Here is a 206,712-nt window from a genome sequence, read left to right as displayed (position 1 = left end):
GGTACGCTGTCGGGCGGCGAACAGCAGATGCTGGCGATCGCCAGGGCGCTGATGGGCCGACCGAAGCTGCTGTTGCTCGACGAGCCGTCGCTCGGCCTGGCGCCGCTGATCGTGAAGCAGATCTTCGAGGTGATCCGTGAGCTCAACCGGACGGAAGGCCTGACGGTCTTCCTGGTCGAGCAGAACGCGTTCCACGCGCTCAAGCTCGCCCATCGCGGCTATGTCATGGTCAACGGCAACATCACCATGACCGGCACCGGACCGGAACTGTTGAAACGCGAGGAGGTGCGCGCCGCCTATCTCGAGGGCGGGAGGCACTGAGGGCCGATCATGGAAAAAGAGCTTACGCTGATCTGGGAAGTGACGGTGTGGGAATTCCTGTTCGTCACGGTGATCCTCGCCGGAGGCGCTGCGTTCCTGACCGGACGCGCCATCGCGCAATCCTGGCAGAGCGACATCGAACTGTTCGCGTATATGGTGCTTCTGGCGGCGGCGACCCGGTTCATCCATTTCGCGCTGTTCAACGGGACGCTGCTGTCGCTGCATTATTACGTCGTAGACCTCATCGTGCTGGTCGTGATCGGCTTCCTGGGCAAGCGGATGACGCGGGCCGGCCAGATGGCCACGCAATACAGCTTCGACTACGACCGCAAGGGGTCGTTCGGATGGGGCAAGAAGAACTGACGGCATTCACCAATACTGGCTGAAAGCCTTTGATTTCCTCACGAAGTTAAGCTTTCATGCCGTTCAAGCGGGATTTCGATCCCGCAATGCGGAGGCCGGGATCGCGACACCTAACCGGCGCCGCTTCGGGAACATCGGGTGTTCAACAGGGAGTTACCATGAAAAAGGTTCTTTTGGCTGGTGCAGCGCTCAGCCTTCTGATGGCCGGTTCGGCCTGGGCCGACATCAAGATCGCAACGGTCGGTCCCATGACCGGTCAGTATGCGTCGTTTGGCGCCCAGATGAAGGGCGGCGCGGAGCAGGCGGTTGAGGACATCAACAAGGCCGGCGGCGTGAACGGCGAAATGCTGGTTCTGGAAGTCGGCGACGATGCCTGCGATCCGAAGCAGGCCGTGGCTGTCGCCAACCAGCTTGCCGGCTCGGGCACCGTGTTCGTCGCGGGTCACTTCTGCTCGGGTTCGTCGATCCCGGCCTCCGCGGTCTACTCGGAAGAAGGCATCGTGCAGATCTCGCCGGCTTCGACCAACCCGGCTTACACCGACGATCGTCCCGGCCCGGGCACGTTCCGCGTCTGCGGCCGTGACGACCAGCAGGGTGACGTGGCCGGCAAGTATCTCGTCGAGAACTTCGCCGACAAGAAGATCGCCTTCGTCCACGACAAGACCGCCTACGGCAAGGGCCTTGCCGATGCGACCATGGCGGCCTACGAGGCGGCTGGCGGCAAGCCGGCGCTCTACGAAGCCTACACCGCCGGTGAAAAGGACTACACCGCGCTGGTCTCCAAGCTGAAGGCCGAAGGCATCGGCGTGCTGTATGTCGGCGGCTACCACACCGAGGCCGGCCTGATCGTGCGCCAGATGCGCGAGCAGGGCATGGACACCATCCTCATCTCGGGCGACGCGCTCGTCACCGACGAGTACTGGGCGATCACCGGCGAGGCCGGCGAAGGCACGCTGATGACCTTCTCGCCCGACCCGCGCAAGGATCCGGACGCGCAGCCGCTGGTCGAGAAGTTCCGCGCCAAGGGCGTCGAGCCGGAAGGCTACGTGCTCTACACCTACGCCGCGGTGCAGGCCTGGGCTGACGCGGTCAAGGCCGCCGGCTCGACCGACTTCGACGCCGTGGTCGAGGCGCTGAACACGGGCACCTTCAAGACCGTGCTCGGCGAGTCGGGCTTCGACGACAAGGGCGATGTCAAGCTGCCCGGCTACGTCTTCTACGAGTGGAAGGCCGGCACCTACGACTATCTCGAGAACTAGGCCGCCCGGGCCGGTTCACCTTAAAATCGGGAAGGCCCGGCGGGAAACCGCCGGGCCTTTTTCATATCGGCGCCGCTATCGGGCGTAACCTGTCCATCCCCTGAAGGTCAGCCCCGCATAGAACAGGCTGACGCCGGAGAAGCCGGCTTCGCGCAGCATCGCCTCGTCTTCCTCGGGCGACAGGATGGAGAGCTTGGTCGCGATGGCCCGCATGGCGTTTTCGGCATTGGCGGGATCGGTTCCCGCGAAGGCGACGTGACGGGCGATCCACGTCGACCGCTGGGGTTCGGCCCGGGGGACGCTGATATGCGCGACGACGAAGGGCGCATCCGGCGCCAGCCGCCGGCGGACTTCGCGCAGGGTTTCCAGGCGCTGGTCGCGAGGCACGAAATGCAGTGTCAGCAGGCAGACGCCGCCGTCGAACGGCCCTTCCGGCGCAGCGTCAATATAGCCGTGGTGAAGGCGCATCCGCGCGGAATGCGAGCCCGCGACCCGTTCCGCCGCCTCCAGCATATCGGCCGAGGGATCGACGCCGTCGAACGTCCAGTGCGGATGAGCGTCGGCGAGCGCCTTGAGCTCAAGGCCGCCGCCCGCCCCGAGGATCAGAACCCGCCCATGCGACGGGACGCGCTCGGCCAGCAGCAGCGAGGTCATGCGATGAAGATCGGCAAAGCCCGGAACCTGCCTTGGCGGCCCTTCCGCGTAGGACCGCGCATGGGCCGCGCGAAAAGCGTCGGTGTTTCCGGTGGGCAAATCGGGCATGTGGCTGTCCTCGCTCTTCGCCCGGAAGGCCCGGTTTCGGGCTCGACAGCCTTCCGAAAGCGCTCCGCCCCGTCAGGGATCAGCGGTAGTTTATGAAGCTCTTGTAGATGAAGCCGGTGCGGCCCTGATAGCTGATCTCGCACCAGCCGCAATTGGCCTCGGCTTCTATCTGCGCCGAGGCGGGCACCACCATCACCACCTGGCCGCGCTTGTTGGGGGCGGCGCGCAGGTTGACGGCCTGCCTGACGGTGGCCGCGCGCATGGCCGAGCCGCCGGCGCGCGCCGGTTCCGGCTGCGCCCGTGCCGGCACCGCCGGGGCGTCGTTCCGGGCCGGCTGTTCGGCGGGGTTGGCCGGGCGGGGCTGTGGCGCGAAGGCGGTGATTTCCGCCGGCAGCGCCGGCGGGATCGCCGCGGTCGGGCCGGGGTCGGGGACGACGTCGGCGAGGGCGGCGGTTTCCAACTGGGGAGCGATGGGTTCGAGGACGGCTTCGCCGGCCTCGTTGGTCGGCGCGTCCGGAAGCGCGGTGACGAGGGCCGGCTCCTCCGCGGGGCCTTCTTCGGGCTCGGGGGCCGCGGCGATGGCCGGCTCCGGCTCGGCCTGCGGTTCCGCGGCAGCCGGCGTCACGTCGATGTCGGAACTGGTCATCATCGTCGGCAGGCCGCGGGGCTGAAGCCCGAACAGCGTGCCGAACGCCAGCACCAGCGCCACGCCGCCGCACACGCTCAGCACCAGCGGCGCGGCGAGCGCCGGCATCCTTCTCTGCCGGCCGAGGGGCGACAGGAAAGGCTGTTGCGGTCGGCTGGACCTGAACGGGTTGATCACGCCATCTCCATGAACTCGCGCTCCGGCCGCACCGGCATCGCGCCTGCCGATAATAGGCCAAATTGTGTCCGCGGTTTGGTCGCGGGTGCGATATTTTGCCCCGCGCCGTCCTGCATGCCTGCGCCCGGAAAGCGGGTGGAACTGCCGCCGCCGAGCGAAGGTTTCGGCCCGGACCGGCGAAGCATTCGCCGGTGCCGGCGGCCTGCCGGTGCGGGCAACAGAGTTAATCGACACGGTTAATCACGGCTTAACCTTTCCCTTTCATTATCCATGCCGAGTTAAATCCCATGCCGGCGATGCCCCGCACAATCCCGGCCAGACCAAGGGTGAAGCCGATGCTGAAACTGCATACTCCGTTCGTGATGGGCGCCGTCCTGTCGATGGCCGTGGCGCTGCCGGCCACTGCGGCCGACTGGATTCCCGAGCCGCCGGTGATCGAATATCCGGATCCCGAGCCCGCGCCGGTCTATGGCGGCTGGTATCTGCGCGGCCATATCGGCGGCAGCAACCAGCGCTTCCGCGGTCTGGAGAACGCGGTCAACTCGGCCGGCCCCTTCCAGTGGGTCGACAAGGGCGGCTTCTCCAGCGCGCCGATCTTCGGCGGCGGCGTCGGCTACAAGGTCAACGACTATCTGCGCCTCGACGGCATCGTCGAGTATCGCGGCAAGTCGTCCTTCACCGCGCTCGACCGCTATCCGGCCGCGGGCGGTCCCGGAACGGGCGGCACCAACGAATACAGCGCCAAGAAGTCCGAACTGCTGCTGATGGTCAACGCCTATGCCGATCTCGGCGAGTTCCACGGCGTCACGCCCTATATCGGCGCCGGCCTCGGCGCGTCGCGCAACACGATCAGCCATTTCCGCGACGTGAACGTGCCGCAAAGCAGCGTCTTCTACGCCGACAAGGATTCGACCTGGCAGCTTGCCTGGGCGCTGCATGCCGGCGTCGGCATCAAGGCGACCGACCGCATGACCATCGACCTCGGCTACAGCTACGTCCATCTCGGCGACGGCAGGACCAAGGATGCGATCGCCTATGACGGATCGAGCAATATCGGCCCGTTCAAGTTCAAGGACCTCGCCTCGCACGACTTCAAGGTCGGCGTGCGCTACTCGCTGTTCTAGGCGCCGCACGACGGCCCGTCCGGGCCGCCAGCCTTGCCTGCCCCATGATACATCGCCCGGAAGCGGACCCCGCTTCCGGGCGATGTCCGTTCTAGGTCAGGGCCAGTCGGTCAGGACCGGTGGGTCAGGGCTTGTCGGTGACGATCTTGACGCGCTGGCCGGCCGAGACGGTGGCGCCGGCGCCGAGCGCGTTGATCAGGCGGAACATGTCGAGCTTGCGCTCGACGCCTTCCATCTGCGCGGCGAGCGTCGCCACGGTGTCGCCGGGCCGCGCCGTCACGATCCTGATCTTGAGCGGCTTGATCGCGTCGCGCTCGCCGGGGGTCAGAGTGCGGAAGCTGGTGCGCACGGTGCCGGCCACGCGCTCCAGCGCGTCGCTGCTCGCCGGGGCCGCGGTCAGGAGGCGATAGACCTGGCCGTTGGCGCGCACCACGGTGACGTCGAACTGCCACTTGTCGGCGCGGGCGCGGGCGGAGACCGCCTCGTTGCCGTTGATGGTGAGCGGGCGCACGCTGGCATTGTCGAGGCCGGCGACCCAGCCCGAGCGCACATAGTCGGACAAGGGCACGCGCTGGTCGAGCGAGACGCCGTCGAAACGGATCGCCATGTCGCCGGGGCCGGCCGCGGTGACGGCGGCCGCCGAATTGTCGATGACGAAGCCTTCCGGCACCGAGAAGCTGACGCCGAGCTGCGGATGCAGGAAGGTGCGGCCGCGCACATAGCCCTCCTGCGGCGTGTCGCCGAACAGCATGCCGTCGATGCCGGCGAGGAAGGCGTCGCGGCCGCGCTCGCCGGTGCCGGGCGCGCCGATCTGGCGGGCGTGGCGCTGCGCCAGCTCGATGCGCTGCGGCGCGCTCGGGTGGCTCGACAGGAAGTCGAGGCCCTCGTCGGTCTGGCCGGTGACGCTGCGCGAGGCGCTGTAGGCGTCCATCGCCTGCAGGAAGCGGGCGGCGGCGAACGGGTCGTAGCCGGCGCGGGCGATGGCGCGGATGCCGATGGCGTCGGCCTCCAGCTCCTGGTTGCGCGAGAACTGCGCGAGGCGCAGCTTGCCGCGCACCAGCGCCACCCGCGCCGCCGGGTCCTTGCCGAGCACGTCGTTGACGACCTGCGTCGCCAGCACTTCCTCGGCTTCCTTCTGCTGGCGCTGGATGCCGTGATTGGCGGTGACGTGCGCCATCTCGTGCGCCAGCACGGCGGCGATCTCGGCCGAATCGTTGGCGAGGGCGAGCAGGCCGCGCGTGACGTAGAGATAACCGCCTGGCAGGGCGAAGGCGTTGATGGCGGGCGAGTTGAGGATGGTGATCTGGTAGGTCTGGTTCGGATTCTCGGGGTCGAGCGTCAGCGAGCCGACGACGCGCGCCACCATGCGCTCCAGCTTGGCGTCGGAATATTCGCCGCCATAGGTGGCGAGGATACGCGGGTGCTGCTCGCGCGCCAGCGCGGCCATGCGGTCGTTGCGGGTGACGGTGTCGACCGTCACCGGGTTGGTCGAGGGGCGGAAGGCGTCGTCCGTGACCCCGGTCAGCGCCTGACACCCGGCAAGGAGGAGCGCAAGGGCGACGACGGGCATCGTGACGAACCCTGTCGGGCCGCGCCGTGAGGAGCGGGCCGGCCAAAGGGCTGTCCGGTCCTTCAATGCGTCCTTCATCGGGGTCGACAGGGCTCCGTGTCCTTTCTTTCGAGCGTCCGGCTGCGTAGATGATTCCAGCCGCAGGATGCAGGCCGGCCTATGTCAATTCCGTAAAGGAAACAACCCGAACCGCCATCGCGTTCCGGTGTCGCGCGCAATTGTGTCCGCTTCCGGGCGAAGGCGCGGCGGGTCAAGTACGTTCATGCGCCGATATAGGCGCGGAAGCCGGCGGGGGCGTTGGCCGAGAACATCACCTCCACGGGAGCGAAGGCGGCGATACGACCCTCGTCGACGAAGGCGATGCGGCGGCAAAGCGCGCGCGCGTCGTGCGGCTGGTGCGTCACCATCAGGATCGTCATCTTCCGCTCGGCGTGGAGATCGCGCACCAGATCGAGCATCTCGCGGCGCAGCGCCGGGCCGAGCGAGGCGAAGGGCTCGTCGAGCAACAGCACCGGCCGGTCGCGCACCAGCACCCGCGACAGGGCGACGCGCTGGCGCTCGCCGCCCGACAACTCGGCCGGCAGCCGCTTCTCCTTGCCGGAAAGCCCGGTGCGGGCGAGCGCGGCGGCGATGTCGGCGCGGTCCCGCTCGTTCAGCTTCAGCGACGGCGAACGGCCGAGGCCGACATTCTGCTCGACGTTCAGATGGGCGAAGAGGTTGTTCTCCTGGAACACCATCGAGACGGGCCGCGCCGCCGGCGGCAGGCGCGTCAGATCGTCGCCGCCGATCAGTATGCGTCCGGCAGTGGGTCGCTCGAAGCCGGCGACGAGGTTGAGCAGGGTCGATTTTCCCGAGCCGCTCGGCCCCATCACGGCAACGATCTCGCCGGCCTCGACCGCGAGGTCGAAGCGCATCGGCGCCTCGCCATAGCTGAACTCGACCGCCTCGAGCCTGACATCCGCGCCGCTCATCGCCTGTTCCTCCCGCGTTCGGCCAGCATCATCAGGCCGAGGCAGACCACGCCGAGGATCAGCGCCAGCCCGGCCGCGTCGGCGGTGCGGTAGCTGCCCATGCGGGCATAAAGCAGATAGGGCAGCGTCTGCACCGCGTCCGAGCCGAACAGGGCGATGACGCCGAGATCGCCGAGGGACAGCGCCATGGCGAAGGCGAGCGCGGTGAAGGCCGGACGGCGGATGGACGGCCAGTCGATCAGCCTGAGGCGATTGAAGCCCGATATGCCGAGCTGCGCGGCCAGCTTCTCGTGGCGGGCGCTCGCCGCGTCCCAGGCCGGGCGGATGGCGCGCACAGCGAACGGCATCGCCATCACCGCGTTGACCGTGACGACCATGATGGGGGCCATGGCGAACAGCCGCCCCGTGCCTTGCAAGGCAACGAACCAGCCGGCGCCGAGGACGATGGGCGGGACGACGAGGACAAGGCTGGCGCCGGTGTCGAGCATCCGCTCGAGAAGCGAGGGCCGTGCCGTGCGCGGCCGCTTCATTTCCAGCGCCCTCCGCGCCGCGACCAGCGAGAGCGACAGGGCGACGCTGAGCAGCGCGGCGGCGAGCGCGAGGACGAGGCTGGTCACCGTCGCGGCATGGACGGCCGGGTCGGCGGCGAGGCGGGCGAGGTCGGCCTTCAGGCCGGCGATGGCCACCGCCGCCAGCGGCCCGGCGACGAAGGCGAGCGCGGCGAGGATCAGCGCGCCGTTGACCGCGCGCTCGGCCCGGCCGGCGACGGCAGGCCGGCGCGGGGCAACGGGGAGGTTCGCATCGCCGGTCATGTCCGCGCCGAGCCGCATCAGGAAGGCGACGGCGCAGACGGTGAGGCCGATCTGCAGCGCCGTCAGCGCCACGGCGCGGGCGGGGTCGAAATCGAAGCGCAACGCCTGATAGATCGCCACCTCCAGCGTGGTCGCGGCCGGGCCGCCGCCCAGCGTCAGCACGATGGTGAAGGAGGTGACGCACAGCATGAAGACGAGGCCGGCGACGCCGGGAAGCGCGGCGCGCAGCGCCGGCCACTCGATCAGCCGGAACGAGGCGCGCGCGCCCATGCCGAGCTGCGCCGCCAGCCGCCACTGGTCGGCCGGCACCGCCTCCAGCGCCTGGAGCAGGAAGCGGGTGGCGAGCGGCAGGTTGAAGAAGACATGGGCGACGAGGATGCCCGAAAGCCCGTAGATGCCCTGCCAGCGCGTGCCGGTGAGCATCGTCAGCGTGTCGGCGAACAGCCCGGCCCGGCCGAGGAGCGCGAGGACCCCCATGGCGGCGACGATGGCCGGCAGCGCCAGCGGCAGCGCGAACAGCTTGAGGATCAGCCCCCGGCCGGGAAAGGACGGGTGCCGCGCCAGCGCCCGCGCGACGAAGACGGCGGGAGCGACCGACAGCAGCGTCGACAGCGCCGCCTGCCACAGGGTGAAACCGACGACGCGCGCCAGATAGGCGTCGAAGGCGGACGCCGCGCCCGACCAGTCGCGCGCGGCGACGAGAATCAGCCCGGCGAACGCGCCTCCGACCAGCAGCCCGACGAGGCCGAGCCCGGCGACGCCGGCAAGGACGCGGCCGTCGCGCGGCGGGGATCTGGTCTGTGCCGTGTCCGATGCTTCCATGGTCGCCCCGCCCCTCATCCGGCCCTACGGGCCACCTTCTCCCCGTGGACAGGGAGAAGGGGATGGCGGCAAGGTCCTTGCTTTCCCTGCGACCGTGGCGATCGGATCAGGCATCGCGGCAGCGTCCCTTCTCCCCGTTCACGGGGAGAAGGTCCCGGCAGGGGGATGAGGGGCAGCGGAAGCGCTCCGGGGAACAGTGCTGCGCTGCGCCGGCTGGGCTCATCCATCACAAGACGACGGTCGCCGAACCGGCGCACGGCGTAGGTTCGCATTCGGGTCGAGGCCGGCCGCGCTAGCGGCTCATCACGTCGAGCCATTCCCTGATCCAGGCCTGCCGGTTCTGCGCCACTTCCTGCGGCGTGAAGGTCAACGTCTTTGCCGGCTTCACGGCCCGCTCGAACGCCGCGTTGAGCGGCCCGGAGGTCGGGGCGGCCGGGAACATCCAGTTGGTCTCGGGGATCGCATCCTGGAAGGCCGGCGTGGTCATGAAGTCGAGGAACTTCTGCGCCAGCGGATTGGCCTCGCCCCTGACGGTGCGGGCCGCCACCTCGACTTGCAGATAGTGCCCTTCGGCGAAGGCGGCGGCCTTGTAGCGCTCCGATCCTTCCGCGATCTCGTGATAGGCGGGCGAGGTGGTGTAGGACAGGACCATCGGCACCTCGCCATTGGTGAACAGGCCATAGGCCTCGCTCCAGCCGGGGGTGACGGTCAGCACCCTGCTCTTCAGCTTGGCCCATGCTTCAGGCGCCTCGTCGCCATAGACGGCCCGGACCCAGAGCAGCAGGCCGAGCCCCGGCGTCGAGGTGCGCGGGTCCTGGATGGCGATCTTGTCGGCGGCGTCGCCCTCGACCAGCTCCTTCAGGCTCGCCGGCGGTGCGGGAACCGCCTCGCTGTCGTAGACGAAGGCGAAATAGCCGTAGTCGTAGGGCACGAAGGTGTCGTCGTCCCAGCCGCCGGGAACGGAAACGCGCTCCAGCGATACGCCGTGCGGCGCGAAAAGCCCGGTCTCCCTGGCCTCGAAGGTCAGGTTGGTGTCGAGTCCGAGGACGATGTCGGCCTGCGTATTCGCCCCTTCGAGCCGGAGGCGATTGAGCAGCGCCACGCCGTCGGCGACGGCGACGAACTCGACGTCGCAACCGCATTCGACCTCGAACGCCTTCTCGACCGCCGGGCCGGGGCCCCAGTCGGCTGTGAAGCTGTCATAGGTGTAGACGGTGAGCTTGCCTTCAGCCGCGGCAGGCGCGGCGAGGAGCGCCAGCGTGGCCGCGGCAAGGATGATCTTTCTGTTGCGCATCGGCGCCTCCTTCTTTTGCGTTGCAAGGGAATGGCGCCATACGAGAAGCGTCTAATCCCTCCGCCGGTATGAACCGGATCAGGTTCCGCGGGTTGGCGTTCGCGCCTCTCAGCCGGCGAGCGAAACTCGCCGCCGGCACCCCGTTAGAGCATCGAAAGAAATAGGGCGGCGCGACCGCGGAAGCAAGCCTTTGTCGCGGCGGCGCGGGCGTCTGGTTGCGCCTGTCCGCGCGCTCAGGCCGGGTCTTGCCGGTGCGTTCTCAGGATGAATTCCGCCTGTTCCCGCACGGACGGCGAGCGGTCCCGAAGCAACGGCGTAGCGATGCGCCGCGCGACCAGTCCGTCGACCTCATGGCGAATAAGGCCCGACGTCGCGACCCGGCGCACGATGGCCGACCGGTCATTCGCGCTCGCTTCGATCACGGGGATGCGGGGCGCGCCATGATCGAGAGGCCGGTGGCGGTAGGTCGTCTCGCGACACCGCAGGCCCATCGACTTGTCGATCCAGCGCCATGTCCACCCGTCCGGCCATGTCGCATGACCGTCGATCAACGCCTGTGCGGCGACGGCGCGAACCGATGGCTGAACGGCGTCCCGGGCGAGCGTTTCCAGATGGGCGTCGAGGCTTCCTTCCCGCAGCGCATATCGCAGGATTGTCGCCATCGGGCCAGTGCGACGGGTGCGGATGCTTGCCGCCAGGCAATCCGCCACGTCCGGGCGGGCGAACGCCGTGCGCAGCACATGCCGCTCGTCCGTCCATCGCCCCCAGCTGTTCTCCCTTGCGAGAAGGGTCAGCGCGGCCTCCGCAACGATGGCGGGCGCGGTCATCGGGAAACAGCGCGCCGCGCATTCGGCCGCGGCCTCCCGCACGGGAGCGGCCCAGTCGTTCAGGCGCCACGCGATCGCAGCGAAGAGGAAGGGGCTCGGTATCGGAGCGTCGAGACGCCGCAGCGCCGCCTCGCGGACGTGGCCGTCCCTGTGAAACAGGAAGAGAAATTCGAGGCCGGAAACGCGACCGAGCTGATCGATGTCGGCCATGCAGGGCGAAAAAAGGCGGACCAGGAGCGGATACTTTCGCCGCCATCTTCGCAGGTTCGCGGCGTGCGCTATCTCGCTGTCGGCTCGCACGACGATCGCGGGCGGAAGCGCGTTGATCGCGTCCAGCATGCCGTCGAATTCGCGGCTGATGGGCAATTGCCGTTCCAGCCTCGATCCCAGATCGTTCAGTCCGGCGCGCAATCCGTCCGGTAAAACCGAGTTCATCGACATGCCTGAGTGTTCCGCTTGTCGCGGCATTCCCGATCAAGGCGGCGGTTTCATGGCCGCCATCTCAACGTTGCGACCGAGCTTCGCACCCCTGGCGAGGGGCTGCAACGGATCGCGGAGGGAAACCCGCCGCCGGCGCGCTTCCTCTGCGGCGGCCTGCCGTGATAGAGGCGGGGCCATGACCCGCTTCGCGCTTCTCCTCGGCGGCGACCTCGTCGTCACGCCGCGCCTCTCCCGCCAGCTTGCCGGCACGCGGGTGATCGCCGCCGATTCCGGCATGCGCCATGCCGCCGCGCTCGGGGTGACGCCCGAATTGTGGACCGGCGATTTCGACTCGGTCGAGGAGGGGCTGCGCGCCCACCATGCCGGCGTGCCGATGGAGATCTTCCCGCCGGAAAAGGACCAGACCGACGGCGAGATCGCGGTCGATGCGGCGCTGAAGCGCGGCGCGCGCGAGCTGGTGCTGGTCGGCGCGTTCGGCGGCGAGCGGGCCGACCACGCCTATCTTCATCTCGCCGCCGCGCTGCGCCTTGCCGGCGACGGCGTCTCCTGCCTGCTGACCAGCGGCGTGCAGGAGGGCGTGCCGCTCCTGCCCGGGCGCGAGACCGAATTCGATTTCGAGGATGGCACGCTGTTCAGCGTGCTCGCCTTCTCCGACCTCGCGGGGCTGACCCTTTCCGGCGCCAAATGGCCGCTTCAGGACCGTTTCGTGCCGTTCGGCTCGTCGCTGACGCTTTCCAACGAGGTGCGGGGGGCGCTGACGGCGTGCCTTGCGCAAGGCCGCGCCCTCGTCGTCGCCCGCCCGACCTCCCATTACGCATTGTGACCATGGCTCCTCCGCTTCTCCTGCTCGACGACATCAGATTGACATTCGGCGGCGCTGCGCTGCTCGACGGGGCCGCGCTTTCCGCCTCGGCCGGCGACCGGATCGCGCTCGTCGGACGCAACGGCTCGGGCAAGTCGACGCTGCTCAAGATCGCCGCCGGCATGGTCGAGCCGCAGGAGGGCGAGGTGTTCCGCCAGCCGGGCGCGACCGTGCGCTATCTGCCGCAGGAGCCGGACTGGCAGGGGGCACGAACCGTGCGCGCCTATGTCGAGGCCGGCCTCGGCCCCGCCGACGACCCCTATCGCGCCGCCTACATGCTCGAAAGCCTTGGGCTCAGCGGCGACGAGGACCCGGCGACGCTGTCGGGCGGCGAGGCGCGGCGCGCCGCGCTCGCCCGGGTGCTGGCGCCCGAGCCCGACATCCTCCTGCTCGACGAACCGACCAACCATCTCGACCTCACCACCATCGAATGGCTGGAGGGCGAATTGCAGCGGACGAAGTCGGCGCTGATCGTGATCTCGCACGACCGCCGTTTCCTCGAACGGATCTCGCGGGTCGTGGTCTGGCTCGACCGTGGCGTGACGCGGCGGCTGGAAAAGGGCTTTGCCCATTTCGAGGAATGGCGCGACGCGATCCTTGAGGAGGAGGAGAAGGAGCAGCACAAGCTCGGCCGCCAGATCGTGCGCGAGGAGCACTGGCTGCGCTACGGCGTCACCGCGCGGCGCAAGCGCAACATGCGCCGGCTCGGCGAGCTTCAGGCGATGCGCGCGCGCCACCGCGGCCACAAGGGCGCGGAAGGGCTGGCGACGATGACCGCCTCGGAAGGGCCGGAATCCGGCAGGCTGGTCATCGAGGCCAAGGCCATCTCCAAGAGCTATGGCGACATCGCGGTCGTGAAGGAGTTTTCCGCCCGCATCCAGCGCGGCGACCGCGTCGGCTTCGTCGGGCCGAACGGGGCGGGCAAGACGACGCTGCTCAAGATGCTGACGGGGATGCTCGAGCCCGATTCGGGGACGGTGCGGCTCGGGGCCAATCTCGAGATCGCCGCGCTCGACCAGAAGCGCGAGCTCGATCCGGGCGAGACGCTGGCGCACTACCTGACCGACGGGCGCGGCGACAGCGTGATCGTCAACGGCGAGGAAAAGCACGTCGTCTCCTACATGAAGGATTTCCTGTTCAAGCCCGAGCAGGCCCGCACCCCGGTGCGCGAGCTTTCCGGCGGCGAGCGGGCGCGGCTGGTGCTGGCGCGGATTCTAGCGCGGCCGGCCAATCTTCTCGTGCTCGACGAGCCGACCAACGACCTCGACATGGAAACGCTCGACCTGTTGCAGGAGCTGGTCGCGAACTATGCCGGCACCGTCCTGCTGGTCAGCCACGACCGCGATTTCCTCGACCGCACCGTCACCAGCACCATCGCGCCGGACGGGGGCGGGCGCTGGGTGGAGTATGCCGGCGGCTATTCCGACATGCTGGCCCAGCGCGGCGGCGCCCGGCTCGACGAGCGCGGCGCGCGGCGCGGCAGGGACGGGCCGGAGAAGAAGGCGAAGGCGGAACCGAAGCCGGCGGCGGCCGCCTCGGCGCGAAAACTGTCCTACAAGCAGAAATACGCGCTGGAGACCCTGCCCAAGCAGATGGACGAGGCGCACGGTAAGATCGCCGCGCTGGAAGCGAGGATCGCCGATCCGGCCTTCTACGCCCGCGACCCGCAGGGCTTCGCCAAGGTCGCGGCCGATCTCGATGCGCTGCGCGAAAAGCTCGCCGCCATGGAGGAGGAGTGGCTGGAGCTGGAGATGCTGCGCGAGGAGATCGAGGGGTGACATCCGCTCGGTTTTTGCGCATAATAGATGCGCAGAAATAAGAGCTTTCCGATGCGCAATGAAGCGCCAGCCGTCCGCAAGGCCGCGAACCTCTCCATCGACGTCGATCTGCTCAGCGAAGCCAAGGCGCTGTCGGTCAACATTTCACGCGCGGCTGAAACCGGCATCGCCGAAGCGGTGCGCAAGGAAAAGGAACGGCTCTGGAAGGAAGAGAACCGGGAGGCGATTGAGAGCTCCAATCGCTGGGTCGAGGAACACGGCCTGCCACTGGCCAAATATCGCCAGTTCTGATGGCTCGGTTCGATCTCTATCGTGATGGCGAAAATTTCCTTCTGGACGTGCAGGCTGATACGCTCTTCCAATTGAACACCCGTGCGGTGGTGCCCGTCAGGCTTCCGAATGCGGCGCCGCTGCCCGCGCGCCGGCTCAATCCAGTGTTCGAGATCGCTGGACGGCGTTATGTGATGGTGACCCAGTTTATCTCCGCGGTGTCGGAGCGCGACTTGCGGCACAAGGACGGCAATCTCACCGACCATCGCGACGAGATCACCGCGGCGCTGGATTTCCTCTTTCAGGGCTTCTGAGTCTTCTCAGACCACCGGCCGTTCCGCGTTGAGCCGGGCCGCCAGCCCTTCCATGCGCTCGGCGAGGGTGGAGAGCGCGCCGGTCAACGCGGCGTCGTTCTTGTCGGCCTTCACCAGCGCGTCGTCGCGCGTCTTGCGCAGGGTGGCGATCTCGCTTTCCATGCCGCGCACGCGCTTCTGCAATTCGTTGAGCTCGTCCATGATCATGATGCCGGCCATGACGGTCAGGCGCTGGTCGCCGATCTCGCCGAACGAGCCCTTGAGGTGGAGGACATAGCGGTCGAAGCGGGAGGCGAGCTCCATCAGGTGCTCCTCCTGGCCCTCGTCGCAGGCCATGCGGTACTGCTTGCCGTCGATGGTGACCGTCACCTGGGCCATGGCGTCCTCTCAATATTTTCGCAATTCCGGACGGAAAACCGCGTCACACTTTTCCTGGAACTGCTCTATCTGTCGAGCACCGCGCGGATCGTCTCCATCGCGGTGACGAGGCGGCGCGAGACCTCCTTGTTGGCCTGCTCCAGCCGCTCGGAGCGCGCCTCGGAACTGTCGAGCTCCTGGGCGAGGCGGGCGCGGTCGGCGTTCATGCGCTGGACCTCGGCCTCGGCCTCGCCATAGTCCTGCTCGCGCTCGAGGCGCGCGGACACCGCATCCTCGAGCGCGTCGATCGCCTTGCCGAGGCGCGCAATCACTTCCCTGAGGGTCGCTTCCCCGGTCATCGCTTCCGTTCCAGCCTGTCCGGTCGTCCGGGCGGGCTCGCCAACCGGCCTTGCCAGCCCATGTCGCCGGTCCACCTCGTTCGTAGCCCGTCCGCCCCGGCCGGCGCCATGTCGCCGAATCGCGCGCATTGCCAGCATCTTGAACCTGAAACATTAGGCGGCGTGTCAACGCCGCGTCAACGCGCCTGTCGCGAACTTCCCCGGCAAAGGCGTGGAGGCCTCGCCTGCGGCGTTGACTCGGGGGCCGCGCCTGCTATGTGTCGCCTCGACCTTGACGGCCCTTTCCGGGCCATTTTTCGCGCCGGACGACGAGCGAGAGACTCATGACCTCACGAGAAATGCACGACCGCATGGCGAACGCCATCCGCTTCCTTTCCGCCGACGCCATCGAGAAGGCGAATTCCGGCCATCCGGGCCTGCCGATGGGCGCGGCCGACATCGCCACGGTGCTGTTCACCCGCTTCCTCGCCTACGACCCGCAGAAGCCGGACTGGGCCGACCGCGACCGCTTCGTGCTGTCGGCCGGCCACGGCTCGATGCTGCTCTATTCGCTGCTCTACCTGACAGGCTACGAGGACATCGACCTCGACCAGATCAGGCATTTCCGCCAGCTCGGCTACAAGACCGCCGGCCACCCCGAATGGGGCCACGCCGCCGGCATCGAGACGACCACCGGCCCGCTCGGGCAGGGGCTCGCCAACGCGGTGGGCATGGCGCTGGCCGAGCGCATCCTCAACGCCCGCTTCGGCGACGGGCTCGTCGACCACCACACCTATGTGCTGGCCGGCGACGGCTGCCTGATGGAGGGCATCAGCCAGGAGGCGATCTCGCTCGCCGGGCACCTGAAGCTCAACAAGCTGATCGTCATCTGGGACGACAATAACATCTCCATCGACGGCGCGATCTCGCTGTCCGACTCGACCGACCAGCGCGCCCGCTTCGCGGCCTCGGGCTGGAACACGCTCGCCGTCGACGGCCACGACCCGGAGGCCATCGCCACGGCGCTGGAAGCGGCGAAGCGCTCCGACCGGCCGACGCTGATCGCGGCCAAGACCACCATCGGCTTCGGCGCTCCGACCAAGTCCGGCACCTCCAAGGTCCACGGCTCGCCGCTCGGCGCGGAAGAGCTCGCCGGCGCGCGCAAGGCGCTCGGCTGGGACGCGGAGCCCTTCACCGTTCCTTCCGACGTGCTCGACGCCTGGCGGCTCGCTGGCCTGCGTTCGGCCAAGGAGCGCAAGGAGTGGGAGAAGCGCCTCGGCGCGGCGGATGCCGAGACGCGCGGCGAGTTCGAGCGGCGCATGCGCGGCGACCTGCCGGCCGGCCTCGACGAGGCCATCGACGCCTATAAGCAGAAGCTCGCCGCCGACAAGCCGAAGGTGGCGACGCGCAAATCCTCGGAAATGGCGCTCGAGATCATCAACGGCATCGTGCCGGAGACCATCGGCGGCTCGGCCGACCTGACCGGCTCGAACAACACCAAGACCAGCCAGACCGGTCCGATCAAGCCGGGCGACTATTCCGGCCGTTACGTCTTCTATGGCATCCGCGAGCACGGCATGGCCGCGGCCATGAACGGCATGACGCTGCATGGCGGCGTCATCCCCTATGGCGGTACCTTCCTGACCTTCTCGGACTATGCGCGGCCGGCGATGCGGCTCGCCTCGCTGATGGGCATCCGCTCGATCTTCGTCATGACGCACGATTCGATCGGCCTCGGCGAGGACGGCCCGACGCACCAGCCGGTCGAGCATCTGGCGGCGCTGCGTGCCATCCCCAACCACATCGTGCTTCGGCCCGCCGACGCGGTGGAAGCGGCGGAAGCGTGGCAGGTGGCGCTGAAATCGACGGGGACGCCGACGACGCTGGCCCTGACCCGCCAGAACCTGCCGGCGGTGCGCACCGAGCACACGGGCGAGAACCTGACCGCGCGCGGCGCCTACGAGCTTGCCGCGGCCAAGGGCGAGGCGAAGGTCACGATCTTCGCCACCGGCTCGGAAGTCGAGATCGCGCTCGCCGCCAAGGCCGAGCTCGACAAGCGCGGCCATGCCGCCCGCGTCGTCTCGGTGCCGTCCTTCGAGCTGTTCTTCCGGCAGGAGGACGCCTATCGCGAAGGCGTCATCGGCAAGGCGCCGGTCCGGATCGCCGTCGAGGCCGGCATCCGCCAGGGCTGGGACGCGATCATCGGCTCGGACGGCCTGTTCGTCGGCATGACCGGCTTCGGCGCCTCGGGCCGCATCGAGGACCTTTATCCGCATTTCGGCATCACCGCCGAGGCGGTGGTCGCAGCGGCCGAGAAGCGACTGGCGCGGGGCTGACGGGCACGGGCTGGCGATCGAACCTTAGCGCCGCCCCTCATCCGCCCTTCGGGCACCTTCTCCCCGTGAACGGGGAGAAGGAAGAAGCGGCAACGTCGCGGCCATCTCTCCTCTCCCCGTTCACGGGGAGAGGATGCCGGCAGGCAGGTGAGGGGCAGCGCGAGCGGTCGTGGTGAAGTCGCCGGTGTGTAACCCCGTTCATGCTAATCGGTTTTATCCGCCGGCGGCGCTGGATTCTTCGTGGAGGCGCGGCTAAGGAAACGCAGCTTCGGCGCGTGGCCCGCTCCATGTTGCCGGAAAACCTCGCTTTTCAGCCCGTCGGGAGATCGCACATGACCGTCAAAGTCGCCGTCAACGGATTTGGCCGCATCGGCCGCAACATCGTCCGCGCCATCTATGAGAGTGGCCGCAAGGACATTGACGTGGTGGCGATCAACGACCTCGGCCCGGTGGAGACCAACGCGCATCTCCTGCGCTACGACAGCGTCCACGGCCGCTTCCCGAGCGAGGTGAAGGTCTCTGGCGACACCATCACTGTCGGCTCCGACTCGTTCAAGGTGTTCGCCGAGCGCGACCCGGCCAAGCTGCCGTGGGGCGAACTGGGCGTCGACATCGTGCTCGAATGCACCGGCATCTTCACCTCGAAGGAAAAGGCCTCGGCCCACATCGCCGGCGGCGCCAAGCGCGTCATCGTCTCGGCCCCGGCCGACAATGCGGACCTGACCGTCGTCTACGGCGTCAACCACGACAAGCTCACCAAGGACCACATCGTCATCTCCAACGCCTCCTGCACCACCAACTGCCTCGCGCCGGTGGCCAAGGTGCTGAACGACGCCTTCGGCATCGAGAAGGGCTTCATGACGACGGTGCACGCCTATACGGGCGACCAGCCGACGCTCGACACCATGCACAAGGACCTCTACCGCGCCCGCGCGGCGGCCCTGTCGATGATCCCGACCTCGACCGGCGCGGCCAAGGCCGTCGGCCTCGTACTGCCGGAGCTCAAGGGCAAGCTCGACGGCGTGTCGATCCGTGTGCCGACCCCGAACGTCTCGGTCATCGACTTCAAGTTCGTGCCGAAGAAAAACGTCACCGTCGACGAGGTCAACGCCGCGCTGGTGGCGGCCGCCGACGGCCCGCTCAAGGGCATCCTCGCCTATACGAAGGAGCCGCTGGTCTCCATCGACCTCAACCACGACGCGCATTCCTCGACCTTCGCGCTCGACCAGACGAAGGTCGTCGAGGGCAATTTGGTGCGCGTGATGTCGTGGTACGACAACGAGTGGGGCTTCTCCAACCGCATGGCCGACACGGCCGTCGCGCTCGGCAAGACCATCTGACGACGCCATGTTCCGGCCTCTCGCCAACAGGACGGTGCGCTGGCGCCCCGTCGAGGGCGCGGGGCTGGAGCATCTGACGCTCGGTCCGGGACCTGACGGCATCCGCGCGACGAGCGTCGTCATCGGCACATACGGGGGCCGCCCCTTCGGGGCGCGCTACCGCATCGATTGCGCGGCGGACTGGTCCGTGCGCGCCTTAGAGGTCGAAACCACGGACGGGCGGCGTCTGGCGATGAGCGGCGACGGCGAGGGCAACTGGCGCGACGCGCAGGGCGCCCCGCGCCACGATTGCGCCGGCTGCATCGACATCGATTTGTCGGCGACGCCCTTCACCAACACGCTGCCGATCCGCCGGCTCGGGCTGACGCGCGCGGCGGGAACCGTCCGGCTCTCCATGCTCTACGTGCCGCTCGACACGCTCGACCCGTTCGTGGACGGGCAGCACTACACCGCGATCGAGGACGGTCGTCTTTATCGATACGAGGCGGCGGACGGCAGCTTCCGCGCCGACCTTCCGCTCGATGAGGACGGCCTCGTCGTCGATTATCCTTCCCTTTTCGCGCGCGTCGACTGAAACGCGCAGCCAGCAGAATGGAGACGATCATGAGCTTCCACACGCTCGACGAGGCCGATGTCGCCGGCAAGCGCGTGCTTGTCCGCGTCGATCTGAACGTTCCGGTCAAGGACGGCGCGGTGACGGACGCAACGCGCATCGAGCGCGTCGCGCCGACCGTGACCGAGCTTGCCGACAAGGGCGCCAAGGTCGTCCTCCTCGCCCATTTCGGCCGGCCGAAGGGCGCGCCCGACCCGGCGCAGTCGCTGGCCCCGATCGCGAAGGCGGCTTCCCAGGTGCTCGGCCGGCCGGTCGCCTTCGCCGCCGACTGCATCGGCGCGGCGGCGTCCGACGCGGTGGGGGCGATGAAGGGCGGCGACATCCTGCTTCTCGAAAACACCCGCTTCCACAAGGGCGAGGAGAAGAACGAGCCGGACTTCGTCGCGGCGCTGGCCGCCAATGGCGACATCTACGTCAACGACGCCTTCTCCGCCGCCCACCGGGCGCATGCCTCGACCGAGGGGCTGGCGCGGGTGCTGCCTTCCTATGCCGGCCGCTCGATGCAGGCCGAGCTGGAGGCGCTGGAAAAGGGCCTCGGCAAGCCGGCGCGGCCGGTGGTCGCCATCGTCGGCGGGGCCAAGGTCTCGACCAAGATCGACCTCCTGACCAACCTCGTCGAGAAGGTCGATGCGCTGGTCATTGGCGGCGGCATGGCCAACACCTTCCTCGCCGCGCAGGGGATCGATGTCGGCAAGTCGCTCTGCGAGCACGATCTCGCCGACACCGCGCGGCAGATCATGGCCAAGGCGAAGGAGACGGGCTGCGCCGTCGTACTGCCGACCGACGCGGTGGTGGCGAAGGAATTCAAGGCCAATGCCGCGAACGAGACCGTGCCGGCCGGCGCGGTTCCCGCTGACGGCATGATCCTCGATGTCGGCCCCGAGACCGTCGAGGCGGTGAAGGGCTGGATCGCCAAGGCGCGGACGCTGGTGTGGAACGGCCCGCTCGGCGCGTTCGAGATCGCGCCGTTCGACCGCGCGACCGTCGCGGCGGCCGCGTTCGCGGCCGGGCGGACGAAGGAAGGCAAGCTCGTCTCCGTCGCCGGCGGCGGCGACACGGTGGCGGCGCTCAACCACGCGGATGTTGCCGACGACTTCACCTATGTCTCGACCGCCGGAGGCGCCTTCCTCGAATGGATGGAAGGCAAGGAACTGCCCGGCGTCGCCGCGCTCTCGAAGTAGGGGGCGGACGGGAACGGCGGCCGCCGCGGCAAATCCGCGCGGCCGTTTACCCTCTTAAACATTTGAAATCCTTTCAATCGATTCGACTGCGCGCCTCGCATTCCGTTCGCGGGCCGCTTCTGCTAAGCGGCCATCAACCACGGACAAGGAGGCAGATAATGAGCGAGCGTCTCAAGGACATCGTGACCGCAATGGCCGAGCAGGCCACGAACAAGGACGGCTTCATCGCCGCGCTCGACCAGTCGGGCGGCTCCACGCCCAAGGCGCTCAAGCTCTACGGCGTCGATGAAAGCGCCTGGTCGGACGATGCCGGGATGTTCGATCTCATCCACGCGATGCGCGCGCGGATCATCAAGTCGCCCGCCTTCACCGGCGACAAGGTGATGGGCGCGATCCTGTTCGAGCAGACCATGGACCGCGACATCGACGGCACGCCGACGGCGCAGTATCTGTGGGAGAAGCGCGGCGTCGTGCCGTTCCTCAAAGTCGACAAGGGCCTCGCCGAGGAAAAGGACGGCGTCAAGCTGATGAAGCCGATGCCCGACCTCGACGCGCTGCTGGAGCGCGCCGTCGCCAAGGGCGTCTTCGGCACCAAGATGCGCTCGGTGATCGACGCGGCGAACCCAGCAGGAATCGCGGCCAACGTCGCCCAGCAGTTCGAGGTGGCGAAGCAGATCCTCGGCCACGGCCTCGTGCCGATCATCGAGCCGGAGGTGACGATCTCCATTCCCGACAAGGCCGAGGCGGAGGATATCCTGCTCGCCGAGATCACGAAGCAGCTCGACGGCGTGCTGGCCGGCAAGAAGGTGATGCTGAAGCTGACGCTGCCGACCAAGGCCAACCTCTACAAGCCGCTGATCGACGATCCGCGCGTCATGCGCGTGGTCGCGCTGTCCGGCGGCTATTCCCGCGACGACGCCAACGCGATGCTGGCGCAGAATGCCGGCATGATCGCCAGCTTCTCGCGCGCGCTGACCGAGGGGCTTTCCGCCAAGCAGAGCGACGCCGAGTTCGACGCCGCGCTCGGCGCGGCGATCGACAGCATCTTCGAGGCGTCCCGCGCCTGACGGCATGCAAGGCCGTGCTGCGCATCATCGGCGCCGTCTGCGCTGCCCCTCATCCGGCTGCCGCCACCTTCTCCCCGTAAACGGGGAGAAGAGAGCTGTTGTCCTTGCTTTCGCCAATCGCAAGCGTCGCAAAGAGGATGTGGCGGTGCGGCCGGCATCCCTTCTCCCCGTTTACGGGGAGAAGGTGCCCGAAGGGCGGATGAGGGGCAGCGCAGGCAGCCGAAGATCGCGCTCCATCGGAGCGGATAAGACGCAATACGCTCTAGTTGCCGTGGCTCAAGAGCACGGTCAGCGAGATCGCGGCGATGGCGAACACGGCCAGCTTCCAGAAATCGCTGCGCTTCCTCAGCCCCGGCAAGCCGAGCGGCTTGATGATGTGGGCGATCATCAGCCCGACGATCAGCAGGGAAAGTATCTTGGTCATCGGCGCGGCCCGCAGCATTCCCGTTTCTTCGTCGCCCCTTTGAGCAGCAAGCTTGACTCCTGTCAAAGCGGGGCGGACCCTGCGCGCTGTAGTGATTGAAAATGATCGCTGCCGGCAGAGGAACGGCGGCGAAGCAAGGGAGGGAAAGATGGCGTCACGCTACGCTGAGGTTTACGCTGGCTGGCAGGCGGACCCCGAAGGGTTCTGGGCCGAGGCGGCAAAGGCGATAGACTGGATCTCCCCACCGACGCGGATCTTCGACGCCGACCAGGGCGTCTACGGCCGCTGGTTCGTCGACGGCATCTGCAACACCTGCTTCAACGCCGTCGACCGCCATGTGGCGGGCGGCCGCGCCGACCAGCCGGCGGTGATCTACGACAGCCCGATCACCGGCAGGAAACGGAGCTGGACCTATGCCGAGCTGAAGGACGAGGTGGTGGCGCTCGCCGCCGTGCTGCGCGAGCAGGGCGTCGAGCAGGGCGACCGCGTCATCGTCTACATGCCGATGGTGCCGGAAGCGCTGTTCGCCATGCTGGCCTGCGCGCGCCTCGGCGCGGTGCATTCGGTGGTGTTCGGCGGCTTCGCCGCGCGCGAGCTGGCGACGCGCATCGACGATGCGAGGCCGAAGCTGATCGTTTCCGCCTCGTGCGGGCTGGAGCCGGGCCGCGTCGTCGCTTACAAGCCGTTGCTCGACGGGGCCATCGACATGGCCGCGCACAAGGTCGAGGCTTGCGTCATCCTCCAGCGGCCCGAGCATCCGTGCGATCTTATACCCGGCCGCGATGTCGACATGGGCGAGGCGGTCGCCGTCGCCAAGAAGGCCGGCAAGACGGTGGAGTGCGTTGCGCTCGCTGCCACCGACCCGCTCTACGTGCTCTACACGTCCGGCACCACGGGCCAGCCCAAGGGCGTGGTGCGCGACAATGGCGGCCACATGGTCGCGCTGAAATGGACCATGAAGAACGAGTTCGGCATCGAGCCGGGCGAGGTGTTCTGGGCGGCGAGCGACGTCGGCTGGGTGGTCGGCCATTCCTACATCGTCTATGCGCCGCTGCTGCACGGCGCGACCACCATCGTCTTCGAGGGCAAGCCGGTCGGCACGCCCGACGCCGGCACCTTCTGGCGGGTGATCGCCGAGCACGGCGTTTCGGCGCTGTTCACCGCGCCGACCGCCTTCCGCGCCATCAAGGGGCAGGACCCCAAGGGCGAGTTCGTCCGCAAATACGACTTGTCCCGCTTCCGCACCCTGTTCCTCGCCGGCGAGCGCGCCGATCCGGAGACGATCAAGTGGGCCGAGGCCCAGCTCGGCGTGCCGGTGATCGACCACTGGTGGCAGACCGAGACCGGCTATCCGATCAGCCAGAATCCGGTCGGGCTTGGGCAGCTCCCGGTCAAGTACGGCTCGCCGGCCGTGCCGATGCCGGGCTACGACGTGCGCGTGCTGGACGATGCCGGCCACGAGGTGCCGCGCGGCACGCTCGGCAACGTCGTCATCAAGCTGCCGCTGCCGCCCGGCTGCCTGCCGACGCTGTGGAACGCCGACGAGCGCTTCCGCTCGGCCTATCTCAACGAGTTCCCCGGCTACTACAAGACGGCGGACGCCGGCTACATCGACGACGACAACTACCTCTTCATCATGGCCCGCACCGACGACATCATCAACGTCGCCGGCCATCGCCTGTCGACCGGGGCGATGGAGGAGGTGGTGGCCGAGCATCCGGACGTCGCCGAATGTGCCGTCGTCGGCATGCACGACGGCATGAAGGGGCAGATCCCGCTCGGCTTCGTCGTGCTCAACGCCGGCGTCGCGCGTGAGCAGGCCGACATCGAGAAGGAAGTGATCGCGCTGGTGCGCGACAAGATCGGGCCGGTCGCGGCCTTCAAGTCGGTGGTGACGGTCAAGCGCCTGCCCAAGACACGCTCGGGCAAGATCCTGCGCGGCACGATGCAGAAGATCGCCGACCGCGAGACATGGTCGATGCCGGCCACCATCGACGACCCGGCGATCCTCGACGAGATCGGCTCGGCGCTCCAGGGCAAGGGCATCGGCGGCTGAAAAAACGAAACCGGCGCGGAACAGGTCCCGCGCCGGCCGATCGTCCGGTAATTCGGCCAGATGGAGGGTCAGTCCTCCTCGTCCTCGTCGCGCGGGGCCGACTTGAGCGAGGACAGCTTGGCGAAGACGGCGTCGGCGTCGAGCTCGCCCTCCTCCCTGTCCTCGCGCACGTCGAGGCTTTCGGTCATCGAGGCGGGCAGCAGCGTGTCGCCGGCGGGCGCGGCGGCCGGCTGGCCGCGCGAGGCGCGCTGCACCTCGAGGTCGAGGTCGATCTGCGAGCACAGGCCCAGCGTCACCGGGTCCATCGGCGTCAGGTTGGCCGCGTTCCAGTGGGTGCGGTTGCGGATCTGCTCGATGGTCGACTTGGTGGTGCCGACGAGGCGCGAGATCTGCGCGTCCTTGAGCTCGGGATGGTTCTTGACCAGCCACAGGATGGCGTTCGGCCGGTCCTGGCGCTTCGACAGCGGCGTGTAGCGCGGGGTGCGGCGCTTCGATTCCGGCACGCGCACCTTGGGCTCCGACAGCTTCAGCCGATGCTCGGGATCGGCCTCGCCTTTGGCGATCTCGTCGCGCGAGAGCTGGCCGGTGATGACCGGATCGAGGCCCTTGATGCCCTGCGCCGCCTCGCCGTCGGCGATCGCCTTCACTTCCAGCGGGTGCAGCTTGCAGAAATGGGCGATCTGGTCGAAGGAAAGCGCGGTGTTGTCGACCAGCCAGACGGCGGTCGCCTTGGGCATGAGCAGCGTGTTGGCCATAAGATAAAGTCCTCTCGTTCGCCCGCGTCCCTGTCGCGGGCGGTGGGCAATGCCACCGATATGGGAAAATCGCGGCAGATATAGTCCGATTTGCGCCCGCCCGCAACGAAAAGCGCAACGCGCCGTGCGCAATCTACTCCCTGTCTGCCCCGTCCCGCCGTTCGAAGCGCAGGATGCCGGCGATGCGCGAGCCGCCGCCGGCCGGATCGTCGCTCGGGTGGACGACGCCGTCGGTGACCACGATCTCGGCGAAATCGAACGGGCTGACGCCGTCGAGGCAGGCGGCGTTGATGCCGTATTCGTTGGGGTTCGAGCGGCGGCGGTGGTGGGTGTAGATGCCGCAGCGCGAGCAGAAATAATGTAGCGCCGTGCCGGTGTTGAAGCGGTAGAGCGTCAGGGCGTCCGCGCCTTCGATGAGGGTGAAACCGTCGAGCGGGGCGGACACCGCGACCGCGCCGCGCATCCGGCAATAGGAGCAGGTGCAGCGCCTTGCCGTGTGCAGGCCGTCGCTCAGCCGGACGCGAAACCGCACCGCCCGGCAATGGCAGGCGCCGCCGATCTCGTCGATGTCGAAATCCATCTCTTCTTCCCCGAAAAATCGCGCGGGAGGGTACGATAGACCGGCGCGGGCCGCGGCGACAGGGGCTGCCGGATCAGGCGGCGCTGCTCATCCTGTCGGGGTCGCTGCGCACCAGTGCGGCGCGCAGCTTCTCCATCGCCCGGCTTTCGATCTGGCGCACCCGCTCCTTGGAGATGCCGAGCCGGCGGCCGAGCGCCTCGAGGGTCTCGCCCTCCTCGGAAAGCCGCCGCTCGCGGATGATCTTCAATTCGCGCGGGTTCAGGGTCGAGAGCGCCCGGTCGAGCCAGTGCCGGCGGCGCTCGCCGTCGATGGTGCGGGCGACGACCTCCTCGGGCAGCGGCGCGTCGCTGACGAGGGTGGCGGAAAGGGCCGGCCTTTCGCCGTCGGGGCCGGCGACCGGCGCGTCGAGCGAGCAGTCGGCGGCGGAGAGCCGCGCGTCCATCGCCGCGACGTCGCTGGTGCGGATGCCGAGCGCCTCGGCGATGGCGGTATGAAGCTCGTGGCGGGGGACATTGTCGCCATGCTCGCGGGCGAGCCGCGCCTTGAGCCGCCGCAGGTTGAAGAACAGCGCCTTCTGGCCTGAGGACGTGCCGCCGCGCACGATCGACCAGTTGCGCAGGATGAAGTCCTGCATCGAGGCGCGCACCCACCATGCCGCATAGGTCGAGAACCGCACCTCGCGGTCGGGATCGAAGCGGGCGGCGGCTTCGAGCAGGCCGATATGGCCTTCCTGGATGAGATCGCTCGCCGACAGGCCGAAATGGCGGAAGCGGCCGGCCATGGCAACGACGAGCCGCATATGGGCGAGCGCGATACGGTTCAGCGCCTCCTGATCGCGCCGCTCCTTCCAGCGCAGCGCGAGCGCAAGCTCCTCGTCGCGCGTGAGATAGGGCGCTCTCATCGCCTGCCGGATCATGCCTCGTCTGGCCAGATCGTCCATGGCTGCCGCTCCTGCCGGCGCACCGGGCCGGTGCCCGGCGATACGCCCCACGGCGGCAATACGCGCGGAAGGGGTATTTGTTCCCTCGGCGGGCGAGGGCGGATGCGGCGAAGCGCGTTTCTTTCTGTCGGGTGGGCCTAAAGCATGTCGCGTCCTATGCGTATCATCGGCGGCGCAGCGGCCGAAGATCGGAGCGGATAAGGCGCGACATGCTTTAGAAAACGAAGAACCCGGCCGCGAGGGCCGGGTTCGATCCTGTCCGAAACTCTGCCGAAGCGCGGCTTACGCCGCTTCTTCCTGCTCGGCTTCCTCGTTGTCGGCCTTGCCGCGGCGCGGGCCCTTGCTCAGATTGGCCTCGATCAGCCGCACGGCCTCGGTGTCCGACATCTTGTTGACGGCGGCGATCTCGCGCGCCATGCGGTCGAGCGCGGCCTCGTAGAGCTGACGCTCGGAATAGGACTGCTCGGGCTGGTTCTCGGCGCGGTAGAGGTCGCGCACGACCTCGGAGATCGAGATCAGGTCGCCGGAATTGATCTTGGCGTCGTATTCCTGCGCCCGGCGCGACCACATGGTGCGCTTGACGCGGGCGCGGCCCTGCACGACCTTCAGCGCGCGGTCGACATAATCGGTCTCGGACAGCTTGCGCATGCCGATCGAGGTCGCCTTGGCGACCGGAACCTTCAGGCGCATCTTGTCCTTCTGGAAGTCGATGACGAAGAGTTCCAGCTTGTGCCCGGCAACCTCCTGCTCCTCGATGGCGACGATCTGGCCGACGCCGTGCGCCGGATAGACCACGTATTCGCCGGTCTTGAAGCCCTGCCTGGTCGCCGACTTCTTCTGCTGGTTTGCCATACGCCCTGTACTCCTTTTTGTGCCGCGCGCCGTGGCGGCGCGGGGTTACATCAGCGGCCGGAGACCCGGCCAGCCGTGGCAGAGGAGACCCGTGTGCACATGTCCGTGAAGCCGACCCGTATCTTCCGATGAACGCCGAAACCGGAAAAGGCGCACGCGCGCCGAACCGGCCCGGTTTTACCGGCCCTGAATACGTGTCAGCCTTTCAATGATTAGGACGCTTGTGCAACTGGTCGAACGCCTGCCATCGGCATGTGGTTTCTTCCTACCACAAAAAGTAGAAAGAATCAACAATTTGCCGCAGCAGCGAACAGCCGCCCCGCCGGAGAGGGCGTCGGCGGGCCGGCTCGGCCGGCGTCGGGCGCGGCGCGCGCGCCGCGAAAGTTTCAGTTTCCCTCGCCCGGCTCGGGCGAGAAGTGGTTCTCGAACTTGCCGGCGACGCCGTCCCATTCCTCCCGGTCGTCGGGCGGCTCCTTCTTCTGGGTTATGTTGGGCCAGCGCGAGGCGTATTCGGCGTTGATCTCAAGCCAGCGCTCCAGCCCGGGGTCGGTGTCGGGCTTGATGGCGTCGGCCGGACATTCGGGCTCGCACACGCCGCAGTCGATGCACTCGTCGGGGTGGATGACGAGCATGTTCTCGCCTTCGTAGAAGCAGTCCACCGGACAGACCTCGACGCAGTCCATGTACTTGCACTTGATGCAGTTGTCGGTGACGACATAGGTCATCGCGCGGCTTCCTTCCGGCCCGGCCAGAAATACGCTTGCCCGGCATTTCATTTCGCGCGGTCAGGTAACGCCTTTGCCGGCCGCGTGCAAGGGTGACGAATCCGCGCAAGCCATCCATGCAGGGCAGCCATGCAGGCCACCCATATGGGACAGGCCGGGTTCACGACGGGTCGCGGTCGCCCGCACCGGCGTCGGGGGCCTCGCCCGGTGCGCCGAGATCCTCGTAGAGCGTGCGCGCCTCCTCGGCGGGGCCGCGCCGCCCGGCCAGCGCCAGGACCCGCCAGACGAGCACCCTGCGGTCGAGCGCGATGGTCAGCACGTCGCCGGGCTTCACCGTGCGCGCGGGATCGGCGATCTTGTCGCGGTTGACGCGGACATGGCCGGCCCCGACCAGCGCGGCGGCCAGCGAACGCGACTTCACGACCCGCGCGTAGACGAGCCATTTGTCGATGCGCTGGCGTTCCTCGCCGGTCATGGGTCTCCCAATTCGGGCCTTCGCCTATTTGCCCTTCAGCTTCTCGCGCAGCGCGGCCAGCTTGGCGAAGGGCGAATCCGGGTCGATCCGCGCCGGCCGATCCTCGCGCGGGCGGCGCGGCTCACCCTGCCGCTCGTTCCGGCCCTGCCCGTCGGGACCACCATGGCCGGGGCCGCGATGCGGGGGCTTGCCCCGGTGCGGTCCCTTGTTCGGGCCGTTGTGCGATCCCTTGCGCTGCTGGCCGTCGCGCTCCGCGCGACTTTCCCTGCCCTCGGCTTTGCCCTCTCCCCTGCCTTCGCCCTTGCCGGCAAAGCGGCGCTCGAAGCGCTTGCGGCCCTGCCCGTCGCCCGCGCCGGCCTCGCGGCCTTCCTGCCTGCCGCCGCCATGCTGCGGCCTGCGGCCCTGCCCATGGCGCGGCCGGCCCTCGCTGCGGCCCGGCCGCCACAGGAGGACGGGTTTCGCCTCCTCGGCCGGCGTCTCGGCGGCGGCGTCGGTTCCCGCGGGGACGCCGGATGCGGCTTCTGCCTGCGTCGGGGCGGCTTCCGCTCCCTCAGCGGCAGCGGGCGCGGCTTCGTCCGGAGCCGGAGCGTCGGCCGCAGCGGGGCCGGTTGCCTCGCCGGCAGCCTGCGCCGCTTCTTCTTCGCCTGTGGCGTCGGCGGCGGTCGCTTCCGCCGTCTCCACAGCAGCCGGCGCTGCCTCATCCGGGGCCGATACGTCGGATGCAGCGGGTTCGGGCGTCTCATCGGCCGCCTGCACGGCCTCTTCGCCTGCGGGCGCAGCTTCCGCCGCTTCCACGGCAGTGTCCTGCCCGACGGTCTCGTCCCCGTCGCGGGCGGGGGCTTCGCTCTCGGCCGCGCTCTCTCCGGCGGCGGGCGGGGCTTCCGCGGCGGCCGCCTTCGCGGCCGCGGCGGCTTCCACCCGTGCGGCTTCGGCCGCGTCGAGGGCGCCGAGGCGGGTCTGGACCTCGGCCGCGGGCTTGGCCTCCGCGCGGTAGCCGAGGCTCTTCAGGATTTCCTCCATGTCCTCGGCGGTGGCGCCGAGGATCGACATCATCGCCGGGGTGACGAGGAAGGCCGCGCCGTCATAAGCGCCGTCCGGGCGCGCGCCGGTGCCGGCCCGCCACGACAGCGCCGGGCGGATCAGGTCGGCGAGGCGCTCGAGGATGTCGACGCGCACGGCCCGGCGGCCGAGCATGCGATAGCCGGCGAGCCGGTAGAAGGCCGGCTCGAAGCCGGGATCGACCACCAGCGAGGTGCGGCCCGAGGCGAGGGCGTTGACCACGTCGCCGAAGCCGGGCTTGTCCTTGCCGTCATGGGCGAGCGACCACAGGAGCGTCACCAGCCCGGCCGGGCCGGGCTTCAGCAGCGCCGGCGTGAAGACGTGGAACGCGCCGAAGCGAACGCCGAGCCGGCGCAGCGCCGCCCGCGCCTCCTGGTCGAGCGCCTTGACGTCGTCGGCAACGTCGCGGCGGTTGATGAGGCCGAAATTCTCGACGAGCTGGAAGGCGATGCCGCGGGCGAGGCCGGAAAGCTGGTCGGCGGCCTTCAGGTCGACGAGCGGCTTCAGCAGCGTCTCGATCTGGTAGCGCACGAAGCGTTCGGCGCGCGCGGCGACCTTGTCGCGGGCCGGGCCGGTGAGCTGCTCGTCGGCGAGCAGGATGACGCGCGGGGAAAGCGGGTCTTCGCTCGCCGTCAGCGTTGCCACCGGCGCGCCGATCCAGCGCAGGAGGCCGTCGGAGGCCAGCGCGAAATCGCCGTTGGCGGAATTGGCGAAGCGCTCGGCGCGCGCCTCGAACTCGGCGGCCAGCGCCTTCTGCGCCGCCGCCTTGACCGCCTTGGCGTCCTCGCCGCCGGCCGACTGGTCGGCGGTGAAGCGGAAGCCCTGGAGGGAGCCGACATGGTGGCCCTCGACGGTGACGTCGCCGGCCGGATCTATTTCTGCCTCAAGCATCGCGTTCTCTCTCAGGCGCCTCATGAGCACGGAAGTCCTGCGGTCTACGAAGCGTTTCGTCAATCGCTCGTGCAGGGCATCCGACAGTCTGTCCTCTATCTCGCGCGTTTTTTCCTGCCAGTGTGCCGGATCGGCCAGCCATCCGGGCCGGTGCGACACGAAAGTCCAGGTGCGGATCTGGGCGATCCGCGCCGACAGCGTGTCGATGTCGCCCTCGGTCGTGTCGGCGCGGCGCACCTGCTCGGCCATGTAGTCCTCATCGACATGGCCCTTACGGGCGAGGTCGAGATAGATCGAGCCGATGATGTCGCCGTGCTGGGCCGGGGCGATGCGGCGATAGTCGGGCAGGGCGCAGGCTTCCCACAGGAGCTCGACCCGGCGCGGCCGGTCGGCCAGCCGCACGATCTCGTCGTCGCGGGCGAGATAGTCGAGCGCGCGCGCGTCCACCGCCGGCAGGGCGCGCGTCAGCCCCTCGACGGCCGGGACGCGGTCGATGGAGCGGCGCAGCGCGTCGAGGCTGGAGAAGTCGAAGGCGGCCGTGCGCCATTGCAGCACCTTGACCGGCTCGAAATCGTGGCTCTCGATCCTCTCGACCAGCTCGTCGGGGAACGGGTCGACCTGGCCGGTGACGCCGAAGGTGCCGTCGCGCATGTGGCGGCCGGCGCGGCCTGCGATCTGGCCGAGCTCGGCCGCGGTCAGCTCGCGATACTGGAAGCCGTCGAACTTGCGGTTCTGGGCGAAGGCGACATGGTCGACGTCGAGGTTCAGGCCCATGCCGATGGCGTCGGTGGCGACGAGGTAGTCGACGTCGCCCGACTGGTAGAGCTCGACCTGGGCGTTGCGGGTGCGGGGCGAAAGGCCGCCCAGCACCACGGCCGCGCCGCCGCGCTGGCGGCGGATCAGCTCGGCGATGCCGTAGACCTCGTCGGCCGAGAAGGCGACGACGGCCGAGCGGCGCGGCAGCCGCGTCAGCTTCTTCGAGCCGGCATAGGCCAGATGCGACATGCGCGGCCGGGTGACGACGGAAACGCCGCGCAGCAGCTTTTCCAGGATGCCGCGCATGGTCGCCGCGCCGAGCAGCAGCGTCTCCTGCCGGCCGCGCAGGTTGAGGATGCGGTCGGTGAAGATGTGGCCGCGCTCGAGATCGGCGGCGAGCTGCACCTCGTCGATGGCGACGAAGGCGGCGTCGGTCTCGCGCGGCATCGCCTCGACCGTGCAGACGAAATAGCGCGCGCCCGCAGGCTGGATCTTCTCCTCGCCGGTGACGAGCGCGACCTTGTCGGCCCCGACCCGGGCGCAGACGCGGGCATAGACCTCGCGCGCCAGCAGCCTGAGCGGCAGGCCGATGACGCCGCTCTCATGCGCCACCAGCCGCTCGATGGCGAGATGGGTCTTGCCGGTGTTGGTGGGGCCGAGCACCGCCGTCACGTCGCGCCCGGACAGGATGAGCGGCTGGACAGACGACTGGCCAAGGGGCCGGGATGGCGGCGCATCGGGTCTTGTCGGGGTGGTCATCGTGCGGGGGCGACCCTGTGGTGCGCGTGGGATGCGCGCGGCGCGGCTGAGGCATTTTCCGCCAAGCGGGTTAGCATGGGCGGCAACCGGGCGGAAGATGGCGCCCGACAAAGGTGGTGTCAGGGGTGGCGTCAGGGAGATTTTTTCCGTGCCGCCGGGACACCGCATTAACACTCGGAACGAGTCTGGAACGAATCAGCGACGAATCACTGACTCGCCGATGTTCCTTCTCTGTTCACCGCTATATGTAGCGGTTACGGGGCAGAGTCGGACCAGATGCTGAATCGCCGTTTCCTCCCGTTCCGTCCTCGACCGCCGAGTCGTTAACCTTTGCCCCCCAAGCCTTCCGGAGGCGGCCGCGGCGTCGTGCGAAGCGGGCGGCAAGCTTAGGAATTCGTTATGGTTTTCTTTACCGTCGGTTAAGGTTTCGCTGGGCCGGGGGCCTCCGGCGTTAACTTCCCGACCAAAGGCGGAACGAATCGGCGACGAATCACTGACCGGCACCGTTTCCCGTTTCGTTCTCCACAAGATGTAGTGGTTCCCACAGCTTCTCCACAACAAGTCCACAAGCTTTCCCGGCTGATTCGCACAGGGCTTTCCGGCGTGCCGTTAACCTTTGGCCCCGATTGCAGGGTGGGAAGGCGGCTAATCGCCTGCCAGTTGCCGAAGGATGCGACTCATGCTCATGCTCGTTTCGCCCGTCTATCTTCACGGAGAATCAGCATGACAAAGCGTCTTCTGGCCGAGTTCCTCGGAACGTTCTGGCTCGTCTTCGGCGGCTGCGGCTCGGCGGTGCTTGCCGCCGCCTATCCTGAGCTCGGCATCGGCTTCGCCGGCGTGGCGCTCGCTTTCGGTCTCACCGTGCTGACCATGGCCTATGCCGTGGGCGGCATTTCCGGCGGCCACTTCAATCCGGCCGTCACGGTCGGCCTGCTCGCCGCGGGCAAGTTCGACGGCAAGGATCTCGTGCCTTACATCGTCGCCCAGCTCGTCGGCGCGGTCGTCGCCGCGCTCGCGCTCTACCTCGTCGTTTCCGGCAAGTCGGACTTCACCTCGGTGGGCGGCTTCGCCTCGAACGGCTATGGCGAGGCCTCGCCCGGCGGCTATTCGCTGACCTCGGCGCTGGTGATCGAGGTGCTGCTGACCTTCTTCTTCCTGATCGTCATCCTCGGCGCGACCAGCGGCCGGGTGCCGGCCGGCTTCGCGCCCATCGCCATCGGCCTCGCGCTGACGCTGATCCACCTGATCTCGATCCCGGTGACGAACACCTCCGTCAACCCGGCGCGCTCGACGGGCGTCGCCCTGTTCGCGGAAGGCCCGGCGCTGGCGCAGCTCTGGCTGTTCTGGGTCGCGCCCCTGATCGGCGCGGCGATCGCCGGTGTCGTCTACAAGGCGCTGCTCGACGACGAGTAAGCCCCGCGCGCGATCTCAAAAGGAAACGGCCCCTCGCGGGGCCGTTTCTGTTTGCGCCGGGTTCGCGCCGTCAGACGAAGAACTGGCCGCCATTGGCCGAGATGGTCGAGCCGGTGATGAAGCCGGCGTCGTCGGCCGCGAGGAAGACGACGATGCGGGCGATCTCCTCCGGCTCGCCGAGGCGGCCGACCGGGATCTGCGGGATGATGCGCTCGGCCAGCACCTTCTCGTCGATGGCCTTGACCATGTCGGTGCCGATATAGCCGGGGCAGATGGCGTTGACGGTGATGCCGGCGCGCGCGCCCTCCTGCGCCAGCGCCTTGGTGAAGCCGAGATCGCCGGCCTTGGCGGCCGAATAGTTGGCCTGGCCCGCCTGCCCCTTCTGGCCGTTGATCGAGGAGATGGTGATGATGCGGCCGAACTTGCGCTCGCGCATGCCGTTCCACAGCGGATGCGTCATGTTGAAGACGCCCGAAAGGTTGGTGTCGATCACCTCGCGCCACTGCTGCGGCGTCATCTTGTGGAACATGGAGTCGCGGGTGATGCCGGCATTGTTGACCAGGATGTCGACCGGGCCGAGATCGGCCTCGACCTTGGCGATCCCGGCCGCGCAGGAATCGTAGTCGGCGACCGACCATTTGTAGACCGCGATGCCGGTCTCGTCGCGGAACTTCGCCGCGGCCTCGTCATTGCCGGCATAGTTGGCGGCCACCTTGTAGCCGGCGTTCTTCAGCGCCACCGAGATCGCCGCGCCGATGCCGCGCGAGCCGCCGGTCACGAGTGCTGTTCTGGTCATGTGGGGTCCTCCTCCCGTTGGTCGGAGAGGAGCGAATAGGGAGTAGCGAATAGCGAGTACGGATTCTTCAGTCCCGCCGCGCCTGCGCCCTTCTTCCCCCTATTCGCTACTCCCTATTGGCTATTCCCTACTCACTATCTTTCCACGCACATCGCCACGCCCATGCCGCCGCCGATGCACAGCGTGCCGAGGCCCCGCTTGGCGCCGCGGCGCTTCATCTCGAACAGCAGCGTGTTGAAGATGCGCGCGCCGGAGGCGCCGATCGGGTGGCCGATGGCAATGGCGCCGCCATTGACGTTGACGATGTCCGGGTTCCAGCCCATGTCCTTGTTGACGGCGAGCGCCTGGGCGGCGAACGCTTCGTTGGCCTCGACGAGGTCGAGGTCGTCGACCTTCCAGCCGGCCTTCTCCAGCGCCTTGCGCGAGGCGGGAATCGGCCCGGTGCCCATGATCTGCGGGTCGACGCCGGCGGTGGCCCAGGAGACGATGCGCGCCAGCGGCTCGATGCCGCGCCGCGCGGCCTCCTCCTCGCTCATCAGCACCACGGCGGCCGCGCCGTCATTGATGCCGGAGGCGTTGCCGGCCGTCACCGTGCCTTCCTTGTCGAAGGCGGGGCGCAGCTTCTGCATCCCCTCCAGCGTCGCGCCGTGGCGGATGTACTCGTCGTTCTCGACCACGACGTCGCCCTTGCGGGTCTTCAGCGTGACGGGGACGATCTCGTCCCTGAAGCGGCCGGCCTTCTGCGCGGCCTCGGCCTTGTTCTGCGAGGCGACGGCGAAGGCGTCCTGCTCCTCGCGGGTCAGCTGCCACTGGCGGGCGACGTTCTCGGCCGTGTTGCCCATGTGGTAGCCGTAGAAGGCGTCGGTCAGCCCGTCCTTGATCATCGAATCGATCATCTTGAAGTCGCCCATCTTCACGCCGCCGCGCAGATGCGCGACATGGGGGGCGAGCGACATCGATTCCTGCCCGCCGGCGACGATGATCTTTGCGTCGCCGGTCTGGATCTGCTGCATGCCGATGGCGACGGCACGCAGGCCCGAGCCGCAGAGCTGGTTCAGGCCCCAGGCGGTCTTCTCGTCGGGGATGCCGGCGCCGCGGGCGGCCTGGCGGGCCGGGTTCTGGCCCTGGCCGGCGGAGAGGATCTGGCCCATCACCACCTCGTCCACCTCGGCGCCGTCGACGCCGGCGCGGGCCAGCGCCTCCCTGATGGCGACCGCGCCCAGCACATGGGCGGGCGTGTCGGCGAACGCGCCGTTGAACGAGCCGACGGGCGTGCGCGTCGCGCTGGCGACGACGATGGCGGAAGCGGACATGGACTTTCCCTCGCGATCCTGAATTGACGGGTTCCGTTCTGGTGACTCCGATCTTGCCGTTTCCCCGGCCCAAGTCAAACCGGAAAATAGCAGTTGCAGCATAAGTGCGGCGGCGCACAAAGCGCTTTCAATTCCTGCCGGTTTGAGCATATCCTGCCATTTGGTCCGGGGAGGCCCAAGGTCAGGACCTGCTTACGTTTGATGCCCGCAGTCCAGGAGGTGATGGATGTCCACGAAAGACGATCCGGTGATTATCAAGAAATATGCCAATCGCCGCCTCTACAATACCGGGACGAGCACATACGTCACCTTGGAAGATCTTGCCGAGATGGTCCGCAAGGGCGAGGACTTCACCGTCCAGGACGCCAAGAGCGGCGAGGACATCACCCACCCGGTCCTGACCCAGATCATCTTCGAGCTGGAGAACCGCGAGGGGCAGAACATGCTGCCCATCCCGTTCCTGCGCCAGCTCATCTCCTTCTACGGCGACCAGATGCAGATGGTGGTGCCGAGCTATCTCGAGCAGTCGATGATCGCCTTCGCCAAGGAGCAGGAGCGCTTCCGCGAGCAGATGAAGAACGCCATGGGCGGCATCGGCAAGTCGCCGATGGACGTGATGAAGATGGCGACGCCGATGAAGGCGCTCGAGGAGCAGACCAAGCGCAACATCGAGCTGTTCCAGAACGCGATGCGCATGTTCACGCCCTTCCCGCCGGCCGGAGAGGCCCCGGCCGCCGGCGCCAGCGAGGAGGATGCGCCCGAGGAGCGGGACGACGACCTCCAGGACCTCAAGGAGCAGATCGCGGCGATGCAGCGGCGGCTCGACAAGATGGGCAAGGGGTGAAGCCCCGCCGGCCGGGTTTGGCGCCGTCATGCCGCCGCGCCTGTCGCGCGCCCTCGCCGTCTTCCTGATCTATCTTTTCGCCGGCCCGCTGTTCGGTGCGCTCACCTTCGGCATCCTGATCACGATTGCCATGGCGTTCTCGCAGCCGGGTCTCGGCCTCACCATGCTCTACGCATCGATCCTGTTATTTCCGATCGCCTATCTCGTCGGCGGCATACAAGCCGCCGCGGTCGGTGCGGCGGCGGCCCTTGCCACATGGCGGCGCGGCGCGGCGCCGCTATGGCTGCCGCTCGGCGTGGCGCTGGTCGCGGCCGGTTTCCATGTCGCCCGTGTTCATGAGAACGCGAGCGACAGCCTGATCCTCGTCGCCGTGCATGTCGTTTCCGCGTCGGCCTGCTGGCTCGCCGCACGCCGGATCTGAAGGCGGGTTTCACCAGTCCCTCGCTCGGCCCATCGCCAAGCTCCTCGCCGTGCATGTCGTTTCGGCGTGGGTGCCGGCTACCGACGCCTTGATCGTCCGGCCGACGTCATTAAGAGCGCCTTAATCGGATTGCTTCATTTTTCATCGAAGTATTGCGTGAGAGTGGGGCAATGTCTTTCACCGTAACCCGTGCCTATATGCGCGGCCGTCTCCTTTTCATCATGAGCGGCTTCCTGCTGGCCGTCACCGTCGGCGCGGGCTTCATCAGCTGGCAGGCCAGCCAGGCGCGCAACAACGCCGCGTTCGGCGCGGTTCTCGACGCGATGAGCCAGGCGACGGGCGACGTCATCTACCATGCGCTCACCCTCGACCAGATACGCCTGAAGGGCGAGATCGTCCGCGAGAAGGCCAAGGCGGCGCTGCGCGGCGGCGACCATGCCGCCCCCCCGATCCAGCAATCGGCCGACCCCGCGCCCGAGGACATGCCGGCGGCCACCGCCGAGGCGAGGGAGAGGCTGCGCGCCGCGATCGAGCGGCTGGAGCGATCCTACCGTGCCTTCGGCGTCGCCGCCGACGGCGACGTCCAGACCGGGGAGAGCCAGCGCATCACCGGCGGGGACGCTTCGGAGCAGGCCGTCGGCGAGGGCGACGACGCGCTTTCCTCGCTGCTCGGCGCGATCTCCGGCATGCGCGTTCCCGAGCCGCTGGTGCGGCTGTGGCGCGGCGAGGCGGGCAGCGGCGCCCTCAAGCGCGACATCCAGGAGGTGGTGACGCTGGCCAACCGGCTCGACCTCTTCCACGACCACTCCTCGAAAGTGGCGCAGCGGGTGTTCGCCGGCCTCAACGACCTCGCCAACGAGCGGGTCCGCCCCAATCTCGACGCGACGGCCGCCGGCTTGCGCGACGACATGATCCGCAGCTACGACCGGCTGCGCGGCGTCCTCGTCGCCGTCGCGGTCGCCATCTTCCTGATCGGCGTCGGGACGACGCTGTCGATCTTCCTGCCGATGATGCGCAAGATCGCCGTGGCGCAGGACGATCTGAAGGCCGCCAACGCCTCGATGGAGGCGGCGCGCGTGAAGGCCGAATCCGCCGACCGGGCGAAGTCGGAATTCCTCGCCAATATGAGCCACGAGATCAGGACGCCGATGAACGGCGTCCTCGGCATGGCCGAGCTTCTGGTGCGTACCGACCTCGACACGCGCCAGCGCACCTTCGCCGACGTGATCCTGAAATCGGGCACCGCGCTGCTCACCATCATCAACGACATCCTCGACTTCTCCAAGATCGACGCCGGGCAGCTCAGCCTCGATCCGGCGCCGTTCCGTCTCGGCGAGGCGATCGAGGACGTGGCGACGCTGGTCTCCTCGCGCGCGGTCGAGAAGGACCTCGAACTGATCGTGCGCGTCGATCCCGAGCTGCCGGCCTGCGTCGTCGGCGATGTCGGCCGCATCCGCCAGATCGTCACCAACCTCGTCGGCAACGGTGTCAAGTTCACCGAGCGCGGCCACGTGCTGGTCAATGTCGGCGGCCATGTCGAGGACGGCGCGGCGCATGTCACCGTCAAGGTGGAAGACACCGGCATCGGCATTCCCGAGGCGATGCTGGACAGGGTGTTCGAGAAGTTCAGCCAGGTCGATTCGTCGTCGACCCGCCGTCACGAAGGCACGGGCCTCGGGCTCGCCATCGCCTCGCGGCTGGTGTCGCTGATGGGCGGAACGATGGGCGTCGACAGCGCGCTCGGCAAGGGCTCGACGTTCTGGTTCTCGGTGCCGCTCGCCGTTCACGAGGACACCGAGCCGGCCAAGCCCGTTCCCGTCGACGTCTCGGGCGCGCGCGTCCTCGTCATCGACGACAATGCGGTCAACCGCAACATCCTCACCGAGCAGCTGCGCAGCTGGCACTTCGACTGCGCGGCGGCGGATAACGGCGAGGTGGGCCTTGCCTTCCTCGACCGCGCGGCCGAGCTGAAGGCGAGCGTCGACTGCATCATCCTCGATTACCAGATGCCCGGCATCAACGGCCTCGAGGTCGCCCGGCGCATCGCCGCCAACCCGGCGACGCGGCACATACCCGTCCTGCTGCTGACGTCGGTGGACCATGCCGTGACCGGCCAGGTCGGCGCGGAAACGGGCGTCAGCGCCCATCTGAACAAGCCCGCCCGCTCGTCCGTGCTGTTGGAAACGCTGGTCATGCTGATGCAGGGCGCACGCGCCGTGCCGCACGCCGAGCCCACGCCGCTCCGGCCGGCGGCGAGGCCGGCCCCGGCGCCGGTCGCTGCCGCTCCCGCCTCGCGCGGCCAGCCGCTCGACGTGCTGGTCGCCGAGGACAACGAGGTCAACCAGCTCGTGTTCAGCCAGATTCTCGACGGGCTCGGCCTCAACTACCGCATCGCCTCGAACGGGCGCATCGCCACCGAGCTCTACCGCGCCCACAGGCCGCGGCTGATCCTGATGGACGTGTCGATGCCGGAGATGAACGGCTACGAGGCGACGCGGACGATCCGGCGCGAGGAAGAGGGCACCGGCCGGCACACGCCTATCATCGGCGTCACCGCCCACGCGCTGAAGGGCGACCGCGAGAAATGCCTCGAGGCGGGCATGGACGACTACCTGCCCAAGCCGATCTCGCCCAACAAGCTGGCGGCCAAGGTCGATGCCTGGACCGCGGGCAAGGCGAGACCGGCGCTGATCGCGTGAGGCCTCCCCCACCCCCTGGGGCCAGCGGGCGCGGCGGCGAATGCCGCCCCGCCGCACTATCCGTTGGTCTTGGCCGGGTTCATGCCCCGGGCAGGCGCGGCGGGATAGCGGACCGCGCGGCCGCCGAAGCGGCGCAGGAACTGCGTCGCCGGCTTCTCGACCGTGACATGCGCCGCGAAGGCGACAGCGAGCGACAGCACGACGATCGCCGTCGAGGCGGCGAGCCCGGGCTCGATCAGCCGGTAGATCACCGAGATGACGAGGCCGTGCAGCAGATAGAGCGCGTATGAGGCGTCGCCGATCTTCTCGACCGGCGCCAGCAGCCGCTGCGGCCACGCGCCGGCCTTCTCGAGGGTGAGGCACCCTGCGACGACCAGGAAGGACGGGACGCCCCATATCAGCACCCGCCACAGGCCGGCGGGATCGCCGCCGCCGGCAGCCGCGAGCGCGAAGCCGGTGAGGGAGAGGACGATGAGGGGCACGGCGTATTCACGGCGCGGCAGCACCATCCGCGCAAGGAGGAGGCCGGCGAGGAACTCGAGCAGCAGCGGCGACATCCAACTCTGCGCGACCGGTGTGCGCAGGTCGAGGACGAGGCCGGCGAGCGTCATCGCGCCGAGGACGACCGCGGTGACGGCGACGGGCGCGCGCAGCGCCAGCCCGAGGGCGAAGACGGCGTAGAAGAACATCTCCATGTTCAGCGTCCAGCCGACGACGACGAGCGGCGCGACCTCGCCCGCCTCGTTGAAATAGGGGATGAACAGCAGCGACATCCACAATTGCTCGGGCGTGAAGCTGAAGGACGAGAACACGCCCGCCATCGCCCCGACGCACATCAGCAACGTGACGGCCCAATAGAGCGGCACGATGCGCACGATACGGTGATAGAGGAAACGCTGCGGCGGCACGTCGTTGCCGAACGTCCCCATGATAAAGCCGGATATGACAAAGAAAAGATCAACGCCGGCCGCGCCGACGACGAACGGCGCGCCGACGATGTGAAAGGCAAGAACAGCGAGTGCGGCGACCGCGCGGATGAACTGGATGGATTTAATTTTAATCAAAATTTATCCCTCTCGTACTCATAAAATTTATATCTGTGCTTTTTCTCGCGAGATAACGGTTCCTTAAGAATAGGTTAACGCGCGGCCGCAAATGCCGGCCGTTGGCGCGGCGCGGTCGCGTGCGCTGCGATCCGGCGCGTTCTCGGGGGCGGAGAATTGGAAAAAAGGGATTGCCGCGATCAGCTATCGCGTGCGCGCCTTATGTGCATCATCGGCACCGCCTGGCGCTGCCCCTCATCCGGCTGCCGCCACCTTCTCCCCGTGAACGGGGAGAAGAGAGCTGCCGTTCTTGCTTTCGCCAATAGCATGCGTGGCAGGAGAAACTGCGAGGATTGCGGCCGGCAATCCTTCTCCCCGTTCACGGGGAGAAGGTGCCCGAAGGGCGGATGAGGGGCGGCGCGGGCGCTCGAAGATCACGCTCCGCCGGAGCGGACAGGACGCGATACGCAGACGACCGACAAAGGCGGCGACCGGGTGGCCCGGCGCGCCGTTCCTTCAATCAGTTCAGGGCTGAACGGGTAGCCTTACTCGGCCGCCTGCTTGGCGCCGGCGCCGAAGCGGCGCTCGATATAGTCGGCGAGCATCACCTGGAACTCGCCGGCGATGTCGAGGCCGCGCAGGGTCGCGGCCTTGCGGCCGTCGATGAACACCGGGGCGGCCGGCGTCTCGCCGGTGCCGGGCAGCGAGATGCCGATGTCGGCGTGCTTGGATTCGCCCGGCCCGTTGACGATGCAGCCCATCACCGCGACCTTCAGCTCCTCGACGCCGGGATATTTCTCGCGCCACACCGGCATGTTGCGGCGAAGGTCTTCCTCGATGTTGGCGGCGAGCTCCTGGAACACGGTCGAGGTGGTGCGGCCGCAGCCGGGGCAGGCCGCCACCACCGGCAGGAACTGGCGGAAGCCCATGGTCTGGAGCAGCTCCTGCGCCACCTGCACCTCGCGGGTGCGGTCGCCGCCGGGCTCCGGGGTCAGCGAGATGCGGATCGTGTCGCCGATGCCCTGCTGGAGCAGGATGCCCATCGCCGCCGACGAGGCGACGATGCCCTTCGAGCCCATGCCGGCCTCGGTGAGGCCGAGATGCAGCGCATGGTCGGAGCGCTTGGCCAGCTCGATATAGACGGCGATCAGGTCCTGGACCTGGCTGACCTTGGCCGAAAGGATGATCTTGTCGCGCGGCAGGCCGATCTCCTCGGCCATGGCGGCCGAGATCAGCGCCGACTGGACGATGGCCTCGCGCGTCACCTCGCGCGCGGTCAGCGGCGAGCCGGCGGACTGGTTCTCGTCCATCAGCCGCGTCAGCAGCTCCTGGTCGAGCGAGCCCCAGTTGACGCCGATGCGCACCGGCTTGCCGTAGCGGATCGCCGTCTCGACGATGGCGCCGAACTGGAGGTCCTTCTTCTCCTTGAAGCCGACATTGCCGGGGTTGATGCGGTACTTCGCCAGCGCCTCGGCGCAGGCCGGATGGTCGGCGAGCAGCTTGTGGCCGATATAGTGGAAGTCGCCGACCAGCGGCACGTCGATGCCGAGCCTGAGCAGCCGCTCGTGGACGCGGGGCACGGCGGCGGCTGATTCGTCGCGGTCGACGGTGACGCGCACGATCTCGGAGCCGGCGCGGTGGAGCGCGGCGACCTGCGCCACGGTGGCGTCGACATCCGCCGTGTCGGTGTTGGTCATCGACTGGACGACGACGGGCGCGTCGCCGCCGACCATGACGCCGCCCACGCACACGCCAACCGTGCGGTGGCGGGAAAGCGGGCGGTCTAGAAAGGGCTGGTCCGGGGTCAAGGTCGTGCCTGCGTGTGATGCGGTCATCTACCGCTTTTCGCCCTTCTAGCACAATCGGGCAAATGGGGCATGACAAAGACGGGTGAAGGAGGCGCATCGCGCCGGCATGGTGGAACTACCACCCCCGATTGGCATTTATGTTGCATCGCAATATAAATGCCGCGGCAACCAGAGCGGAGAATTCGACAAAATGCTGACAGGACAGACCGCCATCGTCACCGGCTCCACCTCCGGCATCGGGCTCGGCATCGCGGAGAAGCTGGCCGCAAAGGGGGCGAACGTCGTCGTCAATTCCTATTCGGACAAGACGGAAGACCATGCCATCGCCGCCGGCATCGCCTCGCGGCACGGCGTCGAGGCGGTCTACGTCAAGGCCGACATGGCGAAACCGGACGAATGCCGCGACCTCGTGGAGCAGGCGGCGGTGCGCTTCGGCCGCCTCGACATCCTCGTCAACAATGCCGGCATCCAGCATGTCGCGGCGGTGGAGGATTTCCCCGTCGAGCGCTGGAACGCGATCATCGCCATCAACCTGTCGTCGGCCTTCCACACCATCGCGGCGGCGGTGCCGCACATGAAGGCGGCGGGCTACGGGCGCATCGTCAACATCGCCTCGGCGCACGGCCTGCGCGCCTCGCCGTACAAGGCGGCCTATGTCTCGGCCAAGCACGGCGTCGTCGGCCTGACCAAGACCGTGGCGCTCGAGCTCGCCGGCAAGGGCGTGACCTGCAACGCGGTGTGCCCCGGCTTCGTGCTGACGCCGCTGGTCGAGACGCAGATCGCCGACCGGGCGAAGGAAACCGGCCTCGACCGCGAGACGGTCATCCGCGAGATCATCCTCGAGAAGCAGCCCTCCAAGCAGTTCGCCACCGTCGAGGAGATCGCGGCCGCGACTGCCTTCCTCGCCTCGAAGGATGCCGCCCAGATCACCGGGACGACGCTTTCGGTCGACGGCGGCTGGACCGCGCAGTAGACCTCGATGGCCAGGGCGCAGAACGGCAACGGGGCGGACACCGCGGCGACGAAGCCGGTCAACATCGCGCTCCAGGGCGGCGGCTCGCACGGCGCCTTCACCTGGGGCGTGCTCGACCGGCTGCTGGAGGACGGCCGGCTCGACTTCGCCGCCATCTCGGGCACCAGCGCCGGCGCCATGAACGCGGTGGCGCTGGCCGACGGCTTTTCGCGCGGCGGGCGCGACGGGGCGCGCGAAAAACTTCACGACTTCTGGCGCGCCGTCGCCCGCAAGGGTCGGTTCAGCCCGGTGCAGCGCACGCCGTGGGACGTCGTCTGGGGCAACTGGTCGGTCGAGAACACGCCGGGCTATCTGTGGTTCGATGCCCTGTCGCGGGTTCTGTCGCCCTACGCGACCAACCCCTTGAACCACAATCCGCTGCGCGAGGTGGTGGAGGCCGAGATCGACTTCGAGCGGGTGCGCGCCTGCACCTTGACGAAGCTGTTCGTCTCGGCCACCAATGTCGAGACCGGCCAGCTGCGCGTCTTCGAGACGCAGGAGATCACGGCGGACGTGGTGATGGCCTCGGCATGCCTGCCGCAGCTCTTCCACGCGGTCGAGATCGACGGCACGCCCTACTGGGACGGCGGCTATGGCGGCAATCCCGCGCTCTATCCGTTCTTCTACGCCACGCCGGTCGAGGACGTGCTGCTCGTCCAGATCAACCCGGTGCTGCGCGAGGGCGCGCCGCGCTCGGCGCGCGAGATCCAGAACCGCATCGACGAGATCACCTTCAATGCCGGGCTGATGCGCGAGTTCCGCGCCATCGCCTTCGTCAACGAGCTGATCGCCAGCGGTCGCATCGATGCCGCGCATTACCGCAACATCCGCATGCACCGCATCGACGCCGACGAGGCGCTGGAGGACCTTTCCGCCTCCTCCAAGGTCAATGCCGAATGGGCGTTCCTCGAATATCTGCGCGACCTCGGCCGCTCGGCGGCCGAGGACTGGCTGGCCGAGCATTTCGAGGCGGTCGGCAGCCATGCCACGCTCGACATCTCGCACGAGCTCGCGCCGGGCCTTGCCGCCGAGGCGCGGAAAAAGCCGGGGCGGCGGGTGCGCGAGTTCCTCGCCGCGCGGCCTCGCCCGCGAGGATAGAGCGCGCGGCCGGACGGCGGGGCCGGCTTTTCCGCCTATATCGCGCCGCAAAAGTGATGTAGGAGGAGCCACCCTCACCCTGCGGGCGAATGGCGGGCGGGTGAACGGCGGATTGAACAGAACGCGCCGCGTTCCCATATCGTCCGTGTTTGCCGGAGCTTTCGGCATGGGCGGCTCACTGGATATCGAACATGCCGAAGATCAAGCTTCACAAGGTTGCGGCGATCGCCGTTCTGATCGCCACCGGCGCGTGGGTCGCGACGGGCGAGTTCTCCTCGGTCGGCAGCGCCGCCGACGAGGCCGCGCCGCAGCAGCCGGCCGATCGGGCCGAGCAGCCGGCAGCGCCGCTGCGCACCGTCGGCGTGGTCAACCCGCCGCGCATCCGGCATTCGCGGGCGATCCGGCTTTCCGGCTCGACTGACGCCGACAAGCGCGCCGTGCTGGCGACGCGCGCGGCCGGCGTCGTCGAGGAGCTGCCGTTCGAGCAGGGCGATGCGGTCAAGCGCGGCGACCTGATCGCCAAGCTGCAGGACGAGGGCAAGGAGGCGGCGGTGGAGACCGCGCGCACGCTGCTGGCCCAGCGCGAGGCCGAGGCGACGGCCGCCCGCCGGCTCGCCGAGCGCGGCAGCCTGCCCAAGCTCCAGCTCGACGGCGTGCTGTCGGCGCTCGCCGCCGCCCGCGCCCAGTTCGACGCCGCCGTGGCCGACCTCGACCGCAACATCGTGCGCGCGCCCTTCGACGGCACGATCGACAAGGTCGACGCCGAGCTCGGCGGCTCGCTCAGCACGGGCGCGCCCGTCGCCACCATCCTGTCGCTCGATCCGATCCTCGCCCGCGGCGAGGTCTCCGAGCGCGACCTTGGCCACGTCAAGCCGGGCGACAAGGCGCGCGTGCGCCTCGTCAGCGGCGAGGAGGCCGAAGGCACCATCCGCTACATCAGCCGCGACGCGACGCCGGCGACGCGCACCTTCCGCGTCGAGGTCGCAGTGCCCAACGCCGACGGGCGCATCCCGTCGGGCATGACGGCCGAGGTGACGCTGCTCGCCGAGCCGGTGGAGGCGACGGTGCTGCCGCGTTCGGTGGTGACGCTGAGCAATGACGGCGATCTCGGCATCCGCGCCGTCGACGCCGAGAATAAGGTGGTGTTCTACCCCATCGACCTCGTCGACGACATGCAGGGCGGGCTGGTGCTCGGCGGCATCCCGGCCGACGTGCGCATCATCGTCGCCGGCCAGGAGCTGATCTCGGACGGCGACACCGTCAACCCGGTCGCGGCCGACCCCGAGACGGTCGACAAGCTGGTCGGGGAAGCGGCAGGCGGGACGAACTAGGCCATGGATATCGTCAAGCTCGCCATCAACAACGCACGGCTGACGATCACCACGCTCGTCTTCCTTATGATCATGGGCGCGATGTCGTACCTGTCGATCCCGAAGGAGGCCGAGCCCGACGTTCCCGTCCCGATCATCTATGCCAGCCTGACCTATCAGGGCATCTCGCCGGAGGATTCGGAACGCCTCCTGCTGCGCCCCGTCGAGACGCGGTTGAAGACCATCAAGGGCGTCAAGGAGATGCGCTCGGCCGCCTATCAGGGCGGCGGCTACGTGCTGCTCGAGTTCGACCCGTCGACGGACCTGAAGACCGCGCTCGACGACACCCGCAACGGGGTCGACACGGCCAGGCAGGACCTGCCGCAGGGCGCGGACGAGCCGAGCGTCCACGAGGTCAACATCTCCGAGTTCCCCGTTCTTGTCGTCACCCTGTCCGGCCACGTGCCGGAGCGCGTGCTGACGGCGGCGGCGCGCCAGCTGCGCGACCGCATCGAGGAGGTGCCGGGCGTGCTCGAGGGCGTGCTGCAGGGCGCGCGCGACGATCTGGTCGAGGTCGTCATCGACCCGATGAAGCTGACTTCCTACGGGCTGAAGCTCGATGATTTGCTCGACGGCATGAACGCCTCGAACAGCCTCGTCGCCGCCGGCGCGCTGCAGGGCAGCGAGGGCAAGTACGCGGTCAAGGTGCCGGCGCTGATCGAGACGGTCGAGGACGTCGCCAACCTGCCGATCCTCGCCGGCCGCAACGCCATCGTGCGCGCGCAGGACCTCGCCACCGTGCGCTCGACCCATGCCGATGCCGAGACGATCACCCGGCTCGACGGCAAGCCGGCCATCGCCATCGAGGTCAAGAAGCGCACCGGCGCCAACCTCGTCGATGCGGTGGAGGAGGTGAAGCGGATCGCCGACGCCTTCCAGAAGACGCTGCCCGAGGGCATGACCGTCACCTACACGCAGGACAAGTCGGTCTTCATCAACCAACTTCTCGGCGAGCTGCAGAACCATGTGCTGATCGCCGTCATCCTCGTCTTCATCGTCATCCTCTACGCGCTGTCGGGCCGCTCGTCGCTGCTGATCGGCCTCGCCATCCCGTCTTCGTTCCTGATGGGCATCCTGCTGCTCGCGCTGATGGGCTTCACGATCAACATGATCGTGCTGTTCAGCCTGATCCTCGCCGTCGGCATGCTGGTGGACGACGCCATCATCGTGGTCGAATTCGCCGAGCGGCGCATGTCGGAGGGCATGCCGCGCGAGGCCGCGTTCGAGCTCGCCGCCAAGCGCATGGCCGGGCCGGTGGCCGCCGCGACGCTGACGCGCATCGCCGCCTTCTCGCCGCTGCTGTTCTGGCCCGGCCTGGTCGGCGACTTCATGAAGTACCTGCCGATCACGCTGATCGTCACGCTCGCCGCCTCGATGCTCTACGCGCTGGTCTTCACCCCGACGCTCGGGGCGAAGTTCGCCAAGGCGCATGTCCATGAAGAGGGCGAATTGCGCGACGGCTGGTACATGGCCGTGGTCAAGCAGGCGGTGCGCTTCCCGAAGACGGTGCTGATGCTGGCGCTCGGCCTGCTCGTCGGCGTCATGTACGCCTATTCGCATTACGGCAAGGGCGTCGAGTTCTTCCCCAATGTCGAGCCGGATTACGGCCTGCTCTACGTCCATGCGCGCGGCAACCTCTCGCTCGCCGAGATGGATGCGGCCACCCGCAAGGCCGAGGACAGGCTGCTCGGCTGGCCGGGCATCGAATCCGTCTACACCCGCGTCGGCCAGGTGCGCGGCGCGCAGGACATTCCCGAGGACGTCGTCGGCGTCATCCAGTACGAGTTCGTCGACTGGCGCGAGCGCAAGCCCGCGCACGAGATCCTCGACGATCTGCGCGCCGTCATGGCCGGCATTCCCGGCGTCGACGTCGAGGTGCGTGTGCCGGATGCCGGCCCGCCGACCGGCAAGCCGGTCCAGGTCCGTGTCTCGGCGGCCGATCCGCAGGGGCTGGACGATCATGCCCGCGCCGTCGCCGCCCGGCTCGGCGAGATCCCCGGCGTCATCGACATTTCCGACGGCCTGCCGCCGCCCGGCGTCGACTGGGCGCTCAACATCGACCGGACCAAGGCCGCCCAGCACGGCATCAGCCCGATCGGCGTCGGCGTCGTCGTGCAGCTCGTCACCTCGGGTCTCAAGCTGACCGACTACCGCCCGGCCGGCGCGGACGACGCGGTCGACATCCGTCTGCGCCTGCCCGAGGATCGCCGCACGCTGTCGACGCTCGACGAGTTGCGCATCGAGACGCCGCTCGGCTCGGTGCCGATCTCCAACTTCGTCACCCGCAAGCCCGAGCCGCGCACCGGCATCCTGAACCGCATCGACGGCGAGCGCACTGTGGTGGTGCAGGCCAACGTCGCCTCCGGCTTCCAGGTCTCGGCCGTGCAGGCGCAGGTGCAGGAGGCGGTCGGCGGCATGGACCTCGGCAGCGCGACGTGGAAGCTCGCCGGCTCCAGCCAGGAGAGCGACGACGCCAGCGCCTTCCTCGCCAACGCCTTCGGCGCGGCGATCTTCCTGATCTTCATCGTGCTGCTCGCCCAGTTCAACAAGTTCACCAGCGTCTTCCTCGTCCTGATGACGGTGGTGATGTCGACGATCGGCGTGTTCCTCGGCCTGCTGCTCACCGGCCAGGCCTTCGGCATCATCATGTCGGGCATCGGCGTCATCGCGCTGGCCGGCGTGGTGGTCAACAACAACATCGTGCTGATCGACACCTACGACCGGCTGCGCCACGAGGGCTGGAACAAGCTCGACGCCGTGCTCCAGACCTGCCGCGAGCGCGCCCGCCCGGTGGTGCTGACGGCTGCCGCCGCCATCCTCGGCGTGCTGCCGATCGCGCTCGGCCTCGGGCTGGAGCTGTTCCACCACGAGACGACGATCAACGCGCCGTCGACCCAGTGGTGGATCTCGCTGTCCTCGGCCATCGTCTACGGGCTCGCCTTCGCCACGGTGCTGACGCTGATCGTCACACCCTCGGCGCTGATGGTGTTCACCCGCGACAACCGCCCGGCGGGCGAGAAGCGGCGCGGGCTTCTGGCGCGGCTGTTCGGCCGTGGAAGCGGCGTCGAAGACGCCGAGCCCGAAGCGGTGGCGGCCAAGGACGACATGCCCCTGCCCAAGGCGGCGGAGTAGGGCTCCCCCAAAAGGGGGGAGCGCTTCAGAACTTCACCCGCACCGTCGCCTCGACGCTGCGGCCGATCCCGGGAACCTCGTCGAAGGACGAGCGGTATTCCTTGTCGAGGATGTTGTTGAAGGCGACGCTGAAGCGATATTTTTCGTCCTCGCCGAACGCGCCGCCGAAGGCGAGGTTGAGCGTCGCCCAGCCGGGCAGGCGGCGCAGGGGTCCGCCTTCCTCCTGCTCGGAGACCGCCGTCGCGGCACGCACGTAAAGGTCGCTCCAGACGTTGCGGCCGGCCAGTTCGCCCTCCCAGCGCAGGCCGAAGCGGCCCGAGAGCGCCGGCGTGTTGCTGTGATAGGTCGAGACCGTGTCGAAGGTCAGCTCGCGCCGCATCCACGTGCCGGTGACGTAGGGCGTCAGCGTGGTGCCGGGCAGGATGTACTCGGCGGCGAGCTCGAGGCCGTAGGTCCTTGCCGTGTTGGCGTTGTCGTAGATGAAGCGCGGCCGGGTGAGATAGCGGCCGGGGCACGTGCCGACGGAGGCGCAGGTCGCCCGCGTGATGTAGTCCTGCGCCTCGCTGTAGAAGGCGGTGGCGTCGACGATCAGGCCGCCGGCGTCGTAGCGCGCGCCGATCTCGGCATTGCGCGAGGTTTCCGGCTTCAGGGCCGGATTGCCGAAGATGACGCGCTCGCGCGCGATCGAGTCGCTGAAGAGCTGGAACAGCGTCGGCGTGATGTAGCCTTCGGAATAGAGCGCCCTCAGCGTCGTGTTCCCGATGCCGGTATAGACGAGGCCGAGCGAGGTGACGAAGCGGCCGTCGCTGCGGCCGGCATAGTCCTGCCGGTCCGGGTCGCTGGTGTGAGCGAGGTCGGTGCGGGTGTGGTAGTAGCGCGCGCCCGCCGTCAGCCTGAAATCGTCGGCGAAGGACCATTCGTTCTGGGCGAAGGCCGAGACCGTGCGGATCGAGGCGTCGTCGGTGACCGGCGCCGGAACGATCGGCGGCGCGGGAACCGGAGCCGTCGCCTTGCTGGCGGCGAGCGAGTCGTCGAGATAGTGCAGCCCGACGATGGTGTAGTGGTCGGGATGGAACTGGAGGTCCACCTGCGCCGTGCCGCCCCAGTGGGTGTTGACGTCCTCGGAAACCGTCCGCGTGCGCTGGACGACCGGCAGCATCGGATTGGGCCGGATCGCCACTTCATTTGTGAACAGCCGGTCCACCTCCTGATAATAGCCGTCGAGGCGGACCTTGCGCACGATGTCGCTGATGTCGCTGCCCTCGTAATGGAGCCCGACCTTGCGCAGGTCGCGCTTCGGCAGGTCGATCCTGAAATCGACGATCGGGGGAACGAGCGTCGCCGGGTCGGTCCAGCTCTCGCTCCAGAGCCGGTGCTGCATCGCCTTCACCGCGATGTAGTGGTTGCCCGCCTCGCCGAAGGTGTAGCCCAGATGCGCCGAGATGTTGTCGTTGCCGAAGGCGGTGCCGTCGAGGCGGCCGGTCGAGGTGTAGCGGCCGTCCGGCACGCGGCGGTCGCCGTGATCGTCGAGGCTGCCGGAGAAACGATAGTCGAAATTGCCCACCGTGCCGGAGACCGCGGCCCAGCCCTGCCAGCCGGCCGTGCCGGAATAGTAGGTGCCGCCGGTCTCGACCTCGACCGGCTTGTCGGCGCCGCGCTTGGTGATGATGTTGACCACACCGCCGATGGCCTTGGCGCCGTGCAGCACCGAGGCGGGGCCGCGCACCACCTCGATGCGCTCGACATTGGACGGGTCGATCAGGACCGGCGTGCCGTAGTCGGAATGATCGGTGATCTCCTGCCCGTCGACGAGGATGGTGACGCGGCGCGAGGATTCGCCGCGGATGGAAATCCGCTTCATGCCCGGCGCGGAGGAATCCACCACCTCGACGCCCGGCACGTCGCGCAGCATCTCGGCGACGCTCTCCGGCGTCTTCCTCTCCATCTCCTGCCTGTCGAGGACCGTCACCGAGGCGGGGTTGTCCTGCACCGAGGTCTCGGTGCGGGTGCCGATGACGGCGATGGTGCCGAGCCAGGTGACGCCGTCCTGGGCCTGCGCCGCGCCCGTCGCCCCGCAGGCCGAGGTCAGCGCCAGGGCGAGCCCGGCCTTTCGCAACGCCGGGCGGACCCGGCGCAAACCGTTCGATCGATCGATATGGGTCATTCTCGATCGCCGGCCCCGCATCCGGATGCCGGCCCCCTCATGCTGGGTTCTGTCGGCAAGAACAGTGCGGGAGGGGCGCCGCAAACGCCTTGACTATTGTCAGGTCAGCCGTTGTGACAACTGGTCGCGGGGCGCGCGGAACCTATCGCGATCCAACCTAACAATCGTCAAGGAGAAAATTTCCGCAAATATTCACAGTGGCTGCGCGGGTTCAACCATCGGAGGTAACCATGACGCACCGAACCAAATTACCCACCTATGCTTATCTGGCAGGGACGGCAGCACTGGCGCTGGTGCTCCATGCCTTTCCTGCCTCGGCCAAGGAACCGCAGGCGCAGGCCGGCGGCGCGATGGCGACGCTCGCCCAGCTCGGCGTCGAGATTTCGGGCATGGACCCGAACGACCCGATCATGTCGAAGGAAGAGTTCGACGCCGGGACCAAGATCTATTTCGAGCGCTGCGCCGGCTGCCACGGCGTGCTGCGCAAGGGCGCGACCGGCAAGGCGCTGACCACCGACATCACGATCGGGCACGGCTTCGACTATCTGCGCGACTTCATCACCTACGGCTCGCCGGCTGGCATGCCCAACTGGGGCACCTCGGGCGAGCTGACCGAGGACGAGATCGCCATGATGGCGAAGTACCTGATGATCGAGCCGCCGGCGCCGCCCGAATGGGGCATGCCCGAGATGCAGGCGTCGTGGCAGGTTCTCGTCAAGCCCGAGGACCGGCCGAAGGAGAAGATGAACGACATCGACCTCGACAACCTGATGTCGGTGACGCTGCGCGATTCCGGCCAGATCGCGCTGATCGACGGCGGCACCTACGACATCAGGGCGGTGATCGACACCGGCTATGCCGTCCACATCAGCCGCATCTCGGCCTCGGGGCGCTATCTGTTCGTCATCGGCCGCGACGGCCTCGTCAACATGATCGATCTGTGGATGGAGACCCCGGCCAACGTCGCCCAGATCAAGATCGGCATCGAGGCGCGCTCGGTCGAGACCTCGAAGTTCGCCGGCTACGAGGACAGGTACGCCATCGCCGGCGGCTACTGGCCGCCGCAATACGTCATCATGGACGGCGAGACGCTAGAGCCGCTGAAGATCGTCTCCACCCGCGGCAACGTTTATGACGAGCAGGTCTACCACCCCGAGCCGCGCGTCGCCTCGATCGTGTCGTCGCACAACAATCCCGAGTTCATCGTCAACGTGAAGGAGACGGGCAAGATCCTGTTCGTTGACTACACCGACCTGAAGAACCTGAAGACGGTCGAGGTCGAGGCCGAGCGCTTCCTGCACGATGGCGGGTTCGACAGCACCAAGCGCTACTTCCTCGTGGCGGCCAACCAGCGCGGCAAGATCGCGGTGGTCGACACCAAGGAGGACAAGCTGACGGCGCTGATAGAGACCGGCGGCCAGATCCCGCATCCGGGGCGCGGCGCGAACTTCACGCACCCGGTCTACGGCCCGGTCTGGGCGACCTCGCATCTGGGCGACGAGACGGTGGCGCTGGTCGGCACCGATCCGGAAGGCAACGCCGACCATGCCTGGAAGATCGTCGACAGCTTCCCGGCGCTCGGCGGCGGCTCGCTGTTCATCAAGACGCATCCGAACTCCAAGCACCTCTATGTCGATGCCACCTTCAACCCCGATGCCGAGATTTCCGCGGCGGCGGCGGTGTTCGACATCGACAAGATGGGCGGCAACCCGGACGAGGACCCCGAATTCGTCACCCTGCCGATCGTCGAGTGGGCCGGCATCACCGAAGGCCAGCCGCGCGTCGTCCAGCCAGAATTCAACAAGGAGGGCACCGAGGTCTGGTTCTCGGTGTGGAACGCCAAGGACAAGGAAAGCGCCATCGTCGTCGTCGACGACAAGACGCTGGAGCTGAAGAAGGTGATCAAGGACAAGGGCCTGATCACGCCGACGGGCAAGTTCAACGTCCTCAATACCCAGAAGGACATCTACTGACCTTGCGCCTGCAGGGATGGGCGGGCGCCATCCGCCCGCCCCTTTCCTTTTCCGCTCCGCCGTTTCCGTCTGGAATTGCCGAATGGGGCGGGTGGCGCATTTTCCCTCGTCCGGCAAACGGCCATGATGGCGTCCATGGTCGATGATGCAGGAGGCCGGAATGGACGCTGACCGCTTCTCGCAGGGCGCCGCGTGGGTCGACGGGGACTACGTGCCGATAGCCGAGGCGCGGGTGCCGATCACCGACTGGGGCTTCCTGCGCTCCGACGCCACCTACGACGTCGTCCATGTCTGGAAGGGGCGCTTCTTCCGCCTCGACGCGCACATCGCCCGCTTCAAGCGCGGGGTCGACAAGCTGCGCATGACGTTGCCGGTCGACGACGCGGCGCTGAGCGCGATCCTCCATCGCTGCGTTTCGCTCGCCGGGCTTGAAGACGCCTATGTCGAGATGATCTTGACGCGCGGGGCGCCGCCGCCCGGCTCGCGCGACCCGCGCCTTTGCCGCAACTCGTTCTTCGCCTTTGCCGTGCCGTTCGTGTGGATCGCCAGCGAGGCGGCGCAGGAGACGGGGATTTCCCTGCGCATCAGCGACGTGGTGCGCATTCCCGAGGCGTCGGTCGACCCGACGGTCAAGAACTATCACTGGCACGACCTGACGCGCGGCATCTTCGACGCCTACGCCCATGGCGACGCCACCGCCGTCCTCGTCGACGGCGACGGCAATGTCGCGGAAGGGCCGGGCTTCAACATCTTCACCGTGCGCGGCGGCAAGGTCGCGACGCCGGACAGCGGCGTGCTCGAAGGCATCACGCGGCAAACCGCGATCGAGCTCGCCCGCGAGGCCGGCTACACGGTGGAGGAGCGGCCGGTTCCGGCCGACGAATTGAGGCGGGCCGACGAGGTCTTCATCACCAGCACCGCCGGCGGCATCATGCCGGTCTCGCGCGTCGACGGCGTTCAGGTGGGCGAGGGCGTTCCCGGCCCCGTCACCACGGCGCTGCGCCGCCGCTACTGGGAGGCGCACGCCGACCCGCGCTGGAGCGAGGCGGTGAGGGCGGACGGCGCGGCCTGAACGGCCGCCGCCGCGTCATGAAAAAAGGATGAGGCTCAGGCCATGCCGAGCGCGGCCATGTAGAGGTCGAGGATCGCCTCCTCCTCCTGCCGCTCGGCCTGGTCCTTCTTGCGCAGGCGGATCAGCGTGCGCATCGCCTTGGTGTCGAAGCCGGTTCCCTTGGCTTCGGCGAAGACTTCCTTGATGTCGTCGGCGATCGTCTTCTTCTCCTCCTCGAGGCGCTCGATGCGCTCGATGAAGGAACGAAGCTGGCCGGCGGCTACGGTCTGGGCGGAATCGGCGGTGATGTCTTCGGCCATGTCTAATCTCCAGTTCGGCCGCCGGGGAATCGCGGCCGCATTGCGCGTGCGTCTGGTTGCCAAAGACGCGGCCAAGAATCAATGCGTGTCACGAATGTTTCGGATGGCTATGGGCGAAGGCCGCCTTCGGCTCCTCGCTCGCCTCGCGCTGGTGGCGCGCGCGCCACGCCTCGTAGGGCATGCCGTAGATGATCTCGCGCGCTTCGTCCTTGTCCATCGTGACGCCCGCGCCCTCCGCCGCCTCGCGATACCAGTTGGCGAGGCAGTTACGGCAGAAGCCGGCGAGGTTCATCAGGTCGATGTTCTGGACGTCGCTGCGCTCGCGCAGGTGCCCGACCAGCCGGCGGAAGGCGGCGGCCTCGAAATCGCGCCTCTGTTCGTCGCTCATTGCGCCCATCCCTGACCTCCTTCGCTCACACCGGCCCGGTGCGCGAGCCGTACCGTTCTATGGCGTGCATTTGCGGCATGGCGTTGACCGTCTCGAGCATCGGCGCAAGGCGCGCCGCCCAGCCTGCCGCGCCTTCCGGCGTCGCGATCAGGTCCTGCCGGATCTCGATCAGCGCGTGGGCATAGCCGCTGGTGATGGCGTGGCGGAACATCGTGTCGCCGCGCAGCGCCCCGTCATAGGGCTCGTTGTCGCCGACGACGAGGGCGGGATCGGCGCGCAGCGCCTCAAGCAGCGGCCGCACCGCGCGGTCGTCGCTGTCCCACAGGATGGAGACGTGCCATGGCCGCGCCCGGCCCTGCATGGCCGGCGTGAAGGAGTGGATCGAGAACAGGAATGGCGCGGCGCGCGTTTCCTCGGCGACGGAGGCGACCATCGAGCCGAGCGCGTCGTGATAGGGCCGGTAGTAATGGTCGAGCCGCCGCTCGCGCTCTTCCGGGCTTATCGGATAGTTGGCCGCGATCACCGTGCCGTCATAGAGCTGGCGGATCAGCGTCGGGTCGTCCTCGCCGCGGTTGGCGTCGATCAGCAGGCGCGAGAAGCGCGCCATCACCGCCGGCGCGTCGAGCAGGCGCGCTAGCGCCCGCGTCACCCGCTCGACGCCGATGTCGTAGGCGATGTGGCGCTCGAACTCCGCCTCGGGGAGCCCGAGCGAGCCGTATTCGTCCGGCAGCGCCCGGCCGGCATGGTCGGCGACCAGCACCAGCCCCTTGCTGCGGTCGCCGTCGATGACCTCGAAGGGGGAGAAGAGCGTGTCGCGGGTCATGCTGTGAAGGTCCGTCAGGGTGGGGATGTTCGGCCGCCTCTGTGTTCCATGAAGCGGGCGCGCATGCAATGCCGCCGTTTCGACACGCTTGGCGGCACAATCGCAGCGCGTTGACACCGGCGCTCACATCTTTGAAATAGGGCTCGATGATGAAGACTGCTTCGACAGGGACGGGCATGAGGATGCGGATGAAGGCCCGCCGGCGGCTGGCCGGCAGTTTGGCCGCGGTCGGGCTGGCGCTCGGCGCATCGATGGCGGCAACGGCGCCCGCGCTCGCCGATTTCCGCGTCTGCAACGCGACGCAAGGGCTGGTCGGCGTCGCCATCGGCTACCGCGCCAGCACCGGCTGGGTCACGGAAGGCTGGTGGCACATCGAGGGCTCGACCTGCAAGACCCTGATCGAGGGCGCGCTGTCGTCGCGCTACTACTATCTCTATGCCGAGGACGCCGAGCGCGGCGGCCGCTGGGACGGGCCGGTCAACATGTGCGTGGCCGAGCGCGAGTTCAAGATCGCCGGGGCCGGCGACTGCTTCGCGCGCGGCTTCCAGCGCGCCGGCTTCCAGGAATACGACACGCGCGAGCAGACCAACTGGATGGTGCAATTCACCGACGAGCCGGTGGGCGGCGGCAACCCCGTGACCGGAACCGGGACCCAATGAGGCGCAACCGCAAGGTCAAGATTCTCGCAACCCTCGGCCCCGCCTCCTCCGACGAGGCGATGATCCGCCGCCTGTTCGAGGCGGGCGCCGACGTCTTCCGCATCAATATGAGCCATGCCGACCACGCGCTGATGCGCGTGCTGGTCGGCCGCATCCGCGACGTCGAGCGCCAGGTCGGCCGGCCGATCGGCATCCTTGCCGACCTGCAGGGGCCGAAGCTGCGCGTCGGCAAGTTCGCCAACGGGGCCGAAACGCTGGCGCCCGGCCAGACCTTCACGCTCGACGACGACCCCGCGCCCGGCACCGCCGCGCGCGTCCAGCTTCCGCACCCGGAAATCCTCCAGTCGGTGCAGCCCGGCCACCGGCTGCTGATCGACGACGGCAAGCTGCACCTGCGCGCCGTCGAGACGGACGGGCGGCGCATCGTCTGCACCGTGGTGTCCGGCACGCGGATTTCCGACCGCAAGGGGGTGAGCCTGCCCGACACCGATCTTCCGGTGGGGGCGCTGACGGAAAAGGACCGCAGGGACCTCGAGGCCGTGCTGGGCGAGGGCGTCGACTGGGTGGCGCTGTCCTTCATCCAGCGGCCGGAGGACCTCGCCGAGGCGCGCAAGATCGCGCGCGGGCGGGCCTCGCTCCTGTCGAAGATCGAGAAGCCGCAGGCGGTGACGCGGCTCGACGAGATCATCGAATTGTCCGACGCGCTGATGGTGGCGCGCGGCGACCTCGGCGTCGAGATGCCGCTCGAGGCGGTGCCCGGCATCCAGAAGCGCATCACCCGCGCCGCCCGCAAGGCCGGCAAGCCGGTGGTGGTGGCGACGCAGATGCTGGAATCGATGATCTCCGCGCCGGTGCCGACCCGAGCCGAGGTCTCCGACGTCTCCATCGCCGTGTTCGAGGGCGCGGACGCGGTGATGCTGTCGGCCGAATCGGCGGCCGGCCAGTATCCGGTCGAGGCGGTGGCGACGATGGATTCCATCGCCGTCCAGGTCGAGAAGGACCCGCTCTATCCCGGCATCATCAACGCCCAGCGCTCCGAGCCCGAGGCGACCGGCGCGGACGCCATCTCGGCCGCGGCGCGCCAGATCGGCGAGACGCTGAAGCTGTCGGCCATCGTCACCTATACCGGCTCGGGCGCGACCGGCCTGCGCGCCGCGCGCGAGCGCCCGCAACTGCCGATCATCGCGCTGTCGCCGGTGGTGGAGACGGCGCGGCGGCTCTCCCTCGTCTGGGGGCTGCATTGCGTGGTGACGGAGGACGCGACCGACCTCGACGACATGGTGGCGCGCGCCTGCCGCATCGCCCATACCGAGGGCTTCGGGCGCGAGGGCGACCGCGTCATCATCTCGGCGGGCGTTCCGCTGCGCACCCCCGGCTCCACCAACATGCTGCGCATCGCCTATATCGGGGCGGAAGAGCAGGACGGCTGAACGGCTGGCGGGCAGGGCGAGTCGGATCGCCTGCCTTATATGGCTTGTCTTATATGGCCTGTCCGGCCATCTCGTCGGCGAGCTTGCCGGATTCGGTCTGCGCGTCGCGCATCATCGGGTAGACGTCGAGCAGGCGCTCATAGGCCGCGGCCGCGGCGCTGGTATGGCCGGTGGCCTTCAGGATCGCCGCCATGCCCGAGAGCGCGCCGAAATGGCGCGGCTCCAGCCGCAGCACCCGGTCGATGTCGGCCATCGAGCGTCCGTAATCGTCGCGGCCGAAATGGACGGTGGCGCGCAGGTTCCAGCCCTCGGCATAGGCCGGGGCGAGGGTGACGATCTCGTCGAGATAGTCGAGCGCCGCGTCGTATTTCTTGTCGTCGACGGCCTTGTTGGCGCGAATCATCAGAAGGTCGATGGTGGCGCTGCCGGATTTCGACCATTCCTGGCGGATGCGCTGGGAAATCTGCCGCGCCGCCGCCTCGTTGCCGGCGCGCTTCAGGTCGTGGAACAGCCCGTCGAGCCGCGCCTGCGGGTTGTCGGCGGCAAGGCCGGTGACGCCATGCCCCGTCGTCTGCGCCGGGGCGGTGACGGCGAGCGCGAGAAGAATCGCGATGGAAATGGGCATTACGCTCCGCATGCCGGAATCCTATCCCGGCACGACGGAACGTCAAACTGAATTTTGCGTGTAACGCGAGGCGGCGGCGCGGGAGGCGCAGGCCTCCGCTGCCCGGCTCAGCCCTGGCGGGCCTTGAAGCGCGGCGCGGTCTTGTTGATGATGTAGACGCGGCCCTTGCGGCGAACCAGCCGGTTGTCGCGGTGACGCGCCTTGAGCGCCTTGAGCGAGTTCTTGATCTTCATCGGTGCAGCCCGTTTTCCTGATGCCCTGACGGGCCAACGTAAAGGCGCGCTCTCTCCATGAAGGAGTGGCGCGCCAGATCCGGAATGGCTCTTAAACGACGGCATGACGGGCTGTCAACCGCCGGGCGTAGGGATTCGGGCGCTGCAAGCCGGATTCAGGCCGCGGCCCGGCGCCAGCTCGCCGCGAGCAGCCCGGCGCCGATCATCAGCGAGCCGCCGGCGCGGTTCACCGCCTTCTGGACCGCCGGCTTGCGGATCGCGCCCCGCGCCATCGACGCCATCAGCGCATAGGCGGCGGCGTTCAGCGTGGCGAGGACGAGGAAGGTGGCCTCGAAGGCGACGAGCTGGAGCGCGACGTTGCCGGCAGGGTCGAGGAACTGCGGCAGGAAGGCGACGAAGAAGACGATGCTCTTCGGGTTCAGCGCCGTCACGACATAGGCGTGGAAGAAGGCGCGGCGCGTATGGAGCGCCTGCGCCGGCGCGCCGGGCGCCGCCGGTTCCATGACGGGCGCGCGCCACAGCCTGATGCCGAGATAGACGAGATAGGCCGCGCCGATCCACTTCAGGGCGGTGAACAGCGTCGCCGAGGCGGCGAGCAGCGCGCCGACGCCGAGGATCGAGGCGGTCATGGCGGTGAAGTCGCCGAGCGCGACGCCGGCGACGATGGCCAGCGCCGGCCGGCGGCCGTGGCCGAGCGCATAGGAGATGACGAGCAGCACGGTCGGTCCCGGAATCAGGACGACGATCGCGGATGCGAGCGCGAAGGCGGCCCATAGCTCGAACGACATGGCGGGATCTCCGTGAGTGGTCGCGGGAAGCAATCCACAGGCGGCGGCGGGATGCAAGCGGCGAATGTGCGGCGAGGGGATCAGCAACGGGAGGAATGCCGCGCTGCCCCTCATCCGGCCCTTCGGGCCACCTTCTCCCCGTGAACGGGGAGAAGGGAATGCGGCGGCGCTGCGGCAGTGTCTCCTCTCCCCGTTTACGGGGAGAGGATGCCGGCAGGCAGGTGAGGGGCGGCGCCGACGTCCGCGAACCGAGGTGTTGCGGCGCGAGGCCGGTGCTATCCCCGCGGCGGCATGATGCGGGTGAAATGGCCCATCTTGCGGCCGGGGCGGGCCTCGGCCTTGCCGTAGAGGTGGACGACGACGTCCTTCTCGCGAAGCAGTTGCGGCACGCGGGCGACGGCGTCGCCGATCAGGTTCTCCATCACGCAGTCGCTGTGGCGCGCGGGATCGCCGAGAGCCAGGCCGGCTATGGCGCGGATGTGCTGCTCGAACTGCGAGACGGCGCAGGCGGCCTCGGTCCAGTGGCCGGAATTGTGGACGCGCGGCGCGATCTCGTTGACCAGCACCTCGCCATCCGCCAGCACGAAGAACTCGACGCCGACGACGCCGACATAGCCGAGCCCATCGAGGATGGCGGCGGCCGCCTCGCGCGCGGCGGCGAGCGTTTCCGGCGCGGCGGCGGCCGGCACGGTGGAGGTGTGGAGGATGCCGTCGCGATGGACGTTCTCGGCCGGGTCGTAGGCCACGGTCTTGCCGTCACGGCCGCGCGCGGCGATCACCGAGATCTCGCGCGCGAACGGTACCAGCGCCTCGAGGATCAGCGGCACGGAGCCCATGGCGGCGAAGACGCCCTGCACTTGATCCTCCGGGCCGCGTCGGAACACGCGCTGGCCCTTGCCGTCATAGCCGAGGCGGCGGGTCTTGAGCACGCCCTCGCCGCCGAACGCGGCAAGGCCGGCGGCGAGGTCTTCGTCGCTGTCGACGGCGACGAAGCGGGCCGTGCCGATGCCCATGGCGTTGATCGCGGCCTTCTCGGTCAGGCGGTCCTGCGCGACCTCGAGCGCGCGCGGCGGCGGGAAGACGGGAACGGCCGCCGCCAGCCGCTCGGCGGCGGCGACCGGCACGTTCTCGAACTCGTAGGTGACGACGGCGCAGAGGCGCGCGAGCTCTGCGAGCGCGCCGGGGTCGTCGTAAGCGGCGGCGATCTGCCGGTTGGCGACCTGCGCCGCCGGGCAGTCGGCCTGCGGCTCGAGGATTGCGGTGCGGTAGCCGAGGCGCGCGGCGGCCATGGCCAGCATGCGGCCGAGCTGGCCGCCGCCGACGATGCCGATGGCCTCGCCGGGCGCGAGCGGCGCGCTCATGTCTCGTCGCCCGGGTAGAGGGCGACGCCTTCGGTCTGCGCCGCGCGCCAGGCGTCGAGCCGCTGGGCGAGGGTCGGGTCGGAAAGCGCCAGCACCGAGGCGGCGAGGAGCGCGGCGTTGACCGCGCCGGCGCGGCCGATGGCCAGCGTGCCCACGGGGATGCCGGCGGGCATCTGGACGATGGAAAGCAGAGAGTCCTTGCCCGAAAGGGCCTTCGATTCGACCGGAACGCCGAAGACCGGCAGCGGCGTCAGCGCCGCGGTCATGCCGGGCAGGTGGGCGGCGCCGCCAGCCCCGGCGATGACGACCCTGTAGCCGGCTGCCTTGGCGCCGGTGGCGAAGTCGTAGAGGCGCTTGGGCGTGCGGTGGGCCGAGACGATCAAATCCTCGTGGGCGACGCCGAGCGCGTCTAGCGTCTCGGCCGCGTGGCGCATCGTCGCCCAGTCGGACTGGCTGCCCATGATGATGGCGATTTCGGGTGCGGAACCGGCCATGAAAGTCTCCGAGAATGGGCGTCCGGCAAAGCGCCGGGTCAGGCGATGATGTCGGGGATGATCCGGTCCTCAAGCTCCTTGAGCTTGTCCTTCAGCGCCAGCTTCTTCTTCTTCATCCGCTGGATCTGGAGGGCATCGCAGCCCATGGCGATCATCGCGTTGATCGCGGCGTCGAAATCCGTGTGATCCTGCTTGAGCTTGGCAAACTCGAGACGAATCTCGGCCTGTTCCTGTTCCGACATGCTGGTCCGTCTGAAGAGTGCGGCGCTGCGCGCCTTGCTGGCTGTCGCCCGCGGCGGGACCGCGCGCCCGAGTTTAATAACACGTTTAACCTCGGCGGGAAAAGCCACAATGCCGCATTCGACAGCCGGATAAAACAGTGGCACACTGTCATTGCGCCGTCATGTCCGGTGGCCCGCGGCGGGTGCCGATGACGGTGCGATGACGCAACCTTGAAGGGAGAGCCTATCATGTCTCTTACATCCCATCTTGCGGAACTGCAGCGCAAGCACGGCGACCTCGACCGACAGCTCGATGAGGCAATGGCGCATCCGTCTGTCGACGATCTCGAGATCGCCCGGCTGAAAAGACGCAAGCTGGCCATCAAGGACGAGATCGAGCGGCTTCAGGTGCCGACCCAGCACTGATCCTTGCAGACATGAAACCCGGACCATGCCGGTGGCGATATCGCCGCCGGCTTTTTATTTGAGGCCGGTTGTCCGATGGGTGGGGTTCAGGCTTCCCAGAACTGGTCGAGCCAGATGTTGAGCCCGAGGAAGCCGTCGCCGGCGAGCGCGTAGATGCGCCGCGTGCCCTCGGCGCGGACGCCGACCAGCCCGGCGTCGAGCAGCACCTTCAGGTGCTGCGACACCGCCGGGCGCGACACCGGCAGCGTGGCGGCCAGTTGGTTGACCGTCTTCGGCCCGCGGCGCAGTTCCTCGAGCAGGCGGCGGCGGTGGGCGTCGGAGATGGCCATGAACGCGTCGGGCTGGGTCATGGCCCGATAGTGTCGCGCCGCGGGCGTCAAGGCAACGGCAAAGGTGGGCTTGTTTTTTTGCGCATGCCTTTATCCCGAAACCGGGTCCCACCTTCGGGAGGCATGCGTTATTCCGCCGCCGGCTTCATCGCCTCCGGGTCGTTGCCGTTGTCGCCCTCCTGCTCGCTGCGCGGATCGAGCAGCACCGCCTGCGGCGTCACCGCGCGCTCGGCCGGCAGCGTCTTGAACGCCTCGCGGTCCGCGACCGGGACCGGCGGGCGGATGCGGGCGCGCACCAGCCCGTAGACGCCGAGCGCGAAATGCGGCGCGGCGGTGGCGAGGAACAGGCTGTCGGGCCGCATGCGGTCCATCAGGAACGCGCCGACCAGCGGGCCGATCATGGTGCCGAAGCCGTAGAGCAGGAGAAGGCCGCCCGAGACCTTGACGAAATCCTCCGGGCTGGCGTGGTCGTTGGCATGGGCGACGGCGATCGAATAGAGCGTGTAGGCGAGCGCGCCGTAGCCCGCCGTCAGGGCGAGGATCACCGGGCCCGAGCGCGGGGCGAAGGCGAACAGCGCCAACGCGAACAGCGCCGCGCCGAAGGCGGCGGCCGACAGGACGTAGCGCCGGTCGGTGCGGTCGGAGATGCGGCCGACCGGAAGCTGGGCCAGAGCGCCGGCGATGACGACGATGCTCATCATCGACGCGATCTCAAAGGAGGAGATGCCGGCGCGCGCGCCATAGACCGCGCCGAGCGTGCCCCAGGCGCCGTTGGCGATGCCGACGAGCAGGCAGCCGACCGCCGCCACCGGCGAATTGGCGTAGAGCCCGGAAAGGTCGAGCCGGACGCTGGCCAGCGGCTGCGGCGTGGCGGCCGACGAGATCGCGGTCGGGATCAGCGAGGCGCAGAACAGCATGCCGGCCAGCATGAAGGGCGCGGCGCTGGACACGCCGCTGACGGCGACCAGCATCTGCCCGGCGGTGATCGCGCCGTAGGTGACCATCATGTAGAGGCCGAACACGGTGCCGCGGTTCTCGTTGGTGGCGCGCTCGTTCAGCCAGCTCTCGATGACCATGAACGCGCCGGCCATGGTGAAGCCGGTGGCGGCGCGGAGCGCGATCCAGATCGCCTCGTCGATCCACAGCCCGGTGGTGAGCGCGACGATGGCGCCCGATGCGGCGAAGGAGGCGAAGGCGCGGATATGCCCGACCTTGCGCACCAGGAACGGCGCGAAATAGCAACCGGCAACGAAGCCACCGGCCCAGGCCGTGCCGAGCAGGCCGAGCGAGGTGGTGGAGAAGCCTTCCTCCTGGCCGCGCAGCGGCAGGAGCAGGCTGTGCAGGCCCGATGCCGCGAGCAGGAACGCGGTGCCGCCGAGAAGCGAGAAGATCGAACGATAGGTGGCGAGCATGGGGTCTCCGCGTGCGGCCGGCCGATTCCGGTCTCTCTTCTCCGATTCGGGGCGAAATCTGGCGGATTTTCGAGCCGGCCGCTCACATGTTTACGACATCGAGTCGCAAAGCGTCGAAACATTCGCCCGATGCGCCGCTTCCCGCGCCGCGCGGGGTCAGCGCCGGAACAGCGCCTCGGCCGCCTGCCGGGTCGAGCCCTTGGCCTGAAGCTCGCCCTCCAGCCGGCCGATCTCGGCCTGCAGCTGGCCGATCCGCTCCTGCAGCTCGTCGACCGAGAGCAGCGACAGGTCCTGCCCGATCTCGTGAATGCGCCGCGGTTTCAAGGGTTCGTCGTCGAACAGCGCCATTTTCTCGTCCTTCGCTTTGCCTTGCCCGGCATCAGTGTACATAAAGAGGGCCGGCAGGGGCAAACCGCTCCCTATCAGGGGAGCCGATGCACGGAGGACGAGATACGGATGGCGACCAAGGCACTTCCCGAGACGATGACGGCGATCGCGATTTCCGAGCCGGGCGGACCGCTGGTGCTGAAGCCGGAAAGCCGGCCAGTGCCGCAGCCGGGGCCGGGGGAAATCCTGATCCGTGTGCGCGCGGCCGGCGTCAACCGGCCCGACGTGCTGCAACGCCAGGGCGCCTATCCGCCGCCGGCCGGCGCATCCGACCTGCCGGGCCTCGAAGTCGCGGGCGAGGTCGTCGTTATCGGCGAGGGGGCGGGGCGCTGGCGCATCGGCGACCGGGTCGCCGCGCTCACCGCCGGCGGCGGCTATGCCCAGTATGTCACCGTGCACGAGACGAACGCGCTGCCGGTTCCGGCCGGCTTCACCCTGACCGAGGCGGCGGCTATCCCAGAGACCTTCTTCACCGTCTGGCACAACGTCTTCCAGCGCGGCGGGCTCGCGGCCGGCGAGGCCTTCCTCGTCCATGGCGGCTCGTCGGGCATCGGCACCACGGCGATCCAACTCGCCGCCGCCTTCGGCGCGCGCGTCTTCACCACCGCCGGCTCGGCAGAGAAATGCGAGGCCTGCGTGCGCCTCGGCGCGGCGCGCGCGATCAACTATCGCGAGGAGGATTTCGTCCGCGTCATCCGCGACGAGACCGGCGGCAAGGGTGTCGACGTCATCCTCGACATGGTTGGCGGCGACTACGTCTCGCGCAACTACGCGGCGGCGGCCGTCGACGGCCGCATCGTCCAGATCGCGACGCTGGGCGGGGCCAAGGCCGAGGCCGACGTGGCCCGGCTGATGGTCAAGCGGCTGACGCATACCGGCTCGACGCTCAGGCCGCGTTCCGTCGAGTTCAAGGCGCAGATCGCCGCCGAGCTCGAGCAGAAGGTGTGGCCGCTCCTTGGCGCGCGGACGATCGCGCCGGTGATGGACATGATCTTCCCGCTCAAGGAAGCGTGGCGCGCCCATGAGCGGATGGAGGAAGGCGACCACATCGGCAAGATCGTGCTCGACGTCGCCTGACCTCCTCTATTCCTCCTCGACGAAGACCTCCTCGCGCTTCCTGCGCACCGACGGCAGCAGGACGATGACGAGCACGATCACCGACAACGCCAGGAGCGTGGCGCTGATCGGCCGGGTCACGAACACCATCGGGTCGCCGCGCGAGATGATCATCGCCCGGCGCAGGTGCTCCTCCAGCATCGGCCCGAGGATGAAGCCGAGCAGCAGCGGCGCCGGCTCGCAGCCGAAGCGCACCAGCGTGTAGCCGAGCGCGCCGAACAGGGCGAGCGCGTAGAGGTCGAAGGGATTGGAGTTGATCGAGTAGATGCCGATGGCTGCGAAGGCCATGATCGCCGGGAACAAGAGGTAGTAGGGGATGGTCAGCAGCCGCACCCACAGGCCGATCAGCGGCAGGTTGAGCAGCACCAGCATCAGGTTTCCGGTCCACATCGAGGCGATCAGGCCCCAGAACAGGCTGGGGTTCTGGTTGACGACGTTCGGCCCCGGCACGATGCCCTGGATGATCATCGCGCCGATCATCAGCGCCATCACCGGGTTGGCCGGGATGCCGAGCGTCAGCATCGGGATGAACGAGGTCTGCGCGCCGGCATTGTTGGCGCTTTCGGGGCCGGCGACGCCCTCGATGGCGCCGTGGCCGAATTCCTCCGGCGTCTTCGACACCTTCTTCTCGATCGAATAGGAGGCGAAGGAGGCGAGGATCGCGCCGCCGCCGGGAAGCACGCCGAGGATCGAGCCGAGTGCGGTGCCGCGCACCACGGGCGCGGCCATGCGGCGGAAATCCTCGCGCGAGGGCCACAAATTGGTGACCTTCTTGACCATCACGTCGCGGTCGGTCTCGTTCTCGAGATTGCGCAGGATCTCGGCGATGCCGAACACGCCGACGGCGACGGCGACGAAGTTCAGTTCGTCCGCGAGCTCGGGAATGCCGAAGGAGAAGCGCTGCGCGCCCGAATAGAGGTCGGCGCCGACGAGGCCGAACAGCAGGCCGACGACGATCATGGCGGTGGCCTTTAGGATCGAGCCGTGGGCCAGCGCCACCGCCATGATGAGGCCGAGCACCATCAGCGAGAAATACTCGGCCGAGCCGAAATTGAGCGCCGCGGCGGCGAGCGGCGGCGCGAACAGCACGAGGATCACCGTGGCGACGGTGCCGGCGAAGAACGAGCCGAGCGCGGCCGTTGCGAGGGCGACGCCGGCGCGGCCGCGCCGCGCCATCTGGTAGCCGTCGATGGCGGTGACGGCGGAGGAGGATTCGCCCGGCAGGTTGATGAGGATCGCCGTGGTCGAGCCGCCATACTGCGCTCCGTAATAGATGCCGGCCAGCATGATCAGCGAGGTGGCGGGGTCGAGCCCCATGGTGATCGGCAGCAGCATGGCGATGGTCGCGGTCGGGCCGATGCCGGGCAGCACGCCGATCAGCGTGCCGAGCATGCAGCCGAGAAAGGCGAACATCAGGTTGTGCGGCTGGAGCGCGACCGAAAGACCCAGCCCGAGATTTGCCAGAAGGTCCATGTCAGCGCACCCCGAAGATCGGCCGCGTCCACGGCTCGACGAGCGGCCCGAACAGCCGGAGCGGCAGGCCGAGGCCGAAATTGAACACCACGACGCAGAAGATGGTGAGGCCCAGCGCCAGCAGCACCGCCGCCTTCAGGCTCATGCGCGTGCTGGCGAAAGAGGTGACGAAGGTGGTGAGCGCCAGCACCGGCGCCATGCCGAGGGGACGGATCAGCATGCCGAAGATGACCGGGACCGACAGGAGCACGACGAGGCCGCGCCAGGGCAGCGGCCCGCGCGCCTCGTCGGCATGGCCGACGGATTTCAGGGCGATGATGAGCCCGAGCGCGATCAGGATGCCCGACAGCATGATCGGGAAGAAGCCCGGTCCCATGCGGCGCGCGGTGCCGATGTCCAGATCCATCAGCGTGGTGACGCCGAAGAACAGGCCGATCGCGACGAAGATCGCGCCCGCCCCGAGATCGCTGCGGTTGAAGGTCATCGTTTGTCCCCTTCGAAGAGAAAGCACCGGCGCGACGGGCCTTGCCGCGCCGGCGAAAGGTATACGGGCGGCCGGATCAGTCGGCGTAGACGCCCGCGGCCTCGATCAGCGGCTTCCAGCGCGCGATCTCGGATTCCACCTTGGCCTTGAGCGCGGCCGGGGTGGCGTTCTCCTGCGGCTCGGCCGTGGTGGCGAGCGAGGCGAAGCGGTCGATGACGTTCTGGTCCTTGAGCGCGAGCTGGAGCGACTGGCTCAGGCGGTCGACGATGGCCGCGTCGGTGCCCTTCGGCGCGTAGATGCCGTGCCAGATGCCGAACTGCATCGAGCCGAGGCCGCCCTCGGCGGTCGTCGGCAGGTCGGGCAGCTGGTCGAGGCGCTCAGCGCTGGTCACGGCGTAGGCCTTCACCGCGCCGGCCTGGATCTGGCTCGTCGTGTTGGTGGTCTGGTCGCACATGAAGTCGACCTGGCCGCCGAGCAGGTCGGTCATCGCCGGGCCGGTGCCCTGGTAGGGCACGGTGGTGAGCTGGGTGTCGATCTCGCTCATGAACAGCATGCCGCACAGGTGCGAGGCCGCGCCGATGCCGGCATTGGCGTAGGTGACGTCGTCGGCGTTCTCCTTGACGTAGGCGATCAGGCCCTGGAGGTCCTCGGCCGGGAAATCGGGCTTGGCGATGATCGTCATCGGCACCTCGGTGACGAGGCCGACATATTCGAACGAGCCGAGCGGGTCGTAGGACAGCTTGCGGTAGAGCGTGGCGCTGGTGGCCATGCCGATATGGTGCAGCAGCAGCGTGTAGCCGTCCGCCTCGGCGGCGGCGACGCGGCCGGCGCCCACGGTGCCGCCGGCCCCGCCGACATTCTCGACGATGACCTGCTGGCCGAGATCGCGGCCCATGGCCTCGGCGACGAGGCGCGCGACCGTGTCGGTCGGGCCGCCGGCCGAGAACGGCACGATCATGGTGATGGGGCGCTCGGGCCAGTTCTGGGCGCTTGCGGTGAGCGGGGCCACCGAGCAGGCGGCGGCGAGCATCAGCGATGCGACGAGCTTCTTCATGGAATGGTCCTCCCGGAGACCGAGTTCAAGCCACACGGCGCGCGGTCTCCTCCAGCGCCGTTCGTGGATGGCCGACTAGGCGGCGCGGCGCCGGCAAATGCAACGCCGCTCGCGAAGGCGCGGGCCCGGGTCATGCGGTTGGCGCGCCGCGATGGGTGGAATCGGTAACATCGGGTGCCGGCGATGTGCATGATCCGACACATTGGCCGGCGAAAGGGCGTTGCGCCGGCTATTCCGTCGCGTCGGTCGCCGGCGCGAGGTCGTGCTTGTCGAGCTGGTAGCGCTGCATCTTCTCGTAGAGCGTCTTGCGCGAGATGCCGAGCTCCTCATAGACCGGCTTCAGGCTGCCGCCATGCCGGCGCAGGGCGGCGGCGATCACCGCGCGCTCGAAGCGGGCGACGCGCTCGGCGAGCCCGACCGCGCCGTCCTCCCCGGCCGGCATGTCGACACCCTCCGTCCCCAGCCCGAGGACGTAGCGGTCGGCGGCGTTGCGCAACTCGCGCACATTGCCAGGCCAGTCGCGCTGGGCGATCTCCGCCACCACATGCGGCGGCGGCTCGGCGAAGTCGCGGCGGTAGCGGCCGGCGGCCTCGCGCACGAGCTGGAGGAAGAGCAGGGCGACGTCGCCGCGCCGGTCGGCGAGCGGCGGGATGCGCAGCGTCACCACGTTGAGGCGGTAGAACAGGTCGGCGCGGAAGCGGCCGGCCGCGACCTCCTCGGCCAGCTCGGCCTTGCTGGTGGCGATGAAGCGCACGTCGAGCGGGATCGGCTCGTTGGAGCCGAGGCGCACGATCTCGCGCTCCTCCAGCACGCGCAGCAGCTTGGCCTGCGTGTCGGCGGGCATCGAGCCGATCTCGTCGAGCAGCACGGTGCCGCCGCGCGCGTGCTCGAACTTGCCGTAGCGGGCACGCAGCGCGCCGGGGAAGGCGCCGGCCTCGTGGCCGAACAGCTCGCTCTCGATCAGGCTTTCGGGAAGGGCGGCGCAGTTGATGGCGACGAAGGGGCGGCTGGCGCGGCCGCTGATGTCGTGGAGGGCGCGGGCCGTCACCTCCTTGCCGACGCCGGTGTCGCCGACGATCAGCACGTCGGCGTCGGTGCCGGCCAGCGCCCTGAGCCGATAGCGCAGGTCGATCATCGGCGGCGAGCGGCCGGGAAGCCGGGCCTCCAGGTCGTCGCTCTTGCCGGCGGCGGCGCGCAGCAGCCGGTTCTCCAGCACGAGGCCGCGGCGGTCGAGCGCACGGGCGGCGACGTCGGCGAGATGCTGGGCGTCGAACGGCTTTTCGATGAAGTCGTAGGCGCCCTCGCGCATGGCGCGCACGGCGAGCTGCACGTCGCCATGGCCGGTGACGAGGATGACCGGCAGGTCGGCGTCGATGTCGCGCACCCGGGCCAGCAGCGTCATGCCGTCCATGCCCGGCATGCGGATGTCGCTGACGACGACGCCGTTGAAGCCGGGGGTGACGTAGTCGAGCACCGCCTCGGCCGAGGGGAAGCCGCTGACCGCGAAGCTGGCGAGCTGGAGCGACTGGGCCGTCGAATGGCGGATCTCCTCCTCGTCGTCGACGAGGAGAATGCTGCCCGGCTTCATGCGGCGGCCTCTCGGGTGGTCTCACGGGCGGGCGCGTGCGCGGCGTCGAGCGCGATGGAAACGAGCGCGCCGCCGTCGGGGCGGCGCCCGACGGTGAGCGAGCCGCCGAAATCCTTGACGATGTTGTAGGAGATCGACAGGCCGAGCCCCAGCCCCTTGCCGACGCCCTTGGTCGAGAAGAAGGGATCGAAGATCCGTTCCGCGATCGCCTCCGGCACGCCGGGGCCGCGGTCGGCGACGGTGATCAGCACCCGGTCGCCCTCCTGCCGGGCGCAAAGCTCGATCCGGCGGTCGGGCAGGCCCTCGACCGCGTCGGCGGCGTTGGATACGATGTTGACGAGAACCTGCTGGAGCCGCACCGAGCCGGCATGGACGAGGGGCGGCTCGGGGCCGAGATCGACGACGAGCTCGGCATCGGCCGCCTTCAGCCGCCAGGCGACGATCTCCAGCGTGTCGCGCACCGCCTCGTCGAGCGCGACCGGGCCGAGCTTCTGGTTGGGCTTGCGGGCGAAGTTGCGCAGGTGCCTGCCGATCGAGGCCATGCGGTCGACGAGGCTGGCGATGCGCCCCACCGTCTCGCGCGCCTCGTCGATGCGGCCGCGCTCGATCAGGATGCCGGCATTGTCGGCATAGGTGCGGGCGGCGGCGAGCGGCTGGTTCAATTCGTGCGACAGCGCCGCCGACATCTGGCCGAGCGCGGCGAGCTTGCCGGCCTGCACGAGGTCGGACTGGGTCTTGCGCAGGGCGCGCTCGGTCGCGCGGCGCTCGGCCACCTCCTCCTTGAGCAGCCGGTTGACCTCGGCGAGGTCGGCGGTGCGCTCGGCGACACGGCGCTCCAGCTCCTCCTGCGCCTCGCGCTGGACCTGGAGACGCTCGGCGAGCCGGGCGCGCCGTTGCAGCCACACCGCCGCGCCCATAGCGGCGAGGGCGACGAGAAGCACCAGCGCGGCGATCGTCGTCAGCACCTGCGCGCGCACCGAGGCGGTGTCGAGCAACACCTTCACGGTCCAGTCGGCCTCGGGCATCGCCTCGGTCACGGTCAGGTATTGCCGGGTGCCGCCGCGGTCGGAGATCGAGATCAGGTCGTGGCCGTCTGCGGTGCGCAGCCGCGTCGCCGGCAGCTCGACCAGCGGCGTCTCGGCATAGCGGCGGGTGACGGCGGTGCGGGCGAGCCGGTCCGGCGTCAACGGCTGGAGGGCGGTGAACAGCCAGTCGGGCCGCCCGGTCATGAAGATGATGCCTTCCGGGTCGGTGACGACGATCTCGTAGTCGCCGCCGCGCCAGGCGCTCTCGATAGCGTCGACGTCGATCTTCACCACGACGACGCCCATGACGGTCTCGCCGCCATTGGGGCGGATCGGCGCGCCGAAATAGTAGCCGCGCTTGAGCGAGGTGGTGCCGAGGGCGAAGAAACGGCCCTTGCCGCCGGCGAGCGCGTCGAAGAAATAGGGCCGGTAGCTGAAATTCTCGCCGATGAAGGTCGGCGTCTGGTCGTAGTTCGAGGCGGCGAGCGTCAGCCCGTCCGGCAGCATGACATAGATGTCCGACGATTCGAGCAGCGCGTTGACCGCCTTGAGGTAACGGTTCATCGCCGCGACGCGGGCGCCGTCCGTGTGGTTGGCGACGAGGTCCTTGACGTCCTTGTAGTCGGCGATCAGCTCGGGCAGCTTCTCGTAGCGGGCGAGCTGGCCGCGCAGCGCGGTCACGGCGAGGCCGAGCGTGTTGGCCCCGCGCGCCGCCGCCTGGTCGAGATAGACGGCCGTGGCGGTGCGGTTGCCGAAGCTGGCGATCAGCAGGCACAGCACGCCGGCCGCGACGGCCAGAATGATCGAGTGGCGGCGCCAGAACCTTTTCATGCGCGCGTTGCTTCCCCCGGTCGGCTGCACCCTTCCATGATCCCGCTTATAGCGTGGACAGGGCGGGGGAGTCGAATGCGGCAGGGCCCGCGCCGCGCGGCCTATTTCGCCAGCACGTCGGCCCATTCGGGGTGGCGCCGGAACTGGGCGGCGGCGAAGGGGCAGAGCGGCAGGATGGTTTTGCCGGCGGCGCGCGCGTCCTCCACCGCCCGCGTCACCAGCTTCGCGCCGATGCCCTGGCCGCGGAAGGCGTCCGGCACGCCGGTATGGTCGATGATGATGCGGCTGTCGCCCGAGCGGGTGAAGGTCATCTCGGCCTCGACCCCCTCAGTGCCGCGCACGACGTAGCGGCCCTTGTGGCCGTTGTCCTCGAACTCGATCTGGAAATTGTCGTTCATCGCTTTCTCCTTCAGTTTTGCCCGGCGAGGCCGGCGAGGAATGCCTGCGCCGACATGATCTCGCTTTCGCGGATCTCGTGGCCGCCGTCGTGCCAGACAAGATCGACCTCGGCGCCGCGTCCGCGCAAGGCGGCGACGAGGCTTTTCGTCAGCTCTGGCGGGCAGATCGGATCGCGCCGGCCAGCCGTCACCAGCACCCGCAGACCGTCCAGCGGCCCGGCATCCGCCGGTTCGAACGGGATCAGCGGATGCATGAGCACGGCGGCGTCGAACAGGCCCGGCCGGGCGAACAGCACCGAGGCGAGGATGTTCGCGCCGTTCGAATAGCCGAGGCCGATCGTCACCGGCGCGGTCGCCGCCTCGCGATGGGCCGTGACGAAGCTGGCCATCTTCCGCGTCGCCCGGTCGAGGTCGTCCCTATCGTAGACGCCCTCGCCCGTGCGGCGGAAATAGCGGGCCGCGCCGTGTTCCGAGACGTCGCCGCGCGGCGCGATCACCGTCGCCTCAGGCATCAGCGCGCGGCCGAGCCCGAGGAACTGCGTCTCGTCGGCCCCGGTGCCGTGGAAGGCGAACAGGAGCGGCCCGCCGGGCACGCCCGGCTCGACGCGATGGATGTAGCTTTCGCGCGCCATGGCCTTCAGTCCCGGATCGGTTCGAGATGGCTCTCGAGGAACGGGCGCAGGTGCTCGTGCTGGCTGGGCAGCTTCAGCGCCTCGCCGAGATGGGCGGTGTCCTCGTCGCGGTCGAAGCCCGGCTCGTTGGTCGAGACCTCGAACAGCACCCCGCCCGGCGTGCGGAAGTAGATGGCGTAGAAATAGTCGCGGTCGATCACCGGCGTCACCTGATAGCCGGTGTCCATCAGCGCCTTGCGCACGTCGAGCTGCCTGTCGCGGTCGTCGACGGCGAAGGCGACGTGATGGACCGAGCCGGCGCCCTGCCGCGCGCGGGCGGCGACGGGCAGCGTCTCGACATCGACGATGCCGGCGCCGTTGCCGCCGCCTTTGACGCGGAAGCGCCGCACCGCGCCGGCCCTGTCGATCTCTTCGTGGTTCATGAAGCCGAGAAGCTCGGCCGTCGCGCCGGCGTCGGCCAGCCGCATCGAGACGGAATGGAAGCCGCGGATGGCGGCGTCGGCGTCGACGCCGTTGCCGGTCCACGGCGCGCGCTCGTCGCCCCGCGTCTCGACGAGCGCGAAGCCGTCGCCGTCCGGCCCGGCAAAGGAAAGGCGCTTCTCGCCGAACAGCGTGCGGCGTTCGAGGCCGGAAACGCCGTGCACGGCGAGGCGCTCCTCCCAGAAGGGGAGCGCGCCGTCCGGCACGGAAAAGGCGGTGACGCCGACCTCGCCGGTGCCGGGGCGGCCGCGCGCGGCATTGGGAAAGGGGAAATAGGTCATCACCGTGCCGGGCGTGCCGGCCTCGTTGGCGTAATAGAGGTGGTAGACGTCGGGCGCGTCGAAATTGACCGTCTTCTTGATGCGCCGCAGGCCGAGCGCGTGGGTGAAGAAGGCGTTGTTCTCGTTGGCGTCACGGGCGAGCGAGGTGACGTGATGAAGCCCCTTGATCTGGTCGAGCATGGCTGCCGCTCCTGTTCCGGTTGCCGCGACGGCGGCGTTCGGTGTCAATGTCGGGCAATGCCGGGGCTCGGAAAAGGCCGCATCCGTGCGAAGGATCGTTCTCTAGATGTGAACGATGAATGACCCATCGTTCAAAAAGGAAAGGCCCGCGCGATGTGCGCGGGCCCTGTCCGGTATCGCCCTTAGCGGGGGATGACGATCAGCTGCTGGTCGCGGCTGTCGGCGAAGGTCGCTGCGTCGTACTCCGGCTGCGCCTCGAGCTGCTCCTTGGTCAGGGGCGTGTAGAGGTGCGTGTCGCCGTCGCCGTCACGCATGAAGGCGAGGTTGTCGAAGTCGAGCGCCACTTCCTTGGCGCCGATGCCGAGGAAGCCGCCGACATCGACGGTCACGGCGTCGACCTGACCGTCGGCCGACAGGATCACGTCGGCGATGGAGCCGACATTCTCGTCGCCCGCGCCGTAGACGGTGGTGCCGATCAGGTCGTCGGCGCGAATCTCGGCAACCGGGACCTCGGTCATGGTCGAGCGGTCGATGGCCGAGGTGCGGGTTTCGTCGGTCGCGGGCGCGGCGGCAGGCGGGGTTGCGGCCGGCTCGTTCTGCGCCGTCATGTCGGTCGCACCGTCGGTGGTGTCGGTCGTCGTATCGGCCGCGGTGTCGGGCATGGCGCCGGTGGCGTTGTCATTGGCCGCGTCCACCGCGGCTTCCGCGTCGGCAGCCTGCTTGGCGGCGTCGAGATCGGTCGAGGTCGCCGGCGTCGTGTTGCCGATCTGCGCGTCGGCCGGCATCGGGCGATAGGCGGCGACATCGAAGTCGGGCAGCGCCTTCAGCGCCTCCGGAGTGGTCTCGATGATAAGATAGCGGCTGCCGTCGCGCTCGGTCCACTGGATGAGGTCGTACTCGATGGCGACGTCCTTCTTGCCGAGGCCGAGGAAGCCGCCGACGCCGATCACCACGGCCTGGGCCGTGCCTTCGGGCGACAGGACGATGTCGCTGATGCTGCCGATGTTCTGGCCGTCGTCACCGGCGCTGGAATAGACCGTCTGGCCGAGGAGGTCGGAGGCGAGATGGCCGTCGGCATGGATCACCTGCGGCGCCGCCTGCTCGACGGGAGCCGTCGGCGCAGGCGCGGTCTGGGCGAAGGACGCGCCCGTCGCGACGAGGGTTGCAATGGCGGTAGTGGCCAGGAGCTTGCGGATCATGTTAGTCTCTCCTTTGTGCATGTTCATTTGCACGGCGCGCTCTGCCGAACTTTTAGCGAGGGGAGGCGGGGCGCGCCTTTCACGCCGGGTCAACGTGACTGTGCGGCTTAGGTTCCCCGGTAAAATTACCGTCGCGGCAGCGGAACCGGGCGGCCGGAGAGGCATTGCGGGGATATCGGGACGGGATTGCGGGCGAAGGCCGCCCGCGCATGCCCGGTCTTCCGATCCATTTCCCGACCGATGCGGAGCACCCGTCCGATGCGCTTTCAGGTGGTTCTGAACAGGGATGGCGGAACGCTGCGCCGCCGCGATGCCGATGCCGTGGCGCGTTCGCTGCGCGAGGCGCTGGAAGCGGCCGGCCATACGGTCTCGGTCGCGGCGGTCGCCGGCGACGGCATGGATGCCGCGCTCGACGAGGCGGCGACCGGCCCGGCCGACATCGTCATGGTCGGCGGCGGCGACGGGACGGTCTCGGCCGCGGCCGCGCGGCTCGCCGGGTCCGACAAGGCGCTGGCGGTCCTGCCGGCCGGCACCATGAACCTTTTCGCGCGCAGCCTCGGCATTCCCGCCGATCTCGACCAGGCGGTCGCCGCCTTTGCGACGGGCGAGGTGCGGGCGGTCGACGTCGCGCAAGCGGACGGGCGCATCTTCGTCCACCAGTTCTCGGTCGGGCTGCATACCAAGCTGATAAGGCTGCGCGAAAAGAAGAGCTTCGGCTCGCGCTACGGCAAGATGATCGCCTCGCTTCAGGCCGGGTTCGCCGCCTTCCTGCGGCCGCCGCGGCTGGCCGCGGCGCTGACGCTGGACGGGCGCGAGATCGTCGTCCGCGCCTCGGGGATCAGCATCACCAACAATCTGCTGGGGGAGGGCTATCGCCTGCCCTATGCCGCACGCCCCGACGGCGGCGTGCTCGGGGTCTATGTCACGCGGGCGCGGCGGCGGCGCGATCTTGCCCTGTTCGCGCTCGGCGCGCTGTTCGGGCGCTGGCGGCGCAACGCCCATGTCGACGTCCATCAGGCGCGGGAGGTAACGCTGCGGCTGGTGGCGCATCATCGCCGCTTCGGCTGTGCCATGGACGGGGAACTCGCGGATCTCGGCACGGAGACGCAGCTGCGCATCCTGCCCGGCGCGCTGAAGGTGCTCGTTCCCGCGCAGGCGAAGGAGCGCGGCTGATCGCGGGCCGAGGCCGCAGAATCTGGAAGAGGACGAAGAGTTAGAGAACTTGCAGGGAGGCGGCGACGATCGCGCCGCCGCTTCCTCCGGCGTTCAGCGGGGATCGTCGTCCCTGCTGCGCGGGGCGTTCTCGCGCCACACGCCGTAGGCGAGGGCGGCGGCGGCCGGGAAGATCAGCGCAAAACCGCGGGCGCGCGAGGCGAGCAGGGTCGGCAGGATCGCAACAGCCGCGGCGCTGGCGATGGCCCGCGCTTCCTCGCGCCGGCGCTTCGCCTCGCGCTTGGCCCGCGAGCTCGCCGCAAGCCGGTCGATGCCGACGAGCAGCAGGGCGAGGACGACGAAGCCGCCGCCGAACCACAGCGCCGCCGGGAACGCGCCGATCTCGCGCGCTGCGGCGATGAAGCCGGCGACGAGCAGGAAGGTTGCGCCGACCAGGACGAAAAGCCCGGCCAGCGCATAGACGAGCGCCGCGCGGCGCGCTCGCGCGACCGCGTCCGAGGCTTCCCCGGAGACGATCGCGGCGACGAGAGAGACGAGCGCCTGCACGGACTACTCCTTGGGTTTTCGCAATTCCGGACGGAAAAGCGCTTCGCACTTTTCCGGAAATTGCCCTAGCGGCGCGAAAGCAACGCGAAGAAGAAGCCGACGCCGGCGGCGATGGCGAGCGAGGTCAGCGGCTTCTCTCGCACCGCGTCGGTGACCTGGCGCTCGATGTCGCCGGCATTGGACTTGAGCGCATACATTGCCTCCTCGCCCTTGACGCGAAGCTGCTCGGCGCCTTCGGTCGCCGCGCGGCGCGCTGCCGACATCGTGTGCTCGCCGGTCTTCGCCAGCTGCTCGGTCAGGCGCGCGACGTCCTCGCGCAGCTGCGCCAGTTCGGCCTCGAGATCGGCGGGAACCGCCTTGTCTTCGGCCTTGCCGGCCTTGCCGCTTGCTGCTGTCGCCATGATGCAAACTCCTGTTGTGTTGCCGTTCGTTTCCGGGCATCAACGCGCGGCCGCGCCGGGGGTTCCCGGCCGCCGCCATGGCCGCCATCATACGGAAAAAACGCCGCCCGGCCATGCAATTATCAATTGTGGTATGCGTTTGTGTATCGATTGCAAGTTGCATTTATATCAAGCGAGATAAATTGTAAGCTGCGTTTATATCAAGTGAGATGACAGGCCCGTCGGGCCGGGCCAAAAGGCCGCTTTTCCAGGAGGGGCTTTGATGCGTGGCGACCTTCCGCTGGCCGGCATGCGGGTTCTCGTCATGGAGGACGAGCATCTGATCGCGATGGATGTGGAGCTGCTGTGCCGCGAGCACGGCGCTGCGGAGGTCGTGCTCGTGCATGCGCTCGACGAGGCGGGCGAGATGCTTGCCGAGGCCGTGCCCGATGCCGGCATCCTCGACGTGGCGCTGGCCGGCCAGCCGACCTTCGGCGTTGCCCGCGAGCTGGCCGCCCGCGGCATCCCGTTCGTGTTCGCCACCGGCCATGCCGATGCGGAAGGGCTGTTCGACGATTTCCCGGACGTCGCGGTGATCGGCAAGCCCTTCGCCGGCGGCGCGCTGATGGAGGCGCTGGCCGCCGCGATCGCCCGGACCGGCCCGGAAGCCGGCGCGCGATCAGGCGGCGCTTGAGCCCATCACCTGCGAGGAGATGGCGTCGGGGCCATAGTCGCCGTCGCCGGAGACCTGAAGGATCTCCTGGAGGCGCGTGCGCGCCCGGCTGACCCGGCTCTTGATGGTTCCGACCGCGCAGCCGCAAATCTCGGCCGCTTCCTCATAAGAGAAGCCCGACGCGCCGATCAGGATGATCGCCTCGCGCTGGTCCTCCGGCAGCGTCTCGAGCGCGGTGCGGAAATCGTCGAGATCCAGCGCACCGTGCTGGCCGGGATGCACCGCCAGCCGCCCGGTGAGGACGCCGTCGCTGTCCTGGACCTCGCGGCCGCGCTTGCGCATCTGCGAATAGAACTCGTTGCGCAGGATGGTGAACACCCACGCTTTCAGGTTGGTGCCGGGCTGGAAGGAGGCCTGCTTGTCCCAGGCCTTGACCAGCGTTTCCTGCACCAGGTCATCCGCCCTGTCGGCATTCTGCGACAGGGAGATGGCAAACGCGCGCAGGCTGGGAATGGCGTCGAGCAAATCCTGCCTGAAGGTCGACCGATCGTCCATCTGAGCTCCCTGGAGTATGGATTCTTATTCCCGGTCGGAAACGGCGGCTGCCGCCGGTCCGGCCGTCTGCTCGCGCTCTTCGAGCTGCTTCAGCAGATCCTGGAACTTGTCCGGCACGGCCTCGGAAATGAGATCGTCGTAATATTGCTTGAGCTTGCGTCCGATCTCGGAATTCGTCCCCAACGGATCGGCGCGGCGGCCCGCTCTGTCAAGACCGCCCGCGGCGGTCGCTCTGGCTGTTTTCATGCTGGTTCTCACGGCCCCCGTTCGCCCGGTCCCTCGCGATGGACACCAGGCTTCAGTCCAATGCGCATTTTCCTTTCTCCGGCAAACGGTTCGGCCGCCGGACGGGGAGTAAACGCCGCCATCGCGAGATTGTTCCGGCGCGACGGAACTTTTTTTTGCCGGCCGCGTTTCGTCTCCTGTTGCATGCCGGCCTTGGGTCGGCTTTTCATGCATCGTCATTGAGGGAGACGCCATATCATGACCTTGTCCACACGGATCGCCCCGCATCTGCCCTATCTCAGGCGCTTCTCTCGCGCGCTGACGGGATCGCAGACCAGCGGCGACGCGCTCGTGGCGGCTACGCTGGAGACCATCATCGCCGATATAAGCGTGTTCCCTTCGCTTTCGAGCGACCGGATCGGGCTTTATCGCGTTTTTGCCAAGCTGTTCACCTCCGTCGGGGTGCGCGTGCCGGAACCGGAGACGCGGCTTGCCTGGGAAAGCCGCGCCGCCGCCAACCTCTCGGCGCTGTCGCCGCTGCCGCGGCAGGCGTTCCTGCTGGTCGCGGTCGAGGGCTTTTCCGAGACCGAAGCCGCCGAGATCCTCGACGTCAGCGACAAGGACTTCACCCGGCTCCTCTCCGAGGCGAGCGAGGAAATCTCGCGGCAGGTGGCGACCGACATCCTCATCATCGAGGACGAGCCGCTGATCGCCATGGACATCGAGCAGCTTGTCGAGAGCCTCGGCCATCGCGTGGTCGGCACCGCCCGCACCCACAAGGAAGCGGTGGCGCTGTTTGCGAAGGCCAATCCCAAGATGGTGCTGGCCGACATCCAGCTCGCCGACGGCTCGTCGGGCATCGACGCGGTCAACGAGATCCTGGCGGGAACGCCGGTGCCGGTGATCTTCATCACCGCCTTCCCAGAGCGGCTCCTGACCGGCGAGCGGCCGGAGCCGGCCTTCCTCGTCACCAAGCCGTTCCATCCCGAGATGGTCAAGGCGCTGATCAGCCAGGCGCTGTTCTTCGACCGGCAGGCGCAGGCGGCGGCCTGACGAAGCATCGCCACGGGCGGCCGGCGGCCTCCGTGGTGCCATGAAATCGGAACGACGGGCCGCCTCTCGGGCGGCCCTTTCCATGGGGCGGCCGGCAGGCCCGGGGCGCACCGGCGAAATGCCGCAGCGGCATGGAACCAACACCTCAAAATTGCGTTTTCAGACATCGTTTCAGTTCATGCCGACCGGAAGGGAGACATACCATGCTCTATTGGGCGCTCGTATTCCTCGTCGTTGCGATCATCGCCGGGGCGCTGGGCTTCGGCGGCATCGCCGGCGCGTCAGCAGGCATCGCGCAGATCCTGTTCTTCATCTTCCTCGCTTTCCTCGTCATCTCGCTGGTGGCCGGTCTGGTCAGGCGGGCGGGGTAGAGCAGGTGGTGTTGCCGCGCCCGGCCCGGTCGGGCGCGCGTGAAAGTCGGAACCTTGCAGCCCCTCACTCTTGGTTCCGTCTCCAGTCGGACAGCCGGGCATGAAGCCTGTCTGTCCGGCGCGGCCATTCCGGAACCCCGCTCACGGAGCCCTTCTCATGGGTCAGGCTTCGTTCACGAATTTCCTCTTATCCTGTCCTGATCCGTCGCGCGCGCGGCGGACGGGACGCGGGGACGATTCGGACCGACACGGGGCGGCCCGGCACGAGGCAACTCGACATGGGGTGGTAAGGTGCAGCTGAGGCGGGGTTTGCTGCGCGCGCTGCGCAACACGGGGATCGTCGTCATCTACCAGACGCCGGACATGCGCGTCCTGTGGGGGCAGAACGTGCCGGAGGAGTGGGCCGACGGCGACATCCTCGGCAGCGAGGACGGCGAATTCCTGCCCGGGCCGATGGCCGCGCGCGTCACCGAGATGCGGGCCGAGGTGCTCGCCTCCGGCCAGCCGGTGAAGCTCGAGTTCCACGAGGGCGTCGAGAGCGGCGGACGCTGGTACGACATGTGGATCGACGCCGACCGCGGCGACGACGACGAGATCGCCGGGGTCGTGACCACCATGGTCGAGATCACCGAGCGCAAGCATCGCGAGCAGACCCTGCGCACGCTGCTGCGCGAGGTGAGCCACCGCTCCAAGAACCTCCTCGCCATCATCCAGAGCATCGCCACGCAGACGGGCCGCCACGCTTCCGGCATCGACAGCTTCCTCGACCGCTTCCGCGGCAGGCTGCATTCGCTCGCCTCCTCGCAGGACCTCGTCACCTCCTCCAACTGGCGCGGCGCGATGCTGAGCGAACTGGTGGAAGGCCAGATCGCGCGCTATCGCGACGAGAGCGACGAGGGCGTGCGCTTCGAAGGCGTCGACGTGCATCTCAATCCCAATGCCGCGCTGCATATCGGGCTGGCGCTGCACGAGCTCGTCGTCAACTCGATGAGCCATGGCGCGCTGGCGCGGCCGGGCGGGCAGGCGCGGCTGACCGCGACGCTCAGCCGCCAGGATGCGGGCGAGGCGCCCGCGCTCGTCCTGACATGGAGCGAGCCCGCCGGCGCCGCCGGCCTGCCCGAACGCAAGGATTTCGCCAGCGTGGCGCTGGAGCGGGTGGTGCCGATGTCGCTCGACGGCACGGCGCGCTTCGACGTCAGCGACGAGCGCCTCGACTACCGGCTGGAAATACCCGCCGCCAATTTCGAAGCCGCCTGAAATGAGAACGCCGGGCTCGCGGCCGGCTTGAAGCCCTTAAAATGAGAAAGCCAGCCTTGCGGCCGGCTTTCTGTGCGGTGTCGATCTGAAATCGCCCGCCCTGGCAACCGTCGCATCCGTTGGGGGGGGGCTTTGGGGTACGAACGTGCGGTCGCCATGACAGAAACACCTGCGGGGCGGAAAGGTTCCCGCGCCCGGCGAAATTTTCGCCTCAGCGTTGCGGGTTGAGCCGCTCGGGCGGGATGCGCACCGTCATCTCACCTTTCCTCGGCTCGAAATAGACGGCCAACGCATACATGGCGCCATAGGCAAGGCCGGCCAGGACGGCCAGTATCGTCAGGAACCTGAACAGTGTCGGCATGCACGCGCCTGTGGTCGTTGTCCTTGCGAGGCCGTGCCGTTATGGGACGGTGGCGCAGCTATTTCAAGGACTACCGTTCGCGGCGCTGCTTGACGCAACCGCGCTTTTCATGTCGATACCGCCGCAAACGAGGCATGGGCGATGACGGACGAGCCATTGACCGGGGAGACCGACGCCGGGGCCGATCGCGCGGGAACGGCCCGCGAGAGGCTGGGCGGGCGCGCCATCGTCTTCGTCGGGCTGATGGGCGCTGGCAAGACCGCCATCGGCAGGCGGCTCGCGCAGATGCTGGACCTGCCTTTCGTCGACAGCGACCACGAGATCGAGGCGGTGTCGCGCATGACCGTGCCCGAGCTCTTCGAGCGCTACGGCGAGCCGGAGTTCCGCGCGCTCGAGCAGCGGGTGATCGGCCGGCTGCTGCGCGAGGGGCCGCGCGTGGTCTCGACCGGCGGCGGTGCCTTCATGAACGCGCAGACGCGCGAGGCGGTGGCCGAGCACGGCGTCTCGATCTGGCTGAAGGCCGGGCTCGACCTCCTGATGGATCGCGTGTCGAAGAACCAGAACCGGCCGCTGCTGAAGGCGCCGATCCCGCGCGGTGTCATGGAGCGGCTGATGGCCGAGCGCTATCCGGTCTACGCGCTCGCCGACATCACCGTCGAGACGCGCGACGCGACGCGCGAGATCATCGCCGAAGAGACGTTCCGGTCGCTGTCCGACCATCTCGAACGCCGGGCCAGGGAAAGGGCGGAGCCATGAGTGCTGCTGAACGACGCATCGAGACCGTCCGTGTCGAACTGGGCGCGCGCGCCTACGACATCCTGATCGGCGACGGCCTGATCGGCGCGGCGGGCCGCGAGATCGCCGCGCGGCTGCCGGGCGCGCGCGCGGCCATCGTCACCGACGAAAACGTCGCCGCGCGCCATGCGGCCGCGCTTGCCGCCAGCCTCGAGGCCGCCGGCATCGCGGCGACGACGATCACCGTCGCGCCCGGCGAGAAGAGCAAAAGCTTTTCCATGCTCGAGGAAGTGGTCGACGCGGTGCTGGCGGCGCGGCTCGAACGGGGCGACGCGGTGATCGCGCTCGGCGGCGGCGTGGTCGGCGATCTCGCGGGGTTCGTCGCCGGCATCGTGCGGCGGGGCATGCGGTTCGTCCAGATGCCGACCTCTCTGCTGGCGCAGGTCGATTCCTCCGTCGGCGGCAAGACCGGCATCAACAGCCCGCGCGGCAAGAACCTCGTCGGCGTCTTCCAGCAGCCGGCGCTGGTCCTGGCCGACACCGGCGCGCTCGACACGCTTCCCGTTCGCGAGTTCCGCGCCGGCTATGCCGAGGTCGCCAAGTACGGGCTGATCGACCGGCCCGATTTCTTCGCCTGGCTGGAGGCGAACTGGCGCGAGGTCTTCGACGGCGGGCCGGCGCGCGCCCACGCCATTGCCGAATCCTGCCGCGCCAAGGCCGCCGTGGTGGCGCGCGACGAATACGAGACCGGCGACCGGGCGCTGCTCAATCTCGGCCATACCTTCGGCCATGCGCTGGAGGCGGCGACGGCTTATGACAGCGCCCGCCTCGTCCATGGCGAGGGCGTCGCCATCGGCATGGCGCTGGCGCACCGCTTCTCGGCGCGCCTCAACCTCGCCAGTCCCGACGACGCTGACCGTGTCGAGGCGCATCTCGCGGCCGTCGGCCTGCCGATATCGACGGGCGAGATTCCCGGCGAGCTGCCGGGGCCGGAGCGGATGCTCGACTATATCGCGCAGGACAAGAAGGTTGCACGCGGGGCACTGACCTTCATCCTGACGCGCGGCATCGGCCGCGCTTTCATCGCAAAGGACGTCGCGTCGTCCGAGGTGCTGGCGTTCCTCAGGACGGCGATGCTGCCGTCCGGCGCGGGATGATCGCGATGGAGGAGCTGGCCCTCGTCCTCCTGCCGCTGGCGGCGGTGCTCGCGCTCGTCGCCTTCCATCGCCCGCTGCTCGCCCTGTTCGGGCTGGAGCTCGCGCCGATCGCGCCGGCGCAGAGCGCCCGCGACGGGCTGCGCGACGCGATCCATCGCGAGGGCGCGGTGGTCAAGCAGGACCGCGACCGCATGGGCGGGCTGCTCGACCTCGCCGAGCTCGAGGTCTGCGACGTCATGGTCCATCGCACCCACATGCGCTCGCTCAATGCCGACGACCCGCCCGAGGCGCTGGTGCGTGAGGTGCTGCAGAGCCCGCACACGCGCATGCCGCTGTGGCGTGGCGAGCCCGACAACATCGTCGGCGTTGTCCATGCCAAGGACCTGTTGCGCGCGCTCAACGAGGCGGCTTACGACTTCTCGCAGATCGACATCGCCAAGCTGGCGGCGCGGCCGTGGTTCGTGCCGGACACGACCACGCTCCAGGACCAGCTGAACGCCTTCCTGCGGCGCAAGGTCCATTTCGCCATCGTCGTCGACGAGTATGGCGAGGTCGAGGGGCTGGTGACGCTGGAGGACATCATCGAGGAGATCGTCGGCGACATCGCCGACGAGCACGACATCGAGGTGCAGGGCGTGCGCCAGGAGGCGGACGGCTCGGTGGTGGTCGACGGCCAGGTGCCGATCCGGGACCTGAACCGCGCGCTCGACTGGACCCTGCCCGACGACGAGGCGACGACCATCGCCGGCCTCGTCATCCACGAGACCCAGTCGATCCCGCGCGAGCGGCAGGCCTTCACCTTCCACGGCAAGCGGTTCATCGTCATGAAGCGCGAGAAGAACCGCATCACCCGCATCCGCATCAGGCCGGCCGAGGCCGGCTGACGCGGGTCTATTTGCGGCTCACCCATGCGCCGGCGCCGTAGCGCTCGCCGGCGAACTTCTCCGGCGCCAGCAGGTCGCCGAGCGCTTCCATCTCTTCGGCCGACAGCGCGATGCGCGCCGCGGCGACGTTCTGCTCCAGATGATCGATCCTGCGCGCGCCGGGGATCGGCACGATGAAATCGCCGCGATGGATGACCCAGGCGAGCGCGAGCTGCGCCGCCGTCGCGCCTTTCTGCGCCGCCATCTCCTCGAGGATCTTCACCAGCGAGGCGTTGGCCGCCATGTTCTGCGCGCTGAAGCGGGGCAGCTTGTGGCGGAAGTCGTCGGCGCCGAAATCCTCCGGCTTCTGGATCTTGCCGGTGAGGAAGCCGCGGCCGAGCGGGCTGAACGGCACGAAGCCGATGCCGAGCTCGCGGCAGGTGTCGAGGATCTCGCCCTCGGGGTTGCGGGTCCACAGCGAATACTCGCTCTGGAGGGCCGAGATCGGGTGGACGGCGTGGGCGCGGCGCAGCGTCTCGGTCCCGACCTCGGAAAGGCCGAGCGCGCGCACCTTGCCCTCGCGGACCAGTTCGGCCATCGCGCCGACCGTGTCCTCGATCGGCACCTCGGGGTCGAGCCGGTGCTGGTAGAGAAGGTCGATGGCCTCGACGCCCAGCCGCTTCAGCGACGCCTCGGCCACGTCCCGCACATGCCCGGGCCGGCTGTCGAGGCCGTTCATCGCCTCGGCGCCTTTCCGCGCCGGATCGAGCCGGAAGCCGAACTTCGTCGCGATCGTCACCTTGTCGCGGAACGGCTTCAGCCCCTTGCCGACGAGGATCTCGTTGGCGAAGGGGCCGTATGCCTCGGCCGTGTCGAAGAAGCTGACGCCGAGCTCGACCGCGCGATGCAGCGTGCGGATCGCGTCGGCCTCGTCCTGCCCGCCATAGCCGTGGCTCATGCCCATGCAGCCGAGCCCGACGGCCGAGACGGTCAGATGAGGGCCGAGCTTGCGTGTCGGAAGGGGTGTCTGTGTCATGGTCGCGTTTCCTTCTACCAGCGCCGCGGCTCACCCGGCGCCGCCGCCTCGATGGCGAAGGCGTGGACCGTGTCGGCAAGTTCGTCGGCGATCAGCGCGTTGATGGCGCGGTGGCGCTCGATCCGGCTCATGCCGGAAAAGGCGTCGGCCACGATGCGCAGCCGAAGGTGCGTCTCGCCCGCGCCGTCGAAATGCTCCTGATGGCCGGCATGGAGGTGGCTCTCGTTGATGACCTCCAGATGCTGCGGCAAAAATGCCGCAGCGAGCTTTTCCTCGATGGTCGCGCGGATGGACAAGGCAGGCTCCTTTCACCATATAGGGCAGGCAGGACGGGACGGGCGGAAGGCTTCCGGCCGGCCCGATTCATGCCCCTGATCTAGGCCGGTGGGCGATGATTCCGCAAAAGTCAATTCTTGTATCGCATCGCGAAGCCCCCATAATCGTCGGCGAGCTTCGCCCCGGAACCCCCGGAACTCCATGAAACCCTATTCGAAATATTTCGAGAAGATCAGGATTCGCCCGGAGGCGGAGACCCAGACGCGCACCGGCGCGCCGGCCTGCCAGTGGGACGGGTGCGAGGGCGCCGGCACCCACCGCGCGCCGGTCGGGCGCATGCGCGAGGGCGAGTATTTCCGCTTCTGCTTCGATCACGTGCGCGAATACAACAAGAACTTCAACTATTTCTCCGGCCTCGCCGACACCGAGGTCGCGCGCTTCCAGAAGGAGGCGCTGACCGGCCACCGGCCGACATGGAAGATGGGCGCCAACGGCCAGACGCGCTCCGCGCCCGATTTCGCCCAGAAGCGGTCCGGGGCGGCCGGCTACTACAACCGCGTGCGCGATCCGTTCGGCATGTTCGGCGACGAGCCGCGCGCCGGGCGCACCCGCGCGCGCAAGCTCAAGACGCTTGAGGCCAAGGCCATGGAAACGCTTGGCCTTGAAATGAATGCGTCTGGCGAAGCCATCAAGGCGCGCTATAAGGAACTGGTCAAGCGCCATCATCCCGACGCCAATGGCGGCGACAGAGGCTCCGAGGAACGCTTCCGCGACGTGCTTCAGGCCTATCGCGTGCTCAAGCAGGCGGGCCTTTGCTAGAGCGTTTCGCAGCCGGGCGGTCCCGTCCGGCGTCGCGATAACGCGGCCGGGGAAACGGGTGGGGGCAGCGGAACGGCATTCGCCAGAATGCCCGCTGCTCCAGCCAAAACAGGTTTGTGTCGGGCGGCGCGTCTGCTAGATACGCCTGCGAATTCTGGGACAATGCCGGCGGAAGACTTGGCTTCCGCATGTGGAGACAGCATGAACAAGGTCGACCGCGACATCGCCAACCTTCCCGACACGACCGTCTCGGTCAAGGAAACCTTCGGTTTCGACACCAACATGGTGGTGCCGGCCTATTCCGCCCCGTCCGAGCACGTGCCGGACATCGACCCGGACTACCTGTTCGACCGGCAGACGACGCTCGCCATCCTCTCGGGCTTCGCCTACAACCGCCGCGTCATGGTCTCGGGCTATCACGGCACCGGCAAGTCGACCCATATCGAGCAGGTGGCGGCGCGGCTGAACTGGCCCTGCGTGCGCATCAACCTCGACAGCCACGTTTCCCGTATCGACCTCGTCGGCAAGGACGCCATCGTCGTCAAGGACGGCATGCAGGTGACGGAGTTCCGCGACGGCATCCTGCCCTGGGCCTACCAGCACAACGTCGCGCTGGTCTTCGACGAGTACGACGCCGGCCGCCCGGACGTGATGTTCGTCATCCAGCGCGTGCTGGAATCGTCGGGCCGGCTGACGCTGCTCGACCAGTCCAGGGTCATCCGCCCGCATCCCGCGTTCCGCCTGTTCGCCACCGCCAACACGGTCGGCCTCGGCGACACGACCGGCCTCTACCACGGCACGCAGCAGATCAACCAGGCGCAGATGGACCGCTGGTCCATCGTCACCACGCTGAACTACCTGCCGCACGACAAGGAAGTCGCGATCATCCTCGCCAAGGCCAAGCACTTCCAGAACGAGAAGGGCCGCGAGATCGTCAACAAGATGGTGCGCGTCGCCGACATGACGCGCTCGGCCTTCATCAACGGCGACCTGTCGACCGTGATGAGCCCGCGCACCGTCATCATGTGGGCCGAGAACGCCGAGATCTTCAACGATGTCGGCTTCGCCTTCCGGCTGACCTTCCTCAACAAGTGCGACGAGCTGGAGCGGGCGGTGGTCGCCGAGTTCTACCAGCGCGCCTTCGGCGAGGAACTGCCGGAAAGCGCCGCCAACATCGCGCTGGGGTAGCGAGCCTTGGCCAAGCCCGGCGACAATGTCCGCGACCGGCCCGTCAAGGGCGGCGACGCCGACGCGTTCAAGCGCGCGGTCACGGTGTGCGTGCGCGCGCTCGCCGGCGACGGCGAGCTGGAGGTCGCCTTCTCGAAGGAGCGGCCAGGCATGGCGGCCGAGCGCGTGCGCCTGCCCGAACTGCCGAAGAAGCCGACGCTCGATGACGTCGCCATCACGCGCGGCCTCGGCGATTCGATGGCGCTGCGCCGGGCGCGTCACGATCCGCGCCTGCATGTGAAGCTCGCGCCCGAGGGGCCGCAGGCCCGCGCCATCTTCGACGCGGTCGAGCAGGCCCGCGTCGAGGCCATCGGCGCCCGCGCCATGGTCGGCGTCGCCGACAATATCGGCCACATGCTGGAGGACCGCTACGCCCGCGCCAACCTTGCCGGCGTCACCGACAGGGCCGACGCGCCGCTGGAGGAGGCGATCTCGCTTCTGGTGCGTGAGCGCCTGACCGGGCGGCCGGCGCCGAAATCGGGCGAGCAGCTCGTCGAGCTGTGGCGCGGCTGGATCGAGGACAAGGCCGGCGCCGACCTCGACGGGCTTTTGGGCTCGCTCGACGACCAGCAGGCCTTCGCCCGCCTCGTGCGCGACATGCTGGTCTCGATGGAGATGGCCGAGGAGCTGGGCGAGGACCAGCAGGACCAGGATCAGGAAGAGGACGACCCCGACCAGCCGCAGGGCGAGGAGAACAGCGAGGACGGCGGCGAGGACGACCAGGGCGCCGAGCCGTCGCAGTCGGAAGAGGCGGACTCCTCGGACGATGACCAGGAAGCGGGCGAGAGCGAGGCTGAGGCGTCGACCGACGACTATGCCGACGACGAGGACCTCGACGCCGAGACCGCCGGCGAGACCAGGCGGCAGGACAACCCATTCTCGAACTTCACCAAGGAGTTCGACTACAAGGTCTTCACCGCCGAGTTCGACGAGATGGTCGGCGCGGAGGAGCTGTGCGACGAGGAGGAGCTCGACCGCCTGCGCGCCTTCCTCGACAAGCAGCTCGCCAATTTGCAGGGCATCGTCGGCCGGCTGGCCAACCGGCTCCAGCGCCGCCTGATGGCGCAGCAGAACCGCTCGTGGGACTTCGACCTCGAGGAGGGCGTGCTCGACAGCGCCCGCCTCGTGCGCGTCGTCATCGACCCGATGCAGCCGCTCTCCTTCAAGTGGGAGCGCGACACGCAGTTCCGCGACACGGTGGTGACGCTGCTGATCGACAATTCCGGCTCGATGCGCGGCCGGCCGATCACGGTGGCGGCGACCTGCGCCGATATCCTCGCGCGCACGCTGGAGCGCTGCGGCGTCTCGGTCGAGATCCTCGGCTTCACCACGCGGGCGTGGAAGGGCGGCCAGTCGCGCGAGAAATGGCTGAAGGAGGGCAAGCCGGCCAATCCCGGCCGGCTCAACGACCTGCGCCACATCGTCTACAAGTCGGCCGACGCGCCGTGGCGGCGCTCGCGGCGCAATCTCGGCCTGATGATGCGCGAGGGGCTGCTCAAGGAGAACATCGACGGCGAGGCACTCCTGTGGGCGCACAACCGGCTGATCGCGCGGCCCGAGCAGCGCAAGATCCTGATGATGATCTCGGACGGCGCGCCGGTCGACGATTCGACCCTTTCGGTCAATCCTGGCAACTATCTCGAGCGGCACCTGCGCGGCGTCATCGACCTGATCGAGACGCGCTCGCCGGTCGAGCTGCTGGCCATCGGCATCGGCCATGACGTGACGCGCTACTATCGTCGCGCCGTCACCATCGTCGACGCCGAGGAACTGGCCGGGGCGATGACCGAGCAGCTCGCCGCGCTGTTCGGCGAGGAGACCCGGCGCGAGTCGCGCCGGGTCGCGGGCCGCCGGTGAGGGCTTTCCTCGCCGCCGTCCTGTTCGCGGCGGGGCTGGTCTTCGCGACAGCGGTGCAGGCGGAAGCGCCGTTCGACGTCCCGGTCGAAAGCCGGCCGATCGCCAATTTCAAACTGGGCTCCGGCGAGACGCGCTTCGGCGTGCTCGAGTTCGTCGGCGGCTTCGAGATGCGCTCGACGGAGCGGCTGTTCGGGCAACTGTCGGCGCTGCGCTTCCTTGAGCCCGGCGGCGCGTTCATCGGCGTCGCCGATCACGGCTACTGGTTCTCCGGCGCGATCACGCGCGACGGCGACGGCGCGCCGCTCGGCGTCACGGATTTCCGCATGCAGGCGATGATCGACCCGGCCGGGCGTCGCCTGCGCGACAAGCGCATGGCCGATGCCGAGGGGCTGGAGGTGAGCGAGGGGATCGCCACCGTCTCCTTCGAGCGCGAGGCGCGCGTCTCCGAGTACAGGCTGGCCCCCGACGGCATCGCCGGCCCGGTGCGCGACGTCGATTTCGTCATCCCGCGCCACGAGCTGCGCAACAATCAGGGGCTGGAAACTGTGGTGCGCGCGCCGCGGGCCGGGCCGCTCAAGGGGGCGCGGATCGTCGTCGCCGAGCGCAGCATCGACGGGAACGGCGACCTCTTCGCCGCCATTATCGAGGGGCCGGGTAAGGGCATCTTCAAGGTGCGGCGCACCGACGGCTTCGACGTCACCGACGGGGTGTTCCTGCCCGATGGAGACCTCGTCCTCCTTGAGCGCCGGCTCTCGCTCGCCGCGGGCGTCGCGATGCGGCTGCGGCGCTTTCCCGGGGAGGCGGTGAAGGCGGGGGCACTGATCGACGGCGAGGTGCTGGCGCAGGCCGACCTCGCCCACCGCATCGACAACATGGAAGGGCTCGACGCGTGGACCCGCGCCGACGGCGCGACCATCCTGTCGATCCTGTCGGACGACAACCAGTCCTTCCTGCAAAGGACGCTCTATCTGGAATTCAGGCTTTTACCCTGATTGCCGGAGTCAGGCGGCGGAGCGTGCCGAGGAGGCGATGACGTCCACGATCCCGTCGACGGCCTGCTCGACCAGGATGCGGTCGTCGGCCTCGGCCATCACCCGGATCAGCGGCTCGGTGCCGGAGGGGCGAATGACGACGCGGCCGTTCCGGCCGAGCTTCGAGCGCCAGTCCTCGATCGCCTGCTTGACGGTCTCGTCCTCCAGCGGCGCGCCGCCGGAGAAACGCACGTTCTTCAGCACCTGCGGCACCGGCTCGAAGCGGCGGCAGACCTCGCTCGCCGGCTTGCCGGCGCGCTTGATGCAGGCCAGCACCTGAAGCGCCGAGACCAGCCCGTCGCCGGTGGTCGAGAAGTCGGACAGCACGATGTGGCCCGACTGCTCGCCGCCGACGTTGAAGCCGCCCTCGCGCATGCGCTCGACCACGTAGCGGTCGCCGACCTTGGTGCGCTCCAGCGACAGGCCGAGGCCGGCCATGTGGCGCTCCAGCCCGAGGTTGGACATGATGGTGGCGACCAGCCCGCCGCCGCTCAGGCGGCCGTTCTGCTGCCAGGATTCGGCGATCAGCGCCATGACCTGGTCACCGTCGACGACCGTGCCGGTCTCGTCGACGATGGTGACGCGGTCGCCGTCGCCGTCGAGGGCGATGCCGACGTCGGCGCGCACCTCGTGGACCTTCTTGGCGAGGCCGAGCGGGTGGGTTGAGCCGCAATCCTCGTTGATGTTGAGGCCGTTCGGCTCGTTGTTGATGGTGATGACCTCGGCGCCGAGCTCCCACAGGGCGGCAGGCGCCACCTTGTAGGCGGCGCCGTTGGCGCAGTCGACCACGATGCGCAGGCCCGAAAGCGACATCGAGCGCGACAGCGTGCGCTTGGCGAACTCGACATAGCGGTCGTGGACGCCGTCGATGCGCTTGGCGCGGCCGAGGGCCTCGGCGTCGGCGAGCGCGATGTCGACGTCGCGGTCGAGGAGCTGCTCGATGCGCCGCTCGATCTCGTCGCTGAGCTTGTAGCCGTCGGGGCCGAACAGCTTGATGCCGTTGTCGTAATAGGGGTTGTGCGAGGCGGAGATCATCACACCGATGTCGGCGCGTAGCGAGCGCACCAGCATGGCGACGCCGGGCGTCGGGATCGGGCCGAGCAGGAAGACGTCCATGCCGGCGGCGCAGAAGCCGGCGACCATGGCGTTCTCGATCATGTAGCCGGAAAGCCGCGTGTCCTTGCCGAGGACGACGCGATGGCGGTGGCTGCCGCGCTGGAAGGACATGCCCACGGCCATGCCGACGCGCAAGGCGACTTCCGCGGTCATCGGATAGCGGTTGGCCCGTCCCCGGATGCCGTCGGTCCCGAAATATTTCCTGCTCATCGTGACAGCTCTGTTCCCGTCGCCCGACTGAGAAATGCCATAGATAATCGAAGGTATGGCATCACAATGTATAAGCAAATGTTACGCCGGACCGGGTTTTTGCCGTTGTATCCGGGCGAAATCGTGCCGCGATGCTTTGCGCGGCTGCGCCTTGGTGGAGAAACGCCGCCGCCCGGAGGGCGACGGCGGAAGATAAAGGCGTGGTTGGCACGGCGGCGCGGCCGGCATGAACCGCCTGCCGGCCCTCCGCTACGGCTCCGGGCGTTCGCCGCTCGAAAAGCCAAATCGTTGGCTTTTCACCGCTGCGCGGACCACTCCTCACCCCTGAGGCTGCGGCTCCATGCCGGCGTCGGGCTCCTCGCCGCCCTTCTTGCGGTCCTCGTGGCGCGGGCCGGCCTTGGGCACGGTCGAGCCGCGGCTGGGCGGGGTGTCGTCGCCGAGGTCGCGCGAGGGCTTCTGGCCGGCGATGATCTGCTTGATCTCGTCGCCGCTGAGCGTCTCGTATTCGAGCAGCCCCTCGGCGATGGCGATCCACTCCTTCTTCTTCTCGGTCAGGATCTTGCGCGCGCCCTGATAGGCCTCCTCGATCAGGCGGCGTACCTCGGCGTCGATGATCTGGGCGGTCTCTTCCGAGACGTTCTGCTGGCGGGCGACCGAGTGGCCGAGAAAGACCTCTTCCTGGTTCTCGCCATAGGCGACCTGGCCGAGCTTGTCCGAGAAGCCCCAGCGCGTGACCATGGCCCGGGCCAGCTTGGTGGCCTGATCGATGTCGGAGGCCGCGCCGGAGGTGATGTTCTCCTTGCCGAACTTCAGCTCTTCGGCGACGCGCCCGCCCATCATGATGATCAGGCGCGAGATCATGTATTTGTAGCTCATCGAGTAGCGGTCGCCCTCGGGGAGCTGCATGACCATGCCGAGCGCGCGGCCGCGCGGGATGATGGTGGCCTTGTGCAGCGGGTCGGCGGCCTGCACGTTGAGCGCGGTGATGGCGTGGCCGGCCTCGTGATAGGCGGTCAGCTCCTTCTCGGCCTGCGTCATGGCGTTGGAGCGGCGCTCCGCGCCCATCATGATCTTGTCCTTGGCGTCCTCGAACTCCTGCATGGTGACGAGGCGCTTGTTGCGCCGCGCTGCCATCAGCGCCGCCTCGTTGACGAGGTTCATCAGATCGGCGCCGGAGAAGCCGGGCGTACCGCGCGCCAGTACCTTCAGGTCGACGTTCGGGGCCAGCGGCACGTTGCGGACATGCACCTTCAGGATCTTCTCGCGCCCGACGATGTCCGGGTTCGGCACCACGACCTGGCGGTCGAAGCGGCCGGGGCGCAGCAAGGCGGGGTCGAGCACGTCGGGCCGGTTGGTGGCGGCGATGAGGATGATGCCCTCGTTGGCCTCGAAGCCGTCCATCTCGACGAGGAGCTGGTTCAGCGTCTGCTCGCGCTCGTCGTTGCCGCCGCCGAGGCCGGCGCCGCGATGGCGGCCGACCGCGTCGATCTCGTCGATGAAGATGATGCAGGGCGCGTTCTTCTTGGCCTGCTCGAACATGTCGCGCACGCGGGACGCGCCGACGCCGACGAACATCTCGACGAAGTCGGAGCCGGAGATGGTGAAGAACGGCACGTTGGCCTCGCCGGCGACGGAGCGGGCGAGCAGCGTCTTGCCGGTTCCGGGAGGGCCGACGAGCAGCACGCCGCGCGGGATCTTGCCGCCGAGGCGCTGGAACTTCTGCGGGTCGCGCAGGAACTCGACGATCTCCTCGAGGTCCTGCTTGGCCTCGTCGACGCCGGCGACGTCGGCGAAGGTGACGCGGCCGTGCGCCTCGGTCAGCAGCTTGGCCTTGGACTTGCCGAAACCCATGGCGCGGCCGGAGCCGGACTGCATCTGGCGCATGAAGAAGATCCACACGCCGAGGATGAGGATCATCGGCAGCCAGGAAATCAGGTAGCCGAACAGCGAATTGGAGCCGTCGGTCTCGGGCCGGGCGTTGATGGTGACGCCCTTTTCCTCCAGCCGCTGGACCAGCGTCGGGTCGCCCGGCGAATAGGTCTGGAACCCGCCGCTGGCCTCGCCATAGGTGCCGCTGATGCGGCTGCCGGCGATGGTCACGGTATGGATGCGGCCGGCGTCCACCTCGCGCAGGAATTCCGAATAGGGGATGTCGCGCGCCATGCCGCGCTGCTGCGGCGCCTGGAACAGGTTGAAGAGCGCGATCAGGAGGACGGCGATGATCGCCCAGAGCGCGAGGTTTCGGTAGTTCGGATTCATCGTGTTTCCCGTTGGCGCCCGGGGGAATTCTGTCCTTGCCGGGGCGCGGCTTTCCGAATGTGCGAGGTGCGGTCCCTAACATAGGCAGCCCATGGGGTCTTGCCAAGCGCGGCCGCCTTTTTCAGTTAAGCGTCGATGCCGATCTATCCGGGACCAATGTGTTCCGGCCAAGGCGGCGAGGGCAGGGCCGGCGCGCCGGCAAGGCGTTGAAGCGCGGCGGCCAGCGGCCGGTCGAAACCCGTCAGGAAGCGCGCGAAAGGCGCCGCAGTGGGCGAGGCCGGGACGCTGTCGCCGGCGGCGGCCGGGGCGAGGAGCGGCCCGATCAGAGTTCTGCCGGAGTAAAGCGCCGGCTCCGCCGCCCATGCGGCGCGGACGAGCGCAGGCGGGACCCCGGCTTGCGTTTCCGCCGGAAACCGTGCCGCGCCGTCGTGGCCGAGCGGGCCGATATGCAGATCGTGCGCGCCCGGTGCGGCGGTTGCGCGCAGCCTGCCGTCCCACAGGACCGGCCCGGCGCCGAGCGGCACGAAGGGCAGGTTGCGCGCCTCGCGGCGCAGGAAGACGCCGGCGCGGCGCGTATCGACGGCGGCGCGCGACAAAGTGGCCCGCATCGGCGCGCCGTCGGCCAGCCGGCGCAGAAGGGTTTCGACGCGCGCGCGGTCGGGCAGGCGGGGCGTGCCGCCGGCAGTGGCCAGCAAGGCGCGCAGCGCGAGGATCGCCGCTTCGCGCGCGTCGTCGTCGTCATCGGCGAAGGCGGGATCGAGCCGCAGCAGCCCCGGCGCCGGGCGGCTGGCGAAGCGCCCGATCCATGCCGCCGCGCGCTCGGCCAGCGCCTGCCGGGCAAGGGCCTGCCGGCGGGCCTCCGCGCCCAGCGTTTCGACCTCGGCATGGGCGAGCGCCTTGCGCACCCGGACCCGCTCATAGGCGGGATTGTCGTTGGAGGGGTCGTCGATCCATTCGACGCCGCGCCGGCCAAGCCAGTCGCGCAGTGCCTGCCGGCGAGTCCTCAGCAGCGGCCGGGCGATCCAGACACGGCCGTCGAAAAGCGTCGCCCGCGCCATGCCGGCCAGCCCTGCACCCACCTGGCCCGCGCCTTCTGCCCGCGCCGCGCGCATCGCGAGCGTCTCGGCCTGATCGTCGAGCGTGTGGCCGGCGAGGATAGTGGATGCGCCGGCGCGTTGCGCGGCATCGGCGAGGAGCCGGTAGCGCGCCTCGCGCGCGGCGGCGGCGAGGCCGGTTTCCGGCTTGTCGCCCTGCCAGACCACCGTCTCGTGGGCGATGCCGCGCTGGCGGCAGAAGGCGGCGACCCATGCCGCCTCGGCGGCGGATTCGGGGCGCAGGCCGTGATCGACGGTGACGGCGGTCAGCCGCAGCGCCGGGCGATGGCGGCGGACGAAGTCGTGGCCAAGGAGGAGGAGCGCCAGCGAATCGCTGCCGCCGGAAACGGCGACGGCCAGCACGGCGCCGGCGTCCAGATCGCGAAAAAGGGAAAGCGGGTCGAGGTCCACCGCGGTCGTCCCGGGACCCCCGTCTAGCGTCAGCAGGAGGCCGCGGCCTGTTCCTGCTTCACGCGCTCGGTGAGCGCGGCGCTGGCCTGCGGGTAGCGCTGCAGGACTTCGGTGAAGGTGGCGCAGGCGACGTCGCGCTGGTTCATGGCGACGAGCGAGACGCCGAGCTTGAACAGCGTGTCGGGCGCCTTGCGCGCCTGCGGGAAGTCGCGGCTGGCCGCGAGGAAGATCTCGGCCGCCTCGCGCGGCTTCTGCTGGGCGAGCAGCGATTCGCCGAGCCAGAAATGCGCGTCCGCCGCATGCTCGCTGTCGGGAAAGCGCGCGATCAGGTCGCGGAAGCCGGCCTCGGCCGTGCCGTAGTCGCCCGACAGGACGAATTCGTAGGCGTTGCGGTAGAGCTCGTCATCGTCGTCACCGCGCGGCGGCAGCGCCGCGACCGTGGTTCCGTCCTGCGCCGGCGCGGCCTGCGTCTGTCCCACCGGAACCTGCCCGGCAGGGGGTTGGCCAACGGGGGGCTGCTCGGCCGGCATGGCGACGCGCGGCGATCCGTCGGCGTCGAAGGTGATGCTGCCGAGATTGCGCGGCGGCTCGCCGCGCACCTGCGCGCCGCCGCCGGTCACGGCTTCTTCGGCGGCATAGAACTCGTCGTCGCCGCTTCCCGTCGGCGGGGGTGCGTTGGCGGCAGGCGGCGGGGTGGTCGCGGCATGGTCGCGCGGGCGCTGTGCGCCCGACGCATCCGAGCGGCGTTCCTCCAGTTCCTGGAAGCGCAGCTCGTTGTCCTCCTGCATGCGGCGAAGCTGGTCCTGCATCTGGAGGAGCTGGAAGTTCAGCTCCTCGACGAGGCCGTTCAGCTGGCGCACCTGCTCCTCGAGCTGGGCGACGCGCGGATCGGTGGCCTGCGCGCGCGCGGCCGTGCCGGCGGCGAGCGCAAGCGGCAAGGCGAGGGCGCCGATCAGCAGAAAACGCAAAAACATGTCTGGTCTCTTCATCGGGTTGCCTGTGGTTGGTCCGCGATCCTCTCCGATCGCGGTTCGCGGGCATCCTTTTATCAGCACAGCCGAGTTCGGCCAAATTGTGATTGACGCCGCGCGGCATGGAAACGCGGCGTCGATACGGTGCCGGAACGATGGGGGCGGAACGATCGGACCTGCCGGCGCGCTCAGATCTCGCGGATGGCGTAGCCGGCGCCGCGGATGGTGCGGATCACGTCGGGCAGGCCGTCGAGATTGACCGCCTTGCGCAGCCGCCCGACATGGACGTCGACGGTGCGCTCGTCGATATAGAGCGTCTCGCCCCAGACATTGTCGAGAAGCTGCCCGCGCGAGAAGACGCGGCCGGGATGCTGCATCAGGAACTCGAGCAGGCGGAACTCGGTGGGGCCGAGCTTCAGTTCCGCCTCGCCGCGATGGACGCGGTGCGTCTCGCGATCGAGGACGAGGTCGTCGACCTTGAGCACCGAGGACAGCACCTCGGGCTTGGCGCGGCGCAGCAGCGCGCGCACCCGCGCGACGAATTCGGGCATCGAGAACGGCTTGACGAGATAGTCGTCCGCCCCGGTCGTCAGACCGCGCACGCGGTCGGTCTCCTCGCCGCGGGCGGTGAGCATGATGATCGGCAGCCGCTCGGTCTCGGCGCGCAGGCGCAGGCGGCGGCACAGTTCGATGCCGGAGACGGCCGGCACCATCCAGTCGAGCACGAGAAGGTCCGGCACGGTCTCGCGCAGGCGCATCTCGGCCTCGTCGCCGCGCGTCACCACCTCGACCTGGTATCCCTCGGCTTCCATATTGTAGCACAGGAGGACGCCGAGCGGCTCCTCGTCCTCCACCACCATGATTTTCGGAGCGATCATGTCCTGCTTCCTGCGGGGCCCGTCACTTCGGCCGTACCGCCATCACCGTCTCGTCTGCTTTCGGCCTGTTCAGCGGCAGCTGGTGGCCGGTCAGCACATAATAGGCGTTTTCGGCGATGTTCGTCACATGATCGCCGATGCGCTCGAGGTTCTTGGCACAGAACAGCAGATGCGTGCAGGCGGTGATGTTGCGCGGGTCCTCCATCATGTAGGTCAGGAGCTCGCGGAACACGGCCGTGTACTGGACGTCGATCTTCTCGTCCTCGTCGCGCAGCCGGGCAAGGCCCTCGTGGTCGCGTGCCTCGTAGCGGGCGATGGCGCGGTCGATCTGGGCGATCACGGCCTGCGCCATGGTTTCGATCGAGTGCGAGAGCTCGCGCGGGGTGGCGTTCTCGCCGACGGCGCCGACGCGCTTGGCGATGTTCTTGGCGAGGTCGCCGATGCGCTCGAGATCGGCGGCCATGCGGATCGCGCCGACGACCGAGCGCAGATCCTGCGCCACGGGCTGGCGCTTGGCGATCAGCGTGATGGCGCGGTCGTCCAGCTCGCGCTGGCGCGCGTCCATCACCGCGTCGTCGGAGATGACGCGCTGCGCCAGCGCCGTGTCGGACGTGACCAGCGAGCGGGCGGACGCCGCGACCATCGCGTCGGCCAGATCGCCCATGTCGTGGATCAGCCGGTCGATGGCGTCGAGGTCCTCGTCGAAGGATGTGACGGTGTGCTGCCCCATGGTCGTGCCTCCTAGCCGAAGCGGCCGGTGATGTAGTCTTGCGTCCGCTTTTCCAGCGGGCCGGTGAAGATCATGTCGGTCGGGCCTTCCTCGACGAGATTGCCGAGATGGAAGAAGGCGGTGCGCTGCGATACGCGCGCGGCCTGCTGCATGGAGTGGGTGACGATGACGATGGTGAAGTTCTGCTTCAGTTCGTCGATCAGCTCCTCGATGCGGGCTGTGGCGATGGGGTCGAGCGCCGAGCACGGCTCGTCCATCAGGATCACCTCCGGCGAGACGGCGATGGCGCGGGCGATGCACAGGCGCTGCTGCTGGCCGCCGGAAAGGCCGGTGCCCGGCTCGTTCAGCCGGTCCTTGACCTCGTTCCACAGGCCGGCCTTCTGGAGGCTCGACTCGACGATGGCGTCGAGGTCGGCGCGGGCGCGGGCGAGGCCGTGGATGCGCGGGCCGTAGGAGACGTTCTCGTAGATCGATTTGGGGAACGGGTTCGCCTTCTGGAACACCATGCCGACGCGGGCGCGCAGCTCCACGGGGTCGAGCGCCGGGTCGGCGATGTCGGAGCCGTCGAGGCGGATCGTGCCGGTGACGCGGCAGCCCTCGATGGTGTCGTTCATGCGGTTGAGGCAGCGCAGGAAGGTCGACTTGCCGCAGCCCGAGGGGCCGATGAAGGCGGTGACGGCCTTTTCCGGGATGTCGATCGACACGTCGAACAGCGCCTGCTTCGGGCCGTAGAAGACGCCGACCTCGCGGGCGGTGATGCGGGCCGGGCGCATGTCTGCGTCGGGCGTGCGGATGGTGGACGACTTCATGGTGTAGAGGTCCGATTGAGGGACGATCTTCTCGGCCGGCATGTGCATGGCGATAGCCTCCGTTCCGGTGTTCGTGGTCATGCGCGCTTCTCCAGCCGCGTGCGCAGGAAGATGGCGATGGCGTTCAGCGTCAGCATCAGGCCGAGCAGGACGATGATCGCCGCCGAGGTGCGCGCCTCGAAGAAGTTGCGGTTCTCGTTGCCCTGCCACAGATAGATCTGCACCGGCAGGGCGGTGGACTGGTCGAGCGGCGTGCCCGGCACCTGGGCGACGAAGGCGTTCATCCCGATGAGCAGCAGCGGCGCAGTCTCGCCCAGCGCCTGGGCGACGCCGATGATGGTCGCGGTCAGGATGCCGGGATAGGTGACGGGCAAGACGTGGTGGAACACGGTCTGCGTCTTCGACGCGCCGAGGCCGAGCGCGGCCTGCCTGAGCGAGGGCGAGACCGCGCGCAGCGCCGAGCGGGTGGCGATGATGATGGTCGGCAGCGTCATCAGCGTCAGCACCAGGCCGCCGACCAGCGGGGCCGACAGCGGCAGGCGGAAGTAGTTAATGAACACCGCCGCGCCGAGCAGGCCGAAGACGATGGACGGCACGGCCGCGAGGTTGTTGATGTTGACCTCGATGAGGTCGGTGAAGCGGTTCTTCGGCGCGAACTCCTCGAGATAGACCGCGCTCATCACGCCGATCGGTACGGCGAGCACGATCACCACCAGCATCATGTAGAGCGAGCCGACGAAGGCGCCGGCGAGGCCGGCCGAGGCGGGGGCGGAGCGCGAATCGGTGTTGGTGAAGATGTGCCAGGCGAAGGCGAAGTCGATGTTGCCCTTCTCGCGCAGCTCGTCGGCCAGCGCCCGGGCGGGGGCCGAAAGCTGCTGCTGGGCGTCGGGCAGCGAGCGGTCGATGTTGCCCTTCAGCCAGTTGTCGGCATTGGCCGAGGCGAGCATCTTCACCGCGACCGTCTTGCCGAGCAGCGAGGGATCGGCGACGAAGAGGTCGCGAAGCTGGAAGCGGGCGTTGGTCTCGACGATCGACAGGAGCTGGCGGGAATCGGCCTCGGTGCCGGGGGCGGCCGCGCGCACCGCCTCTTCGACGACGCGGTTCCAGTTCAGCATCGTCACCTTGCGCTCCCAGGCGAGCAGCTCCTGCCGGTAATCGGCCGGCGACTGGCCCTCGCGCTGCCGCGGCTTGTCCTCGACCTTGACGATCGCGGGGTCGAAGGCGACGTCGAGCGTCAGCGTGGCCTGGGTGAAGGCCGGCAGGCCCTTGGCGAGGATCATGCCGAACAGGATGACGACGGCGCCGAGCGCGGCGGCGATGGCCGCGAGGCCGTAGAAGCGGAACCTTCTCTCGCGGGCGTGGCGGGAGGAGAGGCCGGCGCGGATGAGCGCGAGCCGTTCTTCGGAGGTCATTCGTACTGCTCCCTGTAGCGGCGCACGATGTAGAGGGCGGCGACGTTGAGGACGAGGGTCATCGCGAAGAGCGTCAGGCCCAGCGCGAAGGCGACCAGCGATTGCGGCGAGGCGAAGTCGGTGTCGCCGGTGAGCTGGTTGACGATGGTGACGGTGACGGTCGAGACCGGCTCGCCGGGGTTCAGGCGCAGGAACGGGCTGTTGCCGGCGGCGAGGACCACGATCATGGTCTCGCCGATGGCGCGGCTGACGGCGAGCAGGAACGCGCCGACGATGCCGGGCAGCGCCGCCGGCAGGATGACGCGCCTGATCGTCTCCGACTGCGTCGCGCCGAGGCCGAGCGAGCCGTCGCGCAGACCCTTCGGCACCTGGCGGATGATGTCGTCCGACAGCGAGGAGATGAAGGGGATGATCATGATGCCCATGACCGAGCCGGCGGTCAGGGCGCTGATGGCGCGGATGTCGAGGCCGACGGCCTGGCCGACCGAGGACAGGAACGGGCCGACGGTGACGAGGGCGAAGAAGCCGTAGACGATGGTCGGGATGCCGGCGAGGATCTCGACGATCGGCTTGACCGTGTCGCGCACCCTGGGGCTGGCATATTGCGACAGGTAGATCGCGGTCATTAGGCCGATGGGCAGCGAGACCAGCATGGCGATCGAGGCGACCATCAGCGTCCCCCACAGGAGCGGCAGGAGGCCGTACTGGCCGCCCGCGCCGGTGCCTGTTGACGAAAAGCCGGGACGCCAGACCGTGCCGAAGAAGAAGTCGACCGGGTTGACGAAGGTGAAGAAGCGCACGGCCTCGGCGAGCAGCGAGGCGACGATGCCGGCCGTGGTCATGATGGCGACGACCGAGCAGGCGATCATGGCGAGGCGCACGACCGTCTCGACCTCGTTGCGGGCGCGAAGCCGCGGCGTGATGCGGCCGCGCGCGAACCACAGCGCGATCGCGCCGGTGCCGGCCGCCGCCGCGATCGCGGCGGCGAAGGTCAGGAGGTTGAACTCGACCAGCGCCTGCGCGGCGCTGTTCTCGTAAGGGGCGGTCTCGCCGGCGACGCCGAAGCCCGAGGCGATCTGGCGCACGCGGCGGATGGCGTCCTCGAGATCGACGCCCTGGAGCGCGGCGATCTCGGGCGGAAGCTGGGCGATGATCCACGCCCGGCTCGCTGTCTCGGAGAACAGGGCCCACAGAGCGAGGATGAGAAGAGCAGGCGCAAGCGCCCAGATGGCCACCAGCGCCCCGTGATAGACGGGGCGCGAATGCAGCCGCCCTCCGTCTGCAGGCGCCAGGCGGGTGCTGCGCGACCATCCCGTCTGATAGGCGAAGGCGAGAAGAACCAGCAGCAATCCGGCAACGATCGTGGTGTTCACGGGCGAGGGTCCCCAACGAGAAAGGGGAGCGGACCGGCTGGCGCCGGCCCGCCCCATCGGGATGAAACCCTTACTTCAGGTCCGCGGCGGTCAGGGCCTTGCCTTCCTGGAAGGCGGCCAGGACCTCGGCGGTCTCCTCGGCCGGGGCCGGGATCAGGCCGGCGCTCTCGAGCGTGCCGCCGAGACCGGCCATCTGGTCGGAGAGGAAGAACTCGACATATTCGGCGATGCCGGGGACGACGCCGATGTGCTCGCCCTTGACGTAGAAGTAGAGCGGGCGCGAAACCGGGTACTCGCCCTTGGCGATGGTGTCGAGCGAGGGGGTGATGCCGGAGATCGTGGCGACCTTCAGCGTGTCGCGGTTCTGGTCGTAGAAGGAGAGGCCGAAGACGCCGACGGTATCGGGGTTGGCCTGGAGACGGGCGAGCGTCTCGGTGTAGTCGCCGGCGATCTCGACCACGACGTCCTGGCGGAAGTTCTTCAGGACCTTCTCATGGTCTTCCTTGGACAGCTCCGGCAGGCCGGCTTCCTTGGCGCCGGTGGCGATCACGCGCTCCTCGAACACTTCGCGGGTGCCGTGGTTCGAGGCCGGGATCGCCAGCGCGATCGGCTGGTCGGGCAGCGAGGCGTCGATCTCGTTCCAGCTCTTGTAGGGGTTGTCGACCAGCTTGCCGTCGACGGCGACCTGGGCGGCGATGGCCTTGAAGACGTGGACCGGCTCGAGCGCGAAGTCGCCCTTGGTGGCGCTGGTGGCGAAGACGATGCCGTCATAGCCGATCTGGACTTCGCGGATGTCCTTGACGCCGGCGGCGTTGCAGGCCTCGACCTCGGCGGCGCGGATGCGGCGCGAGGCGTTGGCGATGTCGATGGTGTTCTCGCCGACGCCGCCGCAGAACTGGCGCAGACCGCCCGACGAGCCGCCCGAACCGACGACCGGGGTCTTGAACTCGGGGAAGGCGTTGCCGAACTCCTCGGCCACGATCGAGGCGAAGGGCAGGACGGTCGACGAGCCGGCGATCTGGATGGTGTCGCGCGACTGGGCGAGGGCGGCGCCCGACTGGATCGCGAGGGCGATGGCGGCAGTCGATACGGTGAGGAAGAACTTGTTCATTGGAGCCTACTCCTGTTCGGAAAATTCCGTCGACGCGCTTGCGTCGGAAGCGGCAATAAGGGCTCCGTGTAACAGTTGGATGACAGTTTTCTGTCGGTTCTGTTACCGCTCGATGTCGGTTTAGCCGGCATGCGGCGCCGCGCGGGAAGAATGGTCGGGTGGGCCGGCGGCGATCCGGCGCCACATCGGGAGAAAAAGAAAACCCGCCGGGGGAGGAGGTCCGGCGGGTTGTTCTGGGACGCGGCCAAGGGGGGAGGAGGTGCCGCGTCTGGTGTCGGCTTTCCGGGAGGAGGTAGATCACCGACACACCCCAGATAGGAGTCGTCGCCGATGAACGCAACCGTACGTCGTGCATGGCTGCCTTGCAGGAATGTGCATGCGTTCCCGGCCGGCCGGATACGGGGTGTTTGGGCCTATATTAGAAGTTGTATTTTTCTATAAAGCAACTAATGATTATCCATGTTCTTCCAGTATGCGTGATGCAGTACCGGCCCGGGAGGCGCCGGAGAGGAATGACGCCGCGCGGCCGGACGGGGCCGCAGGCGGGCCGCATATCGCACCAGCAGAATGGATGACCCATGACCAATCAGGCACACGACCCGGCCGCCCTCGCCGAGCGGCTCGACTTCATCGGTATCGACGATGCCGCACGGGCGCGGTTGCGCTCGCTCGCGGCGGTGATCGCCGCATCGATCGACCCGGCGCTCGACCGGTTCTACGCCAAGGTGCGGGTGACGCCGCAGACCTATTCCATGTTCTCCAACGAGAAGCATCTCGACAGCGCCAAGAAGCGCCAGGAAAAGCACTGGAACATCATCGCCAGCGCCGAATTCGACAACCGCTATGTCGAGGGCGTGTCGGTCGTCGGGCAGGTCCATGCCCGCCTCGGGCTGGAGCCGCGCTGGTACATCGGCGGCTACGCGCTGATCCTCGAGCAACTGATCGGCGCGGTCGTCGCCGCGCGCTGGCCCTCGGCCTTAGGGCGCAGGCGCGCCGCGGACCTCGCCCGCGACGTCGCCACCGTGGTCAAGGCGGCGATGCTCGACATGGATTACGGCGTCTCGATCTATCTCGACGAGCTGGCGGCGGCGCGGCGCCGGACCGAGGAGGAGAAGGCGAAGGCCGAGGCCGACCAGCGCGCCGCGCTGCAACTGCTCGCCGACGCGCTCGACGGTCTCGCCGACGGCAATCTCGAAAGCCGGCTTTCAGCGCGGATGCCGGACGAGTTCGTGGCGATGGCCGGCAACTTCAACACGGCCATCGGCTCGCTGCATGCGGCCATCGCCGACGTCCACGCCACCTCGACCGCCATCGTCGCCGGCGCGGAGGGCATCGCCACCGCCTCCGACGACCTGTCGCGGCGCACCGAGCAGCAGGCGGCGAGCCTCGAGGAAAGCTCGGCGGCGCTGCACGAACTGTCGGAAAGCGTGCGGCTGACCGCCGACAATGCCGGCAAGGCGTCGGGCGTGGTCGGCGCGACACAGGCCGAGGCGGCCCAGTCGGAGAAGGTGGTCACCGACGCGGTAGCGGCGATGGGCAAGATCAAGGCCTCGTCCGAGGAGATCGCCGCGATCATCGGCGTCATCGACGAGATCGCCTTCCAGACCAACCTTCTGGCGCTGAACGCCGGGGTCGAGGCGGCGCGGGCCGGCGATGCCGGGCGGGGCTTCGCCGTGGTGGCGCAGGAGGTGCGCAGCCTCGCCCAGCGCTGCGCCAGCTCGGCCAAGGAGATCAAGGAGCTGATCTCGACCAGCTCGGACCATGTCGAGGCGGGCGTGTCGCTGGTCGGCGCGGCCGGCGAGGCGCTGGGACGGATGATCGGGCGCATCGACGAGATCAACCACCTGATGACCGACATCGCCTCGGCCGCGGCCGAGCAGTCGCGCGGCATCGCCGAGGTGAGCACGGCCGTCGGCCAGATGGACCAGATCACCCAGAAGAACGCCGCCATGGTCGAGGAGACCTCGGCCGAGACGCAGCGCCTGAAGGGCGAGGCGGTGGACCTCGCCGCCAAGCTGGAGCGGTTCCGCATCGGCGAGGGCACGGAGCGGCCGCGCGCAAGGCCGGCCCGGGCGACCCATGCGCCGGCGCGGCAGGGCGGCGGTCCAGTGCTGTCGGGGCCGCGCGGCGTCGCCCGCGTCAACGGCGCAACGGCCCTCGCCGCCCGGCCGGAGACGGCCGCGGACGAGTCGTGGGAGGAGTTCTGACGCTGCGACAAAATCGCGCGGGGACGGCTGGACAGCGCGCCGATCCCCGTTCATGATCGCACCACCCCCAAAAGGAGGCGTCTCATATGGGCATCGAAAGTCTGCTTATTTTCCTCATCGTCGGCGCGATCGCCGGCTGGCTCGCCGGCCAGCTCGTCAAGGGCTACGGCTTCGGCCTGCTCGGCAACATCGTCGTCGGCATCGTCGGCGCGTTCATCGCCGGCTGGCTGTTCCCCGCCATCGGCATCAGCATCGGCAGCGGCATCATCGCGGCCATCATCCACGCCACCATCGGCGCGGTGATCCTCCTCGTGCTCATCAGGCTGGTGAAGCAGGCTTGAGATCGCTCCGGCGGGCATGGTCCTTCCGGGACCGGCCCGCGCGATCGGCCAGCCGGTAACGACCGGCGGCAAGGACGAAAAACGGGCGGCTCGGGCCGCCCGTTTCCTTTTGTCCGCTGCCTTTTTGCCTCAGCGGCGATTGCCGAGCAGGAGCGCCATCGCGGCGATGGTGAGCGCGGCGAGGCCGACGGCCGCCGCGGCACGCCCCGGATTGTCGCGGATCGTCTCCTCGAGATCGTGCGCGCGGCGGCGGATGACGGGCAGGGCGTGGCCGATCCGCTCGGCGACGTCGTCGTAGAGGCCGGACGCCTCGTCGCTCGCGCCCCGCCAGGCGGCAGTGCCGCGCTTGGTGGCCGCGCGGCTCAGCGCCGCCACCTCGCGGCGCAGCGCCTCGATGTCGCGGTGAAGATCGTGACCGTTGCTGCGGCCCGAGAACAACGCCATTGGAATTCTCCCTTTGCGTGGATGTGCGGGGGAAACGGCGACCCCCGGCGCAAGGTTCCATCCGGGCCGGTCTGGAGGGGGGAGGCTCCTCCGTTCACGGCCTTCTCGCCGGCGCGATTATGCTTAACCGCGGTTTAACCATCATGGTTAACAATGGCTGGAGTGAAAGAGGCGGCATGACGGCCGTAAGTCCTCCGGAGAGCGTAGAACCATGACCCTGACCTCCCGCACGCCCGTCGTCTGCGCCGTCCTCGCGGCCGTTCCGCTGGCCCCGGCGCTCGCCGCCGATTACGATCCGCCGATCTTCGTGGAAGAGGCTCCCGAGTTCGTCCCGGTCGAGATCGGCTCTGGCTGGTATCTGCGCGGCGACATCGGCTACAATGCCGGCGACCCGGTCTACGACATCTCCTACCCGGGGGTGAAGCATCACCGTTTCGGCGGCGGCATCGGCTTCGGCTATCACTTCACCGACAATTTCCGCGCCGACCTGACCGTCAACTATCTCGGCGGCGACCGCTTCTCGTATGACGACGGCACCCTCGACGTCGAGGCCTCCTACAAGGCGTGGAGCGGCCTCGTCAGCGGCTATTACGACATCGCGACCATCATGGGCGTCACGCCCTATGTCGGCGCCGGCGTCGGCCTGGCCTATTCCCGCAGCAAGGCCGAGGCGACGCTGACCGACCCGGCCGGCACGCTGACGGCGAGCTTCGACGACTCCAGCTACGACTTCGCCTATGCGCTGATGGCCGGCGCGAGCTACAAGATCTCCGATAATCTCTCCGTCGATCTCGGCTACCAGTTCCTGCATACGCCTGACGCGAAATATCTCGACGTCGACCGCCTCGCTATCCGCGAGGGCACCAAGCACCATCAGGTCAAGGTCGGCCTGCGCTACGATCTCTGGTAGCGGCCGATCTTTCAGGTAACGACGCCGCGGGGGTTCCAAGCCTTTCCGCGGCGTTGCGTTTCGGGCTCAGGCCGCCAGCGGCCGGAAGCGCGCGGTGAAGAAGCGCAGCACCTTCGGCTCGTAGACCATCTCCAGCCCGCCGATCTCGTCGCGCCGCTCGTGGAGGCGGATGCAGGCGTCGGCGACGGCGTCGAGATGGGCGTAGGTGTAGACGCGGCGCGGGATGGTCAGCCGCACCAGCTCGAGCTTCGGCCGATGGTGGTCGCCGGTGTCGCGGTTGCGCCCCGCCGAGACGATGCCACGCTCCATGGCGCGCACGCCGCCCTCGACGAACAGTGCCGCCGCCAGCGCCTGCGCCGGGAAAAGGTCCTGCGGCACATGCGGCAGGAACGCGCCGGCGTCGATGAAGACGGCGTGGCCGCCGGTCGGCCTGACCACCGGAATGCCAGCCGCCGCCAGCCTGTCGGCGAGATAGCGGCATTGCGAGACGCGGTGATGGATGTAGGCGTAGTCGACCGATTCGATAATGCCGCGCGCCATCGCCTCCATGTCGCGGCCGGCCAGCCCGCCATAGGAGGGCATGCCCTCGAACAGCACCACCAGCTCGCTCGCCTTCTGGTAGAGCTCGTCATCGTTCATGCACAGGAAGCCGCCGATGTTGACGAGGCAGTCCTTCTTGCCGCTCATCGTGCAGCCGTCGGCGTACGACATCATCTCCTTGAGGATGTCGGCGATGGAGACGTCCTCGTAACCCGCCTCGCGGGTCTTGATGAAATAGGCGTTCTCGACGCAGCGCGTGGCGTCGTACATCACCCTGATGCCGTGGCGGCGGCACAGCGCGCTGACCGCGCGCATGTTCTCCATGCTGACCGGCTGGCCGCCGGCGAGGTTCACCGTCACGGCGAGGCAGACGTAAGGAATGCGGCTCGGACCGACCTCGTCGATCAGCCGCTCGAGCTTGGCGAGATCGACATTGCCCTTGAACGGGAGCTCAACCTGGGAATCGTGCGCCTCGTCGACGATGATGTCGACGAAGGTGGCGCCGTTGCGCTCCTGATGGGCGCGGGTGGTGGTGAAATACATGTTGCCGGGCACGAAGTCGCCGGGCCTGATGAGGATCATCGACAGGAGATTCTCCGCCCCGCGCCCCTGATGGGTCGGCACGATGTGGCGGAAGCCGTAATAGTCGCGCACCACCTGCTGGAGATGGAGGAAGTTGCGGCTGCCGGCATAGGCCTCGTCGCCCAGCATCATCCCCGCCCACTGGCGGTCGCTCATCGCCGTGGTGCCGCTGTCGGTCAGGAGGTCGATGGTGCATTGATCGGAACGCAGCAGGAAGGTGTTGTGGCCGGCGTCCGCGATGAACCGCTCGCGCTCGGCCCGCGTCGTCACCGCGATCGACTCGACCACCTTGATCTTGTAGGGTTCCGCTGGATAGGCCGTCTGCATGGTCGTGCTTCCATGGGTTGCGCCACGCGGCCTTCCCGCATGGCGGCTGCTTCGGATCTCAGGCCGGCGGGGCCGCCTGGCCGGTGAAGGCGGCGAGGCGGGCCATGTCGGCGACGACGATGTCGTGGGTGCGGTCCTCGATCAGGCCGGCGCGGCGCAGCGCGCTCACCGTATTGCTGACCGTGACGCGATGCAGGCCGAGCAGGTCGGCGATGGTGGCGTGCGACAGGCGGACATGGCGCGTGCCGCGCGTCAGGCACACGCCGTAGAGGAAGCGGCCGAGGCGCTGTGCGGCCGACAGGAAGGTGGTGTCCTCGACCTGGGTGGACATGATGTAACACTTGGCGGCCATGTTGGAGAGGAGCGCGGCGCTCACCTCCGGGTGATGGGCGAGCAGGGCGTCCATCACGACGGCGCGCGGGAACTCGACCGCCGTGCAATCCTCCAGCGCAACGATCTCGTGCATGTAGGGATGACGGCCGAACAGTGCCGCCTCGCCGAGCACCGAGCCCTCGCCCATCAGCCACAGGGTGCGCTGCAGGCCGCCGGCGCTTGCCGCCGCGACCTTGATGGTGCCGGAGCGCAGCAGGAAGATGCCGGCGACCTCGTCCTCCGGCCGCTGGATCACGGCGCCCGCGCGCCACGCCACCTTGCGGCCGAGATGCAGCACCGCGTCCCAGCAGCTCTGGTCGCGGAAGACGATCCATGGAACGATCGGCTCGTGCGCGAGGCGCGTGTCGTGAATGGTCATCGCATCCGCCTCCCCTCCGGCTCTCCCGCGACCCTCAGGTCGTTTCTGTTGCGTGTCGGGACCAGCCATAGCGAATTCTCCCCCTCGTCTCAGTAGCCGGGATTACACTGCCAGCGGAATGTCGCTACCCGGCGCGGCCAGCCTGCCACGGTGGCGCGAAACCGCAAGCGCGCCGCGGCAATGTTGCGGCGCAAAATTGCGTAAGTATTTGCTTACTATGATGCGGGGATGCGCGAGAAGGGCAGCAAGCGCGTTATCCCGGACCGTGTCGCGGACGCTACCTGTTCCTGCTCTTGGCAAGCGTGACCAGCGAGCCGACGAAGCCGACGAGCGCAAGCAGCAGGAACGTCCAGTTCAGGAGGTTGAGCGCTGTGCTCGGGGCTTCGGTCGCGGTGAACATTCGGTAGCCGAGGAACAGGACCGCTATGGCGCAGACGACTGCCGAGACTTTCGGATTGCCCATCGGCAGATCCTCCCCATGACGCAAGGGAAGTTCATCACGGAAGGCGGGCGTCGGCAAGGGGTCGCGTCATTGCCTGTTCAGGCAGAGCCATGGCGATTCGGGATCGAAGGAAGAACTATTCCGACGGCACGGGGCAGGCCAGATCGCCTTCCTCGCAGTTGAGATATGCCTCCAACTGCCGGGTTCTTTCTGCCGTCAGCGCCGTCCGACATGCCATGATCACCATGGGCGCGGCGCTGCCGCCATCTTCGCCACTCGACTGAAAGGTGCATTCGGCATCGCGGAAAGCGATCCAGGCCCGCTGCGCGTGGACCAGCCGGCCTTTGGCGCCCGGATCGTCGGCAAGGCGATGCTCGATCTGCCTGAACGTCTCGTTCAGCGCCTTGTCGGCCTGCTGGAAATCCGCCGAAAGATCATCGGATGCGAAGGCGGCGCCGAGCCCGGCCAGGATAAAGGCGAGAGTGGCGATCAGGCGCATGATCCGGTTCCTCCGTGGAGAAGCTGGACGTAACCACAGGCGGCGCGCGCGGACAAGTGTGGCGCGGCCGGCAAGCACGGCGCGACCGTCCGGCCGTTTCGCGTGTCGACGGCGCGCTGTCGCGCCCCGCCGCCTCTCGGCAGCGGGACTTTCGTTTGGGCGAAGAAGCGGCCTAGACGTTGTCAGGCTGGCTGTTTGCAGCGGCCGGTTGTGCCGAAGGCGCACGCCGGGGTGGCCGCGCGACTTTGCGGGGCGCAGGCAGCAGACCTTCCCGCTGGGCATTCTTCCTTGCCGCCTTGCGCGCGCGGCGGACAGCCTCGCCCTTCTCTCTGGCGCGCTTTTCGGACGGCTTTTCATAAGCCCGCCGCGCCTTCATCTCACGGAACACGCCTTCGCGTTGCAGTTTCTTCTTCAGGACCCGAAGGGCCTGATCAACGTTGTTATCGCGAACCAGTACCTGCACGAAGTCTCCTTTTCCTTAGCTCGGGGTGGATGCCTCGATGGAAGCCGGCACGGCTTCCCGTTCGAGGCGGGCTTTGCGAAGCCGATCTGTTTCTGCTTCGCGGTGCTCGGCTTCCGCCCTGATAATCGCCAGGGCTGCATGGGTGGTGATATCGGCTTTCGTCACTGCTTTCGACGGCTTCGGCTTGAACAGCTTGTCTGCCGTGACGGGGATACCCATGGTGCTGTCCTTTCCTCGGTCAGCAAAAAGGCCGGGGAGCCCCGGCCTTCTCCATGCGCTGCGATGATCGATGCCAGTACATCCGTGGTCAAAGACCATGAGCGCGGTCTGATTACGCCGCCCGAAGATTGTCGGCCGCAGTCTTGCCCTTGCGGCTGTCCATGACGGCGTCGAAACTGATCTTCTGTCCCTCGACAAGAGTGTGCATTCCGGCGCGCTCGACAGCCGAGATATGGACGAAGACATCGTCGCCGCCCTCATCCGGGGCGATGAAGCCAAAACCCTTGGTGGCGTTGAAGAATTTTACTGTTCCGATAGTCATGATAATTCCTTTCAAACCGGAATAACTGAAGTTGCACGCATGGAATTGTGCCACGCGTTGCGGATGTCGAAATTGAAAGGAAGATCGTGTGCGCCTGGGCGCAAATAGAAGTTCGTCGCAAAGTTCGATGGCTGCAACGTAGGGATTACGCGCGCCGATTGCAAGGCGGAATGCCGATTTGACAGAACTGCCCGTTACGGTCGGATAGGCGACTTGGCTGGTCGTGAGCATGCCGGCCATGACGGGAGGCATGGGCCAGGTTGCCGCGAGGGTCCGACGACGATGGATGGATTTTTCCCGATCGGGCGATCGCTGCGGCCGTGGCCGCGTGAACCGACCCTGAAACCGGCGCATGGCGAGGTTGATGATCGGCCGCGCCGCGCGCGTGACGATCTCGCCGGAAGCATAGCCGGTGATCAGCTCGGGATTGGAGGGAGCGTTTTTGACCAGCCGCGAGTTGAGCAGCGCGGCGCTGACTTGTATGGGCGCGCTCATCGCGGCACCCCATTCGCCACGCGGATCGCCTGGACAGCTTCCAACGCCGACAGGCCGAACATGCGCCTGAGCGCCGGCACGACAGGACGCGGGCAGGTATAGCGGTTTTCCGCATACCAGCGGCCTGCGCGGATTGCAGCGGGACCGCTCTCATGGTAGAAATTTCCGTCGAAAGTGCCGCTGTGCTTTCCTGACTTGTTGCCGCCGCTCCCGATGCCAGTCGGGGCGGCGGTTCGCTTTTCTGACCCTGCTATAGTGCGAACAGACGGCGAACTGCTTGTGTCAGTTTTGTGCCACTTCTGCTGGCGCGTTCCAGCTTCGTTCTGCACGGTCCTGCAAGAACCTGCATCGCAACTTCTTTTGTCTCTTGCGGTTTTCGGGGAGTTCCGGTAATGCCCGCAGCGGGCCACCTCTCCCCAACGAGAGGCGTGCTATCTGAAAGGGTAGAACCGCTATGACGAACATTTCCAAGCCGGACGTGCGTCCGGCCAATCCCAATTTCTCCTCTGGTCCCTGCGCCAAGCGTCCCGGATGGTCGCTTGAAGCCCTTGCCCACGCCCCGCTCGGTCGCTCGCACCGCGCCAAGGTCGGCAAAACCAAGCTGCAATACGCCATCGACCTCACCCGCGAGGTGCTTCAGGTGCCCGCCGACTGGCGCATCGGCATCGTGCCGGCGTCCGACACCGGCGCGGTCGAGATGGCGCTGTGGTCGCTCTTGGGCGAGCGCGGCGTCGACATGGTGGCGTGGGAATCGTTCGGCGCCGGCTGGGTCACGGACGGGGTCAAGCAGCTGAAGCTCGCCGACGTGCGGCGGTTCGAGGCCGATTACGGCCGGCTGCCCGACCTTTCGCAGATCGATTTCGACCGCGACGTGGTCTTCACCTGGAACGGCACCACCTCGGGCGTGCGCGTGCCGGACGCCGGCTTCATCCCCGCCGACCGCAAGGGCCTGACGATCTGCGACGCGACCAGCGCCGCGTTCGCCCAAAAGCTCGATTTCGCCAAGCTCGACGTCATCACCTTCTCCTGGCAGAAGGTGCTGGGCGGCGAGGGCGGGCACGGCATGCTCATCCTCTCCCCCCGCGCCGTCGAGCGGCTGGAGAGCTACGCGCCGTCCTGGCCGCTGCCGAAGATCTTCCGCATGACCAAGGGCGGCAAGCTGATCGAGGGCATCTTCAAGGGCGAGACCATCAACACGCCGTCGATGCTCGCCGTCGAGGACTATATCGACGCGCTCGAATGGGCGAAGTCGGCCGGCGGGCTCGACGGGCTGATCGCCCGCGCCGACGCCAATTTCGCCGCGCTCGACGCCTATGTGCGGAAAAGCGGCTGGCTGGCCAATCTCGCGGCCGATCCGGCGACGCGCTCCAACACCTCGGTGTGCCTCTCGATCGTCGATCCCGAGATCGCCGCGCTCGACGCCGACGCGCAAGGAGCCTTCGCCAAGGGCGTCGCGTCGCTCCTCGACAAGGAAGGCGTCGCCTTCGACATCGGCGCCTATCGCGACGCGCCGCCCGGCCTGCGCATCTGGACGGGCGCGACGGTCGAGACCGCCGACATCGAGGCGCTCGGCCCGTGGCTCGACTGGGCCTTCGCGGCGCAGAAGGCCGGCCTCAAAGCCGCCGCCTGATCGTTCTTCGGGGCCGCCGTTCCCGGCGGCTCCTCCTCCACCCGCTGAATTTCAGACCTGAATGACGAAGGAGGCCACCATGGCGCCCCGCGTGCTCGTTTCCGACAAGCTTTCCCCCACCGCAGTCCAGATCTTCAAGGATCGCGGCGTCGAGGTCGACTACCTGCCCGATCTCGGCAAGGACAAGGAAAAGCTCCTCGAGGTGATCGGCCAGTATGATGGCCTCGCCATCCGCTCCGCGACCAAGGTGACGGAGAAGGTCATCGCCGCCGCCACGAAGTTGCGCGTGATCGGCCGCGCCGGCATCGGCGTCGACAATGTCGACATCCCCGCCGCCTCGCGGCGCGGCATCATCGTCATGAACACGCCGTTCGGCAACTCGATCACCACGGCCGAGCACGCCATCGCGCTGATGTTCGCGGTCGCCCGCCAACTTCCCGAGGCCAACGCCTCGACCCATGCCGGCAAGTGGGAGAAGAACCGCTTCATGGGCGTCGAGATCACCGGCAAGACGCTCGGCGTCATCGGCTGCGGAAATATCGGCTCCATCGTCGCCGCGCGCGGCATCGGCCTCAAGATGCGGGTCATCGCCTACGACCCGTTCCTGTCGGAAGGCCGGGCGCAGGAGCTTGGCGTCGAGAAGGTCGAGCTCGACGACATCTTCGCCCGCGCCGACTTCATCACCCTGCACACGCCGATGACCGACAAGACGCGCGGCATCGTCAACAAGGACGCGTTCGCGAAGATGAAGGACGGCGTGCGCATCATCAACTGCGCGCGCGGCGGGCTGATCGTCGAGGCCGACCTGATCGAGGCGCTGAAGAGCGGCAAGGTCGCGGGCGCCGGCATCGACGTGTTCGAGGTCGAGCCGGCCACCGACAGCCCGCTCTTCGGCATGGAGAACGTCGTCTGCACGCCGCATCTGGGCGCCGCCACCACCGAGGCGCAGGAGAACGTCGCGCTCCAGGTTGCCGAGCAGATGGCCGACTATCTGGTCAAGGGCGCGGTGTCGAACGCCATCAACATGCCCTCGATCACCGCCGAGGAAGCGCCGCGGCTCAAGCCGTTCATCAAGCTGGCCGAGGTGCTCGGCGCCTTCGTCGGCCAGGTGACGGAGGAGCCGATCCAGGAGGTCGAGATCCTGTTCGACGGCGCCACCGCCGAGATGAACACCCGCGCGCTGACCAGCGCGGCGCTCGCCGGCCTGATCCGGCCGCAGGTCGCGGACGTCAACATGGTCTCGGCGCCGATCATGGCCAAGGAGCGCGGCGTGATCCTGTCCGAGATCAAGCGCGACAAGTCGGGCGTGTTCGACGGCTACATCAAGCTCACCGTCAAGACGGCCCTGCGCACCCGCGCGATCGCCGGCACCGTCTTCTCCGACGGCAAGCCGCGCTTCATCCAGATCAAGGGCATCAACCTCGACGCCGAGGTGGGGGAGCACATGCTCTACACCACCAACAGGGACGTGCCCGGCATCATCGGCCTGCTCGGCACGATCTGCGGCACGCACGGGGTCAACATCGCCAACTTCCAGCTCGGCCGCGACAAGGCCGGGGGCGACGCGCTGGCGCTGCTCTATCTCGACGCGCCGGTGCCGGGAGCCGTGCTCGAGGCGCTGCGCGCCGAGGCCCGGATCGATTCGGCCAAGCCGCTGCATTTCGACGTCGCGGCCTGACCGCGCTCCGGGCGGCGGAGAGCGTCGCCCGGCTCAGCCCTTCTGCGCGGCCGCGTGCTTGCGGCCGCTGTGCTCGGCGAGCCAGATGCCGCCGAGCACCATTACCATCGCAGCGGCGTGATAGAGCTGGAACGCCTCGCCGAGGATCAGGATCGACAACAGCGTGCCGAAGATCGGCACCATGTTGATGAACAGGCCGGCCCGGTTGGCGCCGATCAGCTCGACGCCGCGGATGTAGAAGGCCTGCGACAGCACCGAGGGGAACAGCGCCGTATAGACGGCGATGGTCCATCCGCGCGCGTCGGGCAGGATGATGTCGCCGGAAAGCCCCTCCCACAGCAGGAGGGGCAGCGACACGACGAAGGCGGAGCCGCACAGGACGATCATCAGGCTCTGCCAATGGATCGCCGGCTTGGCGCGCAACGCCACCGTGTAGCCGGCATAGATGACGATGGCGAGCAGCATCAGCGCGTCGCCCCGGTTCAGGTCGAGCGCGGCAAGGCGCGTCGGGTCGCCATGGGTCGCCGTCAGCACGACCCCGAAGAGCGACAGCGTGAAGCCGATGACCTGCCCCGGCGCGACGCCGGCGCGGTAGACGAGGAAGTTGGCGACGAACACCAGCATCGGCATCGCCGCCTGCTCGATGGAGATGTTGATCGCGGTGGTGAAGAGCAGCGCCGAATATTGCAGCGCGTTGAACACCGAGAACCCCGCCGCGCCGAGCGCGGTCAGCAGGAGGAGGTTGCGCCGTACGACCGGCCAGTCCTGGCGCAGCCGCGGCAGGCCGATGGCCAGCATGACGAGGGTGGCGAGCCCCCAGCGCAGCGTCGTCAGCGTCATCGGTGAGACGTGGCCGACGGCGAGCTTGCCGGCGACGGCGTTGCCGGCCCAGAACAGGGTGGTGAGCAGCAGGAGGACGTAGGCGTTGCGGAACATCGTCGCGGCTTAGTCCGCCCGGCGCGGCATGTAAATGTGCCACAGCCCGCCAGCCGCCGGCCCTTCGGCCGCGAGCCCATGGCGGAACCCGTGATATCGGGCGTTTACGGGGTCGCGCAACGGCGCGCATGCGGCTATAGAGGCCTGTCGTTTTTCCGGGCCGGTGCGCCCGGCTACAGGAAAAGAGGATTGTTTCCATGGCCAATGTGGTGGTCGTCGGTTCGCAGTGGGGCGACGAGGGCAAGGGCAAGATCGTCGACTGGCTTTCGGAGCGCGCCGACGTCGTCGTCCGCTTCCAGGGCGGGCACAATGCCGGCCATACGCTCGTCGTCGACGGCAAGACCTACAAGCTGTCGCTCCTGCCGTCCGGCGTGGTGCGGCCCGGCAAGCTCTCCGTCGTCGGCAACGGCGTCGTGTTCGATCCGCACGCCTTCGTGGCCGAGTTGAACCGGATCCGGGAGCTGGGCGTCGAAATCGGCCCGGACCGCCTGAAAATCGCCGAAAATGCCGCGCTTATTCTGTCGGTGCACAGGGAGCTTGACGGATTCCGCGAGGATGCAGCCTCGAATTCCGGCACGAAGATCGGCACCACGCGGCGCGGCATCGGCCCCGCCTACGAGGACAAGGTCGGGCGCAGGGCGATCAGGGTGATGGATCTGGCGGATACGGACACGCTGCCGTTGAAAGTGGAGCGGCTGCTCACGCACCACAACGGCCTGCGCCGCGGCCTCGGCCACGCGGAGGTGTCGCATCAGGCGCTGATGGACGAGCTGACCTCGGTGGCCGGCGAGATCCTGCCCTATATGGACCGGGTGTGGAAGATCCTCGACGACGCGCGCCGCGCCGGCAGCCGCATCCTGTTCGAGGGCGCGCAGGGCACGCTGCTCGACATCGACCACGGCACCTATCCGTTCGTCACCTCCTCGAACACGGTGGCAGGCCAGGCCGCGACTGGCTCGGGCGTCGGCCCCGGCGCCATCGGCTACGTGCTCGGCATCACCAAGGCCTACACCACCCGCGTCGGCGAGGGGCCGTTCCCGAGCGAGCAGGACAACGAGGTCGGCGAGTTCCTCGGCACGCGCGGCCGCGAGTTCGGCACCGTTACCGGGCGCAAGCGCCGCTGCGGCTGGTTCGACGCGGTGCTGGTGCGCCAGGCCATCGCGGTCAACGGCATCGACGGCATCGCGCTGACCAAGCTCGACGTGCTCGACGGGATGGACGAGATCAAGGTCTGCACCGGCTACCGGCTGGACGGCGAGGTCATCGACTACCTGCCCGCCAGCCAGGGCGCGCAGGCCCGCGTCGAGCCGATCTACGAGACGCTCGAGGGCTGGCAGGGCACCACGGCCGGCGCGCGCAGCTGGAACGACCTTCCGGCGCAGGCGGTCAAGTACGTGCGTCACATCGAGGAACTGATCGGCGCGCCCGTGGCCCTGCTTTCGACCAGCCCCGAGCGCGACGACACCATACTTGTTACCGATCCTTTTCAAGACTAGGTTCGACAAACGTTCCGGCCGGCCGACGCGGCCGCCGGGACACATCAGAGGCAGGACAGGGCATGGCGGATTTCGTAGCGGTTCTCAGGAAGACCATCGGCGGCTTGGGCGATACATCGCCCGAGATGCGCGAAAAGGTCTTCGACAAGGCCCGCGCCACCATCGAGGCCAAGCTCAAGGCGATCGAGCCGCCGCCGCCGGCCGCCCTGATCGAGAAGCAGAAGCAGGCGCTGGAGGAGGCGATCGCCACCGTGCGCGCCGAGTTCGCCGAGCCGGCCGTGCCCGACATCGAGGACGATCTCGAGACCGTCCTCGCCGATTTCGACAAGCCGGTCGTGGCGACGCCCGTGACGGTGACGCCGCCGATTTCCGCCCCGCAGGCTTCCGCTCCCCAGGGTTCCGCCATGCCGCGCGCGCAGCCGGCCGCGGACGCGCCGGGCCATGACGCAGGGCAGCCCGCCGGCAAACCGGATGCGCCTTCGGTCTCCATCGACGCGGGTGCGGCCAGGCCCGCCCGTCCGCGCGCCGACGATCCGGCCATCGACATGCTTCACGCGCCGGCCGGCGAGCGGCTCGCCGGCAATGCCGCCGCGCCGCGTCGCGCCGCGCCGGTGGAGGAAAGCAAGAAAGGCCGCGCCGGCCTCATCGCCGCGCTCGGCCTTGCCGCGCTGGCGCTGGCCGGGGGCGGCTATGTCTGGTGGAGCGGGCTCCTCGGCGGTCCTGCCACGACGGTGGCCGAGGCGCCGGAGACGCCCGGGACGGGGACCGAGCCTGCCGCGACCACGGCCGAGGACCTGACGCAGACGCCGCCGGAGGCCGAGGTCGAAGAGACCCCGCCGCCCGCGCAGGAAGCAGCCGCGCCAGAGCCCGCCGCTGAGCCGGACCAGCCGGCGGCCGGCGTGCCGGAAAAGTTCACCCAGCGCCTGCTGGCCGATGGCAGCGAGGTCGATGAAGGTCCGGCCGGGGGACAGCCCGGCATCGGCGAGGGCAGCTCAGTCGCCACCGCCGTCCAGCCCGGGCAGCCGCCCGTGGCGGCGCAGCCGGACGCCGGGCCCATCGCGGCTGGGCCCGGTGTGACTGGGCCCGGTGTGACTGGGCCCGACGCGACCGGGCCTGCGCAGGGCGAGCCCGCGCCGGGCGAGACCCCGCCCGCCGCGACGGCCGCGCAGGAACCGGAGCAGCCGGCGCAGCCCGAGGCGACGCAGCCGGCCGCGGTCGCGGTCGGCCAGAGGGCGATCTTCTACGAGGAGCGGACCAGCGCCGCCGAAGGGTCGGCAGAGGTCGGGTCCATCGCCTGGTCGCTGGTGCAGGAATCGCCCGGCGGCGACCTGCCGCCCGAGCCGGCGATCCGCGCCGAGGCGACGATCCCCGCCAAGGACGTGCAGCTGCGCATGACCATCCGCCGCAACGGCGACGCGACCCTGCCGGCCAGCCACATCGTCGAGATGATCTTCCTCACCCCCGACGGTTTCGAGGGCGGCTCGATCTCCAACGTGTCGCGCATCGCCTTCAAGGACACCGAGCAGGCGCCCGGCAATCCGCTGATCGGCATTCCGGCCAAGATCGCCGACGGCTTCTTCCTCATCGCGCTGAGCGACGCGCCGGCCGAGGAGCGGGTCAATCTCGAGCTGCTGCAGCGCCAGAGCTGGCTCGACATTCCCATCGTCTACCAGTCGGGCCGCCGCGCGCTCCTGTCGATGGAGAAGGGCATTCCGGGCGAGCGCGTGTTCCAGGACGCGCTGAAGGCGTGGAACGAGCTGGGCAGCGGCTGAGCCGGCCGGGCTTTCCCGGGGAATTCCTATCACGAATCAAAAAGCCGCCGCGAGATTCGCGGCGGCTTTTTCGTTGGTTGCGGTCGCTGCCCGCCTTGCGCTTACGCCGGCTCGGCCTCAATGGTGCGCAGGGCCTGCGCCTGACGGCGGGCGGCGGCCTTGACCGCGTCCTGCACCTTCTCGAAGGCGCGGACCTCGATCTGGCGCACGCGCTCGCGGCTGATGCCGAACTCGCTCGACAGGTCTTCCAGCGTCATCGGGTCGTCCGACAGGCGGCGCGCCTCGAAGATGCGGCGCTCGCGCTCGTTGAGCACGGCCATGGCATCCGCCAGCATGCCGCGGCGGTTGTCCAGTTCGTCCTGCTCGATCAGCGTCTGCTCCTGGCTCTGGCTGTCGTCGACCAGCCAGTCCTGCCACTCGCCGGATTCGCCTTCCGAGGCGCGGATCGGCGCGTTGAGCGAGGCATCGCCGGAAAGGCGGCGGTTCATCGACACGACCTCCTCCTCCGACACGTTGAGCCGCGTCGCGATCTCGGCGATCTGCTCGGGCTTCAGGTCGCCGTCGTCGAGCGCCTGGATCTTGCCCTTCACCTTGCGCAGGTTGAAGAACAGCCGCTTCTGGTTGGCCGTGGTGCCCATCTTGACGAGGCTCCACGAGCGCAGGATGTATTCCTGGATCGAGGCCTTGATCCACCACATCGCATAGGTGGCCAGCCGGAAGCCGCGCTCCGGCTCGAACTTCTTCACGGCCTGCATCAGGCCGACATTGCCTTCGGAAATCACCTCGCCGATCGGCAGGCCGTAGCCGCGATAGCCCATGGCGATCTTGGCCACCAGCCGCAGATGGCTGGTGACGAGCTTGTGGGCGGCGTCGGTGTCGTCGTGCTCCTGATACCGCTTGGCGAGCATGTACTCTTCCTGCGGCTGGAGCATGGGAAATCGTCTGATCTCCTCGAGATAGCGGGACAGGCCGCCTTCTCCGGAGACGATGCTGGGTAGCGTCTGGGCCATATAGCACCCTCCCTCTCGGTCAAATCGCGCCCCCGCGAACCGGCAGGCGCATCCGGCGCGGCCGCCATGAAGGCGCACCACACCGATATCGTTATATAAGAACGTTTGCGGCAAAAACACGAATGAATACGCCGAAACGCTGCGTCACAAAAAAATGAACGGTATGGCTTGCCCCGGAGCGCAGACGATGAACGCCCGCCCGCCGGCTTTTCACCGCCGCACCATGCAATGCCGGACATTCCGGCCCGACTTCACGATGCGTCAGCCTTCCCCACCCCAACGCCGGAACCCTTCGACGAGTTCCGTCAGGTCGGGCGGCAGCGGCGCCTCGAAGCGCATCAGCTCGCCCGTCGCCGGGTGGCGGAAGGCGAGCAGCCGCGCGTGCAGCGCCTGGCGCGGAAAGGCGCGCACCATCTCGCCCAGCGGCGGCGCCAGCTTGTTGGCCTTGGTGAGGAAGGCGCGGCCATAGTCGCGGTCGCCGATCAGCGGATGGCCGATATGCGCCATGTGCACCCTGATCTGGTGGGTGCGGCCGGTCTCCAGCCGGCACTCGACCAGCGCGGCGACCGGCGGGCGGCGCCCTTGCGCATCCTCGCCGAACCGCTCGCGCACGGTGAAATGAGTGACGGCGTGGCGGGCGTCGCCGCGCCCTTCCGGCACCACGGCCCGCCGGGTGCGGTCGGAGGCGGAGCGCCCGAGCGTGGCGTCGACGGTGCCGGTCATGCGCGGCGGCGCGCCCCACACCAGCGCGTCATAGGCGCGCTCGAGGTCGCCGGTGCGGCCATGGTCGGCGAAAGCCTCCGACAGCGCCCGGTGGGCGCGGTCGTTCTTGGCGACGACGAGGACGCCGCTCGTGTCCTTGTCGAGCCGGTGGACGATGCCCGGCCGGCGCACGCCGCCGATGCCGGAAAGCGAGGCGCCGCAATGGCGGATCAGGGCGTTGACCAGCGTGCCAGACGGGTTGCCCGCGCCCGGATGGACGACGAGGCCGGCCGGCTTGTCGATGACGATCAGGTCCGCGTCCTCGTGGAGCACGGCGAGCGGTATGTCCTCGGCCGCGGGCGCGGCCGGCTCCGGCGCGGGCAGGACGAGGCGGACGCGCTCGCCGCCGGCGAGCCTGCGCCCGCGCGCGCGCTCGGCCGCGCCGTCGACGCTCACCTGCCCGTCGCGGATCAGCGCCTGGATGCGGCTGCGCGACAGGTCGGGCGCCAGCCGCGCGGCCAGCCACTGGTCGATGCGCTGGCCGGCGGCCTCGTCCCCGACGGTCAGCTCTTTCAATGCGGGCGCGGCTTCGCTATCAGGATCGCTCATGGAAAACCCGCTGATGGGACAACCGGGATGACACAGAAGATGGCCGGAGCCGCAGACGACGACGAACGCGAGAAGCCGCTCGATCCGGCGGTGGAGCGGGTGCGGGGCAAGCTCGTCCGCTTCATGGTCATCAATCTCGGGCTTCTGTTCGTCGCCCTTATGGCGGTGGTGATCGCCATTGTCTACCGCTCGGGCAACAGGGAAGCGCCGCCGGCCGCGGCCGCGCCGGAGCTGCCGATGCCCGCGCCGGGCGAGGTGCTCGGCGGCGACATCGTCCTGCCCGAGGGCGCGCGCATCGCCGGCCACGCGCTCTCCGGCAGCCGCATCAGCCTCGACGTCTTGCTGAAGGACGGGGGCAGGGCGATCTACATCTACGACACCGCGACGCGCAGCCTCGTCGGCCGCTTCGACATCGCCTACAAGCCGTGAGAGACGTCTATCCGCCGGAGCGACAAAATCATTGCCCGGCAATGTTGCAATCGCCGCGATTCCTCTCTATATCGCGGTCTCGGCAAGCGCCCATCGTCTAGCGGTCAGGACGGCGCCCTCTCACGGCGCAAACAGGGGTTCGATTCCCCTTGGGCGTACCAGTTCTCTTTTGTACTCCAGTGATTTCAATGGTTTGTAGGCGGTTTGTGCTAACCGGGCGTGCCGGTTAGCAGATTTCTGTTCTCCGACCGTTCTCATGCCGCACCATAGGTCATGTTGATGCCGTCCTTCGCGAGTTTCTTCTGGTTCGCGGCCTCGACGTACTTCTGGACTTCCTTGATGTCTCGATGGCCGGTGATCGCCATGATCTGCCAGACGCTACATCCGGCCTCGGCCAGACGACGACATGTGGCCTTGCGTAGTCCATGGGGAGACCGATGGGGAGGAAGGCCAGCATCTCGTGCAGCCTCAATGATCCAGTTCGTGAATGCCTTGTCCGACCTCGCTGCGCCGTAGGCCGTAGCGATGAACACCATGTGGCGGTGCGGGATGGTATCCAGCACGGCGCGGAAGTCGGCATGGATGGGGATGGAGAGGTCCGCATCCGTCTTCTGCGCTGTGATCTCGATATAGTCGCCGCGAATGTGCTGCGGCCCGAGGCGCACCGCGTCAGCTCGCCTCAACCCAGTATAGAGCAATATCTCCATGGCGATCCGCTGGGGCGTTCCCTGCTTCCAATGGGCGCGGAACTTGGTGATGTCCTCCTCGCTCCAAGTCTCGTAGCCCTTGGTCTGGTGATCCACACGCTTCACGTCCGGCATGGGACTGCGTTTGATGAAGTCGAGTTGGACCGCCAGCTTGAAGATCATGACGAGGCGCTTGCGCAGATTGTATGCCGCCGATGTCGAGCGGAGAGAAACCGCGCTCACGATGGCACTCAAGTGCTTCGGTTCGATCATCGACACTGGCTTGTCGCCGTGCTCAGCACGGAACGGTTCCAGCACGGACTTATAGTTCCGCTGTGTTGCGGGGCGTTTCTTGATGAACTCGGCGGACTGATAGTAGCGAGTGATTAGATCATTAATGCTGCCCTTGATCGTCTTTGCGTGACCAGCAACGGCGACTTGGCCAGGCGCTCCTTCTCCCAGCTTTTGCGGTATCGCTCGATTTCCCTGCGCAAACGTTCGCTCACGAACACCACACGCGCATGTCCGCCCTTGGTGATGGCCGCCGCAAGCCTGATCTGCTCACGCACCTTGCCTTCGCTGTCGAGCACGTCCCTGATCGTCAGGGCGGCGATTTCACCGACCCGCAATCCGGCCAGATGCGACAGCATCAACGCCATCCTGTTGCGCGCGCCATGTCGGGTATCCGCGACGGTGGCCAGCACCCGTTTCAATTCCGCCTCCGTCAGCACCCGAGCCTGTTTCATGCAAACCTCACAAAAAGCACCGATCTCGTGCTTTTCGTTATGTTGCCGATGGATACCAAGGGCGAGCAGGAAATCGGGAGCGGAAATTGCTCAACGAGAACAGCAACTTGCGCGCAAACGGACCGAGAATGTCAGAGAATGTGTAGAATGTGATTTTCGCTGGATGGCGCCTGGCCGAGCGGCAGCGGCAAATACCCTGTTGACGGTAGCGCAACTTAAAGGAGTTGTATTTCGCATGGCAGCGCTGTCACCTCTATTGTTGCCATCGTGCCTGCCACGCAATAAAGCTGGGGGCGGCGGATGTACTGACACCAGAGCGTCAGTAAAAGGAGAGTGTGGGGGTGGGCTTGCGCTTTAATGCATTGAATACGCTGTGGCAGCGCGCCCGGCAGGCTAGTCACGACTTTCGTGCATCGACTCAAATTTTTCCCAGTCTGGATGTCGATCGAGTTGCACGGGATCTTGAGATAGAGAAAAAAGCAATCGAGCGTGGCGGGCAAGATGAGCCGCCTAGCGATGCCATGACTTTGGACGAAGTTGAGCTGGCCATCGTTGAACGCATCGAGGCAGAGAAGAAATCCGCGCACCAAGTGCTGGAGGACCAGCTACAAACTTTCAGTGAGCGGCTGACAAACCTCGACTTCGAGGGCCAGTTTGGCATGATACGCCAAGCCAACCTGACGACCGTGACCGACTATGTCGCGGAGTGTCAGAGCGGATTAAACGCACTGCATGGAATCAGAAGGGATCTGGCTGACGCTGAGAACGAGCGTGACGACTTTCGGAAGCGTCACAGGTTGTCGCGTGCGGCAAGAGTTCAGTCGGACGGCGTCTGGTGGCTAAAAGTTCTGTTCCTTGTCGTCTGCGTTCTGGTGGAAACCATATTCAATGGCTGTCCGTCGTCAGGGTTTTTGGGACAACAGGCGGCGTGAGCTAACGGAGGCTCTGGTCCATCAGGTTTGTCACATTAGGCCGCTGCATCTCGATGAAGCAAGCGGCGCTGTTTGATGGTTTTGCGTTTGATCCTTTCCCTTTCCAGCGTGATGATATCGCCGCGCCCGAAGTAGACGTCGGCAGGGGTGAGATTGTCGAGGCTCTCGTGGTAGCGGCGGTGGTTGTAGTGATCGACGAACGCCGCGACCTGCTGCTCGAGATCACCCGGCAGGAAGTAGTTTTCGAGCAGGATGCGGTTCTTCAACGTCTGGTGCCATCGCTCGATCTTGCCTTGGGTCTGAGGATGGCAGGGCGCCCCGCGCGTATGTTCCATGCCCTTGTCGGATAGCCATGCGGCCAGGTCGGAAGAGACGTAAGAGGGGCCGTTGTCGGACAACAGCCGCGGCCGCTGCACCACCCTGGCGCTGTCGCAGCCAGAAGCCTGCAGCGCGATGGTCAGCGTGTCGGTGACGTCCTCGGCCTTCATCGTGGTGCACAGCTTCCAGGCGATGATGTAGCGAGAGAAGTCGTCGAGCACGGTCGACAGGTAGAACCACCCCCAGCCGATCACCTTCAAGTAGGTAAAGTCGGTCTGCCAGAGCTGGTTGGGCGCCGTCGTCTTGTCGTGGAACTCATCGGCGGCCTTGATGACGATGAAGGCGGGGCTGGTGATCAGGTCGTGGGCCTTGAGCAGGCGATAGACTGAGGATTCCGAGACGAAGTAGCCCCTCGTGTCGGTGAAGGTGACCGCCAGTTCCCGTGGCGACAGCTCCGGCTCGTTCAACGCCAGCTCAATGATCTGATCGCGTTTCTCCTCGGGGATGCGGTTCCAGACCCGGTTCGGCCGGGGCCTGCGATCCTCCAGCGCATCGACACCGCCGGCCAGGAAACGGTCATACCAGCGATTGAAGGTCGAGCGCGGAATACCGAGTTTTTGCAGCGTGCGCCGCGCCGACAGATGCGACTGCTCGACGAGCCGAATGATCTCCAGCTTCTCGGATGCGGGGTATCTCATTCGTCGTCGCCCCCATCCGCAATCATGCTTTTTTTAAGAATCCGCAGTTCCAGCGCCTGCTCGGCGACGACCTCCTTGAGATCGCGCGCCTCCTTGCGCAGAACCTTCACCTCGTCGCTGGTGGCGGCGCGCGCCGTATCCCCGGCAAGCCGCTTCTTGCCGGCTTCCAGGAATTCCTTCGACCAGGTGTAATAAAGGCTCTCCGCGATCCCCTCGCGCCGGCACAGCGCCGCGATCGACTCTTCGCCGCGCAAGCCCTCCAGCACGATGCGGATCTTCTCCTCGGCCGAATATTGCTTGCGGGTTGCGCGGCGGATGTCTTTGATGACCTGCTCTGCCGGCGCTTTCCCGGTTCCGGATTTCTGTCTCATCTTCGCTCCTTTGAAAGGCTACGATGAACCAGAAATCCTCCGTTCTCAGTTAAGCCGATTTGGTCCCATCAGTGCTGACGCCGGACAAACGCCGGACGAGATCATCAATATCAAGCTCAAGCCGACGCTCACCGCGCTAGGAAAGCTTGTTGAGAGCCATACTCAGCGTCTGGAGGGCTCGGATCAGGAGCGCACCCGGCAAACCGAGATTATCACCGGGACACAAAACACGATCGCACAGCTGATAGGAGCGGTGGAAAAAAGCGTAGCAGCAATGGAAACAGCAGTCGCTGCATCCACTGCGTCGCAGCGCACAAGCGAGGAACTTGTGCGTGTGTTGCAGCAGCAGCATGACGATCTACGGAAACACATAGAGCGCACTTCTGTGGATCAAACGCAATCCATGGTTCGTAGGATTGTCGACGATCTGAGTTCCAGGGTTCCTGCGTTCACGACATCGCTGACGTCCCCGGAGACTGCTGCAAGTCCGCTCTCTGGCGAAAACACTCCTCAGATCGTGAACATCGACGGACGCAGCGACGAGCAGCGTACAGATAAACGCTGGTGGGGATTGCGATGACGGCGGCCCAGTCTTCGATTTCATCTGAGAGAAAGGGATACGGTCGCGGCCTTATTCTTGGCCTCACGATGGCTGAGACGTTCTTGCTCCTGGTGTTCTGCCTTTTGCTGGTTGCCGCTGCCGCACTTGCGTCAGAGCGGAAAGCGACTGACGACGTCAAAGCCGCGCTTTCCTCTCTCCAAAACGACCTCGAGACGGCGCAGCGTGCCATTGCAGCGGCAAACACTGAACGTCAGCTATTGGAAACAAAACTGAGACAATTGGTGGAGGCAAATGCACGCCTTGAACAGACCCTCGCCTCACTGCCCCCAGAGATCGTTGCGGCCAACGGTATAGACGATGATTGGCAGGAACTGACGCTCGCCAAGGACTTGGCAACGGCGGTGCAGGCTGTCGGATTGACCCATCCGGAAGCCATGAAACTGGTTTCCTCCTTGAAGGTACTCAAAGAGCGCGGGTACATTGATAATAATGCCCCAGAGGTCTTGCTGGCGGCAGCGCTGGCAAAGGGTGACGAGGAAACTCGCCCCCACGAATGGCCGCCCATCATCAATCTAAGTGAAGCCGGCGGCTATTACTTCGCCGTGGGTAGCGCGGAACTCACCAGCGAGTTTCGCCGCCAGCTTAGTGAAGACGTGATCACACGCATCGCCAGCTATCTCGCCGAATACCAGGTAGATATCGTCGAGGTCATCGGCCACACCGATGAACAGAATCTGGCAGAGGGCCGTACCTCAAATCTTGATCGAGAGGTCGCGGGGGTGCTAGTCGGTCAAACGGCCGCGACGGGGTTGCGGCCTGCTGATAACGCCGGCTTGGGTCTCGCCCGCTCGATAGCCGTCACGCAACTGCTAAAGAACGACCCGCGTCTTGCTTCTGCAACCGTCCTCCCGCTTTCAGGCGCCCAATTGATTGTACCCGGTGACCACCTTAGTGACGGCGCACAGGCGGGGGACGTACGAGAGCGTCGGCGGATAGAAATTCGCATCCGCAGGCGTTCAGACCAAGTGTCGGGGACCAGTCAATAGAGACGTTAGCGACGCGCTTTGCGCCATCCGGCCGCCCGAGCTTCCTCTTCGCTGCAAAACCAGCGCTCGCCTTGGGATGTTGAAATTCGAGTCCTGTCGTAGTGCATTTGGCCAGGTGAGTGATAGATGCGCTCCCCCTTTGAGCTGATGTTGCCTTTGATATCGCAGTTACGCTGCGGCTGAGCCGACAACAGCGGGACGATCTGGTCTTGCATGGCAACACGGCCGGCACGGAAGTCCCAAGGCATATCGAATTGGCCTTGCCAGATTCCTCTACTCGCCCGCTGTGCATCCGCTTGGTCGCTTGTATAGGCACCACCGCTGTATCGAGGCCAGTCCACGGCGTGACCTTCCCTCACCAACGTCACGTTTACACTCTGGCCATCAGCTAGGTAGCAATCGCCAACAAATCGACCGTACTGGTCGCGCTCGACGAAGTCGCAGCGTGTGGGGCGCGACGAAGCCAACAAGTTATCTAGAAATTCCGCCGATCTTGCCCCACAACGGTACTCGGTACCGTTTCGATCTCGGCACATTTGATTGGATTCGGGCGCATCGATCCCGTTGAACCTTACGCGCTCGCCAGAGATTTCTATGGTGTCTCCATCTATTACCGTCGCCCTTCCGACCCGGCTCGATGAATACGTGGTCGGTGTGACGCTTCTTTCCAAAGTGTGGGTCGACAGAGGCACCGTGGGCTCATCGCCAAGGTAAAAGCCGAATACGACTGCGGCGAGTACAATCAAAGCGCCTAAAACAGCCTGAAAACTGTTCCTATTTCTGGATACGCGCTGCTTTCGGGAACGTCGTCGTCGTTTCATCTGAAATAATCACCTGTAACAGTAGCTAACCTCGGGTTTGTCGTTCGTTCAGCGATCTCGACCGCCTAGTGGTATCCGCCTGACATAAGAGTCCTTTGCGGGATTCCCATTGGTTTGCGCGCATGCGAATCTGATGCATGCGCACCGGAATATCTTTCACCGTCTCGCCTGCGGATCGTTCGCGGCTTGCGTCCGTGATCACCAACCGCAACAGCCCGCAGAAGCATGTCTGGCGCGCCGAGATCGTGCTGCTGTCCGCCGACGGTATCGGCACTGTCGAGATCATACGCCGGACCGGCAAGTCGAAGACCTGCGTATGGCGCTGGCAGGAGCGCTTTGCCGCAGAAGGTGTCGACGGGCTGCTGCGCGACAAGACGCGACCGTCGCGCATTGCGCCGCTCGGGCCCGAGGTCGCCGAGCGTGTGGTGGCGCTGACGCTTGCCGATCCTCCGGGTGAGACAACGCACTGGACCGCCGACATGATGGCGAAAGCTGCCGATATCAGCGCCAGCGCCGTCAGGCGCATCTGGAAGGCGCATGGCCTCGCGCCCCACCGCTGGCGTCAGTTCAAGCTCTCCAACGATCCGAAGTTCGTCGACAAGCTGCGCGACGTCGTCGGCCTCTATGTCGATCCGCCGGCCCATGCCATCGTGCTGTCGGTCGACGAGAAGAGCCAAATCCAGGCACTCGACCGCACCCAGCCCGGCCTGCCGATGAAGAAGGGCAGGCTCGGTACCATGACGCACGACTACAAGCGCAACGGCACAACCACCCTGTTCGCCGCCCTCAACGTGCTCGACGGCACCGTCATCGGCCGGAACATGCAGCGCCATCGCCATCAGGAGTTCATCCGCTTCCTCAATGCCATCAATGCCGAGGTTCCGCCGAGTAAGGCCGTGCACGTCATCCTCGACAACTATGCTCCCCACAAGCATCCCAAGGTGCGGGCATGGCTCGACCGCCACGAGCGCTTTACCTTCCACTTCACGCCGACCTCCTGCTCGTGGCTCAACGCGGTGGAGGGCTTCTTCGCCAAGCTGTCGAAGCGGCGGCTGAAACGCGGTGTCTTCCACTCTGTCGTTGACCTCCAGGCCGCCATCAACCGCTTCCTCGACGAGCACAACCTGCAACCCAAGCCCTTCAAATGGATCGCCGACCCCGACAAAATCATCGCCGCCGTCAAACGTGGGCACCAAGCGTTAGACCCCATCCACTAGCTTCGGCCGAATCCCTCAGCGTTGCAGCGTGCAACGTCCAGCCGCATCACTCCCAACTCCCCTCAAGCCGCTTGGCTACATCATCGGGCACCACGTCCGAATAGTACATCTCGATCATTTTGACCGAGGTGCGCATGTTGATGGCCAACGTGTACACGTCCGTACCTTTCCGTAGCTGCCGGGTCGCATAGGTGTGACGGAAGCTGTAGGCGGATCGGGCGCGTCCGAATGCGTCGGTTTTCAGTTTGGCGGCATCCAACAGCGCGTTCAGGCTCTTCTTGAACGATTTCGCTCGTTCACCACTGGCGTTCACGAACACTGGCTCGTCCATCCGAGGTTCGCGCTCGTGCATGGTGACAAAGGCGTCCCACAGATTGATGAAGTTGCTGAATACGCCGATGTTTGGAACAAGTTCCTGCGGCTTTCGACCCTTGCCATAGGCAGCAATGCGGATGCGCTGTTTGGCGATGGGCTTCTTGCGTTCCTCCTTGAAGCCGATGATGTGACCCCAATCCAGATTGTGCAGTTCGGTCGGACGCATCCCGGTCGCCAGCGCGATGTTGATGAAGCTGTAGAGCACCAGCCGCTCGTATTTGATGCGATGTTCGAACTCGGGCTCCTCCTGCCATAGATGCGGAGGCAGCTTGGCGTTGCGTTTGCCGTTGGCGCTGGCTTCCGCGATTCGTTTCTCTGCCAGTTTCAGCAGCTTTTCGATCTCGGCATCCGTGAATGATGGTCGCTTGTTTGGCTGCTGGGCTTTCATATCCAGCTTGGGAATGTCGGAGTCCTTGATATGCCCTTGTCGAACCGCGTGCTTGAAAACAGCACGAAGGGTGACGGCCTCGCGACGCAAGGTGCTCTGCGTTGCCTCGATGTGACGAGCCGGACGATAGAGCTTTTTACCGTTGCGCTCATAGTCGATGACGAGAAGGTCCTTTCCCGGTCCTTCCGTCCAGTAGGTACGCCGCCAATCCATGTACTGATTCAACTTCGGCACATTGATCGAGGTGATAGTGCTCTTGCCAAAGAATGGGATCATGTAGCGATCCAGCACGGCCCTATCCGCAACCGCCTTGGAATGCTGCTTCGGGGCGGCCTTGGCGGCCTTCTCCGCACTCGCTACGTACTCGCGTGCTAGCTTGTCGAACGACGTTTTGCCGTGGAGCAGACCTTCCTCGGCACTCCACACAGCACGTTGGTATTGTCGCTCAGCGAGCTTGGCCGCTTCGTCAGGATCATCCGTTTTGAGGCCAATGCGCTTCTGACCTTGGCCTGGAATCGAAAAGCGCACCCAATAGTACGGGCTGTCCTTGCGGAGAAACAGGACGTAGGGGGCCTTGGTCTGTACGTTCATCAGGGTCGCCACCAGCGAGTTACTGTGGTGTGCTGCCGTGCTAGAAACGTGCTACCAGCACGAAGCAGTGTATCCCTAACGTATTGAAAAACATGAAGCAGGGCAATTGCGTGCTACTAGCGTGCTAGTCCTTTCTGGATGTCACAAAATCCAGAAAACTCAGCAATTACAAGGGGTTAATGGTGCTGCGAGAGAGGATTGAACTCTCGACCTCTCCCTTACCAAGGGAGTGCTCTACCACTGAGCTACCGCAGCCTGCCCTGAGGGTGGCGGACTTCTGCCACATGCATCGGGCAAGCGCAAGCGCAGATTGAGCTTTTGCTTGCGGCCGGCGACGGGCCTCGCGGAACGGCGCGGAGCGGGGGTTCGGGGCGGCGGGCGCGAAGGGGTTCGGGCCGGGAAGGGGCGGTCAGGCGGAGGCCTGGAGGCAGGCGTATGCGGGAAGGGCGAGGGCCTGCTGGACCTTCGCGCGGATATCGTTCAGCGAGAATGGCTTCGCCACCACGTCGATGACGATGCGCTCGAGATCGGCGGCGCGCTCGCGCTGCTCGGCATAGCCGGTCATCAGCAGGATCTTCAGGTCCGGGAACTCGTGCGCGGCGCGCTTCGCCATCTCGATGCCGTCCATGGCCGGCATGCGGATGTCGGACAGGACGAGGTCGTAGCCGCCGCCCGCCTCACGGATCGAGGCGAGGCCGAGATCGCCGTCCTCCGCCGTCTCGACGCTGTGGCCGCTGGCGGCGATGGCGCGGGCGGTGAAGGCGCGCACGGAAGCGTCGTCCTCGACGATCAGGATCCGGGCCATGGGTTACGCGTCTCCCTTGACGATGCCGACGAAGGGCAGCTCGCGGAAGGCGTGGCCGACATCCATGCCGTAGCCGACGACGAAATAGTCGGGGCATTCGAAGCCGACGAAATCGGCATCGAGGTCGGTCTGGCGCCGCGAATGCTTGTCGAGCAGCACGGCGATGGACACCGTCCTGGCACCGCGCGACAGCATCAGGTCGCGGGTGAACTTCAGCGTCTTGCCGGATTCGAGGATGTCGTCGATCAGGAGCACGTTGCGCCCCGCCACCTCGTTGTCGATGTCGCGCAGCACCTTGACCTCGCCCGAGACCGTGCCGGCGCCGTAGCTGGAGATGAAGATGAACTCGACCTCCGGAGACATGCCGGTGTCGTGCATGGCGCGGATCAGGTCGGCGGCGAAGACGAACGAGCCCTTGAGGATCGAGATGACGAGGAGGTCGTCATGGTCCCGTTCGGCAATCTCCTTGGCGAGCTCGAGATTGCGCCTGGCAATCGCGGAGGCGCTGAACAGCACCTCGATATCCTTGCCCCGCACGACTGGCATCAGCGTTCGTCCTCCTGAAATGCGACGGAAACCGTCCTGACCCCGGCGGTCGGCGCTTCGAGCCGGCTGGAGAAGGAATAGCGGTCGCCGGGTTTCAATTCCGTATCCCGGCCGGGCAGCCGGTAGCGCATGACGCCGCCGTCATTGGCGGTGACGGCGATCTCGATCGGCGGCAGCGGCAGCGGCGTCGCGCCGCGATTCTCGGCCCGGCCGTCGACGAAGAGGATGCCGCGTCCCTCGCGCGTCTCGACGCGGCTTTTGACGTCGGCGATGTGCAGCGGCGTTTTCGCCGGGGCGACCTCCGCCGGCCCGCCGCCGACCAGCGTGTGGCCGCCGGAAATCCAGAAGGCGAGGGCGACGGCGAGGAGGCCGGCCGCCCAGAAGAGGACGCCGCCGCGCCGCGTGCCCTGCGACGCGCCGGGGGTCTTGTTCTTCAGGAAATCCATGCCGGCGGGGCCGGCCGCGTTGCTGGCCGCGCCGGCCTGCGCGGAGCGGGCGTGCGGGGCGTCGGCAGCCGGGGAAACCGTCTCATACTGCGCGTCGGAAACGTCGCCGCCGGCCTGCGGCTTCGGCTCGCGCGTCTGGGGCCCGGACATGATTTCGCCGGAAACCGGGCGTGCCTTGTGGGCATGATCTTCGGCATGGTCGTCGTCATGGCCCATGCGGCCGGCATCCTTTCGCATTTCCTGCCCACGAGGTAGCCGCAAATGATTAACGCTTCGCTGCCCCGGCCGCCAGCGCCTGTGAATCTTAACCGCCCCTTAACCATAAAAGTGGGAGGTCTGGGCATTGCCGCGAACCGGCGCGGCGCCACCTGCACGCCTGCCGCGGACCCAGAGGAATTCCAGTGATTCGCTTCGAGAATGTCGGCTTGAGATACGGGATGGGACCGGAAATCCTCCGCGACATCTCGTTTCATCTGCCGGAGCGCTCGTTCCAGTTCCTGAGCGGTCCCTCGGGCGCCGGCAAGACCACGCTGTTGCGGCTGCTCTTCCTGTCGCTGAAGCCGACGCGCGGGCTGATCACCGTCTTCGGCAAGGACCGCTCGCGCATCACGCCGCGCGACCTGCCGCACATGCGCCGGCGGATCGGCGTCGTTTTCCAGGATTTCCGCCTGCTCGACCACATGACGACCTACGAGAATGTGGCGCTGCCGCTGCGTGTGCGCGGGCGCGAGGAGGCGTCCTACCGCGCCGACGTGGTCGAGCTCCTGAAATGGGTCGGGCTCGGCGAGCGCATGCACGTCCTGCCGCCGGTGCTGTCGGGCGGCGAGAAGCAGCGCGCAGCCATCGCCCGCGCGCTGATCGAGCAGCCGCGCATCCTGCTCGCCGACGAGCCGACCGGCAATGTCGACCCGCCGCTGGCGCGCCGGCTGCTGCGCCTGTTCATCGAGCTGAACCGCCTCGGCACGGCGGTGGTGATCGCCACCCACGATCTCAACCTGATGGAGCAGGTCGACGCGCGGCGCATGGTCCTCGAGGGCGGGAGGCTCGAAATCCATGACTGAGCCGCGCCAGCTCATCGAGGCGGTCGCCCGGGCGCTTCCGGCCTTGCGCGGCGGCCGGCCGCAGCGAGAGATGACCTCCATCGTGCCGTCGCAGAACGTCGCCGGCAGCGCGCTGATCCTCGTCATCGCCATCATGACCTTCCTGTCGTGCCTGACGCTCGGCGCGGTGACGCTGGTGCGCGACACCGCCTCGGCGTGGCAGACGCAGATCGCCCGCGAGGCGACGATCCAGATCAAGCCGGAGGACGGGCTCGACATGGAGGCGGCGCTTGCCGATGCCCAGCGGGTCGCCGTCGGCTTCGCCGGGGTGCGCTCGGCCACCATCGTCGATCGCGGCGCCACCCAGCGGCTCCTCGAGCCATGGCTCGGCGCGGGGTTCGACCTCGACGAACTGCCGGTGCCGCGCCTCGTCATCGTCGCCATCGACCCGGCCGGCCCGCCCGATTTCATCGCGCTCAGGGCGGCGCTGGCCGAGGCCGTGCCGCAGGCCGTCCTCGACGACCACCGCACATGGGTGGACAGGCTGGTGGCCATGGCCAACACCACCGTCACCATCGGCGTCTCAGTGCTGGCGCTGATGCTGGCGGCGACCGTGCTCGCCATCGTCTTCGCCACGCGCGGGGCCATGGCCGGCAACGGCCACATCATCGAGGTGCTGCATTTCGTCGGCGCGGAGGCGCGCTTCATCGCCCGCGAGTTCCGCCACCACTTCCTGCTGATCGGCATGAAGGGGGCGGCGGCCGGCGGGCTGGCCGCTGCGGCGGTCTTCCTCGGCTTCTCGTGGTGGTCGTCGCTCAACATGGCGACGCCGCAGGCCGACCAGGCGACCGCGCTGTTCGGCAACTTCGCCATCGGCGCGTCGGGCTATGCCGGCGTGGTGCTGATCGTGCTCGTCGTCGGGGTGCTGACGGCCGCCACCTCGCACCTGACGGTCGTGTCCTATCTCGGCGACATCGACGCCACCCGCCGCGAGGGCTGAGAGCGGCGGGGTGCGGCGCGGCGCCACCTGCACGCGCCCGGCAAACAAGGCTATTCTTCGCCGTATTTCGCGGTTAACGATTGCCACCATGAAGGGGCCGGAATCGACACGGGAAAACGCTGAAGGCAGGGCGCGTCCGCGCGGCCGGCGCGCGGCCGGCATCGTGTTCGCGATCCTGTTCGGCGGGGCGCTGGCCTTCCTCGGCGGCTTCGCCGCCTTCGCCAGCCATGTCGCGCGCCTGACCACGCCGGCCGAGCAGCCGGACGCCGACGCCATCATCGTGCTGACCGGGGGCGAGAAGCGCCTCGACGCGGCGGTCGACCTGCTGAAATCCGGCAAGGGCAGGCGCCTGCTGATCAGCGGGGTGCATCCGGCAGCCGGCCTTTCCGACCTCCAGCGCGCCACCGGGGGCGATGCGGGCCTGTTCAGCTGCTGCGTCGACATCGACCATGCCGCGCTCGACACGATCGGCAATGCCGAGGAGAGCGCCAAATGGGTGACGAGCCACGCCTATGACCGCGTCATCGTCGTCACCAACAACTACCACATGCCGCGCAGCCTGCTCGAATTGAAGCGGCTGATCGGCGACACCGAGCTGCAGCCCTATCCGGTGGTCAACACAAGGCTCGACGGCGGCGAATGGGTGGCGAACCGCGAGGCGCTGCGCGTCCTGTTCACCGAGTACGCCAAATATCTCGGCGCGCTGGCGCGCGGCGTCGTACCGGGCCTGTCGCCGCGCGCTGCCGGGCAGGACGAGGCGCAGCACGCCGGCACGGCCGGGTGAGGCGGCGGGATTAACCCCGCGCGAGCGCGGATGCGTCGACCGCATCCCTGTTTCCCTTTGGCCGGGGCTGGTGTAACGAGCGGGCACGATATTGTCCGGTTCGCTCCATGCTCGCTCTCCGCTCGCTGGCGTTCAACGCCGCCTTCTATCTCAGCCTGATCGTCCAGATGATCGTCTGGACGCCGTTCTATTTCCTCGCGCCGCGCCGCCATGCGTGGTTCGTGCCGCGGTTCTGGTCCTCGTCCAGCATGAAGCTGCAGCAATGGCTGGTCGGGACAGAAGTCCACATCGAGGGAGAGGAGAACCTTCCCGCAGGGCCGTTCATCCTCGCGCCCAAGCACCAGTCGTTCTGGGACACGATCGCCTTCTTCCCCTACCTTTCGGACCCGGTCTACATCCTGAAGCGCGAGCTGATGTGGATTCCGCTGTTCGGCTGGTATGTCGGCAAGATGCGGATGATCCCGATCAACCGCGGCAGCCGCTCGAAGGCGCTGAAGCAGGCGCTGGAGGTGGCGAAGGTGCGGATGGCCGAGAACCGCCAGCTCATCATCTACCCCGAAGGCACGCGCCGGCCGGTCGGTGCCGAGCCGGCCTACAAATGGGGCATCGCCGAGATCTACGCCACGCTCGGCGTGCCGGTGGTTCCGGTCGCCCATGTCGCCGGCCTCTACTGGCCGCGGCGCAAGTTCATGCGCTATCCGGGCGTCATCCACGCCCGCTTCCTTCCCGCCATCGAGCCGGGGCTGGAAAAGGAAGCGTTCATGGCGCGGCTGATCGCCGAGACCGAGGCGGCGACCGACGCGCTGCTGATCGAGGCGGCGCGGAGCGACAACCCGCCGCCGATGCCGCCGACGGCGCGCGAGCGGCTCAGGGCGCTGGGCGTGGAGCTGCCGGCGAAGGCGCGCTGAGCCGGGCGGCGATGCCCTCCAGCCAGCGGTCGCGGATGCCGAGCTCGCGCAGATGGGCGATGGTGTTCAGCACGTAGTCCTCGTTGGCGCCGGCCTCTCCGGTCGCACCGGCGATGGTCTGCGCCATTTCGTCCGGTCCGATGCCGCCGACATATTGCTGGTGCTTCCGGTCGGCGACATAGGAGATCGCCCTGACGGTGACGCCGGTGTCGAGCCGCACCGGCAGGCGCTTCTCGTGGTAGACATTGGTCGTCATCTCGCGCGCGCGCAGATAGGCCATCACCTCCTCGGCGCGGCCGCCCTCGACGCGGAAGGCCATGCCGAGGCAGGAGCCGCCATGTTCGAGGCCGAGCACGAGGCCGGGCCGCTCGGGCGTGCCGCGATAGACGTGGGAGCGGATGCACAGCGTCCGGCGATAGCCTGAAAGACGCGCCCGCTGGGCCTCGACATAGTCGAAACCCGGTCGCCACATCAGCGAGCCATAGCCAAACACCCAAAAATCGCCCATATCGCCGAACCAGATTCGTTTGCGCCGGAGCCGCTTCCGGCGCCAGAAGGGGTAGCGAGGCCGGCACCATGACGTCAAGCAGGCAATCGCGGACGAAATACGGCCGGCGCTTCTTCTGGTTCGCGCTGGCGATCGTCGTCGCCATCGGCGCCTATACGGGCGGATGGTTCTACGCCGCGCGCGTGCTCGAGGACCAGGTCAGGAGCGCCGTCGCCGGCCTCAACGGCAATGGCAGGCGGGCCAACTGCGAGGAGCCGCAGGCGCGGGGCTATCCGTTCCGCATCGGCCTGTTCTGCCGCTCGGTGCTCTACGAGGACGCGCGCGAGGGCGTCTCCTTCCAGGCGCGGGCGCTGCGCTCGGCGGCGCAGGTCTACCAGCCGTGGCGCGTCGTCGGCGAGCTCGACGGGCCGGCGCGGCTGGAGGCGCCGGGGCTGAACGCGCTGGTCCTCGACTGGGCCGGCCTTCGCGCCAGCGTCCGGCTCGCAGAGCCGCTCCCCGAGCGCCTTTCCGTCGAGGGGCAGGATGTCAGGGTCAGCCTCGACGAGCAGGGCGAGGAGATGACGCTGCTCGCGCAGGCGAAAAGCGTCGAGGCGCATCTGCGCCCGGCGGGCGAGGATCTCGACCTCGCTGTGCGCTTCGGCGATTTGAAGCCCGACGCCGCGCTGACCCGGGGCGTCGCGCTGCCGCCGCTCGCGGGGCTGCTCGATGCGTCGCTGGCGGGCGGCGCGCTGCCGGGCGGGCTCGAAGGCGATCTGCGCGGCCGGTCGGGGACGATCCGCAGCCTCACCCTCTCCGCCGAGGGCGGCGCGGGCGTCACCGTGTCCGGGCCGGTCTCGGTCGACGAGGCCGGGCTTCTCGACGCCGAACTCCAGATCATCGTGCGCGAGCCGATGGCGCTGGCGAAGATCCTCGGCGACCTCGCCCCGCAGGCGCGCCAGGAGATCGAGCTTTCGCTTTCCTCCATCGCCGCCATGGGCGGCAATCCCGGCATGCCGCTGCGCGTCGTCAAGGGCGAGGCGCGCCTCGGCTTCATCCCGCTCGGAACGATCCCGCCGCTGTGAAGGCGGCGTGACAGCCTGCGCCGTCCCTCAGTGCTTCTCGCCCTGCACGGCGGCGATGCGGCCGAAGTCGGGGGCGTCGGTTTCCTGGCCGGCCTCGATGATCGAGCGGCGCACGGCGCGGGTGCGGCTGAACAGGTCGAACAGCTTGTCGCCGTCGCCCCAGCGGATCGCGCGCTGCAAGGCCGACAGGTCTTCCGAAAACCGCGCCAGCATCTCCAGGATCGCGTCCTTGTTGTGCAGGCACACGTCGCGCCACATGGTCGGGTCGGAGGCGGCGAGGCGGGTGAAGTCGCGAAAACCCGAGGCCGAATATTTGATGACCTCGGACTTGGTCACGGTCTGGAGATCGTCGGCGGTGCCGACGATGTTGTAGGCGATGATGTGCGGCAGGTGCGAGACCATGGCCAGCACCATGTCGTGGTGCTGCGGGTCCATCGTGTCGATGTTGGAGCCGCAGGCGCGCCAGAAGGCGGCGAGCTTGTCGATCGCCGCCGGGTCGGTGCCGTCCGGCGGGGTCAGGATGCACCAGCGGTTGGTGAACAGCTCGGCGAAGCCGGCGTCGGGGCCGGATTTTTCCGTGCCGGCGAGCGGGTGGCCGGGAATGAAATGCACGTGCGGCGGCATGTGCGGCTGCATCTGCGCGATCACCGACGCCTTGGTCGAGCCGACATCGGTGACGATGGCGCCCGGCTTCAGCGCCGGGGCGATCTCCTTCGCCACGGCCTCGGAGGCGCCGACCGGCACCGAGACGATGACGAGGTCGGCGCCGCGCGCCGCCTCGGCCGCGCTTTCTTCGTAGCGGTCGCCGAGATGAAGTGCCTCGGCGCGGGCCAGCGTCTCGCGGCTGCGGGTGGAGACGACGATCTCCCCGGCCAGCCCTTCGCGGTGGATGACGCGGGCGAGCGACGACCCGATCAGGCCGATGCCGATCAGGGCGATCCGGTCGAACAGTTTCTCGGACATCGCATCAGGCCTTCAGGAACTCGGAAAGGGCGTCGACCACGCCGCGATTGGCCTCCTCGGTGCCGATCGTCATGCGCAGCGCGTCTGGAAAGCCGTAGGCGGCGACGCGGCGCAAGAGATAGCCGCGGGCGGCGAGCCAGTCGTCGGCGACCGCGGCGGAATGGCGGCCGCCCTCCGGAAAATGGATCAGGATGAAGTTGGCGACGCTCGGCGTCACCCTGAGGCCGAGCTTCTCCAGCGCCCCCGCGGTCCAGCGCAGCCATTCCTCGTTGTGGGAGACCGAGCGCTCGACATGCTCGCGGTCGAGCATGGCGGCGATGCCGGCCTCGATGGCGACGGAATTGACGTTGAACGGGTCGCGCACACGCTCCAGCGCCTCGATCATGTGCGCGGGGGCGTAGATCCAGCCGATGCGCGCGCCGCCCAGTCCGTAGACCTTGGAGAAGGTGCGGGTCATGACGACGTTGTCGGCCCCGGCGACCAGCTCGACGCCGGCCTCGTAGTCGTTGCGGCGCACGAACTCGGCATAGGCCGCGTCGATGACGAGGATGACGTTGCCCGGCAGGCCGGCATGGAGGCGGCGCACCTCCTCGAACGGCAGGTAGGTGCCGGTCGGGTTGTTGGGGTTGGCGAGGAAGACGATGCGCGTCTTCTCGTTGACCGCGGCGAGGATGGCGTCGACATCGGCGCGCTCCGCCGTCTCCCTGGCGATCACCGGCGTCGCGCCGGTCGCCCTGATGTAGATCGGGTAGGCGAGGAAGCCGTGCTCGCAATAGATGCCCTCGTCGCCGGCGCCGACATAGGTGCGGGCGATCAGCGCGATGGCCTCGTCCGAGCCGTTGAAGGCCATGATGTTGGCGGGGTTCAGCCCGTGGACCGAGGCGATGGCGTTGCGCAGGCGCGTCGCCGGCCCGTCCGGATAGAGCGCGAGCTTCTCGGCCGCCGCCTTCGCCGCCGCTACGGCTTTGGGCGAGGGGCCGAGCGGGTTCTCGTTCGATGACAGCTTGTGGACCTTGGCGACGCCGGCCGGCGCATGGCTCTTGCCCGGCACGTAGGCGGCGATGTCCATGACGCCGGGGCGCGGCTGAGGGCGAAGCTCGGTGCTCATCTCGTATGGTCCTGCCATGGGGCATTCAGTGAAGGCCGCCTGCCTCTAGCAAGGATTGGCGTTGACGCAAAGGGCGCAGGCGCCTAAATACGGCGCGTACCCGTGGTGATTTGGCCGGTCGGCTTGCAGCCACGTAAAACAAGTTGCTAAAGTGGCCGCTGACATCGAAGTCCGTATGGACCGGCCGCGATCTCGCCGCCGGTCTTTTGTTTTGGAGTTCGAGAGATGCCGATCAAGATCCCGGATCAGCTTCCAGCCCGCGAGATTCTCGTGCGCGAGGGCGTCAGCGTGATGGACGAGCGCACCGCGCTCAGGCAGGACATCCGCCCGCTGCAGATCGGCCTTCTCAACCTGATGCCGAACAAGGTGCGGACCGAGACGCAGATCGCGCGGCTGATCGGGGCGACGCCGCTCCAGGTCGAGCTGACGCTGGTGCGCATCGGCAACCACAAGGCGCGCAACACTTCCGAGGACCACCTGATCTCGTTCTACCAGACGTGGGAAGAGGTGAAGGGCCGCAAGTTCGACGGCTTCATCGTCACCGGCGCGCCGATCGAGACGCTGCCCTTCGAGGACGTCACCTACTGGGAGGAGCTGACGCGCATCCTCGACTGGACGGCGACCCATGTCCATTCGGGGTTCTTCATCTGCTGGGGGGCGATGGCGGCGGCGTGGCATTTCCACCGGGTGCCGAAATACACGCTGGAGACGAAGGCGTTCGGCGTCTACCGCCACCGCAACAACGCGCCGGCCTCGCCCTATCTGTCGGGCTTCTCGGACGATTTCATCGTGCCGGTCTCGCGCTGGACCGAGATCAGGCGCGGCGACGTGCCGGCCGCTCTCGACGTGCTGATGGAATCGGACGTGACCGGCCCCTGCCTCCTCGCCGAGCCGACGGGCAACCGGCTCTACATGTTCAACCACATCGAGTACGATTCCCTGTCGCTCAAGGAGGAGTACGACCGCGACGTCGCCTCCGGCACGCCGATCGAGGTGCCGCATGGCTATTTCCCGGACGACGACCCCTCGCGCCAGCCGCTGAACCGCTGGCGCTCGCACGCGCATCTCCTGTTCGGCAACTGGATCAACCAGGTCTACCAGACGACGCCCTACGATCTCGCCGACGTCGGCAAGGCGGGCTGATCCGGGCGGGCGGGCAGGGCTCTCGCCGCTCCTTGCGGGGTCAGCAGCGGCACGAAGACGCGGCGCGAGGCGCGCACCGCGACCGGCACGCCCTGGTAGAGGCGCTTCTGCGCCTCGACGACGATGGCGCCGGCGAAGAGTGGCCACAAGCGCCGGCCGCCGCGCTCCAGCAGGCCGTGCAGACGCATCATGAAGCGCCGCCGCGACGGCGGGAAATGCAGCGCATCGCCCCAGGCGCAGGGCGTGAAGTTGGTCTCGCGCAGCAGCGCGTCGATCTGCCCGCGCGAGAACGGCCGGCCGGTGCCGAACGGCGTATGCTCGAAGCGCGCCCAGACGCCGCGCCGGTTCGGCACGACCACGACGAGGCGCCCGCCGGGGGCCAGCACCCGCCAGATCTCCATCAGCGTCTCGCGCGGGTTCTCCGCATGCTCGAGCGCGTGGATCAGCAGCACGCGGTCGATGGACGAGTCGAACAGCGGCAGTTCCTCGTCGAACACCAGCGCCGTCGCCGAAGGCCCGCCCGCCGGCCAGTTCACCGCGCCCTGCCGCGCCGGCATGAAGGAGAAGACGCGCTCGGCGTCGGTGCCGAACCGCTCCAGCCAAGGCAGGGCATAGCCCAGCCCGACCAGCCGCTCGCCAGCTTGAGCCTGCCACAGCGCCGAGAGCGAGACCGTGATCGAGCGCTCGGCCAGGCGGCCGAGGGTCGAGGCATAGAAGGTGCGCAGATCGACGATATCCGACAGCATGGCGCGAGCGTACCGGCACGAGCCCCCGGCCGCAAGCAAGCGCTTCCGTGACAAGAGCGGCGCCACGCCTTATCCTGCCGGGAAACCGGGAGATGCAGCATGACGGTCGAGATCGAGCAGTTCACCTGCCGCAGCGACAATTTCGGCATCCTGATGCGCGACACCGCGACCGGCACCGTCGCGCTGGTCGACGCGCCGGAGGAAGCGCCGATCCTTGCCGCCATCGCGCGCACCGGCTGGACGCCGTCGCTTCTTCTGGTCACGCATCACCACGCCGACCATGTCGAGGCCAATCTGGCGCTGAAGGAACGCTTCGGGTTGCGGATCGTCGGCCCGAAGGCGGAGGCCGGGAAGATACCCGGCATCGACGAGGAGGTCGCCGGCGGCGACACGCTGACGTTCGGCGCGCAGACGGTGCGGGTGATCGACACGCCCGGCCATACGGCCGGCCACGTCTCCTACCACCTGCCCGACGCGGGCGTCGCCTTCACCGCCGACACGCTGTTCGCGCTGGGGTGCGGGCGTCTGTTCGAGGCGGGGCCGGAGGTGATGTTCGCTTCGCTGGCGAAGCTCGCGGCGCTGCCGGGCGCGACGAAGGTCTATTGCGGGCACGAATACACGCTGTCCAATGCGCGCTTCGCCCTGTCCGTCGACCCTGATAACGCGGCGCTGCAGGCGCGGGCCAGGGAGATCGAGGCGCTGCGGGCGCAGGACAGGCCGACGCTGCCGACGACGATCGCCGAGGAGCTGGCCACCAATCCGTTCCTGCGCGCGGCCGATCCGGGCATCCGCCGCCAGCTCGGCATGGAGAGCGGGACGGACGCCGCCGTCTTCGCCGAGCTGCGCCGGCGCAAGGACAGCTTTTAAAGCAGAAAGCCGAGCGCGATCGCCGCCTGCGCCAGATAGTAGAGGACCCACACCGCCGCGCCGATCGGCCGCTGGCGCGGCGAATCCGGCGGCGTGAGGAAGCGGCCGATGGCGAGCAGCGAATCCGACAGGACGAACAGGATCGCCCCGATCAGGATGACGGGCGAGGGGACCGTCGCCGCCGCCAGCAGCATGGCGAGGATCGCGGCGGCATAGACGGCGACCGGAACCCGCATCTGCGGCGCGACCGCGGCAAGCAGGCGGCGCATCAGCAGCGCCGCGCCGATTGCGGCGAGGAGGACGAGGCCGAGCCGCCATAGCTGCCATGTCAGGATCTCCATGCCGCCGCCGACCGAAAGGAACAGCGGCACATAGGCGAGATGGGCGGCGAGGAAGCTGGCGAGGCCGGCGAGGAACGCCGTCTCGCCGTCGCGCGCGAGGAAGAAGTCGCCGGCCGCGCTCAGCGCCAGCGCCGCGACCAGCAGAAACGGCCCGCCCTCGATGAAGGCGAGAACCGCCAGCAGCGCCGTCGCGGTGGTCTTGACGACGCTGCGGCGCAGCGACGGCGCGCGGCCCTGGACGGGGAGGTAGAGCAGCGCGGCGGCGACCGACAGAAGCAGCGTGCCGTTGGGCAGCGAGTCCAGCCCGCCTGCGAAGGGCATCATGGCGCGGCCTTTTCTTTGGTCCTGGCTTTCCCGGAAAACAGCATCGACTTCGCCGCCAGCACCGCGCCGGCGGTGATCAGCACGCAGGCGGCGAGGATGCGCGAGGTGGGCTCGGCCATGCCGGCGACGATCAGCACCAGCGTCGACAGGAGCGGCGCGGCATAGCTCGCCGCGCCGAGGACCTGGATGTTGCCGTGCTTGACGCCATAGTCCCAGGTGTAGAACGCCGCGCCCACCGGCATCAGGCCGAGACCGAGAACCGCAAGCCACTGGCCGATACCTTCAGGCCACACCGTTTCTTCCAGCGCGAGGTGGCACAGGAGTGAAAGCGCCGCCGTCGCGGCGCAGAACCACGTCACGACGCTGGTCGGGACAGTGGGGAAGCGCCGCGAGGCGAGCGAATAGGCCGACCATGTCAGCGCGCACAGGCCCGCCATGGCGTAGCCGAAGGCGTACGAACTGTCGAAGGCGAGCTGACCGCCGCGCGAGACGATCAGGAACGCGCCGCTGAGGCCGAGAAGCGCGCCGGCGACATGGTGCCAGCGCAGCCGCTCGCCCGGCAGCAGCGCCGAGCCGACGACGATCAGCAGCGGCCACAGATAGGCGATCAGGCTCGCCTCCACCGCCGGGGCGTTGCGCAGGGCGGTGAAGTAGAAGAAGTGGTAGCCGAACAGGCCGGCGATGCCGACCAGCCAGACAAGCGGGGGAATCGGCGGGTGCGCGGCCGGCGGCGCCACGACGCGCATGACGAGCCCGACACCGGTACCGATGGTGAAGGTCAGGGCCGAAAGCAGGAAGGGCGGGACGGCGCCCGACGCGGCCGTCAGCAGCGCCAGCAGCGCCCACATGGCGACGGCCGAAAACCCGATCAGCGTGGCGCGCGCCATTGGCATGTCTCCCTCGTCCCCGCAGGCAGGGCAAGGGTTAGCCGCGCGCGGCGCGGCCTGCAAGAGGCCAGGGCGGTTGAGGACGCGATTGCCGGGGCGAAGCCCGGCGCGGATCGCCCTCAGCGCGGCTCGATGCGGGTGGCGACGATGCGCAGCGGGCCGGCCTGCGTGCTGACGGAGGCGTCGACCGGCGTGTAGAGGCCGGTGCCGTCGAGCGGCGCGAAGGTGACGGCGATGCGGCCGCGATTCTTGAGGTAGTCGATCTGCTTGCGCCCCTTGCGATAGCCCGCAACCGGCACGAAGCTGGCGTTGCAGGTCACGGTCCGGCCGTTGGGGCTGCCGGCCGGCGACAGCTTGAGGTCGGCGCGCAGCTCGCCGTCGAAGAAGCGGATGGTGCGGGTGCAGACCTCCTCCGGCCGCGCCGCCGGCACGATGGCCGACGAGAGCGGGTCGAGCACCGCCTTCAGATGCCCTTCCGACACCGCGACCCACGATTTCGGGTTGCGCTTCTTGTCCGGCTCGTTGACGACGGTCTCGACGGCGTCGCCGGCGAAGCGGATGGCGGTCCTGCCCTTCTTGCGGCCGGAAACGTAGTCGGCGTCGAAGGCGGAAGGCAGCACCGTGCCCTGGCGGATGGTGCCCTCGACGCTGGTGGTGCCCTTGGTGTCGTCGAACAGGCGCCCGACGCCCGAGCTCGACACCGAGCCGCGGATGCGGAACCTGTCGCCCTCGAAGCTGCTGTCGAAGCGCGCCGAGGCGACGGGCAGGCCGAGCAGCGTCACCGAATAGTCGGCGCGGAAGGCGCGGGTTTCGGCCCCGGCGGTGGTGGCCGGGGCGATGAGGGCGAGGGCGGCAAGCGCGAAAGCGGCGGCGAGGTGCTTCATGGCTTCCCATTGCCGTGAAATTCCGGCAAATCTGTGAGGGCTCCGCTCCGGGACGCTTCGGCTGCAAGCTGGCGCTTGACCCGGCAGTCAAATGCCACTATGGAACGGCGACTTTTCCAGAGGCCGCCTGAACACTGCCTGCGCGCCGTTCGCTGATGGTGCGGCAGTCCGGCATGGCCCGGCAACGAAACTGAAGGTGTATCATGTCCCGCGCTTGCGAACTGACCGGCAAGGCCGTCCTGACCGGAAACAACGTCAGCCACGCCAACAACAAGACGAAGCGTCGCTTCCTGCCGAACCTGTGCGACGTGACGCTGCAGTCGGAAGCGCTCGGCCAGAACGTGCGCCTGCGCATCACCGCCCATGCGCTGCGCTCGGTCGAGCATCGCGGTGGCCTCGACGCCTTCCTGGTCAAGGCCGACGCCTCGGAGCTGTCGCAGCGCGCGCGCCTGCTCAAGAAGCAGATCACCAAGAAGCTGGCCGAAGAGCAGGCCGCGTAAGCAGCCGCTTCCGACCGCTTCTCATTGCTTCGGCGGGCCGCACAGCCCGCCGGCTGGTTCCATTACCCAGGATAAAAAAATGACGTCTCTGCCCGCATCGCGGCACGTCCCCGTATGGCCCTTCGTGGCGGCAATGGCCGTGACGGTCGCCGCCTCCAACGTCCTCGTCCAGTATCCGTTCGGCCATTTCGGGCTTCAGGACATCCTGACCTGGGGCGCGTTCACCTATCCGTTCGCCTTCCTCGTCACAGACCTCGCCAACCGCAACCACGGCGCGGCCGCCGCGCGCAAGGTCGTCTATGCCGGCTTCGCGGTCGCGGTCGTCCTGTCGATCTGGCTGGCAACCCCGCGCATCGCCATCGCCTCCGGCGCCGCCTTCCTCGTCGCGCAGTTGATCGACGTCGCCGTCTTCGAGCGGCTGCGCCGCAACGCGTGGTGGCAGGCGCCGCTCATCTCCTCGGTGATCGGCTCGGTGATCGACACGGTGCTGTTCTTCTCGCTGGCCTTCGCCGCGCGGTTCGCGGCCCTCGACACCGGCTTCGGGCTGGAGGACGGCTCGCTCGGCTTTGCCGTCCCGTTCGTGCTCGGCGGCGAGGTCCCGCTGTGGGTGTCGCTGGCGCTCGGCGATTTCTGCGTCAAGATCGCGATGGCACTTGTGGCGCTCGTCCCCTACGGGGCGCTGATCTCGGTGCTGAAGCCGGCGCGCGCCTGATCGTCGGGGCCGGACGGCTCCGAAACCTCTCCCGCCTCGTGTACTGGCCTGTCCGGCGCCGGAGAGGCGATGGATGCCACCCGTCCGCGCAGCCTGCGCAGCACCCCGGCTGCGGCAATCAGGATTCCGGCATCCTCCCGCGCATCGCCCATGTCGCCCATGTCGCGCATGTCGCGCGCGAGGCCATCGAGGTTGCTGGCGATCTGCTCATAGTCCAAGGGAGCCCCCTTTCGAGATCGGGGAGTTGAGAACGCTCCAAGCAGGAAACGCGCCGCAGCCTTTGGGCTTACGCCTTGGACATGCGCTACGGCCTCCCCGACCGAGGGTCGAGGAGTGCGGATGACGGCTGCACTGTGGGAGCCGCTGCTTGGAGGGGTTCTCACGCCCCGGCCCTCCTTCGGAGAGCCGCGCCTATAATACCGGATCGGGCGGGCACCTTCAACGGCAGTAAGGCGCGCGGGCCCGGCTCGTCGACAAGCGAAGGGCGGCGAGGCTTTCGCGTCGCCGCCCTTGCCTTGGCCAATCGTGCCGCGGTCAGCCGCTCAGGCGATATGCCCGCCGCGCCCCGACCGGGCCGGTGGAACGCCGTTCCGCCGCATCAAGAATTCGCTTTTCTCCACTCCGCTTTCCCTTAATGTCGGTGCAGTCATCCCTGGGAGTTGGTTCATGCTCAATCTGCGCACTCTACTGGCAGGACTCGTGTTGGCGGCCGGTTTCTCCGGCCCGGTTGTGGCCCAGGATGTAGACGGCGCTGCCGACCATCCGCTCATCCCACGATATGAGGGGTCGGAAATCCGCGGTTATGCGGTCTCGGCCTTCGATGAATACGAGCTCGTCGCCGGAGCCACGGTCCGCAGCGCAACCGGGTCGACGGCGGCCGTTTCCGAGAACCCGATCCAGATCGAAGGCAAGGTCACGCACCTGTTCTACCGTGCGCCCCCCGATCGCTCGCCGCTCGAAGTCTTCCGCAATTATGAGAGCGTGCTCGCTGCCGCCGGTTTCGACGTGCTGTTTTCATGTTCGCGCGCGGATTGCGGCTATCTCTTCAACAACGTCATGAACCCTGGCGCACGCTACAACGGGCTGATTTACGGCGACCAGCAGCGTTATCTTGCGGCGCGCCTCGCGCGGCCCGAGGGCGATGTCTATGTCTCGCTCTATGTCACCAGCTTCGAGCCCCAGAACCGCACTTTCCTCAAACTTGACGTGGTCGAGTTGCGGGGGATGGAAAAGCGCATGATCGTGGTCGAGGCCGGCGAGATGGAACAGGCGCTGGCGCGGGACGGCAAGATCGCCATCTAAGGGATATTCTTCGATTTTGACAGTGCCACGATCCAGGCTGAGTCTCGCGAGCAAATCGATCAGCTTGGCCAGCTTCTGGCAGGCGCCGGTGCGCTTCAGGTCCTGATCGTCGGCCACACGGACGGTCAAGGGGCCTTCGACTACAACCTTACGCTTTCCCAACGGCGTGCCCAGGCAGTCGTCGATGCGCTGGTGAGGGACTACGGGATTGCGGCCTCGCGCCTGACACCGGCCGGCGCCGGCATGGTTTCTCCGGTGGCGAGCAACCGCACCGAGGAAGGGCGCGCGCAGAACCGCCGTGTCGAAATTGTAGAACGCTACGTCGCGCCATGAAGCCGCGCGAAATAGTGAGGCGGTCGGCGCAAACCGGATGAAACCTCGGACAGCTCGGCGATAGCCGGGGAAAAACCGGAGACTTTCGTACGACGGGGCGCCGATGCGGCCTGCCGCCCGACAATGAAAAAGGGCAGCGAGGCTTTCGCTTCGCCGCCCTTTCGCGTTCCGGACCGTCAGCCGTTCAGGCGAAGGCGCCGTGGCAGTGCTTGAACTTCTTGCCCGAGCCGCAGGGGCAGGCCTCGTTGCGGCCGACCTTGCCCCAGGTCGAGGGGTTGGCGGGATCGCGCTCCTCCGGCGGCACGACGCGGGCCTCGGCGACGGCGAGCGTCGTCCCGTTCTCGCCGAAATCGTTCTCGCCGGTGGTGGCGTCGATATGCTCGCCGCGCACCCCGACCGGCGCCTGCGGCGGCGGGGCGTCGGCCGCCTCGCGCACCAGCTCGACGCGCATCAACTGCGCGGTGACGACCTGGCGCAGATTGCCGAGCATCGCTTGGAACAGCTCGAACGCCTCGCTCTTGTACTCGTTGAGCGGGTCGCGCTGGGCATAGCCGCGGAAACCGACGACCGAGCGCAGATGGTCGAGATTGACCAGATGCTCGCGCCACAAATGATCGAGCGTCTGGAGGACGATGGACTTCTCGACATAGGCCATGATGTCGGGGCCGAAGCGCTCGGCACGGTCCCGGGCCGCGGCCTCGGCCGCCTCCATGATGCGCTCGCGGATCTGCTCCTCGTCGATGCCTTCTTCCTTGGCCCATTCGTCGACCGGAAGGTCGAGGTTGAGATAGGCCTGCACGCCTTCCTTCAGCCCGGCCGTGTCCCACTGCTCGGCATAGGCGGTCTCGGGAATGTGCTTGGTGACGAGGTCCTCGATCACGTCGCGGCGCATCTCGGCGACGGTGTCGCCGAGGCTCTCGCCGTCCATCAGCTCGATGCGCTGCTCGAACACGACCTTGCGCTGGTCGTTCATGACGTCGTCATATTTGAGCAGGTTCTTGCGGATGTCGAAGTTGCGCGCCTCGACCTTCTTCTGCGCCTTTTCCAGCGCCTTGTTGATCCAGGGGTGGATGATGGCCTCGTCTTCCTTGAGGCCCAGCTTCTGGAGCATCGAATCCATGCGCTCGGAGCCGAAGATGCGCATCAGGTCGTCCTGAAGCGACAGGAAGAATTTCGAGCGGCCGGGGTCGCCCTGGCGGCCGGAGCGGCCGCGGAGCTGGTTGTCGATGCGCCGCGATTCGTGGCGCTCGGTCGCCAGAACGTAGAGGCCGCCGGCGGCGAGCGCCTGGGCCTTCAGCTTCTGGATGTCGTCGCGGATCGCCTGTTCCTTCGCCGCGCGCTCGGGCCCTTCCGGCATGTCGCCCAGCTCCTGGCTGATGCGCATGTCGGCGTTGCCGCCGAGCTGGATGTCGGTGCCGCGGCCGGCCATGTTGGTGGCGATGGTGATGGCGCCGGGGCGGCCGGCCTGCGCGACGATGGCGGCCTCCTGCTCATGGTGGCGCGCGTTCAGCACCTGGAAATCGGAAAAGCCCTCGGCGCGCAGCCGCTCGGCCAGATATTCCGACTTCTCGATCGAGGTGGTGCCGACCAGCGTCGGCTGGCCCTTGGCGTGCGCCTCGCGGATTTCCTTGACGATGGCCTTGAACTTCTCCTCGACGGTCCGGTAGACCTCGTCGTCCTCGTCGAGGCGCTGGACGGGCAGGTTGGTCGGGATTTCCGTCACCTCGAGCCCGTAGATGTTGCCGAACTCCTCGGCCTCGGTCAGCGCCGTGCCGGTCATGCCGGCCAGCTTGCCGTACATGCGGAAATAGTTCTGGAAGGTGATGGAGGCCAGCGTCTGGTTCTCCGGGTGGATCTGCACCTTCTCCTTGGCTTCCAGCGCCTGGTGCAGCCCTTCCGAGAAGCGGCGGCCGGGCATCATGCGGCCGGTGAACTCGTCGATGATGACGACCTCGCCGTTGCGCACGATGTAGTCCTTGTCGCGCTGGAACAGGCGGTGGGCCTTCAGCGCGTTGTTGACGTGGTGGACGATGGCGACGTTCTCGATGTCGTAGAGCGACTCGCCCTTGAGCAGGCCCGCATCGCGCAGCCTGTTCTCCATCTTCTCGGTGCCTTCCTCGGTGAAGGTGGCGGTGCGCTGCTTCTCGTCGACCTCGTAGTCGGCCGGCTCGAGGCCAGGGATGAAGGCGTCGATGGTGTTGTAGAGGTCCGAGCGGTCCTCGAGCGGGCCGGAGATGATCAGCGGCGTGCGCGCCTCGTCGATCAGGATCGAGTCGACCTCGTCGACGATGGCATAGTTGTGGCCGCGCTGCACCATCTGCGCGCGGTCGTATTTCATGTTGTCGCGCAGGTAGTCGAAGCCGAGCTCGTTGTTGGTGGCGTAGGTGATGTCGCAGGCGTAGGCGTCCTTGCGCTCCTCGTCGGACAGGCCGTGGACGATGATGCCGGTGGTCAGCCCGAGGAAGCCGTAGATGCGCGCCATCCACTCGGCGTCGCGCCTGGCGAGATAGTCGTTGACGGTGACGACGTGGACGCCCTTGCCCGACAGCGCGTTGAGGTAGACGGGCAGGGTCGCGACCAGCGTCTTGCCCTCGCCGGTGCGCATCTCGGCGATGCCGCCGCCGTGCAGCACCATGCCGCCGATAAGCTGGACGTCGAACGGGCGCATGCCGAGCGCGCGCTTGGACGCCTCGCGCACGGTGGCGAAGGCGGGGATGAGCAGATCGTCGAGCGTCTCGCCCTCGGCGAGCCGGGCGCGGAACTCCGCCGTCTTCGCCTTCAGGGCCTCGTCGGAAAGGGCGGAGTATTCCGCTTCCAGCGCGTTGATCGCTTCGACCCGGGGGCGGAAGCCCTTGACGCGGCGGTCGTTGGAGGAGCCGAAAATCTTGCGGGCGAGAACGCCAAAGCTGACCATGAAAGGCCCTTTCAGAATGGATGCCGGAAGAGAAATCCGGCCTGACCCGGTGCGGCGGAATCGTCCGGGCCGGAAACGGGAGTCGGCGCGCCAAAACGCTTCTGGACGCCAAGCCGAAGGACAGATAAGAGGGGCCACAAGCGATGTCAACGTTGCTTGCCCTGCCGCAGGCATGCTGGGAATCGCCACATTTGCGCCGGTTTGAAGGGTTTCATGCCTGCCGGTCACCCTCCCTTCTGGCCCCTATTGGAGTCCGGTTCATGCACTATTTTCTCCGCTGCCTGTCGGCTGCCCGCATCGGCGCCGTTGCCGCCCTGATGGCGTTTGCCGCGCCCGCCGCCCTGGCGCAGGGCGATGCCGTCGTCGCCACGATCAATGGCGAGCCCGTCACCGAGACCGATCTTTCCATCGCCATGACCGATCTCAACGAGCAGTTCGCCCAGCTGCCGGACGACCAGCGCCGTGCCGCCGCGCTTTCGGCGATCATCGAGATCAGGCTGCTGGCGGCCGAAGCGGAGAAGGTGGGGTTGGCCGATGGCGACGAGTTCGCCCGCCGCATGACGCTCCTGCGCCAGCGCGCGCTGCACAGCGCCTTCATCGACAAGGAGGTCGCGGGCGCGGTGACGGACGAGGCGGTGCGCGCCCGCTACGACAAGCAGGTGGCCGAGACGCCGCCGGTCAACGAGATCCGCGCCCGCCACATCATCGTCGAGACGAAGGAAGAAGCCGAGGCCATCATCAAGGAGCTGGAGGCCGGCGGCGATTTCGAGGCCCTCGCCAAGGAGAAGTCCAAGGACGGCGCGGCCGCGCAGGGCGGCGACCTCGGCTATTTCACCGAGGGGCGCATGGTGCCGGAATTCGAGCAGGCGGCCTTTGCCCTCAATGTCGGCGACTATTCGAAGGAGCCGGTGCAGACCCAGTTCGGCTGGCACGTCATCAAGGTCGAGGACAAGCGCGTCCAGCAGCCGCCGGCATTCGAGCAGGTGGCCGAGCAGTTCCGGGCGCTGCTGCTGCGCGAGGCCTATTTCGCCAAGGTGACGGAGCTGCGCGAGGCCGCCGCGGTCGAGATCGCCGACCCGGCGCTGAAGGCGGCGCTGGAGCCGTCGGCCGAAGAAACCCCCGCCGAAGAATAACCCAACACGAAAGAGCGCCCCTGGCCATGTCGGAAACCGTCTCCCCGCTCGCGCCGAAGAAACAGCCCAGAATGCCGGCGATCGAGGGCGTGCGCATCGCCACCGCGCAGGCCGGCATCAAGTACAAGGGCCGCACCGACCTGCTCGCCATGGTGTTCGACGAGGGCACCACCGTCGCCGGCGTGTTCACGCGCTCGAAATGCCCGTCGGCGCCGGTCGATTTCTGCCGGCAGAACCTTGCCGGCGGCAGGGCGCGGGCGCTGATCGTCAATTCCGGCAACGCCAACGCCTTCACCGGCAAGCGCGGCCGCGAATCGACCGCCCTGACCGCGAAGGCCGCGGCAAAGGCCGCCGGCTGCGGCGAGGGCGAGGTGTTCCTCGCCTCGACCGGCGTGATCGGCGAGCCGCTCGACACGACGAAGTTCGCCCATCTGCTCGACGGCATGGTGGCCGGCGCCGGGGCGGATGGCTGGGCGGAAGCCGGCAGGGCGATCATGACCACCGACACCTACCCGAAATACGCCACGGCCAGGGTGCTGCTCGGCGAGACGGAGGTGACGATCAACGGCATCGCCAAGGGGGCGGGGATGATCGCGCCCGACATGGCGACGATGCTGTCCTTCATCGCCACCGACGCGCCGATCGATGCTCCTGTCCTTCAGGACCTTTTGTCGAAGGGCACGGGCAAGACCTTCAACGCGGTGACGGTGGACAGCGACACGTCGACCAGCGACACGCTGATCCTGTTCGCCACCGGCGCGGCGGCACGGCGCGGCGCCCCGCGCATCACCGAGGCGAAGGACACGCGCCTTTCCGCGTTCCGCCGGGCGCTGAACCGCATCCTGAAGAACCTCGCGCTCCAGGTCGTGCGCGACGGCGAGGGCGCGCGCAAGCAGGTCGAGGTGACGGTGACGGGGGCGAAGTCGGCCCGTTCGGCCAAGCGCGTCGCGCTGTCCATCGCCAACTCGCCGCTGGTCAAGACCGCCGTCGCCGGCGAGGACGCCAATTGGGGCCGCATCGTCATGGCCGTCGGCAAGGCCGGCGAGCCGGCCGACCGCGACCTCCTGGGTATCTGGTTCGGCGACATCCGAGTCGCCCATGAGGGCGAGCGCGACCCGGCCTATTCGGAAGCGGCGACGTCGGCCTACATGAAGCGCGACGAGATCGCCATCCGCGTCGATCTCGGCCTCGGCCGCGGCAAGGCGACGGTCTGGACCTGCGATCTGACCAAGGAATACGTCGCCATCAACGGCGACTACCGGAGCTGAGCGTGGATGGCCGCGTGACGAAGGGAAACCGGCTGCCGCAGAACCTTGCGATCGTCCGCCGCTTCGAGGCCGCGGGCTTTCGCGCCTGGCCGGCGACGTCGGTCCAGTATGACGGGACGTGGGCGGTGCGCCTCTCCGGGGGCCACCCGGCCAAGCGGCTCAACTCGATCAACCCGCTCGACCCGTTCGACGACGCCAACCTGACGGAGCGCATCGCCCGCGCCGCCCGCCGCTTCGCCGCCTATGGCCGGCCGCTGACCTTCCGCATGTCGCCGCTGGCCGCGCCGGCGATCCGGGAGCATCTCGATGCGCAGGGCTGGTCGCATTTTTCCGAGTCGCTGGTGATGCGCGCGACGCTGTCGCCGGCGATGGTGCACGAGGCGATGCACCAGATCCCGCTGAAGGACATGGGGCGCTTCATCAGCGCGGCCATCTCGATTCGCAGCCTCGACCCGGCGCTGCGCCCCGGCCTCTCCGAGATCGTCAGCTCGATCCAGCCGGAGGCGGGCCTGTTCGTGCTGGAGGAGGGGCGCCAGCCGGTGTCGACCGCGATCTGCGTCCATGACGAGGACCTCGCCGGCCTGTTCGAGGTGGCGACCGAGGCCAGCCGGCGCGGCCGCGGCTACGGCCGGCGCGTCCTGCTCTCGGCGCTGAAATGGGCGCAGGCGCGCGGCGCGCGCACCGCCTGGCTTCAGGTCGACGCCGACAATGAAAGCGCCATCGGCCTCTACCGCTCGATCGGGTTCGCGGAGGTCTATCGCTACCATTACCGCCAGCCGCCGCATCAGGACGACAGCGCATGAGCCAGAGCGAACCGAAAAAGCTGCTGCTCGTCGCCGCCTGCGCGCTGGTCGATACGGACGGGCGGGTGCTGATCGCCCAGCGCCCCGAGGGCAAGCAGCTCGCCGGCCTGTGGGAGTTTCCCGGCGGCAAGATCGAGCCGGGCGAGACGGCAGAGGAGACGGTGGTGCGCGAGCTCGCCGAGGAGCTCGGCATCGAGACCAAGGTGACGTGCCTTGCCCCGCTCACCTTCGCCAGCCATTCCTACGAGAGCTTCAACCTTCTGATGCCGCTGTTCGTCTGCCGCCGCTTCTGGGGCTTTCCCCAGCCGCGCGAGCATCAGGCGCTGAAATGGGTGCGCCCCAACAAGCTGCGCGACTATCCGATGCCGGAAGCCGATGCGCCGCTGATCCCGTTCCTGATCGATCTTCTGTAGGGGCGGTCCTTCCCGCGCCCGGCCGGAAACCGCACCCCATAAAAACAGTCGGCGCCGGGATTTCTCCCAGCGCCTCCCTGTTGCATGAAGGCGTTCCGCAATTGCTCCGCCGAAGCGGGCAGAAACGTCGCTTTCATGGAACGGCCATGGCGGGTGGCATCCCGGAGGCTGCATCCGCTTTGGCCATGCCGTCGCGCGCCGAAGCATCGCAGGCGACATACCATCGAAGGGCTTGCCCGGCCTTCATGGCAGCATCGGTTCGCCGTCAACGGCTCGTGGCCAAGGTTGCCCAGGGCCGAAAAACCTTCTCGGGCGATCCCGCCTCGGACATCCGGACGATCTGCCTTGCCTGCGGCCAAGCCGCAGACGAAGCCGTCGCTCCCGGAGCGGGGGCTTCAGGGGGTTCCCTCTGGGCTGTCCCGCCGTCCACGCGAGAACCATGAGGGCCTGAATTGCCTTGAAGTGTATGCCCGTCCGGCGCGGACTGGAAGCGGCGCCGGCCTGTGAAAAGCGGTGATTACGGGAATAACGCAGTAGAAAAACCGCGCGCCCGTCCGGGCCGATGCGCCTTTGCCCGGCTTTTGCAGCGCAATATCATGATGAAAGGCGGCAACCGCGAAGGATCGCCGCCCGTTTATCAGGACAAATGCGTCGGGTCTACTGACCTATTCGTATTTCACCGGCTTTTCCGGCAACAGGCCGTTGGGCGCAAAGCGCAGGACGAGGGTGATGGTCAGGCCGATGACGAAGACCCGCATCTGCAGCGCCCGCGTCGCGAGGTCGGACGGGGCCTGCCAGCCGAACAGCTCGTTGCTCCAATAAGCGCCCTGCTGGAACAGGAACAGCGCCGCCGGCTCCGACATGGTCCAGATGATGTAGACCAGCACGACGCCGAACACTGTGCCGAGATTGTTGCCGGCGCCGCCGAGGATCACCATCACCCAGATCAGGAAGGTGTGGTTCAGCGGCACGAAGGCCGAGGGGTCGAAGATCGAGGTGAAGGTGACGAGCGCCGCGCCGCCGATGCCGATGATGACGTTGCCGAGGACGAACATCTCCAGCCGGCGGCGGTTGACGTCCTTGCCCATCGCGGCGGCGGAGACCTCGTTGTCGCGGATCGCTCGCATCATCCGGCCCCACGGCGAATGCCAGGCGCGCTGGAGGAGGACGAAGATGGCGAGGATGAGGAGCGCGGTGACGGACAGATAGGCCGCGCGCGAGGCGACGAAGCCGATCTCCTGCGGCGTCGGCACCGGCCACGGTATCGGCGAGACGGTCAGCGTGCCGCGCGTCAGCCAGTCGGCGTTCTTGAGGAACGCCTTGACGATCTCCGAGATGCCGAGCGTGGCGATGGCCATGTAGTCGGCGCGCAGGCCGAGCGTGATGCGGCCCATGGCCCAGCCGAGCGCGCCGGCGGCCGCGCCGCCCGCCGCCCAGCCGAGCCAGACGGGAAGGCCGAGCCCGCCGATCCAGCCGGCCCCGCGCTCGATCTGCGCCGTGGCCGGGTCGAAGATCGACTGCGCCCACAGATAGGCGATGGCGAGGACGATCAGCGTCAGCAGCGTGCGCCACTTCTTCGGCAGGCCGAGGCGGTGGGTCTGGCTGGCGGCGTAGACCGCGGCCGCGCCGATGGCGACGGCGGCGAGCGCCCAGCCGAGCTGGCCAGGCATGTCGGAGTCCCAGAACGCGCCGTTGACCGGATAGGTGACGAACAGGCTGACGAAGGCGGCGAGGGCGATGAAGCCCATGATGCCGACATTGAACAGCCCGGCATAGCCCCACTGGATGGTGAGACCGAGCCCGATGATGGCGTAGCACGAGGCCTCGACCAGCATGCGCGTGCCATAGGCCGCGCCCATCCAGGCGAAAACCAGCGCGACGAGGACGGCGAGGCCCGAGAACAGCACGATCTCGCGACGGGGAAGGGCGCTCATTTCACCACCCTCCCCCTGAAGATGCCTGTCGGCCGCCAGATCAGCACGACGATGAGGATGAAGAACGGCACCACGATCTTGTACTCCGTCGGCACGAAGGCGATGCGGTTCGGTATGTCGATGAAATCGGGCAGGAATGGCTGGAGCGGGCGCAACAGCACCGACCAGTTGAATACGGCGAAGGTCTCGGTGAAGCCGACCAGCATGCCGCCGGCGATCGCGCCGTAGGGCTGGCCGATGCCGCCGACGATGGCGGCGGCGAAGATCGGCAGGACGATGTTGAAGGCGAGGTCCGGCTTCAGCGTCACGTCGAGCGCGAGCAGCGTGCCGGCGGCCGCGGCAAGCGCGCCGGCGATCACCCAGGTCGCGCGTACCACGCTGTCGATGGAGATGCCGGAGACGCGGGCAAGGTCGGGATTGTCGGAGACGGCGCGCATCGCCTTGCCCATGCGCGAGCGGGTGAGGAAGAGGTGGAGGGCGATGGCCGCCACCGCCGTGAAGCCGATCAGCAGCGCCTGCGGCTGGGTGAGGATGATGTCGCGGCCGAGCAGCGGCAGGCGGTAGATGGTCTTGGCCCCGCCCGCCTCGAGCTGCCATGTGCCGGTGCCGGCGAAGAGCCGCACCAGCCCCTGCATCATCAGCATGACGCCGATGGAAGACATGACGATGACCACCGGCCTGACCTTGGCCCGGCGCAGCGGCGCGTAGAAGGCGCGGTCGACGCCGATGGCGATGAACGCCGTCGCCGCCATGGCGAGCGGCATCAGCACGAAGGCCGCCGGCAGGCCGAGATTGCTTTCGCCGCCCGAGAACAGCGCGACGCAAATGAGCGCGACGAAGGCGCCGATGGTCATCATGTCGCCATGGGCGAAATGGGCGAAGCGCAGGATGCCGAAGATCAGCGTCACGCCGACCGCACCGAGCGCGTAGACCGAGCCGATGATCAGGCCCGCGAGCAGGCCGCGGTTGATGAAGAACACCAGTTCCTGTGCCGGCAGCGCCGCGAGGAAACCCGCCTCCATGTCACTCTCCCCCGCCGAGAAAACTCCGGGCCACCTCGGGGTCGGCCAGAAGCTCGGCCCCGGTGCCGGTGAAGCGGTTCTGGCCGCCGGCGAGCACGAAGCCGCGATGGGCCAGCGCCAGCGCCTGGCGCGCGTTCTGCTCGACCATCAGGATGCCGACGCCGGCGGCGTTGATCTCGATGATGCGCTCGAAGATCTCGCCCATGTAGCGCGGCGACAGGCCCGCCGTCGGCTCGTCGAGCAGGAGCAGCTTCGGCTCGGTCATCAGCGCCCGGCCCATGGCCACCATCTGGCGCTGGCCGCCGGAAAGCTCGCCCGCCGGCTGGCGGCGCTTGTCCTTCAGCGGCGGGAAGAAGCCGTAGACCTTGTCGATCAGGGGACGGAAATCGTCGCGGCGGATGAACGCGCCCATTTCGAGGTTTTCCTCGACCGACAGCGTCGGGAAGACGTTGAACTCCTGCGGCACGAAGGAGAGCCCGTCGCGCACCAGCGCCTCGGGGGCCTTGTTGGTGATGTCCCCGCCGCCGAACAGGATCGTCCCTTCCGAGACGGTCAGCAGCCCGAACAGCGCCTTCAGCGTCGTCGATTTCCCCGCGCCGTTCGGGCCGACGATGACGCCAATCTCGTTCGCGTCGATCGAGATGTTGACGCCGTTCAATATGTTGGCGCCGCCGTAGCCGCCGTGGATGCCGGTCATTTCGAGGAGGGCCATGTCAGCGTGCCTCCAGCCGGGGGGCGGGCATGCCGCCGCCGAAATAGGCCTCGACCACTTCCGGGTTGGCCCTGATTTCCGACATCGGCCCCTCGACCATGACGGAGCCGGCGGCCATGACGATCACCGGGTCGCACAGCCGCGCGATCAGGTCCATGTCGTGCTCGATGACGAAGAAGGTCAGCCCCTCCTCGCGGTTCAGCCGCTCGACGACGGCGGCGAGGTCGTTGAGCAGCGTGCGGTTGACGCCGGCGGCGATCTCGTCGAGCAGCACGATCCGGGGTTTCGCCATCATCACCCGGCCGAGCTCGAGCAGCTTCTTCTGGCCGCCGGAGAGGTTGCCGGCGAGCTCGTTGCGGACATGGGTGAGGCGCAGCAGCTGCAGCACCTCTTCGGCCCGGCTGCGCGTACCGGCTTCCTCGCCCGCCACCCTGCCGCGCCGGAACCAGGCGTTGAGAAGCGTCTCGCCCGACTGGCCGGCCGGCACCATCATCAGGTTCTCCAGCGCCGTCATGGTGGAGAATTCCTGCGCGATCTGGAAGGTGCGCAAAAGGCCGCGCTCGAACAGCCTGTGGGCGGGCAGGCCGGTCACGTCCTCGCCGTCGAGCAGGATCCTGCCGGAGGTGGGCGCAAACGCGCCGGCGACCATGTTGAACATGGTGGTCTTGCCCGCGCCGTTCGGCCCGATCAGCCCGGTGATCGAGCCCTTCTCCACCTTCAGCGAGCAGCGGTCGACGGCAAGCACGTTGCCGAACCGCTTGGTCACGTCCTGAACGTCGATGATCGTCGCCATGGTTCCCCGAGACCCGGATTGTCCGGCGCTTCCGGCTTTTCGCCTTGTTCTGGAAAACGCCGCTCCCACTGGCTCATTAGCTAGGCCGGATTGGCATTACAAGGAAAACGGTCGTGAACGGGCGGCGGGAGCCTTGAAAGATCAGCGCACCGAGGCGATCAGCGCCTTGGCGTCGTCGCTCGCCCATTCGGCCGGGCCGTTCATGTGGGCGAGCATGCAGCCGTCGCCGTCGATCAGCACCGTCACCGGCAGGCCGAGCGCCAGCCCGCGCCGCTTCAGGTCGTTGAACACGCCCATCGTCGCGTCGCGGTAGAAGGCGAGCGCGTCGACCTGCGTTTCCTGAAGGAACCGCTTCGGCTTCTCGTCGGTGCCGGTGTCGACGTTGATCGCCACCACCTCGAAATCCTCGCCGCCCTCGTCGATCTGGAGCTGGTTCAGCGCCGGCATCTCATGGCGGCACGGCGCGCACCACGTCGCCCACAGGTTGAGCAGCACCGTCTTGCCGGAGAGGTCGGCCATGGTCATCGGCGTGCCGTCGGGCGCGTTGAAGGAAAGCGCCTTCAGCGATTGCGGCGGGCTCGCCGCCAGCATCGCCGCGACCTCGCCGCGCGCGGCCGCGCCGGCCACGGTCGCCATGTCCTGCTTCGCTGCGCAGGCCTTGTCGTCCTCGCCGGACGCTGCGACCTGCGGCGCGTTGTTGCCAGATGGGTCGCCCATCACGTATAGGCCGAACGCGCCGCCGGCGACGACGCCGGCCACGATTGCAGCGGCGATCAGCCATCTGGTCGGCAGGTTCAGTCGTGCATTTGCCATTTTTCAGTCTCCAGGGATGCGATACCACGATGAGCGACAGCAAGGCCAGCAACCAGATGTGGGGCGGACGTTTTGCCTCGGGTCCGGCGGCGATCATGGAAGCGATCAACGCCTCGATCTCGTTCGACCGCAAGCTCTACGCCCAGGACATCAAGGGGTCCGTCGCCCATTCGCGGATGCTTGCCGCAACGGGCATCATTTCGGCCGGGGATCAAGCCGAAATCGAGCGCGGGCTGAACACGATCCTGTCAGAGATCGAGGAGGGCCGGTTCGAGTTCTCGGCCAAGCTTGAAGACATCCACATGAATGTCGAGGCGCGGCTCGCCGCGCTGATCGGCACGGCGGCAGGACGGCTGCACACGGCGCGCTCGCGCAACGACCAGGTCGCCGTCGATTTCCGCCTCTGGGTCAAGGACGAGCTTTTCCGCCTCGACGCCGCGCTCACCGCGCTGATCGAGGCGTTCCTCGACCGGGCGCAGGAGCATGCCGCGACCGTGATGCCGGGCTTCACGCACCTGCAAACCGCGCAGCCGGTCACCTTCGGCCATCACTGCATGGCCTATGTCGAGATGTTTTCCCGTGACCTGTCGCGCGTCCGCGACGCCCTCCGGCGCATGGACGAGTCGCCGCTCGGCGCGGCCGCGCTCGCCGGCACCGGCTTTCCCATCGACCGCCACATGACGGCCGAGGCGCTCGGCTTCCGCGAGCCGACGCGCAATTCGATCGACAGCGTCTCGGACCGCGATTTCGCGCTGGAGTTCCTGTCGCTCGCCGCGATCTGCGCCACCCACCTGTCGCGGCTGGCCGAGGAGATCGTCATCTGGTCGACGCCGCAATTCGGCTTCATACGCCTGTCCGACCAGTTCTCGACCGGCTCCTCGATCATGCCGCAGAAGAAGAACCCGGACGCGGCCGAGCTGGTGCGGGCCAAGACCGGCCGCGTCAACGGCCATCTCATCGGCCTGCTCACGGTGATGAAGGGTCTGCCGCTCGCCTATTCCAAGGACATGCAGGAAGACAAGGAAGCCGTGTTCGACGCGGCCGAGACGCTCGACCTGATGGTGGCGGCGATGACCGGCATGGTGCGCGACATGGGCATCAACGCCGCCGCGATGAAGAAGGCGGCCGGCTCCGGCTACTCGACCGCGACCGACCTTGCCGACTGGCTGGTGCGCGAGGCGGGGCTGCCGTTCCGCGAGGCGCATCACGTCACCGGCCGCGCCGTGGCGCTGGCCGAGAAGAAGGGCGTCGCGCTCGACAGGCTGTCGCTCGCCGAGCTTCAGGAGATCGACGGCCGCATCACCGACGCCGTGTTCGGCGTGCTGTCGGTCAACGCCTCGGTCAAGAGCCGTGCCTCCTTCGGCGGCACCGCGCCCGGCGAGGTGCGCCGGCAGATTCGCTACTGGCGCGCCCGGCTGAAACGGGATGCGCGGCCGGCGAAAAGGAGCTAGAACGAGTGCGACCTCCAATTCGACGGACAGGCATGATGCGCGCGGGACATACGATCAGGACGATTCTGCTCATCGGCGCGGCCGCGGTGGCCTTCACCGCCTGCGGCCGCCGCCCCGGCACGCTCGACACGCCCTACGAGGCGGAGATCGAGGCGCGCAAGCAGGCCGAGGAAGACGGCCGCCCGGCACCGCCCGCGCCGGAGAAACCGGTCGAAGACCGGCCCTTCATCCTCGACAGCCTCATCTAGGACAAACCCAAAGTGAACCATTTCGAGTATCGCGACGGCGTGCTTCACGCCGAGGACGTGCCGGTGCCGACAATCGCGGCCGCGGTCGGCACGCCGTTCTACTGCTACTCGACCGCGACGCTCACGCGCCATTACCGCGTGTTCGCGCAGGCGTTCTCCGGCCTCGACGCGCTGGTCTGCTACGCGATGAAGGCGAACTCCAACCAAGCCGTCATCCGCACGCTGGCGAAGCTGGGCGCGGGCGCGGACGTGGTTTCGGAAGGCGAATTGCGCCGCGCGCTCGCGGCCGGCATCCCGGCGCAGAAGATCCTGTTCTCCGGCGTCGGCAAGACGGCGGACGAGATGGATTTCGCGCTCCAGGCCGGTATCCGCTGCTTCAACGTCGAATCGCTGCCGGAGCTGGAGCTGCTTTCGGCACGCGCCGTGGCGACGGGCCACGTCGCGCCGGTCTCGCTGCGAATCAACCCAGACGTCGACGCCAGGACCCATCGCAAGATCTCCACCGGCAAGGCCGAGAACAAGTTCGGCATCGCCTGGAAGGACGCGCGGGCGGCCTATGCGCGCGCAGCCAGCCTGCCCGGGCTGAAGGTGACGGGCATCGACATGCATATCGGCAGCCAGATCACCGACCTCCAGCCGTTCGACGACGCCATCGCGCTGCTGATCGAGCTGGTCGGCATGCTGCGCGCCGACGGCCACGCGCTCGCCCATGTCGATGTCGGCGGCGGGCTCGGCATCCCCTATCGCACCGACAACGCGCCGCCGCCGCTGCCCGACGCCTATGCGGCGGTGGTGGCCAAGCACATCAAGCCGCTCGGACTGGAGCTGATCTGCGAGCCGGGGCGGCTGATCGCCGGCAATGCCGGCATCCTCGTCACGGAGGTGCTCTATCTCAAGCATGGCGAGGCGAAGAACTTCCTGATCGTCGATGCGGCGATGAACGACCTGATCCGGCCGACGCTCTATGACGCCTTCCATGAGATTCAGCCGGTGGTCGAGCAGCCGGCCGATGCGCCGCGCGTCCCGGTCGATGTCGTCGGCCCGGTCTGCGAGACGGGCGACTATCTCGGCCACGACCGCGACCTGCCGGAGCTGAAGACCGGCGATCTCGTCTCCATCGGCTCGGCCGGCGCCTACGGCGCGACGCAGTCCTCGACCTATAATTCGCGGCTGCTCGTGCCGGAAGTGCTGGTCGACGGCGACCGCTTCCACGTCATCCGCCCGCGGCCGAGCTACGAGGAACTGATCGGCATGGATTCCATGCCCGACTGGCTGTAGCGTCGGCGCAGACCCCTCACCGGCCCTTCGGGCCACCTCTCCCCTCTGGGGAGAGGTGGCGAGCGTAGCGAGCCGGTGAGGGGTCCGGCGCTGTCCGTCCAGACAAGCGAGCAGCCATCACGTTTTCGCGTGTCGCCTCGCCTTCGCCGCGTTTGCTGCTATCCTGCGAGGGAAGGCCGGCGCGAATCCGCGCCGCAACGAGAAGGGACCCGATGGCGCAGACGGCGAAGACTGCACCGGCAGGCGGGCCGCCCGCAACCGGGCTTCTGGCCCGCATCGCCCGCACGCGCGCGATGGTGCACGCGGCGATCCTCGTCGAGCGGCTGTGGCCGCTGCTGCTCCCGCTCGCCATCGTCGCCAGCCTGTTCGTCAGCCTGTCGTGGCTCGGCGCGTTCCGCGCCATTCCCGACTGGGCGCGGCTCTCGCTGCTCGGCGTGATCGCGCTCGCCGCGCTCGCTTCGCTTTATCCGCTGCGCTTCTTCCGGCCGCCGACGGCCGCCGAGATCGACCGCCGCATCGAGCGCGCCAACCGGCTGGAGCACGCGCCGCTCCATACGCAGATCGACCGGCCGACCGCGGATCATCCGTTCGCGCTGGCGCTGTGGCGCGAGCACCAGAAGCGCATGGCGGCGAAGCTCGACCGCCTTTCAGGTGACCTGCCGCATGCCCGCATCCCCGAGCGCGACCCGTGGGGCCTGCGCGCCGCGGCAGCGCTGCTTGCGGTGGTGGCGTTCTCGTTCTCCTACGGCCCGTTCGGCGGCACGCTCTCCGACGCGTTTCGCGCGCATGGCGCGGCGGCCGCCATTCCGGCGCGGATCGACGCCTGGGTGACGCCGCCGGCCTATACCGGCAAGGCGCCGATGTTCCTGACCGCCCAGGAGGGCGGCGAGGGGCCGGGCATCGTGCGGGTGCCGGCCGGCAGCGAGATCGCGGTGCGCGTCGCCGGCGGCACCGGCGAGGAGACGCTGTCCTGGCTGAAGGCCGGCGATCAGGAGGCCGTGCCGGTCGTGGCGCAGGAGGCGGCGGTGCAGGACGCGCCGCGCCGCGCGCAGGGCAAGGACACGCTCATGACGCGCCGCTTCGCCGCCACGCTCGACGCCGACGGGCTGCTTGCCCTGCGCTCCGGCCCGAAGGAACTACGGAGCTGGGCCTTCGCCGTCATTCCCGACGCGCCGCCGTCGATCCGCTTCACGCACGAGCCGGGCAAGGCGGTCAACGGCACGCTGGAGCTTTCCTACGCCATCGAGGACGATTACGGCCCGGTCTCGGCCGAGGCGCGGTTCGGCAAGTCGGGCGAGGCCGCGCCGGGCGCGCGCCCGCTCTACGACGCGCCGGAAATGCCCCTGACGCTGCCGCGCCGCACCGCGACCGACAAAAGCGCGCGCACCACCCGCGACCTGACCGACCATCCGTGGGCGGGCGCGGCGGTGGACGTGACGCTCCATGCCACCGACGCTGCGGGACAGGAGGCGGCGAGCGAGGTGAAGACCATCGTCCTGCCGGAGCGGCCGTTCTACAACCCGCTGGCGCGGGCGCTGATCGAGCAGCGCCGCATCCTCGCGCTCGACGCCAACGAGAAGCCGCGCGTGCTGATGCTGATGGACGCGCTGACGCTGCGGCCCGAGGACGGGTTCGACAATCTGTCGCACTATCTCGGCGTCATGTCGGCGCGCTCGCGCCTCGCGCAGGCCGAGAGCGACGAGGCGCTGCGCGAGAGCGCGGACTATCTGTGGGAGATCGCGCTCGCCATCGAGGGCGGCGCGTTCTCGGACGCGCAGCAGCGGCTGCAACAGGCGCAGGACGCGCTGCAGAAGGCGCTGGAGGAAGGGGCGAGCGACGAGGAGATCGAGCGCCTGATGGCCGAGCTGCGCGAGGCGATGCAGGACTTCCTGCGCGAGTTCGCCGAGCAGATGGCGCGCGACCCGAACATGGCGATGCAGATGCCGCAGAACGGGCAGGAGATGCGCCAGAGCGACCTCGACCGCCTGCTCGACCAGCTCGAGAACCTCGCCCGCTCCGGTGCGCGCGACCAGGCGATGGACATGCTCCAGCAGCTTCGTGACATGATGAACAACCTTCAGGCCGGCCGACCGCAGCAGCCCGGGCAGGGCGAGGGCGAGCAGAGCGAGATGCGCCGGCAGATGGACCAGCTCGGCGAGATGATGCGCCGCCAGCAGGAGCTGATGAACGAGACCTTCCGGCTCGACAACATGCAGCGTGGCCAGAACCGGCAGGAGACGCAGCCCGGACAGCGACCAGGTCAGCAACCGGGACAACAGCCCGGCCAGCAGCAGGGGCAGGGCGGCGGCCAGCCGATGTCGCCGGAAGAGTTCGAGCAGGCGATGCGCGAATTGCAGGAAGGGCAGGGCCGGCTGCGCGAGCAGCTCGAGGGGCTGACCCGCTCGCTCGAGGATATGGGCATCCGCCCCGGCGAGGGCTTCGGCGAGGCCGGCGAGGCCATGGGCCGGGCCGAGGGCGCGCTCGGCGAAGGCGAGGGCGGCCGCGCCACCGGCGAGCAGGGGCAGGCGCTCGAAGCCTTGCGCCGCGGCGCGCAGGACATGATGAACCAGATGCAGCAGGCGATGGGCCGTAACGGCCAGGGCGCCGGCGAGGGCGGGCGCGAGCAGGCGTCCGACCGCGACCCGCTCGGCCGGCCGCTGTCGTCGACCGGGCCGGATTTCGGTAACTCGGTCAAGGTGCCGGACGAGATCGACGTCCAGCGCGCGCGCCGCATCCTCGACGAGATCCGCCGTCGCCTCGGCAACGCGCTGAGCCCAGAGATCGAGCGTGATTATCTGGAGCGGCTGCTCGACATGCGCTGAGGCGCGTTGTTCGCCGCTTTCCTCACGGCGCCCTCCGAAACCGGCCTGTCTTGAGACGTACCGTGTTTTCTGCCGGAGGCGGCTCATCCCGACCGCTTGCGCCGCCCCGCATCCGCCCTTCGGGCACCTTCTCCCCGTGAACGGGGAGAAGGAATGCCGGCCGCAATCCCCGCAGTTTCTCCTGCCACGCTTGTGGTTGGCGAAAGCAAGGACGGCGGCTCCCTTCTCCCCGTTCACGGGGAGAAGGTGGCGGCAGCCGGATGAGGGGCGGCGCGACGACGGAAGGTTTAGCGCGCCATAAGCTCCCGGATCGCGTCGAGAGCCTTTTCGGCGGCGGCGCGGCCGGCGGCGATGGCTTCGGCGGCGCGGTCGAAATCGAGCAGGTTGATAGTGGCGACGTCCGGCGCGATCAGAATATGCGGCGGCTCGCCGGCCAGCCGCGAGCGGTTGATCTTCTCCTGCATGATGTTGAGAGAGTTGACGAGCACGTCGAAATAGCCGGGCGCGCGCGTTTCCGTCCTCATCAGGTGCGGCAGGACCCGGCCGGCCGTCTCGCGCAGCGCGAACGGCACTTGTTCGAGCATCTGCGCGACGCGGGCGGCGAGCGCGGCCGCGTCGCCTTCGGGGTCGACGCGCAGTCTCTCGCGCCGCCGGCCGAGCAGGCCGTCGCCGACATGGACGGCGATGACGAAGTCGGCGCCCATCGCCCGGCATGTCGAGACCGGCACCTGGTTGACCAGCCCGCCATCGACCAGCCAGCGCTCGCCGGCGAGGACGGGGCTGAAGATGCCCGGCATCGAGATCGAGGCGCGGATGGCGAGGTCCGCCGGTCCGTCCTGCAACCAGATCTCGCGCCCGTCGGCGAGGTCGGTGGCCACGGCGGCGAAGGGCACGGGAAACGAGCGGATCTCGCCGTCTATGCCGAGTTGTCCCAGGAGGGCGCGGATGCGCTGGCCTTCGACGATCCCGCCGCCGGCGAGGCCGAGGTCGACCAGCGACACGATGGTGCGCCAGTCCACCACAAGCGCCCATTCCTTCAGCGCGTCGAGGCGGCCGGCGGCATGGGCGGCCCCGACCAGCGCGCCCATCGAGGTGCCGGCGACGGCGACCGGCTCGATGCCCGCCTCGACCAGCGCCTCGATGACCCCGATATGCGACCAGCCGCGCGCGGCCCCGCCGCCAAGCGCCAGCCCGACCCTGTAATGCGCCATCCGCTCCGTCCCGGTTCGCGGGCTCGCCAGAAAGCCCGTCTCACCGATTTTTAAAGACTCCGCGCTATGGCTCAAGGAGGGTTTGCGTCTTGTGGAGTGTGCGTGGTGCGTTTTTCTGCGGCATCGACTGCGGAGCGGCTGCTGCCGGGGGCGGTGGCCTCGTGGCTGCGCCCGCTGCTCCAGCGCGTCGACGCCGTCCTCTTCGCCGCCGACGAGCGCGGCGCATCGGGGCGTGCCTCCTTCGCCGCCTTCGTGATCCGCGTCGTCAGCGCCGCCATCGCCCTCGTCAGCCAGGTGTTCATGGCGCGCTGGATGGGCGGCTTCGACTACGGCGTCTTCGTCCTCGTCTGGACGGTGATGATCATGGTCGGCGACAATTCCTGCTTCGGGTTCCAGACCTCGATCATCCGCTTCATCCCCGAATATCGCCAGCGTGGCGAGGCCGGCGACCTGCGCGGCGTCATCCGCGCGGCGCAGCGTTTCGTCCTCGTGACGTCGCTTCTCGTCGCCGCCGCCGGGCTCGCCGGGGTGTGGCTCGTGTCCGATCTGGTCGAGAGCTACTACGTCCTGCCGTTCTATCTCGGGCTCGCCTGCGTGCCGCTGATCGCGCTGTCGATGCTGTTCGAAGGCATGGCGCGGGCCAATGGCTGGTCGGTGGCGGCGCTGGCGCCGGGCTACATCCTGCGGCCGCTGTTGATCCTCGCCATGATGGCCGGGGCGGTCGTTCTCGACTATCCGCCGACGGCGCAGGTCGCAATCGTCTGTGCCATCGTCGCCTCGCTCCTCACCGTGCTGTGCCAGCTCGTCGTCATCGTGCCGCCCATCGCCGCCGAGGTCAGGGACGTTCCGCCGCGGTTCCACCTGCGCCACTGGACGGCGGTGTCGCTGCCGATCTTCCTCGTCGACGGCTTCTTCTACCTCCACACCAATGCCGACCTGCTGATGGTCGGCTGGTTCATGGATCCGGAGGACGTCGCGGTCTATTTCGCCACGCTCAAGCTGCTGGCGCTCGTCCACTTCGTCTATTTCGCGATCAAGGCGGGCGTGTCGCAGCGCTATGCCCAGTACGCGCACGGCGCGGACCGCGAGCGGCTCGCCGGCTTCGCGCGCGAAACCGTGGCGTGGACGTTCTGGCCCTCCCTCGCCATGGCGGCGCTGATGCTGGCGGTCGGCAAGCCGCTGCTGGGGCTGTTCGGCGAGGGCTTCGACGCCGGCTATCCGCTGCTGTTCCCGCTGCTGGCCGGGGTGGTGGCGCGTTCCTTCGTCGGCCCGGCCGAGAGCCTCCTGACGATGAGCGGGCACCAGAAGCTCTGCGCAGCCGTCTTCGGCGCGACCTTCGCGGTCAACCTTGCGCTGAACCTCGCGCTGATCCCCGTTTGGGGGCTATGGGGCGCGGCATTCTCCACCGCGATCGCGCTGATCGTCGAGACGGTGCTGCTGGCGCTCGCCGTATACCGCCGGCTCGGCATCGTCATGATCGTGCCGTTCGGCGGCGCAAACAGGAAAGAGGTGTTGTCATGAGCGCGGTCCCGCTTCTGGAAGAGCAAGGCGGCATCCCGACGGTCATCGGCGGGCCGGGCGGGGCGGATGCCTCCGGTGCGCGGCGCTCGCTCGCCATCTATCCGGCGTCGGCGGGGTTCGACCTCGTCGAGGAGCTGGAGCATCTGAGCGCGCGCGCCATCGAGCCGAACGTCTTCTTCAACCCGTGCTTCCTCGCGCCGGCCATGCCGCGCCTCGACGACCGCGAGGTGCGGCTCGCCGTCATCCGCGACGGCGACGACAGCCGCAGCCGCCTGCGGCTTCTGGTGCCGTTCACCGTCGAGCGCGCGGCGCCGCCCTTCGGCGCCGCCATTCTGCGCACATGGTCGAACCCGTTCGGGCCGCTCGGCACGCCGCTGGTCGACAGCGACGATCCAGAAGGCGTGATCGAGGATTTCTTCCAGATGCTGGCGCGGCCGCATCTGAAGCTGCCGAAGGTGTTCGCGCTGCCGGAAGTGCGGCTCGACGGCCCGTTCGCCATGCTGCTGGGCCAGTTCGCCGAGGCGCGCGGCCTGCCGCTGGCAATCGCCAACCGGGTGGAGCGCCCGCATCTGCGCGCTGACGGCGAGGGCGAGGACTATCTGCGCGCCGCGCTCGGCGGGCACCATCTGCGCGAGCTTCGCCGGCTGAAGCGCCGGCTCGGCGCCACGGGCCGGCTCGATTATGTCGTCGCGCGCCAGCCCGAGGAGGTGCGGCTCGCCGTCGAGACCTTCCTTGCGCTCGAAGCGTCGGGCTGGAAGGGCCGCGCGCGCACGGCGATGGCGGTGGATCGCTACCGCGCCGCCTTCGTGCGCGAGGCGGCGCAGCGGCTGGCGGCGCGCGACCTGTGCCGGGTACATGAGCTCGTCCTCGACGGCAAGACCATCGCCAGCCTCGTCGTCTTCATCGAATCCGGCGTCGCCTACACCTGGAAGACCGCCTACAGCGAGGCGCTCGCCGCGTTCTCGCCCGGCGTCCTGCTGATGGCCGAGGTGACGCGGACGCTGCTCGATGACCCGAATGTCGACATCGCCGATTCCTGCGCCGTGCCGGACCATCCGGTGATGAGCCGGATGTGGCGCGAGCGCCGTCCGCTCGGCACGCTCGTCGTCGGGCTGTCGCCCGAGACCGGCCGCCAGGTGCGGCAGGCCGCCTCGCAGATCGACCTCTACCGCCAGACGCGCAACGCCGTGCGCATCCTGCGCGGCCGGGTGAAGCGGGCGTTCGGGCGGGAGTGATCCGGCCTATCCCCGGTCCGCCTCCGCCCGCGCGCGATCGCGAAAAATGCGGCGGATGACCTTGCCGGTGGTGGTCAGCGGCATCTGGTCGACGAACTCGACCTCGCGCGGATATTCGTGGGCCGACAGCCGCTCGCGCACCCACAGGCCGATCTCGTCGGCGAGCGCGTGGCTTGGCTCGACGCCGTCACGCAGCACGATATAGGCCTTGACGATCTCGGTGCGCAGCGGGTCGGGTTTGCCGACGGCGGCGGCGAGCGCGACGGAGGGGTGGCCGGTCAGGCAGTCCTCGACCTCGCCCGGGCCGATGCGGTAGCCGGCCGAGGTGATGACGTCGTCGTCGCGGCCGAAGAAATGGACGTAGCCGTCGCCGTCCTCGATGCCCTGGTCACCGGTCAGCATCCAGTCGCCGACGAATTTTTTCGCCGTGGCTTCCGGGTCCTGCCAGTATTCGAGGAACATCACCGGGTTGGGCCGGCGCACCGCGATCTGGCCCGGCTCGCCGGTCTTCACCCGCCTGCCTTCGGCGTCGATAACCGCGACCTCGTGGCCGGGCACCGGCTTGCCGATGGCGCCGGCGCGGCTGACGCCGAGCGCGGCGCAGGAGGCGAGGACGAGGTTGCACTCGGTCTGGCCGTACGCCTCGTTGATCGTCAGGCCGAATTCTTCCCGTGCCCAGTCATAGGTCTCGCCGCCGAGCGATTCGCCGGCCGCGCACACGCTGCGCAGGCAAAGGTCGAAGCGGCGGATGACGCCGTCGGCGGCCTTCAGCATCCTGAGCGCCGTCGGCGGGATGAAGGCGTTCGTGACCTTCATCTTCTCCATCAGGCCGAGCGCCGTTTCCGGGTTGAAGCGCTCGAAGCGGCCGGCGACCACCGGCACGCCGAAATAGAGCGCCGGCAGGAGCGCGTTGAGCAGGCCCCCCGCCCACGCCCAGTCGGCCGGCGTCCAGAACAGGTCGCCCGGCTGCGGCAGGAACTCGTGCGGCATCTGCACGCCCGGCAGATGGCCCAAAAGCACGCGATGGCCGTGCAGCGCCCCCTTGGGCGGGCCAGTGGTGCCGGAGGTGAAGATCATCATCGCCGGGTCGCCCGGCCCGGTCTCGACGGCGGCGAAATGCGGCGAATGGTCGGCGACGAGCTTTGCGAAATCGAGCGTGCCGGCATCGGCGCCGTCGATGGAGATCACGGTTTCCAGCAGCGGCAGGCGGGAGCGGATCGCGGCGACCTTGGTGTTGCCCGCGTCGTTGGTGACGAGAGCCTTCACGCCGGCGGCGCTCAACCGGTATTCGAGCGCATCAGCGCCGAACAGCAGCGCCAGCGGCACGGCGACGGCGCCGAGCTTGTAGATCGCGATATGGGCGATCGCCGTCTCGAAGCCTTGCGGCAGGAGCAGCGCCACCCGCTCGCCGCGCCTGACGCCCTGCGCCCTCAGCGCGTTGGCGAGCGCGTTGGAGCGGGCGGCGAGCGCGCCGTAGGTCAGGCGTTCGGGCTCCCCCTCGGCACGGTGGGCGAAAAGGGCGACGCGCTCCGGCTCGCTTGCCGCCCAGCGGTCGGCGACGGCGGTGCCGATGTTGAAGCGCTCGGGGATATCCCAGCGGAAGTCGCGGTAGAGGGCCTCGTAGCTGTCGCGTCGTTCGAGCATGGTCCCGCTATCCCCGGATCACCGCTTCTTCTTCGCCCGGCTGGCGAAGGGGTTGTCCGAGGTGCGCAGCGAGATGCGGATCGGCACGCCCGGCATGTCGAAGCTGTCGCGCAGGCTGTTGACCAGATAGCGCACATAGGATTGCGGCATCGCCTCGGGGCGCGAGCAGGACAGGACGAAGCCGGGCGGCCGCGTCTTGACCTGGGTGATGTACTTGATCTTCATCCGCCGGCCGGCGACGGCGGGGGGCGGATGGTGGGCGAGGATGCCCTCCAGCCAGCGGTTGAGCTTGCCGGTCGAGATGCGCCGGTTCCAGACGCGGTGGGTTTCCTCCACCGCCTCCATCAGCCTGTCGAGGCCGCGCCCGGTCTCCGAAGAGACCGGCACGGCGCGGATGCCGCGCGCCTGCGGCAGGAGCCGCGCCGTCTTCTCGCGCAGATCGGCCAGCGCCTCCTGCGGGTTCTCGATCAGGTCCCACTTGTTGAAGGCGATGACCGGGGCGCGGCCCTCGCGCACGATCAGGTCGGCGATCTGGAGATCCTGCTTCTCGAAGGGGATGATGGCGTCGAGTACGACGATCACCACCTCGGCGAAGCGTACGGCGCGCAGGCCGTCGGCGACGGAGAGCTTCTCCAGCTTTTCCTGCACGCGCGACTTGCGGCGCAGGCCGGCGGTGTCGAACAGCTTGATCCTGCGGCCGCGCCAGTCCCAGTCGACCGAGATCGAGTCGCGGGTGATGCCGGCCTCGGGGCCGGTCAGCAGCCGCTCCTCATCGATCAGCGCGTTGATCATCGTCGACTTGCCGGCGTTGGGGCGGCCGACCATGGCGATGCGCAGCGGCTTCGTCGCGTCGTACTCCGGAACCTCTTCCGCATCCGGGTCGTCGATGTCCTCGCCGATCAGAGGCTCGCCGGCAGCGGCTGCGATGGCCGCCGCCTCCTTCTCGTGGGCGAAGGCGCCCTCCTCGCCGAGCGCGGCGACGATGGCCTCGCGCAGGTCGGGCATGCCCTCGCCGTGCTCGGCCGAGATCGGCACCGGCTCGCCGAGGCCGAGCTCCCACGCCTCCAGCATGCCGGCCTGTGCGCCTCGCGCCTCGGCCTTGTTGGCAACCAGCACGACGGGCTTGCCGGTGCGGCGCACGAGGTCGGCGAAGGTGCGGTCGTCGGGCATGATCCCGACCTTGGAATCGATCAGGAACAGGATCAGGTCGGCCTCGCCGATCGCCGTCTCGGTCTGGGCGCGCATGCGGCCCTCGAGCGAGGCGGCCGAGGCGTCCTCGAGGCCTGCGGTGTCGATGACGTCGAAGCGCAGGTCGTAGAGCCTCGCCGCGTGGACGCGCCGGTCGCGCGTCACGCCCGGCGTGTCGTCGACCAGCGCCAGCTTGCGGCCGACGAGCCGGTTGAACAATGTCGACTTGCCGACATTGGGCCGACCTATGATGGCGAGCTTGAGGCCCATGGGGAACGCAGCGCCCCCGTCAGGACGACGCGCCCGAACCGCGGATCAGTTCGGACATCAGCGTGGCGCGCTGGCGCAGGTTCTGCGGCGCGCCCTCGTCGTCGACGATCTGGTCGAACAGCGTGGCGGCGTCGGCCATGCGGCCTTCCTTCCAGGCGGCGAGCGCCAGCGCCTCGCGGGCCGAGTGACGCAGCGGGCTCGTCTCGGTGGTCAGCGTCTCGACGCGGCCCGCGACGTCGGCATAGCTGCCGTGGTCGACGAGCAGCAGCCCGGCGCGCAGCCGCGCCATCTCGCGCAGGGAGGGGGGAATCGCGCTGTCGGCGGCGACGCGGTCGAAGCCGGCGACCGCGCCGGCATGGTCACCGGCCTCGGCCAGCAGGGTGGCCGAGCGCATGCGCGCCAGGACGGGATAGGCGCCGTAGCCGTCGGCCTCGAGCGCGGCCAGTGCCGCCTTCGCTTCCTCGGTCCTGCCGTCGCGGGCAAGCTCGAGCGCCTGGAGATAGGCGTCGCCCGAGGCGTCGGCGCGCGACTGGGTCCAGTAGTCCCAGCCGACCCAGGCCGCGGTGGCGAGCACGACCGCGACAGCGGCGGCGATGATCGCCGTGCCGTAGCGATCCCACAGCGCCTTGGCCTGATCCTGGCGGAGCTCCTGGTCCACCTCGCGAAAGAAACTGTCGTCCGACATCGTTCACCGATTTTCGAGAAAGGGGGCGGAACGCTCCGCCTTCATGTATCTGGCAAGCGTTTTAGCCGAAAATCGGTCGCATGGAAGGGGTTTGCCGAAAACAGGGCGATTTCGCCCCGGCCGGCCGCCCATGACAAAAGCCCCGGCGCGGGGGGCCGGGGCTTTCGCTGGAGGCTGGGGGGGTGGGCTAGCGGGCCGCCGCCATGCCGAGGATCACGCCGGTGGCGAGGCTGATCAGCAGGTAGTCGTTGTCGACCTTCACCCAGCGCTGGTTCTTGGCCGGCGCGCGCAGGCCGTAGCGATTGTAGTCGCGGACATGCTGGCGGCGCTGCCAGTCGGGGACGCGCTTGCCCTTGGCCCAGTGGTGCCGGGTCGGGGCCGGGCGCTGGACGTGATGGCGCGGGGCTACCGGCTTCTGCATCCTGTATCCGTTCGGCGCCTGATAGCCCGGCTTCGCCGGCTGCGAATAATGATGGCTCGAACGCGGCCCGTCATAACGGCTCTGCGCCTGCGCCATCGGCACGGCGAACATGGACAGGGCGACTGCGGCAAGGATCGTGCGCTTGAACATTTTCTGGGTTCCTCGTTGTCGATGAGAGGACGCTACAGGCCGCGACATGAACCCAATATGAATGGCAGGTTACAATTATGTAATGAAAACATATGTTTACGAAGGTTAACGGATACCCGTCGAGCCGCACTGCCCAAAAAGAACGGGAGATATGTGGGCATGGTGCGGAACCGAACCCGCAAGAGTTCGCAAAGGCCAAGCCGCCGTCGGCCGGTCAGGCCGCCCCGTCGGAGGCGTGAGCGAAGCGAACTGCCGTGAGACAGGAAAATGGTACGGGTGGCCGGACTCGAACCGGCATGTCTTTCGACGGCGGATTTTGAGTCCGCTGCGTCTACCATTCCGCCACACCCGCGGACAGATCGCGCCGGACTATACGGCGAGGGGGCCGTCCGTCAAGCCATCGACGGGGCAATGGACGAGGCCATTGCGCGGCCTTTTTTTTGCTTTTAGGAGAGACCCTGACGCAGGAGCCGACACGATGACGCTGACCGCAGCCACAGGCAGGATACAGACGATCAGTGCGGGGCTCGCCGCGCTTGGCATGACCGTGACCGTCGGCACCGCGCTCGGCTTCCAGCACATCGGCGGCTACATCCCCTGCAAGCTGTGCCTCGAGCAGCGCCTGCCCTATTATATCGGCATTCCCGTCGCGGTGCTGGCGCTGCTCGCCGCCGCGTTCAAATTGCCGCCGCTCGTCGTGCGCGGGCTTCTTCTCGTCGTAGCGCTGCTGATGACGTGGAGCATCTGGCTTGGCGCCTTCCATTCCGGCGTCGAATGGGGCTGGTGGCCCGGCCCGACCGATTGCGGCGCGGTCGTCGCCCCGCCCTCGGGAAGCGGCAGCCTGCTCGACCAGCTCGATGCCGTCATCCCGCCGTCCTGCGACCAGGCCGCCGGGCGCTTCCTCGGCCTCTCCTTCGCCGGCTGGAACGTGGTGGCGAGCGTTGCGCTCGCTGCCGTGGCGTGGGTCGCGGCGTTGAGGAGAGCTTAAGGCTCCAGCTCGACATCCCAGTAGAGATAATCGAGCCAGCTTTCGTGCATATGGTTGGGCGGGAACAGCCGCCCGTTGTTGTGCAACTGCTGGACGGTGGGCTGCGCCGGGGTCTGGCGTGGCCACATCCTCGCCTGATGCGGCAGCAGGCCGCCTTTCTTCAGGTTGCACGGGGCGCAGGCGGCAACGACGTTCTCCCATGTCGTCGCCCCGCCGCACCGGCGTGGGATGACGTGGTCGAAGGTCAAATCCTCGTGCGTGCCGCAGTACTGGCACTCGAAGCGGTCGCGCAGGAAGACGTTGAAGCGGGTGAAGACCGGGAAGCGCGACGGCTTCACATAGCTCTTCAGGCACACCACGCTCGGCAGCTTCATCGAGAAGGAGGGTGAGGAAACGGCGTGCTCATATTCGGCGACGATGTTGACCCGGTCGAGGAACACGGCCTTGATCGCGTCCTGCCACGACCACAGGGACAGGGGGTAGTAGCTCAGCGGGCGATAGTCCGCATTCAGCACCAGTGCGGGCATCGCATCCGGCGAGACTGCTATCGTCACCTGCCTACCTCCTTGCCGTGTCGCGTCGACCGGCACGGATACTGTAATCCCGATATTGCAGGATTGTGAAGCGGAGTTTTCGCGCCGCAACAGGGGGAATTCGCCTGATTTCGCGGGTTTTTCTGCTCAATCGGCCATCGGCGCGGCGTCGCGGCCGTGCATGTGGCGATAGTAGGCCCAGAACAGCCGCGCCGCCACGCCGCGCCACGGCGCCCATGATTCGGCAAGCCCGTAGAGCACCCGTTCCGCAGGGCGAGGGCTGATCGAAAGCGCGTGCCCGACCGCGCTTTGCAGGGCGACGTCGCGGGCCGGGAAGATGTCGGGGTGGCCGGCGCAGAACAGGAGATAGACCTCGGCCGTCCACGGGCCGATGCCGCGCAGGGCGGTGAGGCTGGCCATGGCCTTGTCCGCGCCCTCGCCGGCGAGGCGGGAAAGGTCGAGGCCGTCCTCGACCTCGGCCCGCGCGACGGCGAGAAGCGCTGCCTGCTTCGCCCGCGACAGGCCGGCGGCGCGCAGCGCCTCCTCACCGCCGGCGAGCACGCCGGCCGCATCGAGCGGGTCGACGAGCGCGGCGAGCCGGGCCGACATGGCGTCGGCCGAGGCGCGCGAGACCTGCTGGGCGATGACGATGCCGGCAAGGCTGGCGAAGCCCGGCTCGGCAAGGCGCAGCGGCACCGGGCCGGCGATGTCGGCGACCGCGGCGAGGCGCGGGTCGAGCCGCTTCAGCACGTCCAGCCCCTCGGCGATGTCGTCCAGCGTGGCGATCCTGCGCATCGATGCTGCCGCTCTATCTGTCTGCCTGAGCCGCATTCATGCGACGTCGAGCGATTCCACCTGGCTGCGAAATGCTCAAGCCCTTGCGGCCGGCCCGTCGTCACCGTAGCAATCGGGCGATGGTGTCCTCAACCCGCTTCTTGCTCTCCTGATGACGCAGCCGGTCTTCCGCTTCGCGCCGAGCCCGAACGGCGAGCTGCATCTCGGCCACGCCTATTCGGCGCTGCTCAACGCCCGCATGGCCGCGGCCGTCGGCGGGCGGCTCCTGCTGCGCATCGAGGACATCGACGTAACGCGCTGCACGCCGGCCTTCGAGCAGGCGATTTACCGAGACCTCGCTTGGCTCGGCATCGTGTGGGAAGAGCCGGTGCGCCGGCAGTCGGATCATTTCGCAGATTACCGGCGCGCGCTCGACGCGCTCGTCGATGCCGGGCTTGCCTACCCGTCCTTCATGAGCCGGGGCGAGGCGCGCGCCATGATCGCGGAGGCCGAGGCCGACGGGCGCGACTGGCCGCGCGACCCGGACGGCGTGCCGCTGTTCCCGACCGTGGAGCGGCGCCTGCCGGAGCGCGAGCGGCGACGGCGGATCGCGGCCGGCGAGCCCTATGCGTGGCGGCTCGACCTCGGTGCCGCGCTCGCCCATGTCGGCGGCCCGCTCCGCTGGGACGAGGAGGGTGCGGGGCCGGCCGGCGAGACCGCGCGCATCGCCGCCGATCCGGCCGCGTGGGGCGACGTGGTGATCGCGCGCAAGGAGGTTCCGACCAGCTACCACCTTTCGGTGACGCTGGACGATGCCTTGCAGGGCGTCACCCATGTCGTGCGCGGGCGCGACCTCTATTTCGCCACCGCCGTGCAGCGCCTGTTGCAGGAACTGCTCGGCCTTCCGCAGCCGGTCTATGTCCACCACGACCTGATATTGGGCGACGACGGGCGCAAGCTGTCGAAGAGCCGGCACGATACCGGCCTCGCAGCGCTGCGCGCCGCCGGCCTGACGCCCGCGGACATAGCCCGGATGGTCGGGCTCTGAGCCGTTATCAGTTCCCCAGCCGGCGCATCGCCGCCCTCAGCCCGACGAGGATCGTCAGCAGCAGGAAGGCGCCGCCGAGGCCGGTCGCGATCGCCGACTGGACGTCGGCGAGGCGGTAGCCGGCCATGTTGGCCGCGTAGATGCCGCCGAAGAAGCCGATGGTGATGAGCGCCGTGTTGCCGTTCGCGCCGAAGCTTTCCTCGCCCAGCAGCGCGTCGAGCACCGTGGCGACGATAAAGGACAGGATGGCGACCACGGTGACGGCGAGGACGAGCCACCCGGTTCCAAGATTCCACAACATGCGTTTCCCTCCCGTACAAGCGGTGAAGGATGCGCCCCGTCATGACACCCGCATCAACTTGCCTGATTATATGGCTCAATCCTTATCCTTTGCTTGACCGGACGATTGGCATTAGAGCGGTTTTTCGTTCCTGACCTCCGGCCCGGATTGCGCCCTTCGATGTCCTCCCTCACGCGTTTCATTCCCGCCCTCTTCGTCGTCCTGTGGGCGACGGGGTTCATCGGCGCGCGCTATGCCATGCCGTGGTCGGAGCCGTTCAGCTTCCTCGCCGTGCGCTTCGCGATGGCGGCGGCGATCCTCGTCGCGCTCGGCCTCGCCATGCGCGCGCGGCCGCTCCGGCCTCGCCAGGCGGCCGACGCCGCGCTCGTCGGCGCGCTGGTCCACGGCGCCTATCTCGGCGGCGTGTTCTGGGCGATCCGCAACGGCATGCCGGCCGGCCTGTCGGCGCTCATCGTCGGGCTGCAGCCGTTGATGACGGCGGTGATCGCCAGCTTCGCGCTGGGCGAGACGGTGCGGCCGCGCCACTGGGCGGGGCTCGCCATCGGCTTCGCCGGCATCGTCATCGTGCTCTATCCGAAGATCGGCGACGCCGTCGGCGGTGTCACCGGGGCGACGTTCGCGGCCTGCCTCCTCGGCGTCGTCGCCATCAGCGCCGGCACGGTCTGGCAGAAGCGCCGCCTCGCCGGGGCCGATCTCGTTTCCGGCACGCTGTGGCAGTATGTCGGGGCGACGGCGCTGATGGCCGTGGGCTCGCTCGCCTTCGAGACGCGCACCTTCGTCGTCACCGGCGATCTGGTCTTCGCCTTCGCCTGGCTGGTGCTCGTCCTGTCGATCGGCGCGATCTTCCTTTTGATGCACATGATCCGCGAGGGCGAGATGGCCAAGGTGTCGTCGCTGTTCTACCTCGTGCCGGCGGTGACGGCGCTGATCGCCTGGGCGCTGTTCGACGAGACGCTGACGCCGCTCCAGCTCGTCGGCATGGCGGTGACCACGCTGGGCGTCGCCATGGCGACGCGGCGCTGAAGCTCAGGTCCCTTCTATGGGCCTGACATTGGCGCGCGCGTCGAGATAGCGCCGGATCGCTGCGTTCAGCTCGCCGCCGATGATGAAGATCGCCGAGATCATGTAGAGGAAGACGAGCGCGATCATCAGCGAGGCGAGGCCGGCATAGGTCGAGGCATAGGACGAGAAGCGGCCGAGATAGGCGGCGAAGGCCGAGGAGCCAGCGACCCAGAACACCAGCGTGAAGACCAGCCCCGGCACGATGTCGCGGAAGCGCCGCCGCCCGGCCGGAAGCCACATATGCACCGCGATCAGCGCCGCGACGATGACGACGACGGCGATGAGGAAGCGCCACACCGTGATGGTGCCGGTATAGGGCCGTATCCACGGCAGGCGCTGCTCGGCGATGCCGACGGCGATGGGCGCGAAGACCAGCAGCGCCGAGACGACGACGAAGCCCAGCGTCGCCACGACGACGAAGCCGAGGCTCTGGGCGCGCAGCACGAAGATCGAGCGCGTCTCGATCACGCGGTAGGCGCGGTTCAGCCCCACGCGCAGCGCCTCGATGCCGTTGGAGGCGAAATAGGCGGCGATCAGGATGCCGAAGGTCAGCACGTCGCCGCGCTGGACGGTCAGCACGCTGGTCACCTCGCGGGCGATCGGCTCGGCGATCTCGTCGGGCCAGGTGTCGAAGACGAGGTGGACGGCGGTGTCGGCGAAGGCCTGTGCGCCGAGGAAGCTCGCCAGCGAGGTGGCGAAGATCAGGAAGGGAAACAGCGCAAGCAGCGCCGACAGGGCGAGATGGCTGGCGATGGCCCAGCCGTCGTCATTGTTGAAGTGGCCCAGCGCATCGCCGAGAATCCGTTTGGTAACAGCAAGTATGCGCAGCATCCGTTCCGCCGATTGTGTCGTCCCTGCGAATATGGGAATGATGGCCCTTAACACGCCAGACCGGAAAGTGGAAAATTCCGGGTGAGTCGGACGCCCGGCCCTCACTGCCCATTCCCGCCGCTTGCGCGTTCTTCCCGAAAGCTGCCACGAAAGCCGCCCCCAATGTCCACAGTCTTCAACATCGTCGCCATCGTGTTCATGGCCGCCGTGGTGATCGTTCTCATCCGGGGGCTGATCAACATGCTGCGCGGCGGCTCGGGCAACACGTCGAACAAGCTGATGCAGGCGCGCGTCATCCTCCAGTTCTTCGCGCTCATCTTCATCTTGCTGGCGCTGTGGTTCTCACGCGGCTGAAGGAGGGAAAAAGCCATGGTCATCCTCAACAAGATCTACACCCGCACCGGCGACGACGGCACGACCGCGCTCGGCACCGGCGAGCGGCGGCCGAAATACGACCTGCGCGTCGCCTCCTACGGCACGGTGGACGAGGCCAATGCCTGCATCGGCCTGGCGCGGCTCCACACGAAGGACGCGCATCCCGAGCTCGACGTCATGCTCGGGCGCATCCAGAACGACCTGTTCGACCTCGGCGCGGAGCTGGCGACGCCCGACACCGGCGAGGACCTCGGCTACGAGCCGCTGCGCATCCTCGATTCGCAGGTGAAGCGGCTGGAAGGCGACATCGACGCCGTCAACAAGGGCATCCCCACCCTGCGCAGCTTCGTGCTGCCGGGCGGCTCGCCGGCGGCTGCGGCGCTGCATCTGGCCCGCACCGTCTCGCGCCGGGCCGAGCGCATGATCGTCGAATTGTCGCTCAAGGAAGGCGAGAAGGTCGGCGAGGCGGCGATCCGCTACATCAACCGCGTCTCCGACTTCCTGTTCGTCGCCGCGCGGGCGGCAAATGACAGGGGCGCGATCGACGTGCTATGGGTGCCGGGCCAGAATAGATAGCCGAAGAACGGGCGGAAAGGACCGCGACGCATGTTCATTCCGCTGCACGACGCCAACAGCCTCAAGCATATCCGCCTGCAATACGTGACGATGGCGCTGATCGCGGCCAACGTCATCGTCTTCCTGATGACGCGGCTGTCCGGCGAAGGGTTCGAGCAGGCGGCGGTGATCGGCCTCGGCTACATCCCCTCCACCGTGTTCGACATTGCCGAGCGGCCGGACGAATGGGTGCTGGTGCCGGACGACCTGACCTACATCACCTATGCCTTCCTGCACGGCGACATCTGGCATCTGGGCGGCAACATGCTGTTCCTGTGGGTGTTCGGCGACAATATCGAGGACGCGCTCGGCCATTTCCGCTTCCTCGTCTTCTATCTCGCCTGCGCCGTGGCCGGCGCGTTCGCGCATGGCATCATCGCCCCGGCGTCGGAAGCGCCGCTGATCGGCGCGTCGGGGGCGATCGCCGGCGTGGTCGCCGCCTATCTGATGCTGCATCCGCGCGTGAAGATTTGGGTGCTGGCGCTCGGCCGCATCCCGCTGCGCCTGCCGGCCTCGATCGTGCTCGTCCTGTGGATCGCCTTCCAGGTGTTCATGATGTTCGTGGCAGGCGACGACGAGATCTCGTGGGCCGCGCATCTCGGCGGAATCGTCGCCGGCGCGGTGCTGGTGCTGTTCATGCGCCGGCGCGGCGTGCCGCTGTTCGACCGCGAGATCGTGACGCCGCAGGCGGTGAAGACCGAGCCCGAGCAGGCGCCCGAACCGGTCGCCTCTCCCTGGGGCCGGCGCTGATCCGCCGCGCTTTTCAAACGGTTTGAAGCCCGCAAGCATATTGACGCTGCCACGGAGGGCTACTACAGCCACATGCGGCCACGGCCCATGCCGTCTTCGCGAGCGACGGGTGCGGGCGGTCTCGCCTCGGCGAATTCCATATCCGGCAAGCGAACGGCAGGAATGCTGCCAGCCAGCTTCCTCGAATCTCTCGGAAAGGTTTTGAGCGCATGAAAGTTCTTGTTCCGGTCAAGCGGGTTGTGGACTTCAACGTGAAGATCCGCGTGAAGTCGGACGGCTCGGGCGTCGAGCTTGCCAATGTCAAGATGTCGATGAACCCGTTCGACGAGATCGCGATCGAGGAGGCGATCCGCCTCAAGGAGGCCGGCAAGGCGAGCGAGATCGTCGTCGTCTCCATCGGTCCGGCCCAGTCGGCCGAGACGATCCGCACGGCGCTGGCCATGGGCGCGGATCGCGGCATCCTCGTCAAGACCGACGAGACGGTCGAGCCGCTCGGCGTCGCCAAGATCGTCAAGGCCGTGGTCGACGAGGAGAAGCCGGAACTGGTGATCCTCGGCAAGCAGGCCATCGACGACGACGCCAACCAGACCGGCCAGATGCTGGCGGCGCTGCTCGGCTGGGCGCAGGGCACCTTCGCCTCCGAGGTCGAGCTGGCCGACGGCAAGGCCAAGGTGACGCGCGAGGTCGACGGCGGCCTCCAGGTGGTCGAGATCAAGCTGCCGGCGGTCGTCACCGTCGACCTGCGCCTCAACCAGCCGCGCTACGCCTCTCTGCCCAACATCATGAAGGCGAAGAAGAAGCCGCTCGACGAGAAGGCCGTCGCCGACTACGGCGTCGACGTCTCGCCGCGCCTCAAGGTGCTGAAGACCGAGGAGCCGGGCGGCCGCAAAGCGGGCGTCAAGGTCAAGGACGTGGCGGAACTGGTTTCCAGCCTGAAGTCCGCAGGCGTCCTCTAGGGCTCGGAAAAGGGAGATCGATAAAATGGCCATTCTTCTCGTTGCCGAACATGACAACGCCACCCTTTCCGACCAGACCGCCAAGGCGCTGACGGCGGCCGCCAAGATCGGCGGCGACGTCGACGTGCTGGTCGCCGGCAAGGGCGCGAAGGCCGCCGCCGACGCGGCCGCCAAGCTCTCGGGCGTGCGCAAGGTGCTGCTCGCCGAGGCCGACGAGCTCGCCGAGCGGCTGGCCGAGCCGCTTGCTGCGCTCGTCGTCTCGCTCGCCGGCAACTACGACACGGTGATCGCGCCGGCGACGACCATGGGCAAGAACGTCCTGCCGCGCGTCGCCGCCCTGCTCGATGTCGCGCAGGTGTCCGAGATCATCGAGGTGGTTTCCGCCGACACGTTCAAGCGGCCGATCTATGCCGGCAACGCCATCCAGACCGTGCAGTCGACCGACGCCAAGAAGGTCATCACCGTGCGCACCGCCTCGTTCCAGGCGACGGGCGAGGGCGGCTCGGCTTCGGTCGAGACGGTTTCGGCGGCCGCCAATCCGGCCGTGTCCTCCTTCGTCGAGAACAAGCTGTCGGAGAGCGACCGTCCGGAGCTGACCTCGGCGAAGATCATCATCTCGGGCGGCCGGGCGCTCGGCTCGTCGGAGAAGTTCGAGGAAGTGATCCTGCCCGTCGCCGACAAGCTTGGCGCCGCCGTCGGCGCCAGCCGCGCGGCGGTCGACGCCGGCTACGCGCCGAACGACTGGCAGGTCGGCCAGACCGGCAAGGTCGTTGCGCCGGAGCTCTACATCGCCGTCGGCATTTCCGGCGCGATCCAGCACCTCGCCGGCATGAAGGACTCGAAGGTCATCGTCGCCATCAACAAGGACGAGGAGGCCCCGATCTTCCAGGTGGCGGACTACGGCCTCGTCGGCGACCTCTTCACCATCCTGCCGGAGCTCGAAAAGGCGCTCTGACGCCCCACGCCGAGGCCACGCGCCGGCGGCGTGCGTTGCCCCGGGCCGAGACCGGGACTATTGTTGAAGGACGGGGTGGACAGAGGCCACCCCGTCCTTCTATTTTGCGCTGCAACATACTGGCGGCGAAGGCCGGATTATAATGGCCGCAAAGGCCGGATGACGGGGCTGGACCATGAGTGGCAGGATTTCGACGGTTGGCATCATCGGGGCGGGCCAGATGGGCGGCGGCATCGCGCATGTGGCCGCCGTCGCCGGCTACCGGGTCAAGCTCTACGACATTTCTGCGGAGCGGATCGAGGCAGGGCTCGCCACGATCAACGGCAACATGGCGCGCCAGGTTTCCTCCGGCAAGATGGAGGAGGCCGTGCATCGTGCCGCGATCGATCGCATCGAGTCGGCCCCGGCGCTCGACGACCTCGCCGATGTCGACCTCGTCATCGAGGCGGCGACCGAGGACGAGACGGTCAAGCGCAAGATCTTCGCCCAGCTCTGTCCGCTCCTGAATCCCGAGGCGCTGCTGGCCACCAACACCTCCTCGATCTCGATCACGCGGCTCGCGGCGCAGACCGACCGGCCCGAGCGCTTCATCGGCATCCATTTCATGAACCCGGTGCCGGTGATGAAGTTGGTCGAGCTGGTGCGCGGCATCGCTACCGAGGACACGACCTTCGAGACGGCCAAGGGCTTCGTCTCCAGCCTCGACAAGACCATCACCGTCGCCGAGGATTTCCCGGCCTTCATCGTCAACCGCATCCTTTTGCCGATGATCAACGAGGCGATCTACACGCTCTACGAGGGTGTCGGCACGGTCGAGGCGATCGACACGGCGATGAAGCTCGGCGCCAACCACCCGATGGGCCCGCTGCAACTCGCCGACTTCATCGGCCTCGACACCTGCCTGTCGATCATGCAGGTGCTGCATGACGGCCTGTCCGACTCCAAGTACCGGCCGTGCCCGCTTCTGGTGAAGTATGTCGAGGCCGGCTGGCTCGGCCGCAAGACCGGCCGCGGCTTCTACGACTATCGCGGCGAGCACCCGGTGCCGACGCGCTGAGCGCGGCGGGCACTAAAGCCCCAGCATCTCGACGATCCGCGCATGCGCGGCCTCCAGCCGCGCCAGTTCCGTCCGCTCCGCCGACACGTCGATATAGGCCCGCGAGGCTTCCGCTCGGGCGATGACGTCCTCCAGCGCGGCGCGGGCCGCCTCCATGGCCTCGCGCGCCGCCTGCTCCATGCCGGCCACGGCGTCGAGACGCGCGCCGCGCTCCAGCAGCAGGCGCACCGTCGACACGCGTCCCGCCTTGGCCGCGGCGAGGATCGCCGAAGCGCCGACCGGCGTCTGCGACACCGCAACGCCGAGGGCGATCAGCCGCGCCACGCGGTCGTCGCGGCCGCGGGCGGCGGCCTCCAGCATGGCCTCGCCGCCATGGCGGGCGATGTCCGCACCGGCCTCTATAAGCCGGTCGAGCCAAGCCGGATCCTGCTGGACCGCCGCCGCTGCGGCGAAGGCCGAACGGCCCTCGTGATCGACCGCATCGATGCCGACGCCGCGCTCGAAAAGCAGCGCGGCCACTTCGGGCATGCCGTTCCACAGCGCCGCCGCGAAGGCGCGGTCGATGTCGGCGGTGCGGCCGGCAAGGCGGCGGGCGGCGTCGGCATGGTTACCGGCGGCAGCGTAACGGCCCGAGATCGCCGCCAGCACCGGCGTCAGGCCCGAGGCGGCGCGCGCGTCGACGTCCGCGCCCAGCGACAGCAGAATGTCGACGCCGTCGGCGAGGCCGCGCCCGGCCGCGGCGAACAGCGCCGTCTCGCCCTCGTCCTGCCGCGCCTCGATTTGCGCGCCGGCCGCCGCCAGCAGGCGGATCGTCTCCGCCCGGCCGTAGAGCGCCGCCCTGTGCAGCGGCGTCTGGCCGAGATGGTCGACGCGAACGTTCGGGTCGGCGCCGGCTGCCAGCAGCAGGCGCACGCTCTCCTCGCCTCCCGCCGTGCCGGCCGCGCCGTAGAGCGCCGTCTGGCCGGACTGGTCGGCACGGTTGGGGTCCGCGCCGGCCGCCAGGAGATGGCGCACCATCGCCGGGTCGCTGCCGTAGCGGCTGACGTCGATCAGCGGCGAGGAGCCGTAGCGGTCGGCCCCGGAATCGGCCGGCGCGCCGGCATCGAGCAGCAGGCGGGCACATTCGGCGTTGTCCCGGAACGGGTTGAGGAAGGATTGGCGCGCCGCCCATTGCAGGGCGCGCTCGCTGTTGTGGTCGCGGCGCTCGGTCTCGGCACCGGCCTTCAGCAGCAGCCGCGTCATCTCAGGATCGCCGTTGCCGGCCGCGAACATCAGCGGCGTATAGCCGCTGTAGCCCTCATGGGGCGGGTTGGGGTCGGCGCCCTCAGCCAGAAGGGCGCGCACGCCCTCGAGGTTCTTCGTGCGCGCGTGATGCAGCAGCGCATGGAAATCGGCGAGCGCGAAGCGCGTCAGCGCCAGCACGCAGAGCAAAGCCAATGCCGCGATCTTCATGATGCAACCCCGAGCCAACCCGTCGCCAGTGGTCCCGCTCCCGATGGCGAATTTGTGGCCCGGTCCACCCACGCCCTCACCTATGATCACGGATCGGCGATCCGCGCCGATTTATCGTTGTTTTTCAGGGCCGCAGCGGCGGCTGGCCTTTACAAAGCGGGGCCGGGCCTAGAGTATCGGCGGCAGGCCGGGCCCCGCGAGCGGGGCGCCGGAGTTCAAGAGTTCAGTCTTACGGCTAACAGGGAGGTTTCCATGTCACCGAAGTTCCGCAGGCTCCTCGCCGCTTCCGTCACCGCCGCCGCCATGGCCGCGGCGTCCGCCGCCCACGCCCAGGACGTCAAGCTCGGCTTTCTCGGCGGCTTCACCGGCCCGATCGAGTCGCTGGTGCCGCCGATCCACGAGGGCGCGAAGCTCGCCGTCGCGCAGGTCAACGAGCAGGGCGGCATCCTCGACGGCCGCACGCTGACGCTGCTGCAGGGCGATTCCACCTGCATCGACACCACCGCGGCCTCGGCCGCCGCCGACCGCATGGTCAATTCGGAGAATGTGACGGGGCTGGTCGGCCCGCTCTGCTCGGGCGAGACGATCGCCGCCGCCAACACCGCCGCGATTCCCGGCGGCGTGGTGCTGATCTCGCCGGCGGCGACCTCGCCGGCGCTGTCGGGGCTGAACGACAACGACCTCGTCTTCCGCACCACCCCGTCCGACGCCTATTCGGGCCAGGTCCTCGCCAAGCTGCTGAACGAGGCGAACTACGGCAGCATCGCCATCACCTATGTCAACAACGACTACGGCAAGGGCTTCGCCGACGCCACGGCCGCCGCGTTCGAGGCGCTGGGCGGCACGGTGGCGGCCAACGAGGCGCATGAGGACGGCAAGGCCGACTACCGCGCCGAGCTCGGCTCGCTTGCCTCGTCGGGGGCGGACGTCCTCGTGGTGCTCGCCTATGTCGACGGCTCGGGCCAGACCATCGTGCGCCAGGCGCTCGAGGGCGGCGACTTCGACAAGTTCGCCGGCGGCGACGGCATGGTCGGCGACAGCATCGTCGGGGCCGTGGGCGAAGGCAAGCTCGACGGCTTCATCGGCGTCAAGATCGGCTCGTCCGAAACCGCCGGAACCACGCTCTTCACCGAAGCGGCGAAGGCGGCGGGCTTCGACCCGGCCGGCTCGTTCGTCGCCCAGTCCTACGACGCCGCCTTCATGCTGGCGCTGGCGATCCAGAAGAACGGCTCCGACAGCCGCGAGGGCCTGTCGGCCGCGCTGCGCGAGATCGCAAGCGCGCCGGGCGAGGTGATCCTGCCGGGCGAGTGGCAGAAGGCGGTCGGGCTCATCGCCGCCGGCCAGGACATCAACTACGAGGGCGCCGCCGGCAGCCACGAGTTCGACGAGAAGGGCGACGTGCCCGGCGTCATCATCGAGACGGTGATCGAGGGCGCGGGCTTCAAGGACGTCGGCCCGGTCCAGCTTCCGTAAGGACGCCGTGCCGCGAAGGCGGACAGGAAAGGCCCGGAGGGGAAACCTTCCGGGCCTTCTTCATGCTTTGAAATCGCCATCATCGTTAATCGGACGTTTAGAAGAACGTGAAAGATTGACCCATGTGGCGCCGTGGCCACGCCGGTGTGTCGCCGATCGTGATGAGGGTATCGATGTCGCTGCGTGACGAGTGGGAAGAGCCGCACAGGAACCGCGGCGGCATTTTCAGCGATTTCGGCATGGGCGCGCTGCGCGTGGCGCTGCTGTTCGGCTCGGCCGCCGTCGGGCTGGCGCTGGTGCTGACGCCGCTGGCGGAGAACCAGGTCGAGCGCATGGCCTATTCGGCCTATACGAACCGGCTCGACACGATGGCCACCGGAACGGTCGGCCCGAGGGCGAACGGGGCCTACACGGTCCGGCGCAGCGTCCTCCAGCCGTCGCCCTCCTCGGTCTGCATCATCCGCAACAACGGCATGCGCACCGGCGACTGCTAGCATTTTGCAGTCAGGTGGAATCACCTGACGTCGCATAAATGCGGCAAAACGAACGCCCGGAGCCGCAGGAACGGATCGTTAAGCCTGTTCCCCTCGCCGCGGGGAGAACCGAACGCCGTTAACCTTTCCTCATTTCCGTCTCTCTAGTCTTGGCCTATTGGACCGACGCGTGCGATCCCGAGCGGGAAGAGAAGCGATGCTGAAGCGATTTGTCAGGGATGAGCGCGCCGCGACGGCAATCGAGTACAGCCTGATCGCCGCCATCGTGTCGATGGCCATCCTGGCCGGCGCCGGCAGCATCTTCACCGAGCTTCAGGCGATCTACCAGAAGGCCGCGGACGAGATCCAGCAATCCAACACCAACCTTCCGTAAGGGCTCATTTCCCGAGCACCTTCGCCAGCGATACGGTGGCGCTGCCCGGCCGGGCAGCCTTCTGCTGGCCCGCATGCGGCGCCCAGCCCGACAGCCAGATGGTCGAGAAGGTGGCGCGCACGCGCCCGTCCGGATCGGAGAACCGTTCGGCGTAGGTCTCGGCGGCGCGCAGGAACAGCGCCTTGCCCGCGGGCTTGCGGCTGCGGGCGACGAGGCTGGCGGTCGCGCCCATGGCGCGCAGGTCGCGCATCAGCGCGAACATCGAATCGTAGCGCACCGTCACCGTCTCGTGGTCGGCGACGGGCAGGGCGAAGCGCGCCCGCTGGAGGAGCGCGCCGGCGTCGCGGACGTCGGCGAGAGGGGAGACACGCGGGCTCGCGCCGCCGGTCAGCTCCGTCTCGGCCGCCAGCAGCGCCTCGCGCAGCTCGGCCAGCGTGCCGGCCCCGGCGAGGCAGCCGAGGAACAGCCCGTCCGGCTTCAGCGCCCGCCTGATCTGCACCAGCATGCCGGGCAGGTCGTTGACCTCGTGGAGGTGATAGAGCGAGACGGCGAGGTCGAGGCTTTCCGGCTCGAACGGCACGGTCTCGGGCGCGGAGACCATGCCGTCCGCGCCGTCGAGCAGCGCGGCGTCGGCCTCGACGCGCACCGCCTCGCCGACCTTGCCGGTGGCGGCGAGCGCCAGCGCCGCTGCCGGCGTCTGGCAGAACAGCGCGGCGGCCGTTCCGAAGCGGCGCGGCACCGCGGCCAGCCGCTCGCCGAGGTCGTCGGCGGCGCGGGCCATCAGGAAATCGGCCCCGGCGCCGGCCGCGCCAAGGGCGCGCCGCTTGCGCGCCGCCGCCAGATCGAGATCGAAGATCGGCTCCACCGGGTTTTCCGACATGACATTGCTCCGTCTGCCGAAGCGCGCCGCGATCCTTCGGATTCGCTCCTTGCGCTTCAGCTCCCTGTCTCATGCATGTCTTGATCCCGAAACCGGTTCCCACTTTTGGGAGACATGCTCTAGCATGGCCATGAATGGCCTGTGAGACGAGCCTTGTCGTGAACGATCGCGCGGCGGATATCAAGGACTGTATGCGGCGGATCGCGGGTTTGCCGGCCCGCCTGCTGTTTCCGCCCGTCTGCCCCTCGTGCCGGCGGCTGGTGGCCGAGCCGTTCACCCTGTGCGGCGGCTGCTGGCCGAAGCTGCGCTTCATCGAGCGGCCGTGGTGCGAGGTCCTGGGAACGCCGTTCTCGCACGAGATCGGCGAGGGCATCCTCTCGGCCGACGCCATCGCCAACCCGCCGCCCTTCGCCCGCGCCCGCTCCGCGGTCGCCTATAACGGGGTCGCGCGGCAGATGGTGCTGAACCTGAAGTTCGGCGACCGCACCGAGCTCGCACCGACCATGGCGCGCTGGATGATGCGGCCGGGGGCCGAGCTTCTGGCCGAGGCGGACGCCGTCGCGCCGGTGCCGCTGCATCGCGGCCGGTTCCTGCGCCGCCGCTTCAACCAGTCGGCCGAGCTGGCGCGGGCGCTGTGCGCCCTTACCGGCCGGCGATTCCTGCCCGACGCGGTGGCGCGCATCCGCGCCACGCGCCAGCAGGTCGGGCTCGGCGCGCGCCAGCGCGAGGACAATGTGCGCGGCGCGTTCCGCGTGCCGCCGGCGTCGGAGATCGCCGTGCGCGGCCGGCGCATCCTCGTCGTCGACCACGTCTACACCACCGGCACCACGGTCTCAGCGGTCGCGAAGGCGCTGAGGAAGGCGGGCGCGGCCGAGGTCGACGTGCTGACCTTCGCGCGGGTCCTGCCCGGCGAGCCCGGCGCGGGCGAGGCGGGGCAAGGGGTCTTCCTGCCCGACGAAGCCGGGACTATATGAGGACGACAGGCTCGAGCCCCGGACGAGATGATGACCGAAGTGACGATCTATACCCGCGCGCTGTGCGGCTATTGCTCCGCCGCCAAGCGGCTCCTCGATTCCAAGGGCGTCGCCTATGACGAGCGCGACGCGACCTTCTCGCCGGATTTGAGGCAAGAGATGATGGCGCGTGCCAACGGACGCTCGACCTTTCCGCAGATATTCATCGGCGACACCCATGTCGGCGGCTGCGACGACCTCCACGCGCTGGAGCGCGCGGGGAAGCTCGACGCGCTGCTCGCCGGCGGCAACGGGGAGGACGGACGATGACCGCGGTCAGGGTGGCGGCGCTGCAGATGCGCTCGGGCCAGAGCGTCGCGCGCAACGTCGCCGACTTCGAGGCGCTGGTGCGCGAGGCGGCGGGCAGGGGCGCGACCTATGTCCAGTCGCCGGAGATGACCGGGGCGCTGATGCGCGACCGGGCGGCGCTCAGGGCGGTGCTGAAGCCTGAAGGCGAGGACCCGGTGGAGCGCGCCGCCGGCCGGCTCGCCGCCGAGCTCGGCATCGTCGTCCATGTCGGCTCGACCGCGATCGCCCGGCCCGACGGCAAGGTCGCCAACCGCGCCTTCCTGTTCGGCCCCGACGGCGGGCTGCTCGCCACCTACGACAAGATCCATATGTTCGACGTCGATCTCGACAATGGCGAGAGCTGGCGCGAATCGGCGACCTACGAGCCGGGCACTGCCGCGACCGTCGTCGAGCTGCCGTTCGGGCGGCTGGGCATGGCCGTATGCTACGACGTGCGCTTTCCCCAGCTTTTCCGGGCGCAGGCGCTGGCGGGGGCGCAGATTCTGACGGCGCCGGCCGCCTTCACCCGCCAGACCGGGTCGGCGCACTGGCACGTGCTGCAGCGCGCCCGCGCCATCGAGAACGGGGCGTTCGTCGTCTCGGCCGCGCAAGGCGGGCTGCACGAGGACGGCCGCGAGACCTACGGCCATTCGCTGATCGTCGATCCGTGGGGGCGCGTGGTGGCCGAGGCCGACCATGACGAGCCGGGCGTCGTCGTCGCCGACATCGACCTTGCCGAGGTGGCTGAGGCGCGGGGCAAGATACCGAACCTGAAGAACGCGCGCGAATTCGCGGTCGCGCATGCGGGAGCGGCGACGGCCGCGGGAGGCTGAGATGATCCGCTTCTCCCTCTCCTGCGACAAGGACCACGCCTTCGACGGCTGGTTCCGCAACGGCGACGACTTCGATGCCCAGAAGAAGCGGGGCCTGGTTTCCTGCCCGGTCTGCCAATCGGTCAAGGTCGAGAAGGCGCTGATGGCGCCGTCCGTCTCCACCGGCCGCAAGCGCGAGACGATGGCGCTCGCCATGGGCGAGGAGCAGCGCAAGGCGCTGGCGAAGCTGAAGGCGATGGCCGAGGAGGCGCGCAAGAACGCCGACTATGTCGGCGACAAGTTCGCCGAGGAAGCGCGCAGGATCCATTTCGGCGAGGTCGAGCCGCGCGGCATCTATGGCGAAGCGACCACCGAGGAGGCGCGGGGCCTTCTCGACGACGGCGTCGACTTCGTGCCACTGCCGGCCTTTCCCGACGACACGAACTGAGCCGGCAAGCCGGGCCGGCGCGGGATCAGCGCTTCTTCAGCGCGGCGGGAGCGACGTTGCGCCAGGCCGTCGTCAGCCCGCTGCGCAGCGTCGCCTCGTCGGCCGCGTCGAGCGCGATTTCCGTCCAGCCCTGCCGGCCCCAGCCGCCCTTCACCGGGGCGAAGATAGCGGGCTCGGCTTCCGCCAGCATCGACTGCTCGTCGGGCGTCAGCTTGAGCACGCCGCGCCCGGACGCGGGCAGGGTGGCGAATATCCTGTTGCGCACGCGAAAATCTGCCTTGCCGAAATGCGACTTCTCCTCGGCCTCCGGCAGGGAGAGCGCGATGCGCCGGAAATCCTCCGCGTTCAAGGGCGTGGCCTCCTCCTGCCGCGCGCCGGGTGCGCCTATTGCCGCGTCTTCTCGGCCAGCACCATGTAGTTGACGTCGAGGTCGGCCGATTTCTGCCAGCGGTCGGCGAGCGGGCTGTAGCTGACGCCGGTGCGGTCGACGACGCGCATGCCGGCCTCGCCGAGCGCGCGCTCCAGCTCCTCCGGGCGCACCAGCTTGCCGTATTGATGGGTGCCGCGCGGCAGCCAGCGCAGCACGTATTCCGCGCCGAAGATGGCGAGGCCCAGCGCCTTCAGCGTGCGGTTGATGGTGGCGACGAACATCACCCCGTCCGGGCGCACCATCTCGGCGCACTTGCCGATGAACAGGCCGACATCGGCGACATGCTCGACCACTTCCATGTTGAGGACGACGTCGAAGGTCTCGCCCGCCTCGGCCAGCGCCTCGGCCGTGGTGGCGCGGTAGTCGATGGAGACGCCGACCTCGGCCGCGTGGAGCTTCGCCACCTCGATATTGGTTTCGGAGGCGTCGGCGCCGACCACCTCGGCGCCCAGCCGGGCCATCGGCTCGCACAGGAGCCCGCCGCCGCAGCCGATGTCGAGGATGCGCAGCCCCTCGAAGGGCTTGGCCGCATGCGGATCGCGCCCGAAGCGGGCGGCGACCTGGTCGCGGATATAGGCGAGCCGGACGGGGTTGAACTTGTGAAGCGGCCGGAACTTGCCGTTGGGGTTCCACCACTCGGCGGCGATGGCGGAGAAGCGTTCGATCTCTCCGGCGTCGATGGTCGTTCGTCGGACCTCTGGCATGGCGTGTCTCCTCGTGACCTCAAATCAAGTCGGGGAGAGGCGCGGGAATGTCAAGCACGCCCGTCCCATCTCGCTTGCGCGGCGAGGCGGATTCGGCTATCGAACCCGCGCATCCGCGCCCCGGCATGAGGGGCGTTTCAGCTTGATTTCTCCGGGGAAAACCTCTTTCCGGATCGCTTCGCAGGGGCCAGTCGCTTTCATGGCGCGCATCGTGATGAAATTCGGCGGGACTTCGGTCGCCGACATCGCCCGCATCCGCAATGTGGCGCGCCACGTCAAGCGCGAGGTCGATGCCGGCCACGAGGTCGCGGTCGTCGTTTCCGCCATGGCCGGCAAGACCAACGAGCTGGTCGGCTGGGTGCGGGACGCCTCCAAGGCCGAAGGCTCGAACCTCAACATCTACGACGCGCGCGAATATGACGCGGTGGTCGCCTCGGGCGAGCAGGTCACGTCCGGGCTGCTCGCGCTCGTTCTCCAGTCGATGGGCGTCGACGCCCGCTCCTGGCAGGGCTGGCAGATCGCGATCCGCACCGACAACGCCCATGGCGCGGCGCGCATCACCGACATCGACGGCGCCGAGCTCGTCCGCCGCTTCGGGCTCGGACAGGTGGCGGTCGTCGCCGGCTTCCAGGGGGTCGGGCCGGACAACCGCATCGCCACGCTCGGCCGCGGCGGCTCCGACACCTCGGCCGTGGCGCTCGCCGCCGCGGTCAAGGCCGACCGCTGCGACATCTACACCGACGTCGACGGCGTCTACACCACCGACCCGCGCGTCGAGCCCAAGGCGCGGCGGCTTGCCCGCATCTCCTTCGAGGAGATGCTGGAGATGGCCTCGCTCGGCGCCAAGGTGCTTCAGGTGCGCTCGGTCGAGCTCGCCATGGTGCACAAGGTGCGTACCTTCGTGCGCTCCTCCTTCGAGGAACCCGACGCGCCCGGCATGGGCGATTTCGAGAACCCGCCCGGAACCCTCATTTGCGACGAGGACGAGATCGTGGAACAGCAAGTCGTTACCGGCATCGCCTACGCCAAGGACGAGGCGCAGATTTCGCTGCGCCGCGTCGCCGACCGCCCGGGCGTCTCGGCCGGCATCTTCGGCCCTCTGGCCGAGGCCGGCATCAATGTCGACATGATCGTCCAGAACATTTCCGAGGACGGCAGCTTCACCGACATGACCTTCACCGTGCCGGCCGGTGACGTCGCCAAGGCGCTGTCGGTGCTGGAGAAGGTCAGGGAGACGATCGGCTTCGACGTGATCCAGCACGAGGAAGGGCTTTCCAAGGTCTCGGTCATCGGCATCGGCATGCGCAGCCACGCCGGCGTCGCCGCCACCGCCTTCCGGGCGCTGGCCGACAAGGGCATCAACATCCGCGCGATTACCACCTCGGAAATCAAGATTTCCATTCTGATCGACGGCGCCTATACAGAACTTGCGGTTCGCACTTTGCATTCCGTCTACGGCCTCGATAAGCAGTAGAAGAGAAGTCTGCGGCAGGCGCCGGAGGCGACATTCCCGATGGATGGCGGCGCGCGGACCCTAGGTCCGGCGGCGCTGCCGCCGTTTGAAAGGAGCGCGATGCGAGAGACGGCCGCAGGCCCGCGCCTATTGCTGAGAAGGCTTCGCGAGCTGATGGCGGAGCCGCTCGAGCCGCAGGACCGGCTCGACCGCATCGTCCATCATATCGCCCAGAACATGGTGGCCGAGGTGTGCTCGCTCTACGTGCTGCGCGCCGATTCCGTGCTCGAGCTCTACGCCACCGAAGGCCTGAACCCGTCCTCGGTCCACCATGCGCAGCTTCGGCTCGGACAGGGCCTCGTCGGCACCATCGCCGCGAGCGCGCGCCCGCTGAACCTTTCCGAGGCGCAGAAGCATCCTGCCTTCGCCTACCTGCCGGAGACGGGCGAGGAGATCTACAACTCCTTCCTCGGCGTGCCGGTGCTGCGCGCCGGCAGGACGCTCGGCGTCCTCGTGGTGCAGAACCGCACCATGCGCCAGTATCGCGAGGACGAGATCGAGGCGCTGGAGACCACGGCGATGGTCATCGCCGAGATGATCGCCACCGGCGACCTCGCCCGGCTGACGCGGCCCGGCATCGAGCTAGACCTGTCGCGGCCGGTGACGATCTCGGCCGCACCGTTCAACGAGGGCATCGGCCTCGGCCATGTCGTGCTGCACGAGCCGCGCATCGTCGTCACCAACCTGTTCAACGAGGATTCGGAGGAGGAGGTCGAGCGGCTCGAAGGGGCACTCGGCTCGCTGCGGCTGTCGCTCGACGACATGCTGTCGCGCCGCGACGTCGCCTTCGAGGGCGAGCATCGCGCCGTGCTCGAAGCCTACCGCATGTTCGCTGACGACACCGGCTGGGTACGGCGCCTCCACGAGGCGATCCGCAACGGCCTGACGGCGGAGGCCGCGGTCGAGAAGGTGCAGTCCGACATGCGCGCGCGCATGCTGCACATGACCGACCCGTACTTGCGCGAGCGGATGAGCGATTTCGACGATCTCGCCAACCGGCTCCTGCGCATGCTGCTCGGCCACGGGCCGGAGACGCTGGCCGCCTCGCTGCCGCGCGACGCCATCATCGTCGCCCGCTCGATGGGCGCGGCCGAGCTTCTCGACTATCCGCGCGAGAAGCTGCGCGGGCTGGTGCTGGAGGACGGGGCGATCACCAGCCATGTGGTGATCGTGGCGCGCGCCATGGGCATTCCCGTCGCCGGCCAGGCCAAGGGCGCGGTGTCGATGGCCGAGAACGGCGACGCCGCCATCGTCGACGGGGTCGAGGGCGCGGTGCATCTGCGCCCCACGGCGGATGTCGAGGCCGCCTTTGCCGAGAAGGTGCGGTTCCGCGCCCGCCGGCAGGAGCTCTATCGCGAGCTGCGCAAGAAGCCGTCGGTGACGAGGGACGGCGTCCCGGTCGAGCTGATGATGAATGCGGGGCTCGCGGTCGACCTGCCGCAGCTCGCCGAATCGGGCGCGGCGGGCATCGGCCTGTTCCGCACCGAGCTTCAGTTCATGGTCGCCTCGACCTTCCCGCGCGCCGAGGCGCAGGAGCGGCTTTATCGCGACGTGATCGACGCGGCGCGCGGCAAGCCCGTCACCTTCCGCACCATCGACATCGGCGGCGACAAGGTGCTGCCCTACTTCAAGGCGACGGAGAACGAGGAGAACCCGGCGCTGGGCTGGCGTGCGGTCAGGCTCACCCTCGACCGGCCGGGCCTCCTGCGCACCCAGATGCGGGCGCTGCTCAAGGCGGCCGGCGGACGCGAATTGCGCGTCATGCTGCCGATGGTGACGGAGATCGCCGAGATCAGGCAGGCGCGCGAGATCATCGACCGCGAGGTGCGGCACCTGTCGCGCTTCGCCCACCATCTGCCGAACACGCTGAAGCTCGGCGCGATGATCGAGGTGCCGTCGCTGATGTGGCAGCTCGAGGAGCTGATGAACACGGTCGACTTCGTCTCGGTCGGCTCGAACGACCTCTTCCAGTTCGTCACCGCCACAGACCGCGGCAACAGTCGCGTCGGCGACCGCTTCGACCCGATCTCGGTGCCGTTTCTCAGGCTCCTGCGCCAGATCACCGAGGCCGGCCGCGAGGCCGGAACCCCGGTGACGCTGTGCGGCGAGCTGGCCGGCCGGCCGATCTCGGCAATGGCGCTTCTCGGCGTCGGCTACCGCTCGATCTCGATGTCGCCGGCGGCGATCGGCCCGGTCAAGGCGATGCTGACCGAGCTGCCGCTCGGCACGCTGACCGAGCTGATGGACGACACGCTCAACGCGCAGACCTGCGAGAAGGACGTGCGCGGCATGCTCGCCGCCTTCGCCGCCGAGAACGACATTCCTCTTTGACAGGCTTGTAGACCCAGCATGATCGAACTGCCGCGCGACCGGATGGACCAGGTCCTGAAACGCTTCGAGCTCGTCGAGGCGCAGATGGCGGCCGGCCCGTCGCCGGAAGCCTATGTCAAGCTTGCCTCGGAATATTCCGAGTTGCAGGAGATGGCCGGCAGGATCCGCGAGCTGCGCGCCGCCGAGGGCGAGCTTGCCGACCTCGAAGCCATGCTCGCCGACAAGGCGACCGACGCCGAGATGCGCGAACTGGCCGAGGCCGAGCTTCCCGGCGTCGAGGAGCGGATCGAGGGCCTGCAGAAGGACATCCAGATCCTGCTCCTGCCGAAGGACGCGGCCGACGAGAAGAACGCGATCCTCGAAATCCGCGCCGGCACCGGCGGCGACGAGGCGGCGCTGTTCGCCGGCGACCTTTATCGCATGTACGAGCGCTATGCGGCGCGGATGGGCTGGCGCTTCGAGCTGATCTCGGCGAGCGAGGGCGAGGTCGGCGGCTTCAAGGAGGCGATCGCCTCGGTCTCGGGCAAGGGCGTGTTCGCGCATCTGAAGTTCGAATCCGGCGTCCACCGCGTCCAGCGCGTGCCGGAAACCGAGGGCAGCGGGCGCATCCACACCTCGGCCGCCACCGTCGCGGTGCTGCCGGAGGCGGAGGAGGTCGACGTCGAGATCCGCAACGAGGACATCCGCATCGACACGATGCGCGCGTCCGGCGCCGGCGGCCAGCACGTCAACACCACGGATTCGGCGGTGCGCATCACCCATCTGCCGACCGGCATCATGGTCGTGTCGGCCGAGAAGTCGCAGCACCAGAACCGGGCGCGGGCCATGCAGATCCTGCGGGCGCGGCTCTACGACATGGAGCGCGACAGGGCGGCCGGCGACCGCGCCGAATCGCGCCGGCTCCAGGTCGGCTCGGGCGATCGCTCGGAGCGCATCCGCACCTACAACTTCCCGCAGGGGCGGGTGACGGACCACCGCATCAACCTGACCCTCTACAAGCTCGACCAGGTGATGGAGGGCGATCTCGGCGACATCGTCGACGCGCTGATCTCCGACCACCAGTCGAAGCTGCTGGCCGAAGCCGGGCAGGATGGCTGAAGGCGCGCTGCCGGCGACGCTCGGGCCGCTCCTGCGGCATGTTCGCCGGGCATTGGAAGAAGCGGGCGTCACCGACGCGGCGCTCGACGCGCGGCTGATAGTCGAGCACGCGGCGGGCGCCTCGCGCACCGATCTCGTCACCGATCCCGGTCGGCCGATCGGCCATGCCCAAGGCGAAGCGGCGCGCGCGATGCTGGCGCGGCGGCTTGCCGGCGAGCCGGTCCACCGCATCCTCGGCAGCCGCGAGTTCTACGGATTGCGGCTTGCCCTCTCCGCCGGCACGCTGGAGCCGCGGCCGGACACCGAGGCGCTGGTCGAGGCGGCGCTGCCCTTCGCCCGGCGGGCGGCCGACCGGCACGGCGCATGCCGCATCCTCGATCTCGGCACCGGCACGGGCGCGGTGGCGCTGGCGCTGCTGGCGCAGGAACCGCGCGCGCAGGCGGTAGCGAGCGACATTTCTCCCGATGCCCTTGCGACGGCGGCGGCGAATGCCGATATGACGGGTGTTGCGCCGCGTTTCACGGCCGTGCGCTCGGACTGGTTCGGGGGAATCGAGGGTCGATTCCACCTTATCGTCTCAAATCCGCCCTATATTGCGAGCAGTGAAATAGCGCTGCTGGCAAAAGAGGTGCGCGAGCACGACCCGCGAGCGGCGCTGGACGGCGGCGCTGACGGCCTCGATGCCTACCGCGCGATCGCCGCCGGCGCGCCGGCGCATCTCGAGACGGATGGCGTCGTCGCCGTCGAGATCGGCATCGGCCAGGAAGCGGATGTGGAGGCGCTTTTCGCGACGCAGGGGTTCGGCCTCGCAAGCACGGCGCGCGATCTCGGAGACGTGTTGCGGGCCCTGGTTTTCGCCCGCTGAAGGCGGGACTTGCGCGCCATGGCGCAGCGCAAAAAATCGCTTGGCAAGCAAGACTATTGCGGATAGTTTCCGGCCACCGGATGAAACGAAGCAGGCAGTGTTGTTGTCGATTCGGTTCCTTAAGGGAATGGCTGCCTCCTAGCGTGAAAAGCGCCTGTGCTTCGTGCGGGGACCATCCGGATACGACATGAACCGGGACAGGATTTGACGTGGCCAGGGCGCATTGTTTGCAGCCGCTGGCCAACCGAAGAACGCAAAGCGCGCGGTCCCCGGCCGCCTCTGCGACGGAGTGCATTTCCAACATGAGAAACGACGAATGAGGCCACAGCAGAACAGGCGCATGCGCGGACGCGGCGGCGGCAATAACAACCAGAACCAGAACCGCAAGGGCCCCAATCCGCTCACCCGCAACTATGAGAGCAACGGCCCGGACGTGAAGATCCGCGGCTCCGCGCAGCAGATCGCCGAGAAATACGCGACGCTGGCGCGAGATGCGCAGAGCGCCGGCGACCGGGTGATGGCGGAGAACTATCTCCAGCATGCGGAGCACTACAACCGCATCATCATGACCGCTCTGGCCCAGATGCCGCAGCAGCAGCAGATGCGCGACAATCGCGACGAGGATGACGGCGACGAGGACGGCGACGAGGGTTTCGCGCCGATGCAGCAGGCGGTCGAGCCGCAGCAGCCTTCCCGCCAGCAGCCGCGCCATGAAGGCCGTGGCGAGGCGCGGGGCGAGGGTCGCCATGAGCCACGCGGCGAGCGGCGCAACGAGGCGCACAATGACGGCACCGGCCCGCAGCCGGTGATCGATGGCGTCCCGGCCGAGGTCGTGCTGGCGCAGGAAGAGGAAGCCCCGGCCAGGCCGAGGGCGAGGCGGCAGGAGCCGCGCGCCGCCGTCGAGGCCGCCACGGCCGAAACTGCGGAAGCGGCACCTGCCGGCGACGAGGCGGCCGAGGGCGAAGCGCCGCGCCGCGCGCGCCGGCCGCGCCGTCCCCGCGTCAAGGCGGAAGACGCCGCCGGCGGCGAGGATGCGCCGGCTGCCGCGGGCGAGGAAATCGTCACCGAGGCCGCGCAGTAGCGCATGGCCGGCGCGCCTTCGGGCGGCCCGATCCCAGTTCGAAAGAGACGGCGGGCTTCTTGCCCGCCGTTTTTTGTTTGTGTCCGCCCGTCGGGCCTTGAGCCGTGGGAAAAGATACCCATATCCCCTTCGAGTGGGCCTGCCGCAAGCGGTCGGGTCGCGGGGATGTTTGATCCGCGTCATTGTCCGAGGGGGTCCGTCACCTGAAAATCGATCCGGCGCCGCGAACGGGCCGGTCGGGAACGGAGACGATTTATGAACATCGAGAAATATTCCGAGCGCGTCAGGGGCTTCATCCAGTCGGCCCAGACCGCGGCGCTTTCCGCCAATCACCAGCAGTTCACGCCCGAGCATCTCCTGAAGGTGCTGCTCGACGACGACGAGGGCTTCGCCTCCTCGCTGATCGAGCGCGCGGGCGGGCGCCCGCGCGACGCGCGCCTCGGCGTCGAGGCGGCATTGAAGGCGCTGCCGAAGGTCGAGGGCGGCAACGGCCAGCTCTATCTCGCCCAGCCGCTGGCCAAGGTGTTCTCCACCGCCGAGGAACTGGCGAAGAAGGCGGGCGATTCCTTCGTCACGGTCGAGCGGCTGCTGACTGCGCTTGCCATGGAAAAATCGGCCAAGACTGCCGACATCCTCGCCAATGCCGGCGTGACGCCGACGGCGCTGAACCGCGTCATCGAGGAGGTGCGCAAGGGCCGCACCGCCGATTCGGCCTCGGCCGAGCAGGGCTACGACGCGCTGAAGAAATATGCGCGCGACCTGACTGCCGACGCGCGCTCGGGGAGGCTCGACCCGGTGATCGGCCGCGACGACGAAATCAGGCGCACCATCCAGGTGCTGTCGCGCCGCACCAAGAACAACCCGGTGCTGATCGGCGAGCCGGGCGTCGGCAAGACGGCCATCGCCGAGGGGCTGGCGCTGCGCATCGTCAATGGCGACGTGCCCGAATCGCTCAAGGACAAGCAGCTGATGGCGCTCGACATGGGCGCGCTGATCGCCGGCGCGAAATATCGCGGCGAGTTCGAGGAGCGGCTGAAGGCCGTGCTCAACGAGGTGACGGCGGCCGACGGCAACATCATCCTGTTCATCGACGAGATGCACACGCTGGTCGGGGCCGGCAAGGCCGACGGGGCGATGGACGCCTCGAACCTCTTGAAGCCCGCGCTCGCCCGCGGCGAGCTGCACTGCGTCGGCGCGACCACGCTCGACGAATACCGCAAGCATGTCGAGAAGGATGCGGCGCTGGCGCGGCGCTTCCAGCCGGTCTTCGTCGACGAGCCGACGGTCGAGGACACGATCTCGATCCTGCGCGGGCTGAAGGAGAAGTACGAGCAGCACCACAAGGTGCGCATCTCCGACTCGGCGCTGGTCTCGGCGGCGACGCTCTCGAACCGCTACATCACCGACCGCTTCCTGCCCGACAAGGCGATCGACCTCGTCGACGAGGCCGCCTCGCGCCTCAGGATGCAGGTCGATTCCAAGCCCGAGGAGCTGGACGAGATCGACCGCCGCATCATGCAGCTCAAGATCGAGCGCGAGGCGCTGAAGCTCGAGAAGGACGACGCCTCGAAGGACCGGCTGGTGCGGCTCGAGAAGGAGCTGACCGACCTCGAGGAGGAATCGGCCGAGCTGACCGCGAAGTGGCAGGCGGAGAAGCAGAAGCTCGGCCTCGCGGCGGATCTCAAGAAGGAGCTCGACGAGGCGCGCAACGAGCTGGCCATCGCCCAGCGCAAGGGCGAGTTCCAGAAGGCGGGCGAGCTGGCCTATGGCCGCATCCCCGAGCTGGAAAAGAGGCTGACGGAAGCCGAGGCGGCGGATGGCAAGGGCTCGATGGTCGAGGAGACCGTGACGCCCTCCCACGTCGCGCACATCGTGTCACGCTGGACCGGCATCCCGGTCGACAAGATGCTGGAAGGCGAGCGCGAGAAGCTGCTGCGCATGGAGGACGAGCTTGCCAGGCGCGTCGTCGGCCAGGGCGAGGCGGTGCAGGCGGTGTCGAAGGCGGTGCGGCGCGCCCGCGCCGGCTTGCAGGACCCGAACCGGCCGATCGGCTCGTTCATGTTCCTCGGCCCCACCGGCGTCGGCAAGACCGAGCTGACCAAGGCGCTGGCGAACTTCCTGTTCGACGACGAGACGGCGATGGTGCGCATCGACATGTCGGAGTTCATGGAGAAGCACTCGGTCGCGCGGCTGATCGGCGCGCCTCCCGGCTATGTCGGCTACGAGGAGGGCGGCGCGCTGACCGAGGCGGTCCGGCGCAGGCCCTATCAGGTCGTGCTGTTCGACGAGATCGAGAAGGCGCATCCGGACGTGTTCAACGTGCTGCTCCAGGTGCTGGACGACGGCCGGCTGACCGACGGGCAGGGCCGCACGGTCGATTTCCGCAACACGCTGATCATCATGACGTCCAACCTCGGCGCGGAGCTTCTCGTGTCGCTGCGCGACGATCAGGATGTCTCGGACGTGCGCGACGAGGTGCTCGCCATCGTCAAGGGCAGCGTCAAGCCGGAGTTCTACAACCGGATCGACGAGATCGTCCTGTTCCACCGGCTGCGCCGGGAGGACATGGGCCGGATCGTGACGATCCAGCTGAAGCGGCTGGAGGCCCTGCTCGATGATCGCAAGATCGTGCTCGACCTCGACGACGAGGCGGTCGAATGGCTGGCCCAGAAGGGCTACGACCCGGCCTATGGCGCGCGTCCGCTGAAGCGCGTGATCCAGAAGGAGCTTCAGGACCCGCTGGCCGAGCGCATCCTGCTCGGCGACATCCATGACGGGTCGCTGGTGAAGATCACCGCCGGCTCCGACCGTCTCAACTTCCGCGCCAGAGGCGGCGTGGCCGAGACGGAAGAAGCGGCCTGAAGCGGGCCCCCTAATTGAAAGAACGACGCCCCGCCGAAAAGGCGGGGCGTTTTTCGTCGGAAATCCTGCCGCGGGAGAGGGTGGACATGGCGCAGAACATCTATGATGATCCCGGTTTCTTCGCCGGCTACAGCCGGCTGCCCCGGCAGGTGCGCGGGCTGGACGGCGCGCCGGAATGGCCGGCGCTCCGGGCGATGCTGCCGCCGCTCGCGGGCAGGCGCGTCGCCGATCTCGGCTGCGGCTTCGGCTGGTCCGCGCGCTGGATGCGCGCAGAGGGCGCGGCCTCGGTCCTCGGCCTCGATCTGTCGCAGAACATGATCGCCCGCGCCCGCGCCGACACGGACGACCCGGCGATAGAGTACCGCATCGCCGACCTCGATACGGCTGAACTGCCGGCGGCCGCGTTCGACCTTGTCTTCAGCATGCTGGCCTTTCACTACGTGCGGGATTTCGCCCGGCTCGCGCGCACGATCCATGCCGCACTCGCTCCCGGCGGGGATCTCATCTTCACCATCGAGCACCCGATCTTCATGGCGGCGGCGCATCCGCGCTGGACCCGCGACGAGGACGGGCGCAGGACCTGGCCGGTCAACGGCTATTTCAGCGAGGGCGAGCGGCGCACCGACTGGTTAGCGGACGGCGTCCTCAAATATCACCGCACGCTCGGGACGACGCTGAACACGCTGATCGGCGCGGGGTTCATGCTGCGGCGGGTGGAGGAGTTCGTGCCGACGCCTGCGCAGATCGCCGGGATGCCCGAGCTGGCCGAGGAGCTGGAGCGGCCGATGATGGCGCTGATCGCGGCCCGCAAGGGCTAGGCCGGCTCGCCTTCCGCTCCTTGCCGCAAGCTCGCCATTTTCATGTCCCGTTCATGTCGCATCGTCGATGGTGGGTCGCGGGACGGAGCGCCCGGTTGAGATTCGGAAGGGCAGGAATGAACGGCAGGACGGTTTCTTTGGCGGTTCTGGTGCTCGGCGCGCTGATTTCGGGCGCGACGGCGCAGCCGCGCGAGGTCGAGGTCTATCAGGACCGTTACGGCCGCGAGGTGGTGGTCGACGTCTACACGGGCGAGATCCTCGACGTGCGCGAGCCGCGCCGCGAACGGCGCAACCGCGAATACCTCTACCCGCGCGAGGAGCGCCGCGCCGAACGGCGCCAGGACCGCTACTATCTCGACGATCCCGACGACATGGCGCGGCTGCGCCGCGAAAAGCGCATCGAGGAGCTGGGGCGCGACCCCTATGGCGGCCGCCTGCCGCAGTATCGCGATTATCGCGCGCTGCCGGATCCGGATTATTCCGACGACTACGGATACGAGGAATATCCGCCCTCCGGGGACGAGGGCTATGCCCGGAGAGACGAGTGGCCGCAGCCGCCCTCGACCTTCGAGGAGCGGCCGCGCTACGAAGCGGTGCCGCGCGTCGAGCGCGCGCCGCTGGTCACGCCGCCCGATGCGCCGTCGACGGGCGAGCCCGACATCGCCGCTGCGCCGCCTACCGGTAGCACGCCCGAGACCGTCATCGAGGAGGCGCCGCCGGAGCTCGGCCTGCCCGATCCGGCCAATCCGCCGGAGGTCGCGGTTTCCGGTGCGTCCGAGGACGTGGCGAAGATACAGATCCTGCTCGATCGTCTCGGCGTTTCGCCCGGCGTCATCGACGGGCGTATGGGCGACAATGTCAACAAGGCGATCTCGGCCTGGCGCGAGATGACCGGCGAGGCGCTACGCACCTACGACAAGGAGTTCATCGACGCCCGGCTCGCCGAGACCGGCGGCGACCCGTTCACCACTTACGAGATCACGCCGACCGACGTTGCCGGCCCCTATGTCGCCTCGGTGCCGGAGGACTATTCGAAGAAGGCGCAGATGGAGCGGCTGAGCTTCACCTCGGTGCCGGAGATGCTGGCCGAGCGCTTCCACATGGACGAGAAGTATCTGAGGGCGCTCAATCCCGGCGCGGCGTTCGACCGGCCGGGAACCCGGATCAGGGTCATCAATCCGGGCGCGGCCAAGAAGGGCGAGGTCGCCCGGATCGTCGCCGACAAGGGGCGCAAACAGGTGCGTGCCTACGACGCGCGCGGCAAGCTCGTCGTCGCCTATCCCGCCACCATCGGTTCGGCCGCGACGCCGTCGCCCACCGGCACCCACACCGTCGAGCGGGTCGCCCTCGATCCCGAATACACCTACAATCCGAAGATCAACTTCCAGCAGGGCGACAACACCAAGGTGCTGCGCATTCCGCCGGGGCCGAACGGCCCGGTCGGCACCGTCTGGATCGCGTTGTCCAAGCCGACCTACGGCATCCACGGCACGCCCGAGCCGTCCAAGATCGGCAAGACCGAATCGAACGGCTGCATCCGCCTGACCAACTGGGACGCGCAGGAGCTGGCGAAGATGGTGAAGCAGGGCGTGACGGTGGAATTTGTTGAGTGAGTAGTGAGTAGTGAATCATGGGGTTGCTCTCAAAGGCAGCCCCCGTTTTCTTCTCTACTCACTATTCCCTACTCACTACTCACTATTTCGCTCATTTCCCCGTCGCGCTGGCGAGCTTGAACGACGGCGCGTCGTCCTGCCGGAGCAGCTCGTCGATCCGCTCGCGCTCGCGCAGGAAGACTTCCATCTCCTCGCCGGACAGCGTCTTGCCGGTGGGCAGGCGCACGCGCATCGGGTCGACCTTTCGGCCGTTGACGATCAGCTCGTAATGCAGGTGCGGTCCGGTGGACAGGCCGGTCGAGCCGACATAGCCGATGACCTGGCCCTGACGCACGCGCGCGCCCTCGGAGACGCCCTTGGCGATGGCGCTCTGGTGGCTGTAGGACGACTTGTAGCCGTTGGCGTGGCGGATGATGGTCTGCCGGCCGTAGCCGCCGGCCCAGCCGGCCTTCTCGACCACGCCGTTGCCGGCGGCGATGATCGGCGTGCCGCGCGGCGCCGACCAGTCGACGCCGGTATGCATGCGGCTGTAGCCGAGGATGGGGTGGCGGCGGCCGCCGAAGCCGGACCGGAACTTGCCGTTCGGCACCGGGTTGCGCAGCAGGAACTGGCGGGCGCTGCGGCCTTCCTGATCGAAATAGTCGATCGTGCCGTCGTCCATGCGGAAGCGGTAGAAGGTGCGCGTGTTGCCGCCGAACGTCGCCTGCACGTAGAGCAGCTCCGATTCGTCGGTCGCGCTGTCCTCGTCGTCGGGCTGCGAGAAGAATGCGTCGATGCGGTCGCCGGGGTTGAGGCGCGACTGGAAATCGACGTCGGAGGCGAGGAGGCGCACGAGCTGGCGCGTCATCGACCGGTTCATGCCGTAGGAATAGGCGGCGCGCCAGATGCCGTCATAGACGGTCGGCAGGTCGCCGCGCGGCCGCGCAACCGGCTGGTTGGTGTCGAACGCGGTCAGGACCGCCGGGTTCGGCTCCGGCTCGCTGCCCTTGACGAACTGGTCGTGGTCGTCGAGCGCGATGGTCAGGTGATGGCGGCGGCCCTCGTAGAGGCTGGCGCGCACGATCCGGCTCATCTCGCCGCGCGTCTCGATCCCGAGGCGCATCACCGACCCCGCCTTCAGCACCGACGAGCCGAGAAGCACGGAGAATGAGTGGGCCATGGTCGCCGAATCGTCCTGCGAATAGCCCGATTCGGTGAGCATCTCGCCGATGTCGCGGTCGGCGTGGAAGGGAAGGATGTCCTCGGCATATTCGGCGGCGGCGGCCGCCTCGGCCTCGCGCGGCGAGACCGAGACGTTCTCGGGCACGATGCGGATGCCGTAGGACACGCCGAGGGTCTGGGTGGCGAGGGTTTCGCCGAATCGCTGCGGGTCGACATAGTGCAGCGCCGCGACCTGCACTGCGCCGTCGGTGAGGATGGCGGCGGTGTTGCGCACCACGGTTTCGACCTCGTCGGCGGTCAGCGTCACGCGGCCGTCGAAATTGGCGGTCTCGATCGGGAAGTCGATGGTGTGGAGGCTGACCTCGCTCTCCACCTTGGCGCCATAGATGAAGCCGGTGTCGAGCGGGCTCTGGGGCGCGGCCGCGCCGTCCTCGGCGAAGACGTCGAGCGGGTCGAAGGCCGGGTAGGAGCGGGTAGTGGCGTGGCCGGCGGCCAGCGCCATGCTGACCTGGACGAAGGGGAGCGTGCGCACCACGTCTCGGTCGCCCGCCTTGAGCATGGTCGAGACCTCCATACGTCGGCGGTCGGTGGCGCGGGCGACGGCGCGCGGCGCGATGACCCGGTTGGTCTTGGCGCTGCCTTCGCTTGCCGCGCCGCCGTCGAGCGCGGCGAGGTTGAGGATCTCCGGCGGTGTCGCCAGCTGCTCGCGGCCGTCGAGCGCCGCGAACAGCGCCACGCCCATCAAGACGCTCGATGTGATGCCGGTCAAGAACGTGCCGGACAGCCAGCGGGCGGAGACCTCGCGCCGGTCCGGCGGGCCGGAGCGCCCGCCCGTCACCATCGGCGGTTCGTTGCCGAGCGCGGCTATGGTTTCATCGATCGGCTGCATGCGGGCGCCGTGTTCCCCCTTGGCCGGGCGGCCGGTGAAAAGTTCCGCGCGTCGACAATTGCCCGTCCGCGGCCGTGAAGTCAACGAAGCGGAGCGCCGGCCGAGGGCGGGCCCGCCCGATGCGGCGCACCGCCGCCCGCTCTCTATATATAGGCGACATGCAGGTGCCTTCGCTCCATCGCGATATCCAAGCGGCCTATGGACGGAATTGGGCCGCTTTGTGTCGGCCCCCGGTATAAGAGGGTCGGCGAGGCCGCCCGGGACCCTTTCCCGGCCTGCCGAACGGGGAACAGCCGGCTTCGGAAAAAAAATCAAAA

The 206,712-nt window shown here is 68.1% G+C and carries 204 protein-coding genes, 3 tRNA genes and 2 riboswitches; of the genes, 98 read left to right on the top strand and 109 right to left on the bottom strand.

All coding sequences use genetic code 11. The features are described 5' to 3' along the window. From M9945_RS19570 to M9945_RS19560, 3 genes are all read left to right on the top strand, one after another. The coding region (locus M9945_RS19570) for an ATP-binding cassette domain-containing protein (protein WP_367945881.1) at positions 1-321 on the top strand (321 nt) is incomplete at its 5' end. A gap of 9 nt (positions 322-330) precedes the next feature. Continuing rightward, complete coding sequence (locus M9945_RS19565) at positions 331-684, top strand: DUF6867 family protein (RefSeq protein WP_367945880.1); 354 nt, start codon at positions 331-333, stop codon at positions 682-684. Between the two features lie 158 nt (positions 685-842). Then, on the top strand, positions 843-1,943 hold the full coding sequence (locus M9945_RS19560; RefSeq protein WP_367945879.1) for a branched-chain amino acid ABC transporter substrate-binding protein: 1,101 nt from the start codon (positions 843-845) through the stop codon (positions 1,941-1,943). 75 nt (positions 1,944-2,018) lie between these two features. Here the strand turns inward: M9945_RS19560 and M9945_RS19555 are convergent, their stop codons facing one another. After that, positions 2,019-2,705, bottom strand: coding sequence for a class I SAM-dependent methyltransferase (locus M9945_RS19555; protein WP_367945878.1), 687 nt, complete (start codon positions 2,703-2,705; stop codon positions 2,019-2,021). Between the two features lie 79 nt (positions 2,706-2,784). Beyond that, positions 2,785-3,459 (bottom strand): SH3 domain-containing protein, encoded by a 675-nt coding sequence (locus tag M9945_RS19550; RefSeq protein ID WP_367945877.1) that lies wholly within the window; start codon positions 3,457-3,459, stop codon positions 2,785-2,787. Between the two features lie 404 nt (positions 3,460-3,863). Between M9945_RS19550 and M9945_RS19545 the strand changes: the two genes are divergently transcribed. Continuing rightward, on the top strand, positions 3,864-4,652 hold the full coding sequence (locus M9945_RS19545) for an outer membrane protein (protein ID WP_367928799.1): 789 nt from the start codon (positions 3,864-3,866) through the stop codon (positions 4,650-4,652). Positions 4,653-4,776: 124 nt separating this feature from the next. Here the strand turns inward: M9945_RS19545 and M9945_RS19540 are convergent, their stop codons facing one another. From M9945_RS19540 to M9945_RS19520, 5 genes are all read right to left on the bottom strand, one after another. After that, a complete protein-coding gene (locus M9945_RS19540) occupies positions 4,777-6,222 on the bottom strand; it encodes a M48 family metalloprotease (protein WP_367945876.1) in 1,446 nt (481 codons plus the stop codon). A gap of 260 nt (positions 6,223-6,482) precedes the next feature. Next, the gene (gene thiQ, locus M9945_RS19535) at positions 6,483-7,193 is read right to left on the bottom strand and encodes a thiamine ABC transporter ATP-binding protein (RefSeq protein WP_367945875.1); all 711 of its coding nucleotides are present in this window, start codon (positions 7,191-7,193) and stop codon (positions 6,483-6,485) included. After that, a complete protein-coding gene (gene thiP, locus M9945_RS19530; protein WP_367945874.1) occupies positions 7,190-8,827 on the bottom strand; it encodes a thiamine/thiamine pyrophosphate ABC transporter permease in 1,638 nt (545 codons plus the stop codon). The genes thiQ and thiP overlap by 4 nt, the downstream gene beginning before the upstream one ends. A 292-nt stretch (positions 8,828-9,119) precedes the next feature. Beyond that, positions 9,120-10,121, bottom strand: coding sequence for a thiamine ABC transporter substrate binding subunit (thiB, locus tag M9945_RS19525; RefSeq protein ID WP_367945873.1), 1,002 nt, complete (start codon positions 10,119-10,121; stop codon positions 9,120-9,122). A gap of 38 nt (positions 10,122-10,159) precedes the next feature. Then, positions 10,160-10,274, bottom strand: a riboswitch (TPP riboswitch). An 80-nt stretch (positions 10,275-10,354) separates the two neighbouring features. Then, on the bottom strand, positions 10,355-11,389 hold the full coding sequence (locus M9945_RS19520; RefSeq protein WP_367945872.1) for a hypothetical protein: 1,035 nt from the start codon (positions 11,387-11,389) through the stop codon (positions 10,355-10,357). 175 nt (positions 11,390-11,564) lie between these two features. Here M9945_RS19520 and M9945_RS19515 point away from each other — a divergent pair, with 175 nt between their 5' ends. Genes M9945_RS19515 through M9945_RS19500 form a run of 4 tightly spaced genes read left to right on the top strand, consistent with a single transcriptional unit; the run spans position 11,565 to position 14,613 of the window. Beyond that, positions 11,565-12,212: a thiamine diphosphokinase gene (locus tag M9945_RS19515; protein ID WP_367945871.1), complete on the top strand. Its 648-nt coding sequence runs from the start codon at positions 11,565-11,567 to the stop codon at positions 12,210-12,212. Between the two features lie 2 nt (positions 12,213-12,214). Next, positions 12,215-14,029, top strand: a complete 1,815-nt coding sequence (locus M9945_RS19510) for an ABC-F family ATP-binding cassette domain-containing protein (RefSeq protein WP_367945870.1) — start codon at positions 12,215-12,217, stop codon at positions 14,027-14,029. Between the two features lie 51 nt (positions 14,030-14,080). Further along, positions 14,081-14,320, top strand: a complete 240-nt coding sequence (locus M9945_RS19505; RefSeq protein WP_367928790.1) for a type II toxin-antitoxin system CcdA family antitoxin — start codon at positions 14,081-14,083, stop codon at positions 14,318-14,320. Further along, the gene (locus M9945_RS19500; protein WP_367945869.1) at positions 14,320-14,613 is read left to right on the top strand and encodes a CcdB family protein; all 294 of its coding nucleotides are present in this window, start codon (positions 14,320-14,322) and stop codon (positions 14,611-14,613) included. The genes M9945_RS19505 and M9945_RS19500 overlap by 1 nt, the downstream gene beginning before the upstream one ends. A 6-nt stretch (positions 14,614-14,619) precedes the next feature. On the opposite strand, the gene M9945_RS19495 is transcribed toward M9945_RS19500, so the two are convergent. Both M9945_RS19495 and M9945_RS19490 read right to left on the bottom strand, forming a co-directional pair. Beyond that, positions 14,620-14,991 carry a cell division protein ZapA gene (locus tag M9945_RS19495; RefSeq protein ID WP_367928788.1) on the bottom strand — a complete coding sequence of 124 codons (372 nt, stop codon included), beginning with the start codon at positions 14,989-14,991 and terminating at the stop codon, positions 14,620-14,622. 65 nt (positions 14,992-15,056) lie between these two features. After that, on the bottom strand, positions 15,057-15,329 hold the full coding sequence (locus M9945_RS19490) for a DUF4164 domain-containing protein (RefSeq protein ID WP_367928787.1): 273 nt from the start codon (positions 15,327-15,329) through the stop codon (positions 15,057-15,059). 323 nt (positions 15,330-15,652) lie between these two features. Between M9945_RS19490 and tkt the strand changes: the two genes are divergently transcribed. The 5 genes from tkt to M9945_RS19465 all read left to right on the top strand — a co-directional run bounded on the left by tkt (position 15,653) and on the right by M9945_RS19465 (position 21,845). Then, positions 15,653-17,644: a transketolase gene (gene tkt, locus M9945_RS19485; RefSeq protein WP_367945868.1), complete on the top strand. Its 1,992-nt coding sequence runs from the start codon at positions 15,653-15,655 to the stop codon at positions 17,642-17,644. 332 nt (positions 17,645-17,976) lie between these two features. Continuing rightward, complete coding sequence (gap, locus tag M9945_RS19480; protein ID WP_367945867.1) at positions 17,977-18,984, top strand: type I glyceraldehyde-3-phosphate dehydrogenase; 1,008 nt, start codon at positions 17,977-17,979, stop codon at positions 18,982-18,984. Between the two features lie 7 nt (positions 18,985-18,991). Then, the gene (locus M9945_RS19475) at positions 18,992-19,558 is read left to right on the top strand and encodes a putative glycolipid-binding domain-containing protein (RefSeq protein WP_367945866.1); all 567 of its coding nucleotides are present in this window, start codon (positions 18,992-18,994) and stop codon (positions 19,556-19,558) included. Positions 19,559-19,587: 29 nt separating this feature from the next. Next, positions 19,588-20,778, top strand: coding sequence for a phosphoglycerate kinase (pgk, locus tag M9945_RS19470; protein WP_367945865.1), 1,191 nt, complete (start codon positions 19,588-19,590; stop codon positions 20,776-20,778). A 158-nt stretch (positions 20,779-20,936) separates the two neighbouring features. Beyond that, entirely contained in the window at positions 20,937-21,845 is a 909-nt protein-coding gene (locus M9945_RS19465) for a fructose bisphosphate aldolase (RefSeq protein WP_367945864.1), read from the top strand. A 262-nt stretch (positions 21,846-22,107) separates the two neighbouring features. Here M9945_RS19465 and M9945_RS19460 read toward each other — a convergent pair whose 3' ends face one another. Continuing rightward, positions 22,108-22,269: a hypothetical protein gene (locus tag M9945_RS19460; protein ID WP_367928782.1), complete on the bottom strand. Its 162-nt coding sequence runs from the start codon at positions 22,267-22,269 to the stop codon at positions 22,108-22,110. Between the two features lie 148 nt (positions 22,270-22,417). Here M9945_RS19460 and M9945_RS19455 point away from each other — a divergent pair, with 148 nt between their 5' ends. Further along, positions 22,418-24,325 (top strand): propionyl-CoA synthetase, encoded by a 1,908-nt coding sequence (locus tag M9945_RS19455; protein WP_367945863.1) that lies wholly within the window; start codon positions 22,418-22,420, stop codon positions 24,323-24,325. A 68-nt stretch (positions 24,326-24,393) separates the two neighbouring features. On the opposite strand, the gene M9945_RS19450 is transcribed toward M9945_RS19455, so the two are convergent. From M9945_RS19450 to M9945_RS19420, 7 genes are all read right to left on the bottom strand, one after another. Beyond that, positions 24,394-25,080 carry a DUF1013 domain-containing protein gene (locus M9945_RS19450; protein WP_367928780.1) on the bottom strand — a complete coding sequence of 229 codons (687 nt, stop codon included), beginning with the start codon at positions 25,078-25,080 and terminating at the stop codon, positions 24,394-24,396. 133 nt (positions 25,081-25,213) lie between these two features. Continuing rightward, positions 25,214-25,660: a GFA family protein gene (locus M9945_RS19445; protein WP_367945862.1), complete on the bottom strand. Its 447-nt coding sequence runs from the start codon at positions 25,658-25,660 to the stop codon at positions 25,214-25,216. A gap of 73 nt (positions 25,661-25,733) precedes the next feature. Next, positions 25,734-26,600, bottom strand: a complete 867-nt coding sequence (locus M9945_RS19440; RefSeq protein ID WP_367945861.1) for an RNA polymerase factor sigma-32 — start codon at positions 26,598-26,600, stop codon at positions 25,734-25,736. A 282-nt stretch (positions 26,601-26,882) separates the two neighbouring features. After that, positions 26,883-27,452, bottom strand: coding sequence for a CarD family transcriptional regulator (locus tag M9945_RS19435; RefSeq protein ID WP_367928777.1), 570 nt, complete (start codon positions 27,450-27,452; stop codon positions 26,883-26,885). A 386-nt stretch (positions 27,453-27,838) separates the two neighbouring features. Further along, positions 27,839-28,177 (bottom strand): ferredoxin FdxA, encoded by a 339-nt coding sequence (gene fdxA / locus M9945_RS19430; RefSeq protein WP_367928776.1) that lies wholly within the window; start codon positions 28,175-28,177, stop codon positions 27,839-27,841. Positions 28,178-28,337: 160 nt separating this feature from the next. Continuing rightward, positions 28,338-28,652, bottom strand: coding sequence for an RNA-binding S4 domain-containing protein (locus M9945_RS19425; RefSeq protein WP_367945860.1), 315 nt, complete (start codon positions 28,650-28,652; stop codon positions 28,338-28,340). 24 nt (positions 28,653-28,676) lie between these two features. Continuing rightward, the gene (locus M9945_RS19420) at positions 28,677-32,117 is read right to left on the bottom strand and encodes a helicase-related protein (protein ID WP_367945859.1); all 3,441 of its coding nucleotides are present in this window, start codon (positions 32,115-32,117) and stop codon (positions 28,677-28,679) included. A gap of 723 nt (positions 32,118-32,840) precedes the next feature. Between M9945_RS19420 and aqpZ the strand changes: the two genes are divergently transcribed. Continuing rightward, on the top strand, positions 32,841-33,530 hold the full coding sequence (gene aqpZ, locus M9945_RS19415) for an aquaporin Z (protein ID WP_367945858.1): 690 nt from the start codon (positions 32,841-32,843) through the stop codon (positions 33,528-33,530). Positions 33,531-33,600: 70 nt separating this feature from the next. On the opposite strand, the gene M9945_RS19410 is transcribed toward aqpZ, so the two are convergent. Further along, positions 33,601-34,326, bottom strand: a complete 726-nt coding sequence (locus M9945_RS19410; RefSeq protein WP_367945857.1) for a beta-ketoacyl-ACP reductase — start codon at positions 34,324-34,326, stop codon at positions 33,601-33,603. A 134-nt stretch (positions 34,327-34,460) separates the two neighbouring features. Then, positions 34,461-35,639 carry an acetyl-CoA C-acetyltransferase gene (locus M9945_RS19405; RefSeq protein ID WP_367945856.1) on the bottom strand — a complete coding sequence of 393 codons (1,179 nt, stop codon included), beginning with the start codon at positions 35,637-35,639 and terminating at the stop codon, positions 34,461-34,463. A 226-nt stretch (positions 35,640-35,865) separates the two neighbouring features. Between M9945_RS19405 and phaR the strand changes: the two genes are divergently transcribed. The 3 genes from phaR to M9945_RS19390 all read left to right on the top strand — a co-directional run bounded on the left by phaR (position 35,866) and on the right by M9945_RS19390 (position 39,603). Next, the gene (phaR, locus tag M9945_RS19400; RefSeq protein WP_367928770.1) at positions 35,866-36,483 is read left to right on the top strand and encodes a polyhydroxyalkanoate synthesis repressor PhaR; all 618 of its coding nucleotides are present in this window, start codon (positions 35,866-35,868) and stop codon (positions 36,481-36,483) included. A 28-nt stretch (positions 36,484-36,511) separates the two neighbouring features. Then, positions 36,512-36,904 (top strand): hypothetical protein, encoded by a 393-nt coding sequence (locus tag M9945_RS19395; protein ID WP_367945855.1) that lies wholly within the window; start codon positions 36,512-36,514, stop codon positions 36,902-36,904. A 170-nt stretch (positions 36,905-37,074) separates the two neighbouring features. Next, on the top strand, positions 37,075-39,603 hold the full coding sequence (locus tag M9945_RS19390) for a response regulator (RefSeq protein WP_367945854.1): 2,529 nt from the start codon (positions 37,075-37,077) through the stop codon (positions 39,601-39,603). Positions 39,604-39,659: 56 nt separating this feature from the next. Here the strand turns inward: M9945_RS19390 and M9945_RS19385 are convergent, their stop codons facing one another. Further along, positions 39,660-40,667 carry an acyltransferase family protein gene (locus tag M9945_RS19385; RefSeq protein ID WP_367928767.1) on the bottom strand — a complete coding sequence of 336 codons (1,008 nt, stop codon included), beginning with the start codon at positions 40,665-40,667 and terminating at the stop codon, positions 39,660-39,662. Positions 40,668-41,191: 524 nt separating this feature from the next. Continuing rightward, positions 41,192-42,481, bottom strand: coding sequence for a flavodoxin-dependent (E)-4-hydroxy-3-methylbut-2-enyl-diphosphate synthase (gene ispG, locus M9945_RS19380; protein ID WP_367945853.1), 1,290 nt, complete (start codon positions 42,479-42,481; stop codon positions 41,192-41,194). A 163-nt stretch (positions 42,482-42,644) separates the two neighbouring features. On the opposite strand from ispG, the gene M9945_RS19375 reads away from it, so the two are divergent. The 4 genes from M9945_RS19375 (at position 42,645) to M9945_RS19360 (ending at position 49,066) form a co-directional block, all read left to right on the top strand. Then, entirely contained in the window at positions 42,645-43,427 is a 783-nt protein-coding gene (locus tag M9945_RS19375) for a 3-hydroxybutyrate dehydrogenase (protein WP_367945852.1), read from the top strand. A gap of 6 nt (positions 43,428-43,433) precedes the next feature. Beyond that, a complete protein-coding gene (locus tag M9945_RS19370; RefSeq protein WP_367945851.1) occupies positions 43,434-44,564 on the top strand; it encodes a patatin-like phospholipase family protein in 1,131 nt (376 codons plus the stop codon). Positions 44,565-44,755: 191 nt separating this feature from the next. Continuing rightward, positions 44,756-45,895, top strand: coding sequence for an efflux RND transporter periplasmic adaptor subunit (locus M9945_RS19365; protein WP_367945850.1), 1,140 nt, complete (start codon positions 44,756-44,758; stop codon positions 45,893-45,895). Between the two features lie 3 nt (positions 45,896-45,898). Continuing rightward, complete coding sequence (locus M9945_RS19360) at positions 45,899-49,066, top strand: efflux RND transporter permease subunit (RefSeq protein WP_367945849.1); 3,168 nt, start codon at positions 45,899-45,901, stop codon at positions 49,064-49,066. 25 nt (positions 49,067-49,091) lie between these two features. Here M9945_RS19360 and M9945_RS19355 read toward each other — a convergent pair whose 3' ends face one another. Then, positions 49,092-51,230 (bottom strand): TonB-dependent receptor plug domain-containing protein, encoded by a 2,139-nt coding sequence (locus M9945_RS19355; RefSeq protein ID WP_367945848.1) that lies wholly within the window; start codon positions 51,228-51,230, stop codon positions 49,092-49,094. A 230-nt stretch (positions 51,231-51,460) separates the two neighbouring features. Here M9945_RS19355 and M9945_RS19350 point away from each other — a divergent pair, with 230 nt between their 5' ends. Both M9945_RS19350 and M9945_RS19345 read left to right on the top strand, forming a co-directional pair. Then, a complete protein-coding gene (locus M9945_RS19350) occupies positions 51,461-53,203 on the top strand; it encodes a cytochrome D1 domain-containing protein (RefSeq protein WP_367945847.1) in 1,743 nt (580 codons plus the stop codon). Between the two features lie 160 nt (positions 53,204-53,363). Continuing rightward, positions 53,364-54,275 (top strand): aminotransferase class IV, encoded by a 912-nt coding sequence (locus M9945_RS19345; protein WP_367945846.1) that lies wholly within the window; start codon positions 53,364-53,366, stop codon positions 54,273-54,275. Between the two features lie 35 nt (positions 54,276-54,310). Here M9945_RS19345 and M9945_RS19340 read toward each other — a convergent pair whose 3' ends face one another. From M9945_RS19340 to M9945_RS19330, 3 genes are all read right to left on the bottom strand, one after another. Further along, on the bottom strand, positions 54,311-54,574 hold the full coding sequence (locus M9945_RS19340; RefSeq protein WP_367928758.1) for a DUF2312 domain-containing protein: 264 nt from the start codon (positions 54,572-54,574) through the stop codon (positions 54,311-54,313). 88 nt (positions 54,575-54,662) lie between these two features. Beyond that, positions 54,663-54,971, bottom strand: coding sequence for a DUF1244 domain-containing protein (locus M9945_RS19335; RefSeq protein ID WP_367945845.1), 309 nt, complete (start codon positions 54,969-54,971; stop codon positions 54,663-54,665). Positions 54,972-54,987: 16 nt separating this feature from the next. Next, the gene (locus M9945_RS19330) at positions 54,988-55,785 is read right to left on the bottom strand and encodes an N-formylglutamate amidohydrolase (protein WP_367945844.1); all 798 of its coding nucleotides are present in this window, start codon (positions 55,783-55,785) and stop codon (positions 54,988-54,990) included. A 251-nt stretch (positions 55,786-56,036) separates the two neighbouring features. On the opposite strand from M9945_RS19330, the gene M9945_RS19325 reads away from it, so the two are divergent. After that, positions 56,037-56,444: a DUF1036 domain-containing protein gene (locus tag M9945_RS19325; RefSeq protein ID WP_367945887.1), complete on the top strand. Its 408-nt coding sequence runs from the start codon at positions 56,037-56,039 to the stop codon at positions 56,442-56,444. Then, positions 56,441-57,874, top strand: coding sequence for a pyruvate kinase (gene pyk / locus M9945_RS19320; RefSeq protein WP_367945843.1), 1,434 nt, complete (start codon positions 56,441-56,443; stop codon positions 57,872-57,874). The genes M9945_RS19325 and pyk overlap by 4 nt, the downstream gene beginning before the upstream one ends. 49 nt (positions 57,875-57,923) lie before the next feature. On the opposite strand, the gene M9945_RS19315 is transcribed toward pyk, so the two are convergent. The 6 genes from M9945_RS19315 to M9945_RS19290 form a co-directional block, all read right to left on the bottom strand. Continuing rightward, complete coding sequence (locus M9945_RS19315; protein WP_367945842.1) at positions 57,924-58,499, bottom strand: hypothetical protein; 576 nt, start codon at positions 58,497-58,499, stop codon at positions 57,924-57,926. A 107-nt stretch (positions 58,500-58,606) separates the two neighbouring features. Beyond that, entirely contained in the window at positions 58,607-58,732 is a 126-nt protein-coding gene (gene ykgO / locus M9945_RS19310; RefSeq protein WP_367928753.1) for a type B 50S ribosomal protein L36, read from the bottom strand. A gap of 155 nt (positions 58,733-58,887) precedes the next feature. Then, positions 58,888-59,520: a LysE family translocator gene (locus M9945_RS19305; protein ID WP_367928752.1), complete on the bottom strand. Its 633-nt coding sequence runs from the start codon at positions 59,518-59,520 to the stop codon at positions 58,888-58,890. A 275-nt stretch (positions 59,521-59,795) separates the two neighbouring features. Beyond that, a complete protein-coding gene (locus M9945_RS19300) occupies positions 59,796-60,881 on the bottom strand; it encodes a 5-(carboxyamino)imidazole ribonucleotide synthase (RefSeq protein ID WP_367945841.1) in 1,086 nt (361 codons plus the stop codon). Continuing rightward, positions 60,878-61,375 carry a 5-(carboxyamino)imidazole ribonucleotide mutase gene (gene purE / locus M9945_RS19295; RefSeq protein WP_367945840.1) on the bottom strand — a complete coding sequence of 166 codons (498 nt, stop codon included), beginning with the start codon at positions 61,373-61,375 and terminating at the stop codon, positions 60,878-60,880. The genes M9945_RS19300 and purE overlap by 4 nt, the downstream gene beginning before the upstream one ends. 38 nt (positions 61,376-61,413) lie before the next feature. Beyond that, positions 61,414-61,617 (bottom strand): YdcH family protein, encoded by a 204-nt coding sequence (locus tag M9945_RS19290; protein WP_367931777.1) that lies wholly within the window; start codon positions 61,615-61,617, stop codon positions 61,414-61,416. A gap of 228 nt (positions 61,618-61,845) precedes the next feature. Here M9945_RS19290 and M9945_RS19285 point away from each other — a divergent pair, with 228 nt between their 5' ends. Then, positions 61,846-62,022 carry a YdcH family protein gene (locus M9945_RS19285; protein ID WP_367931774.1) on the top strand — a complete coding sequence of 59 codons (177 nt, stop codon included), beginning with the start codon at positions 61,846-61,848 and terminating at the stop codon, positions 62,020-62,022. Positions 62,023-62,108: 86 nt separating this feature from the next. Here the strand turns inward: M9945_RS19285 and M9945_RS19280 are convergent, their stop codons facing one another. The 3 genes from M9945_RS19280 to M9945_RS19270 form a co-directional block, all read right to left on the bottom strand. Then, positions 62,109-62,372: an ArsR/SmtB family transcription factor gene (locus M9945_RS19280; RefSeq protein ID WP_367931773.1), complete on the bottom strand. Its 264-nt coding sequence runs from the start codon at positions 62,370-62,372 to the stop codon at positions 62,109-62,111. Positions 62,373-62,479: 107 nt separating this feature from the next. Then, a complete protein-coding gene (locus M9945_RS19275; RefSeq protein ID WP_367945839.1) occupies positions 62,480-63,763 on the bottom strand; it encodes an MFS transporter in 1,284 nt (427 codons plus the stop codon). Positions 63,764-63,919: 156 nt separating this feature from the next. Next, positions 63,920-64,111, bottom strand: a complete 192-nt coding sequence (locus tag M9945_RS19270) for a DUF1192 domain-containing protein (RefSeq protein ID WP_367931771.1) — start codon at positions 64,109-64,111, stop codon at positions 63,920-63,922. A 108-nt stretch (positions 64,112-64,219) separates the two neighbouring features. Here M9945_RS19270 and M9945_RS19265 point away from each other — a divergent pair, with 108 nt between their 5' ends. Continuing rightward, positions 64,220-65,227 (top strand): NAD(P)H-quinone oxidoreductase, encoded by a 1,008-nt coding sequence (locus M9945_RS19265; RefSeq protein WP_367945838.1) that lies wholly within the window; start codon positions 64,220-64,222, stop codon positions 65,225-65,227. Between the two features lie 6 nt (positions 65,228-65,233). Here M9945_RS19265 and M9945_RS19260 read toward each other — a convergent pair whose 3' ends face one another. The 9 genes from M9945_RS19260 to M9945_RS19220 all read right to left on the bottom strand — a co-directional run bounded on the left by M9945_RS19260 (position 65,234) and on the right by M9945_RS19220 (position 74,891). Continuing rightward, positions 65,234-66,739 carry a tripartite tricarboxylate transporter permease gene (locus tag M9945_RS19260; RefSeq protein WP_367945837.1) on the bottom strand — a complete coding sequence of 502 codons (1,506 nt, stop codon included), beginning with the start codon at positions 66,737-66,739 and terminating at the stop codon, positions 65,234-65,236. Between the two features lies 1 nt (position 66,740). Further along, complete coding sequence (locus tag M9945_RS19255; protein ID WP_367945836.1) at positions 66,741-67,223, bottom strand: tripartite tricarboxylate transporter TctB family protein; 483 nt, start codon at positions 67,221-67,223, stop codon at positions 66,741-66,743. A 76-nt stretch (positions 67,224-67,299) separates the two neighbouring features. Then, positions 67,300-68,277: a tripartite tricarboxylate transporter substrate-binding protein gene (locus M9945_RS19250; RefSeq protein WP_367945835.1), complete on the bottom strand. Its 978-nt coding sequence runs from the start codon at positions 68,275-68,277 to the stop codon at positions 67,300-67,302. A 229-nt stretch (positions 68,278-68,506) separates the two neighbouring features. Continuing rightward, the gene (locus tag M9945_RS19245) at positions 68,507-69,865 is read right to left on the bottom strand and encodes a sigma-54-dependent transcriptional regulator (protein WP_367945834.1); all 1,359 of its coding nucleotides are present in this window, start codon (positions 69,863-69,865) and stop codon (positions 68,507-68,509) included. Beyond that, the gene (locus M9945_RS19240) at positions 69,862-71,721 is read right to left on the bottom strand and encodes an ATP-binding protein (protein WP_367945833.1); all 1,860 of its coding nucleotides are present in this window, start codon (positions 71,719-71,721) and stop codon (positions 69,862-69,864) included. Before M9945_RS19240 ends, M9945_RS19245 begins: the two co-directional genes overlap by 4 nt. Before the next feature lie 101 nt (positions 71,722-71,822). After that, positions 71,823-72,119 carry a GNAT family N-acetyltransferase gene (locus M9945_RS19235; RefSeq protein WP_367945832.1) on the bottom strand — a complete coding sequence of 99 codons (297 nt, stop codon included), beginning with the start codon at positions 72,117-72,119 and terminating at the stop codon, positions 71,823-71,825. An 11-nt stretch (positions 72,120-72,130) separates the two neighbouring features. After that, entirely contained in the window at positions 72,131-72,751 is a 621-nt protein-coding gene (locus M9945_RS19230; protein WP_367945831.1) for an alpha/beta hydrolase, read from the bottom strand. 5 nt (positions 72,752-72,756) lie between these two features. Then, the gene (locus M9945_RS19225; protein WP_367945830.1) at positions 72,757-73,692 is read right to left on the bottom strand and encodes a VOC family protein; all 936 of its coding nucleotides are present in this window, start codon (positions 73,690-73,692) and stop codon (positions 72,757-72,759) included. Between the two features lie 182 nt (positions 73,693-73,874). Continuing rightward, positions 73,875-74,891 (bottom strand): PRC-barrel domain-containing protein, encoded by a 1,017-nt coding sequence (locus tag M9945_RS19220; protein WP_367945829.1) that lies wholly within the window; start codon positions 74,889-74,891, stop codon positions 73,875-73,877. Positions 74,892-75,149: 258 nt separating this feature from the next. On the opposite strand from M9945_RS19220, the gene M9945_RS19215 reads away from it, so the two are divergent. Continuing rightward, entirely contained in the window at positions 75,150-76,064 is a 915-nt protein-coding gene (locus M9945_RS19215; RefSeq protein ID WP_367945828.1) for a diacylglycerol kinase family protein, read from the top strand. Positions 76,065-76,157: 93 nt separating this feature from the next. On the opposite strand, the gene M9945_RS19210 is transcribed toward M9945_RS19215, so the two are convergent. Further along, positions 76,158-76,610, bottom strand: coding sequence for a hypothetical protein (locus M9945_RS19210; RefSeq protein WP_367945827.1), 453 nt, complete (start codon positions 76,608-76,610; stop codon positions 76,158-76,160). A 65-nt stretch (positions 76,611-76,675) separates the two neighbouring features. Next, positions 76,676-77,011: a YqjD family protein gene (locus M9945_RS19205; RefSeq protein ID WP_367931488.1), complete on the bottom strand. Its 336-nt coding sequence runs from the start codon at positions 77,009-77,011 to the stop codon at positions 76,676-76,678. A 262-nt stretch (positions 77,012-77,273) separates the two neighbouring features. Here M9945_RS19205 and M9945_RS19200 point away from each other — a divergent pair, with 262 nt between their 5' ends. Then, entirely contained in the window at positions 77,274-77,684 is a 411-nt protein-coding gene (locus M9945_RS19200) for a response regulator (RefSeq protein WP_367931487.1), read from the top strand. Here M9945_RS19200 and M9945_RS19195 read toward each other — a convergent pair. Together M9945_RS19195 and M9945_RS19190 are read right to left on the bottom strand one after the other, a co-directional pair. Then, complete coding sequence (locus M9945_RS19195; protein WP_367931486.1) at positions 77,670-78,218, bottom strand: sigma-70 family RNA polymerase sigma factor; 549 nt, start codon at positions 78,216-78,218, stop codon at positions 77,670-77,672. The two genes, M9945_RS19200 and M9945_RS19195, sit on opposite strands and share 15 nt — an antisense overlap. Before the next feature lie 24 nt (positions 78,219-78,242). Then, complete coding sequence (locus tag M9945_RS19190) at positions 78,243-78,464, bottom strand: NepR family anti-sigma factor (protein WP_367931499.1); 222 nt, start codon at positions 78,462-78,464, stop codon at positions 78,243-78,245. A gap of 237 nt (positions 78,465-78,701) precedes the next feature. On the opposite strand from M9945_RS19190, the gene M9945_RS19185 reads away from it, so the two are divergent. The 3 genes from M9945_RS19185 (at position 78,702) to M9945_RS19175 (ending at position 81,124) form a co-directional block, all read left to right on the top strand. Next, positions 78,702-79,496 carry a response regulator gene (locus tag M9945_RS19185; RefSeq protein ID WP_367931485.1) on the top strand — a complete coding sequence of 265 codons (795 nt, stop codon included), beginning with the start codon at positions 78,702-78,704 and terminating at the stop codon, positions 79,494-79,496. 203 nt (positions 79,497-79,699) lie between these two features. Further along, complete coding sequence (locus M9945_RS19180; protein ID WP_367931484.1) at positions 79,700-79,867, top strand: DUF1328 domain-containing protein; 168 nt, start codon at positions 79,700-79,702, stop codon at positions 79,865-79,867. 291 nt (positions 79,868-80,158) lie between these two features. Continuing rightward, entirely contained in the window at positions 80,159-81,124 is a 966-nt protein-coding gene (locus M9945_RS19175; protein ID WP_367931483.1) for a sensor histidine kinase, read from the top strand. A gap of 211 nt (positions 81,125-81,335) precedes the next feature. Here M9945_RS19175 and M9945_RS19170 read toward each other — a convergent pair whose 3' ends face one another. Then, positions 81,336-81,485 (bottom strand): histidine kinase, encoded by a 150-nt coding sequence (locus tag M9945_RS19170; protein ID WP_367945826.1) that lies wholly within the window; start codon positions 81,483-81,485, stop codon positions 81,336-81,338. Between the two features lie 141 nt (positions 81,486-81,626). Between M9945_RS19170 and M9945_RS19165 the strand changes: the two genes are divergently transcribed. The 3 genes from M9945_RS19165 to M9945_RS19155 are packed head-to-tail and all read left to right on the top strand — an operon-like array spanning position 81,627 to position 84,261. Continuing rightward, positions 81,627-82,241, top strand: a complete 615-nt coding sequence (locus M9945_RS19165) for a shikimate kinase (RefSeq protein WP_367945825.1) — start codon at positions 81,627-81,629, stop codon at positions 82,239-82,241. Then, positions 82,238-83,377, top strand: a complete 1,140-nt coding sequence (gene aroB / locus M9945_RS19160; RefSeq protein ID WP_367945824.1) for a 3-dehydroquinate synthase — start codon at positions 82,238-82,240, stop codon at positions 83,375-83,377. The genes M9945_RS19165 and aroB overlap by 4 nt, the downstream gene beginning before the upstream one ends. Positions 83,378-83,382: 5 nt before the next feature. Beyond that, complete coding sequence (locus tag M9945_RS19155; protein WP_367945823.1) at positions 83,383-84,261, top strand: HlyC/CorC family transporter; 879 nt, start codon at positions 83,383-83,385, stop codon at positions 84,259-84,261. Positions 84,262-84,268: 7 nt separating this feature from the next. Here the strand turns inward: M9945_RS19155 and M9945_RS19150 are convergent, their stop codons facing one another. Both M9945_RS19150 and M9945_RS19145 read right to left on the bottom strand, forming a co-directional pair. Then, positions 84,269-85,276 carry an aldo/keto reductase gene (locus M9945_RS19150; RefSeq protein ID WP_367945822.1) on the bottom strand — a complete coding sequence of 336 codons (1,008 nt, stop codon included), beginning with the start codon at positions 85,274-85,276 and terminating at the stop codon, positions 84,269-84,271. A gap of 14 nt (positions 85,277-85,290) precedes the next feature. Beyond that, a complete protein-coding gene (locus tag M9945_RS19145; RefSeq protein ID WP_367945821.1) occupies positions 85,291-85,572 on the bottom strand; it encodes a BolA family protein in 282 nt (93 codons plus the stop codon). A gap of 181 nt (positions 85,573-85,753) precedes the next feature. Between M9945_RS19145 and M9945_RS19140 the strand changes: the two genes are divergently transcribed. The 4 genes from M9945_RS19140 (at position 85,754) to M9945_RS19125 (ending at position 90,447) form a co-directional block, all read left to right on the top strand. Next, positions 85,754-86,371, top strand: a complete 618-nt coding sequence (locus M9945_RS19140) for a J domain-containing protein (protein ID WP_367931827.1) — start codon at positions 85,754-85,756, stop codon at positions 86,369-86,371. 201 nt (positions 86,372-86,572) lie between these two features. After that, the gene (gene cobS, locus M9945_RS19135) at positions 86,573-87,559 is read left to right on the top strand and encodes a cobaltochelatase subunit CobS (RefSeq protein ID WP_367945820.1); all 987 of its coding nucleotides are present in this window, start codon (positions 86,573-86,575) and stop codon (positions 87,557-87,559) included. 6 nt (positions 87,560-87,565) lie between these two features. Further along, entirely contained in the window at positions 87,566-89,455 is a 1,890-nt protein-coding gene (gene cobT / locus M9945_RS19130) for a cobaltochelatase subunit CobT (RefSeq protein ID WP_367945819.1), read from the top strand. Next, the gene (locus M9945_RS19125; RefSeq protein ID WP_367945818.1) at positions 89,452-90,447 is read left to right on the top strand and encodes an esterase-like activity of phytase family protein; all 996 of its coding nucleotides are present in this window, start codon (positions 89,452-89,454) and stop codon (positions 90,445-90,447) included. The genes cobT and M9945_RS19125 overlap by 4 nt, the downstream gene beginning before the upstream one ends. Before the next feature lie 9 nt (positions 90,448-90,456). Here the strand turns inward: M9945_RS19125 and glmM are convergent, their stop codons facing one another. The 10 genes from glmM to M9945_RS19075 all read right to left on the bottom strand — a co-directional run bounded on the left by glmM (position 90,457) and on the right by M9945_RS19075 (position 102,860). After that, positions 90,457-91,812, bottom strand: a complete 1,356-nt coding sequence (glmM, locus tag M9945_RS19120) for a phosphoglucosamine mutase (protein ID WP_367930549.1) — start codon at positions 91,810-91,812, stop codon at positions 90,457-90,459. Positions 91,813-92,130: 318 nt separating this feature from the next. Beyond that, positions 92,131-94,071 carry an ATP-dependent zinc metalloprotease FtsH gene (gene ftsH, locus M9945_RS19115; RefSeq protein WP_367930550.1) on the bottom strand — a complete coding sequence of 647 codons (1,941 nt, stop codon included), beginning with the start codon at positions 94,069-94,071 and terminating at the stop codon, positions 92,131-92,133. Positions 94,072-94,214: 143 nt separating this feature from the next. Beyond that, complete coding sequence (tilS, locus tag M9945_RS19110; protein WP_367945817.1) at positions 94,215-95,576, bottom strand: tRNA lysidine(34) synthetase TilS; 1,362 nt, start codon at positions 95,574-95,576, stop codon at positions 94,215-94,217. 29 nt (positions 95,577-95,605) lie between these two features. Further along, positions 95,606-96,550, bottom strand: a complete 945-nt coding sequence (ybgF, locus tag M9945_RS19105) for a tol-pal system protein YbgF (protein ID WP_367945816.1) — start codon at positions 96,548-96,550, stop codon at positions 95,606-95,608. A 185-nt stretch (positions 96,551-96,735) separates the two neighbouring features. Further along, complete coding sequence (gene phoB / locus M9945_RS19100) at positions 96,736-97,425, bottom strand: phosphate regulon transcriptional regulator PhoB (protein ID WP_367945815.1); 690 nt, start codon at positions 97,423-97,425, stop codon at positions 96,736-96,738. 22 nt (positions 97,426-97,447) lie between these two features. Further along, positions 97,448-98,155 carry a phosphate signaling complex protein PhoU gene (gene phoU / locus M9945_RS19095; protein ID WP_367930554.1) on the bottom strand — a complete coding sequence of 236 codons (708 nt, stop codon included), beginning with the start codon at positions 98,153-98,155 and terminating at the stop codon, positions 97,448-97,450. Between the two features lie 11 nt (positions 98,156-98,166). Next, complete coding sequence (gene pstB / locus M9945_RS19090; RefSeq protein WP_367945886.1) at positions 98,167-98,928, bottom strand: phosphate ABC transporter ATP-binding protein PstB; 762 nt, start codon at positions 98,926-98,928, stop codon at positions 98,167-98,169. Positions 98,929-99,041: 113 nt separating this feature from the next. Then, the gene (pstA, locus tag M9945_RS19085) at positions 99,042-100,376 is read right to left on the bottom strand and encodes a phosphate ABC transporter permease PstA (protein ID WP_367945814.1); all 1,335 of its coding nucleotides are present in this window, start codon (positions 100,374-100,376) and stop codon (positions 99,042-99,044) included. Then, the gene (gene pstC, locus M9945_RS19080; RefSeq protein WP_367945813.1) at positions 100,373-101,749 is read right to left on the bottom strand and encodes a phosphate ABC transporter permease subunit PstC; all 1,377 of its coding nucleotides are present in this window, start codon (positions 101,747-101,749) and stop codon (positions 100,373-100,375) included. The genes pstA and pstC overlap by 4 nt, the downstream gene beginning before the upstream one ends. Positions 101,750-101,819: 70 nt before the next feature. Then, a complete protein-coding gene (locus tag M9945_RS19075; RefSeq protein ID WP_367945812.1) occupies positions 101,820-102,860 on the bottom strand; it encodes a substrate-binding domain-containing protein in 1,041 nt (346 codons plus the stop codon). Positions 102,861-103,438: 578 nt separating this feature from the next. Between M9945_RS19075 and M9945_RS19070 the strand changes: the two genes are divergently transcribed. Together M9945_RS19070 and M9945_RS19065 are read left to right on the top strand one after the other, a co-directional pair. After that, on the top strand, positions 103,439-105,067 hold the full coding sequence (locus tag M9945_RS19070) for a methyl-accepting chemotaxis protein (RefSeq protein WP_367945811.1): 1,629 nt from the start codon (positions 103,439-103,441) through the stop codon (positions 105,065-105,067). 86 nt (positions 105,068-105,153) lie between these two features. Then, positions 105,154-105,408: a GlsB/YeaQ/YmgE family stress response membrane protein gene (locus tag M9945_RS19065; RefSeq protein WP_367930559.1), complete on the top strand. Its 255-nt coding sequence runs from the start codon at positions 105,154-105,156 to the stop codon at positions 105,406-105,408. A gap of 129 nt (positions 105,409-105,537) precedes the next feature. Here M9945_RS19065 and M9945_RS19060 read toward each other — a convergent pair whose 3' ends face one another. Continuing rightward, complete coding sequence (locus tag M9945_RS19060; protein ID WP_367930560.1) at positions 105,538-105,852, bottom strand: hypothetical protein; 315 nt, start codon at positions 105,850-105,852, stop codon at positions 105,538-105,540. Positions 105,853-106,063: 211 nt separating this feature from the next. On the opposite strand from M9945_RS19060, the gene M9945_RS19055 reads away from it, so the two are divergent. Beyond that, the gene (locus M9945_RS19055; protein ID WP_367945810.1) at positions 106,064-106,762 is read left to right on the top strand and encodes an outer membrane protein; all 699 of its coding nucleotides are present in this window, start codon (positions 106,064-106,066) and stop codon (positions 106,760-106,762) included. Positions 106,763-106,828: 66 nt separating this feature from the next. On the opposite strand, the gene M9945_RS19050 is transcribed toward M9945_RS19055, so the two are convergent. The 7 genes from M9945_RS19050 to M9945_RS19020 all read right to left on the bottom strand — a co-directional run bounded on the left by M9945_RS19050 (position 106,829) and on the right by M9945_RS19020 (position 110,907). Next, positions 106,829-108,211: a tyrosine phenol-lyase gene (locus M9945_RS19050; protein ID WP_367945809.1), complete on the bottom strand. Its 1,383-nt coding sequence runs from the start codon at positions 108,209-108,211 to the stop codon at positions 106,829-106,831. A 58-nt stretch (positions 108,212-108,269) separates the two neighbouring features. Beyond that, complete coding sequence (locus M9945_RS19045; RefSeq protein ID WP_367945808.1) at positions 108,270-108,962, bottom strand: Crp/Fnr family transcriptional regulator; 693 nt, start codon at positions 108,960-108,962, stop codon at positions 108,270-108,272. A 277-nt stretch (positions 108,963-109,239) separates the two neighbouring features. Continuing rightward, positions 109,240-109,425, bottom strand: a complete 186-nt coding sequence (locus M9945_RS19040) for a hypothetical protein (protein ID WP_367930564.1) — start codon at positions 109,423-109,425, stop codon at positions 109,240-109,242. A 115-nt stretch (positions 109,426-109,540) separates the two neighbouring features. Continuing rightward, on the bottom strand, positions 109,541-109,903 hold the full coding sequence (locus M9945_RS19035; protein ID WP_367945807.1) for a lysozyme inhibitor LprI family protein: 363 nt from the start codon (positions 109,901-109,903) through the stop codon (positions 109,541-109,543). A 172-nt stretch (positions 109,904-110,075) separates the two neighbouring features. Further along, positions 110,076-110,366, bottom strand: coding sequence for a 30S ribosomal protein S21 (rpsU, locus tag M9945_RS19030; protein WP_367945806.1), 291 nt, complete (start codon positions 110,364-110,366; stop codon positions 110,076-110,078). Positions 110,367-110,381: 15 nt separating this feature from the next. After that, complete coding sequence (locus M9945_RS19025) at positions 110,382-110,585, bottom strand: hypothetical protein (protein ID WP_367945805.1); 204 nt, start codon at positions 110,583-110,585, stop codon at positions 110,382-110,384. A gap of 112 nt (positions 110,586-110,697) precedes the next feature. Further along, positions 110,698-110,907 carry a cold-shock protein gene (locus tag M9945_RS19020; protein WP_367930580.1) on the bottom strand — a complete coding sequence of 70 codons (210 nt, stop codon included), beginning with the start codon at positions 110,905-110,907 and terminating at the stop codon, positions 110,698-110,700. 949 nt (positions 110,908-111,856) lie between these two features. Here M9945_RS19020 and M9945_RS19015 point away from each other — a divergent pair. After that, positions 111,857-113,032, top strand: coding sequence for a phosphoserine transaminase (locus M9945_RS19015; RefSeq protein ID WP_367945804.1), 1,176 nt, complete (start codon positions 111,857-111,859; stop codon positions 113,030-113,032). A gap of 79 nt (positions 113,033-113,111) precedes the next feature. Further along, a complete protein-coding gene (serA, locus tag M9945_RS19010) occupies positions 113,112-114,710 on the top strand; it encodes a phosphoglycerate dehydrogenase (protein WP_367945803.1) in 1,599 nt (532 codons plus the stop codon). Between the two features lie 33 nt (positions 114,711-114,743). On the opposite strand, the gene M9945_RS19005 is transcribed toward serA, so the two are convergent. Further along, positions 114,744-115,646, bottom strand: coding sequence for a DMT family transporter (locus M9945_RS19005; RefSeq protein ID WP_367945802.1), 903 nt, complete (start codon positions 115,644-115,646; stop codon positions 114,744-114,746). Positions 115,647-115,843: 197 nt separating this feature from the next. Here M9945_RS19005 and M9945_RS19000 point away from each other — a divergent pair, with 197 nt between their 5' ends. Both M9945_RS19000 and M9945_RS18995 read left to right on the top strand, forming a co-directional pair. Then, complete coding sequence (locus M9945_RS19000; RefSeq protein ID WP_367945801.1) at positions 115,844-117,142, top strand: adenylosuccinate synthase; 1,299 nt, start codon at positions 115,844-115,846, stop codon at positions 117,140-117,142. Positions 117,143-117,204: 62 nt separating this feature from the next. Then, positions 117,205-118,914, top strand: a complete 1,710-nt coding sequence (locus tag M9945_RS18995) for a hypothetical protein (protein WP_367945800.1) — start codon at positions 117,205-117,207, stop codon at positions 118,912-118,914. A gap of 101 nt (positions 118,915-119,015) precedes the next feature. Here M9945_RS18995 and rpoH read toward each other — a convergent pair whose 3' ends face one another. Continuing rightward, positions 119,016-119,924, bottom strand: coding sequence for an RNA polymerase sigma factor RpoH (rpoH, locus tag M9945_RS18990; RefSeq protein ID WP_367930573.1), 909 nt, complete (start codon positions 119,922-119,924; stop codon positions 119,016-119,018). Positions 119,925-120,185: 261 nt separating this feature from the next. After that, positions 120,186-121,235 (bottom strand): RluA family pseudouridine synthase, encoded by a 1,050-nt coding sequence (locus M9945_RS18985; protein WP_367945799.1) that lies wholly within the window; start codon positions 121,233-121,235, stop codon positions 120,186-120,188. A 27-nt stretch (positions 121,236-121,262) separates the two neighbouring features. On the opposite strand from M9945_RS18985, the gene M9945_RS18980 reads away from it, so the two are divergent. Next, positions 121,263-121,664 (top strand): fimbrial protein, encoded by a 402-nt coding sequence (locus M9945_RS18980; protein ID WP_367945798.1) that lies wholly within the window; start codon positions 121,263-121,265, stop codon positions 121,662-121,664. A gap of 86 nt (positions 121,665-121,750) precedes the next feature. After that, positions 121,751-121,825: transfer RNA gene (locus M9945_RS18975), tRNA-Glu, on the top strand. A 93-nt stretch (positions 121,826-121,918) separates the two neighbouring features. Here M9945_RS18975 and M9945_RS18970 read toward each other — a convergent pair. Continuing rightward, positions 121,919-122,668 carry a tyrosine-type recombinase/integrase gene (locus tag M9945_RS18970; RefSeq protein ID WP_367930576.1) on the bottom strand — a complete coding sequence of 250 codons (750 nt, stop codon included), beginning with the start codon at positions 122,666-122,668 and terminating at the stop codon, positions 121,919-121,921. Positions 122,669-122,736: 68 nt separating this feature from the next. After that, positions 122,737-123,096, bottom strand: coding sequence for a tyrosine-type recombinase/integrase (locus M9945_RS18965; RefSeq protein WP_367930577.1), 360 nt, complete (start codon positions 123,094-123,096; stop codon positions 122,737-122,739). A gap of 341 nt (positions 123,097-123,437) precedes the next feature. On the opposite strand from M9945_RS18965, the gene M9945_RS18960 reads away from it, so the two are divergent. Beyond that, positions 123,438-124,028, top strand: a complete 591-nt coding sequence (locus M9945_RS18960) for a hypothetical protein (RefSeq protein ID WP_367930578.1) — start codon at positions 123,438-123,440, stop codon at positions 124,026-124,028. 35 nt (positions 124,029-124,063) lie between these two features. On the opposite strand, the gene M9945_RS18955 is transcribed toward M9945_RS18960, so the two are convergent. Continuing rightward, a protein-coding gene (locus M9945_RS18955) for an IS3 family transposase (RefSeq protein WP_367930840.1) occupies positions 124,064-125,415 on the bottom strand; the annotation gives its coding sequence in 2 pieces (ribosomal slippage) (positions 124,064-125,079 and positions 125,079-125,415; 1,353 coding nt in all). On the opposite strand from M9945_RS18955, the gene M9945_RS18950 reads away from it, so the two are divergent. Beyond that, entirely contained in the window at positions 125,369-125,995 is a 627-nt protein-coding gene (locus M9945_RS18950) for a hypothetical protein (protein WP_367945797.1), read from the top strand. The genes M9945_RS18955 and M9945_RS18950 overlap by 47 nt on opposite strands. After that, on the top strand, positions 125,992-127,023 hold the full coding sequence (locus M9945_RS18945; protein ID WP_367945796.1) for a hypothetical protein: 1,032 nt from the start codon (positions 125,992-125,994) through the stop codon (positions 127,021-127,023). Before M9945_RS18950 ends, M9945_RS18945 begins: the two co-directional genes overlap by 4 nt. Positions 127,024-127,028: 5 nt before the next feature. Here M9945_RS18945 and M9945_RS18940 read toward each other — a convergent pair whose 3' ends face one another. After that, on the bottom strand, positions 127,029-127,844 hold the full coding sequence (locus M9945_RS18940) for a thermonuclease family protein (RefSeq protein ID WP_367945795.1): 816 nt from the start codon (positions 127,842-127,844) through the stop codon (positions 127,029-127,031). A gap of 137 nt (positions 127,845-127,981) precedes the next feature. Here M9945_RS18940 and M9945_RS18935 point away from each other — a divergent pair, with 137 nt between their 5' ends. Beyond that, positions 127,982-129,061 carry an IS630 family transposase gene (locus M9945_RS18935; RefSeq protein ID WP_367945747.1) on the top strand — a complete coding sequence of 360 codons (1,080 nt, stop codon included), beginning with the start codon at positions 127,982-127,984 and terminating at the stop codon, positions 129,059-129,061. Between the two features lie 46 nt (positions 129,062-129,107). Here the strand turns inward: M9945_RS18935 and M9945_RS18930 are convergent, their stop codons facing one another. The 5 genes from M9945_RS18930 to M9945_RS18910 form a co-directional block, all read right to left on the bottom strand. Continuing rightward, positions 129,108-130,415, bottom strand: a complete 1,308-nt coding sequence (locus tag M9945_RS18930; RefSeq protein WP_367929072.1) for a tyrosine-type recombinase/integrase — start codon at positions 130,413-130,415, stop codon at positions 129,108-129,110. 180 nt (positions 130,416-130,595) lie between these two features. Continuing rightward, positions 130,596-130,670 (bottom strand) — tRNA-Thr (locus M9945_RS18925). A 154-nt stretch (positions 130,671-130,824) separates the two neighbouring features. Beyond that, positions 130,825-131,220 (bottom strand): response regulator, encoded by a 396-nt coding sequence (locus tag M9945_RS18920; protein ID WP_367929073.1) that lies wholly within the window; start codon positions 131,218-131,220, stop codon positions 130,825-130,827. A 3-nt stretch (positions 131,221-131,223) separates the two neighbouring features. Next, positions 131,224-131,766, bottom strand: coding sequence for a hypoxanthine phosphoribosyltransferase (gene hpt / locus M9945_RS18915; protein WP_367945794.1), 543 nt, complete (start codon positions 131,764-131,766; stop codon positions 131,224-131,226). Next, positions 131,766-132,428, bottom strand: coding sequence for a hypothetical protein (locus tag M9945_RS18910; protein ID WP_367945793.1), 663 nt, complete (start codon positions 132,426-132,428; stop codon positions 131,766-131,768). The genes hpt and M9945_RS18910 overlap by 1 nt, the downstream gene beginning before the upstream one ends. 185 nt (positions 132,429-132,613) lie before the next feature. Between M9945_RS18910 and ftsE the strand changes: the two genes are divergently transcribed. The 4 genes from ftsE (at position 132,614) to M9945_RS18890 (ending at position 135,944) form a co-directional block, all read left to right on the top strand. After that, complete coding sequence (gene ftsE / locus M9945_RS18905; protein WP_367929076.1) at positions 132,614-133,273, top strand: cell division ATP-binding protein FtsE; 660 nt, start codon at positions 132,614-132,616, stop codon at positions 133,271-133,273. After that, positions 133,266-134,252 carry a cell division protein FtsX gene (locus tag M9945_RS18900; RefSeq protein WP_367945792.1) on the top strand — a complete coding sequence of 329 codons (987 nt, stop codon included), beginning with the start codon at positions 133,266-133,268 and terminating at the stop codon, positions 134,250-134,252. Before ftsE ends, M9945_RS18900 begins: the two co-directional genes overlap by 8 nt. Before the next feature lie 88 nt (positions 134,253-134,340). Beyond that, the gene (locus tag M9945_RS18895) at positions 134,341-135,036 is read left to right on the top strand and encodes a YdcF family protein (protein WP_367929078.1); all 696 of its coding nucleotides are present in this window, start codon (positions 134,341-134,343) and stop codon (positions 135,034-135,036) included. Positions 135,037-135,143: 107 nt separating this feature from the next. Continuing rightward, positions 135,144-135,944, top strand: coding sequence for a lysophospholipid acyltransferase family protein (locus M9945_RS18890; RefSeq protein ID WP_367929079.1), 801 nt, complete (start codon positions 135,144-135,146; stop codon positions 135,942-135,944). Here M9945_RS18890 and M9945_RS18885 read toward each other — a convergent pair. After that, on the bottom strand, positions 135,904-136,452 hold the full coding sequence (locus M9945_RS18885) for a gamma-glutamylcyclotransferase (protein ID WP_367945791.1): 549 nt from the start codon (positions 136,450-136,452) through the stop codon (positions 135,904-135,906). The genes M9945_RS18890 and M9945_RS18885 overlap by 41 nt on opposite strands. Positions 136,453-136,520: 68 nt before the next feature. Here M9945_RS18885 and M9945_RS18880 point away from each other — a divergent pair, with 68 nt between their 5' ends. Then, positions 136,521-137,513: a DUF2125 domain-containing protein gene (locus tag M9945_RS18880; RefSeq protein WP_367945790.1), complete on the top strand. Its 993-nt coding sequence runs from the start codon at positions 136,521-136,523 to the stop codon at positions 137,511-137,513. Between the two features lie 27 nt (positions 137,514-137,540). Here M9945_RS18880 and M9945_RS18875 read toward each other — a convergent pair whose 3' ends face one another. Continuing rightward, positions 137,541-138,476 carry a prephenate/arogenate dehydrogenase family protein gene (locus tag M9945_RS18875; protein ID WP_367945789.1) on the bottom strand — a complete coding sequence of 312 codons (936 nt, stop codon included), beginning with the start codon at positions 138,474-138,476 and terminating at the stop codon, positions 137,541-137,543. 4 nt (positions 138,477-138,480) lie between these two features. Further along, positions 138,481-139,584 carry a histidinol-phosphate transaminase gene (gene hisC / locus M9945_RS18870; protein ID WP_367945788.1) on the bottom strand — a complete coding sequence of 368 codons (1,104 nt, stop codon included), beginning with the start codon at positions 139,582-139,584 and terminating at the stop codon, positions 138,481-138,483. A gap of 92 nt (positions 139,585-139,676) precedes the next feature. Further along, a riboswitch (SAM riboswitch) is annotated at positions 139,677-139,755 on the top strand. A gap of 54 nt (positions 139,756-139,809) precedes the next feature. On the opposite strand from hisC, the gene metA reads away from it, so the two are divergent. Beyond that, positions 139,810-140,727, top strand: a complete 918-nt coding sequence (metA, locus tag M9945_RS18865) for a homoserine O-succinyltransferase (RefSeq protein WP_367945787.1) — start codon at positions 139,810-139,812, stop codon at positions 140,725-140,727. Here metA and M9945_RS18860 read toward each other — a convergent pair. After that, on the bottom strand, positions 140,694-141,473 hold the full coding sequence (locus tag M9945_RS18860) for a class I SAM-dependent methyltransferase (protein ID WP_367945786.1): 780 nt from the start codon (positions 141,471-141,473) through the stop codon (positions 140,694-140,696). The genes metA and M9945_RS18860 overlap by 34 nt on opposite strands. Before the next feature lie 99 nt (positions 141,474-141,572). Between M9945_RS18860 and gloB the strand changes: the two genes are divergently transcribed. Continuing rightward, positions 141,573-142,340 carry a hydroxyacylglutathione hydrolase gene (gene gloB, locus M9945_RS18855; protein WP_367945785.1) on the top strand — a complete coding sequence of 256 codons (768 nt, stop codon included), beginning with the start codon at positions 141,573-141,575 and terminating at the stop codon, positions 142,338-142,340. On the opposite strand, the gene M9945_RS18850 is transcribed toward gloB, so the two are convergent. From M9945_RS18850 to M9945_RS18840, 3 genes are all read right to left on the bottom strand, one after another. Beyond that, positions 142,337-143,005 carry a lysoplasmalogenase family protein gene (locus M9945_RS18850; protein ID WP_367945784.1) on the bottom strand — a complete coding sequence of 223 codons (669 nt, stop codon included), beginning with the start codon at positions 143,003-143,005 and terminating at the stop codon, positions 142,337-142,339. The genes gloB and M9945_RS18850 overlap by 4 nt on opposite strands. After that, positions 143,002-143,892, bottom strand: coding sequence for a DMT family transporter (locus M9945_RS18845; RefSeq protein WP_367945783.1), 891 nt, complete (start codon positions 143,890-143,892; stop codon positions 143,002-143,004). Before M9945_RS18845 ends, M9945_RS18850 begins: the two co-directional genes overlap by 4 nt. Before the next feature lie 119 nt (positions 143,893-144,011). Next, complete coding sequence (locus M9945_RS18840; protein ID WP_367929089.1) at positions 144,012-144,776, bottom strand: DUF3108 domain-containing protein; 765 nt, start codon at positions 144,774-144,776, stop codon at positions 144,012-144,014. Positions 144,777-144,979: 203 nt separating this feature from the next. On the opposite strand from M9945_RS18840, the gene rpmB reads away from it, so the two are divergent. Next, on the top strand, positions 144,980-145,276 hold the full coding sequence (gene rpmB / locus M9945_RS18835) for a 50S ribosomal protein L28 (protein WP_367929090.1): 297 nt from the start codon (positions 144,980-144,982) through the stop codon (positions 145,274-145,276). A 79-nt stretch (positions 145,277-145,355) separates the two neighbouring features. Beyond that, on the top strand, positions 145,356-145,988 hold the full coding sequence (locus M9945_RS18830) for a queuosine precursor transporter (RefSeq protein WP_367929091.1): 633 nt from the start codon (positions 145,356-145,358) through the stop codon (positions 145,986-145,988). On the opposite strand, the gene M9945_RS18825 is transcribed toward M9945_RS18830, so the two are convergent. Further along, a complete protein-coding gene (locus M9945_RS18825) occupies positions 145,946-146,206 on the bottom strand; it encodes a hypothetical protein (RefSeq protein WP_367929092.1) in 261 nt (86 codons plus the stop codon). The genes M9945_RS18830 and M9945_RS18825 overlap by 43 nt on opposite strands. 448 nt (positions 146,207-146,654) lie before the next feature. Between M9945_RS18825 and M9945_RS18820 the strand changes: the two genes are divergently transcribed. Next, positions 146,655-147,290 (top strand): DUF4892 domain-containing protein, encoded by a 636-nt coding sequence (locus M9945_RS18820; RefSeq protein WP_367945782.1) that lies wholly within the window; start codon positions 146,655-146,657, stop codon positions 147,288-147,290. A gap of 3 nt (positions 147,291-147,293) precedes the next feature. Continuing rightward, positions 147,294-147,623, top strand: a complete 330-nt coding sequence (locus tag M9945_RS18815; RefSeq protein ID WP_367945885.1) for an OmpA family protein — start codon at positions 147,294-147,296, stop codon at positions 147,621-147,623. Positions 147,624-147,807: 184 nt separating this feature from the next. Here the strand turns inward: M9945_RS18815 and secA are convergent, their stop codons facing one another. Continuing rightward, on the bottom strand, positions 147,808-150,537 hold the full coding sequence (gene secA, locus M9945_RS18810) for a preprotein translocase subunit SecA (protein WP_367929094.1): 2,730 nt from the start codon (positions 150,535-150,537) through the stop codon (positions 147,808-147,810). A gap of 260 nt (positions 150,538-150,797) precedes the next feature. On the opposite strand from secA, the gene M9945_RS18805 reads away from it, so the two are divergent. From M9945_RS18805 to M9945_RS18790, 4 genes are read left to right on the top strand one after another with little or no spacing between them, the layout of a single operon-like run. After that, a complete protein-coding gene (locus M9945_RS18805) occupies positions 150,798-151,670 on the top strand; it encodes a peptidylprolyl isomerase (protein WP_367945781.1) in 873 nt (290 codons plus the stop codon). A gap of 26 nt (positions 151,671-151,696) precedes the next feature. Then, positions 151,697-152,938 (top strand): bifunctional glutamate N-acetyltransferase/amino-acid acetyltransferase ArgJ, encoded by a 1,242-nt coding sequence (gene argJ / locus M9945_RS18800; RefSeq protein WP_367929096.1) that lies wholly within the window; start codon positions 151,697-151,699, stop codon positions 152,936-152,938. Positions 152,939-152,952: 14 nt separating this feature from the next. Further along, positions 152,953-153,741, top strand: coding sequence for a GNAT family N-acetyltransferase (locus M9945_RS18795; RefSeq protein ID WP_367929097.1), 789 nt, complete (start codon positions 152,953-152,955; stop codon positions 153,739-153,741). After that, positions 153,738-154,154, top strand: coding sequence for a (deoxy)nucleoside triphosphate pyrophosphohydrolase (locus M9945_RS18790; RefSeq protein ID WP_367929098.1), 417 nt, complete (start codon positions 153,738-153,740; stop codon positions 154,152-154,154). The genes M9945_RS18795 and M9945_RS18790 overlap by 4 nt, the downstream gene beginning before the upstream one ends. Before the next feature lie 665 nt (positions 154,155-154,819). On the opposite strand, the gene M9945_RS18785 is transcribed toward M9945_RS18790, so the two are convergent. From M9945_RS18785 to M9945_RS18765, 5 genes are all read right to left on the bottom strand, one after another. Further along, positions 154,820-156,088 carry a branched-chain amino acid ABC transporter permease gene (locus M9945_RS18785; RefSeq protein ID WP_367929099.1) on the bottom strand — a complete coding sequence of 423 codons (1,269 nt, stop codon included), beginning with the start codon at positions 156,086-156,088 and terminating at the stop codon, positions 154,820-154,822. Continuing rightward, positions 156,085-157,110 carry a branched-chain amino acid ABC transporter permease gene (locus M9945_RS18780; protein WP_367945780.1) on the bottom strand — a complete coding sequence of 342 codons (1,026 nt, stop codon included), beginning with the start codon at positions 157,108-157,110 and terminating at the stop codon, positions 156,085-156,087. The genes M9945_RS18785 and M9945_RS18780 overlap by 4 nt, the downstream gene beginning before the upstream one ends. Position 157,111: 1 nt before the next feature. After that, positions 157,112-157,822 carry an ABC transporter ATP-binding protein gene (locus tag M9945_RS18775; RefSeq protein ID WP_367929101.1) on the bottom strand — a complete coding sequence of 237 codons (711 nt, stop codon included), beginning with the start codon at positions 157,820-157,822 and terminating at the stop codon, positions 157,112-157,114. A gap of 1 nt (position 157,823) precedes the next feature. Continuing rightward, positions 157,824-158,615, bottom strand: coding sequence for an ABC transporter ATP-binding protein (locus M9945_RS18770; protein ID WP_367929102.1), 792 nt, complete (start codon positions 158,613-158,615; stop codon positions 157,824-157,826). A gap of 141 nt (positions 158,616-158,756) precedes the next feature. After that, positions 158,757-159,428: a TlpA disulfide reductase family protein gene (locus tag M9945_RS18765; protein WP_367929103.1), complete on the bottom strand. Its 672-nt coding sequence runs from the start codon at positions 159,426-159,428 to the stop codon at positions 158,757-158,759. Positions 159,429-159,457: 29 nt separating this feature from the next. Between M9945_RS18765 and argH the strand changes: the two genes are divergently transcribed. From argH to M9945_RS18745, 4 genes are all read left to right on the top strand, one after another. Then, positions 159,458-160,879, top strand: a complete 1,422-nt coding sequence (argH, locus tag M9945_RS18760; protein ID WP_367945779.1) for an argininosuccinate lyase — start codon at positions 159,458-159,460, stop codon at positions 160,877-160,879. A gap of 35 nt (positions 160,880-160,914) precedes the next feature. Further along, complete coding sequence (locus tag M9945_RS18755) at positions 160,915-161,127, top strand: hypothetical protein (RefSeq protein ID WP_367945778.1); 213 nt, start codon at positions 160,915-160,917, stop codon at positions 161,125-161,127. A 12-nt stretch (positions 161,128-161,139) separates the two neighbouring features. Then, complete coding sequence (gene lysA / locus M9945_RS18750; protein ID WP_367929106.1) at positions 161,140-162,405, top strand: diaminopimelate decarboxylase; 1,266 nt, start codon at positions 161,140-161,142, stop codon at positions 162,403-162,405. Between the two features lie 212 nt (positions 162,406-162,617). Further along, complete coding sequence (locus tag M9945_RS18745) at positions 162,618-165,227, top strand: TIGR02302 family protein (protein WP_367945777.1); 2,610 nt, start codon at positions 162,618-162,620, stop codon at positions 165,225-165,227. Between the two features lie 287 nt (positions 165,228-165,514). On the opposite strand, the gene M9945_RS18740 is transcribed toward M9945_RS18745, so the two are convergent. Continuing rightward, entirely contained in the window at positions 165,515-166,438 is a 924-nt protein-coding gene (locus tag M9945_RS18740; RefSeq protein WP_367945776.1) for a patatin-like phospholipase family protein, read from the bottom strand. Positions 166,439-166,543: 105 nt separating this feature from the next. On the opposite strand from M9945_RS18740, the gene M9945_RS18735 reads away from it, so the two are divergent. Further along, on the top strand, positions 166,544-167,959 hold the full coding sequence (locus M9945_RS18735; protein WP_367945775.1) for a lipopolysaccharide biosynthesis protein: 1,416 nt from the start codon (positions 166,544-166,546) through the stop codon (positions 167,957-167,959). Continuing rightward, the gene (locus M9945_RS18730; protein ID WP_367945774.1) at positions 167,956-169,194 is read left to right on the top strand and encodes a GNAT family N-acetyltransferase; all 1,239 of its coding nucleotides are present in this window, start codon (positions 167,956-167,958) and stop codon (positions 169,192-169,194) included. Before M9945_RS18735 ends, M9945_RS18730 begins: the two co-directional genes overlap by 4 nt. A gap of 6 nt (positions 169,195-169,200) precedes the next feature. Here the strand turns inward: M9945_RS18730 and M9945_RS18725 are convergent, their stop codons facing one another. From M9945_RS18725 to M9945_RS18705, 5 genes are all read right to left on the bottom strand, one after another. Further along, entirely contained in the window at positions 169,201-170,838 is a 1,638-nt protein-coding gene (locus tag M9945_RS18725) for an acyl-CoA synthetase (protein WP_367945773.1), read from the bottom strand. Positions 170,839-170,856: 18 nt separating this feature from the next. After that, complete coding sequence (gene der / locus M9945_RS18720) at positions 170,857-172,296, bottom strand: ribosome biogenesis GTPase Der (RefSeq protein WP_367945772.1); 1,440 nt, start codon at positions 172,294-172,296, stop codon at positions 170,857-170,859. Positions 172,297-172,315: 19 nt separating this feature from the next. After that, positions 172,316-172,981, bottom strand: a complete 666-nt coding sequence (locus M9945_RS18715; RefSeq protein WP_367945771.1) for a tetratricopeptide repeat protein — start codon at positions 172,979-172,981, stop codon at positions 172,316-172,318. A 187-nt stretch (positions 172,982-173,168) separates the two neighbouring features. Then, positions 173,169-173,552: an RcnB family protein gene (locus tag M9945_RS18710; protein ID WP_367945770.1), complete on the bottom strand. Its 384-nt coding sequence runs from the start codon at positions 173,550-173,552 to the stop codon at positions 173,169-173,171. A gap of 268 nt (positions 173,553-173,820) precedes the next feature. Beyond that, positions 173,821-173,904, bottom strand: a tRNA-Leu gene (locus tag M9945_RS18705). Positions 173,905-174,030: 126 nt separating this feature from the next. Here M9945_RS18705 and M9945_RS18700 point away from each other — a divergent pair. Then, complete coding sequence (locus M9945_RS18700; protein ID WP_367945769.1) at positions 174,031-174,540, top strand: disulfide bond formation protein B; 510 nt, start codon at positions 174,031-174,033, stop codon at positions 174,538-174,540. Here M9945_RS18700 and M9945_RS18695 read toward each other — a convergent pair. Further along, positions 174,537-175,094 carry an HNH endonuclease gene (locus tag M9945_RS18695; protein ID WP_367945768.1) on the bottom strand — a complete coding sequence of 186 codons (558 nt, stop codon included), beginning with the start codon at positions 175,092-175,094 and terminating at the stop codon, positions 174,537-174,539. The two genes, M9945_RS18700 and M9945_RS18695, sit on opposite strands and share 4 nt — an antisense overlap. 126 nt (positions 175,095-175,220) lie before the next feature. Beyond that, the gene (locus M9945_RS18690; RefSeq protein WP_367945767.1) at positions 175,221-175,868 is read right to left on the bottom strand and encodes a DNA-3-methyladenine glycosylase; all 648 of its coding nucleotides are present in this window, start codon (positions 175,866-175,868) and stop codon (positions 175,221-175,223) included. Positions 175,869-176,019: 151 nt separating this feature from the next. Between M9945_RS18690 and gluQRS the strand changes: the two genes are divergently transcribed. Continuing rightward, positions 176,020-176,895, top strand: coding sequence for a tRNA glutamyl-Q(34) synthetase GluQRS (gene gluQRS / locus M9945_RS18685; protein ID WP_367945766.1), 876 nt, complete (start codon positions 176,020-176,022; stop codon positions 176,893-176,895). Between the two features lie 7 nt (positions 176,896-176,902). Here the strand turns inward: gluQRS and M9945_RS18680 are convergent, their stop codons facing one another. Next, the gene (locus M9945_RS18680) at positions 176,903-177,196 is read right to left on the bottom strand and encodes a hypothetical protein (protein ID WP_367929118.1); all 294 of its coding nucleotides are present in this window, start codon (positions 177,194-177,196) and stop codon (positions 176,903-176,905) included. A gap of 159 nt (positions 177,197-177,355) precedes the next feature. On the opposite strand from M9945_RS18680, the gene M9945_RS18675 reads away from it, so the two are divergent. Further along, entirely contained in the window at positions 177,356-178,219 is an 864-nt protein-coding gene (locus M9945_RS18675) for a DMT family transporter (RefSeq protein WP_367929119.1), read from the top strand. A gap of 3 nt (positions 178,220-178,222) precedes the next feature. On the opposite strand, the gene M9945_RS18670 is transcribed toward M9945_RS18675, so the two are convergent. Beyond that, positions 178,223-179,089: a YihY/virulence factor BrkB family protein gene (locus M9945_RS18670; RefSeq protein WP_367929120.1), complete on the bottom strand. Its 867-nt coding sequence runs from the start codon at positions 179,087-179,089 to the stop codon at positions 178,223-178,225. Positions 179,090-179,251: 162 nt separating this feature from the next. On the opposite strand from M9945_RS18670, the gene M9945_RS18665 reads away from it, so the two are divergent. The 6 genes from M9945_RS18665 to M9945_RS18640 all read left to right on the top strand — a co-directional run bounded on the left by M9945_RS18665 (position 179,252) and on the right by M9945_RS18640 (position 183,797). Then, the gene (locus tag M9945_RS18665; protein ID WP_367945765.1) at positions 179,252-179,443 is read left to right on the top strand and encodes a twin transmembrane helix small protein; all 192 of its coding nucleotides are present in this window, start codon (positions 179,252-179,254) and stop codon (positions 179,441-179,443) included. A 15-nt stretch (positions 179,444-179,458) separates the two neighbouring features. After that, the gene (locus M9945_RS18660) at positions 179,459-180,040 is read left to right on the top strand and encodes a cob(I)yrinic acid a,c-diamide adenosyltransferase (protein ID WP_367945764.1); all 582 of its coding nucleotides are present in this window, start codon (positions 179,459-179,461) and stop codon (positions 180,038-180,040) included. 30 nt (positions 180,041-180,070) lie between these two features. Further along, positions 180,071-180,829, top strand: a complete 759-nt coding sequence (locus M9945_RS18655; RefSeq protein WP_367945763.1) for a rhomboid family intramembrane serine protease — start codon at positions 180,071-180,073, stop codon at positions 180,827-180,829. Positions 180,830-181,038: 209 nt separating this feature from the next. Next, a complete protein-coding gene (locus M9945_RS18650) occupies positions 181,039-181,785 on the top strand; it encodes an electron transfer flavoprotein subunit beta/FixA family protein (RefSeq protein WP_367929124.1) in 747 nt (248 codons plus the stop codon). A 25-nt stretch (positions 181,786-181,810) separates the two neighbouring features. Next, positions 181,811-182,740 (top strand): electron transfer flavoprotein subunit alpha/FixB family protein, encoded by a 930-nt coding sequence (locus M9945_RS18645; protein ID WP_367945762.1) that lies wholly within the window; start codon positions 181,811-181,813, stop codon positions 182,738-182,740. Positions 182,741-182,915: 175 nt separating this feature from the next. Continuing rightward, the gene (locus tag M9945_RS18640) at positions 182,916-183,797 is read left to right on the top strand and encodes a 3-hydroxybutyryl-CoA dehydrogenase (RefSeq protein WP_367929126.1); all 882 of its coding nucleotides are present in this window, start codon (positions 182,916-182,918) and stop codon (positions 183,795-183,797) included. Positions 183,798-183,809: 12 nt separating this feature from the next. Here the strand turns inward: M9945_RS18640 and M9945_RS18635 are convergent, their stop codons facing one another. After that, positions 183,810-185,249, bottom strand: a complete 1,440-nt coding sequence (locus tag M9945_RS18635; protein ID WP_367945761.1) for an ankyrin repeat domain-containing protein — start codon at positions 185,247-185,249, stop codon at positions 183,810-183,812. Between the two features lie 252 nt (positions 185,250-185,501). On the opposite strand from M9945_RS18635, the gene M9945_RS18630 reads away from it, so the two are divergent. The 3 genes from M9945_RS18630 (at position 185,502) to M9945_RS18620 (ending at position 187,589) form a co-directional block, all read left to right on the top strand. Then, positions 185,502-186,722, top strand: coding sequence for an ABC transporter substrate-binding protein (locus M9945_RS18630; RefSeq protein ID WP_367945760.1), 1,221 nt, complete (start codon positions 185,502-185,504; stop codon positions 186,720-186,722). A gap of 173 nt (positions 186,723-186,895) precedes the next feature. Then, entirely contained in the window at positions 186,896-187,216 is a 321-nt protein-coding gene (locus M9945_RS18625; protein WP_367929129.1) for a hypothetical protein, read from the top strand. Positions 187,217-187,412: 196 nt separating this feature from the next. Beyond that, the gene (locus M9945_RS18620; protein WP_367945759.1) at positions 187,413-187,589 is read left to right on the top strand and encodes a Flp family type IVb pilin; all 177 of its coding nucleotides are present in this window, start codon (positions 187,413-187,415) and stop codon (positions 187,587-187,589) included. A 4-nt stretch (positions 187,590-187,593) separates the two neighbouring features. Here M9945_RS18620 and M9945_RS18615 read toward each other — a convergent pair whose 3' ends face one another. After that, positions 187,594-188,454 (bottom strand): class I SAM-dependent methyltransferase, encoded by an 861-nt coding sequence (locus M9945_RS18615; RefSeq protein ID WP_367945884.1) that lies wholly within the window; start codon positions 188,452-188,454, stop codon positions 187,594-187,596. A gap of 206 nt (positions 188,455-188,660) precedes the next feature. Here M9945_RS18615 and M9945_RS18610 point away from each other — a divergent pair, with 206 nt between their 5' ends. Genes M9945_RS18610 through M9945_RS18595 form a run of 4 tightly spaced genes read left to right on the top strand, consistent with a single transcriptional unit; the run spans position 188,661 to position 191,030 of the window. Further along, positions 188,661-189,443 carry a ComF family protein gene (locus tag M9945_RS18610; protein ID WP_367945883.1) on the top strand — a complete coding sequence of 261 codons (783 nt, stop codon included), beginning with the start codon at positions 188,661-188,663 and terminating at the stop codon, positions 189,441-189,443. Positions 189,444-189,473: 30 nt separating this feature from the next. Next, entirely contained in the window at positions 189,474-189,752 is a 279-nt protein-coding gene (grxC, locus tag M9945_RS18605; protein WP_367929131.1) for a glutaredoxin 3, read from the top strand. Continuing rightward, positions 189,749-190,603: a carbon-nitrogen hydrolase family protein gene (locus M9945_RS18600; protein ID WP_367945758.1), complete on the top strand. Its 855-nt coding sequence runs from the start codon at positions 189,749-189,751 to the stop codon at positions 190,601-190,603. The genes grxC and M9945_RS18600 overlap by 4 nt, the downstream gene beginning before the upstream one ends. 1 nt (position 190,604) lies before the next feature. Continuing rightward, on the top strand, positions 190,605-191,030 hold the full coding sequence (locus M9945_RS18595; protein WP_367945757.1) for a DUF1178 family protein: 426 nt from the start codon (positions 190,605-190,607) through the stop codon (positions 191,028-191,030). A 25-nt stretch (positions 191,031-191,055) separates the two neighbouring features. Here the strand turns inward: M9945_RS18595 and M9945_RS18590 are convergent, their stop codons facing one another. Both M9945_RS18590 and ubiG read right to left on the bottom strand, forming a co-directional pair. Continuing rightward, positions 191,056-191,379 carry an MmcQ/YjbR family DNA-binding protein gene (locus M9945_RS18590; RefSeq protein ID WP_367929134.1) on the bottom strand — a complete coding sequence of 108 codons (324 nt, stop codon included), beginning with the start codon at positions 191,377-191,379 and terminating at the stop codon, positions 191,056-191,058. 35 nt (positions 191,380-191,414) lie between these two features. After that, on the bottom strand, positions 191,415-192,164 hold the full coding sequence (gene ubiG / locus M9945_RS18585) for a bifunctional 2-polyprenyl-6-hydroxyphenol methylase/3-demethylubiquinol 3-O-methyltransferase UbiG (protein WP_367945756.1): 750 nt from the start codon (positions 192,162-192,164) through the stop codon (positions 191,415-191,417). Positions 192,165-192,363: 199 nt separating this feature from the next. Between ubiG and M9945_RS18580 the strand changes: the two genes are divergently transcribed. From M9945_RS18580 to M9945_RS18545, 8 genes are all read left to right on the top strand, one after another. After that, the gene (locus tag M9945_RS18580; protein WP_367929136.1) at positions 192,364-193,638 is read left to right on the top strand and encodes an aspartate kinase; all 1,275 of its coding nucleotides are present in this window, start codon (positions 192,364-192,366) and stop codon (positions 193,636-193,638) included. Between the two features lie 99 nt (positions 193,639-193,737). Then, the gene (ptsP, locus tag M9945_RS18575) at positions 193,738-196,008 is read left to right on the top strand and encodes a phosphoenolpyruvate--protein phosphotransferase (RefSeq protein WP_367945755.1); all 2,271 of its coding nucleotides are present in this window, start codon (positions 193,738-193,740) and stop codon (positions 196,006-196,008) included. Positions 196,009-196,026: 18 nt separating this feature from the next. Continuing rightward, on the top strand, positions 196,027-197,106 hold the full coding sequence (prfA, locus tag M9945_RS18570) for a peptide chain release factor 1 (RefSeq protein ID WP_367929138.1): 1,080 nt from the start codon (positions 196,027-196,029) through the stop codon (positions 197,104-197,106). Further along, positions 197,099-197,971, top strand: coding sequence for a peptide chain release factor N(5)-glutamine methyltransferase (prmC, locus tag M9945_RS18565; protein WP_367945754.1), 873 nt, complete (start codon positions 197,099-197,101; stop codon positions 197,969-197,971). The genes prfA and prmC overlap by 8 nt, the downstream gene beginning before the upstream one ends. 316 nt (positions 197,972-198,287) lie before the next feature. Then, on the top strand, positions 198,288-199,052 hold the full coding sequence (locus tag M9945_RS18560; RefSeq protein ID WP_367945753.1) for a DUF4167 domain-containing protein: 765 nt from the start codon (positions 198,288-198,290) through the stop codon (positions 199,050-199,052). A gap of 255 nt (positions 199,053-199,307) precedes the next feature. Beyond that, positions 199,308-201,914, top strand: a complete 2,607-nt coding sequence (gene clpB, locus M9945_RS18555) for an ATP-dependent chaperone ClpB (protein WP_367945752.1) — start codon at positions 199,308-199,310, stop codon at positions 201,912-201,914. 86 nt (positions 201,915-202,000) lie between these two features. Continuing rightward, positions 202,001-202,732, top strand: a complete 732-nt coding sequence (locus M9945_RS18550) for a class I SAM-dependent methyltransferase (RefSeq protein WP_367945751.1) — start codon at positions 202,001-202,003, stop codon at positions 202,730-202,732. Positions 202,733-202,848: 116 nt separating this feature from the next. Continuing rightward, positions 202,849-204,345, top strand: coding sequence for a L,D-transpeptidase family protein (locus tag M9945_RS18545; RefSeq protein ID WP_367945750.1), 1,497 nt, complete (start codon positions 202,849-202,851; stop codon positions 204,343-204,345). Between the two features lie 91 nt (positions 204,346-204,436). Here the strand turns inward: M9945_RS18545 and M9945_RS18540 are convergent, their stop codons facing one another. After that, the gene (locus M9945_RS18540) at positions 204,437-206,395 is read right to left on the bottom strand and encodes a M23 family metallopeptidase (protein WP_367945749.1); all 1,959 of its coding nucleotides are present in this window, start codon (positions 206,393-206,395) and stop codon (positions 204,437-204,439) included. Positions 206,396-206,712 lie beyond the last annotated feature (317 nt).

It is taken from the genome of Aquamicrobium sp. (assembly GCF_023954335.1).
GTDB lineage: Bacteria > Pseudomonadota > Alphaproteobacteria > Rhizobiales > Rhizobiaceae > Aerobium.
This window is presented reverse-complemented; position numbering and strand designations above follow the sequence as displayed.

Bases quoted from the DNA above. Each gene is read 5' to 3' on its own strand.
- M9945_RS19565 (WP_367945880.1), top strand. From the start codon at position 331: ATGGAAAAAGAGCTTACGCTGATCTGGGAAGTGACGGTGTGGGAATTC.
- M9945_RS19560 (WP_367945879.1), top strand. From the start codon at position 843: ATGAAAAAGGTTCTTTTGGCTGGTGCAGCGCTCAGCCTTCTGATGGCC.
- M9945_RS19555 (WP_367945878.1), bottom strand. From the start codon at position 2,705: ATGCCCGATTTGCCCACCGGAAACACCGACGCTTTTCGCGCGGCCCAT.
- M9945_RS19550 (WP_367945877.1), bottom strand. From the start codon at position 3,459: ATGCCGGCGCTCGCCGCGCCGCTGGTGCTGAGCGTGTGCGGCGGCGTG.
- M9945_RS19545 (WP_367928799.1), top strand. From the start codon at position 3,864: ATGCTGAAACTGCATACTCCGTTCGTGATGGGCGCCGTCCTGTCGATG.
- M9945_RS19540 (WP_367945876.1), bottom strand. From the start codon at position 6,222: ATGCCCGTCGTCGCCCTTGCGCTCCTCCTTGCCGGGTGTCAGGCGCTG.
- thiQ (WP_367945875.1), bottom strand. From the start codon at position 7,193: ATGAGCGGCGCGGATGTCAGGCTCGAGGCGGTCGAGTTCAGCTATGGC.
- thiP (WP_367945874.1), bottom strand. From the start codon at position 8,827: ATGGAAGCATCGGACACGGCACAGACCAGATCCCCGCCGCGCGACGGC.
- thiB (WP_367945873.1), bottom strand. From the start codon at position 10,121: ATGCGCAACAGAAAGATCATCCTTGCCGCGGCCACGCTGGCGCTCCTC.
- M9945_RS19520 (WP_367945872.1), bottom strand. From the start codon at position 11,389: ATGTCGATGAACTCGGTTTTACCGGACGGATTGCGCGCCGGACTGAAC.
- M9945_RS19515 (WP_367945871.1), top strand. From the start codon at position 11,565: ATGACCCGCTTCGCGCTTCTCCTCGGCGGCGACCTCGTCGTCACGCCG.
- M9945_RS19510 (WP_367945870.1), top strand. From the start codon at position 12,215: ATGGCTCCTCCGCTTCTCCTGCTCGACGACATCAGATTGACATTCGGC.
- M9945_RS19505 (WP_367928790.1), top strand. From the start codon at position 14,081: ATGCGCAATGAAGCGCCAGCCGTCCGCAAGGCCGCGAACCTCTCCATC.
- M9945_RS19500 (WP_367945869.1), top strand. From the start codon at position 14,320: ATGGCTCGGTTCGATCTCTATCGTGATGGCGAAAATTTCCTTCTGGAC.
- M9945_RS19495 (WP_367928788.1), bottom strand. From the start codon at position 14,991: ATGGCCCAGGTGACGGTCACCATCGACGGCAAGCAGTACCGCATGGCC.
- M9945_RS19490 (WP_367928787.1), bottom strand. From the start codon at position 15,329: ATGACCGGGGAAGCGACCCTCAGGGAAGTGATTGCGCGCCTCGGCAAG.
- tkt (WP_367945868.1), top strand. From the start codon at position 15,653: ATGACCTCACGAGAAATGCACGACCGCATGGCGAACGCCATCCGCTTC.
- gap (WP_367945867.1), top strand. From the start codon at position 17,977: ATGACCGTCAAAGTCGCCGTCAACGGATTTGGCCGCATCGGCCGCAAC.
- M9945_RS19475 (WP_367945866.1), top strand. From the start codon at position 18,992: ATGTTCCGGCCTCTCGCCAACAGGACGGTGCGCTGGCGCCCCGTCGAG.
- pgk (WP_367945865.1), top strand. From the start codon at position 19,588: ATGAGCTTCCACACGCTCGACGAGGCCGATGTCGCCGGCAAGCGCGTG.
- M9945_RS19465 (WP_367945864.1), top strand. From the start codon at position 20,937: ATGAGCGAGCGTCTCAAGGACATCGTGACCGCAATGGCCGAGCAGGCC.
- M9945_RS19460 (WP_367928782.1), bottom strand. From the start codon at position 22,269: ATGACCAAGATACTTTCCCTGCTGATCGTCGGGCTGATGATCGCCCAC.
- M9945_RS19455 (WP_367945863.1), top strand. From the start codon at position 22,418: ATGGCGTCACGCTACGCTGAGGTTTACGCTGGCTGGCAGGCGGACCCC.
- M9945_RS19450 (WP_367928780.1), bottom strand. From the start codon at position 25,080: ATGGCCAACACGCTGCTCATGCCCAAGGCGACCGCCGTCTGGCTGGTC.
- M9945_RS19445 (WP_367945862.1), bottom strand. From the start codon at position 25,660: ATGGATTTCGACATCGACGAGATCGGCGGCGCCTGCCATTGCCGGGCG.
- M9945_RS19440 (WP_367945861.1), bottom strand. From the start codon at position 26,600: ATGGACGATCTGGCCAGACGAGGCATGATCCGGCAGGCGATGAGAGCG.
- M9945_RS19435 (WP_367928777.1), bottom strand. From the start codon at position 27,452: ATGGCAAACCAGCAGAAGAAGTCGGCGACCAGGCAGGGCTTCAAGACC.
- fdxA (WP_367928776.1), bottom strand. From the start codon at position 28,177: ATGACCTATGTCGTCACCGACAACTGCATCAAGTGCAAGTACATGGAC.
- M9945_RS19425 (WP_367945860.1), bottom strand. From the start codon at position 28,652: ATGACCGGCGAGGAACGCCAGCGCATCGACAAATGGCTCGTCTACGCG.
- M9945_RS19420 (WP_367945859.1), bottom strand. From the start codon at position 32,117: ATGACCACCCCGACAAGACCCGATGCGCCGCCATCCCGGCCCCTTGGC.
- aqpZ (WP_367945858.1), top strand. From the start codon at position 32,841: ATGACAAAGCGTCTTCTGGCCGAGTTCCTCGGAACGTTCTGGCTCGTC.
- M9945_RS19410 (WP_367945857.1), bottom strand. From the start codon at position 34,326: ATGACCAGAACAGCACTCGTGACCGGCGGCTCGCGCGGCATCGGCGCG.
- M9945_RS19405 (WP_367945856.1), bottom strand. From the start codon at position 35,639: ATGTCCGCTTCCGCCATCGTCGTCGCCAGCGCGACGCGCACGCCCGTC.
- phaR (WP_367928770.1), top strand. From the start codon at position 35,866: ATGTCCACGAAAGACGATCCGGTGATTATCAAGAAATATGCCAATCGC.
- M9945_RS19395 (WP_367945855.1), top strand. From the start codon at position 36,512: ATGCCGCCGCGCCTGTCGCGCGCCCTCGCCGTCTTCCTGATCTATCTT.
- M9945_RS19390 (WP_367945854.1), top strand. From the start codon at position 37,075: ATGTCTTTCACCGTAACCCGTGCCTATATGCGCGGCCGTCTCCTTTTC.
- ispG (WP_367945853.1), bottom strand. From the start codon at position 42,481: ATGACCGCATCACACGCAGGCACGACCTTGACCCCGGACCAGCCCTTT.
- M9945_RS19375 (WP_367945852.1), top strand. From the start codon at position 42,645: ATGCTGACAGGACAGACCGCCATCGTCACCGGCTCCACCTCCGGCATC.
- M9945_RS19370 (WP_367945851.1), top strand. From the start codon at position 43,434: ATGGCCAGGGCGCAGAACGGCAACGGGGCGGACACCGCGGCGACGAAG.
- M9945_RS19365 (WP_367945850.1), top strand. From the start codon at position 44,756: ATGCCGAAGATCAAGCTTCACAAGGTTGCGGCGATCGCCGTTCTGATC.
- M9945_RS19360 (WP_367945849.1), top strand. From the start codon at position 45,899: ATGGATATCGTCAAGCTCGCCATCAACAACGCACGGCTGACGATCACC.
- M9945_RS19355 (WP_367945848.1), bottom strand. From the start codon at position 51,230: ATGACCCATATCGATCGATCGAACGGTTTGCGCCGGGTCCGCCCGGCG.
- M9945_RS19350 (WP_367945847.1), top strand. From the start codon at position 51,461: ATGACGCACCGAACCAAATTACCCACCTATGCTTATCTGGCAGGGACG.
- M9945_RS19345 (WP_367945846.1), top strand. From the start codon at position 53,364: ATGGACGCTGACCGCTTCTCGCAGGGCGCCGCGTGGGTCGACGGGGAC.
- M9945_RS19340 (WP_367928758.1), bottom strand. From the start codon at position 54,574: ATGGCCGAAGACATCACCGCCGATTCCGCCCAGACCGTAGCCGCCGGC.
- M9945_RS19335 (WP_367945845.1), bottom strand. From the start codon at position 54,971: ATGGGCGCAATGAGCGACGAACAGAGGCGCGATTTCGAGGCCGCCGCC.
- M9945_RS19330 (WP_367945844.1), bottom strand. From the start codon at position 55,785: ATGACCCGCGACACGCTCTTCTCCCCCTTCGAGGTCATCGACGGCGAC.
- M9945_RS19325 (WP_367945887.1), top strand. From the start codon at position 56,037: ATGGCGGCAACGGCGCCCGCGCTCGCCGATTTCCGCGTCTGCAACGCG.
- pyk (WP_367945843.1), top strand. From the start codon at position 56,441: ATGAGGCGCAACCGCAAGGTCAAGATTCTCGCAACCCTCGGCCCCGCC.
- M9945_RS19315 (WP_367945842.1), bottom strand. From the start codon at position 58,499: ATGCCCATTTCCATCGCGATTCTTCTCGCGCTCGCCGTCACCGCCCCG.
- ykgO (WP_367928753.1), bottom strand. From the start codon at position 58,732: ATGAAGATCAAGAACTCGCTCAAGGCGCTCAAGGCGCGTCACCGCGAC.
- M9945_RS19305 (WP_367928752.1), bottom strand. From the start codon at position 59,520: ATGTCGTTCGAGCTATGGGCCGCCTTCGCGCTCGCATCCGCGATCGTC.
- M9945_RS19300 (WP_367945841.1), bottom strand. From the start codon at position 60,881: ATGAGCGCGCCGCTCGCGCCCGGCGAGGCCATCGGCATCGTCGGCGGC.
- purE (WP_367945840.1), bottom strand. From the start codon at position 61,375: ATGGCCGGTTCCGCACCCGAAATCGCCATCATCATGGGCAGCCAGTCC.
- M9945_RS19290 (WP_367931777.1), bottom strand. From the start codon at position 61,617: ATGTCGGAACAGGAACAGGCCGAGATTCGTCTCGAGTTTGCCAAGCTC.
- M9945_RS19285 (WP_367931774.1), top strand. From the start codon at position 61,846: ATGTCTCTTACATCCCATCTTGCGGAACTGCAGCGCAAGCACGGCGAC.
- M9945_RS19280 (WP_367931773.1), bottom strand. From the start codon at position 62,372: ATGACCCAGCCCGACGCGTTCATGGCCATCTCCGACGCCCACCGCCGC.
- M9945_RS19275 (WP_367945839.1), bottom strand. From the start codon at position 63,763: ATGCTCGCCACCTATCGTTCGATCTTCTCGCTTCTCGGCGGCACCGCG.
- M9945_RS19270 (WP_367931771.1), bottom strand. From the start codon at position 64,111: ATGGCGCTGTTCGACGACGAACCCTTGAAACCGCGGCGCATTCACGAG.
- M9945_RS19265 (WP_367945838.1), top strand. From the start codon at position 64,220: ATGGCGACCAAGGCACTTCCCGAGACGATGACGGCGATCGCGATTTCC.
- M9945_RS19260 (WP_367945837.1), bottom strand. From the start codon at position 66,739: ATGGACCTTCTGGCAAATCTCGGGCTGGGTCTTTCGGTCGCGCTCCAG.
- M9945_RS19255 (WP_367945836.1), bottom strand. From the start codon at position 67,223: ATGACCTTCAACCGCAGCGATCTCGGGGCGGGCGCGATCTTCGTCGCG.
- M9945_RS19250 (WP_367945835.1), bottom strand. From the start codon at position 68,277: ATGAAGAAGCTCGTCGCATCGCTGATGCTCGCCGCCGCCTGCTCGGTG.
- M9945_RS19245 (WP_367945834.1), bottom strand. From the start codon at position 69,865: ATGAAGCCGGGCAGCATTCTCCTCGTCGACGACGAGGAGGAGATCCGC.
- M9945_RS19240 (WP_367945833.1), bottom strand. From the start codon at position 71,721: ATGAAAAGGTTCTGGCGCCGCCACTCGATCATTCTGGCCGTCGCGGCC.
- M9945_RS19235 (WP_367945832.1), bottom strand. From the start codon at position 72,119: ATGAACGACAATTTCCAGATCGAGTTCGAGGACAACGGCCACAAGGGC.
- M9945_RS19230 (WP_367945831.1), bottom strand. From the start codon at position 72,751: ATGGCGCGCGAAAGCTACATCCATCGCGTCGAGCCGGGCGTGCCCGGC.
- M9945_RS19225 (WP_367945830.1), bottom strand. From the start codon at position 73,692: ATGCTCGACCAGATCAAGGGGCTTCATCACGTCACCTCGCTCGCCCGT.
- M9945_RS19220 (WP_367945829.1), bottom strand. From the start codon at position 74,891: ATGATCCGCAAGCTCCTGGCCACTACCGCCATTGCAACCCTCGTCGCG.
- M9945_RS19215 (WP_367945828.1), top strand. From the start codon at position 75,150: ATGCGCTTTCAGGTGGTTCTGAACAGGGATGGCGGAACGCTGCGCCGC.
- M9945_RS19205 (WP_367931488.1), bottom strand. From the start codon at position 77,011: ATGGCGACAGCAGCAAGCGGCAAGGCCGGCAAGGCCGAAGACAAGGCG.
- M9945_RS19200 (WP_367931487.1), top strand. From the start codon at position 77,274: ATGCGTGGCGACCTTCCGCTGGCCGGCATGCGGGTTCTCGTCATGGAG.
- M9945_RS19195 (WP_367931486.1), bottom strand. From the start codon at position 78,218: ATGGACGATCGGTCGACCTTCAGGCAGGATTTGCTCGACGCCATTCCC.
- M9945_RS19190 (WP_367931499.1), bottom strand. From the start codon at position 78,464: ATGAAAACAGCCAGAGCGACCGCCGCGGGCGGTCTTGACAGAGCGGGC.
- M9945_RS19185 (WP_367931485.1), top strand. From the start codon at position 78,702: ATGACCTTGTCCACACGGATCGCCCCGCATCTGCCCTATCTCAGGCGC.
- M9945_RS19180 (WP_367931484.1), top strand. From the start codon at position 79,700: ATGCTCTATTGGGCGCTCGTATTCCTCGTCGTTGCGATCATCGCCGGG.
- M9945_RS19170 (WP_367945826.1), bottom strand. From the start codon at position 81,485: ATGCCGACACTGTTCAGGTTCCTGACGATACTGGCCGTCCTGGCCGGC.
- M9945_RS19165 (WP_367945825.1), top strand. From the start codon at position 81,627: ATGACGGACGAGCCATTGACCGGGGAGACCGACGCCGGGGCCGATCGC.
- aroB (WP_367945824.1), top strand. From the start codon at position 82,238: ATGAGTGCTGCTGAACGACGCATCGAGACCGTCCGTGTCGAACTGGGC.
- M9945_RS19155 (WP_367945823.1), top strand. From the start codon at position 83,383: ATGGAGGAGCTGGCCCTCGTCCTCCTGCCGCTGGCGGCGGTGCTCGCG.
- M9945_RS19150 (WP_367945822.1), bottom strand. From the start codon at position 85,276: ATGACACAGACACCCCTTCCGACACGCAAGCTCGGCCCTCATCTGACC.
- M9945_RS19140 (WP_367931827.1), top strand. From the start codon at position 85,754: ATGAAACCCTATTCGAAATATTTCGAGAAGATCAGGATTCGCCCGGAG.
- cobS (WP_367945820.1), top strand. From the start codon at position 86,573: ATGAACAAGGTCGACCGCGACATCGCCAACCTTCCCGACACGACCGTC.
- glmM (WP_367930549.1), bottom strand. From the start codon at position 91,812: ATGAGCAGGAAATATTTCGGGACCGACGGCATCCGGGGACGGGCCAAC.
- ftsH (WP_367930550.1), bottom strand. From the start codon at position 94,071: ATGAATCCGAACTACCGAAACCTCGCGCTCTGGGCGATCATCGCCGTC.
- ybgF (WP_367945816.1), bottom strand. From the start codon at position 96,550: ATGTTTTTGCGTTTTCTGCTGATCGGCGCCCTCGCCTTGCCGCTTGCG.
- phoB (WP_367945815.1), bottom strand. From the start codon at position 97,425: ATGATCGCTCCGAAAATCATGGTGGTGGAGGACGAGGAGCCGCTCGGC.
- phoU (WP_367930554.1), bottom strand. From the start codon at position 98,155: ATGGGGCAGCACACCGTCACATCCTTCGACGAGGACCTCGACGCCATC.
- pstB (WP_367945886.1), bottom strand. From the start codon at position 98,928: ATGCGCCCGGCCCGCATCACCGCCCGCGAGGTCGGCGTCTTCTACGGC.
- pstA (WP_367945814.1), bottom strand. From the start codon at position 100,376: ATGACCTCCGAAGAACGGCTCGCGCTCATCCGCGCCGGCCTCTCCTCC.
- M9945_RS19075 (WP_367945812.1), bottom strand. From the start codon at position 102,860: ATGAACAAGTTCTTCCTCACCGTATCGACTGCCGCCATCGCCCTCGCG.
- M9945_RS19070 (WP_367945811.1), top strand. From the start codon at position 103,439: ATGACCAATCAGGCACACGACCCGGCCGCCCTCGCCGAGCGGCTCGAC.
- M9945_RS19065 (WP_367930559.1), top strand. From the start codon at position 105,154: ATGGGCATCGAAAGTCTGCTTATTTTCCTCATCGTCGGCGCGATCGCC.
- M9945_RS19060 (WP_367930560.1), bottom strand. From the start codon at position 105,852: ATGGCGTTGTTCTCGGGCCGCAGCAACGGTCACGATCTTCACCGCGAC.
- M9945_RS19055 (WP_367945810.1), top strand. From the start codon at position 106,064: ATGACCCTGACCTCCCGCACGCCCGTCGTCTGCGCCGTCCTCGCGGCC.
- M9945_RS19050 (WP_367945809.1), bottom strand. From the start codon at position 108,211: ATGCAGACGGCCTATCCAGCGGAACCCTACAAGATCAAGGTGGTCGAG.
- M9945_RS19045 (WP_367945808.1), bottom strand. From the start codon at position 108,962: ATGACCATTCACGACACGCGCCTCGCGCACGAGCCGATCGTTCCATGG.
- M9945_RS19040 (WP_367930564.1), bottom strand. From the start codon at position 109,425: ATGGGCAATCCGAAAGTCTCGGCAGTCGTCTGCGCCATAGCGGTCCTG.
- M9945_RS19035 (WP_367945807.1), bottom strand. From the start codon at position 109,903: ATGCGCCTGATCGCCACTCTCGCCTTTATCCTGGCCGGGCTCGGCGCC.
- M9945_RS19025 (WP_367945805.1), bottom strand. From the start codon at position 110,585: ATGGGTATCCCCGTCACGGCAGACAAGCTGTTCAAGCCGAAGCCGTCG.
- M9945_RS19020 (WP_367930580.1), bottom strand. From the start codon at position 110,907: ATGACTATCGGAACAGTAAAATTCTTCAACGCCACCAAGGGTTTTGGC.
- M9945_RS19015 (WP_367945804.1), top strand. From the start codon at position 111,857: ATGACGAACATTTCCAAGCCGGACGTGCGTCCGGCCAATCCCAATTTC.
- serA (WP_367945803.1), top strand. From the start codon at position 113,112: ATGGCGCCCCGCGTGCTCGTTTCCGACAAGCTTTCCCCCACCGCAGTC.
- M9945_RS19005 (WP_367945802.1), bottom strand. From the start codon at position 115,646: ATGTTCCGCAACGCCTACGTCCTCCTGCTGCTCACCACCCTGTTCTGG.
- M9945_RS19000 (WP_367945801.1), top strand. From the start codon at position 115,844: ATGGCCAATGTGGTGGTCGTCGGTTCGCAGTGGGGCGACGAGGGCAAG.
- M9945_RS18995 (WP_367945800.1), top strand. From the start codon at position 117,205: ATGGCGGATTTCGTAGCGGTTCTCAGGAAGACCATCGGCGGCTTGGGC.
- rpoH (WP_367930573.1), bottom strand. From the start codon at position 119,924: ATGGCCCAGACGCTACCCAGCATCGTCTCCGGAGAAGGCGGCCTGTCC.
- M9945_RS18985 (WP_367945799.1), bottom strand. From the start codon at position 121,235: ATGAGCGATCCTGATAGCGAAGCCGCGCCCGCATTGAAAGAGCTGACC.
- M9945_RS18980 (WP_367945798.1), top strand. From the start codon at position 121,263: ATGACACAGAAGATGGCCGGAGCCGCAGACGACGACGAACGCGAGAAG.
- M9945_RS18965 (WP_367930577.1), bottom strand. From the start codon at position 123,096: ATGAAACAGGCTCGGGTGCTGACGGAGGCGGAATTGAAACGGGTGCTG.
- M9945_RS18950 (WP_367945797.1), top strand. From the start codon at position 125,369: ATGACCTGCTCTGCCGGCGCTTTCCCGGTTCCGGATTTCTGTCTCATC.
- M9945_RS18945 (WP_367945796.1), top strand. From the start codon at position 125,992: ATGACGGCGGCCCAGTCTTCGATTTCATCTGAGAGAAAGGGATACGGT.
- M9945_RS18940 (WP_367945795.1), bottom strand. From the start codon at position 127,844: ATGAAACGACGACGACGTTCCCGAAAGCAGCGCGTATCCAGAAATAGG.
- M9945_RS18935 (WP_367945747.1), top strand. From the start codon at position 127,982: ATGCGCACCGGAATATCTTTCACCGTCTCGCCTGCGGATCGTTCGCGG.
- M9945_RS18930 (WP_367929072.1), bottom strand. From the start codon at position 130,415: ATGAACGTACAGACCAAGGCCCCCTACGTCCTGTTTCTCCGCAAGGAC.
- M9945_RS18920 (WP_367929073.1), bottom strand. From the start codon at position 131,220: ATGGCCCGGATCCTGATCGTCGAGGACGACGCTTCCGTGCGCGCCTTC.
- hpt (WP_367945794.1), bottom strand. From the start codon at position 131,766: ATGCCAGTCGTGCGGGGCAAGGATATCGAGGTGCTGTTCAGCGCCTCC.
- M9945_RS18910 (WP_367945793.1), bottom strand. From the start codon at position 132,428: ATGGGCCATGACGACGACCATGCCGAAGATCATGCCCACAAGGCACGC.
- M9945_RS18900 (WP_367945792.1), top strand. From the start codon at position 133,266: ATGACTGAGCCGCGCCAGCTCATCGAGGCGGTCGCCCGGGCGCTTCCG.
- M9945_RS18895 (WP_367929078.1), top strand. From the start codon at position 134,341: ATGAAGGGGCCGGAATCGACACGGGAAAACGCTGAAGGCAGGGCGCGT.
- M9945_RS18890 (WP_367929079.1), top strand. From the start codon at position 135,144: ATGCTCGCTCTCCGCTCGCTGGCGTTCAACGCCGCCTTCTATCTCAGC.
- M9945_RS18885 (WP_367945791.1), bottom strand. From the start codon at position 136,452: ATGGGCGATTTTTGGGTGTTTGGCTATGGCTCGCTGATGTGGCGACCG.
- M9945_RS18880 (WP_367945790.1), top strand. From the start codon at position 136,521: ATGACGTCAAGCAGGCAATCGCGGACGAAATACGGCCGGCGCTTCTTC.
- M9945_RS18875 (WP_367945789.1), bottom strand. From the start codon at position 138,476: ATGTCCGAGAAACTGTTCGACCGGATCGCCCTGATCGGCATCGGCCTG.
- hisC (WP_367945788.1), bottom strand. From the start codon at position 139,584: ATGAGCACCGAGCTTCGCCCTCAGCCGCGCCCCGGCGTCATGGACATC.
- metA (WP_367945787.1), top strand. From the start codon at position 139,810: ATGCCGATCAAGATCCCGGATCAGCTTCCAGCCCGCGAGATTCTCGTG.
- M9945_RS18860 (WP_367945786.1), bottom strand. From the start codon at position 141,473: ATGCTGTCGGATATCGTCGATCTGCGCACCTTCTATGCCTCGACCCTC.
- gloB (WP_367945785.1), top strand. From the start codon at position 141,573: ATGACGGTCGAGATCGAGCAGTTCACCTGCCGCAGCGACAATTTCGGC.
- M9945_RS18850 (WP_367945784.1), bottom strand. From the start codon at position 143,005: ATGATGCCCTTCGCAGGCGGGCTGGACTCGCTGCCCAACGGCACGCTG.
- M9945_RS18845 (WP_367945783.1), bottom strand. From the start codon at position 143,892: ATGGCGCGCGCCACGCTGATCGGGTTTTCGGCCGTCGCCATGTGGGCG.
- M9945_RS18840 (WP_367929089.1), bottom strand. From the start codon at position 144,776: ATGAAGCACCTCGCCGCCGCTTTCGCGCTTGCCGCCCTCGCCCTCATC.
- rpmB (WP_367929090.1), top strand. From the start codon at position 144,980: ATGTCCCGCGCTTGCGAACTGACCGGCAAGGCCGTCCTGACCGGAAAC.
- M9945_RS18830 (WP_367929091.1), top strand. From the start codon at position 145,356: ATGACGTCTCTGCCCGCATCGCGGCACGTCCCCGTATGGCCCTTCGTG.
- M9945_RS18820 (WP_367945782.1), top strand. From the start codon at position 146,655: ATGCTCAATCTGCGCACTCTACTGGCAGGACTCGTGTTGGCGGCCGGT.
- secA (WP_367929094.1), bottom strand. From the start codon at position 150,537: ATGGTCAGCTTTGGCGTTCTCGCCCGCAAGATTTTCGGCTCCTCCAAC.
- M9945_RS18805 (WP_367945781.1), top strand. From the start codon at position 150,798: ATGCACTATTTTCTCCGCTGCCTGTCGGCTGCCCGCATCGGCGCCGTT.
- argJ (WP_367929096.1), top strand. From the start codon at position 151,697: ATGTCGGAAACCGTCTCCCCGCTCGCGCCGAAGAAACAGCCCAGAATG.
- M9945_RS18790 (WP_367929098.1), top strand. From the start codon at position 153,738: ATGAGCCAGAGCGAACCGAAAAAGCTGCTGCTCGTCGCCGCCTGCGCG.
- M9945_RS18785 (WP_367929099.1), bottom strand. From the start codon at position 156,088: ATGAGCGCCCTTCCCCGTCGCGAGATCGTGCTGTTCTCGGGCCTCGCC.
- M9945_RS18780 (WP_367945780.1), bottom strand. From the start codon at position 157,110: ATGGAGGCGGGTTTCCTCGCGGCGCTGCCGGCACAGGAACTGGTGTTC.
- M9945_RS18775 (WP_367929101.1), bottom strand. From the start codon at position 157,822: ATGGCCCTCCTCGAAATGACCGGCATCCACGGCGGCTACGGCGGCGCC.
- M9945_RS18770 (WP_367929102.1), bottom strand. From the start codon at position 158,615: ATGGCGACGATCATCGACGTTCAGGACGTGACCAAGCGGTTCGGCAAC.
- M9945_RS18765 (WP_367929103.1), bottom strand. From the start codon at position 159,428: ATGGCAAATGCACGACTGAACCTGCCGACCAGATGGCTGATCGCCGCT.
- argH (WP_367945779.1), top strand. From the start codon at position 159,458: ATGAGCGACAGCAAGGCCAGCAACCAGATGTGGGGCGGACGTTTTGCC.
- M9945_RS18755 (WP_367945778.1), top strand. From the start codon at position 160,915: ATGCGCGCGGGACATACGATCAGGACGATTCTGCTCATCGGCGCGGCC.
- M9945_RS18745 (WP_367945777.1), top strand. From the start codon at position 162,618: ATGGCGCAGACGGCGAAGACTGCACCGGCAGGCGGGCCGCCCGCAACC.
- M9945_RS18740 (WP_367945776.1), bottom strand. From the start codon at position 166,438: ATGGCGCATTACAGGGTCGGGCTGGCGCTTGGCGGCGGGGCCGCGCGC.
- M9945_RS18730 (WP_367945774.1), top strand. From the start codon at position 167,956: ATGAGCGCGGTCCCGCTTCTGGAAGAGCAAGGCGGCATCCCGACGGTC.
- M9945_RS18725 (WP_367945773.1), bottom strand. From the start codon at position 170,838: ATGCTCGAACGACGCGACAGCTACGAGGCCCTCTACCGCGACTTCCGC.
- der (WP_367945772.1), bottom strand. From the start codon at position 172,296: ATGGGCCTCAAGCTCGCCATCATAGGTCGGCCCAATGTCGGCAAGTCG.
- M9945_RS18715 (WP_367945771.1), bottom strand. From the start codon at position 172,981: ATGTCGGACGACAGTTTCTTTCGCGAGGTGGACCAGGAGCTCCGCCAG.
- M9945_RS18710 (WP_367945770.1), bottom strand. From the start codon at position 173,552: ATGTTCAAGCGCACGATCCTTGCCGCAGTCGCCCTGTCCATGTTCGCC.
- M9945_RS18700 (WP_367945769.1), top strand. From the start codon at position 174,031: ATGACGCTGACCGCAGCCACAGGCAGGATACAGACGATCAGTGCGGGG.
- M9945_RS18690 (WP_367945767.1), bottom strand. From the start codon at position 175,868: ATGCGCAGGATCGCCACGCTGGACGACATCGCCGAGGGGCTGGACGTG.
- gluQRS (WP_367945766.1), top strand. From the start codon at position 176,020: ATGACGCAGCCGGTCTTCCGCTTCGCGCCGAGCCCGAACGGCGAGCTG.
- M9945_RS18680 (WP_367929118.1), bottom strand. From the start codon at position 177,196: ATGTTGTGGAATCTTGGAACCGGGTGGCTCGTCCTCGCCGTCACCGTG.
- M9945_RS18675 (WP_367929119.1), top strand. From the start codon at position 177,356: ATGTCCTCCCTCACGCGTTTCATTCCCGCCCTCTTCGTCGTCCTGTGG.
- M9945_RS18670 (WP_367929120.1), bottom strand. From the start codon at position 179,089: ATGCTGCGCATACTTGCTGTTACCAAACGGATTCTCGGCGATGCGCTG.
- M9945_RS18665 (WP_367945765.1), top strand. From the start codon at position 179,252: ATGTCCACAGTCTTCAACATCGTCGCCATCGTGTTCATGGCCGCCGTG.
- M9945_RS18660 (WP_367945764.1), top strand. From the start codon at position 179,459: ATGGTCATCCTCAACAAGATCTACACCCGCACCGGCGACGACGGCACG.
- M9945_RS18655 (WP_367945763.1), top strand. From the start codon at position 180,071: ATGTTCATTCCGCTGCACGACGCCAACAGCCTCAAGCATATCCGCCTG.
- M9945_RS18650 (WP_367929124.1), top strand. From the start codon at position 181,039: ATGAAAGTTCTTGTTCCGGTCAAGCGGGTTGTGGACTTCAACGTGAAG.
- M9945_RS18645 (WP_367945762.1), top strand. From the start codon at position 181,811: ATGGCCATTCTTCTCGTTGCCGAACATGACAACGCCACCCTTTCCGAC.
- M9945_RS18640 (WP_367929126.1), top strand. From the start codon at position 182,916: ATGAGTGGCAGGATTTCGACGGTTGGCATCATCGGGGCGGGCCAGATG.
- M9945_RS18635 (WP_367945761.1), bottom strand. From the start codon at position 185,249: ATGAAGATCGCGGCATTGGCTTTGCTCTGCGTGCTGGCGCTGACGCGC.
- M9945_RS18630 (WP_367945760.1), top strand. From the start codon at position 185,502: ATGTCACCGAAGTTCCGCAGGCTCCTCGCCGCTTCCGTCACCGCCGCC.
- M9945_RS18625 (WP_367929129.1), top strand. From the start codon at position 186,896: ATGTCGCTGCGTGACGAGTGGGAAGAGCCGCACAGGAACCGCGGCGGC.
- M9945_RS18620 (WP_367945759.1), top strand. From the start codon at position 187,413: ATGCTGAAGCGATTTGTCAGGGATGAGCGCGCCGCGACGGCAATCGAG.
- M9945_RS18610 (WP_367945883.1), top strand. From the start codon at position 188,661: ATGCGGCGGATCGCGGGTTTGCCGGCCCGCCTGCTGTTTCCGCCCGTC.
- grxC (WP_367929131.1), top strand. From the start codon at position 189,474: ATGACCGAAGTGACGATCTATACCCGCGCGCTGTGCGGCTATTGCTCC.
- M9945_RS18600 (WP_367945758.1), top strand. From the start codon at position 189,749: ATGACCGCGGTCAGGGTGGCGGCGCTGCAGATGCGCTCGGGCCAGAGC.
- M9945_RS18595 (WP_367945757.1), top strand. From the start codon at position 190,605: ATGATCCGCTTCTCCCTCTCCTGCGACAAGGACCACGCCTTCGACGGC.
- ubiG (WP_367945756.1), bottom strand. From the start codon at position 192,164: ATGCCAGAGGTCCGACGAACGACCATCGACGCCGGAGAGATCGAACGC.
- M9945_RS18580 (WP_367929136.1), top strand. From the start codon at position 192,364: ATGGCGCGCATCGTGATGAAATTCGGCGGGACTTCGGTCGCCGACATC.
- ptsP (WP_367945755.1), top strand. From the start codon at position 193,738: ATGCGAGAGACGGCCGCAGGCCCGCGCCTATTGCTGAGAAGGCTTCGC.
- prfA (WP_367929138.1), top strand. From the start codon at position 196,027: ATGATCGAACTGCCGCGCGACCGGATGGACCAGGTCCTGAAACGCTTC.
- prmC (WP_367945754.1), top strand. From the start codon at position 197,099: ATGGCTGAAGGCGCGCTGCCGGCGACGCTCGGGCCGCTCCTGCGGCAT.
- M9945_RS18560 (WP_367945753.1), top strand. From the start codon at position 198,288: ATGAGGCCACAGCAGAACAGGCGCATGCGCGGACGCGGCGGCGGCAAT.
- clpB (WP_367945752.1), top strand. From the start codon at position 199,308: ATGAACATCGAGAAATATTCCGAGCGCGTCAGGGGCTTCATCCAGTCG.
- M9945_RS18550 (WP_367945751.1), top strand. From the start codon at position 202,001: ATGGCGCAGAACATCTATGATGATCCCGGTTTCTTCGCCGGCTACAGC.
- M9945_RS18545 (WP_367945750.1), top strand. From the start codon at position 202,849: ATGAACGGCAGGACGGTTTCTTTGGCGGTTCTGGTGCTCGGCGCGCTG.
- M9945_RS18540 (WP_367945749.1), bottom strand. From the start codon at position 206,395: ATGCAGCCGATCGATGAAACCATAGCCGCGCTCGGCAACGAACCGCCG.